The organism is Flavobacterium weaverense (genome assembly GCF_003688495.1).
GTDB classification, from domain to species: domain Bacteria; phylum Bacteroidota; class Bacteroidia; order Flavobacteriales; family Flavobacteriaceae; genus Flavobacterium; species Flavobacterium weaverense.
Genome location: NZ_REFH01000010.1, coordinates 1 through 230,686 on the forward strand (window position 1 = coordinate 1; position 230,686 = coordinate 230,686).

Consider the following 230,686-nt stretch of genomic DNA (forward strand, 5'->3'; position numbering starts at 1 on the left):
CTCATTTAAGAAACCTTTGGAGACAAGTTGTCTGTTATTATATTCTTTTGGAGGAGTACTTTTTTCTTCAAAGAATAGATGCATTTTCTCTTGTTAGATTTTGGTGTTGACCAAATCAAAGTGTTCCACAATTAATTCAGGAAGGATCAGTTTTAAAAGTTCTATGTAATTCTCCAAAGCTTGTTATTTTAATCAGCTAAATTAGGAAATCTTTCATTCCTTACCAACTTTTAGGATTGATCCCCCAAAAAGACTATTCAATGTCTTTTAAATTACAAATTGTTCAAGAAATTGAACAAGGACAACTCACGGATCATAACGAAAACCTGTGGAGTAGCAAAAATTAGGCATAGATGTTCGTTAGTCTAAACAAGAAAAATTCTATATTTCTCACTCCTATAATTGAGATCTTAAAGCTTTTATTTTGATATTGAAAGATTTCGCTGAAGCATTGGTACCTCTGTTGTCAAAATAGTTTAAGATTGTTTGATAATGATTCTTTATTGGTCTAGATATTGTATTCAATGATTTAAACTGATCATAACGAAAACCTGTGTAGTAGCAAAAATTAGGGATATATGTTCGATAGTCTAAACAGGAAAAATTCTATGTTTCTCACTCCTCTAAATTGAGATCTAAAAGCTTTTATTTTAGCATTGAAAGATTCCGCTGAAGCATTGGTACTTCTGTTATCAAAATAGTTTAAGATTGTTTGATAATGATTCTGTATTGATCTAGATATTGTATTAAATGATTTAAACTCAGCTTGAGCTACTTTTTCATGCCATCGAGCTAATTTACTTAGACCGTAAATTTTATCGGTAGTATTCTCAAAAACATTTCGTAAGTCTTGACATAGCTGGTATGCTTTTTCAATATCAGGATACAATTCGAATAAGAATCTCGCTCTTTCAGATTGGTTTTCAGACCATTTTGATTTGTTTTTATATAAGATATAACGGCTTCTAGCTAATAGTTGCTTAATGGTATCACCGTTTGATAGTATTTTGGGTTCGAATTTAGTTTTTGTGAATTTAGCTTTTTCAATAGCATCATTCTCGATGTCAATTGCTTGCCATCTATATTTAATCCTGATTTCTTGTAAAGCTTCGAGCGCTAGTTTTTGGACATGGAATCGGTCCGTAACTCTTACTGCATTAGAAAAGCATTTCTTAGCAATAAGACCCATGTTAGCCGCCATATCGAGTGTTATTTCAGTAACTGAATTCCTTAGTTTTAATGGTATTTTTTCTAGTATAGCAATTACTGTTTCTGCTTTGGTTCCAGCAATCATGGCTACTATAGTTCCCTTTCTACCTTTGCCAGCTTTATTGGTTACAATAGTATAGAGTTCGCCATTAGAGAGAGACGTTTCATCTATTGATAATCTTTTTCCAATGTTTTCAGGAAAAATAAGCCATTGTTTTGCGTGCGACTTTTGTTTCCAAGCTTTAAAATCACTTAGGTAATCTTTGTACTGATATTGCAAATTTCTTCCTGAAACCCCATAGAAAGAGGCTATAGCTTTACAATTATTTGGGTTGGAATCTATTGATCTCTTTTAAAAAAGACGCAAACTCCTGTGTTACACGAGTTCCGTCAGCTACTAAATTCCAATCTCTAAAAACTACTTTTCCAGTGTCTTCGTTCAGCCATCTTCTTCGAGTAATATGCAGGTATACTTGATGTCCACGAATAGGAAAATCCTGAACAGTTATCTCATCAAAGAAGCCTTTTGAACTTAATTTAAAAGGTCTGTATTCTTTGGGAATCGAATTAATCTCTTTTAGATACAAATGAAGTATCTCCTCTTCCTTTTTTTATAAGAAATCAATTCAAAGTATTCAACAATTATTTCGGGTAGTTGTAGCTTGATTAGTTCGCTGTAGAAATCTTGCATTTGCTATAATTTGGAATTACAAATATCTAGATTTTAATATTTCCACACAACAATATGTATTGATTCCCGTTCAGCCCAAAAAGTATACAGATAGTGTGGCAGTCGGTAGTGCTGTAATCTATTAATTTCTTTTAAAAAAGCCGAAAATTATTCAGTCATGCGGGTTGCTTTTGCAACTAAAGTCCAGTCTCATTTAATAATTTCTTCAGTGGTCTTATTGGTGCAGTGGCGTCTTTTGAAATGAAAATACACAAACTTACCTCTTACAGGAAAATCCTAAATGGTAATTTAATCAAGAAATCTTTTTGATATTAATTCAAGAGTATTGAATTTTTTTGGAGGCTTTATTTTTTCCTAAAAAGACAGGTGCAGTATTTCTTCTTTGTCATTAGCAGAAACCACATCAAAATGGTCAATTAAAAAACCAAGTAACATAAATTTCAAAAGCTCTGTAGAAGTCAGCTCAAATTTTTTAATCGACAAATTTCTAACTTTTTTTAACATTCCTCTCCATGTTTTATTCTTGATCCATTATAACAGATGCTGAAACGGTCTTTAACTTTGCACAGGTTTTAAAATCTAATGGTAAACACGAAGAATCAGAGCGCGAAATGAAATTATTCTGTTCTCTGCTACCAAATGATAATAGAGCGTTAAAATTCAATCAAAATTCATGCTATTTACAAAAAATAAAAAGTGCTGATCAGATGTTTGAAGTCAAGAAAATGACAATCAATTCTAATAAATCTGATTTTGGTGCAGTGCTTTATGATGACATTCTTTATTTCGTGAGTGCTAGAAAGCAGAGTGCTAAGTTATATAAACGCACTAACGAGCCATTTCTAGACCTATATCAATCGCTTTATAATTACAGTGATGAAACCTTCTCTCAACCATTATCGTTATCAGAATTGAACACATCTTATCACGAAGGACCAGTTACAATTAGCAGCGATGGAATGACTATGTATTTTTCTAGCGAAAGTTTCAACGATAAATTAATTGTAAAAGATGACGCTAATAAATTAAAATACGGACAAGTTAATTTGTTTAAGGCTCCCAAAATTCATGGAAAATGGACTTCAATTGTAGCCGTTCCATTTAATAGTAAGTATTATTTAACTGGGAATCCTGCAATAAACAAGGATGGAAACGTTCTGCATTTTGCATCAAATATGCCCGGTTCTATCGGAGGAACAGATATATGGAAAGTAGATATTAATTCTGATGTAAGTTTTGGCACAGCGCAAAATATTGGTGATAAAATTAATACTGTAGGTAATGAGAATTTCCCTTTTATATCAGATGATGATGTACATTACTTTTCTTCCAACGGTTTAAGTGGATTTGGTGGTTTAGATGTTTTTTGGTTTGATAGTAATGTAAGTGATAATTCGATAAATCTAGGAATTCCAATTAATAGCGAAAAAGATGATTTTGCATTTACATTTAATAAAAATAGAAACTTCGGTTTTTTATCTAGTAACAGGTCGGGATTAGATGACTTATACAATGTAGTTCCCTTGTGTAAATCAGAAGTAACTGTGGTTGTGAAAAATTCAAAAACTGGAGCTTTTTTGGCAAATTCAAATGTTACGTTCTTAAATTCAAATAAAACCAGTGTCGAATCTCAAATAACAAATAATAAAGGTGAAGTGATATATAAGAGTTCATGTGAAAAACAATTTACGATTGTAGTTTATAAAGATGGATTTATGCGTAATGCAGACTCGTTGTTAATCAATACCAATGGAATGCAGAAAATGGAGATATCGCTTGATCCTCTTGCATTAACGATAACAGAAAACGAAATAGAATTAAATGCAATTTACTTCGAATTCAATAAAAGTGAGATTACTCCTGAAGTTGCTGCAGAATTAGATAAGCTAGCTTATATAATGGCTCAGAATAAAAAATTAAATATTTTAATAAAATCACATACCGATAATGTGGGAAATGAAAAATATAATTTAAATCTCTCTCAAAAAAGAGCTAATTCTACATTAGAGTATCTTATTTCAAAAGGAATTGCTGTACATCGATTAGAAGCTAAAGGTTTTGGCGAATCAGAACCTAAAGTGAATTGTAATGATAATTGCTCTGATGCTGATCACGCAATGAATAGACGATTAGAGTTTATCATTATAAAGTAAACGAATATAAAAAAGGGATATTAAAATATAACGTCCCTTTTTAATTTCTAAAGAGTTATCCGTGCACTGTTTCGTTCTTACCGTATTTTACAATAATTGAAGTTTCAAACTCAATCCATTCTTGCCATCTTTTATCCACATCCACATTATCTGCATATTTCCTCGCAAAACCAATAAAAGTAGTGTAGTGGCCCGCTTCACTAATCATCAAGTCACGGTAGAATTTGGCTAATTCCGCATCTTTTATATTTTCCGAAAGAACCTTAAATCGTTCGCAACTTCTCGCCTCAATCATTGCCGAGAATAATAAACGATCGCAGAGTGCATCTTTTCGGCTACCATCTTTTTTCATGAACTTAAAAAGCTCATTGACATAATGGTCTTTTCGCTCTCTTCCTAAAGTAAGTCCTTTGCTTTTGATTAACTCGTGTACTAACTGCAGGTGATCTAATTCCTCTTTAGCGATAATTAACATTTCTGTTACTAATTCTTCTAACTCTGAATTATAAGTAACAATACTTATTGCATTTGACGCTGCTTTTTGCTCGCACCATGCGTGGTCAGTCAATATTTCTTCAATATTTGATTCAACTATATTTACCCATCTTGGGTCGGTGGCTAATTTTAGTCCTAACATAATATAAAAATTGATTTAGTTACAAAATTAGTCATTTATTGCTGATTTACTTCATTAATTAAATAGTATCCTATTTTGTAGTTTGGGCGTGACAGCGATAAATAAATGGCAAAACAACGTAATAGCATAGCCATTTCTATATCGCTGTCGGGCTATCCGCTGCAAGTCCTCATCTTGTTTTCGCTACGCTTCATCTAGATTCCGGTCTTTCCACTATTATCCCTCACGCAAGTTGCAATAGTTGAGAGATTTATATGTTATAACAGAAATTATTTCCCAAAAGACCATTATAATTGTATTATTTTGCAACAAATTTCAAAAACAATAATCTAATGCAAACGCTTTTAATTCTAGGATTTGTTTGGCCTGAACCTAATTCTTCGGCAGCAGGTGGGCGTATGATGCAGCTAATTTCGCTGTTTAAAAAGCAGGGATTTAAAGTGGTATTTGCAAGTCCCGCCCAAGACAGTGAATTTATGATTGATTTAGCTGATTATGATGTTGAAAAAATATCTATTCTCTTAAATAATTCTAGTTTTGATACTTTCATCACGGAACTTAATCCAGCAATAGTGTTGTTTGATCGTTTTATGATGGAAGAGCAATTTGGTTGGCGTGTTGCCGAGAATTGTCCAACTGCCTTACGAATTTTAGATACTGAAGATTTACATTGTTTGAGACTAGCAAGGCAAAAAGCATTCAAAGAAAACCGTGAATTTAAGACTACAGATTTATTAAAGCAAGAGGTTGCAAAAAGAGAAATTGCAAGTATTTTACGTTGTGATTTGTCTCTAATGATATCAGAATTTGAAATAGAATTGCTCAAGTCTACTTTTAAAATTGAAAGCAGTTTATTTTGGTATTTACCGCTTTTATTAGAACTTGATCAAGTCAGTGCTTTAAATAAGTTGCCATCGTTTGAGGACCGAAAGGATTTTGTTTTTATTGGTAATTTTCTTCATGAACCTAATTGGAATGCCGTTCAATATCTAAAAGATACAATTTGGCCACAAATCAGGAAGTTTCTTCCTCAGGCTAATTTAAATATATATGGAGCTTATCCGTCGCAAAAAGTTCTGCAATTAAATAATACAAGGGAAGGTTTCTTAATTAAAGGCCGTGCAGAAGATGCGAACGAGGTAGTTAAGAATGCTCGAATCGTTCTTGCTCCGTTGCGGATAGGTGCAGGAATAAAAGGGAAATTGTTAGAAGCAATGCAATGGGGAACGCCAAGCGTAACGACGAGTATTGGCGCTGAATCAATGCAGGGAGAATTAAATTGGAATGGTTTTGTTGAAAATAATCCAGAAGCTTTTGCAAATAAAGCGGTTCAATTGTATCAAGATGAAAAACTTTGGCTAGATGCTCAGAAAAATGGAAACTTGATTATACAGCAACGCTATTTAAGATCCTTATTTGAAGATGATTTTAAAAATCGAATTAATGAAATGATTACTAATCTTGAGGATCATCGCTTAAATAACTTTATAGGTGAGTTGTTGCAACATCATACCTTAAGGAGTACTAAGTATATGTCAAAGTGGATTGAGGAGAAAAATAAGTTGTAGAATCTTAAATTGTTGCTTTTGCGTGAGGGATGGAAGTGGCATCCTTTTATGAAATGCAATGGAATAAAAGATATAGCGTACAGCCCGACCGAACTGAAACAATAGTGAAAGCGAGGACACGCCCAAATAAAAAACCCGTCACTTATTAAAAATGACGGGTTTTTAGTATTTATAAAAATCTGTTATTATGCAAGCATCGTTACTGGATTTTCAATATATTGTTTTAAAGTTTGCAAGAACTGTGCTCCGGTTGCGCCATCGATAGTACGGTGATCACAAGCAAGAGATAACATCATTGTGTTTCCTACAACTATTTGTCCATTTTTAACAACCGGTTTTTCTACAATTGCTCCCACAGAAAGGATTGCAGAATTTGGCTGATTAATAATAGAATTGAATTCAGTAATACCAAACATTCCAAGGTTAGAAACTGTGAATGTGCTTCCTTCCATTTCAGTAGGTAGTAGTTTTTTGTTCTTCGCTCTTCCAGCAAGATCTCTTACGCTTCCACCTATTTGAGATAAACTCATTGCATCTGTAAATTTCAATACAGGAACTACTAGTCCATCCTCAACAGCGACAGCAACACCAATATTCACGTGATGATTGATGATAATTACATCTTCTTTCCACTGTGAATTTATTTTTGGATGTTTCTTTAATGCTAAAGCACAAGCTTTAATTACCATATCGTTGAAAGATACTTTTGTATCAGGAACGCTATTAATAATTGCTCTTGATTTCATTGCATCATCCATTGTCACTTCAACAACTAAGTTGTAATGAGGTGCAGTAAATAATGATTCAGCTAAACGCTTCGCAATGATTTTACGCATTTGCGAATTTTTAATTTCTTCAGTTACTACTTCTCCAGCAGGAACAAATAATTTTGCAGCAGGAGCTACAGCAGCATCTGCTTTCGCTGGTGCATCAACAGCTTTCGGTGCAGCGGCGGCAGGAGTGAAGTTTTCGATATCGCTTTTTACAATACGTCCGTTCTCACCAGAACCTTTTACTTGATTTAATTGGATTCCTTTATCACTAGCAATTTTCTTTGCTAATGGCGAAGCTAATATTCTTTTCCCGTCATTTGATTCTTCTTGAACTATTGGTTCTGAAGCTTTTTCAACAGTTTTCTCAGCAACAGATTCTTTAGTTTCATCAATCGCAGCGGTCTCTTGTGGAGCTCCGCCAGCTTTATAATTAGAAGGTATTCCACTTACATCCGTTCCCGCAGGTCCGATAATTGCTAAAAGACTGTCTACAGGAGCTGTATTTCCTTCTTCTATTCCAATATATAATAGTGTGCCTTCATTGAAAGATTCAAATTCCATTGTTGCTTTATCAGTTTCGATTTCAGCTAAAATATCTCCTTCGGTTACACTATCACCTACCTTTTTCAACCAAGTTGCTACAGTTCCTTCAGTCATTGTATCACTTAAGCGTGGCATAGTTACTACTACGACACCTTTAGGTAAAGATTCTGATGTAGCTGCTGAAGTTTTTGTAACTTCCTCTGTAACTTTAGTTTCACTAATCTTTGTTTCTTCTTCTTTAGCCGGCACTTCTGGGGCTGATTTTCCTGATAGTAATTCAGAAATATCTTCACCTTCTTCTCCTATAATAGCTAATAAAGAATCTACTGGAGCAGTTTCACCTTCAGGTATACCAATATGCAAAAGAGTTCCTTCATTGAAAGACTCAAATTCCATTGTTGCTTTATCTGTTTCAATTTCAGCAAGAATATCTCCTTCACTTACTTTATCTCCTACTTTTTTAAGCCAAGCCGCTACCGTTCCTTCTGTCATGGTATCGCTTAAGCGAGGCATTGTTATTTTGATTGCCATAGTGATTTATAGTTTGTGAGGTATAAAAGGATAGTTTTCTTGATCGTAAACTACATCGTAAAGTTGTTGAATTGGAGGATACTCTGATTCTTCAGCAAATTTAACGCACTCTTCAACAAGATCTTTAACTCGTTTATCGATTGCTTCGATTTCTTCTTCTGTAGCGTAATTCTGATCTTTTATAATATCAAGTACTTGAGTAATTGGATCAATTTTTTTGTATTCTTCTACCTCTTCTTTAGATCGGTATAATTGTGCATCAGACATAGAGTGACCTCTATATCGGTATGTTTTCATTTCTAGGAACGTTGGTCCATCACCACGACGAGCTCTATCAATTGCTTCAGTCATTGCTTCTGCAACCTTAACAGGATTCATTCCGTCAACTGGTCCACAAGGCATTTCATATCCAAGACCTAATTTCCAAATATCAGTATGATTAGCTGTTCTTTCAACTGAAGTTCCCATTGCATAACCGTTGTTTTCAACGATAAACACAACTGGAAGTTTCCATAACATTGCCATATTAAACGCTTCATGTAGAGAACCTTGACGCGCCGCACCATCACCAAAATAAGTCATAGTGACACCGCCAGTTTCAAAATACTTATCAGCAAAAGCTAGACCAGCACCTACAGGTATTTGTCCACCTACAATTCCGTGACCACCATAAAAACGGTGTTCTTTAGAGAAAATGTGCATAGAACCACCCATACCTTTTGAAGTACCAGTAACTTTTCCTAAAAGTTCTGCCATTACGCGTCTAGGATCAACTCCCATACCTATTGGCTGAACGTGATTTCTATATGCAGTAATCATTTTGTCTTTTGTCAAGTCCATTGCATGCAATGCTCCGGCTAAGACTGCCTCTTGACCATTATATAAATGTAGAAAACCTCTAACTTTTTGTTGTATGTACAATGCTGCAAGTTTGTCTTCAAACTTTCTCCAAAGTAGCATGTCCTCATACCACTTTAAATATACTTCTTTTGTAACTTCTTTCATCTGATTTTTCTTTTGCTAAAGTGTTATCGATTTATGCCTAATAGTGCAAAATAGTTTCCTCATACAAATTTGCGAAATGCAAAAATAACACATTCCAACTTAGAACTAAAATTTAATAGGTGATATTTAGAACTTTTACAAGAATTTTTTATCAAACATAAACGGTAGTAAGTTTTTTAAAGATTCTGATTTGTATATCGCTCCAATTTCTCCCATAAAGTATATTTGTATAGGCTGCTCTTGTTTGATTTCATACTCAGCGATAGATTGTCTGCAAGACCCACATGGAGGTATTGGAGCAGTGGTTTGATTTGTATCTGAAGCTGCCGTAATTGCCATTTTTACAATCTTGGCATTTGGATATTTTCCACCCGCATAAAATATCGCAACGCGTTCAGCGCACAATCCTGACGGATAAGCCGCATTTTCTTGATTTGACCCTACTATAACTTCTCCATTATCTAAAGCGATAGCTACACCAACTCTAAATTTAGAATATGGAGCATATGCATTTTTTCTTGCTTCAATAGCTTCAGTCATTAATTCTTGAACATCATTTGGCAACTCTTCAACAGTATCAAATGCATTAAACTTTGTTGTAAATGTAATTTCTTTCATATTTATAAGGGAAAAAAAATCCAAATTTCAAAAGTTCGAAATTTGGATTATTATTTGTAAATAAATTATTATTTAATATTCGTCGTATTTATCACCAAAATTAAACGTTAATGAGAATCGCAGCGTATTTTCTAAAGGGTTTTTTACTTTAGATGCAGAAAATAAATAGGAAACGTCTACTTTAACTACATTATACTTGAAACCTGCTCCAAGTGAGAAAAACTGTCTTGTTCCTTTAAAAGGACTTTCATGAAAGTATCCCATACGCATTGCAAATGAGTCTTGATATAAATATTCTGCTCCCACTGCATAAGTGATTTCTTTAATTTCTTCACTAAAACCATCTGGTGCATCACCAAATGATTTAAAAACTCCTGAAGTCCACCCTATAGAACGATAGTTGTCATTATTCTTACTGTATTCTTCATCTGTAATATTTCCGTCACCATTTAAATCTGGATTTTGAGGACTTGGCACTAATAATTTATTGAATTCAACATTCAATGCCACTTCATTGTAATCGTCTAAAATAAAATCAAAACCAGTTCCGATTTTTAGATTAGCCGGCAAGAAATTATTGTTATAATCGTCCTTATCATAACTAATCTTTGGGCCTAAATTTTGTATATTGAATCCTGCTCTCCATCTTCCAGTAAATTCACTAAAAGCTATCTCTTCAGATTGAAAGAAACCTGCAACGTCTACTGCAAATGAACTTGCAGAAGTAGCATCATTGTTTTCATCAGGAAATTTTAAATTAGAGTTTATAAAACGACCAGCAATTGCCATAGAAAATTTCTCACTTAATTTTAGTGAATACGATCCGTCTATTGCAAATTCGTTTGGAGAAACAGTTGCAAAATCTTCGTTTAAATCTCCTGTTTTACGTAACTCAATATCACCTAAGCCAAAATATCTGATACTTCCAGCAAATGCACTTCTCTCATTTAATTTGTTATAGTATGTCAATTGAGCTAGTGAGATATCGTTTACTAAGTCAGTTAAATAAGGAGTATAACTTACTGAAAAACCTTGCTTATCTGTAGCAAATGCGTATTTAGCAGGGTTCCATTGTTGTGAAAAAGCATCAGCAGATGTCGCAACACCCATATCGCCCATACCAGCTGCTCTAGCATCTGCAGCAACTAATAAAAATGGAACTCCTGGTGAGATAACACGATCCTGTGCTTTCGCAGAAGAAATAATTATTAAAGAAAGGATAATGAATAAAGTTTTTTTCATTGTAGGAATAATGTTAATTGAACAAATATAGTATTAAAGTATAACAAGTTTTTCAAATTTTTCACTTTTCAAATTCGTTAACGTAGATTTTACTGTGAGCTTGTATATATAGACCCCTTTTCCAATTTTATCTCCGAAATCATCTTTACCGTTCCAGCTAAGTTCTCTAGATAAAAAACCTTCGGTGCTAATAATCTGGTTTTTAGTCCAGACTACTTTCCCAGTAATTGTCATTACTTGAACTTGAACTTCTAGCAGTTCGTAAGGTCTATTATGAGTAAACCAAAACTCTGTGTAATTAACGAATGGATTAGGATAATTCAAAACATTACTTAGTGAAAGCTTATCATCTCCCGCAACTATAAATTGAATCTCCGCAGTTACAGGATTGTTATAAACATCCCAAGCTTTGAACGAAATAATATGTAAACCCGCTGATAGTTTACGCAATGGAAAACGCAGTGTTCCATTTGTAAAATCATCTAACTTAGTTTGGTAATAATCATTTAAAATAAAAGGATTGCTTACATCTCCATCAAGAATTGCAACAATATCATGACCTATTCCGCTAGCGGTATTTATTCCATTTTCATCTTCTAGTATGGCAACTAAGAATGGAGATTCATTAGTCGTTCCTCCTGAAACGAAAGTTTCATCATTCATATATAACTTCACTCTTGGACTAATATTGTCTGCGACTGCATTTTCATTAATTCCTCCTACCAAGATATTTGAATCATATCCAGTTTCATTTTCGAGAACATTATCCTTTTTGGCGTAAAAACTGATTCTTCCGTTTGCTAATGGAACTCTAATATCTCTTGGCACCACAAAGCTAAACTCAAATTGACCATTAGTAACGGAAGCATTTCCTCTAAAAGTAGTTTCACCTAAGACATTAAAGTTCATCGCAGGACTATAGCCATCGTTATTGTAAGTTGCTCTTAAAATTGTCTTATCGAATAATGTTGTAGCTATCTCGCCCGTATAGTTGGTTAACGGATTATCGTTCTCATCTGTTATTTCACCAGTCAATTTCATCTTCGATAAAGATTTGAAATTATCAGTTGTTTGTGTCACAGGAACGTCATTAATCTTTGTGAGTTTGATCTTTGGTTTTGGCAGCGCCAAAACTAATGCAGGATCGCCAATATAAAATACAACATTTGTAGCTGAATTTGGATTGCTGTTTTTAGAAATTCGCAAGGCTTCAGCGATAGAAGTATATTGGTTTGAACCGTATGACAACAAGTTTTTAGTGAGCAAATCATTAAAATTTTCAGCACTAGACTGACCAATAGAACGTATCGTTGTAATCATTGCAATTGCTCCACCTTTAGGATTCCAATACGTGAATTCTCCTGCTGTTGGTCTAAAAGGATTGTCAAAACGCGAAAATTCACATGTGATGGTAATAAATAAAGGATATTTATACTGGTTACTCAAAGTTTGTCCATCTGATTTTTCCCAAATTCGCTCTGCTGATAATCCATCTTCACCACCGTGTCCTAGATAATTAAATACTAACGCTCCTTTCTCAAAAGCATTAAAGAAGTCGGTTCTTGCTTTAGGATATCGATTTCCACCTGCCGAAGCTTCTTGAGTGTAGGAATCGAGAAATATTTTTTGAACATTAAAAAAAGGCTTTTCAGCGCTAATTTTGTTCGCAAGTTTGTTTTGTCTATTTTGTAAACTAGCATCTGCGGCAATATCTGAATCATCAGAAAGTAGCACAAAATTATTTCTCCAACTTCCGTAAGACTTTAAATCGTGGTATTCAATGACTTTGTTTACCATTTCGTCAGCTTGTTTTGGATTGTTTACAAGCATTCTTCCAACAGCGATATCAATACCTCCAAAAAATGAAACTATATTCCCTTCAGCAGGATCCATTAATCCAAAGAAATCGTCAGAAGCAAAAGAGGATTCTCCTGAGGAATTACCGTTTAGTGCATGATAGATAGGAACAACATTTGTGTTATTGGGTATTCTATTTTTAAAATCATAGGAAGCATCGCCAAAAAGGTTGACATATTTCACTCTTTTTTCTGTTGACGAAGCATTTTCGTAAACATATTTAATACAATTGCGTATCGCTGCAATATCTTGTTTACCGGAAGAAAACTCCTGATATATTAAATCTAGTGGAATTACTTTTACGTTAAGGTTTGAACGATTTCTATGAAAAGCAGCTAGCTTTTCTGCTTGAGAGGTTAGAAAATCAGGTGTAACTATAATGTAGTCGATGTCTTTAAACTGACCTTGGCTGTTTTTGAATAATGTACCTTTTAAATTCTGATTTGCTATTTTTGATTTATTCTCTTTTAAAGGAGTGTAATAATCATTTTCATCTATTGCGATGTATTTTCTAAGTTCGCCTAAATTAGCCTTAAAGCTAACCGTATTTTGATTTGCGTTTTCAATTTTACCCACGTTATACAGATCAGTAATGTCCCAAATCTGACTTATACCCATCGCATTTGAAATCTCGTAATTAGCAATTCCGTTAATGATAGCAGATTGATCGTGCTGAAATCGAAATTGTTTCCCGTAACCTTGAAGTTTTCTTTTGGCTATAAGCCGAATGTTATCCAGAAAACCTTTAGAGCCTGGAACTCCATTGTTATTGTATTTCAATTTGATTTTTGTAGTTTCTGCCCCTGTGAAGGTAATATTTGCGGGTAGTGACGCTGTTGTGAATTCGATTTCAGAACCCGGACTTATTGCAGAGAATGCTAACGATGGAAGCGCAGTTCCATTTGCAACTATTTCAAAATTAGTTGCAGTAAATGATGCAGAAGCAGCGGTAAGCATGATTTTTACAGGAACTGAAGGGTCAACATTTGGAAAGCTAAATTCAAATTCTTGTTCATTTTTTACATCAAATGATTCGCCAAACCACTGTCTACCCAATCTTGCAATGTTAACAAGATCAACTTCATGGAATTGATAATCGTCAAATGTATTAAGATTTAAAGTGCTACTTCCTGTGGGTTGTACCATTGGTTTTATCCTTTTTCCATCACCACCTTCAACGGTTAAATAGTAATATGAGTTTTTATCATATAAATTAAGATTAGTTCTACTTTCAGTATTCCAAGTATCAACACCTTCGGCATAAAATAGAATGTAATCTTCGTTGTTAAAAATACCGTCGCTCTCACCACTTATTTGGATCGCATTTTCGACTAAGTCATTAGGATATAAAATGCTATTTGATAATGGTAACATGCGACCGCCGTTCCCGAATAATTTTATCTTTCGGGGATCTACCTTATTAAGGTCAAGACCAAGTTGCTGCAGAAAATTTTTAGAGATTTTATAAATCCCTGATTTTTCGACATAAAATCTGTACCAATTTCCGCTGGACAAAACAGAATTAGAAATAACATTTGAGGTGTTATTTATTTGTGCGGTTCTAAAGTTGCTGCTTTCTATCTCGTAAGAAAAAGAAATAATTCTTTTGAAGCCAAATTCATCTTTAATAATAGGAGAAAGATTTATAAAAGCTTCTTTGATTTCGCGAGATTTTGAGATTATTAGAGATGGATTTACTGTTGTTGGAATATTAGCAGCAGATAAATCGCCTAGTTGATCCTTTGAAATATTTTCGAATTTAATATTGGATAACATAATTTTTCCTTCATCAAATGCGACTGGCGCTTGTGATTTTAAAGTAAAAAGAATTGTTTTTGTAGCATTGTCGTAATGAAAACTATTTCCTGTAAATTGAGGAATTACAACTTTGTAGTCGCCGTAAGACATTTCTTTTTTTTCTAACCATTCTATATTTATATCTCCTTTTTTTTGGGCAAAAGAAACAAGCGGAAGTAGGCTTAAGATTGCCAAAAATAGTTTTCTCATTGTTTTTCTAAACGTAAATATTGAGCGCTTATTATTAATTAGTAAAAATAAATCATTTCATGTAATTGTAATAATAAAAATTATAAATTTGCGTTATATTAGATAAATTAATGTTAAAGTTAGATTTGTCAAAAAACGTATAGGCGATTAATTGTTAATTATTATATTGCGCCACTAAAATTATTACCTACTAAAGAGTATGAAAGCAAAGAGAATTATGGGCATACAGTTGTTACTATCAATCGTTTTGGTTGCTGGTTTCTCTAGTTGCAGTAAAAAATCCAGTTCTAAGAACACTTCTAGAGCGACGGGTTGGAACATGGATAGCAAGAAAGGCTCGAGCAAGAAAAAGCAAGAAGCAGGGCCAGGATTGGTTTTTGTTGAAGGCGGTACTTTTACTATGGGTAGAGTTCAAGATGATGTTATGCATGACTGGAATAATACGCCAACACAACAGCACGTTCAGTCTTTTTATATGGATGAGACAGAGGTTACAAATTCAATGTATTTAGACTATTTAGATTGGTTGAAAAGTGTGTATCCACCAACAGAGGAAAATTATAAAAACATTTATGAAGGTGCATCTCCAGATACTTTAGTATGGAGAAATAGATTAGGTTATAATGAAACGATGACTAATAATTACCTTAGACATCCATCATATGCTGAATATCCTGTTGTAGGAGTTAATTGGATTCAAGCGGTTGAATTTAGTAACTGGAGAACGCAACGTGTGAATGAAGCACTGTTAGAAAAAAACGGATATTTGAAAAAGAATGCAAAAACACTTGATGTTACGGCTGAGAGTAATTTTGACACTGAAACATATCTAAACTCACCAACTTCTGCTTACGGTGGAGATGAAACTATCGTATTGAAAGGTGGAAAAGGAGCTAAAAAGAGTCCAAAAGCAGGAAAGAATGGTACTGTAGTTCAACCTAAAAATGTTTATGCACAGCGCTCTTCAGGAATACTTCTTCCTGAATATAGATTACCTACTGAAGCTGAATGGGAATATGCTGCTGCTGCAGATGTAGGTCAAAGAGAATATAACATTTACAAAGGTCAGAAGAAATATCCTTGGTCAGGTGGTTACACCCGTTCTGGAAAAAGACAAAATAGAGGTGATCAATTGGCTAACTTCAAACAAGGTAATGGTGATTATGGTGGAATCGCGGGTTGGTCTGATGATGGTGCTGATATCACAAATGAGGTAAAAAAATACCCAGCAAATGATTTCGGATTGTATGATATGGCTGGAAACGTTGCAGAATGGGTTCAAGATGTTTACAGACCTATAATTGACAATGAAGCTAATGATTTCAACTACTTTAGAGGGAATCAGTATACTAAGAACAAAATTGGTCCTGATGGCAAAATTGAAATTGTTACAAAGGACAATATGAAGTTTGATACTTTAAGTAATGGTAAAATAATCGCAAGAAATTTTCCAGGTCAAATTGCACAAGTTCCAATTGATGAACAAGAGACTTACTTGAGACAGAATTTTGATAAGAGTGACAACGTTAACTATAGAGATGGTGACAAGCAGTCAACCCGATATTATAAGTTTAACGACGAGTCTTCAGATGATAAATCGAAATCTGATAAATTAATGTATAATTCGCCTAAACACAATGTAACGACAGACAGCTTAGGTAGAATGGTTAGAAAATATGATCAGTCTAGTAAAAGAACTACTTTGATAAATGATGAATCAAGAGTTTACAAAGGAGGTTCATGGAGAGATAGAGCCTATTGGTTAGATCCGGCTCAAAGAAGATACTTTCCTCAAGATATGGCTACGGACTACATTGGTTTTAGATGTGCAATGTCTAGAGTAGGTCCAAAAGCAGACAAGAAAAGATCAGCAAGAAATTAAATTTATATTAAAAATAAAAATAGAAGCCCTTTGATTAGGGCTTTTGTTTTTTTAACACCTTTCAGATGGATATTAAGTACATTCATGGTTTATTTTTAAAGTGTAATGCGGTAGTTATAGATACACGTAAAATAGTAGCGAACTCTTTTTTTGTTGCTTTAAAAGGAGATCGGTTTGATGCTAATACTTTTGTGAATGAAGCATTAGATAAAGGAGCTTCATACGTTATTATTGATGATGCTTCTTGTTTTGTCGACGAACGCACAATTGTAGTTCAGGATAGTTTAGTTGCGTTGCAACAGCTTGCCATGTATCACAGGGAATATTTAGGATTGCCGATTATAGCGCTTACGGGAAGCAATGGAAAAACAACTACAAAAGAGCTTATTAATGTTGTTCTTTCAAAAAAGTTTAAAACTAAAGCTACAGTAGGAAATTTAAATAATCATATCGGAGTGCCATTAACATTGCTTTCTTTCAATTCGGATACAGAAATAGGTATTGTAGAAATGGGAGCGAATCATAAAAAAGAAATTGAGTTTTTATGCGAATTAGCAAAACCAGATTATGGTTATATAACTAATTTTGGAAAAGCACATTTAGAGGGATTTGGCGGAGTTGAAGGTGTTATTCAAGGGAAAAGCGAAATGTATCATTACTTATCCAATGAGAGCAAGATTGTATTCATCAATTTAGAAGATGCTATTCAGGTTGAGAAGTCTAAAAGTCTAAAATCCTATACATTTGGTGTTAACAGATCGACAGCTGATCTTAATATAACGAATATAACGGCAAATCCTTTAGTGGCGGTTAGTTATGAAGGCAATACAATTAACTCTCATTTAATAGGGCTTTACAATGCAAACAATATTAATGCTGCTATAGCTATTGGAAAATACTTCAAAGTTATAGATGCGGATATAAAAAGTGCTTTAGAAGCATATGTTCCCGAAAATAATAGATCGCAGTTACTTAAAAAAGGTTCGAACCAAATCATATTGGATGCTTATAATGCAAATCCTAGTAGTATGAAAGTAGCTATTGAAAACTATATACAGTTGAGCGATTTAAATAAAATAATGATTTTAGGGGATATGTTTGAGTTAGGAGACGAAAGCGACAAAGAACATCAAGAAATTGTTGACATGCTTAAAAACGAAAAAAATATAAAGTGTTATTTTGTTGGTGCTGCTTTTTATAAAGCGAGAGTGGAAGCTGATAATTTTTATTTTTATGATTCTTTTGATAGTTTTTCAGTTGATTTATCTAATTCTATTTTTAAGAACAATTCGATTTTAATAAAAGGTTCGAGAGGAATGGCGTTAGAGCGTACGCTAGATTTTATTTAATAAATTCCTTTCTTGATAAGAAATTAAAGATGCCATCACATTATATGTTGATGGCATTTTAATTACGATTGTTTCTCGAAGTTTTAGGATTCTACAAGTTACGAATTATCAGCTTTTTAACTTTTAAGGTATTTTTAGATAGTGATTCATGTAGGTGTTTCTGTATTCAAATTTTTTTTCTTAACTCTTATTATAGCTATCCTAATATAAAATGGGTATTGGGCAAGTGTTGGGTAAATTTTATACAGTTTTATAATCTGAAATTTATCGTAATCGTTTGAATTACAGTCCTTGTTTTATTGGAATGAGAGTTGCTTAGTATTTAGAAAATAAATCCTAATCAATTAATTCTTAATATGAAAACACAAACTATCCCAACCAAAGAAAATTTTTTACCCAATGAAAGCAATACGCTATCTAAAGATTCTAGTTTTTCAGCAAGTAGCTTCGCTAATAATATTGTCTTAGTAGCAACAATGGCGTTATTAATTATTGGAGCTTCTTTCGTTTATTATCTACAACCTGATTTTTATAATTTTAATCAAACAAGAATCAATTCCTCAATTGGTTTGACATTTATCATAATCACTTCTGCTTTACTTTTATTTAAAGTGTTGTTCTTCTTTTACAATGTCTATCTATACTTTCAATATAAATCTATAGAATCTGTAACTGATGAATTACTGCCAACTTGCACTATCATCGTACCGGCATATAACGAAGGCAAATTAGTTTATGAAACATTAGTGAGTATTGCCAACAGTGATTTTCCTAAAAATAAGCTGCAGATATTAGCAATTGATGATGGAAGTAAAGATGATACTTGGTATTGGATGAATAAAGCTAAGGAAGTTTTAGGTGATAGGATATCTGTTTTTCAACAACCAGAGAACAAAGGTAAAAGACACGCTTTATATCGTGGTTTCAATTTAGGGACTGGAGATGTTTTTGTAACAATTGATAGTGACTCCATTATTAAAAAAGATACTTTAAGAAATTTAGTAAGTCCATTTATAGTTGACGAGAGCTGTGGAGCTGTAGCAGGTAACGTTCGAGTACTGAATAATAAAAACGCCATTTTGCCTAAGATGCTTAATGTTAGTTTTGTGATGAGTTTTGAATTTGTAAGGTCTGTGGAAAGTCAAGTAGGAAGTGTGCTTTGTACTCCTGGTGCGCTAGCTGCATATAAAAGTTCAGCAGTTTTCAATTGCTTGCCAGAATGGATTGATCAAAAGTTTATGGGAGTTGCATCAGACATTGGTGAAGATAGAGCCATGACGAATATGATTTTAAAACAAGGAAAGAAAGTTCTTTTTCAGCGTAATGCAATTGTGCTAACAGACGTTCCCGAGCAATATAAAGGATTGTATAAAATGTTCATTCGTTGGGGTAGAAGTAACGTTCGTGAAAATCTAGTTATGGCTAAGTTTGTTTTCACTAATTTTAGAAAGGAATCTAAGTTAGGAGCAAGGTTACTGTTTACAAATCAGTTTTTAACTTTGGTAATGACATATCCTTTTCTAATTTTTATGTTGTATTTTATAATCGTTCAGCCTTTGCTTTTTCTAAGTTCAACGCTCTTGGCGATATTGATATTTGCGAGTTTTCCAGTTTTCTTTTATGCTAAAAAGTACAGTGCGGCAGAATCCTTATGGGCATACGCATATAGTGTTTTATATACTTTTGGATTATTTTGGATCTCTCCATATGCGATAGCTACAGCTGGAAAAAGCGGTTGGTTAACTAGAGAATTGCCAGTAAAATAATTTTTTTTGAAATGTTTACTTTCGTTTAATTCTCAATTTATTAATGAAGAGTTGATGTGCTAAGTACTTCATTTTTGACAAAAACTTAAAATAAAAGTGAATCAAAGAATCGTTTCAATTTCAAATTGAGACGATTTTTTTTATGCATAGAAATGTATAGTAACGGATCAATACATATAGTCATGGGGAAATAGTAAAATCTAGATATTTGCTTTTACTAAATTCAGTATTAAATAAAATTTTTTAAAGTTCAGTTTTATGAAATAAAAAAAAACCTCCAAAATCAAATGAATTTGGAGGTTTGTAAATTTGGTGGGCGATGAGGGGTTCGAACCCCCGACCCCCTCGGTGTAAACGAGGTGCTCTGAACCAGCTGAGCTAATCGCCCTACTACAATTTAGTAACTTTCGTTTCCGTTATTGCGTGTGCAAATATACATCACTTTTCTACAATTGCAAGTAAAAAATAAAAAAAATTATAAAATTTCTGCTACAACAAAAGTGCTTCCGCCAATGTAGATGAAGTCGGATTTTGCTGCATTACTTATGGCGTTTTGGTAAGCTTCTGAAATTGAATTGTATACTTGTCCTATGAGTTGAAAAGAAGTTGCTTTTTCTTTTAAAATTGTTGCGTCTAGTCCACGAAAAATAGTTGGTTTACAGAAATAATAAATTGCATTTTTAGGGAATAGCGGTAGAATTTCATCTAAATCTTTATCATTTACAACTCCTAATACAATGTGTAATCTATCAAAACTCTCTTTTTTGATCTGATTCATCACGATTTGAAGACCGCTCTTGTTGTGTGCGGTGTCACAAATAACTTTTGGAGATTCACCTATTTGTTGCCATCTACCCTGTAGGTTAGTATTTTTTACAATATTTAGTAGTCCCGATTTTATATTTTCATCACTTATTTTAAATTCTTGTTGCTTATTTAAAACGGCAATAGTTTGAAGTACAGTTTTTTTATTGTGAAATTGGTAATCACCTATTAAATCAGAAGGAAAATTAATCGAAATTAAATCTGAAGCAAGATAGATCTCCGAACTTTTTTCTTTGGCTTTAGCCAAAAAAACTTTTTTTGATTCTACATCATATTCTCCTATTACTACTGGAACTAAAGATTTGATTATTCCTGCCTTTTCAGACGCAATCGATTCGACTGTGTTTCCAAGAAATTGCGTGTGATCTAAGCTAATATTTGTTATTACAGATACAAGAGGTGTAATAATGTTAGTAGCGTCTAATCGGCCTCCTAAGCCCACTTCAATAATAGCAATATCTACATTTTCTTTTGCGAAATAATCGAATGCTAGACCTACGGACATTTCGAAAAAACTCATCGACTGTTTTTCTAAGTAGGATTTATGTTTTTTAATAAAGTCGCAAACAAAATCTTCAGAGATTTCCAGTCCATTAATTTTTATCCGTTCTCTAAAATCTTTTAAATGAGGTGATGTGTATAGACCAACCTTATATCCTGCTTCTTGTAAAATTGAGGATAGCATGTGAGATGTGGAGCCTTTTCCATTAGTTCCGGCTACATGAATGCAATTTAATTTTTTTTCAGGATTGCCTAAGTGTTCAGATAATGAAATAATGTTGGTCAGGTCTTCCTTGTAAGCCGATGCGCCTTGAGTTTGGTACATTGGTAGTTGATTAAACATCCACTGCGTTGTTTCTTGATAATTCATGAGGTCTATAAATAATAAAAACTCAAAGATACTTGAGTTTTTATTATTTATAGTTATGATTATTCTCCAATTTTGAAATTCACGGTTATGAATCCAATTTGAGTTTCAGGCGCTTTTGAATCGGGTTGCCATCTATATTTCCTGGCTGTGGCCAATGCAGGTTCTATCAAACACGGATTGGTATTGGTCGTTCCTTTCGTATATTTTGCAGCAATTACATTACCACTTCTATTTACTGTAATTTGTACTACAACAGTTCCAAATTCATTACATTTTTGTACTTCTTTTCCTCTAGAACTAATGCTGCGGCCATTTAATCCCCAACCGCTTCCATTACCGCTTCCAGTTCCTGAGCCATAATAACTATTTGCGTAAGGATTTCCATTTGGACTTCCCTTATCTCCTGGAAGATTATCGTTACCTTCTCCGCCTTGTGCTTTTCCATCCGACTTAGGACCATTTATCAAACTTGATAATGCGTCAGAAGTACTTTTTGAAGGCTTTGGATTTTCTTTTGGTTTCGGTTTTACTTCCTCTTTAGCGGTTTGCTTAGTAGGTTGAATTTTTTTAGCTTCCTTTATTACGACAGCTTCTTCAATATCTTGAGAAAGCACATCGTCATTGCTAGCCGCCGCTTCTTTTGCTGCCTCCGCTTTAGGAGCAGATTGGATGGCTTCTGTAGGTTGGATATTTCCAGAACCAAATTCCGTCGTACCAAAATTAATTGCTATTCCATTTTCGGGAGGAGGATCTAATGAGGTCAATCCTAAATAAAAGAACAAAACAAAAAGAATCACAAAAATTACTGATGTGATTACAAATGATTTCTTTTCTTCTTTTGTTTCTATATATTTCATGTAGAATAAATCTTTTTTTAAGACAAATAAACTATTTAGGTCTAACCGCTAAAACTACTTTAATCTGGTTTCTATTAGCAATGTCTAAAACGTTTACCGCTTTCTCAATAGGAACTCCTTCTTCAGCTCTTAGAACAATAGCTTTTTCTTTATCTGATGAAAAAAGACCTAGTAATTTTGATTCTAATTCAGATTCAGACACTGGTTCTTTGTCAATAAAAAATTGTAATTCTTTATTGATGCTCACTGAAATGTTTTTATTGCTATCCGTTTTTCCTTTTGCTTTTGGTAGAACTAAATCTAATGCATTAGTCGTAACCATTGTTGATGTAAGCATAAAAAATATCAGTAATAAAAACACAATATCAGTCATTGAAGACATATTGAATTCTGCGCTAACTTTATTTCTTCCTCTTAAATTCATAATTATGCAGGGTCGTTTAATAAGTCTAAAAAGTCAACTGCGTTCGCTTCCATCTGGTGAACGATTTTATCTGTTTTTACTACCAAGTGGTTGTAACCCACATAAGCAATAATTCCAACGACTAAACCAACAACAGTAGTTGTCATTGCGGTATAAATTCCTTCAGAAAGTGCACCAACTTCAATTTGTCCGCCAGAGCTTGCCATTTTGTGGAATGCTTGAATCATACCAACAACTGTTCCTAAAAATCCAGTCATAGGACCTGCTCCAGAAATAGTAGCTAACATGCTTACATTTTTTTCTAATTTATAAATCTCAAGCTTTCCAGCATTTTCGATAGCAGTATTAATATCGTCGAGCGGCTTTCCAATTCTTGAAATTCCTTTCTCAATTAAACGTGCGACAGGTGATTTATAATGAGCACATGCGATTTTAGCGTTATCGATTCGGCCATTCTTGATATTATCTTTGATTTGTGCCATGAAATTCACATCAATTTTTGAAGCAGCATTGATAGCCAGTAGGCGTTCAAAATAAAGATATAAAGCAACAAAAAACATTAAAAATAAAGCAGTCATTATAATTTGACCTGCTAGTCCTCCGCTAGTTAGTAGCTCGATTATAGATAATGTTTTTTCAACAGGAACTGCATCAACTAAACTTTCTTTCGCAACAGATAGGCTGTCCGCTTGTAACAATAGACTCATAGAAATTTTATTTATTATGAAAACGCTAATATATTATAAAAATTGCTATTTACTTCGATTATAATTAGCAACTCAAAGGATTTATTTAAGGTGTAAATTTAGGAATAAAAAAAAGTCAGTTTATGCATTTGTTGTTATAACAATGCATTAAACTGACTAATTATTTACCTCCGTCTAAATAACAAAAGCTACTATCGTGTAAAATTGATTTAAACTAATTGTTTCAAAGCAATTTCAAATGCTGACGCACTTATGTTTGTTTTTGAATTATTTAGCGCGTGAGCTTTTTCTATCGCTGCTTTAATGGTTGCTGAAGTATCTTGAAAAATAGCTTCATCGGTCATTTCAACTCTTTTCTCCATAAGGAAAGCAAATACTCTAGCCATTCCGCAATTAGAGATAAAGTCAGGAATTAAGCTGATTTTGTTGTCAATATGCTCCATTATTGGTCCGAAGAAAATTGCTGTATCGGCAAAAGGTACATTTGCACCACAAGAAATAACCTCAAGTCCATTAGCGATTAAGCTGTCAATTTGTGATTGAGTGACTAAACGTGAAGCTGCACAAGGAGTAAATATTTCAGCACCTATCGTCCAGATTTTCTCATTGATTTCATCAAAAGGGATCATATTCTCAGCGACAAGCTTGTTTCCATCTTTTGTAAGGTAAAAAGCTTTAATTTCGTCAAAAGTGTATCCTTCTTCGTTTATAATTCCACCATCTCTATCAATTATACCAATAATTTTTGCACCCATACCTGCTAAGTAAAATGCAGCTGCCGATCCTACATTCCCAAAACCTTGTACGATTGCTTTTTTTCCTTTAACATCTCCGCCGTAAATATCGTAATAGTTTTTTACTGCTTCAGCAACGCCAAAACCTGTAATCATATCTGCTACGGTATATTTTCGTAAAACGTCAGGTGAATATTTTGTATCTTCAATTACTTTCACAACGCCTTGACGCAATTGTCCAATTCTATTGATTTTCTCTGCTTCAGTTGGTTTAAAATGCCCATTGAAAACACCTTCTTGCGGGTGCCAAATACCACATTCTTCCGTCATTGGGATAACTTCATGCGTTTCGTCGACATTTAAATCACCTCCTGTACCATAGTAGCTTTTCAATAAAGGAGAAACTGCTTTAAACCAACGTTCTAAAACTCCTTTTTTTCTCGAGTCATTTGGATCAAAATTTATTCCAGATTTGGCACCACCAATTGCTGGCCCAGCCACTGAAAATTTTACCTCCATAGTTTTTGCCAAAGACAAAACTTCATTCATATCTAAACCTTTTCTCATGCGAGTTCCACCACCTGCAGCTCCACCACGTAGTGAATTAATGACTGTCCATCCTTCTGCTTCTGTTTCAGCGTCCTTCCAATGGAAAACTATTTCCGGTTCTTTATTTTCGAATTTATTTAATAAATCTTTCATTTTTTACGATATGTTTAATTTAGGCAAATATAAATAATAGAGTAATGTGAATTATGTATTTTGAGTTTTATTTTAAATCTTGCAGATTGTTTTAAATTTTGGATACTAAACTAAAAATTACTCGATAATAGTGGAGCATTAAAAAATAGTATGTGTCTTAGTTTGAATTTGTAGTTTTAGTATGATTTTTTATCTTTAAACAATTGCTAAATTCACGAAAACGTTTGAAATTAAATATTAAATAATTACTTTTGAGGACCAATTTAAGAACATTTAATTTATAAAAAAACATATGGATTTTAATCTATCAGAGGAACATTTAATGATTCAACAAGCAGCTAAAGATTTTGCTGTAGCAGAATTATTATCTGGTGTTATTGAACGTGACGAACATTCAAAATTTCCTACAGAGCAAGTGAAAATGATGGCCGAGTTAGGGTTTATGGGAATGATGGTCGATCCAAAATATGGTGGTTCAGGTTTAGATAGTATTTCTTATGTTTTAGCATTGACTGAGATTTCTAAAATTGATGCTTCTGCAGCTGTTATTATGTCTGTGAACAACTCATTAGTATGTGCAGGTATTGAAAAATACTGTAATGAAGAACAAAAAATGAAATACTTAGTTCCCCTTGCTAAAGGAGAAGTCATAGGTGCTTTTTGCTTATCAGAGCCAGAAGCCGGTTCAGATGCAACTTCACAAAAAACCACTGCAATCGATAAAGGAGATCACTATTTATTAAATGGTACTAAAAACTGGATTACCAATGGTTCTTCGGCATCTACTTATATTGTAATTGCACAAACTGATATTGAGAAAGGACATAAAGGAATCAACGCTTTTATCGTTGAAAAAGGTTGGACTGGATTTGATATTGGTCCAAAAGAAAAAAAGATGGGTATTCGTGGATCAGACACGCATTCCTTAATGTTTACTGATGTAAAGATTCCAAAAGAAAACAGAATTGGAGCAGATGGATTTGGTTTTAATTTTGCAATGGCTGTTTTAAATGGTGGTAGAATTGGAATTGCTTCTCAAGCGTTAGGAATAGCAACTGGTGCTTACGATCTTGCTTTAAAATATTCTCAAGAACGCAAAGCATTTGGAAAAGAAATTTTCAAACACCAAGCAATTGCTTTTAAATTAGCAGATATGGCGACGCAAATTATGGCAGCCAAAATGCTAGTTCTAAAAGCAGCTTCAGAAAGAGATGAAGGAAAAGACATTTCTCAATCTGGTGCAATGGCAAAATTGTTTGCTTCCCAAACGGCGATGGACACCACAATCGAAGCAGTTCAAATACACGGTGGAAATGGATATGTTTCAGAATATCATGTAGAGCGTATGATGCGTGATGCTAAAATTACTCAGATTTATGAAGGTACTTCTGAAATTCAACGCATTGTAATTTCAAGAACTTTGATTTCTTAAAAATATTATTTTAATTATAGAACCCTTTCTAATTTCGGTTAGAAAGGGTTTTTCTTTTAGACACTTTTGTTCATGTCATAAGCTAAAATAAGATAGTCGTTGCTATTAAATTGAAAATCAGCTATTATTTCCCATTTTAGTTTTTCAATATGTGCTTTACGAGATGGTATGTTAGTTTTGTTAATAAAAGTCAAGCTTAATGGGTATTTACTCTTCATGTTCACACGCATGAATTCAAAAAACGGACTGATTAAACCATTGCCTCTATATTCTTTATGAATACAAACAGGTCCATACTGAAAGCTACTATCAGTGTTAAATTTATGATCTAAAAAGTGAAGTTCAGGTAATAGCGAAATCATGTGATTGAATATGGGCCACTGATTGAAGAAATCCCAACTTCCAGTAAAAATATAAGCAATAATCTTAGTTTTATCTTTTGCCACAAATAAATTTTGACACTCAATAACTTCTGTTAACTGTGCAATTGTAAATGGCGTTGTCACAAAACCACCAACTTTTTCCTCCTCAGATAAATTCGAAACTAAATAAAGTTCTTGCAATGCCAGAACACCTTCGATGTCATTTAAAGTTGCTATTTCAAATCGTATATTTTCTATCATTAAAAGGAAAATTTAAATTAGTGTGTTTATTCAAAATTAAGAAAAATTTAATTACGCTTTGTTTTTAAAATCCAAAAACAATCCTTTGCTTAAAGCGAGGCTATTTTGACGTTTTTGCTTATTTTTGTACAATGAAAAATATTATAATTACCGGTACAAGTAGAGGTATAGGTCATGAGTTAGCACTGCAGTTTGCAAATTCAGGACATCAAGTGCTAGCAATATCGAGAAAAATTCCACAGACATTATTGGGAAATGCAAATATAACTTGTCTTTCAGTTGATTTATCTAATGAATCAGAATTAAGTAAAGTAAGTGATTTTGTTTCGAAATCGTGGAAGCAAATAGATGCTATTATTCATAATGCCGGAAGCTTAATTTTGAAACCTTTTGCAGAAACTTCGCAAGAAGATTTCGAAAACATTTATAAAGTCAATGTTTTTGGGGTTGCTAATTTGACTCGGATTGCATTGCCTTATTTGCAAAAAGGAAGTCATGTGGTAACTATTAGTTCGATGGGCGGAATTCAAGGAAGCTTGAAATTTGCGGGACTTGCAGCCTATAGTTCTAGTAAAGGAGCTGTTATTACACTTATGGAATTACTAGCTGAGGAATATAAAGAGCGTGGAATTTCTTTTAATGTATTAGCATTAGGTTCTGTGCAAACAGAAATGCTCGAAGAAGCTTTTCCAGGATATCAAGCTCCAATTTCAGCAAACGAAATGGCTGATTATATTTTCAATTTTACTTTGACAGGAAATAAATATTTCAATGGTAAGGTGTTGCAAGTATCTTCAACTAATCCATAAATAAAACTTTTAAGTTAGATTTAATTTTGAGTGAAACCTTATCAAGATATCTTCCCGAGCACGCCGTAAAACCAGTTTTCGAACTAATTGTAGCTAATCAAGTGCATCTTAAAATCGTCAATGAACGACAAACTCGTCATGGAGATTATCGAAAAGGATTAAATGGAAAGCACGAAATAACGGTTAATTCAAACTTAAATAAATACAAGTTTTTGATTACATTAATTCATGAAATCTCTCATTTAGTTGCTTTTGAAAAATTTGGAAGAAACATAAAACCACATGGTAATGAGTGGAAATTTTCTTTTCAGCGCTTGATGGTTCCTTATATTAGACCAGAGATTTTCCCTGCTCAATTATTGCCACTGTTAGCAAGACACTTTAAAAACCCAACTGCTAGTAGCGACACTGACACAACTTTAGCATTAGCATTGAAACAGTTTGATCAGGTAAACGATAAAAATTATGTTTTCGAAATTCCTTATGGAAGTATTTTTAGAATTTCGAATGGTAAAATTTTCAAGAAAATAGCGGTCCGAACGAAACGTTTTGAATGTCTGGAGATAAGTTCAGGCAAGATGTATTTATTTAATCCTAACGCTGAGGTAGAGTTGTTGAAAACGAACTAGTTATCATTATCTTACTGTTTAATTGCTTCATTTTATAGAAAGAAAAGGATTATAAAATATTATTTTTATATTTGTTTCAATCAATTTCTAAAGTAGAATAATGAATCCATTTACAACAGTACTATTTCTATTCTTTTTTATTAATTTCAGCTATGCACAGCAGCGCGGAATTTATTTAACTTCAAAAAAAGGAAGTGGACACACATATCTCGTAGAGAACAGAAGAATAAAAGTAAAACTGCATAATAATCAAAAAATTGCAGGAAATTTTAAAATCATAGATACTGCAACCATCGTTATAAAAGGAACTGAAATTAAAATAGATTCAATTTTAAAAATTAGAAAAGCTTCAACTTTCTCTACAGTTTTAAGTCCTATTTCTATTGCTAGCGGAGGTCTTTTAACAATGGCAGGTGTCTCAGTTCTCACCTCAGGTGGCTATCTAGCTTCAGTTGGTATAATCCCTATGGTTTATGGTTCTGTATTTATCATTGTACCTTTAATAGGTAAACAGCATAAGCGTGATAAATGGAATTATAAAATCGAAAATTAGTATAGATTTTATTACTCCTTTAAATATGCTTCTCTTACTTTTCTAAATAAATTAGAAGAGTAAACAAAATCAACTACTGCTTCATTATCGGTAATAAAAATTTCTTCTTTGGTTCCTTGCCAAGCTTTTAGACCATTTTTTAGGAACAAGATATTATCACCAATCTCCATAACCGAATTCATATCGTGTGTATTAATCACGGTTGTGATATCGTATTCTTCAGTGATTTCCTTAATTAAGTTGTCAATTAGGGTGGAAGTATTTGGATCAAGACCAGAGTTGGGTTCGTCACAAAAAAGGTATTTTGGTCGGTTTACGATTGCTCGTGCAATGGCAACCCTTTTTTGCATTCCTCCTGATATTTCAGAAGGTAATTTATGATGCGCATCTTTAAGTGCTACTCTTTCAAGTACAAAGTCAACACGCTCTTTAATCATAGCTTTATTGTCTTTGGTGAACATTCGCAAAGGAAAACCAACATTCTCAGCTACAGTCATGGAATCAAAAAGTGCGCTTCCTTGAAATACCATTCCTATTTCCGTTCTAAGGTCTCTCTTCTCATCTGGCGCTAATTCAGAATATATTCTACCATCAAAACATATCTGTCCTGATTCAGGTGTATGAATACCTAAAAGACTTTTTAGTAAAACTGTTTTTCCAGATCCACTTTGTCCTATAATCAAATTGGTTTTTCCAGTTTCAAAAACTGTCGAAATACCTTTAAGGATTTTATTTCCACCAAATGATTTTTCTATGTTTTTTAATTCTATCATGATCCTAGTAACAGTTGCGTTAATATATAGTTGAAAAGTATTATTGAAACTGATGTCCAAACAAATGAAACTGTACTTGCTTTACCAACTTCAAGAGCTCCACCTTTCATGTAATAACCATGGAAAGAAGGTATAGTTGCTAATAATAATGCGAAAATTAATGTTTTTAGAAAGGCATATGCAATATGGAATGGAATAAAATCCATTTGTGCTCCATTAATGAATTCAGCACTTGATATGAAACCACCATAAACACCAGCCATCCATCCACCTAGAATACCTAGAAACATTGCAATTCCAATAAGAAAAGGATATAATAAAAGCGCTATAATTTTAGGAAATACTAAATAATTCAAAGCATTAACTCCCATTACCTCTAGAGCATCAATTTGCTCCGTAACTCTCATTGTACCGATGCTAGAAGTAATAAACGATCCCATTTTTCCCGCCATAATGATTGAAATAAATGTTGGAGCAAACTCTAAAATCACAGATTGTCTTGTAGCGAATCCAATAAGATATTTAGGTATCAGCGGATTAGTTAGGTTTAATGCAGTTTGAATTGCCACAACACCTCCAACGAAGAAGGAAATAAAGGCTACAATTCCTAGAGATCCAATAATCAAGTCATCAATTTCCTTGAAAATTAAATTCCGCATTACAGACCATTTGGTTTGCTTGTTAAAGATTTCTTTTAGCATCAGGAAATATCTTCCTATTTGCGTTATATATCGAAGGAGCATCATAGTTATGTGAATAAGGGCTAAATTACAAAATTAGTTACGAGTTATTTGTCAATTTGGTTTAGTTTTCACTAGAAAACCTTTTCTTTCATTTTTTTTAAGCGGTACTTTCTAATAAATTTTGCTTGTTCTGCCGTTACCATTAGTGGTGTTTTAGCTGATTTAGCTTTCCAGAATCCTTTTATATAATCCAAAAAGAGTAGTGGTTTCTTTTTCATCATCGCTAATTTTGCCGAGGCAATAGCGGTGATTGTAAATCCGTAACCTAAGGTGTAAAAAGCTTCACCTTGTTTATATCGAGCTGTTTTGTTGTAGTTAGCTCCTGTTGGTTTTAAGTGTTTTACCTGTAAAGACTCATCTGTGACTACTTTCCAATTGTAGAATTTACAAAGCAATTCATCAACGGTGTCCCAACCCATTTGCGGTTTTAAACCACCTATTTGTTTAAAGACCTCTTTGCGATACGCTTTCAATGCCCCGCGAATATGGTCTTTGTCCGTTAGATTTTCTAAAATCCATTCTCCATTTTTTTCGATATAACAAAATCCGCCAACCATACCTATTTGAGGATCTGATTTAAAATGCTTGTCAATCGTTTCCAAATAATTAAGAGGGAAAATTAAATCGGCGTCAATTTTTACAATCACATCGTAATTATCATCCAAGGTTTCAAAACCTGTTTGGAAAGCTTGAATTACTTTGCTTCCAGGTAAATGAATAGCGCTTGATTTTTTTTCGACCAATGATATAAATGGATTTTGCTTTGCAAAAGATTCAACTATTTCAGCTGTTGTATCAGTAGAATTATCATTTACAATTACCACTTTTTTTGGCAAAAGCGTTTGAGAAACTAAAGACTCTAATGTCAGTGCAATAAATTGCTCTTCATTGTGAGCTGGAATAACGATGTAATAATTCATTAAATGTATGTTTGACTTTGTAACTTTTTCAAAGGCGTTAAATTTTAGAAAGCTACCAAGTTTATTTTATTTTTTCAGCATAAACAATGTAATACCTCGGAGTGAATTTTCTCAACAAAGGACGGATGCCAATTTTCTTTACTGGGTTGGTCCATTTTTGGCGGTCAATTATTTTCCAACCTGTTTTTTCCAAAAGCCAATCTAGTTGCCAATCTTCAAATTCATGATAATGTCGGTCCCACATATCTGTTTTACTTCGATAAGCCGGCGAAAACCAAAGACGCAACGGAATAGAGATAAAAAGTTTGTCTGATTTTATTTCGTTTAATATCGTGTAAGGATTCAAAAGATGTTCGAAAATTTCGAAAGCAGTAACAACATCAGTTTTTGCTGACTGAAAAACAGTTTGGTCGTTGTCTAAATCTTGCCCAGTAGTATTTGTAACAGTATATCCGTCTTCTTTCATTATTTTAGAAAAAGGATTTTCAACGCCTAAATCTAAGATAGTGGAGGAATTTGTAATATGTTTATTTAGGAATTCTAAAGTATGTTTGAATCTTTTATTAGGAAACGTTTTTTCGTACATGGCGATTTCGACGAACGGAATTCTATTTCGTTCTTTATCTTAGTTAATTTTGTGCGAGAATCATTTTTCATAAAGATTCTGCGTGCAAATATACTAATAAAAGTGTTTTTGATTCTTGTTTTTTAGCTCAGATGGTCTCGATATTTCGGGAGAAAATCCCGGAGCTTCAAGATGTAGTTTTTCAAGATGCAAAAAGCGAATGTAAGAAGCTTCATTGCATCGTTGAAAAACAAATTTTGGAGTTAGGAATTGCAATCTACAGCTGGATTAGCTGCTGCTTATAATAAAGCAATTAATTGTTTCTTTAATTTAAAAACAACAGTTTTAGTATCTGTAAATAAAAGCATTAACATTCATTCCAGCTCCAACAGAAGCAAAGAGAAGGATATCGCCCTTAACAATTTTTTGATCTTTAATTTCGCCTCGTACTAGTAAATCAAGTAGAGTAGGAACCGTAGCGACACTACTGTTACCTAATTCATGAATACTCATCGGCATTATGTCTTGTGGAACTGATTTCCCATGCAACTTATAAAAACGATGAATAATTGCTTCATCCATTTTTTCGTTAGCTTGGTGAATTAGTATTTTTTTGACATCGTCAATTCCGAGTCCGCTTTTGTCTAAACAACTTTTCATAGCTGCTGGAACAGTGTTTAAAGCAAATTCGTATATTTTACGACCGTGCATTTTTATGTAACGTGTATCTGGATCTAGATCTGGATTGTATGATTTTCCGAAAAACAAGTAATTAGCTTCATCCATTGCATAGGTACCACTTTCATAAGATAGTAAACCTGAATCATCATCAGATGCTTCAATTATAGATGCACCAGCTCCGTCAGAATAAATCATTGAGTCTCTATCGTGCTCATCAACAACACGAGATAAAGTTTCAGAACCAATAACTAAACAACGCTTAGCCATGCCTGATTTTATAAATGCGTTAGCCTGAAGCACACCTTCAATCCATCCTGGACATCCAAAAAGGATATCGTATGCAACACATTTAGGATTTTTTATTTGTAATTTATGCTTTACTCTTGTTGCTAAACTAGGAAGCATGTCAGACTGAATGGCTCCTTTTTTTACATCTCCAAAATTATGTGCAAAAATGATATAATCTATTGTTTCTGGATCGATGGCTGCACTTGCAATAGCTTTTTGAGCGGCGAAATAAGCTAAATCAGAAGAAGATAAGTGGTCTTCTGCATAGCGTCTTTGTTCGATTCCTGTGATTCCTTTGAATTTATTGATAACAACTTCATTAGGATAACCAAATGCACTTCCATCATCGTTTAAAAATACATGGTTTCCAAAGTCTGCATTGCTTATTCTCTTTTCAGGAATATAACTTCCTATGCCGGTTATTTTTATTTTCATTGCGTTTCTTTCCAAATTTTATGCTAATTTAAACATAAAAAAATTATTACTATCACAATATTTACTATGCGTGCATATAATTATTGAATAACAAGTATTTAGCTATATTATTTAATATTTTATTATAAATCTAAAATAAAAATGTGATTTTGTCACTCCGTTCATTTAAATCAATAAATAAATTTTTTACCTCAATTATTTAGAAGTTTAAATTTCAAAAAAAAATGTCCCGATTTCTCGAGACATTTAGTTTTTTTTCTAGCTTTCCATGTACGCTTCAATTGGCGCACAAGAACAATTTAGATTTCTATCACCATAAGCTTCATCGACTCGACGAACTGTAGGCCAGAATTTATTTTCAGCTATGTAATCTAATGGGAATGCTGCTGTTTCACGACTGTAAGGGAAAATCCAATTATCAGTAGTTACCATCATTAAAGTATGTGGCGCATTTTTCAAAACATTATTTGAATTATCTAAAGTAACTTCTTCAATTTCTTTTCTGATTGCAATCATTGCATCACAAAAACGATCTAACTCTTCTAAGTTTTCACTTTCAGTAGGTTCAATCATCAAAGTTCCAGCAACAGGGAAAGAAACAGTAGGAGCGTGGAAGCCGTAATCCATCAATCGTTTTGCAATATCAGTTACTTCAATTCCTTTTTCTTTAAATGGACGACATTCTAGAATCATCTCGTGAGCTGCACGACCCATTTCACCAGAATATAATGTGTCATAATGACCATTTAACTTCTCTTTTATGTAATTAGCATTTAAGATTGCATATTCAGTTGATTGTTTTAAACCTTCTGCACCTAACATGCAGATGTATCCGTAAGAAATCAAGCAAACTAGTGCAGAGCCCCATGGAGCAGCTGAAATAGCTGTAATAGCATTTTCGCCACCTGTTGGAATCACTGGATTTGTAGGTAAAAATGGAACTAACTGTGGAGCAACGCATATTGGTCCAACACCTGGTCCACCACCACCGTGAGGAATAGCGAATGTTTTATGTAAATTTAAATGACATACGTCTGCACCAATAGTTGCTGGGTTCGTTAAACCAACTTGTGCGTTCATATTCGCGCCATCCATATATACTTGTCCACCATTATCGTGAATCAATTGCGTAATTTCTTTAATAGCACTTTCAAAAACTCCATGAGTAGATGGATAAGTAACCATTAAACAAGAAAGATTGTCTTTGTGTAAAATTGCTTTTGCACGTAAATCTTCTACGTCTATATTTCCGTTTTCCAATGTTTTAGTAACAACTACTTTCATTCCCGCCATAGCTGCAGACGCAGGATTTGTTCCGTGAGCTGAAGATGGAATCAAAGCAATATTTCTGTGGTGATCTCCTCTTGATTGGTGGTATGCACGAATAACCATAAGTCCTGCATATTCTCCTTGAGCACCAGAATTTGGTTGTAAAGTAGTTCCAGCAAAACCTGTAATTACATTTAATTGTTGCTCTAATTTAGTCAGCATTTCTTGGTAACCTTGCGCTTGATCTAAAGGTGCAAATGGGTGAATGTTGTTCCATTGAGCGTTGCTTAAAGGCAACATTTCTGAAGCTGCATTCAATTTCATTGTACAAGATCCAAGAGAAATCATAGAATGATTCAACGCTAAATCTTTACGCTCTAGCATTTTGATGTAACGCATCAAAGCTGTTTCAGAATGGTGTTTTGCAAAAACGTCATGTTCTAAGAAACTTGAAGTTCTTTCAACGCTTTCTGGAAAATGATTGGTTTTAGATAAAGTATCAATTGTTAGTGCTTGAGTTCCTTTTGCAGAAGCAAAAATGCTGACAATTTTATTTAAATCAGCGATACTTGTTGTTTCATTCAAAGAGATTGAAATCGCATTTTCATCGATGTAATGAAAGTTCACTTCATTTCGAACTGCAATTTCTTTTACTTTTTGAGCATCAGCCTTTATTACAATTGTATCAAAAAATGCAGTATTCGTTTGTTCGAAACCTAATTTTTCTAAAGTGTTAGCTAAAGTTACCGCTGAAGCGTGCACTTTGCTAGCAATATATTTCAGTCCTTTTGGACCGTGATAAACAGCGTACATCCCTGCCATAACAGATAATAAAACCTGCGCAGTACAAATGTTTGAAGTTGCTTTATCACGCTTGATATGTTGTTCACGTGTTTGTAACGCCATACGAAGTGCGCGATTACCATTAGTGTCAATAGTTACACCAATGATTCTTCCTGGCATGCTTCGTTTGTATTCATCTTTAGTTGCAAAATAAGCTGCATGCGGTCCTCCGTAACCTAACGGAATTCCGAAACGCTGTGTTGTTCCTAAAACTACAGCCGCTCCCATTTCGCCTGGAGGAGTTAATTTTGCTAAACTTAAAATATCAGCAGCAACTGCTACTTTAATTTCGTTTTCTGCTGCTTTAGCTATAAAATCTGCATAATCATAAACTTGTCCAAATTTTCCTGGATATTGAAGGATTGCTCCGAAGAAATCAGTAGAAAAATCAAATTCTTGGTGATCTCCTACAACTAATTCAACACCAATAGGAGTTGAGCGAGTTTGTAAAACAGACAAGGTTTGTGGTAAAATTGCATCAGAAACAAAAAACTTACATACGTTCGCTTTCTTTTGATCACGAGTTCGCACATCAAATAACAATGCCATTGCTTCAGCAGCTGCAGTTGCTTCATCAAGAAGTGAAGCATTTGCGATTTCCATTCCACTTAGTTCGATAACCATTGTTTGGAAATTTAAAATTGCTTCAAGTCTACCTTGAGCAATTTCCGCTTGATACGGAGTGTAAGCAGTGTACCATCCTGGATTTTCAAAAACATTTCTTTGAATTACAGCAGGAATAATTGCCGCATTGTAACCTAATCCAATGTAAGATTGAAACATTTTATTCTTGTTCCCCAATTGAGTAATGTGATTTGCAAACTCATATTCGGTCATTGCAGGCTCTAAATCTAAATCTGATTTTAAGCGAATGTCACTTGGAATAGTTTCATCAATCAATTGATCTAGAGTGTCGGCACCAATTGTCTTCAACATATGTTCTAAATCATTTTCTCTTGGACCGATGTGTCTTAATGCAAAAGCGTCTGTTTTCATTGTATATAAAATGTGTTGTGTGTTTGTTATTCTAAAAGGCTGTAAAATTAAATATTAATATGCTATAAATAGCCTTTTTTAAGTTGATTTTCTGTGAATTTTTCAACTAAAAGCCGTTCTTATTAACACTTTGATTAATTTTGTCTAATGAGGATTTTTAAGCTACTTCTTGATTTTTACATAAATAGCAGTATACACGTGGCTTTGTCGTGTTATACCTTAGTCCGAATGACGTATTATATGTTCCACATTCCTAATGATGAAGCAACTGCTAATTTTGTTTTTTTTGGAACCATAGTGGGCTATAATTTTGTAAAATACGATGCTTTGGCTCGAGCCAAAAAAGAAAAAATGAAAACGGAATTAAAGCTAATTGCCTTATTTAGTTTTTGTTCACTAATTATGATTGGTTATTATTTTTTTCAATTAGAAAGAATTACCCAAATTGTAGCGGTAGTTTTTTTAGCTATTACATTGTTATATACATTACCTTTTTTTCCCAACAGAAGAAATGCCAGAAACTGGGCTGGAGTAAAAATTTATATTGTAGCATTATGTTGGGTTGGTGTAACGATAGGATTGCCAATTTTAAATGCAGAAATACCTATCACATCCGATTTTTATCTGAAATGTATACAAAGGTTTATTCTTGTTTTTTGCTTAGTAATTGTCTTTGAAATCATCGATTTATCAAATGATGATCCGCATTTACAAACAGTTCCTCAGCAAATAGGAGTACGGAAAACAAAAACGCTAGGTATATCGTTGATGATTCTCTTTTATCTTTTAGAATTTTTGAAAAATGGTTTTGATCAAAAGCAGCTGTTAGTCAATGCTGTTTTGTTTGTTTTGTTATCTTTCTTACTTCTTTTCGCTAATGAAAACCGCTCTAGATATTACACTTCATTTTGGGTCGAAGGAATTCCTGTTTTATGGTGGTTAATGGTCGTTTTTATTTAGAAAAATAAATAGCGCTTGACAATTTTAGAGTTATCAGTAAACTATTGCTGAAAACCTCTTTACAGGTACTCAAATGTTTATTTTCCCAATTAATTATTAGTTATAATTTAATTTTTCTCTTGACTTCAATTGTAATAGCAGAACCAACCGCTAGAAATACGGAGCTTGGTTCTAGATCCTTAATAAAAGCAAATTCTTTTCCATAAACTCCTCCAAAATCGATAACTGATGTGTTGCTTATCACCTTGTATTGTTGCCATCTTGGATGTGTTACTTGGTACTCAATAGTTTCATTTTCATTGACCTTATTATAACCAAAATAATGTTCAGTTATAAATTCAGCTTCTGAATTGGGTTCGATTTCTACGGCATTTTTTTCAGTTTCTACCTGAATGGTATTCCACTTATTATTTATTTTCCACTGGTAAATGAATTCTCGTGAGTTCTTATTGACACTCAACTTATGCTTCATAGGCAAAGTGCTGTAGTGTTCATTGTAAAAAGTGTTTGCTATAAATGAAATAGCAAATTTAGGTACAATCTCGCTAATGAAGACAGCACCTCTTTTCCAAGTTCCATTTTCAAATCTTCTAACATAAAATCTTAAATTGACTTCTTCAAAATCAGAGTGAAATGGAATTTTTATTCCTAGAACTCTAACTTTTTCGAAAAGGAATCCAATGAAACTCACATAGCATTTCCCATTCCATAAATCAAGTTCTGTTCCGTTTGGCACATACTTTTTTAGAATCTCTGGATTGACCTCATAATTGATCATAGCTAGATTATTCCATTCTGCTTTTAAAAAACTCATAACTTTTATTTTTTTATACGATCGAATTAAATGTAATAAAAAACCGAAGCAATGCTACTCCGGTTTTTATATTTGATAAAAAGCTTTAGATTAATCCCGCTCTTCGTAGCAAAGCATCCGGTTTTGGTTCTTGACCTCTAAAGCGTTTGTATAATTCCATAGGTGGTTCAGTTCCACCTTTAGAAAGTATATTGCCTTTAAATTTGTTAGCGACTTCTTTATTAAAAATTCCTTTTTCTTTAAAGTATTCAAAAGCGTCAGCATCTAAAACTTCTGCCCATTTATAACTATAGTATCCAGATGAATAACCTCCTTGAAAAATATGAGAGAATGCAGTCGACATTGCATTTTTAGCAACTTCAGGATACAACTGCGTTGCCGCAAACTGTTCCGTTTCAAAAGCTTTAATATCTGTAATATTTGAAGGATCTTGTCCGTGCCAACCCATATCCAATAAACCAAAACTCAACTGACGCATTGTTGCCATTCCTTCTTGAAAACTGGCGCTTTCTTTAATTTTTTCTACTAAATCCATTGGTATCATTTCGCCTGTTTGATAATGGTGCGCAAATAATGATAACGCTTCTGGTTCGTAACACCAGTTTTCCATAATTTGGCTTGGCAGCTCTACAAAATCCCAAAATACTGAAGTTCCTGATAAACTAGGATAAGTAGTATTTGCTAATATTCCGTGCAAAGCATGTCCAAATTCGTGAAATAAAGTGGTCACTTCATTGAATGTTAAAAGTGATGGCTTAGTTTCTGTTGGTTTTGTAAAATTACAAACAATAGAAATGTGTGGACGCTCATTCGATCCATCTTTTATATACTGTGACTTATAGGATGTCATCCATGCTCCATTGCGCTTTCCTTTTCTTGGAAAAAAATCAGCGTAAAAAACTGCAACTAAATTATTGTTATCGTCCTTCACTTCATAAGTTGCAACTTCTTCATGGTATTTATCAATCGCTTTAGTTGCTTCAAAATGTAAACCAAATAATTTTTCAGCAGTTATAAAAGCACCTTCTAGTACTTTTTCTAATTGAAAATAAGGCTTTAACTTTTCATCATCTAAATCAAATAATTTTTGTTTCAGCTTTTCAGAGTAGTACGCGCCATCCCATTTTTCTAATTGCTCTATACCGTCTAGTTCTTTGGCGAAAGCCGTCAATTCAGCAAATTCTTTTAATGCAGCTGGTTTGGCCTTTGCAAGTAAATCATTTGAAAAGGAAAGTACTTTCTCTGGGCTTTGTGCCATTCTTTCTTCTAAAACAAAATGCGCATGAGTTGCATAACCTAACAATTGCGCTCTGTCAAAACGGAGTTTTGCAATTTTAAGAACATTCTGTTGATTATCGAATTCATTATTTTGAAAACCTTTAGCACCAGAAGCAATAGCCATTTTTTTACGCAATTCTCTACTGTCAGCGTAAGTAACAAAAGGAATATAACTTGGATAGTCAAGTGTAAATATCCAACCTTCTTTTTCTTGGCTTTGAGCCAAAGAACGAGCGGCTTCTATCGTCCCTTCTGGCAATCCTGCTAAATCATCTTTATTTGTAAGATGCATTTGAAAAGCCTGCGTTTCAGCCAATGCATTCTCACCAAATTTTAAACTTGTCTTCGATAATTCCTTATCGATTTCTCGAAGTTTTGCTTTTTTATCTTCACTAAGATTGGCACCATTGCGAGAAAAGCTTTTATATTTTTTGTCTAATAAAGTGGTTTGTTCCGGGTTGAGGTTCAATGATGCTTTCTGATCATATACTGCTTTTACTTTTGCAAAAAGTGCCGCATTTAGAGTAATGTCATTACTAAAGTCTGATAGTAATGGCGAAACCTCTTGCGCAATTTTCTGAATTTCGTCATTAGTTTCTGCTGAATTCAGATTGAAGAAAATGCTAGAAATTCGATCCAGAATGTAACCGCTATAATCTAAAGCTTCTATTGTGTTTTCAAAAGTAGGAATTACTTCGTTCTGAACTATCGCGTCAATTTCGGCTTTTGCCAATGCGATACCTTCTATGAATGCTGGAAGATAATCTTCATTTTTTATTTTAGAAAAAGGGGCTGTATTATGAAGTGTATTAAATAGTGTTGTTAGTATGCTCATTTGAATTTATTTTTATAAAAAAATCTATTTTTAATTATAACAAAGGTAGCGAATAATTTAAAAATTGAACTTGAAGTAGATTATGATTTGGCTCAATTTAATGCGACAGTAAATCTGTTATTTAAATGTTATTTATTTCTTTTCTCAGTAAGAAAGCCTTAAATTGTAAAAAATGATTGGTTTTTAAATAAGCAAATCAAAAAAAAATAAGAAAACATGAAATATCAGATTACAATAAATAGAGCGAATACGGTAGATGAGATAGAAGAATATTGGATAAATGACGATTATGTAAAATTGTTAGCAAAATTTGATTATCCAGATGCAGATGGTTCCGATAGAGCGACTTTAAAAGAATTGTTGTTCATGGCAATTTCAGACTTCGAACCAAAAGATGCTGCTGTCATAATGCTAGAGTATAAGTTAGCAGAAGACTTGAACCATGGACAAATTCATCAAATTTCAAATGATATGTTACTAGACAAAGTTTGCGAGGAATATCCTGAAATTAGATTGCACTCTACTTTGTTCCATATTAATCAGTTGCTTTTTAAAGCGTATAATGGAAAGTTTCCAAATGCTAAAGCAACGATCCTTGAATGTTCTTTTGAATTAATAGAAGGTGAGAATGAAAATGCTTTAACCAAAGAGAATATTTTAAAATTATTGAATTATGGATTGTCAGATAGTAACTTGATTAAGCGATTATTTGATCACGCTATGAATGAAAACGCACCGTTTCCTGAGGCAGAAGATGTACTATGGGATGTTACAACTTCAGATAATGTCAATTTTACAATTACGACTTCAGAGTATTGGTTAAGTAAGGATGATGTTAATTCTTCACAATATGAAGCTGTCTTAGAAATTCCAGTTGAGATTGAATAAATTAAGTATCGACTTAAATTAATGCAAAATGCCCTCAAAATATCAGTGTTTTGAGGGCATTTTAGGTTTTAAAAATTTAAAATTAATTTGAAAAGTTCAAATCAATTTTATTTTTTATTCAGGCTGTCAGATGCGATAATAACTGATTCTTTTAATTCTGTTTTATATTTTATGATCTTTTCCATCACAGTCTTATCGTGACTTCCTATGATTTGAGCCGCTAATATTCCTGCATTTTTTGCTCCGTTAAGCGCTACGGTTGCAACGGGAACACCGCCCGGCATTTGTAAAATAGAAAGAACGCTATCCCATCCATCTATTGAATTGCTAGACTTAACAGGAACTCCTATCACTGGAAGTGGAGACATAGAAGCGACCATTCCTGGTAAATGAGCAGCTCCACCAGCACCAGCAATCACCACTGATATTCCACGTGTGTGTGCATTTGTGCTGAAATCAAATAATTTCTCAGGTGTTCTGTGCGCAGAAACAATATCTACCTCGATTTCGATTTCAAAAGCCTTTAAAATATCTATCGCTTCTTGCATTACAGGCATGTCTGAAATGCTTCCCATTATTATGGCTACTTTGCTCATTTTTTTTATTTTTGAAAACTCATTTTACAAATTAGCTGCAATTATATAAGCTGCAATCTGTCAAATTTGTGTTTATGTGTTACTTATAACTCTTATCGTATTTTTTACATCTTCAGCAATTCTTCTAGCTTCAACAATATCACTATTTACAATTGTTACATGTCCCATTTTTCTAAACGGACGTGTTTGTTTCTTTCCATAAATATGTGGCGTAACACCATTCCAAGCTAAAATCTTTTCAATATTTTCATAAACAACATCACCAGAAAATCCTTCGGCACCCACAAGGTTAACCATAATTCCAGCTACTTTACTATCTGTATTCCCTAAAGGTAAATCTAAAATAGCTCGTAAATGATTTTCAAATTGTGACGTATAACTCGCTTCGATTGAATAGTGTCCAGAATTATGTGGTCGTGGAGCTACTTCATTTACGATGATTTCATCGTCTTCCGTTTGAAACATTTCAACAGCTAAAAGACCAACATGATTAAATTTTTCAGAAACATTTAGCGCGATTGCTCTCGCTTTATCAGCGACTTCTGGATTGATGCGAGCGGGACAAATTACATATTCTACTTGATTGGCTTCAGGATGGAATTCCATTTCAACCACAGGATACGTTTTTATTTGTCCTGACGGAGAACGACAAACGATCACTGCTAATTCATTTTTAAACGGAATCATTTCTTCAGCAATGCATTCTACATTCGCTAGATTATCTAAATCGGCAATTTCTCTTATCACTTTTACGCCGTTGCCATCGTAACCAAATTCAGTACATTTCCACACAAATGGTAATTGTATTTTTGATTCTAATATGGCGACAATCAAAGATTTTATGTCATCGAATCTTGTGTAATTAGCTGTAGGAATTGCGTGTTTGGTGTAGTAATCTTTTTGAATTCCTTTATTCTGGATTAATTTTAATGTTTTAGGTGAAGGATAAACTTTTAATCCTTCATCTTCTAATTTAACGAGTGCGTCGAGATTGACTAGTTCGATTTCAAAAGTTAAAACATTTACTAACTTCCCAAAATTATAAACCGTTTCATAATCCATCAAGTCTCCTTTGAAGAATTGGTCACACGCAATTTTGCACGGCGCTTCGTCGCTTGGATCTAGAACGTATGTTTGTATGTCAAATTTTCGAGTGTCAAACAATAGCATTTTACCTAGTTGTCCACCGCCAAGTATTCCTAATTTAAAATCAGAAGAAAAATAATTCATTGTGTAGTTGTATGTTTTGGCAAAGATACTTTTTAAACACTAATTCCGAAAATGCTATTTAATTTTCTTCAAAATTTCTCGAGCTACGGCTTTATAGGCATACGAATGTTTATGAGAATCATCAATTAGGATGCGTTGCAATTCAGGATATATCCACTTGTTGGTTTTACCAAATGCAAAAAGAGCTCTAATAGCGTACGCTTTTGTGGCTACTTTAACGCTGTCAGTGATTAGCCAGTCAAGACAACTTTCGATTATTTGTTCTTCTTGAAATTTTGCTAAAACATGATACTTGCTCAAAAACATGCAAATTTTTGAAATAGAGCGCAATGCACTTTCATTTTTAAATTCTGTTAGTTTGTCACAAAAGTTAGGAAGGTATTCCTTAATAAACTCGATTTTTTCCTGTAAAACTAACTCCATAATCCAGCAAGCCTTGTAGTGGTTTTTGTCATTGGTATTTAAAGCAATCTCAAATAAATCGGCAAAGAGATTTCCGTGCTTCAAGACCTCTTTCGCAATTGAATCTCTGCTAGACCGATGAGCGTTACTATTATTTATATTTTTATAAAGATCACTATTCATTATAGAAAAAACATATTATTTTCAAATGTACATTATTCTTATGGTTCTAAATCTGAATTCCCAATTCATAAATTGCTATATTTGCCCATTATTTTAAACTTGAAAAAATGATACAACTTCACGATAAACAATTTGTTCCATTTATTACTGCCAAAGAAATTGAATTTGCTTTGACTAAAATGGTCGCTCAAATAGAGGATGATTTTATTGGTGAAACTCCAGTATTTATAGGAGTATTAAATGGTTCTTTCATGGTAGTTTCTGATTTTATGAAATTATATAAAAAACCTTGTGAAGTTTCTTTTATAAAAATGGCATCTTATGAAGGAACTGAGACCACAAATGACGTAAAACAATTGATTGGTCTTAATCAAGATTTAACTGGAAGAAGTGTCATTATAATAGAAGATATTGTTGATACCGGAAACACTTTAGTAGAGTTAAAAGAGCTTTTCAAGAAACAAAACGTGAAACATTTTAAAATAGCAACACTATTTTTTAAACCAGAAGCATATACTAAAGACGTTAAAATAGATTACGTTGGGATTAGAATTCCAAACAAATTTATTGTTGGATACGGATTAGATTATGATGGTTTAGGAAGAAACTTACCAGAAGTATATAAACTAAAAGAATAACTACACAACCACAACATGACTAATATTGTTTTATTTGGAAAGCCAGGAGCTGGTAAAGGAACTCAAGCTGAGTTTTTGAAAGAAAAATATAAATTAACGCACATATCAACTGGAGATGTATTTCGTTTTAATCTAAAAAACGATACAGAGCTAGGCAAACAAGCCAGAGTTTACATGGATGCTGGAGATTTAGTTCCAGATGAATTAACGACTAAAATGCTGATTGATGAGGTGAATAAACACTCGGATACTAACGGGATTTTATTTGATGGTTATCCAAGAACACTTGCTCAAGCTGAAGCATTAGATGCATTTCTTGTTTCAATAGGTTCAAAAGTATCAGCAACAGTTGCTCTTGAAGCTGATGATGAGATTTTAGTACAGCGTTTGTTAGAAAGAGGAAAAACTAGTGGTAGAATAGATGATCAAGATGAAAGCAAAATCAGAAATCGCTATGAAGAGTATAATGAAAAAACAGCTCCGCTAATTAGTTATTACGACGCTCAAAATAAATTTCACTCTGTAAATGGAATTGGTTCAATTGCAGAAATTACCGATAGAGTGAGTAAAGTTATAGATAGTTTATAGAAGCTATTCCAGCTTTACGTTGCAAGTCCTCAATTCTAAAAAGTATTTTCTAAGTCATAAAAGGAGCTTCCGCTGGTCGCTCTTTTTTGTCAAGAAAATTACCTTTTATAAATTCCGGGCTTTGCACTGCAATCTGGGCTAAAGTATTAAATAATAAACACACTCGATTTTAAAAAACGAAAAATCGATTTAGAATACCTAAACAAATTAAAATAAGAACTTGGAAATAATAATAATATTTTTTCTAATACTGCTAAATGGGGTTTTCTCCATGTCAGAAATCGCCTTGATTTCAGCACGAAAAAATAGATTAGAAACTGCAGCAAAAAAAGGAAATAAGAGCGCGAAAATTGCTTTAGATTTGGCAAACTCGCCAAATAAATTTTTGTCAACTGTACAAATAGGGATTACCTTGATAGGTATTCTTACTGGTATTTATAGTGGTGACAAGATCACTAAAGATGTTGAAACCTTTTATCAAGGATTTCAATTGCTTTTACCGTACGCACATCCGCTGGCTGTAGGTTCTGTAGTTGTTATCTTGACATTCTTTTCATTAGTTTTAGGAGAGTTACTGCCTAAAAGAATAGGATTAAATCATCCCGAAGCAATCGCTAAGGCAGTCGCTTTACCTATGAAAATTGTTTCTATTGTGACAGCACCTTTCATTTGGTTGCTAACACATTCCACAGAATTCTTATTGAATGTATTGCAAATAAAACCTACCGCCGACGGAAGAGTAACGGAAGAGGAAATAAAAGCAATCATCAAAGAAGGAACTGAAGGTGGAGAAGTACAAGAGATAGAACAAGATATTGTGGAACGCGTTTTTCACATTGGAGATAGAAAAATAAATTCTTTGATGACGCATAGGAAAGCAGTAATGTTTTTGCCTCTTGATGCCAACAAGGAAGAAGTAAAGGAGTTCATGCTTAAAGAGCTGCATTCTATTTATCCGGTTTATAATGGGAATTATGATGAGATTGTAGGTGTTGTTAACCTTAAACATATTTTCGCCAATTTTGAAAATCCAAATTTCAATCTTGCAAATATTATGACTGAGGCTCCTTTTATGATGGAGCAAACTACGGCTTATGTTGCACTTGAAAACTTTAAGAAAACAGGTATTCATTACGCATTTGTGTCTGACGAATATGGAGTTTTTCAAGGAATAATAACACTAAACGATATTTTAGAAGCCCTTGTAGGTGATGCTTCTGAATTTTATAAGGATGATTTCCAATTAATAGAAAGAGAAGATGGAACGTGGTTAGTTGATGGACATTATTCACTACATGATTTCTTAACTTATTTTGAATTAGACGAATTAATCAATGATTATGAAGTGACTACGGTTAGCGGATTAATTATGACGGAATTGTCTCGTATCCCAAAACAAGGAGAGAAGTTAATATGGCAAAAATTTGAGTTGGAAGTAATTGACATGGATGGAGTGAAGATTGATAAAGTAATGGTCAAAGCATTACAAATGTAATAATAGTTATATATCGTTTAGAAACTCAAAATGAGTTTTGATGGATATAGTTGAAAATTGAATAGTAGAAAAAATGACAGAGGGGAATTTTGTAGATTACGTAAAAATATTTGTTTCTTCCGGAAAAGGTGGGAAAGGATCAACGCATTTGCATAGAGAAAAATTTATTGAAAAAGGTGGACCTGATGGTGGTGATGGTGGTCGTGGTGGACACGTTTTTTTAGTTGGAAACAAAAGTCTTTGGACATTATTTCATCTAAAATTTGCAAGACACGTTAAAGCAGGAAATGGTGGAGACGGTAGTGGAGACCGAAGTACGGGTGCTGATGGAGATGACAAATACATCGAAGTCCCATTAGGTACTGTAGTGAAAGATAAAGAAACCGGAGAGATATTATTTGAAATTACTGAAGACGGTGAAAAACAAGTTCTTTCTCGTGGAGGTAAAGGTGGTTTAGGGAACTGGCATTTTAGAAGTTCGACAAATCAAACGCCTAGATACTCGCAACCGGGTTTACCTGGAATAGAGATGGACGTAATTTTAGAATTAAAAGTTCTTGCTGATGTAGGTTTAGTAGGTTTCCCTAATGCTGGAAAATCAACTTTATTATCAGTTCTGACATCTGCAAAACCTAAAATTGCTGATTATCCTTTTACAACTTTAAAACCTAACCTTGGAATTGTAGCATATAGAGATTTTCAATCTTTTGTAATCGCTGATATTCCTGGTATTATTGAAGGAGCAGCAGAGGGAAAAGGATTAGGACATTATTTCTTACGTCATATTGAACGTAATTCAACTTTGCTATTCTTGGTACCTGTGGATACTCCAGATATAAAAGGAGAATACGACATTTTAGTGAATGAATTGACTAAATACAATCCAGAGATGTTGGATAAGGAACGTATGGTGGTTATTTCTAAATGTGATATGCTTGATGATGAGTTGAAAGTCGAATTAAAAGCAGAATTAGACGTATCGTTTAAAGGTATTCCATACATGTTTATTTCCTCTGTTGCGCAACAAGGATTGACAGAATTGAAAGACAAACTTTGGAAAATGTTAAATGAATAAATAATAAAAATTTTTGTAAAAAAGGTGTTCTAGAAATAGAGCACCTTTTTTTTATAATTTTATTAAATTCTTAAAATTGTATTAAAAATTAGAGACGTATTGATGTTTGTTTACTTAATAGATGCCGAGATTGCGAAAATGATTTATATTCGCAGAACTAAAAAAATATTTATATTATGAAAAAAATTATTTTATTCTTTACCATGTGCCTTGTTGCTTTTCCAGCAAAAGCAGATGAAGGAATGTGGTTTTTGATGTTTATTGAAAGATTGAACCATAGAGATATGGAGAAAATGGGTTTACAACTTACATCAGAAGAAATTTACAGTATCAACAATCATAGTTTGAAAGATGCCATCGTTCAGTTCAATGGTGGATGTACTGCTGAAATGGTTTCAAAAGAAGGTTTAGTGCTTACAAATCATCACTGTGGTTACGATGCAATTGCTGAGCTTTCATCAGAAGAACAAAATTATTTAAAAAATGGTTTTTGGGCTAAAGATAGAAGTGCTGAGATGAAACCCAAATCATTATTCGTTCGTTTCTTCGTTCGTATGGATGATGTTTCTAAAAGAATTTTGTCGAAAGTAAACGATAAAATGACTGAAGCAGAAAGAAATAAAGCAATTCAACAAGAAATGTCCCTTATTGAAAAAGAAAATAGCGAAGGTGGAAAATATACTGTTTCGGTTCGTCCTTTCTTTCAAGGGAATGAATATTACTATTTCGTTTATCAAGATTATAAAGATGTTCGTTTAGTAGGAACTCCTCCAGAAAGTGTTGGGAAATTTGGTGGAGACACTGATAATTGGGAATGGCCAAGACATACAGGTGACTTCTCTATGTTTAGAGTTTATGCAGATGCCAATGGTAATCCAGCAGAATATTCTAAAGAAAATGTACCATTGCAACCAAAGCACCATTTACCAGTGAGTATCAAAGGTGTTCAGGAAAATGATTTTGCTATGATTTTAGGATATCCTGGTCGTACAAATCGTTGGATGCCAGCAGGTGGAATTGAGCAAAATGTAAAATTTGCTTATCCGGCGTGGGTTGAAGGTGCTAAAACTGGAATGGATGTAATGAAACGCTACATGGATAAAGATGAAGCTGTAAAGTTAGAATATGCTTCTAAGTACGCTTCAACTGCTAACTACTGGAAAAACCGTCAAGGAATGATTGATGCGTTGACTAAGGCAGGAACTGCACAAACTAAATCTAAAGAAGAAGCTAAATTTAATGCTTGGGCAAATAAGAAAGCAAACAAAGCTAAATATGGTACTGTGATCGCTACGATTAATAAATATTACGCTGAAACAAATTTAAAAACGAGTCATGATAACTATTTGTCTCAATTAATGAGAACAGCTGCTTATGGTGGTGTTCCCGCTAATTTAGGTAATTCACTTATTGCTTATTTCAAAGAAAATGATGCGAAAAGACAAGAAATGCTTCCTAGATTAAATGCATATGTTGAGAATGTTTATGGTAAATTTCACGCTCCATTGGAGAAAGATATTTTTGCTGCTCAATTAAATTTGTATACTGTTAAAGGAGCTGCTTATGGCCTGCCTGAAGCTATTTCAAAATTGAAAGCAGAGAACAAAGGTGACTTTACTGCTTATGTAAATATGGCTGTTGCCAAAAGTATATTTGCTACTAAAGAAAGCGTTATGGCTTTCATGAAAGATCCAAAACCTGAAAATATTGTAAATGATCCTTTATATGTTGTTTCTAATGAACTAGCTGTGAAAATGAGAGCAAGATCAGTAGAACAAATAAAAGCAGCTGATGATTTTGAAATCGCTTTTCGCAATTTAGTAGCAGGTTTACGTGAATCCAAAATGAACTCTATTAAATATCCAGATGCTAACTCTACTTTGAGATTGAGCTACGGAAAAGTTCGTGCTTTGCCAGCTGATAAACGCAATGATGCACAAATAAACAATTATACGACTATGACCGGAATGGTTAAAAAGTATAAAGCAGGTGATCAAGAATTTGATTTGCCAGCTCGTTTGTTAGAGTTGCATGCAGCTAAAGATTACGGACAATATGCAGACAAAAACGGTTACATGCCAATAAATTTCTTGACTGATAATGATATTACAGGTGGAAATTCAGGTTCGCCAGTTTTAAACGGAAAAGGAGAACTTACAGGTATAGCTTTTGACGGAAATATTGAAGCAATGGCAGGAGATGTTATTTTTGACGCAGAATTACAAAGAACAATTAACGTAGATATACGTTATGTACTTTGGATTATTGATAAGTACGCAGGTGCTAAACATATCATTGACGAAATGACGATTGTCAAATAGATTAGACTTATAAATTCTAAAAGCCTCTTAACTTGTAATTAAAAATAAGTTAAGAGGCTTTTTTTATAATACAAACCTTTTCAGTTGAAAATAGAATTCAATTATAAATTTCGTTATTTTTGAACAATGAAACATATTATTTTTTTATTTATACCAATGATGATGTGGTCTCAATCAAACTTTGAAAAAGCGGAGAAATTGTTTCAAGAACAAAAGTACGAACAAGCGCAAAAAATGTTTGAATCGCTTATTAGTTCTAATCCATCTGATTTAAAAAGTATCGAATATTTAGGAGATATTGCGGGACAAAATCAGTCGTGGGATAAAGCTATTGCGTATTATAAGAAACTCAAATCATTGAAACCTCTAGAAGCAAATTACTATTACAAATATGGTGGAGCTTTAGGAATGAAAGCTAAAGATGCAAATAAGTTTAAAGCACTTGGAATGATTGATGAGGTTAAAGGGTCATTCGAAAAAGCCATCACTTTAAATCCAAAACACATTGAAGCACGATGGGCTCTAATAGAATTATATATTCAACTTCCTGGCATTATTGGCGGAAGCGAATCAAAAGCAATAAAATATTCTAATGAATTGTTGCAAATTTCGGCAGTGGATGGCTACTTATCTCGAGGACATATTGATGAGTACTTCAAACGGTATGAAGCAGCTGAAAAACAATACAAAAAAGCGATTTCGCTAACAGATTCCAAGACAAGCTACAATAAGCTAGCGAATCTTTATAAAAATAAAATGAGAACACCTGAAAAAGCTAAGTCTGTTTTAGAATCTTATAATGATAAAAAAAATCAAAGTAGAATGTAATCACTTTGACGTAAAAAATTTAAACTAAATAACTAGAATGCGTACACATTTTATAGCGATAGGCGGTAGCGCGATGCACAATCTTGCACTTGCTTTACACAACAAAGGATACAAAGTTACAGGTAGTGATGACGCCATTTTTGAGCCATCAAAATCTAGATTAGATAAAAAAGGAATTTTGCCAGCAGAATTAGGTTGGTTTCCTGAAAAAATAACCACTGATATTGAAGCCGTTATTCTTGGAATGCATGCAAAAGCTGATAATCCGGAATTATTAAAAGCGCAGGAATTAGGACTTACAATTTATTCCTATCCTGAGTTTTTATACGAACAATCTAAAAATAAAACGCGTGTCGTAATTGGTGGTTCACACGGAAAAACTACAATAACTTCAATGATTCTGCATGTTATGCATTATCATGATATTGCTGTCGATTACATGGTTGGTGCGCAATTAGAAGGTTTTGAAACTATGGTTCATCTTACTGAAGAAAATGATTTTATCGTTTTAGAAGGGGATGAGTATCTATCATCACCTATCGATAGGCGACCTAAATTTCACTTATACCAACCCAATATTGCCTTAATTTCTGGTATTGCTTGGGATCATATTAATGTCTTCCCGACCTATGAAAATTACGTGGAGCAGTTTGAGGTTTTTATTGGCAAAATTACTAACGGCGGAATTCTAGTTTATAATGAAGAAGATCCTGAGGTAAAACGAGTTGCCGAAGCTGCAACAAATCCAATCCGTAAGATGGCATATCATACGCCTAAGTATTCAGTTGAGGATGGGATAACATTACTTGAAACTCCTGAGGGCGATATGCCAATAGAAGTTTTTGGAGCGCATAATTTAAATAATTTGGCTGGAGCCAAATGGATTTGTCAAAACATGGGAGTTGACGAAGCTGATTTTTATGAGGCAATTGCTAGTTTCAAAGGAGCATCAAAACGTTTAGAGAAAATAGCTGAAAGTAAAAATAGAGTAGCGTACAAAGATTTTGCTCATTCGCCTAGTAAGGTATCAGCAACAACAAAAGCGGTGAAGGAACAATATCCAAATAGAACTTTGATTGCGTGCTTAGAATTGCATACGTATAGCAGTTTAAATGCTGAATTTCTCAAAGAGTATGAAGGTGCGCTGGAATATGCAGATAAAGCTGTTGTATTCTATTCGCCAGACGCTGTAAAAATAAAGCAACTTGAAGAAGTAACTTATGACCAAATTGCAAATGCATTCAATCGTAAAGACTTAATAATTTACACCAATCCTGATGAATTTAAAGATTTCCTATTCAATCAAGATTTTGAAAATTCGGCTTTACTATTGATGAGTTCAGGTAATTATGGAGGATTAAATTTTGACGAAGTAAAAGATTTAATTTTGGGTTAGCAGTCGTTACTAAAAATAAATATAAAATCAAAAGTATGGCTGAAAATTCCTTTTTCCCGATTACGAATTGGTCCGAAGACGATAGGCCAAGAGAAAAGCTAATGCTGAAAGGTAAAAGCGCTTTAAGTGATGCGGAATTGATTGCAGTTTTGATAGGATCGGGCAGTCGAAATGAATCGGCGGTTGATTTAAGTAAAAGGATTTTGTCAAGTGTCGACAATAATTTGAATGCATTAGGTAAATTATCAATTTCACAATTGATGACTTTTAGAGGAATAGGAGAGGTGAAAGCGATATCGATTATAGCGGCTTTAGAATTAGGAAGACGTAGGCGTTCAGAAGAAGCGGTAGAATTAAAAAAAGTTACTTCTAGTAAAGTAATCTTTGAAATTATGCAACCTATAATAGGTGAATTGCCGCACGAGGAGTTTTGGATCATTTACATGAATAATTCTAATAAAGTAATATCAAAATCTCAGCTCAGTAAAGGTGGAATTACTGGCACTTTAGTTGATGTTCGAATAGTATTCAAAACTGCACTCGAGATGGGAGCAACGGCATTGATATTATGTCACAACCACCCTTCAGGAACATTGGTTCCTAGTGAAGCTGATAAACAAATCACAAGAAAGCTTAAATTAGCAGGAGAAAGTTTAGAAATAAAGGTATTAGATCATCTTATCGTTACCGAAGCAAGTTATTTTAGCTTTGCAGATGAAGGAATATTTTAAATTTATAAAATGAAACAAACACATATAAAAGACGTATTCTTTGATTTAGATCATACATTGTGGGATTTTGACAAAAATTCAGAGTTAACCTTTGGTGGCATATTTAGTAGGAGCCATCCTGAAATTGAAATCAAAGATTTTATTGGAAAATATGTTCCTATTAATCAAGAATGCTGGAAATTATACCAGTACGATAAAATTACACATGAGGAACTGCGGTACAATCGGTTGAAAAATTCATTTGACGCAATAAATTATTCAATATCAGATATTGAAATAGATAAAATATCAGATGAATATATTGCTTTTTTACCTGAAAATAATCATCTTTTTGAAGGCACAATGGAACTTTTAGAATACTTAAAACCAAATTATAATTTACATATTATAACAAATGGTTTTGCTGAGGTTCAATTTAAAAAAATGAACAATTCTAAAATCACTTCGTATTTTTCGACAATTACTAATTCTGAAATGGCCGGTGTCAAAAAACCAAATCCAATAATTTTTGACTTTGCTTTAGATTTGGCAAAAGCCAATAAAGAAAATAGTATTATGATTGGTGATAGTTTAGATGCTGATGTTCAAGGAGCACTAGATGCCGGTTTAGACGCAATTTATTTCAATGAGAGCAATAGTGCTGTCGAAGACCACATTAAACATATTAATCATTTATTAGAACTTAAAAAATATTTATAATTATGAAAAAGTCATTCATATTATTCTTGATACTTGTAGTGAGTAATTCTTTCGCGCAATCGATTAATGATTATAGCGCTGTTATCGTGCCCTTAAAATATGATTTTTTGAAAGAGGAAAATCAATATCGTTTGAACACCTTGACAAAATACAATTTCATCAATGCAGGTTTTGTTGCGTTTTACGCTGAGGAAACTCTTCCTGCAGAATATAATGATCGTTGCAGTGTATTACGTGCTAATGTGGAGAAGGAAAATGGGTTTTTAGTAACAAAGTTATATATTACATTAAGGGATTGTAATGACAAAGTTGTCTTTAAATCCGCAGTAGGACGCAGCAAAGAAAAAGAATTTAAACTTGCTTATGCTGATGCATTGAACGAGGCTTTTAAGTCTATTTATGATTTACAGTATAAGTATAGTGGTGTAACTGTAAAAACTCAAGAAGCAGTTGTTCAGCAAACAGTGATAGCGCCTGCAGTAGATAAAGCGATTCCTGCTGAAGTAACAAAATCGGCTGTGATTTTAAATGATGTTAATATGTTGTATGCTCAGGCAACTGCGACAGGTTTTCAGTTGATTGATAGCACACCAAAAGTAGTAATGAAATTGATGAAAACTTCGCAACCAAATTCCTTTATCGCTATTAGAGATGCGATTCAAGGTTCGTTGATTTTAAAAGAAAATCAATGGTTTTTTGAATACTATAAAAATGACCAATTAGTTTCTGAGAGGGTGAATGTTAAGTTTTAGTACTTTAATTATATGCCAATTGCCAATAGCTAATAGCTAGAATTTAATATCCGTATTTATCTTTCCAACGGTTTTTAAGAAATTCCCGGATGCTATTCTCTCTTGAATTGTTTCCGGGAATATATATTGGGTTTTTACTTAAAGCGTCTGGTAAAAATTCTTGCTCTGCAAAATTATTAGCATAATCATGCGAGTATTTATACTCTTCACCATATCCTAATTCTTTCATCAATTTGGTTGGTGCATTTCTCAAATGAATCGGCACTGGTAAATCCCCCGTTTGTTTTACTAATTGTTGCGCAGTTCCTATTGCTAGATACGAAGCGTTGCTTTTAGCTGAAGTTGCAAGATAAACGGCACATTGACTGAGAATAATTCTGCTCTCTGGATAACCAATAGTTGTTACGGCTTGAAATGTATTATTTGCCATGATAAAAGCTGTCGGGTTTGCATTACCAATATCTTCACTACTCAAGATAAGCATCCTTCTTGCAATAAATTTTACGTCTTCGCCACCTTCAATCATTCTAGCCAACCAGTAAACGGCTCCATTAGGATCACTACCGCGAATGGATTTTATAAATGCAGAAACGATGTCATAATGTTGCTCACCTGATTTGTCATACAAAACGGTGTTTTGTTGCACTAATTCAAAAACGCGTTTGTTAGTGATGATAATTTCGTCTTCATTAGAAGCGTTTACTACTAGTTCAAAAATATTCAATAGTTTGCGTCCGTCGCCTCCAGAAAGACGCAGTAAAGCCTCTGTTTCGTTTAGTCTTATATCTTTAGTTGCTAAATAGGCATCAGTTGTCATCGCTCGGTCTAAAAGTGCTTCTAGATCTTTTTTTGTGAAAGCATTCAATACATAAACTTGGCAGCGAGAAAGTAAAGCGGGAATAACTTCAAAACTCGGATTTTCTGTAGTAGCACCTATCAGTGTTATCCAACCTTTTTCTACTGCTGCTAATAAAGAGTCTTGCTGCGATTTACTAAAACGATGAATTTCATCAATAAAAAGAATAGGATTTCGTGCAGTAAACAAACCGCCACTTTGCTTTGCTTTTTCAATAACATCTCTAATATCCTTAACACCAGAATTTATAGCGCTCAAAATATAGAAAGGACGTTTAGATTCTTGCGCAATAATTTGTGCTAAAGTGGTTTTCCCTGTTCCCGGCGGACCCCAAAAAATTATTGAAGGAATAATTCCTTTTATAATTTGTTGCGTTAAAGATCCGTTTGGGCCAACTAAATGATCCTGACTAATATACTCTTCAAGTTTTTGAGGGCGAATGCGTTCTGCAAGTGGTGCTTCCATTTTATTACTTTTATTCCGAGATAAAGATTTGTACAATTCAGTTTAGCGCTGCTAATACAGTGTAAAATTACTATTTTTTTAGGAGCTATTCCAGCTATCCTTTGCAATCTTGCATGCCGAACACCGGCAATCAAGGATTTTTATTTCTATCTGGGCTATTAGAGTATTATTCAAAAAGAAAATCGTTAATAGGTAGATTAAATTTCGATTCTTACTTTCCGCTTTGCGATGATATTCGGCTAGTTAAAGGAATCTTTGTCAAAGTTTAGAACTTTGACAAAGATGTACACTATAATAAATTCCTCTAGAAGGTATTCTATTATTGTTAACCGTGATCATCTTCAGCATAAAGATGACAAAATAGCACTATTTTTACTTTGGTTCCATTATTGAAAAGATAAGTAACTATCCAACACGATAAAAGATGAGCGACAAACATTTTAAATTTACTAACGCTTTGATTACAGCACCTCTTTTATTTGTTGTTGTATTGTGGCTAGTATTTTGGCTTGATTTTCGATTCGATTTTAAATTTGTGCAAAACGGAATTTACCCTCGGTCTTTTTCTGGTTTACAAGGTGTAATCTTTAGTCCTTTTATCCATGCTGATTTAGAACATTTATATAATAATTCAATTCCTATTTTAGTTCTTTTAGCAGCATTGCAGTTTTTTTACCCAAAGCAATCTCTAGCAGTAATAGTTTATGGCATTTTATTGTCGGGTATGATAACATGGATTATTGGTAGGGAAAATTACCATATTGGCGCAAGCGGATTGATTTATGTGTTATTTAGCTTTATCTTTTTCAAAGGAATTCAAACAAAACATATCCGACTCGTTGCCTTATCGCTTGCCGTTATCGTTGTTTACGGTGGACTAGTATGGTACATTTTTCCAACACCTGATGTTCGTGGTGAAAAATCAATTTCTTGGGAAGGACATTTAGCAGGATTGTTGACTGGATTTATTCTATCGATTATTTATAAAACACCTGAATTTAAAAAAGTGGCCAAATATGAATGGGAAATGCCTGACTACGATCCAATAAACGATAAATTTATGCAGCGATTTGATGATAGTGGTAATTTTGTCAATTTACCGGTAGTAGTGGAGGAGGAGCCAGTTATAAGCTACTTTTCGACTGATTTATCAGTTAATTATATAATTGTGGTAAACGAAAAAAACGAATCAAAACCGGAGTCTTGATTCGTTTATTATATATTTTCTAAATCTTTTTTAAAAAGAATGATCGTTTTATTGTTGTCTTTGTCTTACCGCTTCATATAGAAAAGCACCACAAGCCACGGAAACATTTAGTGAGCCGATAGTTCCAAACATTGGTAATTTAGCTTTCTCATCAACGATTTTTAAAACAGATGGGTTTACACCACGATCTTCTGAACCCATAATGATTGCTACCGGTTCGTCTAATGCAATTTCGTAGATATTTTTATCTGTTTTTTCAGTTGCAGCAACAGTTTTAATTCCGCTAGCTTGTAAAAGAAAAATAGCATCTTTAATATGTTCCACCTTGCAAATAGGAATATTGAATACTGCTCCAGCGGATGTTTTTACTGTATCGCCATTTACAGGTGCAGAACCTGCTTTTTGAACTATAATTCCATTTACGCCTGTACATTCGGCAGTACGAATTATTGCACCAAAATTACGTGCATCAGATATTTGATCTAAGATTAAGAACAACGGTTTTTTTCCGTTTTCAACAACTGATTCTATTAAAGTTTCTAAGTCAAAAAATGAAATAGGAGAAATTGTTGCTACAGCACCTTGATGGTTATTAGGCGTTAGTCTATTTAGTTTTTCAACGGGAACATAGGAAAAATTAATATTTCCTCGCTTCATCACTTTCATTAAGTCTTTCATTAGTCCGCTGCTAGCTTCCTTCTGAATGTAGACTTTATCTACTGTAGCGCCTGCTTGGATTGCTTCAATGATCGCTCTAATCCCAAATATTTGATGTTCTTTTTCCATTGTGCAAAGATATAAAAAAAACCCATCAGTTGGTACTGATGGGTTTTTAAGTATTTAATTTTGGACTAAATTAGAATTTATCCCAGAATATTTTAGTTGAAAGAGCATTACCGCCTATTGCAGCAATTGCAGCGTCAACATTAGCAGTATTTAAAGTCTGCTCTCTTGCAGGGTAAGAATAACGAACTGGTACAGCAGCGATTCCGTTATAAGCAGCAACTGGTGCTACTAAAATTGGGAAATCTAATCTTCTGTAAGAACTCCATGCTTCAAAACCTCTGTTGTATAATGCAAACCAAGCTTGTTCACCAATCTTTTGTTTGTAAGTACCAGTAGCTGTTGCATAAGCAACATCAGGTCTAGCTAAATAAGTAGCAATATCAGTAGCGCCTACTCCCCAGCTTTCCATTGATGCAGTGATTGCAGCATTGTAGTGAGTTGTAACAGTACCACCTACAGCAACACCTTTAGCCACAGCTTCTGCCAATAAAAATTCTATTTCAACATAGTCAAAGATAGTTCCTGGGTAAGAAGGTACAGTTAAACTTGGGTTGATTTTAGAGAAATTTTCGTAAGTGTTTCCAGCTCCGTAGATACCTCCTGAATAAGTAGTCGCTCCATCATTCAATGCGAAGTATTTTGCTCTTCTTGGATCAGATTTAGCATTCATTTTATCTACCAAAGTATTAGCAGGAACAAAGTCATTTCTACCTGAAGCAACTAAATCAACAAACAGTGGGTTTGCATTTGGCTGTGCTCCTAAGTAATTTAATTTTGCATTTTCACTATTTGAAGCAATCGTACCAGCTGCAACAGCTGCTAATATTTCAGTAGTTGCGTAAGCTGGTTCAACATCAAACATGTTAACAGCTAAACGTAAACGCAATGAGTTAGCAAATTTTTTCCACTTTGCAGCAGATCCACCATTAACTAAATCAGCAGTTCCAAAACTACCTGCTGTAGTTGACAACGCAGCTACATCAGCAGTTAATCTAGTGATTAAGTCTTTATAGATTGTTTTTGCATCATCGTACTTAGGTAATGGTTTAGTTGAAATGTCATTTGATTCAGTGTAAGGAATATTACCAAAAGTATCAACTAAAATACTGTAAGAATAAGCGATATGAATATCAATAATTGCTTTCTTGTTAATCAAAATAGCTGTTTCAGTAGCATTTAGCGGTGTTTGAGCGTCTAATAGCATTTTTGATTCTCTCAAATCTGTAATTACATCGCGATAAAACACAGTCCAGTGCGTATCTGGAATAGAACGTGTCGTGATATTATACTGACTTTCATCAGGATAAGTAGTTTCAGTCCAGTGCTGTGCGAATAAACGGAAAACATTATTATTTACACTAGTACTTTGCATTTGGTTTACCATTGCTTTTTGGGCAGATGTAAATAAATACTCAGGTTGTGTTGTGGTCGGATTTTTTTTGTCTTCATTTAATCCGGTAATATCATCAGTACAAGAAACTGATAGTGCGACAAACGCCATTAATAATACTATCTTTTTCATAATTTAGAATTTAAATGTTAGGTTACAACCGATATTTCTTGTCGATGGTAATGAACCAGCTGAATAACCAGAAGATAAGTTACCAGATGCTAAACCAGATTCTGGATCTGCTTCTGGAAGGTTTTTGTGAATGATCCAAAGATTAGAACCAACAACACTGAATTTCATGTCTGTTAATCTTAATTTTGATGTAATTGAAGTAGGGAAACTGTAAGTAATATTTACTTCTCTTAATTTCACGAAAGATGCATCATAGATGAAAGCAGCATTTGGAGCTCTTCTATAACCAAAAACATTACCGTACTCTTCCGGAGCAGATGTTCTAACTGTATTTGGAGTTCCGTTTGCTTGAACACCTTTAAGGATTAGACCTCCACCGTTTGCAAGTGTATTACGTACTGGTTTACCTAAATCATTTAATCCTGCAGTTGATTGTGATATTCCTAATGCTTGACCGTATGATTGATCTAGAGAGAAAATATCTCCACCTTTTTGCATATCAATTAAGAAACCAAGAGATAAATTTTTGTAAGTAAATTTGTTACGAACACCACCAGTCCAATCTGGAGTAACATTACCAATTACATTGTTGGTAGATGTATTGATTACATAACGTCCTAGTGGGCTAATAACTCTTTCACCGTTAAGGTATGTAAAGTCAGTTCCTTTAATCGCTCCGTAAGCTTGTCCTACTTGTGCGTTAATAGTAACTCCACCTTGGAAACTTCCTAATTGTAAATTTGGAAGACCTTCATTTAAACTTACTACTTCATTTTTATTAGTAGCCCAGTTAACAAATATGTCCCACGTGAAATCATTTGTTCTTACTGGAGTCAAATTAAATTGAACCTCAATACCTTTATTTTCAACAGAACCTGCATTTACATATCTTGAAGAATAACCTGTAGATGTTGGGTAAGATACTGGGAAAATTTGATCAACACTCAACGTTTTGTAAGCAGCAACATCAAATCCAAGTCTTCTCTTGAAGAATTGCATTTCTAAACCAAGTTCTTGTGTCGTTGATTTTACTGGACGTAAAGCTGAGTTGTTCTTAGTAGAAGGAACGGAATAAATTTGGTTTGAACCAAATGGATCTGATTTATCATAAGCGTCAACTAAAGCTTGTGAAGGAGAACCTAATGGGCTTTCAGCATAACTAGCTCTTAATTTACCAAAAGATAACCATGGAGCATCGATAGATTTTGTAAATACATAACTTCCAGAAATCGAAGAAGTAGGCATTGAGTTATTTCCAGCAGGTAATACGGAGAATGCATCACGTCTATAAGTTCCATCAACAAAGATAAAATCTTTGTATCCAAAAGAAGCAGAAGCATAGTAAGAGTTAACTCCTGTATTTACTTCAGATTCAACTGGGAAAGGGTTAGCTGCAACTGAGTTAGATAGACTATAGATTCCAGGAACAATTAATCCACCTTGCGTTGAAGCTAAGATAGACGTTGTTCTAATTCTATTTGCAGTACCTCCAAGGATTCCGTTGAAAGTAATGTCTTCGCTGATGTTTTTCTTGAATGCTAAGAAGAAATCATAATTTTGCTCAGAGAAATTACGGTTGAATTTTTGGTATCCTGAAGATTCTGACAAACGGTTAATACCAAATGCTTGTGCTTTTGCACCAAAAGCTCTTCTTTCTTCTCTTAATTCAGCGTAAGTATCTGTAGATACACGTCCAGTTGCAGTTAACCAGTCTGTAAATTTATAATCTAATTTTACGTAACCGTTAAAACGATTTCTTTCGTCATTTTGGTAATTCTGGTATCTTTCAAAGTAAGGGTTGTCCCAGAAAGCTGGAATAAGGTTACCTTTAATTGGGCTTGTCATGTTCCAAGAGATGTTTTTACCACCTGATCTATCATAAGCTTGTTTTAGTTCGCTAATATCAACGTTAGTTTGCCACCACTGACGGAACAAACCTGTAATGTTAGCGCTATATCCTGTTGAGTTTCTACCTACTGTAGTTTGTGCGTTGTAGTTCACATAAGAAGATAAAGATAATTTATCTGAAATTTCGTGACTAAATTTCAAACTAAAGCTATTTTTCTTCATTTCAGAATTTGGCATTAAACCAGTTTGTCTGAAATTATTATAGTTTAAAACAAAATTAGTTTTGTCATTACCGTCTTCCAAAGAGATTGAATTACCAATAGAAAGTGGCGTTTCAAAAAATGAAAGTGGAGTGTTTTTTGCAGCTTGCCAAGGAGTAGCTTTACCGAATTGATCAGTAAATGGTGTAAATGCACTCCATTGATAAACCATAATACTTGGATCATAAGCAGCTCCCCATGAACCATCTTCATAAGTAGGAACTACATTGTCAATTGTTCCGTCACCATTAATGTCTGCTCTGTCAAAAGGACCTTTTCCAGTTGGACCGTAATAAGGACCATAACCAGCTCCGTATTTATCTTGGTATTTAACAAATGTTGATTTGTCAATACTACCAACTGTAACTTCAGAAGATATGGTTACTCCTAAACCTTTTTTAGCTCTTCCTTTTTTAGTCGTAATCATTACTACACCATTACCAGCTTGGTAACCGTATAATGCTGATGCAGCCGCTCCTTTTAAAACGTTTACTGATTCAATATCATCAGGATTGATATCCATTGCACTGTTTCCATAGTCATATGTTGTACCAGAACCTGTAGTTTGGCCACCAGTATTAGAGTTTACGTTTGAATTGTTCAATGGAACACCATCAATTACTACAAGCATCTGATTACTTCCAGTAAGGTTTTTAATACCACGAGATACAATGTTAGTAGAACCACCAAAGTTGTTGTTTCTTCTAATTGCTACTCCTGCTACTTTACCTGAAAGTTCATTGAAGAAGTTTCCACTTCCTGAACCTGCAGTGATATCACCACCTTTTACTTCTTGCGAAGCATAAGTAAGAGATTTTTTCTCTCTTCTTATTCCTAATGCTGTTGTAACGACAGCACCTTCTAGTTCGATTGCTTCACTTGCTAGTTTGACGTTCATAGAACTTGAACTTGCTTTAACCTCTTGAGATTTCATCCCGATGTAGCTAAATACAAGCACTTGGCTAGGTGTTGCTCTGATAGAATACTTTCCATCAAAATCAGTTTGTGTTCCAGATTGAGTTCCTTTGACTAATACGCTCACGCCTGGTAAAGGCAATCCTGAATTGTCGGAAACAGTTCCTGAAACGGCTCTTTCTTGCGCAAATGTAATCTGCGCCACTAATGCTATTAATAGCATTAAGAATCCATTGAACTTTAGTTTCATTTTATAATGTTTTGAATTAGTCTCGCAAACCTCTTAATAAATCGTTAAAATTCCTAATTTCTTTTAACTTTTAACACCAAGTGGCTGTTTTTATTATATTAAAAGTACTTTATCTAACAAAATATGATTCAAAATTCATTTTTAATAATTGTGAGAATTCACTGGTATCGCACTGATAGTAAGGTTTCACTGTATTTTTTTATCATTTTATGTAGGATATTTACTTATCTACAATATAAACTCACTTAAAATTTATTTTATCAGCATTATTATGAAAATGTTGATTTTAGAGTTCAATTTCGCATTAAAAATTATTTGTAGTATAAAATAAAGTTCTGTTTAAAAATTATACTCAAATAGTATAAAAGTGTCAATACTGTGGTAAATTATTCTAAATATCTGTAAATGAAAAACGTCCTTTTAAATTTATTTAAAAGGACGTTTAACTAATATAAAAATGTTACTCTTTATTGCTTCACGAAACTTGTTTCTATTGTTCCCGCAAAGCATCCAATACTAACACACCTCTTAAATTCTAGATCCATAGACATGTCACATGAATTATAGTTAGAAGCATCTGCTTCTATAGTTGTAGCCCATATTGGACCATATGAAGGATGCATTGATAATACTGCTCCTTTAGGAACAAAAGTAATCGTACCGTTAACTGGATCAGGATTTAATTCGATTAAAATCTTCTCTGCTCCCGTCGTGATTAATAACGTATTTGGTTGTGCTCCTAAGGTAATTACTGAAGTTTTAGAACTTGTACCAGTAGTAGAAGTATAGTTACCTAAAAAACTATTTAAGTTTAAAGGACATACTGCTTGTAAAACTATTTTAGCTTTATTTCTATCAGAAACACCTTTACTTGAAGATTCAACTTTTAAAACCAATGTTTTAGCGTTGAAAGAGTCAAGGTTAGCTGTAATTACTTTTACTTCAGCATTTACACTCATCTCTCCAGCTGGAATAGTATACGTAGTTTTTTCTAACGTATATTCTTTTCCAGAAACTGCAGTAGAACTAGGATCTACACTAATAGTAATAGTTACTGGCTCGTTTATTGGCTCATTGTTACCGCCAATAATTGTTAATGGATAATTGTAAGTTTGAATTTTTCCATCTTGCAAAAATTTAGCAGTTGTGCTTGCTTTAGCAAATTGAGCAAGAATCGGCCCTTTTCCAAATTCAGTTTTGTCTTGTTCCAAAACTGCATCACAGGAGCTAAAAGCTACCATGAGCATTATAAGTCCTGCGACTTTTGATCTTATTGAAATATTTCTCATAATTATATTTTTTATTTCCAAAATGGGTTAGAAGTAAAAGCAGTTTGTGCAGTTTGTTTTGGTACGTTTAACGAGTTTCTTGAATTTTCAGATCCTGGATAAAGCAATCTAACTGGTCTAATTCCTCCTCCTTCTGCAGGTTGAGGTAATCCAGCTGGGAAGCCAGTTCTAGTTTTTTCAATCCATAATTCAATAGACGATGTACCATTTAATGCTACCCACTTTTGAGTAATGATTGCTTGAACTTTTGCACTCAAGTTGCCTGTTGTTGGCCAAGCAACATTTGGTAATGCTTGAGAATAGTAAGTTACGGCAGCAGTTGCGGCAGTAGGCACTCCAAGTCTAGTAAATGAAGCGGTAATTGCTTGCTCGTACTTAGTTTTTGCAGCAGCATCTCCACCAGCGATATATCCTCTAGCTATTGCTTCAGCTTGCAATAATAAAATTTCTGGCATACTCATTATCGTTTGAGCTGCTGTCATTCCTGTAGTTGGTACTATTAATCCAGGACCAATTTTTGCTAGATCATTAGAAGTAAATCCTACTCCAGGAAGCGTTGTAGTTTGAGGAGCTCCTTTGAAAGCTCCACCAGTTTTAGCTCCTGCATACAATCTATTTAAACGAGGGTCATTTGTACCACTTAAATAGTTTACAACGTAATCAGTTGCAACAGTATAATCTCCTCTATCTTGTTCCGCATTTGTGCTAGGTTTTCTGAAATATCCGTAAAAAGGATTTTGCTTGTCAGCATTATCGCTATATCCAGGTTGAGTTGCAACGTCAGCTGTAATATAACCTGCACCATTCGCATCGATTAATGCTATTTGCGCTTTAATGTAAGCATCTTGGTTTGTGTTACTTAAACGAACAAGCATTCTTAATTTAACACTATTCGCAAATTTAGCCCATTTAGTCATATCACCTTTATTGATAATATCTTGTTTTCCTGGACTCTCTGCATTGTCTGGTAAATCTAATGCTAATTCAGCAGCTGAAGTTAAATCAGCAATTACCGCTTTGTAGATCGTTTGTGCATCATCATACTTAGGAGTGATATTACCACTTCTTAAGTTAGCTTCTGTATAAGGAACATCACCATAAAGATCTACTAAATATTGGTACTGAAAACCTTTCAAAACTGAAGCTATAGCTTTATATGCGCTATAATCTACTACTCCTGTTTTATCAGTATAGTTCTGTACATAAGTCAAGTTTTTGAAAATCGTAGCATATGAAGTTTCAAAGATATTTGAATAAAAACTTGAATTAATTGTATATCTAGAGAAATCCTGATTAGCTGACCAGTTTGATGGAGTCGCCCAGTTGTAAGAAATAAAATTCCCTAAATAAGTCATCTCACGAGCATTTAAAGCCGTTAGATCTCTCTGTGCAACTGGTAACGTTTGGAAAGGCGTTGAAGATGCAGGGCTATTTGGATTATCATTGACATCTAAATAATCACTACAGCTTACGGTAGTCAAGGCAGTAACTAAAAGTACTACACATGATTTTATGATTGTTTTTGTGTTCATATTTTATGTATTAAAATGTTATATTAAAGTTTAAACCAAACTGTCTTGTAGGAGGTGTTTGAGCTTGAGATCCTACACCAACTCCGTTACCTGTATTTAAGTTAAATTCAGGATCTGTTGTTGTATTGTCTTTTGGTCTAAGTGTTAATAGATTTCTACCAAAAACACCGACATTCATAGATTGAATACCAATTTTTGAAGTAAAGTCATTTGAAAAGTCATAAGATAATGATACTTCTCTTAATTTTAGAGTTGTTGCATCACTTACAAAATTTTCTTTAATAGTTCCGTATTCATCCCAGAAAGCATTTCCACCACCTGCTGTTAAGCGATCATTGTTTGCTGTAAATCCACCTGCTCCATCAGAATATGCTGAGTTTGGGAAAACGAATGGCTGTCTTCCTGCACTAGCTGTACGCTCAGATAAACCTGTAAAAGATAATAAATCATCTAGGTTATTGTAAAAAACATGTCCAGTTCTGTAATCTGCTACAGCATATAATGTCCATCCTTTGTATGAAAAAGTTGTATTCATACCTACAATGTAATCAGGAGTAGTTTTACCTTGAACCTTCAAATCTGAAGATTTCACTGGGTTACCATTAGCTCCAACGATTACACGACCTTGAGGATCTCTGTCATATGATGTTGTTTTAATTAAAGGATAAGATTCTCCCACTTTTGCTATAACTGTTGCATCAGTAAAACCTCCAATAACTACTTCATCAACACCTTCAAATAATGAAACTACTTTAGATTTATATCCTGAGTAGTTAGCTCCTAATTTCCAGCTAAAATCGTTTGATCTAATAATTGTACCTTTTAAATCTAGTTCCACACCTTTGTTTTGAATTTCTCCAATATTCGCAAGGATACTTGTTGCTCCAGAAGCAACAGAAACGTTAATCGGAACGATTTGGTCAGTAGTATTAGTTTGGTACAATGTACCATTAAACATTAATCTGCTGTTGAATAAACCTAATTCAATACCTACCTCTTTAGATAAAGTAAATTCAGGATTTAATGATGGATCTGGATCTCTAGCTCCTTGAGATAATCCTGTTGTAGTACCATAAGGGAAACCTGCTGGTGCTGCAAAAATACTTTGAATATCGTAAGCTGATGGGTCATTACCTGTTTTAGTTACGTTTACTGTAGCTTTTAAAACATCAATTCCGTTATCGCTTTTGATTCCAGGAAATGCATCTGAAACTACAAATGATAAACCTGCTCCAGGATAGAAGAAGTTATTGCTGTCTTTTGGCAATGCAGAAGACCAGTCATTTCTTGCAGTTACGTTTAAGAATAAATATTCTTTAAATCCTAAAGTGAAATCACCGTAAACACCTTGTCTTCTAAATTGATTAAGAGCTTCTGATCCTATTAAATCTCCTGTTCTTGTAGAAACGTTGTAGAAGTCTGGGATAATTAAGTTATCACCACTAACTGCAACTCCATTTGATGAAGTGAGTCTTGTATTAACACCTAAAGTTAATTTAGTAGAAAAGTTTTTGTTAATTTCCTTATCAAATTTAAACAATAAGTCATTATTAAAACGTTGTCCAATTGTTATTCTAGAAGCTGTGCTAGCACCGTATGCATCTATTTGTCCATAAGGTTCGTCCAATTCGAAAGCATAAGTTAATGCTCCAAATTGTCTTTTGAAATCATCATTGAAAGTTGTGAAACCTGTGTTTAAAGATATTGTAAACCAGTCAGCTACTTTATAATCAATGTTAGATAACGCATTGAATTCTGTATAGTTAGATTTTTCTCTTTGCGTATCAACGATGAAGTATGGATTTTCGTAGAAACGGAAGAATGAAACTTCATTTCTGCTATATCTACCGTCTTTCCAGTTTTTCATTTGATCTAAAGGGATATGTAGTGGCGTATTTAATACATTCCAGTACAATGGTCTACCTTGTCTTCCAGCAACTTCACTTACTTGATTAGCATGTGCTCTGAAAAAACTAACGTTTCCACCAACACTTAAACGATCAAATTTTCTGCTACCTTTTAATCTAACGTTTGTTCTGTTGTAAGTATCCTTTGGAACGATACCGCTAGTGTTTGTTTGGTCAATAGAGAATAAAAAATCGCTATTTTCATCACCACCTTTAAACGTAACACCATGTCTTGTAGAAATTCCCGTATCAAAAAAGTTTCTTACGTTATTTTTGATCGGAGAAAATGGCACTTGCAAAGTAGTACCGTCAAGTGTAACTTCACTTGCATCAACTAAACGGCCATCAAAACGAGGTCCCCAGTTAACGTTTTCAAGAGGTAATAATGTTCCATCAGGAAATCCACCTACACCAAATTGGTCTTGAAGCTTAGGTAAGTAAGAAACAGTTTCCATTTGTAATGAAGAATTGTAAGTAATAGATAATTTACCTGAACCCTTTTTAGTAGTAACAACTAAAACTCCGTTTGCAGCTTCTGTTCCGTAAAGAGCTGATGCATTTGCACCTTTCAAGATCGTTACGTTATCAATGTCATTTGGGTTGATACGATCAAGTACACCTCTTGCAGATGGAAAACCATCAATTACAATAAGTGCCTCATTGTTTCCAAGTAGTGATCTGTTTCCTCTTAATACAACTCTTGTACTAGGATTAATACCATTATTAGTAACGTTAACTTGTAAACCAGAAACTTTACCTGCTAATGCAGTTGCAACGTTTACAGCTTTAGTTTTTGTTAAATCTTCACTTTTAATGTTTTCTACTGCATAAGAAAGCTCTTTCGGTTTTCTTTTGATACCTAATGCAGTAACAACTACTCCTTCAAGTTGAACTGAATCATCTTTAAGTTTAACTGCAATTTTTGTTGAGCTAGCTGAAGCTTCTTGCGACTTCATCCCAATATAGCTAAACAATAAGACTTGGGTTGGTGTTGCTTTGATAGAGAATTTTCCATCAAAGTCTGTTTGAGTTCCAGTTTGAGTTCCTTTAATCAATACACTTACCCCTGGTAAGGGCAATCCTGCATTATCGGAAACTGTTCCTGAAACTACTCTTTCTTGTGCAAAAGTAATTTGCGCCACAAGTACTACTAGTAGTACTAAGAATCCATTAAATTTTAGTTTCATTTTATAATATTTTGAATTAGTTTCACAAACTTCATAATAATTTGTTAACATTCCTAATATATATTTTGCAAATTTTACGTCTAAATTAAAATTTAACATTGTAACTTACATGGATAATAGTGTTGGAAATATCAAATTCCTGTTTATCATCCTTTCCACTGGCTGCAGCAAATTTAAACAGACCGTTTTTGGTTTGTAATCCTAATCCTATTCCGATACCAAAAAGATTTTCCGTAATTGTAATATTTTCGTTTGTTAATTTATTTTTTAAAATGCTGTAATCCAATATGCTATGAATGTATAGGTTTGTTGATAGTGTATATCTGTATTCGGTGAGTAATACGGTCAAGAAGTATGCTTGTAAGCTATTTTCCGAAAATCCTCTTATGCTATTCATACCTCCAAAACGAAACAATTCATTGATTAAATAAGCATTACTGCTCAAATAATTATTTTGACTATTTAAATAAATAGAATTATTTTTATTTAAATAAAAATTATGACTAAAATCGATATTTAATATTATTTGTGGGTTTTTTCTGTTTTCGAATTCCGTGCTCAATTCTCTTTGACCAATTCCTAAAGAGCTTTTTAGTTTTGTTTTTGTAGGGAATAAAGAATTTGATATTTCAGGCTTTAAATATTCGAATTTTGCAGTTAAAAAAGAATTATTGAAATCACTTATTCCAGTTCTGGTTAAATTTTGAATATCACTCGAAGTGCTAGTTTGATATCCTAAGTAAAAGCGAGAGTTATAATTTAAATAGTAACTTAAGTCAACAGATGTTTTAGTAGTTTGAAAAGTAGAATCTTGTCTAAAAATATTTATTTCGGCTTTGATTCCTATCGGAGTTTTAAATAAGTATGGTAGTTCAATATTTCCTTTAAATGTTTTTTGGTCGTTTCCATCGCTTTTCCAGTTAATTGCTATTTGTTCACCTGATTTTAAAATATTTTCAAGAGTAAGATCAACGTATCCCGTTAGCGAGATCTTCTTGCCGTCATTATTTGAAAAACCGAGAAACCCATCAAATGTGTTTGAATTCTTTTTTTCGAGGTAAACATAAACAGCGGTAGTATCACTAGTAAATAATATTTCAGGATACTTAAGTTGACTAACAAAGCTAAATTTGTTAAAATCTGAATTAATGTTTTCTACGGTTTTCTGATTGAAGATGCTTTTGCGATACTTATTATTAATTTGTTTTAAATGTCCTTTTGGAAAAATATCTGAACGATTGCTTTCTGCATATTTTACGATTATGGCATTAAGATTTCTTTTTTTGTCAATTTCAACTAATAGATCAGCGTTTAGTGTGTAGTCTTGTCGTTCAACGTTTGTTAATTGTAGTTTTGATAAAGAATATCCTTCTTGCTCTAATTTTTGAATAGTGTTGTTTAGAAAAGAATCTAATCTGATGTATGGAATCTTTATTTTCCCGTCTATTAGTGGATACGAAAGCGAATTTATGATTGTTTTATTTGTACCTATATATATATATATATATATATGCATATTTTATTCGCTTACTTAAATAAATTTCTGCTAGAAAAGTAGAATCATTTAATTGTTTTGCTTTCGTTGCACTGTTGTCAATAAATCCTAAATTGGATAACTTTTCAGATAATTGTAATATTTCGTCATTTATTAATTTAGTGTTCGTATGCTTACTGGAGTAGCCTACCGAGTCAATTACTCTTGTTTCTACATCATTCCTGCCAATGATTTTCAGTTCGAAATTTTGAGCACGAGGTATGAAAGGAATTAATAAGAAGAAAATTAAAAGAAGTAATGTTTTCAAATGATTGATAGTTTTGATAAATGTAATGCAAATATCTGTCGTTTATTATAGAATTCAAACGGTACAATATACCTCGTTTAAAGAATGGTTAAAAGTAGTAGTTTAAAATGGTAATCAGTTGAAGCTTATTTGGTATCGTATTAAAGAATAATTATTGGTCGATAAAAAATATAATGATTTTACGTTTGTGGAATAAAAAATATTTTCTACATTTGCAACCCCGTAAAAAGCGGGAATTTAATATAATAAGAAATTTTTAGTATTAATTATGCCAACAATTCAACAATTAGTAAGAACAGGAAGAACTCAGATGACTAAGAAGAGTAAATCGGTTGCTTTAGATTCTTGTCCTCAAAGAAGAGGGGTTTGTACGCGTGTTTACACTACAACACCTAAAAAACCAAACTCTGCAATGCGTAAAGTAGCGCGTGTACGTTTGACAAATGGTAATGAAGTAAATGCCTATATCCCTGGTGAAGGACACAATCTACAAGAGCACTCGATAGTATTAGTTAGGGGTGGAAGGGTAAAAGATTTACCAGGAGTTAGATATCACATCGTTCGTGGTGCACTTGATACGTCAGGAGTAGCAGGAAGAACGCAAAGAAGATCTAAGTACGGAGCAAAACGCCCAAAAGAAGCAAAAAAGTAATTTAAAGTTTTGCATTTTGTAGACGCGAGTAATCGTGATTTATAGGTGTGTAGTTTTATTAAAAAAAAGACATGAGAAAAAGAGCGGCAAAGAAGAGACCACTTTTACCAGATCCAAGATTTAATGATCAACTGGTAACACGTTTTGTGAACAACTTAATGTGGGATGGAAAAAAATCGACAGCGTTTAAAGTATTTTATGATGCTATTGACATCATTGAGTCTAAAAAACAAGATGCTGAAAAGCCATCGTTAGAAATATGGAAAGATGCTTTAACTAACGTTATGCCTCACGTAGAAGTACGTAGTCGTAGAGTAGGTGGAGCTACATTCCAAATTCCGATGCAAATTAGACCAGATAGAAAAATCTCTATGGCAATGAAGTGGTTAATACTTTATTCAAGAAGAAGAAATGAAAAGTCTATGGCTCAAAGGTTAGCTTCAGAATGTTTAGCTGCGGCTAAAGAAGAAGGTGCTGCTGTTAAGAAAAGAATGGATACTCACAAAATGGCAGAAGCTAACAAAGCTTTCTCTCACTTTAGATTTTAATTCATAGAGAAATGGCTAGAGACTTAAGATATACAAGAAATATTGGAATCGCTGCACACATTGATGCTGGTAAAACAACAACAACAGAGCGTATTCTTTTCTATACAGGAAAAAACCACAAAATAGGTGAAACGCACGAAGGTTCTGCAACAATGGACTGGATGGCGCAAGAGCAAGAAAGAGGTATTACAATTACTTCTGCTGCTACAACTTGTGAGTGGAACTTCCCAACAAAACAAGGTGAGAAATTACCTGAATCTTTACCGTACCACTTTAATATTATTGATACTCCAGGACACGTTGATTTTACTGTTGAAGTAAATCGTTCATTACGTGTACTTGATGGTTTAGTTTTCTTATTTAGTGCTGTAGATGGTGTTGAGCCACAATCAGAAACTAACTGGAGACTAGCAGATCAATATAGAGTTCCACGTATGGGATTTGTAAATAAAATGGACCGTCAAGGTTCAAATTTCTTAGGAGTTTGTCAGCAAGTTAGAGACATGTTAAAATCTAACGCTGTTGCAATCACTTTGCCTATTGGTGAAGAGAACGATTTCAAAGGAGTAGTTGATTTAGTGAAAAATCAAGCTATGATTTGGCATGATGAAAATCACGGTGCTACTTATGATATTGTGCCTATTCCTGAGGATATGATTGATGAAGTTAAAGAATACCGTTCTGCATTAATTGAAGCTGTTGCTGATTACGATGAGAATCTTTTAGACAAGTACATGGAAGATGAAACTTCTATCACTGAAGAAGAGATTAACAACGCATTAAGAGCTGCTACTATTGACATGGCGATTATTCCTATGTTATGTGGATCTTCATTCAAAAATAAAGGAGTTCAGTTTTTATTAGATGCAGTTTGTAAATACTTACCGTCTCCAATGGAGAAAGAAGGTATTTGGGGAATTCATCCTGATGATGCTGAATTATTAGAAGAAGATCAAGTTAAAATTTTGCGTAAGCCATCTGTAGCTGAGCCATTCGCGGCTTTAGCTTTTAAAATTGCTACTGACCCATTCGTAGGTCGTTTAGCGTTTTTCCGTGCTTACTCAGGACGTTTAGATGCAGGTTCATATATCTTGAACACTCGTTCAGGAAACAAAGAAAGAATTTCTCGTATCTACCAGATGCACGCTAACAAACAAAATCCAATCGATTTTATCGAAGCTGGAGATATTGGGGCAGCAGTTGGTTTTAAAGATATCAAGACTGGAGATACAATGTGTGATGAAAAACACCCAATTATTCTTGAGTCAATGAAATTTCCAGCACCGGTAATCGGGGTTGCAATTGAACCTAAAACTAAGGTTGATGTTGATAAAATGGGTATGGCTTTAGCTAAATTAGCTGAAGAAGATCCTACGTTTACAGTTAGAACTGATGAAGCTTCAGGTCAAACTATTATATCAGGTATGGGTGAGCTTCACTTAGATGTACTTATCGATCGTATGAGACGTGAGTTTAAAGTTGAAGTGAATCAAGGTGAGCCTCAAGTTGAATATAAAGAAGCTTTTACAAGATCTGCAACACACAGAGAGACGTACAAGAAACAATCTGGAGGTCGCGGTAAATTCGGTGATATCGTATTTACATTAGAGCCTGCTGATGAAGTTGATGGTAAGCCTGCTGTTGGGTTACAGTTCGTAAATGCTGTAAAAGGTGGTAACGTTCCTAAAGAATATATCCCATCTGTTGAAAAAGGTTTCAGAGAAGCTATGAAAACTGGTCCATTAGCTGGATACCAAGTTGATAGTTTGAAAGTAACTTTGACAGACGGATCTTTCCACCCTGTCGATTCAGATGCACTATCTTTTGAGTTAGCTGCTAGAATGGGGTACAGAGAAGTAGCTAAAGCTGCTGGAGCTGTTATTCTTGAGCCAATAATGAAGATGGAAGTTATTACGCCAGAAGAAAACATGGGAGATATCGTAGGTGATATTAACCGTCGTAGAGGTCAGGTAAATGACATGGGTGATAGAGCTGGTGCTAAAACTATTAAAGCGGATGTTCCGTTATCAGAGATGTTTGGTTATGTTACAACATTAAGAACACTTTCTTCTGGTAGAGCAACCTCTACAATGGAATTTTCACACTACGCTGAAACACCTGCTAATATTTCAGAAGCAGTAATCAAAAAAGCAAAAGGAAACGCTTAATCTTTAAGAAAATGAGTCAAAAAATCAGAATAAAATTAAAATCTTACGATCACATGTTAGTAGATAAGTCTGCTGAGAAGATTGTAAAAACTGTTAAGAGTACAGGTGCAGTAGTAACAGGACCAATTCCTTTGCCAACTCACAAAAAACTTTTCACTGTATTGCGTTCTCCACACGTTAACAAAAAAGCGAGAGAGCAATTTGAAGTAATGTCATACAAGAGATTGATTGATATTTATTCATCTTCATCTAAAACTATTGATGCATTAATGAAACTTGAATTGCCAAGTGGAGTTGAAGTAGAAATCAAAGTTTAAGTAGTTTAAGAGTAAAAAGGGACGCTGCTTTTGATTGAAAAATATTTTTTTGGTTTGTGTGTAAATAAGTTATACTTTTGCACCACTTTAAAAAAATAGGATTCGGTTAAAAGCTGCGTTCTATATTTATATTTAATAATTAATAATTAATAATTATGTCTGGGTTAATTGGTAGAAAAATCGGCATGACTAGTATTTTCGACGAGAACGGGAAAAACATTCCTTGTACAGTAATCGAAGCTGGACCATGCGTTGTTACCCAAGTCAGAACCAAAGGTGTTGACGGGTACGAAGCGTTGCAACTTGGTTTCGATGACAAAAACGAGAAACATTCCACAAAAGCGGCTTTAGGTCACTTTAAAAAAGCGGGAACTGTAGCTAAGAAAAAAGTCGTTGAATTCCAAGATTTTGCAACTGAACAAAAATTAGGAGATCTTATTGATGTTTCTATTTTTGAAGAAGGAGAATTTGTAGATGTACAAGGTGTATCTAAAGGTAAAGGTTTCCAAGGGGTTGTTAAACGTCACGGTTTTGGTGGTGTTGGACAAGCAACTCACGGTCAACATAACCGTTTAAGAGCACCAGGTTCTGTAGGAGCTTCTTCTTATCCATCTAGAGTATTCAAAGGAATGCGTATGGCTGGAAGAATGGGAGGAGAAAATGTAAAAGTTCAAAACCTTAGAGTTTTAAAAGTAGTTGCTGAAAAGAATCTACTTGTTATAAAAGGATGTGTTCCTGGTCATAACAACTCTTATGTAATCATTCAGAAGTAATGGAAGCAAAAGTATTAGATTTCAACGGAAAAGATACTGGAAGAAAAGTTCAACTTTCTGATTCAGTATTTGGTATAGAACCAAACAATCACGCAGTATACCTTGATGTAAAGCAATATCTTGCTAATCAAAGACAAGGAACGCACAAAGCTAAAGAAAGAGCTGAAGTAGCGGGAAGTACACGTAAGATTAAAAAACAAAAAGGAACTGGTACTGCTCGTGCGGGTAGTGCAAAGAATCCATTGTTTAAAGGTGGTGGAACAGTTTTCGGACCAAGACCAAGAAGTTATTCATTCAAATTGAATAAAAACTTGAAACGTTTGGCTAGAAAATCTGCTTTCTCGATTAAAGCAAAAGAGTCAAATATTATTGTACTTGAAGACTTTAATTTTGAAACACCAAACACTAAAAATTTCATCAACGTTTTGAAAGCTTTAGAGTTAGAAAATAAAAAATCTCTATTTGTGTTGGGTGATACCAATAAAAATGTATATTTGTCCTCACGCAATTTAAAAGGGTCTAGCGTCGTAAGTAGCTTAGAATTAAGTACTTATGCTATTCTTAACGCTAATAACTTAGTTCTTTTAGAGAGTTCTTTAGAGATAATTGAAGAAAATTTAAGTAAATAATAGGATATGAGCATCATAATTAAGCCTATAGTAACGGAAAAAGTAACCAAAGAAAGTGAAGTTTTAAACCGCTTCGGATTCGTTGTTGACAAAAAAGCAAATAAAGTACAAATTAAGAAAGCTATTGAAGCTGCTTATGGAGTAACGATTTTGAGTGTTAACACGATGAACGTAAGGCCGGATAGAACTACTAAATACACTAAAAGTGGTTTAATCAGTGGAAAGACAAATGCTATTAAAAAAGCAATTGTACAAGTACAAGAAGGAGAAACAATTGATTTTTACAACAATATCTAAGATAAAATGTCAGTAAGAAAATTAAAACCTATTACCCCAGGTCAGCGATTTAGAGTTGTGAATGGTTATGACGCCATTACAACTGATAAGCCGGAACGCTCTTTGATAGCGCCGATAAAAAACTCTGGAGGTAGAAATAGTCAAGGAAAGATGACCATGCGTTATACGGGTGGTGGTCACAAGCAGAGATATCGTATTATTGATTTCAAACGTACAAAAGAAGGAATTCCTGCGACAGTGAAATCAATTGAGTATGATCCAAATCGTACTGCGTTTATCGCATTATTAGCTTATGCTGATGGTGAGAAAACTTATGTTATTGCTCAAAACGGATTGAAAGTTGGTCAGAAATTAGTTTCTGGTCCAGAATCTCAACCTGAAATTGGTAATACATTACCTTTAAGTAAAGTTCCATTAGGAACTGTAATTTCTTGTATCGAATTGAGACCAGGACAAGGGGCTGTAATCGCTCGTTCTGCTGGAACATTTGCTCAATTAATGGCAAGAGATGGAAAATATGCTACAATCAAAATGCCTTCTGGTGAAACAAGATTAATCTTGTTAACTTGTTCGGCTACAATTGGAGCGGTTTCAAATTCAGACCACCAATTAGTTGTATCTGGTAAAGCAGGTAGAACAAGATGGTTAGGTAGAAGACCTAGAACAAGACCTGTTGCAATGAACCCTGTCGATCACCCAATGGGTGGTGGTGAAGGACGTTCTTCTGGTGGACATCCACGTTCAAGAAATGGAATACCAGCTAAAGGTTATAGAACTCGTTCTAAGAAAAACCCGAGTAACAAGTATATCGTAGAACGTAGAAAGAAATAATAAGATATGGCACGTTCATTAAAAAAAGGACCTTTTGTACATTATAAGTTAGACAAGAAAGTTCAAGAAAACATTGCAGGTGGAAATAAAGGAGTGGTTAAGACTTGGTCTAGAGCTTCTATGATTACTCCAGACTTTGTTGGACAAACTATCGCAGTTCATAACGGTCGTCAATTTGTACCAGTTTACGTAACAGAAAACATGGTAGGTCACAAATTAGGAGAATTTTCACCAACTAGATCTTTTAGAGGTCATGCTGGAGCAAAAAATAAAGGTAAAAAATAAGAAGCAATGGGAGTTCGTAAAAGAGAAACAGCAGATGCGAGAAAAGAGGCTAATAAGTCTATTGCTTTCGCAAAATTGAATAACTGCCCTACTTCACCTAGAAAAATGCGCTTAGTAGCGGACTTGGTAAGAGGTCAGAAGGTAGAGAGAGCATTGAACATCTTAAGATTCAGTTCTAAAGAAGCTTCAAGAAAATTAGAGAAATTGGTTTTATCTGTTATTGCCAACTGGCAAGCAAAAAACCCTGACGCTAATATGGAAGAAGCTGGTTTATTTGTTAAAACGATTACAGTTGATGGTGGAATGATGTTGAAAAGACTTCGTCCAGCTCCACAAGGTCGTGCTCACAGAATTAGAAAACGTTCTAACCACGTAACAATCGTGCTTGGATCTATTAATAACACACAAGCAATTTAATACAAGATGGGACAAAAGACAAATCCAATTGGAAATAGACTTGGTATCATCAGAGGATGGGACTCAAACTGGTATGGTGGAAATGATTATGGTGATAAACTTGCCGAAGATCACAAAATCAGAAAGTATATCCATGCTCGTTTATCAAAAGCTAGTGTATCAAAAGTAATAATTGAGAGAACTTTGAAACTTGTAACCGTTACTATCACTACTGCTAGACCTGGTATCATTATCGGAAAAGGTGGACAAGAGGTAGACAAGTTGAAAGAAGAACTTAAAAAAATTACTGACAAAGAGGTTCAAATCAACATCTTTGAAATAAAAAGACCTGAACTTGACGCGTATCTAGTTGCTACAAGCATCTGTCGTCAAATCGAAAGCCGTATTTCTTACAGACGTGCAATCAAAATGGCTATTGCTGCTTCTATGCGTATGAACGCTGAAGGTATCAAAGTTTTGATTTCTGGTCGTTTGAATGGTGCAGAGATGGCACGTTCAGAGGGTTTCAAAGAAGGAAGAATTCCTCTATCAACTTTCAGAGCCGATATTGATTATGCGCTTGCTGAAGCTCATACTACTTATGGTAGAATGGGAATCAAAGTGTGGATCATGAAAGGTGAAGTTTATGGAAAGAGAGATCTTTCTCCGCTTGCTGGAATGGACAAAAAACAATCTGGTACTGGTGGAGGTAAAGGTGGCGATTCTCCGAGAGGAGACAGAAAGCCTTTTAACAAAGGTGGAAAACCAGACGCTCGTAAAAGAAAGTAAATTTTTAAATTAAAGAAAAATGTTACAGCCTAAAAGAACAAAATACCGTAAGGTACAAAAAGGTAAAATGAAGGGTAACTCTCATAGAGGGTATGAACTTTCAAATGGAATGTTTGGTATTAAATCTGTACATGAAGATGGAATGTTCTTAACCTCACGTCAAATCGAGGCTGCGCGTATTGCTGCAACTCGTTTTATGAAGAGAGAAGGACAATTATGGATCAAAGTATTTCCAGACAAACCAATTACTAAGAAGCCTCTTGAGGTACGTATGGGTAAAGGTAAAGGAGCCGTAGAATATTGGGCTGCTGTTGTTAAACCCGGAAGAATTATGTTCGAAGTTGGAGGAGTTCCTTTGTCAGTTGCAAAAGAGGCGTTACGTCTTGCAGCTCAAAAGCTTCCAGTAAAAACTAAATTCGTTGTTGCTAGAGATTTCGAAGCATAATCTATATTATATTATGAAACAATCAGAAATAAAAGATCTTTCTGCAGCACAGTTGCAAGAAAAGCTTAGCTTGTCTAAGAAAACATATGCTGATCTAAAAATGGCTCACGCTATTTCACCAATTGAGAACCCACTTCAAATTAGAAGTGCGAGAAGAGTTGTTGCTAGATTAGCTACAGAACTTACTAAAAGAGAGTTACAATAACTGTAGTCTGCTGAAAGATGGAAGAAAAAAGAAATTTAAGAAAAGAGAGAATTGGTGTTGTAACTTCAGACAAAATGGACAAGTCTATTGTTGTTGCTGAAGTGCGTAAAGTAAAACACCCATTATACGGTAAGTTCGTGTTGAAAACTAAAAAGTATCACGCACACGACGAAATGAACGACTGCAACGTTGGAGATACGGTAAGGATTAGCGAAACGCGTCCTTTAAGTAAAACTAAATGTTGGAGGTTAGTTGAAATCTTAGAAAGAGCTAAATAATTATGGTACAACAAGAGTCAAGATTAAAAGTAGCAGATAATACGGGAGCAAAAGAAGTTTTAACTATCCGTGTTTTAGGAGGTACCAAAAGAAGGTATGCCTCTGTTGGTGACAAAATTGTAGTTTCTATCAAAGATACAGCACCTAACGGAAGCGTTAAAAAAGGAGCTGTTTCAACTGCAGTTGTTGTACGTACCAAAAAAGAAGTGAGAAGAGCTGATGGTTCTTATATCCGTTTCGATGACAATGCATGTGTTCTTTTGAATGCTGCAGGGGAAATGAGAGGAACTCGTGTTTTTGGTCCAGTAGCAAGAGAACTTCGTGAAAAACAATTCATGAAAATTGTATCATTAGCACCAGAAGTGCTTTAATTCGTTTTAAGATGATAAAGCTAAAAATAAAATCAGGTGACATCGTAAGAGTAATTGCTGGAGACCATAAAGGTGCTGAAGGTAAAGTATTACGTGTGTACAAAGACAAGAACAAAGCGATTGTTGAAGGTGTAAATATGGTTTCTAAACATACGAAACCAAGTGCAAAAAGCCCTCAAGGTGGTATCGTAAGGAAAGAAGCTTCTATACAAATATCTAACATCTCTTTAATTGATCCTAAAACTAAGGAAGCAACTAGAGTTGGTATTAGAGTAGAAGGAGATAAGAAAGTAAGATTTGCAAAAAAATCTAATCAAGTACTATAGTAATGGCGTATATACCTAGACTAAAAGAAGAATATAAGAGCAGAGTAATTGCTGCTCTTAAAGAGGAATTCGGATACGTAAACGTAATGCAGGTTCCTAAATTGGAGAAAATCGTTTTAAGTAAAGGAGTTGGTGCAGCTGTATCTGATAAAAAACTAATTGACTATGCAGTTGATGAGTTAACAAAGATTACTGGACAGAAAGCAGTATCTACTATCTCTAAGAAAGACGTTGCGTCTTTCAAATTGAGAAAAGGGATGCCTATTGGAGCAAAAGTTACTCTACGTGGAGAAAGAATGTATGAGTTTTTAGATAGACTTGTAACTTCAGCTTTACCACGTGTAAGAGATTTCAGTGGTATTAAAGCTACTGGTTTTGACGGAAGAGGAAATTACAATCTTGGTGTTTTAGAGCAAATCATTTTCCCAGAAATTGATATTGACAAAGTAAACAAAATATCAGGAATGGATATCACTTTTGTAACTTCAGCAAAAACGGATAAAGAAGCAAAGTCTCTATTGACAGAATTAGGATTACCTTTTAAAAAGAATTAAGACATGGCTAAAGAATCAATGAAAGCCCGCGAGGTTAAGAGAGAAAAAACAGTAGCTAAGTATGCTGAGAAAAGAAAAGCTTTGTTAGAAGCTGGAGATTTCGTAGGTTTGCAAAAGTTACCGAAAAATGCTTCACCAGTTCGTTTACACAATCGTTGTAAATTAACGGGTAGACCAAGAGGATATATGCGTCAATTCGGTCTTTCACGTGTTACATTTCGTGAAATGGCAAATAACGGATTGATTCCAGGTGTTAAAAAGGCATCTTGGTAAAAACGTAATTTTATTACGTTCTGATACAGACGCAACTTAGTTACGTCTGTATCATTCATATTTATAAACTGGTTTCAGGTTCAGTGAATAGTTCATTGAAAACCAAAACCGCAAATTGATACATAATGTATACAGATCCTATTGCTGATTATTTGACAAGAGTTCGTAACGCTGTGGCTGCAAACCACAAAGTTGTCGAAATTCCTGCATCTAATCTAAAAAAAGAAATAACTAAGATCTTATTTGATCAAGGTTATATCTTGAGTTACAAATTTGAAGACAACGCTGTTCAGGGTTCAATCAAAATCGCTTTAAAGTATGACAAAGATACTAAGGAGCCAGTAATTAAAGATATCCAAAGAATTAGTAAACCAGGTTTACGTAAATATTCAAGTTCTTCATCTATTCCTAGAATCCTTAACGGATTAGGTATTGCTATCGTGTCTACCTCTAAAGGGTTAATGACTGGAAAGAAAGCAAAACAATTGAACGTAGGTGGTGAAGTTATTTGTTACGTATACTAATTTAAAGACTATATAAAGATGTCAAGAATAGGTAAAAGTCCAGTAACAATACCAGCTGGTGTAACTGTTGAAGTTGCAAACGGTATTATTACAGTAAAAGGAAAAAATGGTCAACTAACTCAGGAGTTTTCGGACGTTACTGTTACAGTTGAAGGCGATCAAGTTCAAGTTGAAAGATCGTCGGATCACAAAGACCAAAGAGCAAAGCACGGTTTGTACAGATCTTTAATCAATAATATGATTATCGGTGTTACAGAAGGTTTTACTAAGTCTTTAGAATTGGTTGGAGTTGGTTATAGAGCTTCAAACCAAGGACAAAAATTAGATTTAGCACTTGGATTCTCTCACAATATAGTTTTAGAAATTGCTCCTGAAGTTACTTTAGAAACAATATCTGAAAAAGGTAAGAACCCTATCGTTAAATTAACATCATTTGACAAACAACTTTTAGGTCAAGTGGCTGCGAAAATCAGAGGTTTCCGTAAGCCAGAGCCGTACAAAGGAAAAGGTGTTAAATTCGTAGGTGAAGTATTAAGAAGAAAAGCAGGTAAATCAGCTTAAAAAATAAGATTATGTCATTAACAAAACCTGAAAGAAGACAAAGAATTAGATTCAGAATTAGAAAAACGATTAGTGGTACTGCTACAAATCCAAGACTATCTGTATTTAGAAGTAACAAAGAAATTTATGCTCAACTTATTGATGACGTAAACGGTGTTACTTTACTAGCAGCTTCTTCAAGAGAAAAAGAAATAGGTAACGGTACGAATATTGAAGTGGCTACAGCAGTTGGAAAACTAGTTGCTGAGAAAGCTTTAAAAGCCGGAATAGAGGTAGTAACTTTCGATAGAGGAGGTTATTTATATCACGGTCGTATTAAATCATTAGCAGAAGGCGCAAGAGCGGCTGGACTTAAATTCTAATATAGTATGTCTAATAGTAAATACAAGAATGTAGAGTTAGTAAAACCAAGTGGTCTTGAATTAAAAGATCGTTTGGTGAGTGTAAATCGTGTTACTAAGGTTACAAAGGGTGGTAGAGCTTTCGGTTTTTCTGCTATTGTAGTTGTAGGTGATGAGAATGGAGTAGTTGGACACGGTTTAGGTAAATCTAAAGATGTTTCTGAAGCAATTGCGAAAGCAGTAGAAGATGCTAAGAAAAATCTAGTTAAGATTCCTTTAAACGGTCTTTCAGTTCCTCACGAACAAAAAGGTAAATTTGGTGGTGCACGTGTATTCTTAATTCCTGCCTCTCATGGTACAGGAGTTATTGCTGGTGGAGCTGTTCGTTCAGTTCTAGAGTCAGTAGGAATTCATGATGTATTATCTAAATCACAAGGATCTTCAAATCCTCACAACGTAGTAAAAGCAACTTTTGATGCTTTATTACAAATGAGAAGTGCTTACGCTGTTGCAAAACAAAGAGGTGTTTCTTTAGAAAAAGTTTTTAAAGGTTAATTCAAGGAAATTATGGCTAAATTATTAGTAAAACAAGTTAGAAGCAAAATCAACTGTCCACTTACTCAAAAAAGAGGATTAGAAGCTTTAGGTCTACGTAAAATGGGACAAGTTGTAGAGCATGATTCAAACCCTACAATCCTTGGGATGATAAATAAAGTTAAACACTTAGTTTCTGTTGAAGAAACTAAATAACAAATACTGTTATGAATTTAAGTAACTTACAACCTGCTGAAGGTTCTACACACAATCAAAATAAAAGATTAGGTAGAGGAGAAGGTTCTGGAAAAGGTGGTACTTCTGCAAGAGGACACAAAGGAGCAAAATCTCGTTCTGGTTATTCTAAAAAGATTGGATTTGAAGGAGGGCAAATGCCACTTCAAAGACGTGTACCTAAGTTTGGTTTTACAAACATCAATCGTAAAGATTACGAAGGTGTAAATCTTGATACACTTCAACTTTTAGTTGATAATGGTGTTATCAAAGATACTGTTGATATGACAGTTTACGTTGCTAACCGTTTAGCTACTAAAAATGAAATCGTTAAGATTTTAGGTAGAGGCGAACTAACAGCAAAATTAAAAGTAACCGCTCACAAATTTACTGCTACTGCAAAAGCTGCTATTGAAGCTGCTGGTGGAGAAGCTGTAACAATGTAATTTTTCTATTAATATGAAGAAATTTATTGAATCAATAAGTAATGTTTGGAAAATTGAAGAATTAAAGAATAGAATCTTAATAACATTAGGTCTACTTTTAGTTTATCGTTTTGGGGCACAAGTTACCCTACCAGGCATTGATGCTACACAGTTAGGTAATTTAGCTGGGCAAACCAAAGAAGGAATTGGTTCAATTCTTGACATGTTTACTGGAGGTGCATTTTCTCAAGCGTCAGTTTTCGCTTTAGGAATTATGCCTTATATTTCTGCTTCTATTGTAGTTCAGTTAATGGGAATTGCTATTCCTTATTTACAAAAATTACAAAGTGATGGAGAAAGCGGTAGAAAAAAGATTAATCAAATCACTCGTTGGTTGACAATTGGAATTACTTTAGTTCAAGGTCCAACTTATATCTATAATTTATATAGAACATTACCTAGTAATGCATTTTTATTGGGATTCAATTCATTTGAATTCTTATTTTCTTCAGTTATTATTTTAGTTACAGGTACAATTTTTGCCATGTGGTTAGGAGAAAAAATTACTGATAAGGGAATTGGGAATGGTATATCATTGTTGATTATGGTTGGTATATTGGCTAGACTGCCACAAGCATTCATTCAAGAGTTTACAACTAGGGTTACCAATAATAATGGTGGTCCAATGTTGCTAGTTATTGAAATCATAGTTTGGTTGCTAGTTATTATTTGTTGTGTACTATTAGTTATGGCAGTTCGTAAGATTCCTGTTCAATATGCTCGTCGTACAACATCAGGTGATTTCGAACAAGACATGCTAAATGGAAATAGACAATGGATTCCTTTAAAGCTTAATGCTTCAGGGGTTATGCCAATTATTTTTGCTCAAGCGATTATGTTTATTCCAGCTGCTTTAGCAGGTTTATCTAAATCAGATGCATCACAGTCTGTCGTTGGTGCTTTTAGTAATATGTTTGGATTTTGGTATAATTTAGTATTTGCAACTTTAATTATTGTATTTACTTTCTTTTATACTGCCATTACAGTTCCTACAAACAAAATGTCAGACGACTTAAAGAGAAGCGGTGGTTTTATTCCAGGAATTCGTCCAGGAGTTGAAACATCTGATTATCTTGACAAAGTGATGTCTTTAATAACTTTTCCAGGATCTTTATTTCTAGCTCTGATTGCTGTGTTCCCAGCAATAATTGTAAGTGTGATGGATGTTCAACAATCTTGGGCAATGTTTTTTGGAGGTACATCATTAATAATTATGGTTGGTGTTGCCATAGATACAATGCAGCAAATCAATTCATATTTGTTGAATAAACATTATGATGGTTTAATGAAAAGTGGTAAAAATAGAAAAGCAGTAGCTTAACTTTATGGCAAAACAATCAGCAATAGAACAAGACGGATCGATCATTGAAGCATTATCAAATGCAATGTTCCGTGTAGAGTTAGAGAATGGACATATTGTAATCGCACATATATCTGGAAAAATGCGTATGCATTACATCAAATTATTACCTGGTGATAAAGTGAAACTAGAAATGAGCCCTTATGACTTGTCAAAAGCAAGAATTACTTATAGATATTAAAGGATATTCAAAATGAAAGTTAGAGCTTCAGTAAAAAAGAGAAGTCCCGAGTGCAAAATTGTGCGAAGAAAAGGGAGATTGTACGTAATAAACAAAAAGAATCCTAGATTTAAACAAAGACAAGGATAATTATGGCAAGAATAGCAGGGGTAGATATCCCAAAAAACAAGAGAGGTGTTATAGCACTTACCTACATCTTTGGATTAGGAAAAAGTAGAGCTATTGAGATTTTAGAAAAAGCTCAAGTTAGCCAAGATAAAAAAGTTCAAGATTGGAATGATGATGAGATCGGAGCGATTCGTGAAGCAGTATCAACTTTCAAAATTGAAGGAGAATTACGTTCTGAAGTTTCTGTAAACATCAAACGTTTAATGGATATTGGATGTTATAGAGGTATCCGTCATAGATCTGGTCTTCCTTTAAGAGGACAAAGAACTAAAAACAACTCTAGAACTAGAAAAGGTAAAAGAAAAACTGTTGCTAACAAGAAAAAAGCAACTAAATAATAAGTAATATGGCTAAAGCAACTGCAAAAAAACGTAAAGTTATCGTTGAATCAACGGGAGAAGCTCATATTTCTGCTACTTTTAACAATATCATCATATCTTTGACTAATAAAAAAGGTGAGGTTATTTCATGGTCTTCAGCTGGTAAAATGGGTTTTAGAGGTTCTAAAAAGAACACTCCATACGCAGCCCAAATGGCAGCAGAAGATTGTAGTAAAGTAGCTCTTGAAGCTGGATTGAAAAAAGTTAAAGTTTATGTAAAAGGACCAGGAAACGGACGTGAGTCTGCTATCCGTTCTTTGCATAACGGTGGAATTGAAGTTACAGAGATTATCGATGTTACTCCAATGCCTCACAACGGATGTCGTCCTCCAAAAAGACGTAGAGTTTAATAATATATTTAAGTATAACTAGGTAGAATACACGATTATCGAAGGATATGACCTGAATTCATAATCTCTACCTTAATAATTTTTAGAAATGGCAAGATATACTGGTCCAAAAACTAGAATTGCTCGTAAATTTGGCGAAGCAATATTCGGAGACGACAAAGCATTCGAAAGAAGAAGTTACCCACCTGGACAACACGGGATGGCTAAAAAAAGAGGAAAAAAATCTGAATATGCAATCCAGTTAATGGAGAAGCAAAAAGCTAAATATTCTTACGGAATATTAGAAAAGCAATTTAGAGGTTTATTCAAAAAAGCATCAGCTACTAAAGGTGTTACTGGTGAAGTTCTTTTACAATTATGTGAAGCACGACTAGACAACGTAGTTTTTAGAATGGGTATTGCTCCTTCTAGAAGAGGTGCTAGACAATTAGTTTCGCACAGACACATTACTGTTAATGGTGATGTTGTTAATATCGCTTCTTACCACCTAAAACCAGGTGACAAAGTTGCAGTTCGTGAAAAATCTAAATCTTTAGATGCTATCGAACGTTCTTTATCTAATTCAAGTCATGTTTATGAGTGGATTACTTGGAATAACGACGTTAAAGAAGGTACTTTTGTTACTGTACCAGCTAGACTTCAAATTCCAGAAAACATTAAAGAACAATTAATCGTAGAGTTGTACAACAAATAATAATTGACTTAGTCGAAATTTATGGCAATATTTAATTTTCAGAAGCCCGATAAAGTTATCATGATCGATTCAACCGATTTTGAAGGTAAGTTTGAATTCAGACCTTTAGAACCTGGTTACGGATTGACCGTTGGTAATGCACTTAGAAGAGTTTTGCTTTCAGCATTAGAAGGTTATGCAATTACATCTGTTCGCATTGAAGGTGTAGATCATGAGTTTTCTACTATTTCAGGAGTTGTTGAGGACGTTACCGAAATTATTCTTAATCTTAAACAAGTACGTTTCAAACGTCAAATTGAAGATATAGATAATGAATCAGTTACTATTTCTGTTTCAGGTAAAGACCAACTAACAGCTGGTGATTTTCAAAAATTTATTTCAGGTTTCCAAGTTTTGAATCCAGAACTAGTTATCTGTAATTTAGATAGTAAAATCAAACTTAATTTTGATTTAACAATCGAAAAAGGTAGAGGATATGTTCCTGCTGAAGAGAATAAAAAACAGAATGCTGCAATTGGAACTATTTTTACAGATTCAATTTTTACTCCGGTAAAAAATGTAAAATACGCTATTGAAAACTTCCGTGTAGAGCAAAAAACAGATTATGAAAAATTAGTTTTTGAAATTAAAACTGATGGATCAATCAATCCAAAAGATGCTCTTACTGAGGCTGCAAAAGTTCTTATTCACCATTTCATGTTGTTCTCTGATGAAAGAATTACACTTGAGGCTGACGAAATTGCACAAACAGAATCGTATGATGAAGAATCATTACATATGAGACAATTGCTTAAAACTAAGCTTGTAGATATGGATCTTTCTGTTAGAGCATTAAATTGCTTGAAAGCGGCTGAAGTTGATACACTTGGTGATTTAGTATCGTTCAATAAAAATGACCTAATGAAATTCCGTAATTTTGGTAAAAAATCTTTAACTGAACTTGATGAACTTGTTGCAGTTAAAAATTTAAACTTCGGTATGGACTTAGCGAAATACAAATTAGATAAAGAATAAATTACTTCATATTTTGATCTCCAAAATGGATAGCATCAAGATGAAAGTATAAAAAAACACGTCATGAGACACGGAAAAAAATTCAACCACTTAAGCAGACAGACAGCACATAGAAAATCTATGTTAGCTAATATGGCTTGTTCTCTTATCGAGCACAAACGTATTAACACTACTGTTGCTAAAGCGAAAGCGCTTAAACAATTTGTTGAGCCTTTAATAACAAAATCAAAATCTGATACAACTCACAATCGTCGTATCGTTTTTGCTTACTTACGTAGCAAATATGCAGTAACTGACTTGTTTAGAGATGTTGCAGCTAAAGTAGGTGACCGTCCAGGTGGATACACTCGTATCATTAAAGTTGGAAATCGTTTAGGAGATAATGCTGATATGGCAATGATCGAACTTGTAGATTTCAATGAACTTTACAACGGTGGTAAAAAAGAAGTTAAAAAAGCAAAAAGCCGTCGTGGTGCTAAAGCTAAAAAAGCAGATGATGCTACTGAAGCTTCTGCTCCAGCAGCCGAAACTGAAACGACTACTGACGCAGCTGAATAATTATGAAGATAATCATTCAATAAAATTTAAGGATAAGCTATTTATAGTTTATCCTTTTTTTTTTTGATTTTTTATGAGCACAGAATTCAATTTCAAAACATAAGATGTCCTGCTGTTAGCTTTATCTTCTTGCCCAAACCATGGGCAATAAGGATGCCGCTGCCATCACGGCTATAGTAGAAATTTTATTTTTTAATAGCTTTTAGAAATACAGTATAAAAGCATTTATTTCTTTTATTTTTTTGCTTTCACTATTTTAAAAAATTAAATTTGCATAATATTTAACTACAAGTGAAATTTGCTTAACGAGTTTCATCAACTTTTACAACACAAAGAAATCAACTAATGAAATACACAACAAGACAAAGCGCTATACTTTTATTGAGTGATGGTACCATTTTTCACGGTAAATCTATTGGAATCAGTGGAACTACTTTTGGAGAAGTTTGTTTTAATACTGGAATGACGGGTTACCAAGAAATATTCACTGATCCTTCTTACTTCGGTCAGCTAATGGTAGCAACCAATGCACATATTGGAAATTATGGTGTAAATGATTCTGAAGTGGAATCAGAAAGCATAAAAATATCTGGTTTAATTTGTAAAAATTTCAGTTTCAATTATTCTCGTGCAGATGCGTCAGGAAGTTTGGAAGACTATTTTATTAAACAAAATCTTATTTGCATCTCTGATGTAGATACAAGAGCGCTTGTTAGTTACATTCGTGATAACGGAGCGATGAACGCTGTAATATGCACAGATGGTACTTCTGTCGAAGATCTTAAAAAGATTCTAGCCGAAGTTCCTGATATGAAAGGTTTAGAGTTAGCTTCAAAAGTCTCTACTAAAGAACCTTATTTTTACGGTAATAAAGATGCTAAATACAAAATTTCAGCTCTTGATTTAGGAATTAAAGAGAATATTTTACGCAATTTAGCTAAAAGAGATTGTTACATCAAAGTATTTCCATTTGACGCAACATACCAAGATTTATCTTCTTTTAGTCCAGATGGTTACTTCTTATCTAATGGTCCGGGCGACCCTGAGCCACTTTCTAGTGCCATTCAGGTAGCAAAAGAGATTCTGGAGCATGACAAGCCTTTGTTTGGAATTTGTCTTGGGCACCAAGTAATTGGTTTAGCTAATGGAATTTCAACTTATAAAATGTTCAACGGACATAGAGGTATCAACCATCCTGTAAAAAACATTATTACTGGTAAAGGCGAGGTTACTTCTCAAAACCACGGTTTTGCAGTTAACAAAGAAGAATTAGAAGCTAATGCTGATTTAGAGATTACGCATTTGCATCTGAATGATGGAACAGTTGCTGGAATGAGAATGAAAAACAAAAATTGTTTCTCTGTTCAATATCATCCAGAAGCAAGTCCTGGTCCACATGATTCTTCATATCTATTCGATCAGTTTATCGAAAATATTAATAAATAATTTTAGCTTATTAAAAAAAAGAATTGACTTTCACTGTGGAGTCAATCCTTTTTTTATTTCAAGTGGTTTTGAATCTGTAATAATTGCATAATCTCTTATTATTATAAATCTAAAATTCATTAGTGAAAAATTTTTCGGTGGTAATTTCTCTTGTACTTGTTGTGAAAAGTGGTATGTGAACTTTTTAAAATTAATTACATCGTTTTCGTTAATAAGATTCATTGTTTTCATATAATGAATCAAAAAGATAGGATATATTTGTATTTTAAATTTTAAAATTTAGTAATATGAGTATAATTATCAAAATTCACGCAAGACAAATTTTCGATTCAAGAGGAAACCCTACTATTGAAGTAGATGTAATTACCGACAATGGTATTTTAGGAAGAGCAGCAGTGCCTTCTGGAGCTTCTACAGGAGCGCATGAAGCGGTTGAATTACGTGATGGTGGTAAAGCCTATCTTGGTAAAGGTGTTTTAAATGCAGTGAAAAATGTGAATACACTTATTGCTGAGGAGCTATTAGGAGTTTCAGTTTTTGAACAAAATTTAATTGATCAAATGATGATCGATTTGGATGGAACTGAAAACAAATCTAACCTTGGAGCAAATGCTATTTTAGGTGTTTCTCTTGCAGTAGCTAAAGCTGCCGCTAATGAATTAGGTTTGCCATTATACAGATATGTAGGTGGTGTTTCAGCTAATACGCTACCAGTTCCTATGATGAACATCATTAACGGTGGATCGCATTCAGATGCGCCAATCGCTTTTCAAGAGTTCATGATTTTTCCAGTTAAAGCAACTTCTTTTTCTCACGCAATGCAAATGGGAACAGAGATATTTCATAGTTTGAAAAAAGTATTACATGATAGAGGTCTTTCGACAGCTGTGGGTGATGAAGGTGGTTTTGCACCAAATCTTCCTGGAGGAACTGAAGACGCGTTAGACACCATTAAAAATGCAGTTGAAAAGGCTGGATATTCATTTGGTGATGAGATCATGATTGCTTTAGATTGTGCTGCGGCAGAATTTTATGTTGATGGTAAATATGACTATTCAAAATTTGAGGGAGAAACTGGTAAAATCAGATCTTCTGCTGAACAAGTAGATTATTTAGCTGAGTTAGTTTCTAAATATCCAATTATCTCTGTTGAAGACGGAATGGACGAAAACGACTGGGATGGATGGAAATTGCTTACGGAGAAAATAGGCGATAAAGTACAATTAGTTGGAGATGATTTATTTGTCACTAATGTAGAGCGTCTATCAACTGGAATTGATAAAGGAATAGCTAATTCAATTTTAATAAAAGTTAACCAAATTGGTACGCTTACTGAAACGATTGCTGCGGTTAATATGGCTAAAAATGCTGGTTATACCTGTGTTATGTCACACCGTTCAGGAGAGACTGAAGATAATACAATTGCAGATTTAGCAGTTGCATTAAACTGTGGTCAAATCAAAACAGGATCTGCATCTCGTTCTGATCGTATGTCTAAATATAATCAATTATTAAGAATTGAGGAAGAATTAGGAGATACTGCATATTTTCCTGGTAAAAATGCTTTTAAAATAAAATAATTTCACTTTATATTTTTCATTACACTAAAACTGTCTTTCACAAAAGGACAGTTTTTTTGTTATATTTAACACATTCATTGGGTTATTCTCTTTTTATTTAATGTTAAATTCCCTAGATTTGGTAAATTATTATTTTTAAAAGTTTATTCCAATTATATTATGTCAAAAACTGCAATATTAGAAGTTGATAGTGAGAAATTTGAGCTGCCTATCGTAATAGGAAGTGAGAATGAAGTTGCTGTTGATATTAGTAAATTACGTGATTTATCAGGAATGATAACTCTCGATCCAGGTTATAAAAATTCAGGTTCATGTACTAGCAAAATTACTTTCTTAGATGGCGAGCTTGGAATTCTTCGTTATAGAGGGTATTCCATTGAAGATTTAGCTGAAAAAGGACATTTTCTTGAAGTTTCTTATTTAGTTATTTTTGGTGAATTACCTACTGCAGCTGAATTAGAACAATTTGAAAAAGATATCAGAAGATATACTCTAGTCAATGAGGAAATGAAAAGCATCATAGATGGTTTTCCAAAAACTGCTCATCCAATGGGTGTTTTGGCTGCATTGACTAGCGCATTAACTGCTTTTAATCCAAAATCAGTTAACGCGGAGAATGAAAAAGAAATGTATGAAGCAGTTTGTAAAACTATGGGTAAATTCTTAGTTATTGCAACATGGACATATAGAAAAAGTATGGGTTATCCTTTGAATTATTACGATAATACAAAAGGATATGTGCAAAACTTTATGAGATTAATGTTTGAATTGCCTAACGAGCCTTACAAACCAAACCAAGTTGTAGTTGACGCTTTAGATAAATTATTTATTCTTCACGCAGACCACGAGCAAAACTGTTCAACTTCTACAGTTAGAATGGTTGGGTCTTCTCACGCAGGTTTGTTCGCTTCTATTTCTGCAGGTGTTTCTGCACTTTGGGGACCCTTACATGGTGGAGCGAATCAAGCAGTACTTGAAATGCTGGAGGAAATTCATAGAACAGGTGGAGATGCAGATAAATATTTGGCTAAAGCAAAAGACAAAAGCGATCCATTCCGTTTAATGGGATTTGGTCACAGAGTCTATAAAAATTTCGATCCAAGAGCAAAAATCATTAAAAAAGCAGCTGATGAAGTTTTAGCAACTTTAGGTGTTGACGATCCTATCCTTGCTATTGCTAAAAAATTGGAAGAGTCTGCACTTGTCGATGAATATTTTGTTTCTAGAAAATTATATCCAAACGTAGATTTTTATTCTGGAATCATTTACAGAGCTTTAGGAATTCCTACTGATATGTTTACGGTAATGTTTGCTATCGGTAGATTACCAGGTTGGATCGCACAATGGAAAGAAATGCGTGAAAATAAAGAGCCAATTGGAAGACCTCGACAAATTTACACAGGACATCCTTTGAGAGATTTTAAAGCATCTGATAAAAGATAAATTCAATTTTAAAAGCTTCACATAGTAGTGGAGCTTTTTTTATATTTACCAAAAGCAATACTAATGTTAGAATTAAATATAAACAATGAAACATCACGACTCAAAGCCGTGGTTCTAGGTTCAGCATTCTCCAGTGGCCCCACACCAAAAATAGAAGAAGCATACGATCCAAAATCATTAGAGCATATTTTAGCGGGAACTTATCCTGTAGAAGTTGATATGGTTAGTGAGATGAAGACCTTTGAAGAAGTACTAAAAAAATATAATGTAACTATTTTACGTCCACAGAATATCTACAATTACAATCAAATATTCACGAGAGACATCGGTTTTGTCATTGGTGATGTTTTTGTGAAATCAAATATTTTACCGGATAGAGAACGAGAATTGGGAGCAATTCAGTTTATTATTGACCAAGTTAGTCCTAACAAAGTTGTGCGTCCACCTGAGGAAGTGCATATTGAAGGTGGCGATGTTATGTTATGGAATGAGCATATTTTTATTGGAACGTATAAAGGAAGTGACTACAAAGAATATATTACAGCAAGAACTAATAAAGAAGGTGTTGATTATATAAAATCGCTTTTCCCAGATAAAATTGTAAAAGAATTTGATTTGGTCAAATCTAAAATAGAAGCTCGTGATAACGCACTCCATCTAGATTGTTGTTTTCAACCTGTTGGAAGAGACAAAGGAATTATTTATAAAAATGGATTTAGAGAGGAAGCTGATTATTTTTATTTAGTAAATCTTTTTGGTGAAGAAAATTTATTTCACATAACGAGAGACGAAATGTACAATATGAATTCGAATGTATTTTCTATTGATTCGAATGTTGTAGTTTCTGAGCGAAATTTCACTCGCCTTAATAATTGGTTGCGAATTAACGGTTTTATTGTAGAGGAAATTCCTTACGCTGAAATTGCAAAGCAAGAAGGATTGCTGAGATGTTCAACCTTGCCTTTGATTAGAGAGTAAAAAACTACTTTACTTCCAGGAAAATAGAAAAAAAGATATAAAATAACATAAAATAAATCCCTTTTTTTGGGTAGCTATTATGAAACAAACGACAAATTCCATATTGATGATTCGCCCTGTTGCGTTTCGAATGAATGAACAAACGGCTGTAAATAATTATTATCAAAAAGTATTAGACGGACTTTTGCCAGCGACAGTAAATGCGAAAGCACAGCAAGAATTCGATACTTTTGTAGAGAAATTGAGGGCTGTTGGTGTAGATGTGACTGTAGTGGATGACACTTTGGATCCGGATACTCCTGACAGTATTTTTCCAAACAACTGGATATCTTTTCATCAAAATGGAGACGTAGCATTATACCCAATGTTTGCTGAGAATCGCCGTAACGAGCGTCGTGAAGAAATACTAGATTTACTAGAAGAGAAAGGTTTTGAAATTAACAATATAGTTGATTATACTTCTGCTGAAGAGGATGGTTTCTTTCTTGAAGGAACTGGAAGTTTGTTGCTAGATAGAGCAAATAGTAAAGCGTACTGTGCATTATCTCCAAGAGCAGATGAGGAATTATTCATAGAATTTTGTGAAGATTTTGACTATGCTCCAGTAATTTTTGAAGCTTTTCAGACAGTTGGTTCCGAGCGTAAATTAATTTATCATACGAATGTAATGATGTGTTTGGGTGAAACTTTTGCAGTTATCTGTTCAGATTGTATCGATGATAAGAAAGAACGTAAAATGGTTCTGGATAATCTAAAAGAAAACAACAAAGAAGTAATTACAATTAGTGAGGATCAAGTAAATAATTTTGTAGGTAATATGCTAGAAGTGCGTGGAGCAGATGATAAAAGATATTTAATAATGAGCGCTGCGGCACATCAATCTTTAACAGCGGAGCAAATTGAGAAATTAGAAAAGCATGCTGAAATATTAAGTTCAAGCTTAGACACAATTGAAGCATGTGGTGGTGGAAGTGCCAGATGTATGATGGCAGAAATTTTCCTACCAAGAGTATAATATGTGAACGCTCTGAAAATTATTTAAAATTTCAGAGCGTTTTAATTTTTACTTATAAATTGGTTTTAATAATGTTAATGATAGCACTAACAATGTATTGTATTCCTATTGCAATTACGATAAAACCAACGATTCTAGAAATCGCTACAATCCCAGAAGCACCTAGAATTTTAGCTAAATAATGTGCACTTCTCAGTATTACAAAAATGGCAACAGCAATTGCGAGTATTGCCATTGAAGAAACTATTATTTCCCACGTTTCATCGTGTTCCTGATAAAAAGCGATAAGAAGAGAAATAGATCCTGGACCCGCAAGCATAGGAATTGCTAAAGGTGTCAGAGCAATATCATTCCTTTTTTGTGCATCTGTTTCTGCTTTTTTATTGATTCCTCTCTTTTTTGTAAATTTCCCAGAAAGTAATGAGAAACCAGAACTAACAATAATAATTCCACCAGCTATGCGTAAGGCATCGATACTGATACCAAAGAAAATCAAAACATATTGTCCAATAAAAAAGGAAACGAGTAGTATTATAAATACGTTAATTGCAGTCCATAAAGAGATTCGGGAGCGTTCTTTTTTAGTGTCATGTTGCGTCAATCCAACAAAAATAGGAACGGTTCCTATAGGATTTAACACCGAAAAAAGGGCTACAAAAAGATAAATAAATAAATCCATGTTTTGTTTTTAAGTAAGCAAAAATACTCATTTTTTATAGTTTAATGTTAAGCTAACGTTTTTTATTGATTTATAACAAAACACTAAATTAGTTACACTAACAAGGCTTTTTGCTTACTTTTGTCAAATACAATTATATACTATGATGAAGAGTAAAAAAACCTTAGTTCTTGGCGCAACTACAAAGCCAGAAAGATATGCATTTAAAGCAATAACAATGTTAGTTGATAAAGGACATTCTGTTCTTGCCTTAGGTCAAAATGCTGGTGAAGTTGCCGGAATAAAAATTCAAACTAAAGCTGTTCCAATAAAAAATATTGATACGGTTACCTTATATTTAAATCCAGCGCGTCAGCGTGATTATTACAACTACATCGTAGAGGTTAAGCCAAAACGCGTAATTTTTAATCCTGGAACTGAAAACCCAGAGTTCTACCAACTATTAAAGTTGAACGATATTAAAGTTGAAATAGCTTGTACTCTTGTTTTATTGACAACAAATCAATACTAAATTTTTCAGGAAGTTAATCTGTTTTTATTTTCTAGTGCACATTATGCTTTTCTTGTTCCTTATTTAATTTGGAATAAGAAAAGCATACCGCTATAATGCCGGATACTCTGAATTTTTTTTTATAGATGATTTACTTTTGAAAGCAGTAGTAGTTTAACTTTATTAGCAGATTTTTAAAAATTATTTCTCTCCAAAATAAATTTCTAATTTTGAAATATCTACCTTAAACGTTAGTTGCAAATTAACTACTTTTGCAGTTATGGAATTTTCTTCAAAATTAATAGAAAAAGCAGTTAATGAGATGTCTCAATTACCGGGTATTGGTAAACGAACAGCGCTGCGACTCGTTCTACATTTACTAAAACAACCAAAAGAACAAACGGGTTTTTTGTCGCAAGCTTTAGTTGCCATGCGACAAGATATAAAATATTGTGCAAGCTGTCATAATATTTCTGATAGTGTTATGTGCGAAATTTGTGCTAATAAAAACAGAAATCATCAGATAATATGTATTGTTGAGGATATTCGTGATGTTATGGCAATTGAAAATACGGGTCAGTTTAGAGGTATTTATCATGTTCTTGGTGGTAAAATATCTCCTATAGATGGTGTTGGCCCCAGCCAATTAAATATTACTTCTTTAGTTGAGAAAGTAAAATCTGGTACCGTTACCGAAATTATTTTTGCGCTAAGCTCAACAATGGAAGGAGATACTACAAATTTCTATATTTACAAACAAATCACAGAGAGCAATATTATTATATCAACGATTGCTAGAGGAATATCTGTTGGCGATGAGCTTGAATATGCTGATGAAGTAACATTAGGAAGAAGTATTTTACATCGAATACCTTTCGAAAAAGGGTTTAAAAATAATTAATAAAGTTAAAAAAATAGTGATTCTTTTAATTATTAAATGAAAAGCTATATTTGTTACTCAAATAAAATATCAAATGAGCAAATCTGTACTCTGTTTGTCCTTAATTATATGTGTGCTGTTGTCTTCTTGTATTCCAACTAAAGACTTAATTTATCTTCAGAAAAAAGATAATTCGCAAGTAGAATCAGTGGTTGCAGCAGTGGAAACAAAGCCATATCGATTGCAAATTAACGATGTTTTAAGTATTACTATAAAAGCAATTGATCCTAAATTAGTTAGTATTTTTAATACTACTAATGGTGATGCTACTGCTGGAAAATCGGAAACAGGATTGTATTTTGACGGCTTTACTGTAGATGATCACGGTAGTATACGAATTCCAGTTTTAGGCGATGTTACTGTGATTGGATACACATTAGATGAAGTGCGGTTGCGAATAGAAAAACAGCTGTTAGCCGAATATTTTAATAAGGAAGCTAATATTTTTGTGACGGTTAAGTTAGCAGGATTTCGATATACGATTAATGGTGAGATTGGCGGTCCTGGAACAAAAACTTTATTTCAAGAACATGTCAATATTATGGAAGCAATTGCAAATGCTGGAGATATAACGGTTACGGGAAATCGAAGAGCAGTGACTATTATGCGTAAAACACCAACAGGAGTGGAAATGCATGATCTCGATCTTACGGACATTAATGTAATGAAATCTCCTTATTTCTATTTGCAACCTAATGATTATGTTTATATTAAACCACTCAAACAAAAAACCTGGGGAACGGGAAAAACAGGAATAGAATCACTAGGTACAATAATTACTTTATTATCTTTAGCGACCACGACTTTCTTGCTATTAAAAAAATAAAAACCGAAATTATAAATGTTAGATATAAAAGATTTTTCAATTTTTGAAAATCAAGTCAGTTTTGACTTTAAAGGGTTTTTGATAAAAATTGGAAGTTACTGGAAGTGGTTTCTCATCAGTTTGTTGATCACTTTTACGATTGCCTATCAAGTAAACGTTCGTAAAGAGAAAATCTACGGTATGGAAACGCTTATTTCTGTTAAGGAAGAAAGCAATCCTCTTTTTACTTCAAATACAAGCTTAGTATTTAACTGGGGTGGCACTTCTGATCAAGTGCAGACGATTTCAACAACACTACAATCGCGATCGCATAATGAATTAGTAGTTGATAAACTACAATATTATATTGATTACCTAGCGCAAGGAAAATATAATTTGGTGGATGCATACGGCGCAGTTCCCTTCTATGTAAATATCGATAAATCAAAAGGACAACTTTCTGGAGCTTTAATCAGTATTAAATTTTTAAGCGAAAGCGAGTATGAAATTAAAATACCTTTTGAAAATTCAAGCGTATCCACATTAACATACTCCAACAATACATATGGAAGTACCAATGTTGAAATTGGAGATTTCGTGAAAAGATATAAAGTTGGAGAACAAGTTTCACTTCCTTTTTTAAATTGGAAATTACAAATAAACGATAATCCTGGTTTTTACAAAGGGAATGAATATTTTGTGCGTTTCAATGATTATAACGGTACAGTGTCTGCGTACAAAGGAATAAATGTTCGCTCCGATGATAAGGGCGGTTCCATCATAACGTTGGGAATGCAAGGAACGAACAAAGCTAGAATGGTCGAGTACTTAAATGCGACCGTTAAGATGCTTATCAAAAGGCAATTGGACGGGAAAAATCAGTTTGCGACTAATACTATTTCTTTTATAGATAGCACATTGGTAGCAATGGAATCGCAACTAAAGGAGACGGGAAATGAATTAAAAACATTTAGAAAAGGTAAAAATATTTATGATGTTGAAGATGGCGGAGCTAAATTCTCAGAGAAAATATTAGAATTTGATGTCAAAAAAGATGAAGTTAATCGTAAAATGGCCTATTACAATTCGCTAAAATCATATCTTAAGAATAGTGTGAATTATGCGAAACTTCCAGCGCCATCGGTAGCTGGTATCGAAGACCCAAATATTGTAGTAAATGTTTCAAAGTTGATTGCGCTTTCTGCTCAACGTTCTGAAATGGCTTACGCTGTAAAAAGTGATAAGATATTCAGTGACTTTGATAACCAAATGGAAGCGGTTAAAAACGTTTTGTTAGAAAATATAGCAAGTGCAAAATCTTCTTTACAATATGATTTAGCTGTTGTAAGTAGTAAAATAAATCAAAAGGAAAGCACTATTAAACAGCTTCCTGAGGATCAGCAAGAGTTGATTAAAATTAAAAGGAAATATGATTTAAGCGATAATATATACAGTACTTTTCTTCAAAAAAGAAGTGAAGCAGATATTGTAAAAGCAGCTAACTTATCAGATATACACTTTATCGATCCTGCTAAAGATGTAGGCGGAGGATTAATAGGTCCGAAAACATCTGTGAATTATGTTTTGGCTTTATTTTTAGGAATTCTTATTCCTTTAATTTTTGTTTTTGCAGTATTCTTCATTAATAATTCAGTTCAAAATGCGGAAGATATCAGTAAGATGACAAAAATTCCTTTAATTGGAGTTGTAGGTGTAAATAAAGAGAATACGAATTTGGCAGTTTATGATAAGCCAAAATCTGCATTATCAGAATCCTTTAGAGCCATTCGTTCCTCGCTGCAGTTTTTATACAAGAAACAAAATGTTGATGGCGCAAAGACATTAATGATTACTTCTTCGATAAGTGGAGAAGGAAAAACATTCTGTTCGATAAACATCGCTACTGTTTTCGCCTTGAGCGAAAAAAAGACTGTTATTATTGGTTTGGACTTGAGAAAGCCCAAGTTAGCTGGAGAGTTTAACTTGTCAAATGATATTGGTGTTGTCAATTATTTAATAAAGCAAAAAACGGTAGACGAGATTATCAATCATACTCACATTCCGTATCTAGACGTTATTTTATCTGGTCCCGTTCCTCCTAATCCGGCAGAGATGATTATTAACGAAGGGATGAGAGAATTGATAGATGAACTAAAGAAAAAGTACGACTATATTATTCTTGATACGCCGCCGGTTGGTTTAGTTTCGGATGCTCTAGAACTCGCACAGTACTGTGATGTAACTTTATATATTGTCAGACAGAATTTCACTAAAAAGGAGATGATTGCTTTATTGAACAATCGTGTAGAACGTGGTGAATTAAATAATACAAGTATCATTTTGAATGGCTTAGAAAATAAAGCGAAGTACGGAACAGGTTACGGCTATGGATACGGTTATGGCTATGGAAGTTATGCTAATGGTTATTATGAGGAAGAAAAATCAACTAGCGTTTACCAAAAAATAGCAAGGAAAATATTAAAAAAATAAAGCAACCATAAGTGCTTTACAAAACAAAAAAAATAAAATGGGAAACGAAAATAAGAAGGTAATCTTAATCACTGGAGGAGCTGGATTTATTGGCTCTAATCTTTGTGAATACTTTTTAGCAAAAGGAAATAAGGTCGTTTGCTTGGATAATTTTGCAACAGGACACAGACATAATTTAAAAGATTTCATCAGTAATCCTGACTTTACACTAATCGAGGGAGATATTCGCAATGCTTCTGACTGTGTAGCTGCAGTAAAAGGAGTAGACTATGTTCTGCACCAAGCAGCACTTGGATCTGTACCAAGATCTTTGAATGATCCTGTTACTACTAATGATGTCAATGTAAGCGGTTTTTTAAACATGCTTGTAGCGGCAAGAGATGAGAAAGTAAAACGATTTGTTTACGCAGCTAGTTCATCTACTTACGGAGATTCAGAATCGTTACCAAAAGTCGAAGAAGTAATTGGGAAACCACTTTCTCCTTATGCGATAACTAAATACGTTAACGAATTATATGCTGAAATATTCAGCAAAACTTACGGATTACAAACAATAGGACTGCGATATTTTAATGTCTTTGGTAGAAAACAAGATCCTAATGGAGCTTACGCTGCTGTTATTCCAAAATTTGTAATGCAAATGATGCAGCATGAAAATCCAAAAATAAATGGAGATGGTAACTATTCTAGAGATTTCACTTATATTGACAATGTCATTCAAATGAATGAATTAGCAATGTTAACTCAAAATCCTGAAGCTATTAATACAGTTTACAATACTGCTTTTGGAGATAGAAATACGTTGAACAACTTGGTCAATTATCTGAAAGAATATTTATCAGAGCACGATTCTAAAATTGCAGATGTTGAGATTGAATATGGACCAAATAGAGCAGGAGATATTCCGCATTCTTTGGCGAGTATTGATAAAGCTAAAAAATTTTTAGGATACAATCCAAAATTCTCTATGCAGCAAGGATTAAAAGAAGCAGTGGGTTGGTATTGGGATAATTTAAAATAGACAGGTATCTTTTGTAGCTCATCCGTTATGAATTTGATGGCAATGCTTATCTGATTCAAAAAATAATAATTCCCACTGCAGAACTAGGCAGCGAAAACAAAAATAGAATACCGAAAACTAATTACAGAAAATAGAATAAATGAAAATTACAAAAATTTGTTGCATCGGAGCTGGATATGTTGGTGGACCAACAATGGCAGTTATAGCTCAAAAATGTCCACACATTCAAGTTACAGTAGTTGATTTGAATGAAGAACGTATTGCAGCTTGGAACGATAAAGATTTAAATAATATACCTATTTACGAGCCAGGTTTAGACGCCATAGTTAGTGAGGCAAGAGATCGAAATTTATTTTTCTCTACAGAAGTAGACAAAGCAATTGATGAAGCGCAAATCATTTTCATTTCTGTTAATACGCCAACTAAAACCTACGGAAAAGGAAAAGGTATGGCGGCTGATTTAAAATTTATTGAGCTGTGTGCGAGACAAATTGCAAGAGTAGCGAAAGACAATAAAATTGTTGTTGAAAAGTCGACACTTCCTGTTAGAACTGCCGAAGCTATCAAAAGTATTTTAGACAATACTGGTAACGGCGTACAATTCCAAATCCTATCTAACCCTGAGTTTTTAGCTGAAGGTACTGCTGTTCAAGACTTGTTAAACCCAGATCGCATATTAATTGGTGGTGACACTACATTTGAAGGACAGAAAGCTATCCAATCTTTAGTGGATGTGTATTCAAATTGGGTAAATGCTGATAAAATATTGACCACTAATGTATGGTCATCAGAACTGTCAAAACTAACTGCAAACGCATTTTTAGCGCAACGAATTTCGTCGATTAACGCAATGTCAGAACTTTGTGAAAAAACAGGTGCTGATATAAATGAAGTTGCAAAAGCGATTGGAATGGATAGTCGAATAGGTTCGAAATTTTTAAAAGCTTCTGTTGGTTTTGGAGGATCTTGCTTCCAAAAAGATATTTTGAACTTGGTTTACATTGCAAAATCGTATGGTTTAAATGAAGTAGCTGACTATTGGGAACAAGTGATTATAATGAATGATCACCAAAAAAGAAGATTTTCCAGCAAGATTGTTCAGACGCTTTACAATACAGTTTCTGATAAGAAAATAACATTCTTAGGTTGGGCATTTAAAAAAGATACAAATGATACCCGAGAATCAGCAGCTATTTACGTTGCAAATGATTTAATTAATGAGCATGCAAAAATAGCTGTTTATGATCCAAAAGTATCAAGTAAAAAAGTACTAGATGACTTAAATTATTTAGAAACAAGATCTATAGAAAATAATGCAAATAGTATTACTTCACATTTAGATCCGTATGAAGCCTGCCAGAATGCGCATGCTATTGCAATACTAACAGAATGGGATGAATTCAAATTATACGACTGGCAAAAGATTTATGATTCCATGCAAAAACCGGCCTTTATTTTTGACGGTAGAAATGTATTAAATGGTATCGAATTAACCGAAATTGGTTTTATTTATAAAGGAATAGGTTCGTAAGTTTTTTTTTAGCAAATTTTTAATTCCTATTATTCTTTTTTTTTGATAGAATTCTTAAGGGAATTAATCCTGAAGATCAACTTTTAAGTTTACACCGAATATCTTTTGAAGTACATTTTCTATATTAATTTTAAATTTTTTATCTGATTATTGTCAATTTTCAAATTCATAAGTTCGAAAAAAGAATAGGGAAGGTTGAATGGTTTTCCTTAGTTCCATCTACTTATAAAAAGATTTAAAGGCGGAAGTAAATGTTTTTTCGAAGATATTCTAAAGAGGAATCTCTTGAATTTAATGAGATAATTAAAACCATCATTTCCTATTTGAATGTGAAAATAAATTTACTACTTTGCATTTGATGATAAAATAGTATTAATAAAAATTGCTAGGTCGCAATCAATTTTAAATCAAGAAGTAGCACAAGAAGTTACTTCAAAAACGATCACATGAAAAACTGGTATGTAGTCTATACAAAACCCAAATGGGGAAAAAAAGTCGCAGAGCAATTAAATAATTACGGAATCGAATGTTATTGTCCACTTATAACTCAAGTGCGACAGTGGTCTGACCGTAAGAAAAAAGTAGAAGTTCCTCTCTTTAACTCCTATGTTTTTGTTTACATCGACGAAATGGAACGCTCGAATGTATTTCAATCTTCTGGAGCAGTTCGTTATTTGTTTTGGTTAGGAAAACCGGCAATAGTTCGTGAAGACGAAATCAAGGTTATAAAAAAATGGATGAATAATCCAGATGTTTCAGATGTGACATTAGAAGCATATAAAATAGGTGATTTAATAGAATTAGAGTCAGGACCATTCACCAGTCAAAAAGCCGTCATTCAAGAGATAAACAAAACTCACTATGTTTTAGTTTTGGAATCGCTAGGATGTGTTTTAAAAATGAAAATAAAATAATTACCAAATAGATTTATTCCTTAGGGCAATTTATATATTTATCTTTTTTGAAAATGAATGTTGTAAGGATAACAGCGTTTAATGTTGTCTGTAAAAAATTTAAATCTTTATTTCCGACAAAATTAAAGAGTGTTAAATGTCTTTTAGTAGTATAAATCATAAATAAGACTGTTTTTTGGTTCATACTCCATATATTTGCACTCTTGAAAAATTGTCTTATACTATTAATTTTAGGGTGAGCGATAACTTCTTGTGTAATAGTATTACTTTAATAATAGTCATTATCCAAATCAATGAGTTTTAATATAAAGATTGCAGTTATCGGTTTGGGTTATGTAGGTTTGCCTTTAGCACGCTTATTTGCCACAAAGCACTCTGTTGTAGGATTCGATATTAATGAAAAGCGTGTAGCTGAATTAAAATCAGGATATGATGCAACCCTTGAAATTGATTCCGAAACATTGCAAAGTGTTTTGCAAGAAAAAAACGAAAACTCGATCGGATTATATTGCTCTACAGATTTAGAAGACATTAAAGATTGTATTTACTATATTGTTACCGTTCCAACACCAGTAGATAAAAACAACCGCCCTGATTTAACACCTCTTTACAAGTCAAGCGAAGCTGTAGGCAAAGTGTTGAAAAAAGGAGATATTGTAATTTATGAATCTACGGTTTATCCCGGAGTGACTGAAGAAGAATGTATTCCAGTATTGGAGCGCGTTTCCGGACTTAAATTCAATATTGATTTTTTTGCAGGCTATTCGCCAGAGCGCATTAATCCCGGAGATAAGGAACACACTGTTGATAAAATACTGAAAGTGACTTCTGGTTCGACTCTAGAAATAGGACAAAAAGTAAATGATTTATATAAATCAGTGATTACTGCGGGAACACATTTAGCACCATCTATAAAAGTTGCTGAAGCAGCTAAAGTAATTGAAAACTCGCAACGCGATATTAACATCGCATTTGTAAATGAATTAGCTAAGATTTTCAACTTAATGAATATTGATACGCAAGCAGTTTTGGAAGCTGCGGGTACCAAATGGAATTTTTTACCTTTTAAACCGGGATTAGTTGGAGGACACTGCATTGGCGTCGATCCTTATTATCTAGCGCAGCGCGCTCAAGAATTTGGATATCATCCTGAAATTATATTAGCAGGCCGACGTTTAAATGATAGTATGGGAGATTATGTTGCGGCACAAATAATTAAACTGATGATCAAAAGAGGTATTTCAGTTAGTGGTGCAACGATACTAATGCTCGGGATCACATTTAAAGAAAATTGTCCAGATGTTAGGAATACAAAAATTGTTGATGTTATTGCCGCATTAGTAGATTATGGAGTAACTGTAACTATTTATGATCCGTTAGCAGATCCATCAGCGGTAAAGCATGAATATCAGTTGGAAACAACTCAAACTATACCGAATCAAAAGTTTGATGCGTTAGCATTAGGAGTAGCACATCAAGAGTTTTTAAATCTAGATCTATCTGTCTTGAGAAACTCTCAAAGTATTGTGTACGATGTGAAAGGAGTTTTGGGCGACAAGGCTGATGGACGATTATAGGTTTTAGTTTTAAAACAGTTGTCGTATATGGTAATTAATTGAAAAAGTAAATTCTAGGGTTTATTTATTATAAAAAGGGAGTGTATTAATTAATTATTTAAGGCCTTTAAATTTTTTTACATTGCAAAAAAAAGATTTTTCTTTGTGAGAATTAATCGTCCTTAGTATCCGCAGTCGAGCGTCAAATGTTTGAAGAATGTGTAAAAAGAAAAGCTGTTTGATCCGCCGCGGCGGAGACCTGTTTTCTTTTAGCATTCAAAAACTAATTTGACCGACGAGGACACGCAGACTTGAAATCGAAGATTCACTGAATCCAAAAAAAAAATAAAAAGATTGAAGTATTTTTTTGTTTCCGTTGCCCTGAGCGAAGTAGAAGGGTTGATCAAGCAAAAAAGAAAATTTAATTACTGAAAATAAATTTTCTTTACTTTTAGCTTGACGTAACTGTTGGAGTTTTTTATGTAGAGAAATCTAAAAAAAACATAAAAAAAAATTTTTTTGTTAAATTGATTTAGTCGATTTTAAGTAAATTATAAATATTCTCGATACTTTTATATTCTATCAAATATTGGTATAATTGATGAAAATTAATTATGCCAATGGGTTTCAAAATATATATTAACTATGGAAAAGAATTCAATCACACATGTGATACTTACAGGAGGTGTTGGTAGTCGTTTGTGGCCACTATCACGAAAAAGTAAACCCAAACAGTATCTCGATATTTTTGATGGGAAATCATTGTTTGAGATGACAGTAGATCGCAATAAAAATCTCGCTGATAAAGTAATGGTTGTTGGTAATATTGACAATTGTCATTTGAGTAAAGCAGTATTAGAAAAGTCAAATACCGAATATATTGATATTATTGAGTCCACGCCTAGAAACACGGCAGCTGCAATTGCTTTTGCTGCTTTTGCTTCGTCAGCCGATGATATATTAATTGTAACTCCTTCAGATCATATCATTGGTGAAATACAATTGTACGAGCAAGCGATTCAAGAGGCGATTGAAAAAGCAGCTAAAGGTTTTATCGTTACTTTTGGAATTGTACCGACTAAACCAGAAACAGGGTATGGTTATATCGAGCGCAAAGGAGATAATGTAGTGTCATTTCGGGAGAAGCCAAATCAAGTTTCTGCACGTGATTTTATTGCTAAAGGAAATTTCCTTTGGAACAGTGGAATGTTTTGCTTTAAAGCTAATGTGTTTTTAGAAGAACTCAAAGTTTATGCTCCGGACGTTTATGATACTTCTAAGCTAGCATGGGAAAGTAATAAAGACGGTATTCTCAATTTAGAATTATCACTTACGATTCCTTCCATAAGTGTTGATTATGCGATTATGGAACGGTCAAAAAAAATCAAAGTAGTTTCGTCCCATTTTGAATGGTCTGATTTAGGTTCTTTTGAATCTGTGTATGATTATCTAATTACGATTGGTCATAGTGTAGATGAAAATGGAAATATGGTTATTGGTACAAATAATTACACCGCCTTTATAGGTGTCAAAGACACTATTTTTGTTCATACTGAGAATGCCAATCTAATTTTGAAAAAAGAATTTTCTCAGGATGTAAAAAGTGTTTACAATGCTTTAGAAAGAAAAAAATCTAATTTGCTCGATTAATTACCTTTTAAGCTTTATTTACCGTACTGTCTATTAATTTAAAATATAATTTTTTAATTTAATTTAAAGCGAACAAAATCATCAGAGAAATTTGTTCAAATAACTCACTAAATTCAGTGATATTTACTTTCCGATATTAAAATTTTAAAAATTTAGTTAGTTGTTCTTTAATGATTTAAATTTAATTTTTAAAATCTTATTTTTTAGGACGAGTAATTGCAAAAAAGAAAATTTAAATGTGTGATATTAAAAACTATATTTGCAAAAAATAATATTTAGTAGGTATTTCTTCTTTATGAAATCTTAATTAAATTTAAAGTAGTGAAGCCATTATGGGATTCGCTGCGGCGAAGCCATTTGAACAACTAGTTTTTTACTATTGCAAATATTGTTTTCCTTACTTAATATTTGTCAACGAGAGTAAATCTACAATAAATTAACATCAGTTTTTCCAATTCAAAATTTATGAAAAAAATTATTACAATCATTGTACTATTTGTTGCTCTTACACAATCATCAGCAATGTTGGCACAAGATTTATTTAAAGGGTCAGATTTAAGTACTATACAAGTGGATAATCTATCAGATAATGATATTGCAAAAGTAAAATCACAACTGCAGTCAAATAATATTACTATTGAGCAAGCAGAACCAATGGCTTTAGGAAAAGGAATGTCTGCGGGTGAATTTTCTAAATTGAAAACTAGGATTGCAGCTTCAAAAAGCAATATTTCGACTACTGATAATTCAGCTATGGCGAAAGATTCTGGAAGAAAACAGGAAGAAATTTTAAATACAAAAAACAAAAGCAATTTAGATCCGTTGATTTTTGGATCAGAGCTCTTCGATAATCCAACATTAAATTTTGAACCAAATCTTAAATTAGCCACTCCTGTAAATTATATTTTAGGACCTGGGGATGAGTTGCAGGTGAGCGTTTACGGCGTACAAGAGTTTAACGCTAGTATTCCTGTTAGTATTGAAGGTAAAGTGAGCATTCAATATGTAGGTGAAATTCCAGTTGCTGGAATGAGCATAGAGGCAGCAACCCAAAAAATCAGGAGTGCTATTGCTAGAGTATACAGCACGGTTAGTTCTGGTCAATCACAAGTTAGTATAAGTTTAAGTCGAATTAGGACTATAAAAATCACGATTATTGGAAGCAAGCAGCCTGGTAATTATTCAATTTCTTCTTTAGCAACGGTTTATAATGCACTATTCTTAGGTGGCGGACCAGGAACGAATGGAAGTTATAGAAATATTGAGTTGTTGCGTGACAATAAGGTATATAGAACTATTGATATCTATCATTTTTTAGTAAATGGCGATCAGTCAGATAATGTCGGTTTAAAAGATAATGATGTTATTAGAATTCCAGCATATAGCCAAAGAGTTACTTTGGAGGGTCAAGTAAAACGTCCCGGAATTTTCGAAATGAAAAAGGGAGAAACTTTTGCAGATTTACTAACTTTCGCTTCTGGTTTTACAGATCTTGCTTATACGGCCTCAGTAAATGTTTCTCAAAAAACAAGTAAAGAATATAAAGTTCGTGATATAAAATCTTCAGAATTTAATACATACAAGCCATTAGCTGGTGATATATTTAGAGTTACTAAAATTTTAAATCGGTTCGAAAATAGAATTACTATAAATGGTGCTGTTTTCAGACCTGATGTTTATTCGTTTTTTGAGGGAATGCGTATTGCAGATTTGATAACGAAAGCGGATGGATTAAAAGAAGATGCATATAGTAAAAGAGCAAGAATAGTTCGATTAAAATCAGATTTAACAACTGAAATTGTTAATGTAAACCTAGAAAAAGCGTTGAACGGAGATGCAGAAGCAAACATTAGTTTGAGAAAAGAAGATGTTGTGACTATTTATTCAATTTTAGATTTTGTAGAGGAGTACAAAATAACCATCGATGGCGAGATAAAAAATCCAGGTATTTACAATTTTGACGAGGGACTCACTTTAAATGACTTTTTAGTTCAGGCTGGAGGATTAACAGGATCTGCTTCTAAAAGAGTGGAGATCGCTAGAATGATAATGTCGGATCAAATCGACGACAATAATCCAGCAAAGGCAGAATTGTTTAATATCGAAATTACTCCAGATAATAACGAGCAGGCCAAAAATTTTGAACTGCTTCCTTTTGACGTGATTAATATCCGTAGAATGGCTGTGTATGAGCGTCCACAGATGGTGACCATACGTGGAGCAGTTAATTATGAAGGAAAATATGTTTTAGCTAATAAAAAAGACAAAATTTATGATGTTATACAAAGAGCAGGTGGTTTAACTTCTGTTGCTAATGTAGAAGGAGTGAAAATTAAAAGACCCATTCAGACAAAACAAATTGAAGATGTTGAAAATGTAAATTTAAATTTAGGAAAAAAAGATTCTATTCAAAATAAATTGGTGGATAAATTAAAAAATGAAATAAAATTTGCAACAATACCAGTAGATTGGAAATCAATTGCTAAGGATCAGCTAAGCAATACTAATGTAATTTTATTTCCAGGAGATGAGATTGAAGTAGCAACATTTACAGAAGGGGTTAAAGTTTCAGGTAACGTAGTGTTGACATCTGAAATTCCTTATGAGAAAGGACGCTCTTTTGGGTATTACTTAGATGCTGTAGGTGGTGTAGATGGAAAAGCGTGGAAGAAAAAAGCGTATGTTATTTATCCAAATGGAAAAGCGGCTGTAACTAGTTCTTTCCTTTTTATTAGATCGTATCCTAAAGTAAAACCAGGCTCTCAAATAATAGTGCCAGAAAAACCAGAAGTCAAAAAGACAGGCTTAGCGGAGATTATTGGATTCGCAGGAGTACTAGCTAGCGTAGCTGGAGTTGTAATTGCAGTTCTAAGAAGATAGTTTTTAGTGCGCTAGAGATAGATGTGTTCAGTAAACAGTGTTCAGTTTTTAGTAAGCAAGTAACCGAAATCAGACAACATTTAACCCCTAATCAGCTAAATGGTTAATTGGTTATGTGGTTAATCGGTTATGTGGTTAGTTGTTCAGTTGGTTTTGAGATGGCAAGGCTATGCGGTTAAATATATTACAAATTAAACCCACAAACATCTTAACACCGTACACAAATAGACTCTAAACAATTAAGACTTTAAATAGTTAAGCTCTTAAACTCTTACATTCTTGCAACAACCATACAAAACCGATAACAGATAATGGAAAACAGATAGCATTTAACCAATTAAACCCCTAACCAGTTAAACAATTAAACAGTTAACCTCCCAATCAAATAACGGAAAACCGATAACGGAAAACAGATAACATGAACGAACAAACCCAAAACGACGAAATATCGTTAAAGGAATTAATAGAAAAAGGAAAAGAGTGGTTCAGCTACCTTTTATCACAATGGAAAATAATCCTATTAGCTGGAATAATTGGTGCAGCTTTGGGCTTAGCATACTCGTTGTATAAAAAACCAATATATACAGCAACCTTATCTTTTGCTTTAGAAGATGAAAAAGGTGGCGGAGGGCTTGGTGGTGCTTTAGGTTTAGCAAGTTCTTTTGGGTTTGACTTAGGTGGCGGTGGCGGAAGTATCTTTACTGGATCGAATCTGACCGAGTTATTCAAATCCCGTTCTATGGTGGAACAAACATTATTGACTCCTGTAGTGTATGAAAATAAAACGATTTCTCTTGCAGAAATGTATATTCAAGATAATGACTGGAGAGAAAAATGGAAAACTAAGCCAAAATTGAAATCATTACAGTTTTTACCCGAAACGAAACGAAAGTATTTTACAAGAGTACATGACAGTATTTTGGGTATAATATATGACAACCTATCTAAAACAGGATTGTCAGTTGGTCAAAAGGATAAGAAAATAGCAATTACGACTATCGATGTTAATTCCACTAATGAATTGTTTGCCAAGTACTTTACGGAAGCATTAGTTAAAAATGTGTCAGATTTTTATATTGATACTAAAAGTAAGAAGGCTAGAGAAAATATGTCTATCCTGCAAAGACAAACGGATTCCGTTCGTGGAGAACTCAATGGAGCCATTACTGGTGTTGCTGTGGCGAATGACAATACTTTTATGCTAAATCCTGCATTGAATGTACGTCGCACGCCTTCAGCAAGAAGGCAAGTAGATGTTCAAGCCAATACAGCTATTTTAACAGAATTAGTAAAGCAAAATGAAATGGCAAAAGTTGCATTACGTAAAGAAACGCCTTTAATCCAAGTAATTGATGAACCAATTTTACCTTTGAAAAAGGAGAAGTTTGGGAAAGCAAAAGGAATTGTGTTAGGTGGTATTCTTGCTGGGTTATTAATTGTATTGGTTTTGATTATGAGAAGGATTTTAAAGAGATTTTGTTAACCGCCACGATTTGTTGTTGAAAGCGCTATTCTTTTTATCAAGGATGAGGATATTAAAATAAAATTTCATTTTAATATTGAAAATTGATTTTTTGAACCCATACATACATTAATTGGGAAGTTATTGTACAATTATTTGAATAAAAAAATAAAGAGTTATCCGTGAAGTTTTTTAAAGTATCACTATTTTCAAGCCTCATTACAATAATTAAAGTATTGTCGGGGTTTGTAGTTTCTAAGTTTGTAGCGTTATTTGTTGGGCCATCTGGCGTGGCATTATTAGGGCAATTTACAAATTTTTCAACTATCGTGTTTAGTTTGTCTAATGGATCAATTGGTACAGGAGTTGTAAAATATACTGCAGAATATCAAGAAGATGATGTGGAAACAAAAAAATTGTTTAGCACAGCCTTTAGAATTTCATTATATTGTTCGGTTTTCATCGGACTTGTTATTGTTCTTTTTTGTCAAAGTTTGTCAAAAATAGTATTATTTAATGATAGTTATTATAGCGTATTTATAATTTTTGGTTTAGCAATCGTGTTCTTTTCGCTAAACACACTTTTCAGTTCTATTTTAAACGGTCAAAGTGACATAAAATATTTTTCGAGTATCAATATTATTACAACAATTGTAAATGTAATAATTAGTGTAATTTTAGTGAAATATTTTAAATTGTATGGTGCATTGATTTCTGTTTGTATTATACATTTTTTCACATTTTTTTATTCACTATTTGTTTTAAGAAATCAAAAATGGTTTTCTCTTTCAAATTTTAAAGGCGAGATAAATAAAAAATATTTAGGTAAACTTAGTGGATTTAGTTTGATTGCAATTACTGGAGCTATATGTGTACCATTGTCTCAAATGTTTGTGAGGGATTTGATAGTGAGTCAAATTGATTTACAAAGTGCTGGTTATTGGCAAGGTATGATGAGAGTCTCGGATGGTTATTTAATGATTATTGTGACATCACTGAACTTGTATTATTTACCTAAACTATCCTCATTAAAAACAGATTTGGACTTAGCAAAAGAAGTTATTTTTGCATTTAAGGTCTATATACCCATTACTATTTTTGGTTGTATTTGTATATATTTTCTAAGGTTTTTCATAATTGATGTGTTATACACAAAGGAGTTTTACTCGATGGAAGATTTGTTTTTTTATCAATTATTAGGTGATATAATGAAAGTTGCTTCTTGCATAATCGGTTATTTACTGGTTGCAAAAGCTATGACTAAGACTGCTGTTTTTACGGAATCTTTTTTTGCGTTAATGTTATATATATTGTCATTCCTATTAATAAAATATCGAGGTTTAAATGGTGTAACGTTTGCCTTTTTTATTAATTATGTGATTTATTTTATAATATTATTATTTATTTTTAGAAGTACAATTTTTACAATTTGGGAATTGATTTTTAAAACTGATAAAAAATAGAGTTTGTAAGATATTATTTTAAAAATAAATACATGAAAAAAATATTATTGGTTTTTGGAACACGTCCTGAGGCTATCAAAATGGCACCTTTGGTAAAAGAATTTTTAAAGCATTCTGATATATTTGAAACAAAAGTTTGTGTAACTGCGCAACATAGAGAAATGTTAGATCAAGTGCTAGAATTTTTTGATATTGTACCAGATTTTGATTTAAATCTTATGAAACCTGGTCAAAATTTATACACTTTAACTGCCGATGTTATTGTTTCAATGAAACCAATACTAGAAAGTTTTAAACCTGACTACGTTTTTGTTCATGGAGACACTAGTACATCCACTGCTGCTGCATTAGCTGCATTTTATGCTGGTTGTAAAGTTTGCCATGTTGAGGCGGGTTTAAGAACTTTTAGTAAATGGGCACCATTTCCTGAGGAAATGAATCGTCAGCTTACGGGACGTTTAACAGATATCCATTTTGCACCAACGGAACAAGCAAAGCAAAATTTATTGAAGGAAGGAGTTTGTTCTGATGCTATTTTTGTTACTGGAAATAGTGTGATTGATGCACTTTTGTACGCTAAAGATAAAGTTGAAGATATTCAAGATTCGCAAATAGAGTCGCTTAAGTCTATAGTTGACATTTCCAAAAAAATAATTTTAGTTACTGGGCACCGAAGGGAAAATTTTGGAGACGGGTTTGTCAACATTTGTTTAGCATTAAAAGAATTAGCTTTAGAAAAAAATGTTCAAGTAATATATCCAGTTCATCTAAATCCGAATGTTCAAAAGCCTGTTAATGAGATCTTAGGTGAGATTGAAAATGTTAAATTAATACCACCGCTAAACTATCCAGCGTTTGTATGGTTAATGAAACAATCTACAATAATCGTCACAGATAGCGGAGGTGTGCAAGAAGAAGCTCCAAGTTTAGGAAAACCTGTCTTGGTTATGCGAGATACAACTGAAAGACCTGAAGCAGTTGAGGCAGGAACGGTTACTTTGGTTGGGACAAATAGTTCCAAAATTGTTGAAGAAGCTAAGTTATTGTTGTTTGATTCTAAATTATATGAAAAAATGAGTCAGGCACATAATCCTTATGGTGATGGAAAGGCTTGTTCTAGAATTATCAATATACTTAAGTAGAGTAGTGAATATGAAGAAAGTAGTTTTTATGGCGCCTTTTCCAACTCCAGAGAATATTAAAGAGGGAATGATGCAAAGAGTTTATGCTATTGATAAAATGTTCGGAAATGACGAATATGATAAAACATATATAATTCCGAGGATTAAGGCTCTAAAAACGAAATGCAAACAAGTTGATGAAAATACTGTAGAAATTAAATTATCTATTTGGATTTCGTTTTTATTGCTATTAAGAAAATTGAAAAGTGCAGATGTTATTTATTGTCACTCTCTTTATGGATTGAGTTTAGCAGGATTCCTTTTTTTACCTTTTTTAAAAAAGAAGGAAATTGTGTGGGATGTTCATGGCATAATTCCTGAGGAAATAAAGTTTGCAAAAGGAGGGGATTTAAAATTTTTTGTCTATTCAATACTTGAGAGATTATTGATTAGTAAAGTGACCAAGGTAATAGTGGTAACTAATGCCATGAAGAGGCATTTACTTAAAAAGTATAATAATTTAGAATCAGAAATTTTAGTGTATCCTATTCTGCCTAATACAATAAATGTTGAAGACGGATTTGAAATAAATGATGGTAAATTAAATATTCTTTATGCTGGAAATATGCAAGGATACCAAAATATATCTTTGATGATTAAAAGTATTAAGAAAATGGTAAATACTAAAAATATTTATTTTTATATTCTCACAGGTCAGAGAAAAGAAATGATAGATAATTTTGTTCAAAACGGATTAGGTAATAAAGATAATATATTTATTGACTCTGTTAATCCAAGTGATTTAAATGAATATTACAGAAAAGCACATTATGGATTTGTATTGCGTGATGATATAGATGTTAATAATGTAGCTTGTCCTACAAAGATTATTGAATATCTTGCTTACGGAATAACTTGTATTACTTTGAATAATAAAATTGGTGATTTTCAAGAGTTAGGCTTTAACTATATAACTTTAGATCAATTAGACAACGAAAAGTTAAAACCTTCAAAAAGTTTAAAGAATCATCAAATATATTCTAAACTATATAGCGAAAACAAACCGTTCAAGTTAATTGATTTTGTTTTAAAATAAAAAACACATGTGGGTTTACTTTTTATTGTTTTTTCTGATTTTATTTTTTGGCGCTTTTTATAAGTACAAGCTTACAAAGAGTAGTGTTTGGTTTTTTTGGATTCTTGGTTTTATTCTTTTCTTTATAACTGCATTCAGGGCAGAGGGAGTAGATAACGACTATGTTACGTATTTAATGGCTATTACGGAAAATTGGGGCATTAGGGAACCTGCTTTTACATTTATTTCGTATTTATCTTATAATTTATTAGGTTCTACAAAATTAGTTTTCGTAATATTTGCTGCCTTAATAATTCCATTGCTTTTTTTTGGTCTGAAAGGAATAGCCCGTTTTTTTTATTTGTCGTTGTTAATTTATTATTCGTTTTATTTTTCCGTTTATGGATTTAATGCGATTAGAGCGGGAGTAGGAATTGGACTTTTCTTTTTTGCTTTAAAATATTGGATCCAAAGGAAAAAAAAAGTGGTGTTTTTTTTTTTAACTCTTGCCTCACTTTTCCACTTTTCATTCGTTATTTTCTTTCCTCTTTATTTCTTAGTAAAAGATGATAGTAAACATCTAAAAATATTTATTGGTCTAATCCCAATAGCATATTTAGCCTACTTTGTAAAGCTTGATGTACTTTCGTTATTGTTGATGATTCCTTTCCCTCAGTTACAACAGTTGGTTATTTTATACGATGAAGTTGGTAAAGATGTAGTTGCTAATGCAAATGTATTTGGATTTCTAATATTAATTAGATTATTAATTCTTTTTTGGTTGGTAATTTACCGGGAATTCTTAGCTAGTAGATTTGACGGTTTCTATATTTATCTAAAATTATATAGTATAGGATTTTTCTTTTTTATTTTTTTCTCTGGTTTTAAAAGCGGTGCGTTTAGAACTGCGGAGTTGTTTTGGGTAAATGAGTGTTTACTGTTACCTATGTTTGTCGTATTGTTTAATCCACGTTGGTTTGGCACTTTAATATTGATTTTGTTATGCGTATGTATGATGTTTTTTACGTATATTCTTAGTGATTTTTTAAGACCTTTTAACTTTAATTTTGATTTATGAGTGTAGTTGATATTGCAATGGCAACATATAACGGAGAAAAATATTTATTGGCGCAATTAGAGAGTATTCTTTCTCAATCATTTACTGACTTTCGTTTATTTATTAGGGATGATGGTAGTTCCGATAGTACAATTGAAATAATTAAATCTTATGCTAAAAAGGATAGCCGCATACACTTTATTGATGACAATTTAGGAAATCTTCGTGTATCACGTAATTTCGAGCAAGCACTTACTTATTGTACAGCACCTTATATAATGTTTGCTGATCAGGATGATGTTTGGTTTAAAAATAAAATTGATGTCTCTCTTTCATATATTAAAAAAGTTGAGTTAATAGATAAACCTGTATTAGTCTTTTCTAATTCAATTTTGTCTAGTGAGACATTAGATAAAGAATATGGAAATAATTATTCGCAGGATCTAGATGTTACCTTGAAGAGCTTTTTGTTTGGTAACGCTGGTTATCAGGGAGCCGCAATGATATTTAATCAGAAGTTAAAACAAATGGCACTTCCATTTTTAGCTAATTCTTGTGTACACGATTATCATATTTCTTTAATCGGATTGTTACTTGGTAATGTGTGTTTTATAAATACACCTTTAATGTTATATCGAAGACATAGTGATGCTACCACAAAGCAAAATTTAACTTTATTTGGTAGATTAAAGTGTCTATTTGAGGGGGATTCTATTTTATATAATGAAAAGATGTTAAATTATCTAAAAGATTTTGCGTCATTTTATAAAAGCAATATAAATACAGAGAATATTAATATATTAAATGATTATTTTGAAATAGTAGAAAATAAAACATCATTTAGTAAAAGGATTCAATTGGTTCGTAAAAATAAATTTAAAGTTAGAGGAAGTAGTAAATATTTAATCTTTAAAATATTTTTGCTAAGATGAAAGTACTTCATGTCATAAATTCTTTGAATACTGGTGGTGCTGAAAAATTGTTATTAGACACAATTCCATTATTTAATCAAAAGGGAGTTGAAGTCGATTTGTTAGTTATTGATGGAACAGAATATCCTTACCTAAATAAAATAATAGAAAAAAAAAGCTGCAAAGTTTTAACCCTTAATTCAAAAAATATTTATAGCCCCACTAATATATTTAGGATTATTCCTTACTTAAGACAATATGACATAATACATGTTCACTTATTTCCAGCTCAATATTGGGTAGCAATGGCGAAGATTATTAGTTTTTCAAATGTAAAGTTGGTTTTCACAGAACACAGTACGTCTAATAGAAGAATAAAATCATTTTTTTTAAAATTTATTGATCGCTTAATTTATTCGTCTTATGATAAAGTTGTTTGTATTACTCAAGAGGTAAGAGATGTACTTAGAGTGCATACAAAATTGGAATGCGATAAATTTGTAATAATAGAGAATGGTGTAGATCTCCAGTTAATTTATGATACTTCAATGTTTAATAGATCTGACTTAAACACTATAATAGAGAAGGGTGATGTTTTAATAATACAAGTCGCAGGTTTCAGAATTGAAAAGGATCAAAAAACAGTTATTAAATCGTTGAAATATTTACCGTCAAATGTCAAAGCTTTATTTGTCGGTGATGGAATCTTTAAGGATGAATGTGAAAAATTTGCAAATGCTCTTGGTTTGCAAAGTCGAATATGTTTTTTGGGTATACGCACTGATGTACCGGCCTTGCTAAAAATGGCGGATGTTGCAGTGTTAAGTTCACATTGGGAAGGAATGCCTTTGTCTGTTATTGAAGCAATGGCAGCAAACAAACCAGTTGTCGCATCAAATGTACCTGGGGTTTTTCAACTTGTTGAGGGATACGGTTTATTATTTGAAAAGGGAAATGAGCGAGATCTTGCAAAAGCAATTAATGAGTTGCTAAATGATGAGAAATTTTATAATAAAGTTTCAGAATCTGGTTTTCAACATGCTAAGCAATATGATATAAATGTTATGGTTAATAGGCAAATTGAATTGTACAACGATCTAATGTAATTTAGGTAAATTTCTAAATATTTATGGTAGACATTAATAAAAGAAAGGTCATACGAACTTCTACAATTTCGCTATCACTTGATTATTTGTTAAGAGGTCAGTTATCTTTCTTGAATAATGTATATGAAGTAATTGCAGTTTCAGGTCAAAATGAGCATTTAGAAAAAGTTGCAGTCCGTGAAAAGGTTCGTATAGTAGATGTTCAAATGCAGCGAGCAATAAAACCATTGCGTGACCTTTTATCTTTATGGAAGTTATTTAGATTATTTCAAAAGGAAAAGCCGCTGATTGTACACTCAATAACTCCAAAAGCAGGTTTATTGAGTATGATAGCAGCTTATTTTGCTGGTGTTCCTATACGTATTCATACTTTTACTGGTTTAATATTTCCATCAAAGACAGGAATTTTAAAAAGAATATTAATACTCATGGACAAGTTATTATGTCTGTTTGCAACAAATATCTATCCAGAAGGTAATGGAGTGAAAGAAGATTTAATTAATTATAAAATTACTTCAAAACCACTAAAAGTGCTGGTAAATGGAAATGTCAATGGAATAGATAAAGATTATTTTAATCCTGCATTGTATAGCTCAGAAGATAAAATAGAGCTACGTAAAGAACTAGGTATTTTAGAAAATGATTTTGTTTTTATTTTTGTAGGTCGCTTAGTTGGAGACAAAGGCGTTAATGAATTGATAGCAGCTTTTGAAAGATTTTCTAATGAAGTTAAAAAGATAAAATTACTATTAGTAGGCCCTTTTGAATCCGACTTAGATCCTTTAAGCTCATCAACTTTAGGAATAATAAAAAGCAATAGAAATATAATCTCAGTTGGTTTTCAACCTGATGTAAGAACTTATTTTGCGATATCTACGGCTTTAGTATTTCCCAGCTATAGAGAAGGATTCCCAAATGTTGTGCTGCAAGCTGGTGCTATGGGATTACCAAGTATCGTTAGCAATATTAATGGATGTAACGAAATAATCATTGAGGGTGAAAACGGCGTGATTATTCCGGTAAAAGATGGGGACGCAATTTATAATGCTATGAAAAAAATGATAGATAATGACTTTATTAGAAATAGAATGCAACAAAATTCTCGCCTAATGATTGTATCCCGATATGAACAACAAATTGTTTGGGACGCTATTTTAGCTGAATATAAAAGATTAGAGAAAAATGTATAAATACTTTTTTAAAAGAATAATTGATTTTATTGGATCGTTAATTGGATTTCTGATCTTAATTCCGCTGTTTATTATTATTACAATTGGATTGTTTTTTGCTAATGATGGTAAACCTTTTTTCTTTCAAGCTCGTCCTGGTAAAAATGGTAAGATATTTAAAATTATAAAGTTCAAAACCATGAACGACAAGAAAGACACAAAGGGCAACCTTCTTTCAGATGCAGAGAGATTGACAAAAATAGGTTCTTTTGTACGTAAGACATCCTTAGATGAAATACCTCAATTGCTGAATGTAATTAAAGGAGAAATGAGTTTAATAGGTCCTAGACCACTTTTGCCTCAATATTTAGCCCTATATTCTGATTTTCAAAACAGAAGACATGAAGTAAAACCAGGCATCACTGGTTGGGCACAAGTCAATGGTAGAAATGCGGTTAGTTGGGATACTAAATTTGAATTAGACGTATGGTATGTAGATCATATTTCGTTACTGTTAGATATAAAAATTTTATTCATGACTATTCAAAAAGTAGTGAAAAGTGAAGGTATTAATGCTGCTGACGCAGCAACAATAGAACCTTTTAATGGACAGTAAAATATATTTATACGGAGCAAGTGGACATTGTAAAGTAGTTGTAGATATTCTAAAGTCTAATAACGAAAAAATTGAAGCTATTTTGGATGACAATCCAAAAGCAGCAAGTTTATTAGGCATTCCGGTTATTCCTAGTGCCGATTGTAAAGATTTGAACAGTAAAAAAATTCTAATTACGATAGGAAATAATAGTATTAGGAAGAAAATTTCTAAAACTATTAATAGTCGTTTTCATATTGGGATACATGCTAAAGCAATTGTATCTTCCTTTTCAGAAATTGGAGAAGGTACAGTAGTAATGGCTGGAGCAATTTTAAACGCAGGGAGTTCTATAGGAAAACATTGTATTATTAATACAGGAGCAATAATTGAGCATGACTGCTTTGTTAATGATTATGTGCATGTTTCGCCTAATGCCTCCTTGGCAGGCGGTGTAATTGTAGGGAGAGGAAGTCATATTGGTATTGGTGCTTGCGTAATTCAAGGTGTTAAAATTGGTAAATGGACATCGATTGGCGCGGGAGCTGTTATAATTAGAGATGTTCCTGACTTTGCTGTTGTTGTAGGTAATCCAGGTAAAGTAATAAAAATTAAAGTTAATAAATCAAATGAAAAATTCTAAAATATGGCTTTCTTCTCCACACATGGGAGGTAACGAGCAAAAATTTGTAAAGGAAGCTTTTGATACGAATTGGGTAGCTCCACTGGGCCCTAATGTCAATGGACTTGAGCTGGATCTTGAAAATTACTTAGGTAATGAATCTCATGTCGGTGCGCTAAGCTCTGGTACAGCTGCGATACATTTAGGACTTATTTTATTAGGTGTACAATTTGGTGATGAGGTTATTTGCCAAAGTATGACTTTTTCGGCTTCAGCTAATCCAATTAAATATTTGGGAGCAACTCCTATTTTTGTTGATAGTGAGGACGAGACCTGGAATATTTGCCCTAAAGCATTGGAAGAAGCAATTGTAGATCGTATCGCTAAAGGTATGAAACCAAAAGCTATTATAGCAGTGCATTTATATGGTGTTCCGTATCAAATTGAAGCTATAAAAGCAATCTCTGACAAATATGATATTCCAGTTCTTGAAGATAGCGCCGAGGCTTTAGGAAGTTCTTATAAAGGTCAAAAGTGTGGCACATTTGGCGATATTGGTGTTCTGTCGTTTAATGGAAATAAAATTATCACTACTTCAGGAGGTGGAGCAATAGTAACAAAATCAGAAGTCTTGAAAGACAAAGCTGTTTTTTATGCCACTCAATCGAGAGACGACGCACCACATTACCAACATTCAGAAATTGGATACAATTACCGAATGAGTAACATCTGTGCTGGAATTGGTCGTGGCCAAATGGAGGTTTTAGATGCGCATGTACAATTGCGTAGGGATATGAATGAATTTTATGTGAAACTTTTTCAGGATATTGATGTAGTTAGTGTTTTTACGGTGCCTAATGATCATTATTTTGCCAATTATTGGTTAACAGCAATTGTTATTGAATCTAATGTTGTTAAAGGAATCGATCGGGAAGCATTGAGACTCGCTTTTGAAGAGGCTAATATTGAATCTAGACCGTTATGGAAACCAATGCATTTACAACCTATTTTCGAAAAATATCCTTTCTATGGAAGCAATGTAGCTGAAAATTTATTCAAAAAAGGTTTGTGTCTTCCATCAGGATCCAATTTGACGGATGGTGAAAGAGAAAGAATAAAAGAAGTTGTAATTAATGTTTTTAAATAATTTTCTATTGATTATAACAAAATGTTTTTTTACAGATTTATTTTGTCAAGAAATTTGAAGCTGTATTTTAAGATCAAAGGATGTAAACTCTAAATATGTTTAAATTTTCTTTTGGAGTTTACATCATTTATTATTTGTATCTATGTTTATAATTGCTTCGATAGCGTATGCATTTTCAATATTTATTGATGTTTCAGTATATCACTTCAAATATTATATACAAGACAATAAAAATACAAGACATCTATTATCTTTGATAAATATTTTTCAATATTGTTCGCGTGGCTTTATTTTGATCTTCATTCCAATTATGGCTTATACAACCGAGTCGATAAAGAATAAAAATGAAGTTTGGATGATTACTATATTAGCTCATTTTCTAGTTATTTTGTTCTTATTACCGCTGTATTCTTTTAAATTTACTTCATCTTTTTCATTAAAAATTATTCAGCTTTTGAATCTCCTTTTTGGAAAATCCAAACCTATAGTTTATGAAAATATGAAAGGTTATTCCAGTAATGAAGAAGTTTTATCTGGAAAGTGGAAATTATTTATTACTAATTATATTGCTGGTTTTTTATTTTCAATCAGTATAACCTTTCTATACTACGTAAGTTTTTCTTATCCTCAAAAGGCATTAATTTTAAGCTCGATGACGCAAGTGATTAATATGTTTGGTTCTATTATGCTAATACTTTTTATTGATCCAAAAATAATGGGAGCAATAGATGATGGAGGCGGATATAAAGAAATTCAAATTTTAACTTCGAGTCGTATTTTAGTGCACATTACTTTAGTACTAATTCTTGTTTTTATTAGATGACACTAGTTTTTTTTGCTTTAATATGCACTTTTTTATCTTTTTATTTTGCTTGCTTAACCGGTGTCACAATAAAACGGAAAATAGTTTTTACAGGTTGTTTTATTGTATTTTCTTCTCTATTAAGAGTGCTAATAAATGTTAATTTAAATAACGACTATTATTACTATTATAATTTTGATATTTTTCATAAACCTACAAGTTTTCTTTCATTTGCACTAAATGAGCCCTATCTTTATTCATTGTATTTTTTTTTTAGTACGTTTATCGATACAAAAGCGAATGTTTTTCTTGCTTTGTATTGGTTTAATTTTTTAATAAACTCTATTTTTTATATATGGTTACTTTATATAAAAGATGTAGAAACATGGAAAAAAATACTTCTTTTCGTTTTGTATTATTTTATGTTTGGTTTTGTCCTTCTTAGGAATGGTCCTGCTTATATCTTGTTTGCGATGTATTTTTATTATTCGTTTAGGGAACGGAAATTTAATTGGGTTTTTACAGCGCTATTTATGCACATAAGTTCGTGTTTTATGTTGGTTACTTATTTCCATCATTGGCGATACTATTTTAGAGCGTTATTTGTAGCTCCTATCATAGTTTTTCTTTCTTTTTTAGTATTAAAACCTTTTTTGACTTCAGTGCGAGAATTTGATAGTATTTTGTCTAAAATTAGTATTTATTCAAATGGGTTCCCTATAAATACATTGATGCATCTGTTGTTTTTTGTATTTATAATAGTTTTAACTGCAGTAGGTTTTTTGTTGTATAGAAATAAAATGTTGCATCCTATTTTGGTTACTACGCTGTTAATTTACTTTATTGCTTTTTTAATAAGTCCTGTCGTTGCGCATCGATTTTCACCGTATTTGCTTTTTGCCTTGCTATTTTTTCCATTTGAAGAAATTAAATACACTAAATTAATGCGTATTTTGAACAGTTTCAGTGTTTTATTACTTCCCATATTTATTTACACCCTTTTCAATACACATAAAACAAAACTTTACATGGAGCTTTTTATGAAATAAAGTTATATAATTTACAATCCTTTTAATAACTGGGATTTGAATCCCTTAAAAATAAAATTTTAAATGACAGTAGAAACAACTTCAATAAAAGATTTAGTTGTAATCAATCCAACCGTATTCAATGACGAGCGCGGTTATTTTTTTGAAGGATATAATAAAACTAAATTTAACGAAAATGGAATTATGTACAATTTCATTCAAGATAATCAATCATTTTCTACAAAAGGAGTGATTCGTGGTTTGCATTTGCAAATTAATCCTTTTGCACAAGCAAAATTAGTACGAGTATTACAAGGAGAAATCCTTGATGTGGCCGTAGATTTACGTAAAAATTCACCAACATACGGGCAACATTTCAGCGTAAGATTGAGTGCGGAAAATAAAAAACAATTGATGGTACCACATGGTTTTGCTCATGGTTTTTCAGTATTGAGTGATACTGCGTCGGTTATGTATAAAGTAGATCAACTGTATCATAAAGATAGTGAAAGAGGAATTCGCTATGATGATCCTATGTTAGCTATTGATTGGCAAATAAATCTTGAGGATGTAATTGTTTCTGAGAAGGATTTAGTTTTACCTAATTTTGACCAAATTGATTTGGAATTTTAAAGGAACTTACGGCTATTTAGAGGTATTAATTACATTTATTAAGCACAGCTTTTTCTTTTACAGTACTAAAACAAATAGCCTTTCCTTAAAATTTTAAACACATTTCACAAACCCTGATACGTATTACGTAATCAGGGTTTTTTACTTTAAGACAGTTAGTCTTAATCAAAACCTATATTCAGGACAATGAGGCCAGTGTAATGACTATCCTTCAAATTCCCTCCACCTTTCTCTCAATTCCCTTCCACCGTTCTCCCAATTCCCCTCCACCATTCTCCCAATTCCCTCCCTTGGAGGGGTGCCCGCGGATGCGGGTGGGGTGGTACCTCTCGTAACCCCCCTCTCAAATCCCAGAACCATCTCTCCAAATATCTCATACAATCAATCTTTCTCTCAATTCCCCTCCATCTTTCCCTCAATTCCCTTCCACCGTTCTCCCAATTCCCCTCCTTTGGAGGGGTGCCCGCGGATGCGGGTGGGGTGGTACCTTCCACAAGCCTTAAAACCCTATAACCGACGTCCAATGCCCCTCCTTATATCTTCCCATCCCATCCCATCTCTTAAAGATATAACAATAACGGCCTAAATTTTCGGCTCCCTTTAGTCCCGACGCTTCGGGAGGGGAAAACCGAAAATTGTAACCCTTTTCACAAGGTAAACTTCCAGCTTGTCCGCCGTGGCAGATTCAGCACAGGTTTAATTGTTTGTTTTACAGCAGTCAACGAGTCTTAGGCGCTATGTGAAATACATTTTTTTTTACTACTACTGTTCTTTACAAGGTTTCTGAAAAAGCCGCAAGGCAGGACTTCTTCTCTGAAAGGTCTTTTAAAAAAATATAAGTCTCATATTAATATGAGCCTTTTTTTATCCCCACTTATCTCCCTGTTAGCTAAACACCGCAAAACTAAATTGCAATCCCCCCTATTATCTCATACCATTCCATCTCTTAAAGATAGAATGACTAAATACTTAGAAGAGAAATGCTCCGCTTTTGACAACAATTACTTCCGAATTAACAACTTTTCTGCTCTAGATAAAACAAAAAAAAAGATGCTACTGAGCATCTTTTTTTGTTTTTAATACGAAATCATCATTTATTCTGGAACCATATTTTTCTTCAATTAATTTAAAAAAATCTGATAAATCAATTTTTTTGTAAAAACAAATAATCGCTAATGTTGATATCGGTACTCTATAAGGTTGATCCTCTATAATTTTTTTTATAATATGTCGATGCACTCCTAGTTCTTGAGCCTGGGGTAAAATAGGTCTATTAACATTCAACCATTCATTCCTAATATAATCACAGATGAATTGATCAAGCAAGAATACAACTGCCTCTTTATTAGTATCTGAAGATTTATTATTTGTTTTTGTAGCCATTGAGACAAAAGAATATATTATTAACGATATTTACTGTCACGATAGTGACAGTTTGATATTTTTTTACTATGTTTGTAATTGAATACATATATTTGCGTTTCTTCATTTAAAATATTTGAAGCATTCGCTTTGAATCTCGCCTTTGAAAACTGGTAATTTTGCAACGAGATGATAAGTAAGATGCTCACGCCCCATGGCGTGGGCTCACTTATTGTTGCAAGGTATACCAGTACCCCAAAGGCAATAAGCTGAGTTCCATGCCATTTTTTATGCGCAAAAGTCACTCGCTACTATTCTTAGCAAATCTTCTTCTTCTTATTTAAAGTTTCGCATAACAATCAATTTATTGAATTAGTAAGAAATACGCTGCCTGAGTCGGGCTGCAACTGGCAATGGCGGTGTACTTTCCTGTTTTTAAAATGCTAAATCCATCTGCCTATGCAGTAAGCACATAAAAATCATTTATAATCTGCGCAATCTGTGGCAAGAAGTTTAGGACAATTAACTTCGTTCAAGGTTGACATTACAAAAACCTTAGAACTCCGCGCCAAATAGGGTGGAGGATGGCATTTAAATAAATCGCGCGTAACAACTAAGAAATAATTGAAAATAGTATAAACTAATAATCCAGCTTATGGCGAAATAAAAAACTACAACTACTAAAAACAGCTGCACCGCAATGGTTCCTTGAACTGAACACCTCTTTAATTTAATTTGAATTTAGTATTAAATGGTGCAGCTTATTTAATAGCAATCGCTCGCAGACAACCGACAACATAAAACTAATAACATAAAATAGACAGCCAAAAACACATAACCGTAAACACATAACCGAAATCAGATAATCGAAAACGGAAAACAGACAACGGAAAAAAGACAATACACAACAGAAAATAAAACCAGATCGCCTTAACAGCACATAACATGATACCTAACCGATACTTCTAAACAGTTAATCAATTAACCAATTAAACTCCTAACCACATAACACAAAACGCCTATGACTAAATATAAAAACCTTTGTGGCTAATCACATACTCGCTAACCCATAGCGGAAAACAGATAATAGATAACCGACAACAGATAACCGATAACCGCAACTAGAAAAAAAACCAGATCGCCTTAACAGCACATTACATGATACTAAACCGGTACCCTTAACCAGTTAACCAAATAACCACCTAACCAATTAATCATCTAACCACATAACACAAATCGCCTATGACAGAATAAAAAACATACTTAGAGACTTTAAGACATTTGACTTGAGGATTTTAAGACTTATAAAAAAAAGGCCCTCTAACTCTTCTTGGCGGACGAATAGAGGACCACAGCAAACAAAACTGACGTCTCATTAAACTTTAAACCAAAATTATGAAAAATTATTCATTAGGCAAGGGGATAAGGGCAATGGCGTATTCCTTCATTTTGGGAGTATCCTTGTTCTCCTCTTCAAGCAACGCCAATAATACATTGGCCTATGCAACAGTTCAGCAACAACAACCATCAAAAATTAGTGGTACGATCACAGATGGTATTGGGCCCGTACCAGGAGTAACTATTGCTGTCAAAGGAAAATCCCTCACCGTAATATCAGATTACAAAGGGGAGTATGTAATTGAAGCTTCTCCAACTGATATTCTGGTCTTCTCCTTCATGGGATTCAAAACAGTAGAGGTAAGCATTAGCTCACAAAAAATAGTAAATGTAGAACTCAAGGAAGACGCCACAGCTCTTCAAGAAGTAAAAATCAATGCCGGATACTATTCCGTCAAAGAAAAAGAACGAACTGGGAGTATTGCGAAAATCACATCAAAGGATATTGAGACGCAGCCGGTAACGAATGTACTTGCTGCTATGCAAGGCAGGATGGCTGGAGTTAATATTACGCAACAGACTGGAACCGGCGGTAGCAACTTCAGTATACAGATTCGTGGTTTGAACAGTTTACGTAAGGATGGGAATGCCCCACTATATATTATTGATGGTGTACCCTATTCTTCGGAATCAATTGGGTATGGAATAACATCAACCAATATGCCCGGCCCTACCAGCCCCCTTAATAATATTAACCCCGCAGATATTGAAAGTATCGACGTATTGAAAGATGCCGATGCTACCGCCATTTACGGTTCACGCGGATCGAATGGGGTAGTGCTTGTTTCAACCAAGAAAGGAAAAAAGGGTAAAACGAAATTTAGTGGAGCTTTATCTCAAGGCACTGGAAAAGTAGTGCGATATATGAAGATGCTTAATACGGAACAATATCTGGCAATGCGTGCCGAGGCATTTGCCAATGACGGTATCACAACATACCCAGACGACGCCTACGATATCAATGGGACTTGGGATAAAAATCGATATACGGACTGGCAGAAAGAACTGATTGGTGGTACAGCACAAATAACTAACATAAATGCATCAGTATCCGGCGGTTCTGACTTAACGCAATTTTTAATAAGTACTAATTATTCAAAAGAAACCACGGTATTTCCAGGTAATTTTGCCTACAAGAAAGCAAATGTACGCCTTAATGTTAATCACGAATCAGAAGATAAAAAGTTCCGTATCAATTTTACGGGAGGTTATACGTTGCAAGGTAACAATCAACCTTCTACTGATCTGACTACAGAGGCTTCACTACTTGCCCCAAATGCGCCAGCATTATACGATGAAGCGGGTAATTTGAATTGGGAAAATAATTCATTCAATAATCCTCTACGCAATTTAAACGGATTATTTAAAAGTAAAACCTATGATCTTGTTGCTAATACACTACTAAGTTATTCATTGATTAAAAATACAGAAGTCAAGGTAAATCTTGGCTATACAGACCTGAACCACGGGGAAAGTAGTACGTTTCCTTCTACGATCTATAATCCTGCATTCAGCTTCGGGAGTGATATGTCCTATATATTCTACAACACTACTGCAAGGCAATCTTGGATCATTGAACCACAATTGAACTGGAAGGCATCTTTACGTGATATTAAAACGGACATCTTAATTGGAAGTACATTTCAACAGCAAAATAATAAACTACAGGCTTTTCAAGGTAGCGGATTCACTAGTAATAGTTTGATTTACAACCCCGCAGCTGCCAGTACGACACAAGTAATGGCGCACAATGAATCCGTTTATAAATACCACTCTTTATTTGGTCGAATCAACCTTAACTGGAAAGAAAAGTACATTATGAACTTAACAGGACGTCGCGACGGATCTAGTCGTTTTGGTCCTGGGAACAACTTTGCATGGTTTGGTGCTGTAGGCTTTGCTTGGATTTTCTCCATAGAAGATTTTTTTAAAGACAACAATATACTAAGTTCAGGAAAACTTAGGACAAGTTATGGTACTACAGGGAGCGATCAGATTGGTAATTATCAATTTCTAAACTCTTACAGTCCGGCTAATGCTTATTACCAAGGTGTTATAGGATTGCAGCCCACAAGATTGTATAATGCAAACTTTGGTTGGGAAACTAATAAAAAACTAGAAATAGCTATTGAGACTGGTTTTTTTGATGATCGATTATTTTTTACAGCTGCGCTGTATCGCAATCGTTCTTCAGATCAGCTTGTAGGTATTCCTCTTCCCGGTACTACCGGGTTTGCATCCCTGCAATCTAACCTTGATGCTACAGTGGAGAATCGCGGTTTAGAATTAACTATACGAACGGTAAATTTGCAAACAAAAGATTTTAGCTGGATAAGCAGCCTAAATTTTTCTACAGCAAAAAATAAATTGATAAGTTTTCCGCATCTTGAAGAGTCTACATACAGCAATAAATATGTCATTGGTCAACCTTTAAATATACAAAAAGTGTATCAATATAATGGTATTGATCCGCAAACTGGAATGTACTCTTTTGAAGATGTTAATGGAGACGGTAAAATTACAGCATTAGAAGACAAACAGACAATCAAGGATTTGAATCCATCTTACTTTGGAGGTGTTCATAACCAATTTAAATATAAACGCTGGAATCTTGATTTCCTCTTCCAGTTCGTGAAGCAGAAAAATTTTAATACCGCTGCTATGATTGCCGTTCCAGGAACAAAGTTTAACCAACAAATAGCAGTGTTAGACCATTGGCAGCAACCTGGCGATGCAAGTACTACTCAAATTTACACCTCTGGGGCTAACCAAGCTGCTGTACAGGCACTTTATAATTATGTTGCAAGTGATGGCGTAATTTTGGACGCTTCGTATGTAAGACTAAAAAACATTGCACTAAGTTTTGACTTTCCAAATAAATGGTTTCCTAGTATGAATTGTAAGGCTAGGCTTGAATCTCAGAATCTGCTGACCATTACCTCCTTTAAAGGCTCCGATCCTGAATCAACCAGTATTGGTTTTACACCTCCTTTGCGTGTCATCACTGCGGGTCTCCAATTTAACTTCTAACTTTTAAATACAAACTAAAATGACGACAAATAACTTACATCACTTTTGCTCCACTAACAGCGCGAAAGTACTATGGAAAATTAGGATAACTTTCGTATCTCTTTTTTTTATTTGCCTCAGTAGTTGTGATAGCTTTACTGAAACCGACATACCTACATCAGAACTCAACGAATTTGCAGTGTTTGAGCAAAAAAATACTGCAAATGCAGCTATGACTGACATATATGCCAAGATCAGAGATAATGGTATATTAACCGGTAAAACATATGGAACTGGTAAAATATTGGGACTTTATACAGATGAACTTTCTTGGTGGGGTGGAGACGCCGATCCCTCAAAGCAGTTTTACAGTAATAGTGTACAAGCTAATAATCTTGTTATAGCAGAATGGTGGAACTCAGCGTACAATGCAATTTATGCCAGTAACGCAATTATTGAAGGTGTTACGGCTTCTACAGCACTATTAAAATCTGATAAGGATCAATTATTAGGGGAAGCAAAATTTGTTCGAGGACTTTTGTATTTTTATCTGATACAGCTTTACGGAGATGTACCCTACATTACAACTACTGATTATACTGTAAACGTAAAAGTGAGCAGAATGCCGAAAGTTGAAATCTATAATAAAATAATTAAGGATCTAAATGAAGCCAGCGAGTTGCTTCCAAAAAATTATATTTCGGAAGGACGTGTGCGACCAAACTTTTATGCGGCAAAAGCGTTGCTTGCTCGTGTTTATCTTTACAATAGAAATTGGGATGAAGCGGCTAATAGTGCATCAGCTGTACTAAACAATACTGAAATTTACATTTGGCAAGAGGATCTTTCAAACGTTTTTCTAAAAACTAGTACGACCGCAATTTGGCAGCTTATGCCTCGTACCGCAATACGGAACTCTGATGATGCTTTTACGTTTATATTTAATTCAGGACCACCACCGCAAGTTGCATTAAGCATGAACTTAGTCAATTCCTTTGAGTCAGGGGACTTACGCAAAAAACTTTGGACTCGCGCTATAACCAATGGTCCAAACACTTGGCACCATGCTTATAAATATAAAAAATCAAGCACAAGTAACCCTCAACAGGAGTATAGTATTGTCCTACGTCTTTCTGAACAGTACTTGATACGAGCTGAAGCTCGCGCGCAACAAGGAGAACTTATAGGTGCAAAGGAAGACTTAAATAAAATAAGAAATACAGCAGGGCTTCCAAGTACTACAGCAGTAAGTCAGTCCGAAATAGTAATTGCAATCTTAAAAGAAAGACGTGTTGAGTTCTTTACGGAATTCGGACATAGATTTATGGACTTGAAACGCGCAGAACAACTAGATCTCGCCTTAAGAAATGTGAAGGAAAGCTGGAACACGACTGACAAACTTCTGCCAATACCACAGAACGAAATCAATTTAAATCCTGCAATTGCACCACAAAATCCTGGGTACTAATGAGGGCACTACATTGTAATAGCAACAGGGCATTTCTAAATAGTTTGTGCCTGCAGGATTTTATACTTTTTATTTTCCTTGCTTTAGGTAACTGCCCGTCTTGGGGGCAGTTTAAGCAAATGAAAGAACTAGATGCACAAGAATACCATTTGTGGAGTTTACCGAGTATTGGAGAGATTACTTCTGACGGAAAGTGGATGACCTATAGGATTAATTACGAAAAGGCAGATACACTAACCGTAAAAGGCATTGAGGGAGGTAAGAACTATCAGTTTGCCTCGGGTTTCAATGGGCGGTTCTTCGATAGAGGAATGTTTGCTTGTCAAACTAAAGATAGCCTCCTTAGCATTGTAAATCTTAAAACAGGAAATAAAAAGTCTTTTGATAAAGTAACTGACTATGCCGTTGCAGGAAGATATTTACTTATTCTTAGACAGGAGAACGGGCTTAAGAGCCTTATTATTTCCGACGCAACAGCTAAAAAGCGATATACCGAAAAGAATATTATTGAATTTAAAATCAGTCCTGACAATAATATGGTTGCGGTGACTATTTATACTGACGGAAGCTATTTTGTGAAAAATATTACATTGGGAGAAAGGATACTTATACACCATATTTATCAAAATGCTTCAGCACAATGTAAGCGACTAACATGGTCCTCAGATAGTAAGAGTTTAGCTTTTTTACAGATTGGAGATAAATCTTCGGAGCTTTACTGTTATCGACTCGATGGTGAAAAAATGATTTCATTTGGACCTTCCGATAAAACTAATTTTCCGAAAAATAGCTACATAGATGCTGGCCAACCATTGGATTTCTCAAAGGATAATCAACGAATTTTTTTTAAGATGCGACAAGTCATAATTCCTACGAACACAACTGGCAAAAGCGATGTGCAAATTTGGAATGCAGCCGATAAATGGATTTATTCAGCAGAACAAATAATCAAGGGCTGGACAGTTAATCCCAAAATAGGTATGTTTGAGCCAGATACAGAACGCTTTTTGTTTATTACTGACACTATATTTCCAAAAGGCTTTTTGACTGCTGACAAGCGATACTCCGTATCATACAACCCTAAGGAATATGAGCCGCAGACAAAACCAAAAGCAGATGTAGATTTGTACCTGACTGAGCTCTCGACCAATAAAAAGGAAATGTTGTTAAAGCGATTTCGAGGTGATGATGACAATATACTGCTGTCTCCAACGGGTAAATATCTAAGTTACTTTAAGGAAAAGTGTTGGTTTGTTTTTGATGTTGGCAAAAAGACACATCTTAATCTGACTGCTGAGTGGAAGATTCCTTTAGACGAAGTTGAATTTGATATGGCCGGAGAAAGCCCCGCCTATGGATTGGCGGGATGGATGGCTAATGAAAAAAAAATGTTAATTTATGATCAATTTGATATTTGGGCAGTGGCAGCTGATGGTTCTGGAAAGCAAAAATTAACTAATGGAAGGGAGAGGGGAGTTGTGTTTAGAATAGTGCCACAAAATGATACTGAAAGGGGGTCATCAGACAACCATCACACAATTTTGGGAAACTATGATCTGGGAAAAGGTATAGTATTGCGTGCGACTACAAGTAACCATCTCAAAAATGGTATTTTTTACTTAACAACAAAATCACTACAAGAGATTGTTTTTAAAGAAAAGGGAATATACAATATAACCAAAGCAAACAAAGCGAATACATTTGCTTGGATTGAAGAAAACTACAATAATGCGCCGCAAATAATGACTTCTAATGAGGCGCAAAAACCTAAAATTTTGCTTGCCACAAATCCGCAACATCATAACTATTTTTCGCATGAAGCCGAAGTTATTAATTATACGAATGCTAATGGGAAGACTTTACAAGGTATGCTTTATTATCCCTATAATTATGAGGTAGGCAAAAAGTTTCCAATGGTCATGCATATCTACGAAAAACAGTTCGCTGAAATTCATAGATTTATACGACCAAGTCTTTATAATAGTACTGGATTCAATATAGCAAACCTGACAGCACAGGGTTATTTTGTATTCCTTCCAGATATTACATACACTATGGGGAACATTGGTGATTCTGCATTAAATTGCGTGGAAGCAGCTGTTTTGGCTGTAGTACAGAAAGAGGAAATTAATGAGGAGAAGATAGGATTAATTGGTCATTCCTTTGGTGGATTCGAAACGAATTATATAATAGCTAAAAGCAAACTATTTGCTTGTGCCGTAGCAGGTTCCGCACCTACGAATTATATAAGTAATTATCTTTCGGAGGCGAAAAATACAAAACAGCCTAATTTTTTTATGATTGAATATGGACAAGCACGTATGGGTAAATCCCTTTTTGATGATACTGACATTTATTTGCGAAATTCACCCGTGCTTTTAGTCGCAGGCATTACAACCCCATTACTCTCGTGGACAGGATTAAAAGATTATCAGGTAAATTACACCCAGTCTTTTGAATTTTATATGGCAATGAGGCGCTTAGGCAAATTTCATATTTTGCTGGCATTTCCAGACGAAGGTCATGGCATTTTGGACAGGACTCGTGATGCGGATCTAACTGAGAAAATTGAGCAATGGTTTGCATATTTTTTAAAAGATAAAAATAAACCTAACTGGATCAATCCGACCTAAAATAAAACCGATTAGAAACAACAACGCAGTTCCCATAAAGAACTGCATTGTTTTTTTGAAAAATTAGATGTATCAAGGTTTGTACAATGGAATTGTACAATCATCATTTGCATCCATTTCATACAAGCGAGGGTTTCCGCTTATTTGTCCTACCGTACAAAAAACACCGTTGTTTGTAAGACTACAACTTTCCAGTCTTGGTACACATAGATTTTCACCACCTATGGTTTGTTTTTCATAAGGAGTGACAGCAAGCGCCTTTTTCGTAGTGCTGTTTACAGTAGTAAAAGCACTCGTTACCGCTAGTACAATAACTAGCATAGGCAAAATCAGTTTTGAAAATTCTGTTTTCATAATAAATTAATTTATTGTTATTGCTTACTCTATTGTAAAGGTTTTCAGCTTCCCCTAATTATTGCCATTAAGATTTCGACTTTCTAATTTGTGTAATGCTCCGTAATATTTTTATCTAGTTTTAGCATTGTCAGGCTATTTCCGGTAAGTGTAAAAAGATGATTTCCATAAACCATAAAAGAAGATATAGTTTGATTGTCGACCTTATAGAGATACATACTTGATATATAATTTCCAGAATTCAAATCATATATGTCAATCATCGATGCGTGTTTTAGCATATTCCGATCCTCATATTTGCCGATACGTTCCGAATTGATGAAAAGCAGATTTTTATAGGTTGCTGAAAATTTATTAATTACCACCGATGGAGCAGCCATTGTAGTTTCATTATCGATATTTGCAACTTTGATATTTGCCTGAGTAACAGTGTCTATTGTTCTTCCAGTTTTTTTTAATTGTAACAACTTGTTAATAGTTAGATACTCATTCCTATAGTAATAAACATAATTCAGTTTTTCTTTGTGAGTTATTAAAAGCATTCCATCCGTATCAAAAATTCCATCTTTTTGCTTTTTTAACAACTCTTGGTTTACCTGAAGTTTGAGGCTGTCCGTGAGCGTATATATACCGAGGATATTTGACGCCGATGCAGGACTTGTTATTCTCACGGCAAGAGTTGTTGCATCTAAAGGTTCGGCAAGAGTGAAACGATTAACTTTCCCTTTTAGAAGTACTGCTTTCCAGTCAGCCGTTTTTCCTCTAAAAATACACGGAACAGTTCCATCGAAAACGAAGAAGTAAGGAGCTAGCACTCTAACCTGAATGGATTGGTACCCAAAACCCATAATGTCCAAAGATATGTGATTGACAATTAACTTAGTGAGCGAAGTATCCACGGTTGTCATAACAAGTGGTGCCGTGCTATTACTCAAATAAATTTGTCCATTTGCTTTGCCTGCAAAATAGTATGAGTTCACTTTAAGATTCATCTTTTTATCCTCGGGTTTTGCGTGTTGGTCAAATCGTCTGACAAAACTGTTGCGTTGATGAACCCTATTTTCTGATATGATATGAAGACCCAAAATGAGAAGGAAACTGCCAGTTGCTGCTGAGATTAAGGTTAATGTATTCTTAGGTGGCTTCATTTTAGTAAACCAATTTGCTGGTTCAAAACCTGATAACAGGATTGCAACTAATGCAAGAATAACAAAGACAAGATTAAATATCAGATGCTCGGACCAATTCATTTTTTCAAGGATGCCTCCGCAAGAACAAGGAACATAAGAACTATAGTTGAGGATTAAGAAAATATATGTTGTAAACATAACCATAAGACAGAATGAACCAAATAGAGCAGTGATGCGGTATCTAGGGATACAGAACAAGATGACAATAGTTAATTCGATGGTTGGTACAGCGATTGCAAATATCCCGGCAAAAGCGCTAAGTAAAGGAGATTGCCCCAACTTAACCTGAAAGTTCTCAAAATCCAATAGCTTACTCACTGCCGCATAAACAAACAATAAAATATAGAGCAGACAAATTAGCTCTAAAATCACCTTTTGCATTCTAACAGTCAGTTTCATAGCGTTATAGTTTAAATTCTATAAAGCAAATTTCTGAATTTAAAAATAAAAGTGCTTGTCATTACGGGAGCAAAAAGGGACTAAAACGGATTATTTAATAAGATAACATTATGGATTATTAATAACCCTGCCAGGGTTTTAAACCCTGGCAGGGTTTCTTTTTAAAAATGAGAAATTCATTGTAAATTTACCCTATTTGTTTTCCAAAGTGAACAAAATAAGATTATTTTGTATTGTATACCGAACAAAAATAAGTATTTTTGTTTTGTAAAGTAAACAATATGGAAGCATTAGTTGAAAAATTTCGCCTTAAGTTAAGTTATATTACTACAGATTTCGTGAGAAGTTTGGAAACGGATGTTAATTGGAATGCTAGGTTAATAGGTATTAAAGGGGCTAGGGGAGTTGGAAAAACGACAATGCTATTACAGCATATTAAATTTAGTTTTGCAGAGGAATTGGACAATACCTTGTATGTAACTTTAGATTCTATTTGGTTCAGTAATAATACTTTGGTTAATTTAGCTGACGATTTTGTAAAAAGAGGGGGAAAGTATCTTTTTTTAGATGAAGTGCATAAATATTCCAATTGGTCGCAAGAATTAAAAAATATCTACGATGATTATCCCATGTTAAAAGTTGTTTTTACAGGGTCATCATTGCTAGAGATTTTAAACGCTAGAGCCGATTTGAGTCGCAGAGCCATTATTTATACAATGCAAGGACTTTCCTTTCGTGAATATCTTAGTATAGAGACAGGACATCGTTTTGATAGATTGTCTTTAGAGTCAATTTTGAAAAATCATGCAAAAGAAGCTACTCTGATTAATACGGTCGTAAAGCCTTTGCAATATTTTGATGCGTACCTTAAACAAGGATATTATCCATTTTATAAAGAAGAACTGGATTTATATACCCCTCGTTTGGAGGAGGTTATTAATATGATGCTGGAAATTGAACTTCCTTTATTGCGGGGACTAGATTTAGCTTATGTTTATAAAATCAAACAATTGTTACTTATTATTTCAGAATCTGTTCCTTTTGTTCCAAATGTTAGTAAACTAAGTGATAAAATAGGAATAGCAAGAGGTACGTTACTTTTGTATTTTCATTATTTGGCCGAAATTGGTCTAACAATCAACTTGTTTAAAGAGGCGGGAGGGATTAGTAGATTACAAAAACCGCTTAAAGTATATTTAGAAAATTCAAACTTAATGTATGCATTATCGCCTAAGGCAGTAAACACAGGTAATAAACGGGACACTTTTTTTGCCAATCAGCTTGGATATTCTCATAAAGTTGCTTACTCTGAAAAGAGTGATTTTTTGATAGATGAAAAGTATGTCTTCGAAATTGGTGGCAAAGATAAGTCGAAAAAACAAATTGCAACCATCGAAAATTCGTTTATCGCAGCAGATGATATTGAGTACGGATTTCAAAACAAAATTCCATTATGGTTGTTTGGTTTTTTATATTAATTGAAAACACAATTGGTATAATCAATAGTTACTAATCACTAATACCACTTCATCTTTTAATATACTGCAAAAGGCTATTCATTTTTGTCCAGTTGAGAGCAGTCGAAACCCTTTTTACAAGTCATATATAATCTCGATTAAAAGCCTGTCCTGAGCGAAGGCGAAGGGCTCCATTTGACTAGAAACAAAACAGTAAATTTAAAGCACAATTGGTATAATCACTAGTTACTAATCACTAATACCACTTCATCTTTTAATATACTGCAAAAGGCTATTCATTTTTGTCCGGTTGAGCGCAGTCGAAACCCTTTTTACAAATCATATATAATCTCGACTAAAAGCTTGTCCTGAGCGCATGCGAAAGGCTCGATTTGACAAGAAACAAAAACAGTAAGTTTAAAGCACAATTGGTATAATTTAGATATAAGCAGAAAACATTTTCATAAGCAAGAATGCGCCTGACAACCTAAAAAAAAATCTATACTCAGGAATTTAGAGCAATAATCCAATTATAAATTCTGATAACGGAACTAGCGTAGAAACCCTCGAAGCAAAAGCACCTAATAACGGTGACTGTTTCTGCTGGAGGTCAATAGTTGTAATCCAGCGTTTCCACAATTTTAAAAATAATTACACTTTGAATAATTTGCGGATCTGCAGTCATTATTTGTAATCCAGCGTTGTAGAATTCCAGTCTGCCAAACCAAATCTATTGACTTTCACAAACTAATTAGTGTTAACTAAACCTGACAGGTTTTATAAACCTGTCAGGTTTACTGTTGAGGTAGTAATACTAGCTTGATTCCGTTGCACCTCAAATGGCGAAAACCCATAATGCTTTTTGAAAGATTTTGAAAAATTTGAATAAGTAGTAAAACCAACCATCACAGAAATATTTTTTAATGATTTGGTAGTATGTTCAATCATAAAATAAGCTTTTTTCAAACGCTCTTGATTGTAAAATTTGTAAATACTAGTTTTGAAGAAATGACGAAAACCCACTTTTAATTTATACTCATTAGTGCCAAATTTACGAGCCAGTAGTTGGATCGATGGGAGCGGAGAGTCTAAATGCGCTAGGATGTAATCATACAGCTGTTGTATTAAAAAAGCATCAACCTTTCTGGATTTAATTTGTTTTTTATGGCGAGTCTCGTCAAAAAGTGGATTATAGAAATCAGAATTTTTTGGAATAGCAAAAGTGAATATGATTTCAGAACGGGGAAGCATTCGACCTACATTACAAGAAATAATAAAAGGCAATTGTGCTTTGTTAATGAAATCAATGGATAAAATCGTCGGTACGGAAACACTACTTTCAAATAGGTCTTGAATTTGCTCTAAGGAAGCAGGTGTTAAAATGGTAGCTAAAGGCTGATCAAGCAATTCGATTTCGGAATAGCCTAAAAATAATAGGAGTTCTGAATTGAAGTTGGTAATAAAGTAATGGGCATCCACTACTAGAGTGGTTGGAGCAATGAATTCAGGATTACGATGAGTGTTAATAAAATCGCTAAGGGAATCCTTCATTTCCTCTGCAACCATATTAATCAAAACCACAATGGTTTCTAATTCGTCATCCTGCGTACTTTGCGGAATGCGAGTATTAAAATTACCGCTAGCCATATCAAACAGCATTTGGTGAACACTAACAATTCGTTTTTGATCATAAATCCCATCCATAATAACTTATTTTTTTGTCCCTCCACTTATTTTGCACTACTTACAATCGAATTGATCCTAAAAGCCAATCACTATTTACTAATCACCAGCTACTAATCACCAGCTACTAATCACCAATCACCAATTACTAATCACCAATTACTAATCACTCTTTACTAATTACTAATCACTCTTTAACAATCACTCTTTACTAATCACTACTCACCAGCTACTAATTACTATTTACTAACCACCAATCACCAATCACCAATCACCAATCACCAATCACCAATCACCAATCACTAATCACCAATTACTAATCACCAATTACTAATCACCAATTACTAATCACCAATTACTAATCACCAATTACTAATCACCAATTACCAATTACTAATCACTCTTTACTAATCACTACTCACCAGCTACTAATTACTATTTACCAATCACCAATTACTAATCACCAATTACTAATCACCAATTACCAATTACCAATTACTAATCACCACTCACTAATCACTATTTACTAATCACAACTCCTTTCAAATACTGCAACGCAGCAGCCTCAGAAGAAAAAATCTGAGTAGGAACGGAGGGCTTATTGACTTGTAAGTAAAAAGTGCTTATAGTCAACAGTAGTTTTTCATGAACAACGAAGCCAACAGCAGTTGCTAATACAGAGCCAAGTTGTGCTAAATAATCTCTGCTCGCTTTATCGATGCTAACTACACCACGTAGGTCACATAAAATAGGGTAAGCTCGTTCCCGTTGAAAATGGATTCGATCAGTCACAACAAGTTGAGCAACTTTAAGATCGATAAGCGTACTGGGTTTGTATTCGAAAAAGAGAATACCATCAGCGATCCAAAATTTCGCAAATCGATTCTCATAAAAATCATGGGCTGCAATCATGTTTTATGAATTTTGAGGTGTATAATTAACAAAAGTAGAAAGAATATCAATTGATTTACATGTCAATTCGGGAATGTTAGTTGTTTTTTATGTCTTTTGTTGTCAATTCGGGAGTTTTTGTTGTCATATTGGGAGTATTCCATTATAACATGAAAAAACTTTCATTTATTATGCTGAATTTTAGTGCTTTAAATAATTAACCAACTAAAAATCTACTAACAAATGGCAAAAATTAAACACAACAACTTTATCGATACGGTCGATGAGGTATTCGCAGGAGCAAAAAAAGAAGGAGTTTTACATCTTTACGCTGAAGATGAATATTTAAACGGTAGAACGATTACTATAAAAGGTAAAAAAATGTTCCATTTTGGAACAACTGGATACCTAGGTTTAGAACAAGACAGTCGTCTCAAAGAAGCTGCTATTTTAGCGATACAAAAATATGGAACACAATTTCCTTTGTCCAAATCATACATATCCAATCCATTATATGCAGAACTAGAATATAAAATAGAGTTAATGTATGGCATACCACCCATTATAGCTAAAAATAGTACACTAGGTCACATCGCTGTAATTCCTACTGCTGTTAGGGATGAAGATGGGGTAATTCTGGATCACCAGGTCCACTGGAGTGTTCAAAATGCTTGTCAACTACTAAAATTGAGAGGAATTCCTGTAGAGATGATCCGACATAGCAATATGGATATGCTCGAATATCAAATCAATAAACTTTCCTCTAAGTGCAAAAGAATTTGGTACATGGCCGATGGAGTTTACTCTATGTTTGGTGATTTTGCACCTGTGGCTGAACTAATGGAATTAAGCAAAAAATATCCACAGTTGTACCTATATTTCGACGATGTTCACGGTATGAGTTGGCAAGGAAAAAATGGAACGGGCTATGTGCTAAGTGTCCTTAAAGAACTACCACATAACGTGATGATTATGGCAACATTAAGTAAAACCTTTGGTGCCAGCGGAGCCGCTTTAATCTGTTCGGATCAAAAGCTACGAGAAAAAATTAAAAATTTCGGTGGACCACTTACTTTTTCCGCACAATTGGAACCAGCATCGGTTGCAGCCGCAATAGCCGCCGCAGATATTCACCTCTCTACTGAAATTGAAGTGTTACAGGCTGAATTAGCGGGGAAAATAGGGTACTTCAACGACTTACTTTCTAAAACTTCCTTGCCCATTATAGTTCAAAATAACTCACCTGTATTTTTTCTGGGAACTGCAATGCCTTTAACAACATATAAACTAGTACAAAGTTTGTTCCAAGAAGGTTTTTTTGTAAATCCAGCAATTTATCCAGCAGTTCCAGTAAAAAATACAGGCATTCGGATTACGCTCTCTAGGCACAATCAAAAGGAAGAAATAAAAGAATTAGTAGAAGCAATTGAAAAATTTTTCCCATTAGCATTGGAAGAAACGGCTAACTCACTGTATAAAATAAATCGAGCATTCGGTCGGGATAAAACTATATACGTGCAAGAAAAACAAACGAATAATTCAGGTTTAAAGGTACAGTATGAAAAATCCATTACAAAGATAAACAAAACCATTTGGAATGAAATTTTAGTCAAACAAAGTACTTTTGACTGGGAAGGAATGAAATTTTTAGAAGATGCCTTTTCAAATAACAATAGTACGGAGAATGACTGGGACTTTTATTATTTTGTTATTAAAGACGACTTAGATAAGCTTGTTTTAGCTACTTTTTTTACTTTCGGACTCTGGAAAGACGACATGCTAGCACCAGAATCAATATCGCTGCAATTGGAGGAGACAAGAAAACAAGATCCGCTATACCTTACATCAACAGTGCTGGCCATGGGTTGTTTATTTACGGAAGGAAACCATTGCTACAGAAACGAGTCACATCCATTAGCTAAAGAAGCGATGGAAGTTTTACTTGAGCAAGTTGATATATTATATAACACCCTAGATGCAAATCTTTTAGTATTTAGAGACTTTGATCAAAGTTTAGAGTTAGACACTGTTTTCCACAATCATGGCTTTTTAAAAATCAGTATGCCTGAAACAGCCAAAATTCAAAAATTAGAATGGGAATCTACTGAGGAATTTATAAATAGCCTCTCTTCTCGCTCTCGAAGACATTTCCATGAAGAGGTATTACCATTTGAAAAATCTTTTGATATAGTAATAAAAGATAAATTAAACGCTGATGAAATGGAGCAATGCTATAAACTTTACAAAAATGTAAAAAACAACAACCTTTCAATCAATACATTTACATATCCCATTGAGATTTTTAACAAAATGATAAATCATCCAAATTGGGAGTTCATTCTGCTATATTTATCTAGTAATGAAAGTGAAGAAAATAAGCAGCAGCTCGTGGGGGTTATGTTTTGTTATAATAATAGCAATTTTACGTACGTTCCTGCACTAATTGGAATGGATTATACATACTCCTTAAAATTCCAAATTTATAGACAACTCTTATATCAGACAATTAAAAGAGCGCGAACAGCTAATTTTAAAAAAATTGACTTTGGCTTTTCAGCTACTTTTGAAAAGAAAAAGCTGGGCGCTATGGTGTATCCTAAAATAGCCTACATCCAAGCAAGAGATAATTTTTCAATGGAATTAATGGGAATGTTACAAAACGAAACTTTAAGATAATCTTCAATCAGTAGAACCACAATAAATGTAGCTGAGCTATCAGTTGTGGACTAATACCACTTCATCTTTGAATATACAGTAAAATACTGCTGATTTTTTTTGTCCAGTTGAGCGCAGTCGAAACCCTTTTACAAGTCATTTATAATCTCGACTAAAAGCCTATCCTAAGCGAAGGGGAAGGGCTCGATTTGACAAGAAACATAACAGTAAATTTAAAGCACAGTTGGTATAATTACTATCTACTATTCACTATTTACTAATCACTATTTACTATCTACTAATCACTAAAACCACTTCATCTTTGAATATACTGTAAAAGGCCATTCATTTTTGTCCGGTTGAGCGCAGTCGAAACCCTTTTTACAAGTCATATCTAATCTCGACTAAAAGCCTGTCCTGAGCGCATTCGAAGGGCTCCATTTGACAAGAAACATAACAGTAAATTTAGAGCACAGTTGGTATAATTACTATCTACTATTCACTATTTACTAATCACTATTTACTATCTACTAATCACTAAAACCACTTCATCTTTGAATATACTGTAAAAGGCCATTCATTTTTGTCCTGTTGAGCGCAGTCAAAACCCTTTTTACAAGTCATATCTAATCTCGACTAAAAGCCTGTCCTGAACGCATTCGAAGGGCTCCATTTGACAAGAAACATAACAGTAAATTTAAAGCACAGTTGGTATAATTACTATCTACTATTCACTATTTACTAATCACTATTTACTAATCACTAATACCACTTCGTCTTTTAATATACTGCAAAAGGCTATTCATTTTTGTCCGTTTGAGCGCAGTCGAAACCTTTTTTACAAGTCATTTATAATCTCGACTAAAAGCCTGTCCTGAGCGCATGCGAAGGGCTCGATTTGACAAAAAACAAAACAGTATATTTAAAACGAAATTGGTATAATAATAGAAATTCTATAAAGAAGATTTTACAAATGATGCATGTCAAATATATAGGATTTGTATCCAAAGCAATATGCAATAGTGCTGCTATAATCAACGAGCAGCACCGAAAAAGACACTAAACCATTAACCTACGATTACGAATAAACAATCATTTTAACAGTAACCCACATCTAAAAAAAATGAAACCAAACAAACACCTGACTTGCTTATTTGATCGCTTAATTGAAGACCAAACAATTCATCCCACCCACATCAGTTTGTACTTTACTTTATTTCAGTATTGGAACATCAATCACTTCCAAAACCCCATCAGCATCACCCGTGAGGAAATGATGCTCAGCAGTAAAATAGGATCTAGAGCTACTTATCACAAGTGTATGCGAGAACTCAATGATAAAGGTTATATAAAATACATACCTACTTTTAATCCATTTAAAGCCAGTTCAGTTCAGTTATTTAACTTTTCAGAAGCAGACACTTTGGAGATATAAATACTTTAAGATAGAATGTCTGCAGTACACACCCCATAATATATACATGCCCCCTTTAAAGTATAGCTCCATAATAAATAACCTTATTTCCAATACTTCTCATATAACCTCCCATCAATTAATTCTCAATTCCGTTTCGAATTCCCCTCCTTTGGAGGGGTGCCCGCCGCGGCGGGTGGGGTGGTAAATATTTACTCAAAAACTAAATCGTTAACCATTATCAATGACAATATCATCCATGAAAAAAGTAAAAACTGGAGTAACCATCAATGATTAGTTGTTACCGTCATCATAACCGGAGGCGCAGAGTTCATCAAGCAAAAAATTGAAAACTTAATTTCAAAGAAACTCATTTAAAAAAAAAGGCAAGTAGACAAAAACGAATATGAATGACTCTCGTTATGCGATTGCTTCGTTCCTCGCAATGACTCCACAACCCGAACTGTTTCTGTGCCTACCGATATAACCCATAACAATTTCACCCAGAGCTTGTCGAAGGGAATAACCGAAAACAAAAAACTTCGTGCCTTAGAGTCTTCGTGGCTAATCACATACTAGCTACCGCATAACGCATAACGGAAAACAGATAACCTTAGCGCCTTAATGGTTAAACAGATAACCCAAAACGGAAAACATATAACCCAAAACGGAAAACATATAACCCAAAACAGATAACCGATAACAGAAACCCCTAAAAAAAAAGAGTCCAGACACAAAGTCTGGACTCTCAAACAAAAACATCATAAAAGAAATAATTCAATTACTTCTCTTTTCGAAACACTTTTTTAAGCAGTATAGAAATACTGAAACTAACAACTGCGCCAATAACACCAAGTAAAATAGTTTTCAATAAATCATCCGAATTTAAATTCGGCAAGACACTCAAAAAAGTACCACTAGCAGTCCCTATTAAAGGACTGTTACTCCCTTGCATTAAGTTCCGAATTATGATCACTAGTCAATTGACTAACTGCCGAGAGAACACCACCGGCAACTGTAAAATATCCCGCTAGGGTAACTATTGTAAGCGGCAGAACAACAGGGGCTGCCATAATACTGCCACCAACTCCCGCCATAACAAGACCAATAGTACGAAGTAATTTAAAAAATTTCGGAGTAGGAGCCTTAGCTCGTTTTAATATAGTCATAATTTTATCTTTTTATAATTCCGATAAGGAATAAGATTGAACAAGTAATAAAATACTCTCTTTGGTTTCCAACTGAGGATAAATCAACTTTTTAAGCGTGTCAAAAGCTTTTCTAGACTGGGTTCCAGAACCGGCACCCGAAAGCTGACTCACGGGTGCAATGCACCCTCGAAGTTCAGTTAGGGCATTATTCGCAGGATGAAACAAGATCAAATTCCTGTTAGGAATATCCAAAATTTCAAAATGCCAGCCAAATCGCTTACTATAACGCTTCTCGATAAAATATTCTCCCTCTGGAATACAGGAAACTTGTGGTAGGTTACGCTTGTAGGGCAGCTCAATCGTATAACATATTAACCGACCTTGATATACAAGTTTTCCATTGGTTCCTACGGGAAAATAAGTTCTGGTTAAAACCAAAACCATTTTAAAGTCCGCTTACGGCAACTAACGCCAATGGGTTATACGATCCATTTTTTAGACTGTACATCTGACCATTAACTTCTTGGTAGAATTCAATACCCACTGCTAGAAAAAGAGGCTTTGTACTATTCGCAGTTACCGTATTAACGTGATTTATCGCTACTGTAGGAATTATATTCCATGGTAGAGGAGCAGTTTCTTTATTGGCAGAAACAAAGGTTTCGGCCTCAAAATCAACTTCGCTTCCTCCGGAAATAATTTTAAAATGAGTCGTTCCAGAGGGAGCAGAAATCATATTTGCTGGAACAAAAGGAGCAATGGTAACCGATATTTCACCAGTAACACGGTCGATGTTACTAACGTAGGGAACAAACAGGCAAGAGCCTAAGGTACTGTTTAAGTTAAAGTCAAATCCTGTCAACAATTCGGCTTCTCCATCAATTACATTACGCAAACCACGTATGCTAGTCGTATCAGCTTGAATAACCTTAATCATAGACTGGGTCAAACGGCTCACCATTCTACTGTCAGAAGAGTTCAAAAGCAAGGTGCGCAGTGATAATCTTAATGTTTTACCTGCCTTTCCAGCTCTTCCAAATTCAGATCCATTTTCTCGTGTACGTTGAAAAGCAGGATCATTTGCAATTCTTTTTGCATCAAGGCCTCCTTTTTCGCGGGCTAGATGACCATCTTTAGTCTTGTAAAAAGTAATATCTCCGATAGTACCTCTTAATTTAATAATACCTTTTTGTTGGGCCATAATTTCTAATTGTTAAATGTAGATGTATAAAATGTTAGGTACATTTTTTCAAACCTGATAAAACCAATTTCGATGCATCTAAAAGCGGATTTACAGTACAAATCTCTGTTTAATTAATTGTAAATCAATAGCGTAGGGTTCTGTAAAGACCATAAAAGACTAATAAGATCATAATAGCCTATTTTGACACCATAGAATTCTATGTTTCATTGGAAAACAGTGTTCAATATCTTTTATCAAGCCACATTTCAATACCAAATAAGAATGCCTTTTTACTTTAAACTAGTCAGATTGTTTATTCCTAATCCTTAAAAAATAGGAAATTTTACCTATCTAGGAGATTAATCCGTTCATGAGAATGATAAAATAAACCATTAGATGGAACAGATTTCTTCTTGCAAAACAGTTAACCATCTCAGCTGCTCTTTCAATTCCCCTATCCAATTCCCCTATCTAATTCCGTTATCTAATTCCCCTCCTTTGGAGGGGTGCCCGCAGCAGCGGGTGGGGTGGTAACTATTTACTAACCAAAACGCTAATCCAAAACGCGTATAATTCATCACTAAGTACGATTGCTTCGTTCCTCGCAACGACTCTAAAAGACGATCGATGCAAATTTTTTCCGTTTCTACAAACAAAACCCAAAGCATAAAACCCATACCGTATAACCTAAAATTAAAACCTTCGTGCCTTAGCGCCTTCGTGGCTAAACAAAAACTTGCTGACGCATAACGGAAAACAGATAACCCATAACTCATAACCGATACCGTATAACCGAAAATAAAAACCTTCGTGCCTTAGCGCCTTCGTGGCTAAGCACAAACTTGCTGACGCATAACGCATAACGCATAACGGAAAACAGATAACCCATAACTCATAATTCATAACTCATAATCGCAAACAGAAAACCTTAGCGCCTTTGTGGCTAATCACATACTAGCTACCTCATAACGGAAAACAGACAACCCATAACAGAAAACGGATAACCCACAATCGATAACTCAAAAAAATAAGCATTTACTTATTAAATAAATAATATTCCATAACTTTGAAAAGCAAATTCTGCTTCTGCAAATAAAAATAGAGATACTAGCAAGCAAAAGCATGGATAAAGCATGGATAAAGCATGAAAACAGAACTGAAAAGAGTATGTATTTACCCGAAAGACGTTCAGAGGATTACAGGAAAAAGTTATCGTTATGCACGATTACTTTTAATTACTATTAAAAAGCAATTAAATAAACAAGAACATCAATTCGTAAGCATTGAAGAATTTTGTTTGTATACGGGCTTAAAATTAGAACTGGTACAGCCGCTGATTGTGGGTTAAACAGTTGAGTTAAAGTGCTCATATACCTTTTCATAGATTCAGAGAACTAGTTCAATAACCAGTTCAGTCAAGTTCTTTAGGTAGGTGTCTGTTAGCTAGTGGATTACAAGTTGTGCTATATGTTTCTAATGCGGATGTATCTTCTATGGTTTAAAAATGCAGCATAATTTTCAGTTCAAATTATTTATATTTGATTAATTAACTATTTTTGCAGGAGTAAGAAAAAGTGCTAAATTATAGTAAACATAGCTGAGGCACTTGTTATTAATTGTTACAATTGTCATTACTATTGATTTTTGTAATTAATACTTGCCATTGCCATTAATTTTTGCCACTGTCATTGATTTTTGTCATTGCTATTGATTTTTGCAATTACCATTACCATTAATTTTAGAAAACACATAATATTACATGAAAAAAAGAATACTAGTTACAGGAGCCAATGGTCAATTAGGCTCAGAGCTGAGACAAATTGCTGTAAATAAAACCCAATACGAGTGGATTTTTACTGATTATCAAGAGTTGGATTTATGTGATTTAACTAATTTAGAGGAAAAAGTAGCAGAAATCAATCCTCAAATCATTATTAATTGCGCAGCACATACTGCTGTTGATAAAGCAGAGACGGAAGTGGAACTTTCAGATGTATTAAATCATCAGTCGGTAGCGATTTTGGCAAAATGGAGTCAGGCTAATGAATGTAAGTTAATACATGTTTCTACTGATTATGTTTTTGACGGCAACTCAGCGGTGGCTTTGACCGAAACCGCACAAACGAATCCTATTAATGTGTATGGTGTTACTAAATTGGCAGGAGAGAAAGCTTGTGTACAACAAAATCCAAAGGCAATAATTATCCGCACTTCATGGGTATATTCCAGTTTTGGGAATAATTTTGTAAAAACGATGTCTCGCCTGATGCAAGAAAGGGATAGTCTAAATGTGGTTAATGATCAGATAGGAAGCCCAACCTATGCCGCTGATTTAGCACGAGCCATCATGACCATCATCGAACATAGAAATTGGCAACCTGGTATTTATAATTTTTCGAATGAAGGTGAAATTAGTTGGTACGAATTTGCTTTAGCGATTCAAGAAATTGGCGGTTTTGAGTGTGAAGTTGACGGAATTTCAGCCTCTAATTATCCGACACCTGCTAAAAGACCAGCCTATTCGTTATTGGATAAAAGTAAAATAAAAATTACTTTTGGTGTGGTTGTTCCTCATTATAAAGAAAGTTTGAGAAAGATGATGGAGTTATTATAAATTAAAACGAATTTAACAATGAATTAATCGGATAGATTTTAATCATTAAATAGTTTATAGAACTTTGATTTTGTAGAGGTAGTTGATGAAGAATCTTTCATGGACTTTTAAAAAAAAAATAATTCGTAAAATTCGTAACAAAGAAAATAGAAATGAAAAAAATTTTAATAACCGGTGGAGCGGGTTTTATAGGATCACATGTTGTAAGACGTTTTGTAAATAAATATCCTAATTATCAAATTTTTAATTTGGATGCGTTGACCTATGCAGGAAATCTAGAAAACATTACGGATATTCAAGATGCTCCAAATTATACTTTTGTAAAAGGAGATATAGTCGATGCTGCTTTTATAGATGCTCTTTTTATGGAACATCAATTTGATGGAGTACTACATTTGGCAGCAGAGTCACATGTAGATCGTTCCATTACTGATCCATTGTCATTTGTGAAAACAAATGTTATTGGAACGGTCAATTTGCTGAATGCGGCTAAGATGATCTGGAAAGACAATAAGGAAAATAAACGTTTTTATCACATAAGCACCGATGAGGTTTATGGTAGTTTAGGTTCAGAAGGATTGTTTACAGAAACTACGTCTTACGACCCTAATTCTCCGTACTCCGCTTCTAAAGCGAGCTCCGATCATTTCGTAAGAGCCTATGGTGAAACATATGATTTTCCGTATGTTTTGACTAATTGTTCTAACAATTACGGACCTTTTCATTTTCCAGAAAAATTAATTCCGTTATTTATAAATAATATAATTCAAAATAAACCTTTGCCGGTTTATGGTGATGGAAAATATACGCGCGATTGGTTATTTGTAGAAGACCATGCGGTAGCAATTGATTTGGTCTTTCACGAAGGTATAAATCATGACACCTATAATATAGGTGGTTTTAATGAGTGGCAAAATATCGATTTGGTAAAGCTGCTTTGCAAAATCATGGATGAAAAGTTAGGAAGAGCAGTAGGAACTTCAGAAAAATTAATTGCTTATGTGAAAGATCGTCCAGGACATGATTTGAGGTATGCTATCGATGCTACGAAGATTAATAAAGAATTAGGTTGGGAGCCTTCCGTAACCTTTGAAGAGGGATTGGAAAAAACAGTAAATTGGTATCTTGAAAATGAAACGTGGTTGAATAACATTACTTCGGGAGAATACGCAACTTACTATGAGAAGCAGTATAAGTAATTCGTGAATCGTGAATTGTAATTCGTGAAATGTTTAAAATGAATTAGTATCAATGTTTCATGTTGTATACATTGTAACTGCGTAAAATGTGAGTAACCGTAGTTTGGAAATAACTAAACATATTTTGGACTTATACGATGTATAAATACTAAATAAGAATTGATTCGAATTACGCATTTCGAATTATTAATTAGGAAATAAAACATGAAAGATCACAAAGATTTAGATGTTTGGATTCAATCGATGTTGCTAGTTGAAGACATTTATGCATTAACAAAGAATTTCCCTTCAGATGAAAAATATGGATTATCTAGCCAAATAAAAAGAGCAGTGGTTTCAGTCCCAAGTAATATAGCGGAAGGAGCAAGCAGAAAAGGTGACAAAGAATTTATACAATTTTTATATATTGCAATGGGGTCATTATCAGAATTAGAAACACAATTAATATTATGTAATCGATTGCAATTTGTAAATTCAATTGAAATTTATCTACATCAGATTGAAAAAATTAAAAAAATGCTTTTTGGTCTTATTAGATACGTAAATAACAAATAATTACTTAATTCGAATCACGATCTTCGAATTACAAATTACGAAATAAAAAATGAAAGGAATTATATTAGCCGGCGGATCCGGTACACGTTTGCATCCGTTGACACTTGTAATGAGTAAACAAATGATGCCTGTTTATGATAAGCCCATGATTTATTACCCGTTATCCACTTTAATGATGGCTGGAATAAGTGAAATATTAATTATTTCGACACCACATGATTTACCAAATTTCAAAAAGTTATTGGGAGATGGAAAATCAATAGGTTGCAAATTCAGTTATGCAGAACAAGCAATTCCAAATGGTTTAGCGCAAGCATTTGTTATTGGTGAAGAATTTATTGGTAATGACAGTGTTGCTTTAGTATTAGGAGATAATATTTTCTTTGGTGCTAATATGGATCAATTATTACGATCGAATACAAAACCAGAGGGTGGAGTCGTTTTTGCATACCACGTGTCGGATCCTGAGCGTTATGGTGTAGTAGAATTCGACAAATATTTAAAGGCACTTTCTATCGAAGAAAAGCCATTAGAGCCAAAATCTAATTATGCAGTTCCAGGATTGTATTTTTATGACAATTCAGTTGTTGAAATCGCAAAAAATATTAAGCCAAGTGCCCGTGGTGAATATGAAATCACGGATGTTAACAAAGTTTATTTAGAGAAAGGGCTTCTGAAAGTGGGGATTTTAAGTAGAGGAACTGCTTGGTTAGATACAGGTACTTTCAATAGTTTAATGCAGGCTGGACAATTTGTTCAGGTCATAGAGGAACGTCAAGGTTTAAAGGTGGGGTGTATTGAAGAAATTGCTTGGCGACAAGGTTTCATTACAGAGAAAGAGTTGAAAAAACTTGCTGAACCACTTAGAAAATCAGGTTATGGTGAATACCTTTTAAGCTTGTTAAAATAAAAGTTGTAATAATAATTTCTTTAATTTTGTATTTTTCCTTATTCGGTGTAGTCCGGTTTTCAAACAGAAAATTATTGCATTACATTAATTTTATATTTGAAATTAGTAAGAATAATTGACTAGCATTTTTTTTGCACATCATTTAATGTTATTTTTGTTGCAGTAAAATAATAACCCCTAAAAAATCACTTTGAATACAAATAGAAAATTTGATTCGACGGCCTTGAGTTCTCTTCTTTTTTCAAGAGAGAATTTTAAATTTAGTATTCATAATTTAGGGTATTTACCAAGGTGGGTAATTGTACTAATAGATTTATGTGTATTATTACTTTCGTTTTTCTTTACGTTGCTTATTTTTAGAGGCACCGGTTTAGACTACATCATCACTCCGCACAGTATATTATTTTCTCTTTCTTTCTTTTTCGTAAATATTTTCTTTTTTTGGATATTTAGAACCTATTCCGGAATTATTAGGCACTCGTCATACATTGATGCAGTAAAGCTTTTGTTTTCTCAAAGTGGAGTTCTTGTGGTATTTCTTTTTTTAAATTTCTCCTATGAATTTGCTTACGGTATAAAATTATTTTTAAATACTGCCTTTTTTATAAATATTGTTCTTTCGTTTTGCGGTCTCTTTGTATATCGTGTCATCATCAAACAAACGTTTGAACTTTACTTTTCTGAAACAGGAAAAGAAAAATTAATTAGAACAATAATTTACGGGACAGATGCTAATGCCATTTCGGTTGCTAATGCATTAAAGTTCGAAACTCCTACTCGTTTTAAGATTGTTGGCTTCGTTGATAAGAGGAATCAAAATGCCTCGAAAAGAATGTTGGACTTACCCATATTAGTTCAAAAGAAAAAATTACCAACGTTAATGCGCTCAATCGGTGCGGAGGCAGTAATTATAGCTGATAAAAGCTTAACAAAAGACGAGCAATTGGTTATTATTGACCAATGTCTTGAATTTAATTACAAGGTTTATAATGTGCCTAAAATTACCGACTGGGAAAATCAGAAAGAAATCTCTCAAAAAGTAAAAACAATACAGATTGAAGATTTACTCGAAAGGAAACCTATTATTCTAGATGGTAAGTTAATTTCGAAACAATTAAAAGATAAAACGATTTTAATCACCGGTGCTGCTGGTTCGATTGGTAGCGAAATTGCTAGACAAGTCTTAACTTTTAACCCTAAGAAAATAATCATCTTAGATCAGGCGGAAACTCCTTTACATCATTTACAATTAGAGACTGAAACTTTAAACTCGACTAGTAAAATAATATCTTTGGTTGGAGATATAAGAAATAAAGAAGCGATGGAAAAGGTGTTTAGTCGCTATAAACCTCAAGTTGTATTTCACGCTGCCGCTTATAAACATGTGCCGTTAATGGAGCAAAATCCAGCTCAGGCAATTTTAACTAATATTGAAGGAACTAAGAACATTGCTGATTTATCATGCCGATATAAAGTTAAGAAGTTCGTTATGGTTTCTACAGATAAGGCCGTAAACCCAAGTAATGTGATGGGAGCTAGTAAAAGGATAGCTGAAAAATATGTACAATCTCTACAGTTAAAGAGTAAGAATGGCGATGAGAAAATAACAACAAAGTTTATAACAACACGTTTTGGGAATGTTTTAGGTTCTAACGGATCGGTGGTGCCATTGTTTACAAAGCAGATTGCTGAGGGTGGTCCAGTAACCATAACTCATGCAGATATAATAAGATATTTTATGACTATTCCCGAGGCTTGTCAGCTTGTTTTAGAAGCTGGAGCGATGGGTAATGGTGGAGAAATTTATATTTTTGATATGGGTAAACCAGTTAAAATTATTGATTTAGCAAGAAAGATGATTAAACTTGCCGGCTTTATTCCAGACAAGGAAATTATGATTCAAATTGTTGGTTTAAGACCAGGGGAGAAATTATATGAAGAGTTATTGAACGATACTTCAAAAACATTACCAACTTATCACGAAAAAATTATGATTGCCGAAGATGAGCAAGATGATTACGAAATTTTAAATAGCAGTATTGAAGAATTAATTCATAAAGCAAACTTCTTAACAAATGATGATATTGTAATGCAGATGAAAAAAATCGTACCTGAATTTAAGAGTATGAACTCGACATTTCAATTATTAGATAAGTAATTTAAAAATTGATGTTTTAAAAAAAAAGTTCGAAGAGATAACTCTCTTCGAACTTTTTTTGTTTGGAACAATACGTAAAAATTATAGTTTTGATTTTTGTCTCGGTTTTGTTGGACATTAGAGTGAAACAATTCTTTACTTACTTTAACTGCATTTTATAAACAATAGCGCTAACCAAATTTAAAGAACTGATTATTAGAAATTGCTTCAGTTAAAGGTTTTAGATCTTTGATTTGAACTTTCTGATTAAACGCAGCAATATGATTATTGTGATGGACGTCAGATCCCACGTAGCTATACATTCCTTTACTTAGAAGTTGTTCTGCTATTTTTGTAATACCTGCTCCGTAATAACCTACTACGGATAAAAGATTGAGTTGGAAGCGGCAACCTGCCTTGATTAATTTTTGGTATTCGCTGAAATTATTATGGTAAAAAAGGTATCTCTCGGGATGCGCAAGAACTGGTATATATCCAGCTACTTGCAAATCAAATAATATGGAATATAATTGTATAGGTGCATTTATGTATGACATTTCTACTAATACATAATTATCTTTTAAGGTAAGCAATTCACCTGATTGAAAAAGACGCACAAATTGATCGTCCATCAAATATTCGGCGGCAGCCTTAAATGGAACACTAATGTTGTTTTTATTTAACTGTAAGACTGTTTTTACTTTGTTTGATTCTATAATTTCATGTGTGTTTTCCCAAACATGTTGAATTATATGAGGTGTAGTAACAAATTGAGTTACCCCCATTTTTTGAAGTGCTATAGTAAGTCGTAAAGTATCATCAAAAGTTTTAGCTCCATCATCAATTCCAGGCAGAAGGTGAGAATGAATGTCAACGTGATGATCTGGAATTAAATCCTTTAAAACTGATTTTGATTTGAATATTGAAAACATAAGTCAAAGGTAGAAAAAAAGTACTTCTATATGAGGTTTCTTTCAATTATTCGCGACAAATACAGCTATTTTTATTATTTTGATAAAAGAGCTAAAAAATCAATTAATATGGAAAATTTTGAAATTTGTCACTATAATAAATTTACTTCTACTTTTGAATATAAAATTATATGTTTCCTCTATTATTTGTGTTAAATCGCAATGTTTACGGGCTATTTAATCTCTAGCTTTCGCAATTTTCCAGACTTTTTGGTTTGTTTTTATAGAAAAATATTGTCAGTTTTGCGAAATAACTAATTCACAAATAAATTTAATATGAGGTTAAAATTCAAATGGATTTTTACGCTATTATTAGCGTTATCTATGCAGTTTTCTTTCGCGCAGCAAAAAACTGTTTCGGGTGTTGTTTCAGATGCTTCGGGTCCAATTCCTGGAGTAAACGTTTTAATTAAAGGAACTCAGTCAGGTGTACAAACTAACTTTGATGGGAAGTATTCAATCCAATCTTCTGCTGGAGATCAATTAGTTTTTACTTTCATCGGAATGAATGACTCTTTTGCAACAGTTGGTTCATCAATGGTGATAAATATTACCATGAAAGATGCGGCTAACGAATTAAATGAAGTAGTAGTTACGGCTTTAGGAGTTAAAAAAAGTTCTAAAGCAGTAGGTTATGCTGTTCAGGAAATCAAAGCAGCTGAATTGACAAAAGGTGGTAATAATAGTCTATCAGGAGCTTTACAAGGTAAATTAGCTGGTGTACAAATAACACCTTCTAGTGGAGCGCCAGGAGCTTCTTCTCAAATTGTTATTAGAGGAGCACGATCTTTTACAGGCAACAATACTCCTTTATATGTTATTGATGGAATGCCAGTAGCCTCTAATGCTGACTATTCTACAGGTAATAGTGTTACTGGTTCTGACTCTTCAAACAGAGCAGTAGATATTGATCCAAATGATATTGAGTCAATTTCTATTTTGAAAGGACAAGCAGCATCAGCTTTATACGGTATTAGAGCTTCAAATGGAGTAGTTCTTATTACAACTAAAAGTGGAAGAGGATTAGCTAAAGGTGGAAAGCCTGTTATTAGTTTTACTACATCTTCAAGTTTTGAGTCTATTTCTAAAAAACCAGAAACTCAAAATTTATACGCACAAGGTTCAAATGGCTTATTCAATCCTACTGCTTCAACTAGCTGGGGACCAAAAATCTCAGAATTACCAAATGATCCAAGGTATGGTGGTAATATTGCTAATGATATTAATGGTGGTACACTAAGACCAGGAATGTATTACGTTCCGCAAAGAGCTAAATCAGGATTAGACCCTTGGGTAACTCCTAATTCTTATGATAATATTGGTGATTACTTTAGAGTGGGTCAAACAATAAATACTTCATTCAATATTGCTCAGGCTACTGAAAAAACAAACTATTCATTTGGTGTTGGTTCAGCTAATCAAGAAGGAATGATGCTCGGAACTTCTATGGATAGATATACACTAAAAGCAGTTGTAGAAACAAATTTGAGCGAAACATGGAAGACAGGTTTTTCTGTAAATTACGTACAAACAAAATTGTTTAAAAGCACATCAGCAAATGATGGTGTTTTGCCTGGTGTTTTTGGAGCTCCTAGAAGTTACGATTTAAAAGGTAATGGTTTTGCTTCAGTTAGTGATCCTTACGATCAAGTTTTTTTTAGACCGAACGTTTTTAATAATCCTTATTGGGCAGCTAAAAATAATGAATTTGGTGAAAAAACAAATAGATTTTATGGTAATGGTAATGTTCAGTATTCTCCAGTAATTAGTGAAGATGGAAGTCAAAAACTTACATTTAAATATCAAGCTGGTTTAGATTCTTACACTACAAATTACAGAGATATTTTTGAATTTGGGAATAAGCATGATTTATCAGGTGGTAGCAGTAATGTTAACCTATACGGAATAACATCTGATGTGATTAACTCGTTATTTACAGTAAATTATAATTTAGATATTTCAACTGATTTAGCATTAAATGTTTTAGCAGGAAATGAATATAATCATGAAAACAGTAAGAGATACGATGATTACGGACAAGGGTTAAATTTTGGTGGATTTGCAACAATTGCAAATGCAAATGATGTAACTTCTGAAGAATTTAGAGTGCAAAGGCGTACAGTTGGTTTCTTCGGTAACGCTGAACTAGCATACAAAAATATGATTTTCTTGGGAGGGACAATCCGTCAAGATATTGTTTCAACTATGCCAAGAGGTAATAGAGATTTTATTTATCCATCAGCATCTTTAGGGATTGTATTAACTGAAATTGAGGCTTTAAAAGGTAATTCTTTTTTATCTTTTGCTAAAATTAGAGGTTCTTATGCTGAGGTTGGTCAAGCAGGAACTTATCTTCCAGATTATTTTGAGAAGCCTTCTTATGGTGGAGGATTTTGGGCAGGAGTTCCTATTCAGTATCCTTTAGGAGGAGTAAGTTCATTCATACCGAGTACGACGCAGTACGATCCAAATTTAAAACCGCAAAACACAAAATCGTATGAAGTTGGTTTTGATTTTAGATTTTTTAACAACAGAATAGGTTTAGACTATACTTTTTCTAAACAAAATGTAATTGATCAAATATTCTCTGTCCCAATGGCAGGTTCAACTGGAATTTCTTCATTCGTAACTAATGGTGGAAAAATTCATACAGATGCACATGAAATTGTTCTTAATGTTAATCCAATAAGAAGTGAAGACTTTAACTGGAATTTCAATGTAAATTTCTCTAAGATCGACTCTTTTGTAGACAAATTAGCGCCTGGTGTTCCAAATATCTTTTTAGGAGGATTTGTAACGCCTCAAATTAGAGCTAGCGTTGGAGATAGATTTCCAGTAATTTACGGAACTAGTTTTAAAAGAGATGCAGATAATAATATAATGGTTGATACGGATGGTACTCCTCTAGTAGGCGGAACCAAAGCTATCGGTGAGGTTTCTCCAAAATTCAACTTAGGAGGTTCTACACAGTTTACTTATAAAAAGCTGTCATTAGGGGCAACATTTGATTGGAAAAACGGTGGAAGCATCTACAGTGGTTCAAATAACTTAATGCGTTTTTACGGTGTTGATGCATCAACAGCTGACAGAGCATCTGAGTATATCTATCCAGGAGTTAAGTCTGATGGTACCCCAAACAATATTATTTTAGGTGGTGCTACCAATCCAAACGGATATCAAAAATTAGCGAATACTTTAAATGGGATTGCTGAGGCAAATGTTTATGATGCTAGTTTTGTTAAGCTTAGAGAAATTACTTTGAGTTATCAGTTACCAAAGTTGATGGGTGAATTATTAGATGTAAGAGCTTCCGTTTTTGCAAGAAATATTTTACTATGGTCTAAATTGCCTAATCTAGATCCAGAGGCGTCGCAAGGTAACAATAATATTGGTGGTGGATTTGAACAATGGTCAATCCCACAAGCTAAGAGCGTTGGTTTCTCTCTAAGTGCTACTTTCTAATCTATAATTAATTTACAATGAAAAATCTAAAAATTACAATCACAGCAGTGATGGCATTATTTTTATTTCAATCTTGTTCTGAGGACAAGATGGATGAAATTAACGCCGACAAAAATAATCCAACAAATATTCCAAGTCGTCTAATCATAACTGATGTTATGAGTGCTTCTGCATTCACGATTACTGGATCTGATTATTCATTTTACGCAGGTATTTACGCTGAACTAAACGCAGGGAAACACAATCAAATGTTCAATGCTCAAATTAGAAAAGGAGAGCCAACAGCAGAATCCACTTATAACAACCCTTGGAATGCTAGTTATAGACAATTGAAAACACTTCAAACAATTATTGCTAAATGTTCTGAAGGCGGAAGTGAAGTTGGTAATTATCAAACATTAGGTGTCGCACAAATTTTGTATGCATACAACTTGGCTATATTGACAGACCTTTTTGGGGATGTTCCTTACAGCGAGGCATCAAAACCGAGTGAGTTTCTTCAGCCTAAATTAGATAAGCAAGAAGATATCTATAATTCAGTATTTGCTCTTTTAAAAGATGCAATTGTTAATTTAGATAAAGCTACACCTTACAAATTGGGTAATCAAGATATTATTTACGCAAGTAATTCGGCAAAATGGAAAAAAGCAGCAAATGGATTATTAGCGAGATATACTATGAGATTGTCTTTAAGAAAAGCTGATTATGCAGCTGTTATTTCTTACGTAGACGCTTCTTTTTCTAATGTGTCAGAGGAGTTTAAGTTAGTTCATCCAAATGTTCCTAATCCTTACGCATTATTTAAGAGAGATAGAGATGGTTTAGGCGTTGCTAAAAGTTTTTATGATATATTGAAAGCTAACGGAAATGCTGATATTCGTAATCAAGAATTTTTTACTAAAATTGATGGCTCAGTTGCAACATTTGACAACTCATTAGTTTTCCCAGTTGAGGGTCAAACAATTTATTCTAACTCAGCTTTAATGAATGATAAAAATCCAATATACTTGATGAGCTATCATGAATTATTGTTTCTAAAAGCTGAAGCGCAGGCAAGATTAGGTCTAGCAACAGCACAGGCTACAATGAATAGTGCGATTAAAGCTGCTTACACTAAAGCACAGGAGAAAACTTTTACTACTCAACAAGCAGATACATATATCGCTTCAATAGGTACTTTGACGGGCAATGCTTTGTTGAAAAAGATAATGGTTGAGAAATACATTTCTTTCTACGAAAATGAGGGAATTGAAGCTTTTAATGATATTAGACGTTTAAAGGCAATGGGTAATGGAGATTTAATTCCAATGGTAAATCCTCAAACTGAGAAATTTCCAAATAGATTTGGATATGGTCAATCAGATGTTTCAGCTAATTTAAAAGTAAAAGAAGCATTTGGAGACGGTTCTTATGTATACACTGAAAAAGTTTGGTGGGCAGGAGGAACGAGATAGTTCTTATGTAACAAGAATTTAAAGTTCTTTGAAAAATCCTGATTGCACAAGCAATCGGGATTTTCTTTTTGTAATAAATAATCATTAATTTTTCTTTTTTTTAAATAACAGCAACTTACTATCTTATGTTTTTTAAATTTGCAATTATTAACTTATATCTTTACTGTCGATTTCACGTTTTAAATATTTACTTAATTATATCTTTTCTAAATGAGGATTTTCTATATATTAATTTTTTTGGTTTTCCCTAAATTGCTTTTTTCTCAAGATAAAAATAGTAAAGACATTCAAACGAACAATAAATTTGAACAACCTCTAAGTGATACTACAAAAGTTAAGGTTGCTTCGATAGATCTTTACAGAGTTATTACCATAGATCGCGATACTACCTACATAGATACTTCGCTTACCATTCAAAAAGAATACAGTCATAATTATTTACGAAAAGATATTTTTGGCCTTTTGCCTTTTGCAAATGATGGCCAAACCTATAATACGCTACAATATAGCTTAACGGATTTTTCTCCTCTTCCTGAATTTGGCTTTAAAGCCAAGCATTTTAATTTTTTAGAAGCAAACCAAATCAAATATTATTCTGTTGCGACTCCTGTTACGGAACTTTATTTTAAAAGTACAATCAAAAAAGGGCAATCGGTAGATGCTTTTATAACTTTGAATACTTCAGAAAACCTTAATTTTTCAATTGCTTATAAAGGATTGCGTTCTGAGGGTGAATATATCAATCAGTTATCTAGCACAGGTAATTTTAGATTTACAACTAGCTATAATACTAAGAACAAACGTTATTTTGCAAATGCGCATTATACCTATCAAGATATTTTAAATAGAGAAAATGGCGGAATCACTACTATCGAAGATTTTGAAAGCGAAGATCCAAATTTTAATAACAGACAGCGATTTGAGGTTTACTTCAACGATGCTAAGTCATTTTTGAAAGGAAAAAGAGCTTTTTTAGATCATAATTTCAGAATTAATTCAAAAAAGGGAACAAACAACTTATACCTCACGCATCAATTCAATTATGAAAATAAATTTTTCGAATACAATCAGGCAACTGTTCAATCTACTGTAGGTAATAGAATCATCAATCGCTTTGGCGACTCTTTCTTAGATAGTGGAATCAATGATCAAACAAAATATAACAAGATGTACAATCGTGTAGGACTTGTATATGAGAATACAATATTAGGTAATTTTATGTTTTTTGCTGACGATTTTAGATCGAATTACTATTACAGCAGAATATTAATTTTCGATAATCAAAATACGATTCCTAGTGCGTACAGCCAAGTAATAAATTCTGCTGGTGGACAATATGAATACCGTCACAATAAGTGGAATGGAAAATTTTTATATTCGAGGTCAGTGACTGCACAATCACTTTCTAATCTTGATGCTAAATTGAAGTATGATTGGAATGATGAAATTCAATTATCAGCGCAGTATCAAAACATTAATAAACTGCCTAACAACAATTACAATTTGCATCAAAGTAGTTACATTCAGTACAATTGGTCAAATGATTTTAAGAATGAAAAAATTAATGTTCTTAAAGCAAATGCTATTTCTCCATGGGTAAATGCCGAAGTTCAGTTTTCTGTTCTAAATGATCATTTGTATTTTAAAAATATTTCAACTGCTGCGCAAATTGCTGATAAAGTGCAAATCATTTCACCATCGCAATATAACGGAACAATAAATTATTTGTCTGTTAAGGCGAGTCGAGAATTTAAGTTTGGCAAATTTGCTTTAGACAACACCATTTTATATCAAAAGGTGGAGCAAACTGACGAAATTCTAAATGTTCCTGATCTAGTAACAAGAAATACTTTTTACTTCACTACTTATATGTTTAAGAAAGCCTTGTTCTTGCAAACTGGTCTTACGCTAAATTATTTTTCAAAGTACTATGCTAATGATTACAATCCAGTAATAGGAGAGTTCTTTGTTCAGAATCAGAAAGAGATAGGAAATCATCCTAATCTAGATTTTTTTATAAATGCAAAAGTCCAAAGAACAAGAATTTATTTTAAAGCAGAACATTTTAATTCTTCATTTATGGGTAATGATTTTTATGCTTCACCTAATAATCCTTCCCGTGACTTTACAATACGTTTTGGTTTAATTTGGAACTTTTTCAATTAAATTTCTACGCAGTTACTTTTCTAATTCTATTTTTTTTTGGGCGTTTAAACGTGCTATCCGCTGTATCTTTCCTTGCGTAAGAACGCAAGTAAAGGATGTCGCTGCTATCACTAACGCAATATATCCTTCGCTATAATGTTTTGTAACAAAATACTATCTTTACAAAAGTTTTATAACATATTACAATCTTTAAAATTATACATAAAATGCAATACGCAGAAAATATATTAGGTACGATAGGAAATACACCTTTAGTGAAACTAAATAAAATTACCGCAGAAGTGGACGCTCTTGTTCTTGCAAAAGTGGAAACATTTAATCCTGGAAATTCTGTAAAAGATAGAATGGCCGTGAAAATGATTCAAGATGCTGAAGCAGATGGTCGTTTACAACCTGGTGGAACCATTATTGAAGGAACTTCGGGGAATACAGGAATGGGCTTAGCTCTTGTAGCGATTATAAAAGGATATAAACTAATTTGTGTGATATCTGACAAGCAATCAAAAGAAAAAATGGACATTCTTCGCGCTGTTGGTGCAAAGGTTGTTGTTTGCCCTACTGATGTAGAACCAACAGATCCACGTTCTTATTATTCGGTGTCAAAAAGATTAGCTGAAGAAACGCCAAATTCTTGGTACGTTAACCAGTATGACAATCCATCAAATGCAATCGCACACTACGAGCAAACTGGTCCGGAGATTTGGGCTCAAACAGAAGGTAAAATAACTCATTTTGTGGTAGGTGTAGGAACTGGTGGAACGATTTCTGGTGTTGCTAAATATTTAAAAGAGAAAAATCCAAATGTGAAAATTTGGGGAATTGATACGTACGGATCTGTTTTCAAAAAATACCATGAAACCGGAATTTTCGACGAAAATGAAATTTATTCGTACATTACTGAAGGAATTGGAGAGGATATATTACCTAAGAATGTTGATTTTTCTTTAATTGACGGTTTTACAAAAGTAACTGATAAAGATGCAGCTGTCTATACCCGTAGAATTGCTTTAGAGGAAGGAATTTTTGTAGGTAACTCGGCAGGAGCTGCAATTAAAGGACTTCTGCAGTTGAAAGATCATTTTAAGCCAGAAGATGTTGTTGTGGTTTTGTTCCATGATTCAGGAAGTCGTTACGTAGGTAAGATGTTCAACGATGATTGGATGCGTGAAAGAGGATTTCTTGAAGAAGTAATTACAAAAGCTGAAGATGTCATCAAAGATCATATCGATAAGCCTTTAATTGTAGTGCGAACAGAAGAGTTAGTTTCACACGCAATAGAGCGCATGCGTAAATATAAAATTTCTCAAATACCAGTTATTGATGTAAACGGTTTTGTAGGTTCGGTAGATGAAAGTGATTTGTTTCAAAGCTACGTTGCTGACAAAGATGTTGCTGATAAACCAATTAAAGATGTAATGGGTAAGCCATTCCCAATTGTAAAACAAGGAACGGCCATTGAAGAAGTTTCGAAATTATTTACAAAAGACAACGCTGCTGTTTTATTAGAATTAGAAAACGGAACACACCATATTATCACCAAGTACGATATTATTGGTTCTATAAAATAATTTTTTTTTTAGCCATGGTTTAAATTATTTAGCATAAATTTATTTATGTTAGCTATTTTAATTTGTGGCTTTTTTTGTTTTCAAGTGCAATTGAACTGTTGTATTAATTATTATACAATAATAAAACAAAGCTTGCTGTTTAAATACGACTATTAATTTTTTTATGAATTTTACTGCTATTGATTTCGAAACTGCTATTGGTTTTCATCCTTGTTCTGTCGGCATTGTTACAGTTGAGAATGGAATTATAGTTGACGAGTTTGTGAGCTTAATAAAGCCACCTAATAATCTATATTCTCCCTATACTATCCAAGTTCATGGAATTTATCCACGAGATACAATGAACGCAAAGAGTTTTGCGCAAATCTTTCCTGAAATTAGAAAGCGACTAGAGAACAGAGTTGTTGTTGCCCACAATGAAAGCTTTGACCGAAATGTTTTAGCAAAATCTATGGAAATTTACAACTTAGATTATGCGGCTTTAAATATCGCCTCTCGATGGGAATGCACCGTAAAAATTTACAAAGCTAAAGGTCTAAAACCCACAAAATTGAGTGATTGCTGTCGGGAAATGAAAATTCAATTGAATCATCATGAAGCCCTTTCTGATGCTAGAGCATGCGCAAAATTATATTTAATGCGATAATTTACTACGACTTTAACTATATTCTTAATTAGTTATCTATAAGATTTTAATTACTTTCATTTTTTTTTACTACATTAGTATTCAATATAATACGTTGTAAATGAAAGAAGACTTTCTCCACTATATTTGGAAATACAAGAAGTTTGATACTTTAAATCTAAAAACTTCTACCGGAGAGGAAATTACCATTAGTAATGTTGGACAATATACGGAGCTTGCAGGTCCAGATTTTTTCAATGCCCAAATCACAATTAGCAATCAAAAATGGGCTGGAAATGTTGAAATTCACTTAAAATCTTCAGATTGGTATGTCCATCATCATGAGAAAGATGTTGGATATGAAAATGTAATCTTGCATGTGGTTTGGGAGAATGACGCGGCGGTTTTTAGAGTTGATAATAGTGAAATAGCAGTCTTGGAACTTAAAGACTATGTTGATAAGGAAACGTTGGATAACTATCAATCATTAGTAGCCCCTAAATCATGGATTTTTTGCGAAAAGCAATTAAAATATATTGATGATTTTACGCTTAAAAACTGGCAAGAACGCTTGTTCTTTGAACGTTTGGAACGCAAAGCAAAACCTATATTTGATTTGTTGAAAGATTCTCAGCAAGATTGGGAAGCAGTTTCATTTATTCTTTTAGCGAAGAATTTTGGTCTAAATACTAATGGTCCGATTTTTAGAAAAATCGCAGAAGCTATCCCATTTTCTATTATTAGGAAAGAAAGTTTTGAAGTAGAGAATTTAGAAGCTCTACTTTTTGGAACAGCAGGATTACTAGATAGTGAAATGGAAGATAACTATTTTAAAGACTTAAAGTTTAGATACTTTTACCTCTTGCATAAATATAAATTGGATAAAAGTTGCATTGAACCACTTCAATTTTTTAAGCATCGGCCAGATAATTTTCCTACTATTAGATTGTCTCAATTAGCTAATTTATATTTTACGCATCAAAATTTATTTTCGAAAATAAAGGATTTGAAGTCATTAAAAAGCTGTTACGATGTATTTCAAATTACAACATCAGAATATTGGAAAAATCATTATCAATTTGATAAAGAAAGTCCTAAGAAGAACAAGATGCTTTCTAAATCTTTTATTGACTTGCTTGTCATCAATACGATTATTCCACTACAGTTTGCTTATTCTTCAAGTGTGGGGAAAGAAATATCAGAAAACCTGATAGCGCTTCTGAAAGATATTCATCCAGAAAAAAATGCGATAATAGATAAATTTACATCATTTGGAATAAAACCTTTAAATGCTTTTGAAACACAATCTTTACTGCAACTTAAAAATGAGTACTGTAATAAAAGTAGATGCCTAGAATGCGCGATAGGGATGGAGCTGTTAAAAAAGAAATAGTACAATTAAAATAACCCAAGTATTTTATTTAGTAATTTTGCTCTAACGTTTTAAATTTTAAAAATATGTCTGCAATTATAAAACTTAAGTTCTTTTTTGAAAAACATGGTTTCCATGTTTCTTCTCGATTGGCAGATACTTTAGGTATGCGTGCGAGTAGCGTAAGAATATTTTTTATTTACATTTCTTTTGTAACCGCTGGATTGGGTTTTGGAATTTATTTAACTTTAGCTTTTTGGATTAGATTGAAAGATCTGGTGAGAGCGAAACGAACTTCTGTTTTTGATTTGTAATTAGAATTCTGGAAATAAAAAGGGGACTATAAAGCTTATGCTTTTTAGTCCCCTTTTTGTATTAATTATTTAATTTTATTTTCCAGGATTATTTAATTTACTGTGTTTCTTGCTGTAAAAGAAATAGATAGCTACCCCAAGTATCATCCATATTGCTAGACGCTCCCAACTTTCAATTGGTAAACCAGCCATTAAAACTAGGCATATTACAACACCAATAATTGGGAATAATGGAACGAACGGTACTCTAAAACCTCTAACCGCATCAGGATTAGATTTACGCATTACAATTACGCCAATACAAACAAGTGTAAATGCAAATAATGTACCGATACTCACCATATGGCCTAGGTCTGATACTGGAACGAAACCTGCAAATAAACTAACAAATATCATAAAAAGAAGATTTGTTTTATACGGAGTTCTGTTTTTAGAATGTAATGTGCTAAAGAATTTTGGCAACAATCCATCCACACTCATACTGTAAAAAACTCTACTTTGTCCCATCAACATTACTAACATTACCGACGTATATCCTGCAATAATAGCTATTGTAAGTGCTGAATTTAAAAATGTATATCCTGTTTTTGCAAATGCCGTTGTTACAGGGCTCGCATCACCTTTAAAGTTAATATAGTTTTCTAAACCAGTTAATACGAAAGCGAATAGAACATATAATATTGTACAGATTATTAATGAACCTAAAATACCAATTGGCATTCCTTTCTGTGGATCTTTTGCCTCTTGTGCAGCTGTAGATACTGCATCAAAACCTATAAATGCGAAAAATACAACACCAGCACCTCTTAAAATACCACTCCAACCATAATGACCAAAATAATCACTACTAAAGAAATTAAGGAAAGACATTTTTCCAGAGCTTAAAAGTGCCTCACCTTCGTTTACAGGAATAAAAGGTGTATGGTTTGCGCTATTTATAAATCCCCATCCTAAAGCGATGAACACAATTACCACTGTTACTTTTAAAATAACTAATATATTATTTATTAATGCAGATTCTTTGGTACCTCTTATTAATAAGACCGACAGTAAACAAATAATTCCTATGGCGGGCAAATTTATAAGTCCTGGTTTAGCATCCCATGGTCCATGCAAGATGGATTGCGGTATATGAATGCCGTAATTCCCGAGAAATTTATCCACATATTGTGACCAACTGACGGCAACAGTTGCGGCTCCTAATGCGTATTCTAAAACTAAATCCCAACCTATTATCCAAGCTACAAATTCACCCATAGTAGCGTAAGAATACGTATAAGCACTTCCGGCAACTGGAATCATTGAAGCGAATTCAGCATAACACAATCCTGCAAATGCACATCCAACAGCTGCTAGAATAAAAGATAAAGTTACCGCCGGTCCTGCATTTTCTGCTGCAGCTATTCCTGTTAAAGAGAATAATCCAGCACCAATTATTGCACCAACTCCTAGAGCTACAAGTGATCTTGCAGAAAGTGTCCTCTTTAATCCTTTTTCATCGTCTGAGGCTTCATTTAGTAAAACCGAAAGTGGTTTAGTTTTCCAAATTGACATGGGCTATTTAGTTTTTGTTTGTTATTAGATTTCAAATGTATTCTTTTTTATAAAAAATAAAAATAATATTTAGTGATTTAAGTCATAAAAAGTAAATTATTATTGATTTCAGTTTTGAGATTGATGCTATTATTTCTTTAAAATCACAAGGCAAAGTGGTTTAGCTGTCTAAGGAACAAAATTTTGAATGCTTGATTTATCATTGATTGTTGATAATCAGGTGTTTTTATTATTTTTATTTTGGAAATAATTTCTTTCAAATGCATTACCTATTATTTTAATTTATAATTTTAGATTTCTAATTACATAGCTAAATTCGGAAGAAATGAGTTTTAAAGAATTGCAGACTTATTTTAAATTTTCAAAGGAGCAACGTACAGGAATACTGTCGTTGTTTATAATCATCATTAGTTTGCAATGCATTTATTTTTTTACAGATTTTTCTAGTAAAACTGAAAGTGATCCGCAAAAACAAGAATGGTTATCACTTCAGGCGGAAGTTGATTCAATGAAATTAAATCGGAATAATAGTAGTCCGAAAATATATCTTTTTAATCCAAACTTCATAACGGATTATAAGGGATATAAGCTAGGAATGTCTGTGGAAGAAATTGATCGCTTATTTGAATTTAGAAAAACAAATAAATATGTAAACTCAGCAGAGGAATTTCAGCAGGTAACTAAAGTGTCAGATTCCTTGCTAAAAGAAATAGCGCCGTTGTTTAAATTTCCAGATTGGTTAAATAATAGAAAAGAATTTAAAAGTTATAATAAATTTCCAGTAGAGGCTTTCGCCAAAAATGATAAAATAGTTGTAATAGATATTAATGAAGCAACCAAGGAGGACTTAATAAAAGTGTACGGTGTTGGAGAAGCTATTTCTCTTCGAATTTTAAAACAGAAAGAAATTATAGGAGGGTTTGTTTCGATGGATCAAATGACAGATGTCTGGGGTCTATCGCCTGAAGTTATTGAGAAATTAAATCTGCATTTTAAGGTTTTGAAAGTTCCAGCTATTAAAAAAGTAGATATTAATAACGCTTCACTTAAAGATCTCTCGCAGTTTCATTACTTTCGATACGCTTTAGCAAAAGATATTTTGACTTATAGAAGTATGAACGGAGATTTTAAGAATATTGAGGATTTAACAAAAGTTAAGGGTTTTCCTGTTGATAAAGCAAAAATAATTAGTTTATATTTGGACTTTAATTAGAACTTGACAAAACTGCTGTTTTTAAATCTTATATTTTATAGGAAATAAACGATTTTCAACGTGTAAATTCAGTTGGTAAGCAGTGTTTAGTGCTTTATAAAAAAAACTATTATTGAGATGCAATTTTGCATTTCTATTAAATTAAATTTGTTAAAAAAAAGATAGAATTTATATGGAATCAATTTATTTCACAGAAGAACACCAATCATTTAGAAAAAGTTTACAGGAATTTTTGCAAAAAGAAGTTGTTCCTCATATTGAAAAGTGGGAAAAAACAGGAACGATTGAACGTTTTATTTGGAAAAAGTTTGGAGATATGGGTTTCTTCGGAATTTCGTATCCTGAAGCATATGGTGGTCTAAATTTAGACTTGTTTTACACAGTAATTTTTCTAGAGGAATTACAAAAAATAAAATCATCAGGTTTTGCCGCAGCAATGTGGGCACATTCTTATTTAGCGATGACGCATTTAAATGCTGAAGGTGATGAAAGAATTAAACAAGATTATTTAGCACCAAGTATCGCTGGTGAAAAAATAGGTGCTTTATGTATTAGTGAACCTTTTGGTGGTAGTGATGTTGCTGGTATGCGTACAACTGCAATTAGAGAAGGTGATAAATATGTAATAAATGGTTCTAAAACCTTTATTACAAATGGTATTTATGCTGATTATTACATTGTAGCTGCTAAAACAGATCCAACTCAAGGTAATAAAGGTATAAGTATCTTTTTAGTAGATACTAAAACAGCTGGTGTTTCTGCAACTAAATTAGATAAATTAGGTTGGAGAGCGTCTGATACTGCAGAGATAGCATTTAACAATGTTGAAATTCCTGCAGAAAATCTAATGGGAGAAGAAGGTAAAGGCTTTCCATATATAATGCAGCATTTTGCATTAGAGCGTTTAATTATGGCGATCAACGGACATGCGAGAGCGGAGTATGCTATTGATTATACGATAGAATATATGTCACAACGTGAGGCTTTCGGAAAAACTATTGATAAGTTCCAGGCTTTGCGCCACACCATAGTTGAACATGCAACAGATGTCGAGCACTGCAAAGTCTTTAATTATGCTGCTGTAGCGCGTTTAGATAAAGGGGAGTATGTAGTTAAAGAGGCTACAATGGCCAAATTAAAATCAACTAAGGTTGCTGACGAAACAATCTATAGTTGCTTGCAAATGTTAGGTGGATACGGTTATATGGAAGAATATCCTTTAGCACGTCTTTTAAGAGATAGTAGATTAGGGCCAATTGGTGGTGGAACATCTGAGATCTTAAAAGAGATTTTGTCAAAAATGATTATCGATAATAAAAACTATAAGCCAGCTGTAAGCTAAAAACACAGTTACAAGTAGTATAATAAATACAGAGAAGCGACAATCAATTACGATTGTCGCTTTTTTCGTTTTTACCTTCTGTTATTATTTCCGCCACTATTTCACGTTCTCCTTCTTCTAAGTTTTCAATCAATGGTTCTTGCTTCACTGTTTTTTTATTTATAAAAAATTTCGCAAATATTGGAAAATGATCAGAGCCAAAATGTTCTAAACTTTTTAGTTCTTCGATGAAAACATCTGGAGTATGAAACATTAAATCAATAGGGAATCTCAAAAACCAGTATTTAGTATGAAAGCTCGAAATAAAACCTCGCCCTATTCTACCATCTAGTGTTAAACTTGTTTTTCGAAATAGAATTGATGATTTGGCCCATGCTACGTTGTTAAAATCTCCTACTACTACACAAGTATCTGAATTCTGTTTTATTTTCTTAGCTATGCTGAGAAGCTCTCCGTCGCGCTCTTTAGAATTTTCTTCTTCAGTTGGACTTGGCGGTGGCGGGTGAACTGCAAAAAAAGTAAACTTGTAATTATCTGTTGTCTCTAATTTTGCCTCAATGCTTGGTAAATCATTCGCAACGAAATAATGAACTTCATGAGAGACAATCTTTACCTTAGAATATAAGTGCATGCCATAAGTATTACTCTGTGCCACTTTCACTTTATATTTATAAGATGAATCAAGTGCTAAGAGTGCGTTCTCCCATTTTTCATCTGACTCCATAGTTAGAAATATATCAGGATCGTACTTATTTATTAAAGCAATAAACGAATGGTAATCGGTATTATCTTGATAGACATTGGCCGAAAGGACCTTAATCATTTTAGATGAATTATCGCAATGTTGTTTTTCTACTGATTTATAAAATGATGTATATTTATAAAGTGTTGCAATATGGATTACAATACTCACGGAAGTCAGCAGCTGTAAAACACGTATTCCAATTGAAAAATTTTCTAACGCAATGAAGCTAAAAAATAATGCAAATATTTGAAGTACAAGTATTTGGATTTTACCAAATTCGAAAAATCTGTAGAACCAGTGCGTCAATGGTAAGTACGGTAATGCGCTAGCGAGAAGTAAAAGTGTTGAAATGATAATAAACCACATGCTGCTTCGATTAATTGGTAAAGTTAAATAAATATACACAATTCCTTGTTAGTTGGTATTATTATCCTACTTTTGCACACTTAAAGAAAGGGGGTGTCTATATTATGTTAATTATACCAATTAAAGACGGAGAAAATATCGATAGAGCATTAAAGCGCTATAAAAGAAAATTTGATAAAACAGGAACTGTTCGTCAACTAAGAGCACGTACTGCTTTTATTAAGCCTTCAGTATCGAATAGAATCAAAATTCAAAAAGCGGCTTATATCCAAAATATGAGAGATAACTTAGAGAGTTAATCGATTCCATTAAATTAAAATACCGTTAGTCATCAAAATTTTATAACTTTGATGCTAACGGTTTTTTTATGTCAAAAAATAAGGATGCATTTCGCGATTATCTCCAATTCGAGAAAAAATATTCATTGCATACTATAACTGCGTATTGCAACGATATTGACTCTTTTGAAATTTTCAATAAAATCAATTTCGATCAGGAAAATGTTGATCACGTTGAATACGCCCAAATAAGAAACTGGATTGTTTCATTAATAGATTCAAAGGTTTCGAATATATCTGTAAATAGAAAAATAGCTTCCCTAAAAGCGTTCTACAAGTTTTTATTAAAAACGAAGCAAATAGAAGTTAATCCGCTGCTAAAACATAAAGCCTTAAAAGTTCCTAAAACAATTCAAATTCCTTTTTCTGAAAAAGAAGTTTCCTCAGTTTTAAACCAAATGCAACTTGCAGTTGGATTTGAGGAAGTAAGGAACAAACTCGTAATTGATTTATTATATACTACAGGAATTCGAAGGGCAGAACTGATTCAATTAAAAATGGAAAATGTTGATGTATCGAATAGTATGATTAAAGTGCTAGGAAAACGCAATAAAGAAAGATTGATTCCTATTTTGCCTATTGTTATCAATCAAATAGACTTATATTTAGAAGAAAGGTCTGAGCTGCCTGACGTTGTCGATTGCGATTATTTTTTTCTCAATAAAAAAGGATTAAAATTGATTGAATCTTTTGTGTATCGTTTAATAAATACTTACTTTAGTAGTGTATCAGAAAAGGTAAAAAAAAGCCCTCATATTTTAAGGCACACCTTCGCGACACATTTGTTAAATAATGGAGCAGATTTGAATTCGGTTAAGGAATTACTAGGACATTCTAGTTTAGCCTCTACTCAAGTTTACACACATAACAGTTTAGCGGGTCTTAAAAGTGTGCATAAGGATGCTCATCCTAGAGGACGAAAATGATTTTGAAAATAAATAATAATTAAAAAAGAAAATTATGAAGGTAAGTGTTCATGCAGTTAACTTTACAGTTGACAAAAAGCTAGTAGATTTTGTTCAAATGAGATTGGATAAACTTGAAAAGTATTATGACAAAGTCGTGTCTGCAGATGTTTTCTTAAAAGTTGAAAACACTAGTGATAAAGAAAATAAAATTGCAGAGATAAAAATTAATGTTCCTGGAGATGATTTTTTAGTTAAAAAGCAATGTAAAACTTTTGAAGAAGCAATTGAACTTTCCTCAGAATCGCTAGAACGCTTGTTAGTAAAAAGAAAAGAAAAAATAAGTTCGCATATTTAATATAAATTTTTTTAAAAAAATGTTTTGATTGAGAGATAAAATCTCTACATTTGCAGTCCGTTAGAAATAGCGGACTTTTTTTATTGATAATGCCAGCGTAGCTCAGTTGGCTAGAGCAGCTGATTTGTAATCAGCAGGTCGTGGGTTCGAGTCCCTCCGCCGGCTCAAAAATTCCAATACGATTTGGAAGAGTTCATTGTTTTATTGATAAGAAAAAGGGGAGATACTCAAGCGGCCAACGAGGGCAGACTGTAAATCTGCTGTGTAAACTTCGCAGGTTCGAATCCTGCTCTCCCCACAATCAAAGAAAGTTTTAATGACTTTGAGATTCTACTTGTCTAAAACGCAGTGTGAGCCTCTAAATCTTAAACAATAAAGTCTTTACCGCCGGTGTAGCTCAGGGGTAGAGTGCTTCCTTGGTAAGGAAGAGGTCTCGGGTTCAATTCCCGACATTGGCTCAAGTAAGTAAGAATTAAAAATTAATATATAACAAGATTAAAAATTAAGTAAAATGGCAAAAGAAACCTTTAACCGTTCGAAACCACACTTAAATATTGGTACGATCGGACACGTAGATCACGGTAAAACTACTTTAACAGCAGCAATCACAAAAGTATTATCTGATGCTGGTTACTGTCAAGCAAGATCATTTGATCAAATTGATAATGCTCCTGAAGAAAAAGAAAGAGGTATTACAATTAATACATCTCACGTTGAGTATGAGACTGCTAATCGTCATTACGCTCACGTTGACTGTCCAGGTCACGCGGATTACGTAAAGAACATGGTTACAGGAGCTGCTCAAATGGATGGTGCTATTCTTGTGGTAGCTGCAACTGATGGGCCAATGCCACAAACACGTGAGCATATCCTATTAGGACGTCAAGTTGGTATTCCTAGAATGGTTGTATTCATGAATAAAGTGGATATGGTTGATGATGAGGAGTTATTAGAGCTTGTTGAAATGGAAATTAGAGACTTATTGTCTTTCTATGAATATGATGGTGACAACTGTCCAGTAATCCAAGGTTCTGCTTTAGGAGGATTGAACGGAGATGCAACATGGGTACCGAAAATTCTTGAATTGATGGCAGCTGTTGATGCTTGGATCGAAGAGCCAATCAGAGATACTGAGAAGCCTTTCTTGATGCCAGTTGAAGATGTATTTACAATTACTGGTCGTGGAACTGTTGCTACAGGTCGTATCGAAACTGGTATTGCTAATACAGGAGATTCAGTTGAAATCATTGGAATGGGAGCTGAAAAATTAACTTCTACTATTACTGGAGTTGAGATGTTCCGTAAAATCCTTGATAGAGGTGAAGCTGGAGATAACGTAGGTTTATTGTTAAGAGGTGTTGATAAAGAATCTATTAAAAGAGGAATGGTTATCATTAAGCCAGGATCAGTAAAACCACACGCTACTTTCAAAGCTGAGGTTTATATCTTGAAAAAAGAAGAAGGTGGTCGTCACACACCATTCCATAATAACTACCGTCCACAGTTCTACGTACGTACAACTGACGTAACAGGAGTTATTACTCTTCCAGAAGGAGTTGAAATGGTAATGCCAGGAGACAACTTAACTATCAATGTTGCTTTATTAAGCCCAATCGCAATGAGCGTTGGTTTACGTTTCGCTATCCGTGAAGGTGGTAGAACAGTAGGTGCTGGTCAAGTAACTGAAATTGTAGGTTAATCCTAAAAATTATAGAAAGCCAGTTATTTTTCTTAACTGAAATATAACTGGCTTAACTACGGGCGTAGTTCAAGGGTAGAATAGCGGTCTCCAAAACCGTTGATGGGGGTTCGAATCCCTCCGCCCGTGCAAAAAACTAATGATAATGACAAAAGTTGTAAATTATATCTCGGAAGCATTTGAAGAATTAAAGTCAAATGTAACTTGGCCAGAATGGCCTGAAGTACAACGTCTAACGATTGTTGTTGCTGTTTTTTCAATATTATTCGCCTTGGCAACTTGGGGAGTTGATGAAGTCTTTGCAAAAGCTTTAGCTGGATTTTTTAACTGGATAAAAGCTTAAATTTTTTGTTATGGCAGATAATAATGTTAAAAAGTGGTATGTCGTTAGAGCAGTAAGCGGACAAGAAAATAAAGTAAAAGCATACATCGAAACCGAAATCGCAAGATTAGAGATGACTGATTATGTTTCTCAAGTTCTAGTTCCTACTGAAAAAGTCGTTACTGTAAAAGAAGGAAAAAAAATAATCAAAGACAAGGTATATTTTCCAGGTTATGTTATGATCGAGGCAAATCTTGTTGGAGAAATACCTCATATTATTAAATCGATAACAAGTGTCATTGGTTTTCTAGGTGAGATTAAAGGTGGTGAACCTGTTCCTTTAAGGATTTCAGAAGTAAACAGAATGTTAGGAAAAGTAGATGAGTTAGCAGTTAATACTGATACTCGTGCAATTCCTTTCAACCTTGGTGAAACAATTAAGGTTGTCGATGGACCTTTTAATGGGTTTAACGGTACTGTTGAAAAAATTAATGAAGAAAAGCGTAAACTAGAAGTAATGGTTAAAATTTTCGGAAGAAAAACTCCATTAGAGTTAAGTTTTATGCAAGTTGAAAAAGTATAATTTTTTGTTACATCTATAATATCCATTATAATCGCTTCCAATGATTGTAATGTTAAATTTTTTAAAAAATGGCTAAAGAAATTAGTAAGGTAGTTAAACTACAAGTTAAGGGAGGTGCTGCGAACCCGTCGCCACCGGTTGGACCTGCTTTAGGAGCTGCTGGTGTAAACATCATGGAGTTCTGTAAGCAATTTAATGCTAGAACTCAAGATAAAGCCGGCAAAATATGCCCAGTACAAATTACTGTGTATAAAGACAAATCATTTGATTTTGTTGTAAAAACTCCTCCAGCGGCAGTCCAGTTAATGGAAGCTGCAAAGCTAAAGTCTGGATCTGGTGAGCCAAATCGTAAAAAAGTAGCTAGCGTTACTTGGGATGTTATCAAAGCAATTGCTGAAGATAAAATGGTAGATTTAAATGCATTCACAATCGAATCTGCTATGAGCATGATTGCTGGAACAGCTAGATCTATGGGTATAACTGTATCAGGAGAAGCTCCTTTTTAATTAAGAGAAAGACATGGCAAAATTGACAAAAAAGCAAAAAGAGGCTGCTTCAAAAATTGAAAAGAACAAATTATACTCTCTTAAAGATGCTGCGGCGTTAATAAAAGTAGTTGCTTCTGCAAAATTTGATGAGTCTGTTGATATCGCGGTACGTTTGGGTGTAGATCCAAGAAAAGCGAATCAAATGGTTAGAGGTGTGGTTACATTACCTCATGGAACTGGTAAAGACGTTAAAGTATTAGCATTAGTTACTCCAGATAAAGAAGCGGAAGCTTTAGCAGCTGGTGCAGACTATGTTGGTCTTGACGATTACCTACAAAAAATCAAAGACGGTTGGACAGATGTTGATGTAATCATCACTATGCCTTCAGTTATGGGTAAATTAGGTCCATTAGGTCGTATTTTAGGACCTAGAGGTTTAATGCCTAACCCTAAAACAGGTACTGTAACTATGGATGTTGCAAAAGCTGTTGCAGAGGTAAAAGCTGGTAAAATCGATTTCAAAGTTGATAAAACTGGTATTGTGCATGCAGGAATTGGTAAAGTTTCTTTTGGAGCTGAACAAATCATTGACAATGCTCACGAAATTATTCAAACATTAATCAAACTTAAACCAACTGCGGCTAAAGGAACTTACATCAAAAGTATTTACCTAACTAGCACTATGAGTCCTGCAATTGCATTGGATCCTAAAGCAGTATAATTGGTAGTTAAAAATTTTTAGTATGACTAGAGAAGAAAAATCAATCGCGATTGAAGATTTAACTGCACAGTTAGCTGGTACAAATATTATTTATGTATCTGATATTTCTGGACTTAATGCAGAAGCAACTTCAAGCTTGAGAAGAGCTTGTTTCAAAGCAGGTATCACATTAGAGGTTGTTAAAAACACTTTGCTTGCAAAAGCAATGGAAGCTTCTGATAATGATTATGGTGATTTACCTTCAGTATTAACTGGAAGTAGTGCTATATTTATTTCAGACGTAGCAAATGCACCTGGAAAAATCATCAAAGATTTCCGTAAAAAATCGGACAAACCGGTTTTAAAAGGAGCTTACATCAATGCTGAAGTTTATATTGGTGATGATCAATTGAATGCATTAGCAACGATCAAATCTAAAGAAGAGCTTATTGGAGAAATCATTGGATTACTTCAATCACCAGCTCAAAGAGTTATTTCTGCTCTTCAAAACCAATTCGCAAAAGGCGAAGAGGCTACAGAAGAAGTAGATGCATAATTAAAATAGAGTTCACTCTAATTTAATTTAAACAAGCGCACAATAAATAAATTATATTTTTACAAATCATTTTAAAACGATAGAAAAAATGGCAGATTTGAAACAATTCGCAGAACAATTGGTTAACCTTACAGTTAAAGAAGTTAACGAATTAGCAACAATATTAAAAGATGAGTACGGAATCGAACCAGCTGCTGCAGCTGTAGTAGTTTCAGGTGGTGGTGAAGCTGCTGCTGAAGATGTTCAAACAGAATTTACAGTTGTATTAAAAGCAGCAGGTGCTTCTAAATTAGCTGTAGTTAAATTGGTAAAAGAACTTACAGGTTTAGGTTTGAAAGAAGCTAAAGATGTAGTAGATAGCGCACCAAGTAACGTTAAAGAAGGTGTTACTAAAGAAGAGGCTGAAGGTCTTAAAAAATCTTTAGAAGAAGCAGGAGCTGAGGTTGAACTTAAATAGTTTATCTCTCTTTTAAGAATTTAGGTTTAGGTCTTGGATGTATGTCCAAGGCCTAAACCATTTTTCGTATAATAAAATTATATTTAAGTTTTATTATAAAATAGCATAAATACAACAGGTTTTTAAATCAATACGATGAAAGAAAATATGGAAAGAGTCTCTCTTTAAGTATTTTTAAAGATGTATCGGTTATAAAAAAAAAGTATAGATTGTTTTATAAATTAAACAGTGTTTAGCACAAAAACTACTTTTTTTAATCAAAATTTCTCCATTGATGATTACAAATCAGACTGAAAGATTAAATTTTGCCTCAACAAAAAACATACCTCAATATCCAGATTTTCTAGATGTTCAGGTTAAATCGTTTAAAGATTTTTTTCAATTAGAAACTAAATCTGACGAAAGAGGCGATGAAGGGCTTTACAATACCTTCATGGAAAACTTCCCAATTACAGATACAAGAAATAACTTTGTATTGGAATTCCTTGATTATTTTGTAGATCCACCACGTTACACCATTCAAGAATGTATTGAGAGAGGTCTTACTTACAGTGTACCTTTAAAAGCAAGGTTGAAACTATATTGTACAGATCCAGAACATGAGGATTTCGAAACAATTGTTCAAGATGTATATCTTGGTACAATTCCTTACATGACGCCAAGTGGTACTTTTGTTATCAACGGTGCTGAACGTGTAGTTGTTTCTCAATTACATAGATCTCCTGGTGTTTTCTTTGGTCAATCATTCCACGCAAATGGAACAAAACTTTATTCTGCTAGGGTAATTCCTTTTAAAGGTTCTTGGATAGAATTTTCTACTGATATAAACAGCGTAATGTATGCTTATATTGATAGAAAGAAAAAACTACCTGTAACTACTTTATTCCGTGCAATCGGTTTCGAAAGAGACAAGGATATCCTTGAAATTTTTGACCTTGCTGAGGAAATTAAAGTATCTAAAACAGGTCTTAAAAAATATATCGGTAGAAAATTAGCTGCACGTGTATTGAATACATGGCATGAGGATTTCGTAGATGAAGATACTGGTGAGGTAGTTTCTATCGAACGTAACGAAATAATCCTTGATAGAGATACAATTATCGACAAAGATAATGTTGAAGAAATCATTGATTCTAACGTTAAATCTATTTTGTTACATAAGGAAGATGCTAATCAAGGTGATTATGCTATTATCCATAATACTTTACAAAAAGATCCAACAAACTCTGAAAAAGAAGCTGTTGAGCATATCTACAGACAATTGCGTAACGCAGAACCGCCTGATGAAGAAACTGCTCGTGGTATTATAGATAAATTATTCTTTTCTGATCAACGTTATAACTTAGGTGAAGTTGGTCGTTATAGAATAAATAAAAAATTAGGTTTAGATACTCCAATGGAAAAGCAAGTCTTGACCAAAGAAGATATCATAACTATCGTGAAATATTTGATTGAATTGATCAACTCTAAAGCAGAGATTGATGATATTGATCACTTATCAAACCGTCGTGTTAGAACAGTTGGAGAACAATTGTCTCAACAATTCGGTGTTGGTTTAGCTCGTATGGCTAGAACTATTCGTGAGAGAATGAACGTTAGAGATAACGAGGTGTTTACACCAATTGATTTGATTAATGCTAAAACATTATCATCAGTTATTAACTCTTTCTTTGGTACAAACCAGTTGTCACAGTTTATGGATCAAACGAATCCACTTGCTGAGATTACGCACAAGAGAAGATTATCTGCACTAGGCCCAGGTGGACTTTCTAGAGAAAGAGCTGGATTTGAGGTACGTGACGTTCACTATACGCATTACGGACGTTTATGTCCAATTGAAACTCCAGAGGGACCAAACATTGGTTTGATTTCATCTCTTGGTGTTTATGCTAAAGTAAACGGAATGGGTTTCATTGAAACACCTTACCGTAAAGTAACTAATGGAACTGTAGATTTAGAGTCTACTCCAATTTACTTAAGCGCAGAAGAAGAAGAAGGAATGATGATTGCTCAGGCAAATATTCCTATGGACGCTACAGGAAAAATTACATCTGAAGACGTAATTGCACGTCAAGAAGGAGATTTCCCTGTAATTGAGCCTACAAGAGTTGATTATACCGATGTAGCTCCAAATCAAATTGCTTCTATCTCAGCTTCGTTAATTCCTTTCTTGGAACATGATGATGCGAATAGAGCCTTGATGGGATCTAACATGATGCGTCAGGCCGTACCATTAATTCGTCCTGAAGCGCCAATCGTTGGAACTGGTTTAGAGCGTCAAGTTGCTTCTGATTCTAGAGTATTGATAAATGCTGAAGGAGATGGAGTTATTGAATATGTTGATGCTAATATCATAACTATCAAATACGACCGTACTGAGGAAGAAAGAATGGTTAGTTTTGAATCTGATGAGAAAACATACAATCTAATTAAATTTAGAAAAACCAATCAAGGAACAAGTATCAACCTTAAACCGATTGTAAGAAAAGGGGATAGAGTGGTTCTTGGTCAAGTATTATCTGAAGGATATGCTACTCAAAATGGTGAATTGGCTTTAGGTCGTAACTTGAAAGTGGCATTTATGCCATGGAAAGGATACAACTTTGAGGATGCAATTGTAATTTCTGAGAAAGTAGTTCGTGACGATATTTTCACCTCTATTCACGTTGATGATTATTCATTAGAAGTGAGAGATACTAAATTAGGTAACGAAGAATTAACTAACGATATACCGAACGTTTCTGAAGAAGCTACTAAAGATTTAGATGAAAATGGTATGATTAGAATTGGAGCAGAGGTTAAACCTGGCGACATTCTTATCGGAAAAATTACTCCAAAAGGAGAATCAGACCCTACTCCAGAAGAGAAATTACTTCGTGCAATCTTTGGTGATAAAGCAGGTGATGTAAAAGATGCTTCATTAAAAGCTTCTCCTTCTTTACATGGTGTTGTTTTAGACAAAAAATTGTTCGCAAGAGCAGTAAAAGATAAACGTAAACGTACACAAGATAAAGATGCTTTAGGCGCTTTAGAAATGGAATTTGAAACTAAATTTGTTGAATTAAAAGACAAATTAGTAGAGAAACTTTTCGTAATTGTGAACGGTAAAACATCTCAAGGTGTAATGAATGATTTGGGTGAAGAAGTTTTACCAAAAGGTAAAAAATATACTCAAAAAATGCTTTATGCTGTTGAAGATTTTGCTCACTTAAGTAAAGGTCAATGGGTTGCTGATGATGCAACTAATAAAATGGTTAATGATTTAATTCATAACTATAAAATTAAATTGAATGATTTACAAGGTGCATTACGTAGAGAGAAATTCACAATTACTGTTGGTGATGAATTACCAGCTGGAATTTTGAAACTTGCTAAAGTATATATTGCCAAAAAACGTAAGTTGAAAGTTGGGGATAAAATGGCAGGACGTCACGGTAACAAAGGTATTGTTGCTCGTATCGTTCGTCACGAAGATATGCCTTTCCTTGAAGACGGAACGCCAGTAGATATTGTGTTGAACCCACTTGGGGTACCTTCACGTATGAACATTGGTCAAATTTATGAAACGGTATTAGGTTGGGCTGGACAAAACTTGGGTAGAAAATTTGCTACTCCAATTTTTGATGGTGCTTCTTTAGACCAAATTAATGAATTGACTGACGAAGCTGGAATACCACGTTTTGGACATACTTACCTCTATGATGGTGGTACTGGAGAACGTTTCCACCAAGCAGCAACAGTTGGAGTTATCTACATGTTGAAACTTGGTCACATGGTTGATGATAAGATGCACGCCCGTTCTATCGGACCGTACTCTTTGATTACACAACAACCACTTGGAGGTAAAGCACAATTTGGAGGTCAACGTTTTGGAGAGATGGAAGTTTGGGCACTTGAAGCTTATGGAGCATCAAGTACTTTACGTGAAATCTTAACTGTTAAATCGGATGACGTTATTGGTAGAGCTAAAACTTACGAAGCAATCGTTAAGGGAGAGTCAATGCCAGAACCAGGTTTACCAGAATCATTCAATGTATTGATGCACGAATTGAAAGGTCTTGGACTTGATATTCGTTTAGAAGAATAAATTTTAAGTATTCAGTGTTCTGTTTTTAGTTTTCAGTTATAAATTGACCGCTAAATACTGAACACTGAACACTTGTTTTAATTAGTTTTCGAGATTTATACCCGTAAACCGTTCCGATTTTTTATAGAAATTAAATTTTTATAACTAGCGCTTCATAATCAATTTGGAGTTTAGAGAAGTAACTCGAGGTGTTTTAATAGTCTAAAAGTTTACTGTTACAAAGTTTTAAAGTTATTCGTGACTTTTTACTTTCAGCTTTCAACTTTTCGATTATAATAAAAATCAATTTTTTAATTGCAAATAAATCAATAGTAAAAACTATGATCAATAATAGAAATAACAATAATAAAGACAAGAATCCGGTAAAAAGATTCAGTAAAATTTCGATAGGATTAGCTTCTCCAGAATCTATTTTAAAAGAATCTAGAGGTGAGGTTCTAAAACCAGAAACTATCAACTACAGAACTCACAAACCGGAACGTGATGGTCTTTTCTGCGAACGTATTTTCGGACCAGTAAAGGATTTTGAATGTGCTTGTGGAAAATATAAAAGAATTCGCTACAAAGGGATCATTTGTGACCGTTGTGGTGTTGAAGTTACAGAGAAAAAAGTACGTAGAGATAGAGTAGGTCACATCAATCTTGTTGTGCCAATTGCTCACATCTGGTATTTCCGTTCTCTTCCAAACAAAATTGGTTATATCCTTGGTCTTCCATCTAAGAAATTAGATATGATCATCTACTACGAAAGATACGTAGTAATTCAAGCAGGTATTGCTAAAAATGCAGAAGGTGAATCAGTACAAAGATTAGACTTCCTTACAGAAGAAGAATATTTGAACATTCTTGATACTCTTCCTGCAGACAACCAGTACTTGGATGATTTTGATCCTAATAAATTTGTTGCCAAAATGGGAGCAGAGTGTATTATGGACTTATTGGCTAGAATTGATTTAGATCAGTTGTCTTACCAATTGAGACATAATGCAAATAATGAAACGTCTAAACAACGTAAAACTGAAGCTTTAAAAAGATTACAAGTAGTTGAATCTTTCCGTGAGTCTAACTTGAACCGTGAGAATCGCCCAGAATGGATGATTATGAAAGTGGTTCCAGTTATTCCACCAGAATTACGTCCTCTTGTGCCACTTGATGGAGGTCGTTTTGCAACTTCAGATTTAAATGATTTATACCGTCGTGTAATTATACGTAACAACCGTTTGAAAAGATTAATGGAGATTAAAGCTCCAGAAGTTATCTTGAGAAATGAGAAACGTATGTTGCAAGAGTCTGTAGATTCACTTTTCGATAATACTCGTAAAGCATCTGCAGTAAAAACAGAATCAAACAGACCATTAAAATCATTATCAGATTCACTTAAAGGTAAGCAAGGACGTTTCCGTCAAAACTTACTTGGAAAACGTGTGGATTATTCTGCTCGTTCGGTAATTGTTGTTGGACCTGAATTAAAATTATCTGAGTGTGGTATCCCTAAGGATATGGCAGCAGAATTATACAAACCTTTCGTTATCCGTAAATTGATAGAAAGAGGAATTGTAAAAACTGTAAAATCAGCTAAAAAAATAATAGATAAGAAAGAGCCAGTAGTTTGGGATATCCTTGAAAATGTAATTAAAGGTCACCCAATATTACTAAACCGTGCTCCTACTTTGCACAGATTAGGTATTCAAGCATTCCAACCAAAATTAATTGAAGGAAAAGCAATCCAATTGCATCCTTTAGTTTGTACTGCATTTAATGCGGATTTTGATGGGGATCAAATGGCAGTTCACTTGCCGTTAGGACCAGAAGCTATTTTGGAAGCGCAACTATTAATGTTGGGTTCTCACAATATCCTGAATCCTGCAAATGGAGCGCCAATTACTGTACCTTCTCAGGATATGGTTTTGGGTCTTTATTATATGACCAAAGAGCGTTTGTCAACTCCTGAAAAGAAAATTTTAGGTGAAGGAATCACTTTCTATTCCGCTGAAGAAGTAAATATTGCTTTGAATGAAGGAAGATTAGAATTGAATGCTTCTATCAAAATTAGAGCGAAGCATTTTAATGAAGCAGGTGAATTAGTTTACCAAATCATTCAAACAACTGCTGGTCGTGTATTATTTAATGAAGTAGTACCAGAAGCAGCAGGATATATCAATGATGTATTGACTAAGAAAAACCTTAGAGATATTATTGGTCACGTTTTAAGTTCTACTGATGTACCTACAACTGCAGCTTTCTTGGATAACATGAAAGACATGGGTTACAAATTTGCCTTTAAAGGTGGTTTGTCATTCTCACTTGGAGACATTAGAATTCCAGAACAAAAACCAAAATTAATAGCAGATGCCAGAGAACAAGTTCAAGGTATTTCTATGAACTATAATATGGGTCTTATTACAAATAACGAACGTTACAACCAAGTTATTGATGTATGGACTTCAGCGAATGCTCAGCTTACAGAATTAGCAATGAAAAACATTAGAGAAGACCAACAAGGTTTCAACTCGGTGTATATGATGCTTGATTCTGGAGCAAGGGGATCTAAAGAACAAATTCGTCAGTTAACTGGTATGCGTGGTTTGATGGCTAAGCCTAAAAAATCGACTGCTGGTGGTGGTGAAATTATTGAAAATCCAATTCTTTCTAACTTTAAGGAAGGTCTTTCGATTCTTGAGTACTTTATTTCTACTCACGGTGCTCGTAAAGGACTTGCGGATACGGCATTGAAAACGGCGGATGCTGGTTACTTGACTCGTAGATTGCATGATGTATCGCAAGATGTAATTGTAAATATCGATGATTGTGGTACTCTAAGAGGTGTTGAAGTTTCAGCATTGAAGAAAAATGAGGAAATAGTTGAAACATTAGGAGAAAGAATATTAGGTCGTGTAGTATTACAAGATTTAGTTAATCCTTTGAATAATGAAATCTTGATTCGTTCAGGTGAGCAAATCACAGAAGTTATAATGAAAGCAATTGACGCTGCTCCAATCGAGAAAGTTGAAGTTCGTTCACCATTAACTTGTGAGGCGTTGAAAGGTATCTGTGCTAAATGTTACGGTCGTAACTTAGCTACTGGTAAAATGACTCAAAGAGGTGAAGCAGTTGGTGTAATTGCTGCGCAATCTATTGGAGAGCCTGGAACACAGTTGACATTACGTACATTCCACGTTGGTGGAGTTGCGGGTGGAATATCTGAAGAATCTAGCATTGTTGTTAAATTTGCTGGTAAACTTGAAATCGAAGATTTGAAAACGGTTAAAGGTGAAGACAGTGAAGGTAACGCAGTTGATATTGTAGTTTCTCGTTCTACAGAATTGAAATTAGTTGATGAAAAAACTGGTATTTTATTAAGTACTAATAATATTCCTTACGGTTCAAGTATTTTTGTGAAAGACGGTCAGTCAGTAGCAAAAGGAGATGTGATCTGTAAATGGGATCCTTATAATGGAGTTATCGTTTCTGAATTTACTGGTAAAATTGCTTATGAAGATTTAGAGCAAGGTCAATCATTCATGGTTGAAATTGATGAGCAAACTGGTTTCCAAGAAAAAGTAATTTCTGAATCTAGAGCTAGCAAATTAATTCCAACTTTATTGGTTTACGGTAAAGACAATGAATTGATTCGTTCTTATAACTTACCAGTTGGAGCCCACTTGATGGTTGACAATGGTGAGAAAATTAAAGCAGGTAAAGTGTTAGTTAAAATTCCACGTCGTTCTTCTAAATCAGGAGATATTACTGGAGGTTTACCAAGAATTACTGAATTGTTAGAGGCTCGTAATCCTTCTAATCCAGCTGTAGTTTCTGAGATTGATGGTGTTGTTTCTTTTGGAAAAATCAAAAGAGGTAACCGTGAAGTTGTTATCGAATCTAAATTCGGAGATATTAGAAAATACTTGGTTAAATTATCAAGCCAAATTCTAGTTCAAGAAAATGACTTTGTAAGAGCAGGTGTTCCTTTATCTGATGGAGCAATTACTCCTGATGATATTTTAAGAATTCAAGGACCAGCAGCTGTTCAACAGTATTTGGTTAATGAAATTCAAGAAGTATACCGTTTACAAGGGGTGAAAATTAACGATAAGCACTTTGAAGTAGTAATACGTCAAATGATGCGTAAAGTTAGAGTTCAAGATCCAGGTGATACTTTATTCTTAGAAGATCAATTGATTCACACTAAAGACTTTATCGTTCAAAATGATAAATTATATGGTATGAAAGTGGTTGAAGATGCTGGAGATTCTGGTGCGCTTAAAGAAGGACAAATAATTACGCCTCGTGAGTTGCGTGATGAAAACTCTTTATTAAAACGTACAGATAAAAATCTTGTTGTAGCTCGTGATGTTGTTACTGCAACAGCAACACCAGTTTTACAAGGTATTACAAGAGCATCTCTTCAAACTAAATCATTTATATCTGCTGCGTCGTTCCAGGAAACTACTAAAGTATTGAATGAAGCTGCAGTTGCAGGTAAAATCGATTACTTAGAAGGATTGAAAGAAAACGTTATTGTAGGACATAGAATCCCAGCCGGAACTGGTATGAGAGAATATGATAATACAATTGTAGGTTCGAAAGAAGATTACAATGATATGATGGCTAACAAAGAGGAATATATTTACTAAGATATGAGTAACTCTAATCCACAACAAGAGCAGATTAATATTGAGTTAGATGAAAAAACCGCTGAAGGAATTTATTCTAATTTAGCTATTATCAATCACTCATCATCAGAGTTTGTTTTAGATTTTGTTAGTATAATGCCAGGTATTCCTAAAGCGAAGGTGAAATCAAGAATTGTCTTGACTCCCCAACACGCTAAACGATTATTAAAGGCAATAGGTGAAAATATCCACCGTTTTGAAGTCGCTCATGGCGAAATAAAAGACACGGAGCAAGCACCGATACCGCTGAACTTTGGTCCTGCGGGACAAGCATAATATTTCAAAAAGGCTTTCGCTACGGTGAAAGCCTTTTTTTTATGACTTTTTTTAAATGAATTACTTTTTAGATTCCAAAATGATAGTGGACTTAGAGTTATGGTCTTTTATACTATTTGAGATTTGGCAAAAAATTGAGTATTTTCAAAAAATGACTTTATTATCTCTCTACTTTGAAAGCCAGTAATCGTTTCAGATTAATTTATTTCCTTTTAAATAGATTGATTAGTTTACTTATTGACCGCGTTTAAATTTTGGCTCATACCTTTAAAATTTATCCCTAATTTGGTGCTTCAACGAGTATAATGGTGCTTTGTCGGAAATATTTTTTACTAATTTACATATGATATACTTTCGCACTTGAAATGGGGTATAAATTATATCTCTGATAGATAAAAAGCTTACTATGAAATATATTTCTTTAAAAACAAATAAAAAAAGTATCGTAAACGGTCTTCTGTTGTTTGTTTTTTTATTGTTGACAAATACTTCTGCTTTTGCACAAACTAGCAATGATATCGCAGTTGACAATGATATAGAAAATAGTTCAAGTGTAAAAACACAATCTACTTCAGCAGTTTCAACTTCTAACAGTGTGAATTTTGTTTTATGGTTCATGGGTACAAAACAAGATCCAAATAGCACAATATCAGTTGAGGGAACAAACACTAAAAAACAAGTCATAACATCTGGTATGGCACCAAATCGTTTATTAATCAAAGCTTTTTTGAAAAAGGCAGTAGATTTAGATACGATGATTGCTTAAAAAGCTTTCGATACAAACATAAAAAAACGCTAATTTATTAAATTAGCGTTTTTTTTTATTTCGAATTGTATCATTCACAATAATGTTCTTAAATAGGTACTATTCAAATTCAGATGTAAAGAACAGTTTTACATTCGGATATTTATTTTGTGTCATTTGGATCGTAAAATCAGAGTCGGCTAGAAATACTAACTGTCCGTATTTATCGTGAGCCAAATATTTTTGCTTAATACGTCTAAATTCTTTGAATTCATCGCTTTTAAGATCGTTAGGTTTTACCCAACAGGCTTTATGAACAGGGAAGTTTTCATAAGTACATTTTGCTCCGTATTCATGCTCTAAACGGTATTGTATAACCTCATATTGAAGTGCTCCTACGGTTCCAATAATTTTCCTATTATTCATTTCTAACGTAAATAACTGAGCAACACCTTCATCCATTAACTGGTCAACACCTTTGTCCAATTGTTTTGCTTTCATTGGATCAGCATTGTTTATGTAACGGAAATGTTCTGGTGAGAAGCTCGGAATTCCTTTGAAACTCATTATCTCTCCCTCAGTTAATGTATCACCAATTTTAAAGTTTCCTGTATCGTGTAATCCTACAATATCTCCTGGATACGATATGTCAACAATCTCTTTCTTTTCTGCAAAGAAAGCATTTGGACTAGAGAACTTTAAATTTTTCTTTTGGCGAACGTGGTAATACGGTTTGTTTCTCTCAAATGTTCCAGAAACAATTTTTATAAATGCTAAACGATCTCTATGTTTAGGATCCATATTAGCGTGGATTTTAAATACAAATCCTGTCATTTTTTCTTCCTTTGGATCTACTAATCTCGTTTCAGATTCTTTTGCTCTAGGTGATGGAGCTATTTGAACGAAACAATCTAGCAATTCTCGTACTCCAAAATTATTAAGAGCTGAACCAAAAAATACAGGTTGTAATTTCCCGTCTAAATATTCTTGGCGATCAAACTTCGGATATACTTCATCAATCAGTTCTATTTCTTCGCGTAATGTGTCGGCTGGCTTTTGACCAATAATTTTCTCTAATTCGGAGCTTTTAATATCTGAAAAAGCTATTGTTTCTTCAATATTCTTTCTGCTATCTCCGCTAAAAAGATTAATGTTTTGCTCCCAAAGATTATAAATTCCTTTAAAGTCATAACCCATTCCTATTGGAAAACTTAAAGGAGTTACTCTAAGTCCTAGCTTTTGTTCAACTTCGTCCATCAAGTCAAAAGCGTCTTTTCCTTCTCGGTCTAATTTGTTAATAAAAACAATGATTGGAATTTTGCGCATTCTACAAACAGCAACTAGTTTTTCTGTCTGTTCTTCCACACCTTTAGCTACGTCAATAACAACAATTACACTATCAACAGCGGTTAAAGTTCTAAAAGTATCTTCGGCAAAATCTTTATGGCCAGGAGTATCTAAAATATTAATTTTGTTATTCTTGTAATTAAATGCTAAGACAGAGGTAGAAACCGAAATTCCTCTTTGGCGCTCGATTTCCATAAAGTCACTCGTAGCACCTTTTTTAATTTTATTATTCTTCACGGCACCTGCTTCTTGAATGGCACCACCAAAAAGTAGTAACTTCTCAGTAAGTGTTGTTTTTCCTGCATCAGGATGCGAGATAATTCCGAAAGTTCTTCTGCGTTGTATTTCTTCTAAAAAGCTCATATTTGTATAAATAGGGTGCAAAAGTACTATTTATAAATGCCAATTGAAAAAATAGTATACCTTAATTATAGCGGTCTGCTTTCAAAACCCTTACATGGTTAGCTTTATCCGTTACTAACTGTTATTTGCGATTTGTAAGTCAGAGCTGATTTCATTTTATATTATTATGTTTTAAAATTTGAACTTAGATTTAACTTTCTCTTTGATAGAACAGCCCGAATTAAAGTAATTTTTAATTATCAAGTTTAAAACCTTTAATTTAACTATTTGACCTACAAGATTTAAAAGTCAAATCAGCTGTAGATTTTTAGGAATTTATATAAAGAATTATTTAAAAATGACTCACGATAATTTTTTGTTAATACTAGTTCTTAAACTTGTATTATATAATGGAATTACTATTTTTGTTCGTTTTAAATTTATAGAATATCAGTTCATTGTGACCATAAAAGCTGTTCGCGAACTTGATTCTTAAAAGTGTATATTTGCAAAAATTATTTTGGTTTTTGCGCAAATTTTAAAAGCTAATAATAACCATCTTTACATTTAATACTAATTATACCAATGTCAATAAATACATTACAATTTAGATCTATTAATAATAGGTTAGCCCTTACTTTTATATTTTTACTTTTCACAGGTGTTATAGCAAGTGCTCAGGAAATTATTAAAGATTCTGTTATTACAAAAACCGTAGTTCAAAAAAAATCTACAGGAAAACTTAAAATTGACGGTGTAATTGCAACAGTTGGAGACTATATTATTTTAGATTCAGATATTGACAAGTCATTTTTAGAAATTTCTGCGCAAGGTGGAACTGTAAAAGATATTACTAGATGTCAAATGCTTGGAAAATTATTAGAAGATAAGTTATATGCTCATCAAGCTATTCAGGATAGTATCGTTGTTACAGATTCTGAAGTTAAAGGAATGATGGAAGAGCGTCTTACATACATGGTTGACCAAATCGGTTCATTAGAAAAAGTAATTCAGTATTATAAAAAGGATTCGGAAGAGGAATTTAGAAGTTATTTCTCAGACATTTTGAAGGAAGGAAAACTGACCTCAGAAATGCAAAAGAAAATAGTTGACGCTGTTGAAATTACTCCGGAAGAAGTTCGCAATTATTTCAAAACAATTCCTAAAAGTGATTTACCATTTTTTGGTGTAGAATTAGAAGTGGCACAAATCGTTATCACTCCAAAAGTTTCAGCTGATGATAAACAAAAAGTGATTGATCGCTTGAATGGTTTTAAAAAGGAAATAGAAGAAGGTTCCAGTTTTTCTACTAAAGCTGTTTTGTATTCCCAAGATCCTGGTTCAAGATCAACTGGAGGTTTTTACAAAATGAATCGTAAAACACCTTTTGTCAAAGAATTTAAGGACGTTGCTTTTAGTTTAGCGGAAGGTGAAATATCAGCTCCTTTTGAAACTGATTTTGGATTTCATATTATTTACGTCGAAAAAATTAAAGGACAAGAAGTAGAGTTGAGACATATTTTATTAGCTCCAACTGTTACAGACGAAGCATTGACTGAAGCTAAAGAAAAAATTACTTTGATTAAGAAAAGAATTGAAGATAAAGAAATCACTTTTGCGGAAGCGGCAAGAACATTATCTGATGAGAAAGAAACAAGAGCAAACGGTGGAGCGTTAATTAATCCAAAGACACAAGATACTCGTTTTGAATTGACAAAAATGGATCCTGCTTTTTACAGTCAGGTATCTAACTTGAAAACAAATCAAATTTCAGAGCCTATATTAGATCAAGGCGAAGAAGGTAAAAAGAAATTCAAATTAGTTACTGTAACGAACAGAATTGACGAGCACGCTGCTGACTACGCTAAAGATTATATTAAAATTAAAGATTTAGCTTTAAAAAGTAAGCAAATCACAGCTATTGGTAAATGGTTTGATGAGAAAATAAAAGAAACTTATATTAAAATTATTGGTGAATATAGAGATTGTGATTTCACTAATAACTGGCTTAAAAAGTAATATTTCATAATGCTTTTAGCAATCTTTAACTTCTAAAAAAGTTTTCTTTAAATAAATAAAAAGAGTTAGTTTTATGATTTCATAACGCTAACTCTTTTTAATTTTAAATACCTCATAAATGTCAGACGTAGCAGCAATACAAAACCTAGTTCAAAAGAGAGAAGAGTTAAAAAAAGAAATCGCTAAAATCATTGTGGGACAGGATGCTGTAGTAGATCAGATTTTACTATGTATTTTCTCAGGAGGGCACGCTTTATTAGTTGGTGTTCCCGGATTAGCCAAAACATTGATGGTGAATACGCTCGCTCAGGCTTTAGGACTTGACTTTAAGCGAATCCAGTTTACTCCAGATTTAATGCCGTCAGATATTCTAGGAAGCGAAATTCTAGATGAAAGCCGGAATTTTAAATTTATAAAAGGTCCAATATTCTCTAATATTGTTCTAGCAGACGAGATCAATAGAACACCTCCAAAAACTCAGGCTGCCCTATTAGAAGCTATGCAGGAACGATCGGTTACCATTGCAGGAGTTAATTATAAATTGGCGTTACCTTATTTTGTTCTAGCTACTCAAAACCCAATTGAGCAAGAAGGAACCTATCCTTTGCCTGAGGCCCAATTAGACCGATTTATGTTTGCCATCAAGCTAGAATACCCTTCTTTTGAAGAGGAAGTATTAGTGGTAAAGAGAACTACTTCTGATATTAAAAGCACCGTTAATCCGTTATTTACTGCTCAAGAAATTATTGATTTCCAACATCTAATTCGAAGAATACCAGTTGCAGATAATTTAATTGAGTACGCGGTGTCATTAGTGAGTAAAACAAGACCTGACAATGCCTTATCGAATGAGTTTATTAAAAACTATTTAGATTGGGGAGCAGGTCCAAGAGCATCTCAGAACCTAATATTGGCAGCTAAAGCTAATGCTGCATTTAACGGCAAATTTTCTCCGGATATCGAAGATGTAAAAGCAGTAGCAATTGGTATTTTGCGTCATCGAATTATTAAAAATTATAAAGCCGACGCTGAGGGAATCACTGAAGAAATGATAATAACTAAGTTGCTATAATTCCACATTCATAACGCACCTAATTGTTGCGAGGATCAAAGCGATTCCTACAAATTTTTATGTATTGCAAAGAATTAAAACTAATACTGTGAATTTTTTAAAAAATCAATTAAATTTTGCTATATCCGCATTTTAATGTGATGTAATTGGTTTATTTATAATAATAATATTTAGAAAGTGTTGTTTTATTAAATTCTTTTTAATTTCAACCGAAATAACTAAATTTGCGCATCAAAAAAATAAAAAACACCTAAATATTTTCGGTTCTGTATTTTGAGATGATCAAAGTAATGTGCCTTTTAACATTGAAAAAGAATTATAATATGAGTATTTATAACGATTATCTTAAAGAAATTGAAGGCCGGAAAGTACAAGGCCTTCATCCTAAACCAATTGATGGTGCTGAATTACTAAGTGAAATTATTACACAAATTAAAGATGTAAATAATGTACATAGAGAAGATTCTTTGAATTTCTTTATCTACAATGTTGTTCCTGGAACTACGCCTGCTGCTGCTGTTAAAGCAGTGTTTTTAAAAGAAATTATTACTGCTGCTTCTGATGTAAAAGAAATCAGCAATGCTTTTGCTTTTGAGTTATTATCTCATATGAAAGGTGGGCCTTCTATTGAAGTTTTGCTTGACTTAGCTTTAGGGAATGATATTGCTGTTGCAAAAGAGGCTGCTGCTGTCCTTAAAACACAAGTATTTTTATACGACGCGGATACAGATCGTTTAAAAGAGGCTTTTAAAGACGGTAATGTAATTGTAAAAGAAATTTTAGAGAGCTACGCAAAAGCAGAGTTTTTCACAAAGCTTCCTGAAGTAGTAGAAGAGATAAAAGTGGTGACTTATATTGCTGGTGAGGGAGATATTTCAACTGATTTACTTTCTCCAGGTAATCAAGCGCATTCTCGCTCAGACCGTGAACTTCATGGTAAATGTTTAATTTCTCCAGAGGCACAAAACGAAATTCAAGCGCTACAAATTCAACATCCTGATAAAAGTGTAATGTTGATTGCTGAAAAAGGGACTATGGGTGTTGGTTCATCTAGAATGTCTGGTGTAAATAACGTAGCATTATGGACAGGTAAAAAAGCAAGTCCTTATGTTCCCTTTATTAATATAGCACCGATAGTTGCTGGTACTAATGGTATTTCTCCAATTTTCCTTACTACTGTTGATGTTACAGGAGGTATTGGTCTTGATCTTCAAAACTGGGTTAAGACATTAGATCAAAATGGAGACCCTCTTCGTAATGAAAGCGGTGATCCTATTCTAGAAGAAGTATATTCTGTTGCAACGGGCACGGTACTTACAATAAATACAAAGACAAAGAAATTATATAACGGAGAGCAAGAATTAATTGATATTTCTAAATCATTTACTCCGCAAAAAATGGAATTTATCAAAGCTGGTGGATCTTATGCAATTGTCTTTGGAAAAAAACTTCAAACATTTGCATGTAGTACATTAGGTATCGAAGCAGTTCCCGTTTATGCGCCATCAAAAGAAGTTTCTATTGAAGGACAAGGTCTTACTGCTGTTGAAAAAATATTTAATCGAAACGCTGTTGGAATAACTGCTGGAAAAGTTTTACATGCAGGGTCTGATGTTCGTGTTGAAGTAAACATAGTTGGTTCACAAGACACGACTGGTTTAATGACTTCTCAGGAATTAGAGTCGATGGCTGCAACTGTTATCTCACCAATTGTGGATGGAGCTTATCAATCAGGTTGCCATACTGCGTCGGTTTGGGATAGCAAATCAAAAGCAAATATTCCTAGATTAATGAAGTTTATGAATGACTTTGGTTTGATCACTGCTCGTGATCCTAAAGGCGTTTATCATGCAATGACCGATGTAATTCACAAAGTATTAAATGACATTACTATTGATGAGTGGGCTATTATTATCGGTGGTGATTCTCATACAAGGATGTCAAAAGGAGTTGCTTTTGGTGCTGATTCAGGTACGGTAGCGCTAGCACTTGCTACTGGTGAGGCTTCAATGCCAATTCCAGAATCTGTTAAGGTGACTTTCAAAGGGGATATGAAAACCTATATGGATTTCCGTGATGTAGTGCACGCTACTCAATCTCAAATGCTTCAGCAATTTGGTGGAGAAAATGTTTTCCAAGGTAGAATTATCGAAGTTCACATTGGAACATTAACTGCTGACCAAGCGTTTACTTTTACAGATTGGACTGCAGAAATGAAAGCGAAAGCTTCTATCTGTATTTCTGAGGATGATACTTTAATCGAATCATTGGAGATTGCAAAAGGCAGAATCCAAATTATGATTCATAAAGGGATGGACAACCACAAACAAGTTCTTCAAGGATTAATAAACAAAGCAGATAAGAGAATTGCTGAAATTAAATCATGTGAGAAACCAGCTTTAACGCCGGATGCAAATGCTAAGTATTATGCTGAAGTTGTTATTGATTTGGATATTATTGCCGAGCCAATGATTGCTGATCCTGATGTAAATAATGCTGACGTGTCAAAACGTTACACACACGATACCATTAGACCGCTTTCTTTTTATGGAGGTGTTAAAAAAGTTGACCTTGGATTTGTTGGATCATGTATGGTCCACAAAGGCGATTTAAAAATTCTTTCTCAAATGCTTAAAAATATTGATGAGCAATACGGTAAAGTTGAGTTTAAAGCTCCTCTAGTGGTTGCTCCGCCAACATATAATATTGTTGACGAATTAAAAGCAGAAGGAGATTGGGAAGTACTTCAAAAGTATTCTGGTTTTGAATTTGATGATAATGCTCCAAAAGGTGTGGCAAGAACTGGATATGAAAATATACTTTATCTTGAGCGTCCTGGATGTAACCTATGTATGGGGAATCAAGAAAAGGCAGCAAAAGGGGATACTGTAATGGCTACTTCAACGCGTCTTTTCCAAGGAAGAGTAGTTGAAGATGCTGAAGGGAAAAAAGGAGAATCGTTACTTTCTTCAACTCCGGTAGTAGTTTTATCAACCATATTAGGTAGAACACCTACAATGGATGAGTATAAAGCGGCTGTAACAGGAATTAATCTTACGCAGTTTGCACCATCTCACAAATTATTAGTCAATAAATAGTGATATAGATTTGTCAATCATATTTTAAAAGCTCGAGTGATATACTCGGGCTTTTTTTTTAATGTTTCCTCTATTTTTTGTACCTTGTGTTTTCAAAAGGAATTATACATATAACTTATTTAATATTATGGCATTTGATATAGAAATGATTAAAAAAGTGTACGCCAATATGACTACTCGTGTTGACAAAGCACGTGAGATAGTTGGTCGCCCACTTACTTTAACAGAAAAGATTTTATACAATCACTTATGGGAAGGCACGCCGACTCAAGCATTTACTAGAGGTGCTGATTATGTTGACTTTGCACCCGATAGAGTAGCTTGTCAAGATGCAACAGCCCAAATGGCTTTGTTGCAATTTATGCATGCTGGTAAATCTAAGGTTGCTGTTCCTACGACTGTTCACTGTGATCACTTGATTCAGGCAAAAGTAGATGCGGTTACAGATTTGGCTAGAGCCAAAACGCAAAGTAATGAAGTCTTTGAATTTTTATCTTCTGTGTCCAATAAATATGGTATAGGTTTCTGGAAACCTGGAGCAGGAATTATTCACCAAGTTGTACTTGAGAATTATGCATTTCCGGGAGGAATGATGATTGGAACTGATTCACATACTGTAAATGCAGGTGGATTAGGGATGGTAGCTATAGGTGTTGGTGGAGCTGATGCGGTTGATGTTATGTCTGGAATGGCGTGGGAGTTAAAATTCCCAAAATTAATTGGAGTTAAATTAACTGGAAAACTTTCTGGTTGGACAGCTCCTAAAGATGTTATTCTTAAAGTTGCAGGTATTCTAACTGTGAAAGGTGGAACTGGCGCTATCGTTGAGTATTTTGGCGAAGGAGCAACTTCTATGTCATGTACAGGTAAAGGAACAATTTGTAATATGGGTGCCGAAATTGGTGCTACAACTTCTACATTTGGTTATGATGCTTCGATGGGACGATACTTAAGATCTACAAATAGAGCTGATGTCGCTGATGAAGCAGATAAGATTGCACCATATTTAACAGGTGATGATGAGGTTTACGCAAATCCAGAAATGTATTTTGATCAAGTGATCGAAATCAATTTAGATGAATTAGAGCCACATTTAAATGGACCATATACTCCAGATTTAGCAACTCCTATTTCAAAAATGAAAGAGGAAGCAATTAAAAATAATTGGCCGTTAAAAATTGAAGTAGCTTTAATAGGTTCTTGTACAAACTCTTCTTACGAAGATATTGCGCGAGCATCATCAATTGCTAAGCAAGTTACTGACAAAAAACTAAAAATTAAGTCTCAGTTTACAATTACACCAGGTTCTGAAGTTGTTCGATATACAATAGAGCGTGACGGATTTATCGATATTTTTGATAAAATGGGAGCTACAGTTTTTGCAAATGCATGCGGACCATGTATTGGAATGTGGGATAGAGATGGAGCTGAAAAAGAAGAACGCAATACAATCGTGCATTCGTTCAACCGTAACTTTTCAAAACGTGCTGATGGTAACCCAAATACTTTAGCTTTTGTAGGTTCGCCTGAACTTGTAACTGCTTTAGCTATTGCTGGAGATTTAGGATTCAATCCTTTAACTGATACTTTAATTAATGAAGATGGTGAGGAAGTTCGGTTAGAAGCTCCCACTGGAAATGAGTTGCCTCCTAGAGGATTTGACGCTGAAGATCCTGGATTTCAAGCGCCAGCTGAAGACGGATCAGGTGTTGTAGTTTCTGTGAGCAGTAGTTCAGAACGTTTGCAATTATTAGAACCATTTGATCCATGGGATGGAAAAAATATTACAGGAGCTAAATTATTAATAAAGGCTTTTGGAAAATGTACAACAGATCACATTTCTATGGCTGGACCATGGTTGCGATTCCGTGGACATTTAGATAATATTTCAAATAACATGTTGATTGGTGCAATTAATGCATTCAATCAAAAACCAAATACAGTTAAAAATCAATTGACTGGAGTTTATGATGCTGTTCCTGCGGTAGCACGTGCTTACAAAGCAGCGGGTATCCCTTCAATTGTTGTAGGAGATCACAATTACGGGGAAGGTTCTTCTCGTGAACATGCGGCGATGGAACCTCGTTTTCTTGGTGTCAAAGCCGTTTTAGTAAAATCTTTTGCCCGTATTCACGAAACAAACTTGAAAAAACAAGGTATGTTGGGATTAATATTTGCTGACGAAGCAGATTATGATAAAATCCAAGAGGATGATACAATCAATTTCTTAGATTTAATTCATTTTGCTCCAGAAAAACCCTTAACATTAGAATTTGTTCATGCTGATGGTTCTATAGATATTATAATGGCTAATCATACTTACAATGAAGGACAAATAGGTTGGTTCGTTGCCGGTTCAGCATTAAATTTAATAGCTGCTGAAGCATAATTATGTATGGGAACTGAGCTAATTGATTTAGTTTGTAATAAATAAAAGTGTTCGATAATTTAAAATCCAGTTTTTTTGACTGTAATTTAAATTAATGAGCACTTTTTTATTGTTTAGATGGAGCTTATCCTGCTCTTCCTTTCAAGCTTTATTATAGCATTGCTTTTTTCTAAGACTAAAAAGGAGCTTACTTCAATCGCTCTTTTTTGTCGAGAAAAAATACAATTCTATTTCAAAAGGCTTTTCATTTCGATCAGGGCTAACAATTGTTTTATAAAGGTTAAAATTCATTTTCGCTCAGTTTTAATCCAATCTCCGTAAATTTTAGGTATTTTAATTTTCAATACTCTATTACAGTTACTTCCTTGCTTCAAAAAACAGCATTAAAGAACGAAAATGTGGCTATTATATAAGAATTTTTAAAATTTGTGAAACTAAATAGGCGTTTTTTTGATTAATAAGTTTATATTAGCTTTTTTTAAAAATGCACTAGCTTTAGTTATTGATTTAATTTTTTTATCAAATAACAAAGCATTTTTAAGAAACGTGTTTCTTGAACATCTTTCAAGAAATTTATGCTGACGAAATTTAATAATTATATCCCGAAATTGTCAGTTAGAATACCATGGGGTAAGTAATTTGAAATAAATGAATATGAGTTTAAGAGTAATTGTAGCGCTATTTTGTCTGAATAGCATGGTTCTTTTTTCACAGGAAAAAATCACAAAACACACTATATCAAAAGGGGAAACAATCTCAAGTATAGCTGAGAAATACGAAGTAAAGCAAAGCGCAATTTTAAAGCTAAATCCCAAAGCAAAGAACCTATTAAAACTCAATTCTGTTTTATTAATACCAACTACAATAGTTACAAAAAGTAACACAAAAGCAACTACACACCCTAAAGTAGTTAATAATTCATCCAAAGAACACCAAGTTCAAGCTAAAGAAACACTTTACGGTATAGCTAAACAATACGGACTTACAATCAAAGAACTAAATGATTTAAATCCAGCACTTGCTTCTTCTGATTTAAAAATTGGACAAAAAATAAATATTCCTTCAAATTTAATAAACGAAACTCCAGTTATTGCTAGTAAGGAAGTTGCTAACAAGCAAGATTACAACCAAAATTCACCAATTTCGTCATCATTTAGTTGGGAAGTGCAACCAAAAGAAACTAAATACTCGATTACTAAAAAATACGGGATTAGTATCAAAGAATTTGATAAAGCAAATCCTGAGTTAGGAGTTAAAGCACTTAGAGTTGGTCAGAAAGTAAATATTCCTGCAAACGCTGTCGCAGTTGTTGAATCTAAAGAAGTTTTAAAGATTGAGGATAAAGTTTCATTGCAACCTAAAGTGGAATTAGTTCAAAATGATATTAAAATCATTGAAGAAAATAATTCTGTTAAAAACACTTTTGTAAGGGAGGTTTTAGCAAAAGAGACGAAATATGCAATTGCAAAAGAATACGGAATTACAGTTCAGGAATTAGAAAAACAAAATCCAGAAATTAAAGGAAAACTTCGTGTAGGTCACAAATTGACCATCACATCCGATATAGCTATTAAAGAAAATAATGCAATAGCTAATAATATTGACATCAAAAACAGCAAGATTGATTTTAATAATTCACAGAGGACAGCGTTTAATCATGATTTTTTAGATCAGTTAATTGAAAATGCTTCAGAAAACATTGGTACTCGTTATAGAACTGGAGGAACATCAAAATCAGGATTTGATTGTTCAGGTTTGATGTGCACTACTTTTGGTGCATTTGACATAAAATTACCAAGAACCTCTCGTGAGCAATCTAGTATAGGAACAAAAATAAATACAGAAGAAGCTCAAAAAGGAGATTTAATATTCTTTAAGACTAATGGTAGAAGCCAGATCAACCATGTAGGAATGGTTGTTGAGGTCAATGAAGGAGAAATTAAATTTATTCACTCTTCAGTAAGTAACGGTGTTATTATTTCCTCTACTAAAGAGAAGTATTACCAGAAAAATTTTACTCAAATAAATAGAGTTTTGCAGTAAATCTAGACTTATTAAAAAAAAACGCTCCAACATGTTGGAGCGTTTTTTTTTGCTCTTTTTATACTTTAATTTCACCTTCTGTTCCACCCACTAAGTTTGTTCCAGTGACAACTGAAGCAGCCATTTTTATGAAGTTGATCATTTGGTTACCATCCGTATCCCAGAAATACGCACTTTTTGGTTCAACCTTGATTAATGAAACATTTGGATCTTCTTTTCCTCCTTCAAACCATATTCCAACTGCCGGTGACCATAGTTCGTCAATCTTGTCGCGATCTAAAACAATTGATGCATGACCATTCACTACTAAATAACTTCCTTTTGGAGGATGGGAGAAAAACAATTGAACGTTAGGATCTTTTGCAATCTCTTTGTTTTTATCACTATTCTTCTGGTCAAAAAACCAAATATTACCTTTATCACATACATGGGTTGCACTCATCGGTCGAGCAGTTGAACCATCATTGTTTTTAATATCAGTACAGAAAAGACACATTGTGATATCTTTTACTAAACTCTTTAATTTATCTATTCCTTCTATCGTGTAATCAGTTCCTTTAGCACTCATAATTATTATCTTTAAAATTAATTCTATATTGTACGTTGAATTACAAAGTTGACAAAGATTCAAGGAAAATTAATTATACAATTTATTCTAAATGTTTCATTTTTTAAATATCTGATACTGTGATAAGTGTTTTATCTGCATTTTGGAAATTCCTTATATCTGTGTAGTCGTATCATTTTAGCTATTCTAACTATTGTATTTTATTGTTGAATAATGATATCGAGAATTAATTCTAATTAATTTTATGTTAATTGTTAATATCACTTAACATTAATAAATTATTTTTGAGTTACTAAATAAAAAATTAACTCTATGAGAAAATTACTTTTTATCGCATTGGCATTTATTGGTACGGCTAACGTGATAGGACAATCGAAAACCGCTTTGTCTTTTAAAGCAGAAATTGCCAACAGAAATACCGATGCTATTAGTTTCTTAGATAGAAATAATGGTAAGGAGGTCAAAAAAATTGAAGTTAATAAGGACGGATTTTTTAAAGACTCTTTTCCTATTGAAGAAGGTTTTTATATGCTTTTTGACGGTAAGGAGTATACTAAAGTTTTCTTGAAAAATGGTTACGACTTAACTTTAAAAATGGATGCTAAACAGTTTGATGAATCTATAGTATACTCAGGAAAAGGTGCTTTGGAAAATAATTTTCTAGCTCAAAATGCTATCGAAGATGCAAAGTATGATTATGATTTACTTTTAGCTTCGACAGAAGATAGTTTTAATAAAACTATAGTAGAGAAGAAAGCTTCAGATTTAAGTGCACTAGAGAATAAGAAGTTTGATCCTAGCTTTGTGATGCTACAGAAAAAGAATATTGAAAATTCATTTGTTGGATTGACTAAATATTACGAGGAAGGTCTTAAAACAAGAAAAATGGATGGTGCAATGTCTCCTTCATTTAATTATGATAATTATAAGGGTGGAAAAACCAAACTAGAAGACTTTAGAGGTAAATATGTTTACATTGATGTATGGGCAACGTGGTGCGCTCCTTGTCGTGCTGAAATACCTTTTTTAAAGAAACTTGAAGAAAAATACCATCAGAAAGATATTGTTTTTTTAAGTCTTTCTATTGATCAATTAAAAGATGTTGAAAAATGGAGAAAATTAATCAAAGACAAAGAATTAGGTGGAGTACAAGTTTTTGCTGATAATGACTGGAACTCTCAATTCATCAAAGACTATAATATTACTGGTATTCCGAGATTTATATTAATAGATCCAAATGGTAAAATTGTAAAAGCCGATGCTCCTAGACCATCTAGCCCAACAATTGAAGCTGAGTTTGATGCGCTATTGAACTAGTGGTCAATAATTGAGAAATAACAAGTAAGAAGAATTTTTAATTAAGATCTATCTATATAAGAAAGCCGCCAAAATTTTATTTTGGCGGCTTTTGTTATTTATTCCCATTACTAATTTGATTTCGAGAGAACCATATTTATGATTTTAATCCAGTCCTCAATAGTTCCAGTGTTTGTATTTATTGCCTCACTGTTATTATTATACGGTTTATACATATTAATATTATCGCGAGAAAACAATCCAACTGTTGGTGTCAATGATGCGCTTGCTAAGTGCATAATCCCACTATCTGCGCCAATAAAAATTTCAGTATTTGCAATCACTGCACAAATCTCTCTCACATCTTTGCTATAAAATGTTGGCGCTTTAAACCCAATTTGCGAAATGTTTTCCACAGGTAAAACTTCGATTATATTATACTGCGGATATTCCTTTAGTAATCGTGCGTAGAATTCTTCCCACCACAATTCGGAGTAGCATTTATCATCGGTAGCATAAGTGAATATGCTTATGGTTTTCTTGTCGTTTTTTACTAAATCGGCAATAATTTTAGAACCTGTATTAATCTCTAGTGAACTCAATTTCAAGTCTATTGATGGTATAGCATTTTCGTTTTTAGCAAATCCTAATTTAGTTAAAAATGATCTAAATTCATATATAGGGTATTTCGCTATGTGCTCATAATCACTGTTTGCTAATTGCATTTCCTTATCCAATTCGCCAAAAAATTTATATTTTGCATCAGCAAACTGTGCCGATAATCTTCCGGATGAAGAGTTTTTATCGACGTTAATTACTATATCGTACTTCTGATTTTTGATTTTGATCCATACTTTGAAATAATCAATTAGATTTTTAAATGGTTTTTTAGGCAGCTCAATTATATAGTTGATGTTTTTATAATTTTCAAAGATAATTGGCGCTAAACCACCTTTTACAAATAAATCGATCTTGCAATCCGGAAAAACCGATGCAACATCTTGCACTAGAGGTGTGATTAGTAAAAGATTCCCCAAACGATGATTAGGTCTGGAAATTAAAACCTTTTTTATTTCTATCTTTTCAGATAAATCGATCTGCTGGTTCTTTTGTGAGCTACCTATATTTTTAGTTAAACCGCGGGTTATAATTCTTCGGAATTCATTTATTTTTTTTATAGCACTCATTTTTTTTGGATAGTAGGTTTAGATTTAATACTGGATAGACTTTTCGAACATGGGATATTAAAATGCGATGCTGATTAACTTTTTATAAAAGAATCTATGTTTATCATCGCAAATGTACAATTTAGAATTTAATCAAAAACATTCGACTACTTAACAAAACTGGTCGCGAATTTTATTTTTTAAATAGATACGTTTGATTAATTTTCTATCAATGAACATATTTTATCTTTTGTCTTTTCCTTTAAATAGAATTACTGTAAATTATAAATAGAATTTGTAAAAAGTATATAAATAATGATTCATCAAGCTATATTTGCATCTATTGAACTATAAAAATAAGTAAATTATGAGCACAACAAAACTTACCATTAATCGTAATGGTTCTATTAAAATTGAAGGAGATTTTGAAATTACAGATAGTGAAGGAAACGTTTATGGGTTAGAAGGTAGAAATACTTTAGGTCTTTGTCGTTGTGGAGAATCAAAAAGCAAACCTTTTTGTGACGGTTCTCATAGAAATAACTTTGAGCATGATGCTAAAGCATTTGATTTACCGCCAATGAAAACCAAATAAATATTCGAACTTTTAAAATTGGATTCTGTTACTAATTACTAGTTTTCCTATTTCAAAATAAATATAAATTTATTTAAAGACGCTATTCGCATCAAAAGTGCGAGAGCGTCTTTTTGTTTTTTAGTACTTTACTATTATTGTGCGAGAGCACATTTATTTTTTTAATAGTATTTTGAAGACAATTATTAATTTGATTTCTCATTTTAAAAAAAAGTATATCTTTAGCCAACCAAAACCAAAAACTATTATATGGAAGAAAATAAACCAGAGCATTTTAAAAGAGAATTAGGGTTACTAGACGGAACGATGCTCGTTGTAGGATCCATGATTGGTTCAGGGGTTTTTATTGTAAGTTCAGACATGGTTCGCCAATTAGGATCTTCAGGTTGGCTTATTGCTATGTGGGTTCTTACTGGTGTGATTACAGTGATTGCAGCAGTAAGTTATGGAGAATTGAGTGCGATGTTTCCAAAGGCAGGAGGGCAATATGTTTATATTAAAGAGGCATACGGAAAGTTAGTTGGTTTTTTATACGGTTGGAGTTTCTTCGCTGTTATTCAAACAGGTACTATTGCTGCAGTAGGCGTTGCTTTTGCAAAATTTTCAGCTTATTTATACGCACCGTTAAGCGATAAAAACATTTTATATGAAATAGGAAGTTTTAAACTTAATGCTGCGCAAGTTCTCTCTATAATTACCATTATTTTTTTAAGTTATATCAATAGTCGCGGTGTAAAAAACTCTAAAATATTACAAACGGTTCTTACTTTGATTAAGATTGTTTCATTAGCCGGTTTGATAATTTTTGGTTTCATGGCAGCTAAGGCTGAGGTATGGGATGCAAACTGGACTAATGCTTGGGCTTCGCAATCCTTCAATGTAGAAACTGGTAATTGGTTGCCAATAAGTGGTATGGCATTAATTTCTGCTATTTCTGCAGCATTAGTTGGTTCCCTATTCTCAAGTGGAGCTTGGGAAGGAGTTACCTTTATTGCAGGCGAGATTAAAAACCCTAAGCGGAATGTAGGTTTAAGTTTATTCTTAGGGACAGTTATCGTTTGTGTTATTTACGTGCTAGCAAATTTAATGTATCTAGCAGTTGTGCCTTTGCAAGGGATCGCGACAGCCGAGTCAGATAGAGTTGCAGTTGTAGCGTCGCAATATATTTTTGGTCCGATAGGAACATTTTTAATTGCGGTGATGATTATGATTTCCACTTTTGCTTGTAACAACGGAATGATTATGGCAGGAGCAAGAGTCTATTACACAATGGCTCAAGATGGTCTGTTTTTCAAAAAAGCCGCTCAACTTAATAAAGCGAGTGTTCCAGCTTGGTCGATTTGGGTACAATGTCTTTGGGCTTCTGTGCTGTGTTTGACTGGGAAATATGGAGATTTATTAGATTTTGTGGTCATTGTTGTTTTGATTTTCTATATGCTAACTATATTAGGAATATTCATCCTTCGTAGGAAGTTACCAAATGCGGATCGTCCTTATAAAGCTTTTGGCTATCCTTTTTTACCAGGTTTGTACATTGTAGTATCTACAGCAATTTGTATTGCTTTGTTAGTTGTAAAAACAAGTACATGCGGTTGGGGTGTACTAATAATGTTAGCTGGGATTCCAATCTATTATCTAACGAAAGCAAAAGAATAGTTCTTCTATATAATTGTAAATAATCATCTAATCATTTATAGTTTGTGAGACAGTTTTATTTTTGATGTAAAAATGAATTAACTAAAAAATCCGTCCCGTTATTAAACGAGACGGATTTTATATTTAAATTCAGGTTGGACTGCAGTTATTAAGTTTTAAAAATTACCGACTAAAAACTAATTACTAAAAAAAGATAACAAGCAATTAACAACCTGTAAGCTATAGACTAGTAGTAAGTAAAACGTCTTACTTTAGCAATATATTTTGCTAATCTAATTACTTGATGACTGTAGCCATATTCGTTGTCATACCAGATATAAAGAACTATGTTTTTACCATCTTTTGATACAATAGTTGCGTTGCTATCGTATATGGCTGGTTGAGGTGTACCTACAATATCTGAAGATACTAACTCATTATTCATAGAGTATTTTATTTGTTCTACAAGTTCGCCTTCTAAAGCGTACTTTTTCATTATTGTATTAATTTCTTCAACTGAAGTGGTTTTCGAAACTTCAAGATTCAAAACTACTAATGAACCATTTGGAACCGGTACACGAATTGCATTCGAAGTCAATTTTCCTTCTAGTGAAGGCAACGCTTTCGCGACAGCGCTACCAGCACCTGTTTCAGTTATTACCATGTTTAAAGCCGCTGCTCTTCCGCGACGGTACTTTTTGTGCATGTTATCAACTAGATTCTGATCATTTGTATAAGCGTGAATCGTTTCTAAATGCCCTTTGACAACACCTAAAGTATCTTCAACAGCTTTTAAAATAGGCGTAATTGCATTCGTAGTACAAGATGCAGCCGAGAAAATATCAATCTCATCTGGATTGTATTCGTTTTGGTTTACACCGTGAACAATATTTGGAACTCCTTTTCCTGGTGCAGTTAGTAAAACTTTATCAGCTCCTTTTGAAACTAAATGTCTACTTAATGCTTCATGAGTAGTAAATGCACCCGTATTATCAATCACTAAAGCATTGTCTATACCGTATAATGTATAGTCAATTTCTTCTGGAGAATTTGCTGTAATGATATGCACAGTTGTTCCGTTGATAATTAAAGCGTTATTAACAGTATCAGCAGTCACTGATCCTTCAAAATCACCATGAATAGAATCATATCTTAATAAAGAAGCTCTTTTTTCAAGAGTAGTAGCATCGTTTTTATCGCGAGTAACAATCGCTCTTAAACGCAATTGACTTCCTTTACCAGTTTTAGACATTAATTCTCTAGCAAGTAAACGACCAATTCTACCGAAACCATATAAGACAACATCTTTAGGACGAATTTCCTCTGAATTCTTTGCGTTTTTTAATTTATCAATAACAAAGTATTTAGCATCTGGATATTTATCTTCTTCTAAAGCGAATTCATACGCTAATTTTCCAATATCTAATTTTGCTGGCGGAAGGTCTAATTCTAATATCGCTTTTGCAATCTTAACAGAATCAAAAATAGAAATAGGTTTACCTACAAATTCAGCAGCGTAACCATGCAAATTGATAATATCGCTAACATTACGATCTATTAATTGATTGCGGAATAAAACCATTTCGATGGATTTATCATACCATAAATCACTGATAATTTTAATCAGTTTTACTCCTGCACGTCGCCTGTCGGCTTGAAAAGATACTTCTTTTTCGTATAAAGTTGTAGTTGCCATGTTGAAAATTTAATGAAAATAAGTTAGTGTATTTTTTAAAATTTGGTGCAAAAGTACCTATTTCAATCGATTTCGTAAGCTATTTTCTAAATTATTTCTAAAAAAATAACAGTAGTGTTTTTTTGATTTGATTTTAGTTTTTGCAAATTATCAGTGAATCCTAATACTGGTATTGAATTGAAAGCTTTTTACGTGAATTACAGGCGGAAAATTTTATGAAATAATCTTTACTGGACATAAAACACTTTAATTAATTTTAAATAGTCTATTTAATATTTTTAATTCTTATCAAACTTGTAAAACAAACAAAGCCACCTTTATCATAAGATGGCTTTGTTTATAACACTTTAAATTTTCTAAAAATTTAGATTAGATTATTACCCTAATTATTTCACCGTTTTTATTAATCATTTCAATACGTACTGTTTGATTCTCTCCTTTTTTATTTAAAAGTTTAGATACCATTTCAATATTGGTTGCTTTAACATTATCTATACTTAGAATGATATTGCCTCTTAATTCAGAATCATACTGTTTTAAATTTTCACTTGTGATTGATTTAATCTTCACACCGTAATCAATTTTAAATTTCTTCTTGTCAGCAGCATCGATGTTTTCTAATTCTATCCCTTTAAATTCGGTACTAAAAAACTCGTTCTTACTAAGTGTTACAGGAACAATTTTAGTTTTTCCGTCTCTTATATAAGTGACTTGTATTTTGTCATTTGGTCGTTTGGTATTGATGTAACCAGACAGATCAGCAAACGTAGCAATGTTCTGCTCATCTAATTTTATAATAATATCTCCTTTAGATAATCCTGACTTTTCTGCACCAGAATTTTGAGTAACCTTGTTGATGTAAAATCCTTCAGTTTGTGCAATTCCTAATTCCTTAGAGGCGATTCCATTAAGCTCACCACCTTCTACTCCTAAAATTCCTCTTTGTACGTTACCAAATTCCATTAAATCTTCAATTATCTTTCTTGCTATATTAGAAGGTACAGCAAAGGAGTACCCTACATACGAACCAGTCATAGAAGAAATCATAGTGTTGATCCCTATCAATTCTCCTCGCGTATTTACTAATGCACCACCGCTGTTACCTGGATTTACTGCCGCATCGGTTTGTATAAAAGACTGAATTCCACTAGTATCTAAATCTCTAGCTTTTGCCGAAACAATCCCAGCAGTCACCGTTGAGGTTAAATTATAAGGATTTCCAACTGCTAAAACCCATTCGCCCACTTTCACAGAGTCAGAGTTAGCAAAAACAGTATAAGACAACTTTTCTTTAGCATCAATTTTAAGTAATGCAATATCCATCTTTGAATCGGTTCCTATAAGTTTTGCAGTGTATGTCTTTTTATTATTCAATGTAATTTCAATTTCAGATGCTCCTTTTACAACGTGATTATTCGTTACAATATAACCATCTTCTGATATAATAACACCAGATCCAGTTCCTACTTGCTCTTGTGTTTGTCCTCCTTTATAACCATAAAAATATTCGAGAATGGGATTACTAACTGTCCTTCTCGAAACATTTTTTACGTGAACTACATTATGAATTGTTTTTTCGGCAGCATCTGTAAAATCTAGAACTTCTGATGACAATCCTACTCTTTTACCATAGGAATTTGATGCTACAGTTATTCCTGAATTTCTCTCATTTGAGAAATAGCCATTTGTGTCAAATAATACTTTGTATGCGCCTAGTGTGACAACTCCACTTAGCAACGAAACCAATAAAAGTGTAGAAAATTTTTTCATATTAAATTCGTTTTAAAATATTTTTTATACAAATTTAAAGCTAAAATCATTCCATAAAATACTGTTTAACGCTCTTTAACAATGATTAACATTTCATTAATAGTTCGTACTTTTGTTAATCTTAAAATATCTTATAATGCAATTAGAATTTTTTAAATACCAAGGAACGGGCAACGATTTTGTAATGGTTGATAATCGCGGAGAGTTTTTTCCAAAAAGCAACATCAAACTAATTGAAAAATTATGCGATAGACGTTTTGGCATTGGTGGTGACGGTCTAATTTTATTGGAAAACGATGCGGAAACTGATTTCAAAATGGTTTACTATAATTCTGATGGTAATCAAAGTTCGATGTGTGGAAACGGTGGAAGGTGTTTAGTGGCTTTCGCCAAAAATTTAAAGGTAATAGATAACAAAACTACTTTCATAGCAACAGATGGTTTACATCATGCAAGTATTGATTCTGAAGGTTTAGTGGCGCTGCAAATGATTGATGTTGATGAAGTAAAAGTCAATTCAGATTATGTTTATATGAATACAGGATCTCCACATCACGTCAAACTAGTTGATGATTTAGACAAGTACGATGTTAAAAGTAGCGGAGCCCAAATAAGATACAGCGATTTGTATGGAAAAGAAGGTTCTAATGTAAATTTTGTAAAACAAATAGATCATAGGACTTTTTCGTTACGTACGTATGAAAGAGGAGTGGAGGACGAAACACTTTCTTGCGGAACGGGAGCGACGGCAGTTGCAATCGCTATGAATTTTTTAGGAAAAACAAACGAGTCAGTTGTTCACTTGAACGTTGGAGGTGGAAAATTAGAAGTTTCTTTTAATAGAGATAATTCTTTATTCACTGAAGTCACTTTAAAAGGTCCAGCTGAATTTGTGTATCAAGGAACTATTGAAATTTAATTAAAATGTTTGTTGTAAATGAAGACAATTAAAGGTAGTACCATATACATTCGAGCGCTAGAGCCTAATGATCTTGAGTTTATTTACGCGATAGAAAATGACCAAACTATTTGGGAAGTTAGCAATACGAATACTCCATATAGTCGTTTTTTAGTTAAGCAATATTTAGAAAATGCACATCAAGACATTTATGAAGCTAAGCAACTTCGATTAGCAATTTGTCAAGATGAAGACTTTCCAGCATTAGGTTTAGTTGATTTATTTGATTTTGACCCAAAGAACAATAGAGCAGGAGTCGGGATCGTGATTCAAGGGAATGAAAATAGAAATCAAAATATTGGATCAGAAGCTATAGAGTTATTAATTGAGTATGCTTTTGATAATTTAAATTTACATCAATTATATGCAAATATTGGCACTGACAATGTAGCAAGTATAGCGCTTTTTACTAAATTTGGTTTCGAAAAGATTGGAGTTAAAAAAGATTGGACTTTAGTGAAGGGTAAATATAAAGACGAAGCTATTTTTCAATTAATAAATACTAATTTCTAAATTTTGCAGTTTCTTTATCATCACTTTATTATTAAAAAAGAAAATGTAGCGAATCAAGTAGTTGATTCCACTAAAAAAATAAATCACTTATGAGCTTAAAAAAAATTATAACAATAGCGGCTGTTGTATTGATAACGTTATTAATGATTTATGGATTCGTCCTTTTAAATCAAATTTTTTCTGCTAACACTAAATTTGAAGATAAAGAAGTTTACGTTTATGTGCCAACAGATTCAAAATATGAAGATGTGCAAAAAATTCTTGCTCCTTATGTAGAGAAAATGGATCGCTTTGATCTTGTTGCAAATAAAAGAGGTTATGACGATAATGTTATTCCAGGTCGTTTTTTATTGACTAAAGGAATGAACAGTTATGCTTTAGTTAAAACAATGCGATTAAATTCTGCGGTGAAATTAGCCTTTAATAATCAAGAACGTGTTGAGGATTTAGCAGGGCGAGTAGGATCGCAAATAGAGGGAGATAGTGTTTCATTGCTCAAATCATTCAAAGATTCTATTTTTTTAAAGGAAAACGGGTTTAATGAAGACAATGTAATTGCTATGTTTATTCCTAATACCTATGAAATTTATTGGAACACCACAGCTGTTAAATTCCGAGATAAAATGATTAAGGAATATCGCAATTTCTGGACTAAAGAAAGAATCGCTAAGGCAGAGAAGCGAGGTTTAACTCCAGTAGAGGCCACTACATTAGCTTCTATTGTTCATAAAGAATCAGTTAAGAAAGATGAAAGGCCTAGAATTGCTGGCGTATACTTGAATCGTTTGCGAGCAGGAATGCCACTTCAAGCTGATCCAACAGTAATTTTTGCAATGAAAAAGAAGTCAAATGATTTCGAACAAGTTATTAAAAGAGTTTTTTACAATGATTTAACGACGAGTCATCCTTATAATACTTACATGAATACTGGATTGCCACCAGGACCTATTGCTATGCCCGATATTACAGCGCTGGAAGCTGTTTTAAATCCTGAAAAAAATGACTATATTTATTTTTGTGCAAGCGTAGAGCGTTTTGGTTACCATGAATTTGCTGTAACTTTAGAGGAGCACAATAAAAATGCTAAAAAATATTCAGAGTGGATTAATAGTCAAGGCGTTAAAAGATAGTTTTGAATATTAAACTTCTTCTTCTATTTTTCTATAGTCTCACGTGCCAAATCTGTTATTCCCAAAATAGCGATTTTGAAAACTTCTTTACTCCTTCTGATTCCTTAAATTTAAGACGCCAAAATGCAGTTTTAATTTCTGAAGCGGCGTTAGGTACTGCAACATTGGTTGGTTTAAACCAACTGTGGTATGCTGATTATCCTCGTTCTCAATTTCATTTTATAAACGACAATTCTGATTGGTTGCAGATGGATAAAGCAGGACACGTTTTTTCATCCTACCATTTAGGTCGTTTTGGTGCTGAAATGTTAAATTGGAGTGGTACTGACAAAAATAAGCAATTATTATATGGTGCAGGTTTAGGCTTTGCGTTTCTTACAGCCGTTGAGGTTTTTGATGGATACTCTGCTGAATGGGGAGCATCTTCAGGCGATATTATAGCAAATGCAACAGGAACAGCTTTATACATATCTCAAGAATTACTATGGAAAGAACAGCGTATTACGCCAAAATTTTCATTTCATACTACCAAATTTGCCAACTATCGTCCAAATATCTTAGGAAGTTCAACTGCTGAACAAATTTTAAAAGATTACAACGGACAAACATATTGGCTATCAGTTCATTTATATTCATTTTTTAAAGGTTCGGATATACCAAAATGGCTCAACGTCGCGGTGGGTTATGGAGCTGAAGGAATGATCAGCGGAACCGCTCAAAACAAAGATTCATCTACACCTGCAGAACAGCAAAGATTCAGACAGTTTTATCTAAGTCTTGATGTAGATTTATCGAAAATAAAAACTAAATCTTCTTTTTTAAATTCCGTTTTTTCTGTCGTAAATACTATAAAAATTCCGGCACCAACAGTCGAATTCTCGCGCTTAAACCACGTTAAATACCACTTAATCTATTTTTAGAAAACTTTAACTACTTGATATTCAGTATAAATAATTTTGTTGTATCTTTGCGGGCAGAAATTTCATAACGGGACAGCGTTTGAAGAAAAACAATTTATGATAAAGAAATGGTATTTTTATTCAAGTCTAACTGTAATAACAGTTTTTTTAAGCTCAGGTTTTAGACCTGCTAATTTAGAAACCAACCCTTGGTTTCTTATCAATGAAGAAGATGGTACACACTACTTATATCCATCTCAAGAAGTAGAAGAATACACAAACTTAAGTATTCCATTTACAGGAAATTTCTTCGTTGGTTTCAGAGAAGCTGTTGGCTTCAGAGAATCAGAAAGCAAATACAAAAAAATTAATTCCTTAGGTTATATAGGTAAATATCAGTTTGGTATTGAAACTTTGAAGTCTGTTGGTATTTATGATAGAAATGCTTTTTTGAATAGTCCTGAATTGCAAGAAAAGGCTTTTTTAGCGCTTCTAGCAAAGAACAAATGGGAATTAAAGAAAGAAATTGAAAAATATGAAGGTACAGTTATTAATGGCCTTCGAATTACAGAATCAGGTATTCTAGCTGCTGCACATCTTGGTGGCGCGGGATCAGTGAAGAAGTTTTTTAGATACAAGGGAAAACGCAACTTTACTGATGCTTATGGAACATCAATTAGAAGCTATATGAAAATGTTTGGAGGATACGATACTTCGTTTATAGTAGCAGACATTAATGCAAAAGCAAAGAATATTTAAAAAATGTAATTAGTCAAAAAAAAGAGGCTGTCAATAATTTCGACAGCCTCTTTTTTTTACAATTTGATAGAGTAAAATTATTTTTTTAATTCATTTGTTTTTTACTCAAAACTGCCCATTAATATTTCTAATATTTTAATAGCAGCTTCACTAATTTTAGTTCCAGGACCAAAAACTGCTACAGCGCCAGCGTCAAATAAGAATTGATAATCTTGTGCAGGGATAACGCCTCCTACAACAACCATAATATCTTCTCTTCCATATTTTTTAAGCTCGGCAATCACTTGCGGAACTAAAGTCTTATGACCAGCAGCTAATGAGGAAACGCCTAAAATGTGAACATCATTCTCAATAGCTTGTTTAGCAGCTTCCTCAGGCGTTTGAAAAAGTGGACCTATATCAACGTCAAAACCTACATCAGCATAACCAGTAGCAACTACTTTTGCTCCTCGGTCGTGGCCGTCTTGTCCCATTTTTGCAATCATGATACGCGGTCTGCGTCCTTCTTGCTTTGCAAATTCATCCGCCATTTGCTTTGCTTTTTCAAAGCTTTTGTCGTCTTTTATTTCTTTACTATACACGCCGCTAAAAGATTTAATTTGTGCTTTATATCTGCCAAAAACCGTTTCTAAGGCATCGCTAATTTCTCCTAATGTTGTTCTTTCTCTAGCGGCTTCAACAGCAATTTCTAATAAATTACCTTCTCCAGTTTTAGCACAAAGAATTAATTTATTTAGGGCATTCTGTACTTTATCTGAATCTCTGTTTGATTTTATTTGGTCTAGTTGTTCCAGTTGTTGCTTTCGAACCATTTGATTATCCACGTCTAATATCTGCAATGGATCTTCTTTTTCTAATCGGAACTTGTTTACTCCTACAATAATATCTTGTCCGCTATCGATTCTCGCTTGTTTTCTCGCTGCTGCTTCTTCGATCCTCAGTTTAGGTATACCAGATTCAATAGCTTTTGTCATTCCACCTAGTTCTTCAACTTCTTCAATAAGTTTCCAAGCGTTTTCTGCAATCTCATTGGTTAAACTTTCTACGTAAAAACTTCCAGCCCACGGATCGACTGTCTTAGTTATTTTTGTTTCTTCTTGTAAATAAAGTTGCGTATTTCGGGCAATTCTCGCTGAAAAGTCCGTTGGTAGCGCTATAGCTTCATCTAAAGCATTTGTGTGGAGTGATTGGGTTCCTCCAAACGCCGCCGCCGCTGCCTCTATGCACGTACGCGCCACATTATTGAAAGGGTCTTGTTCTGTTAAACTCCAACCAGACGTTTGGCAATGCGTTCTTAAAGCTAATGATTTGTCATCTTTTGGTTCAAATTGTTTTACCAATTTTGCCCAAATCATTCTTCCTGCACGCATTTTAGCAATTTCCATAAAATGGTTCATTCCAATGGCCCAGAAAAAAGATAGTCGTGGTGCAAACTCGTCAATTTTCATTCCAGTAGCTAATCCAGTTCTTATGTATTCTAAACCATCAGCTAGGGTGTAAGCCAACTCAATATCAGCAGTTGCTCCCGCCTCTTGCATGTGATATCCTGAAATTGAAATTGAATTGAATTTAGGCATATTCTTGCTAGTATATTCGAATATATCAGCAATTATTTTCATAGAAGGTGTAGGCGGATAGATATACGTGTTACGCACCATAAACTCTTTCAAAATGTCATTTTGAATTGTTCCCGATAATAACTCAGGTTTAACGCCTTGTTCTTCAGCAGCAACTATGTAAAAAGCCATTATGGGTAAAACTGCTCCATTCATTGTCATTGAAACCGACATTTCGTCTAATGGAATTTGGTCGAATAATACTTTCATATCTTCTACAGAGTCGATAGCAACTCCTGCTTTTCCAACGTCACCTACAACACGCTCGTGATCAGAATCATAACCGCGATGCGTAGGTAAATCAAAAGCTATAGAAAGTCCTTTTTGACCTGCAGCCAAGTTTCTTCTGTAAAAAGCATTACTTTCTTCAGCTGTTGAAAATCCAGCATATTGCCGAACAGTCCAAGGTCGACGGACGTACATAGTAGCGTAAGGTCCTCTTAAATTTGGCGCAAAGCCAGCTCCAAAGTCCAGATGATTAAGGTTCTCTGTATCTTTTTCAGAATAAGTTGCTTTCAGTTCGATATTCTCAGCAGTTAGAAAGCTTTTTTCCTCTAAACCCACTGATTTATTTTCTGATTGCTCTAATTTTATATGTTGTATGTCTTTTCTCATTTGTATTTTACCAATTTAAAACTGCTAATCAATTATTTAAAACGTTTAATTATCTTCTAATTTCAATCGTTCTTGCTCAATTTTTTCAGCCAAACGTTTCTCAATAATTGGCTTGATAAGCGTTTTTCTTGGGTTTTGTTTTACAAAAGGGAATAATTCTAAATCACCTTTCATTCTGTCTTGTTTATTAGGGTGCCTGTTTGTTCCTAATAAAATTTCTTTTCCAGTATCGAATAAATTTTGCTCGATGTCCGCGCTTTCTTGAATTTTCCTTTTAATAATTCCGTCATTTAGCTGCTTCAGAAAACCTCCACTTGCTTCGATGTCTTTAAATAAAGTGAGTGATTTTTCAGCTAATTGATTTGTTATCGTTTCTATGTAATAACTTCCATCAGCTGGATTATTCACTTTATCAAAATAGCTTTCATTTTTTAAAATCAACAATTGGTTTCTAGCAATACGATCACCAAATTCATTGTCTTTATGATATAAAGCATCGTAGGGTAGATTTGATATAGCATCTGCTCCACCAATAATCGCACTCATACATTCTGTTGTAGTTCGCAACATATTCACATTGTAATCGTACAATGTTTTGTTTCGTTTAGTAGGCGAAACAATAATATTACAATCTAAATTATGATTGTATTCCTTTGCTATCAGTTTAAATAATAATCGTAACGCACGCAGTTTTGCGATCTCAAAAAAGTAATTTGTACCAACTGCTACCTCAAAAACTATGGGTTGATTGATAGTATCAATTCTATTGAAATATTCATTTGCCTGACCTAAACTATACGCTATTTGCTGAACAATAGTCGCACCTGCATTTTGATACAAAGCAGAATTAATGCTTACTAAAGAAATTGATTTTGTTTGTTTTGAAAGTAAATCTAGCGTTTCAAAATTATTTTTTTCTGTGGTTGAAAACCAATTTCCATCTTTTGCTAATTGTCCTATGGGATCGAGATTGCAAAATATAGTGGTGTTGTTTTTACTTGCAAAAGCATCAATCTTTTTAACGAAATCGATTGAAATAAAGCTAAGATTAAAATATACTGTAACGTCGTTTAATGGTATGTTTTCTAATAAATTTGTAACATCAATGGATTCATTTTCGATTGAAAATCGTAAACTATTTGCGCCACGATTTAAGGTGTCGATGGCTCTTTCTATTGATTTTTCAACGTCATAAACAAATATGTTCTGGCATATTTTAAACTCGGTCGCTTTAGTGGCCACTGAGTATGTTTTAGTCAGCTCATCCTTATGATAAAATGGTTTTACTTGTATGTCCTCGGGAGAATTCCAAACTAAAGTTTCATTATAATCTGCTCCCTTTAGTTCAAACTGGATTTTTTGTTTCCATTGTTTAGAAGAAATAGGATTGAAATCGTCAAAAAGTGTAGCAGCCATTTTGTGTATTATTATATGATTTTTTAATAATTATGTGCGTAATTATTTTTTTTCAATTGTGTCGCCTTCAAATTCGATAAGGTAAATATCTTCGTTCTCTTTTTTCATGTAATATTTTTCGCGAGCATATTTTTCTATTTGTTCAGGGTTTTTCAACTGCTTAATGTTTTGTTGATCTTTTTTTATTTCTTCCTTATAATAAGCAGCGTTATCTTCGAGATCTTCTATTTGTTGATCTAAAATTCGGTGGTCAAAATAAGAGTAGTTGTCTAAAAAAATCATCCACGTAAAAAAGAATAGTAAAACCCAAACGTATTTGTTACTTAAAAATTTAAACCAGGATTTATCTTTATGTGGATTTTTCATTTTTTTTATTTTTAGCCCCGATTGCAATGGAAATCCTTTTTACCTCTTTTTTAAGAGAGAAAAAGATTGTAATGTAAAGCGGGATTAGCTCCTAATCATTAACAAAAGTAAATAACAACTAAGTTATAGTATTTTTTGATTGATAACCGCCCGTACTACGTCTATAGCCACGGTGTTATATTTGTCGTTTGGAATAATAATATCTGCAAATGCTTTTGTAGGTTCGATAAACTGTTCATGCATGGGCTTTAAAGTCGTTTGATATCTATTGATTACCTCGGTCATGTCTCGACCACGTTCTGCAATATCGCGTTTCATACGACGAATCAATCTTTCATCAGAATCAGCGTGAACGAAAATTTTAACATCAAATAACTCTCTTAATTCTGGATTTGCTAGTATTAAAATACCTTCCACAATCATTACTTTTCTAGGATGTGTAAATACGGTGTCGTCAGTTCTATTATGAGTTACAAAGGAATAAACAGGCTGATTAATGTTATTCCCTTCTTTTAATTCCTTTAAATGAGCCACTAACAAATCAAAATCTATTGCACGAGGATGATCAAAATTAATTAACGCTCTTTCATCGAATGAAAGTCCGTGATTTTCTTTGTAATACGAGTCTTGAGAAATGATACCGACTTCTGTTTCTGGTAACTCATTCATAATCTGATGTACAACGGTTGTTTTCCCGCTTCCCGTACCACCTGCAATTCCAATAATCAGCATAAATTTTTTGTTATATTTATAGTAGCACAAAAATAGGAATTTAATCGGGAGTGAATTTTGTTTTAGTAGAATATTTGCTAATTTAATATATGTATTGAGTGGTATTGATAAACATTTTTTACCTTTAGTTTCTAAAAATTACAAAAGTGTATTCCCAAATAAACAAGAATATAGAGCGGTATGTGTCATTCAATGCAGATGAATTAAAGATTTTTAATTCTCTTTTAGAATATAAAGCTATTCCAAAGAAAACTATTCTCCTTCATGAAGGTGAAAGGTGCAACTTTGAAGCTTTTGTAATTAAAGGATGTGTGCGTAAATATTATATTGATGCAAACGGTTTTGAAGTAATTCTGCAGTTTGCGATAGAAAATGCTTGGATAAGTGATATTTCGTTTAGTATCTATGAGGAAAATCCAAGCAGAGTTTATATTGAAACTTTAGAAGATTGTGAATTCTTCCTATTCAACCCCGCAACTAAAGAAGAATTGTTTAGTAGAGCACCGAAATTTGAACGTGCCTTTAGAATCTTAATGCAACGTAGCTTAGCCGTTACTCAAGACCGCTTATTCAATACTATTTCTAAAACAGCAACAGAAAAATATGCTGAGTTTCTAGAACAATATCCAGCACTTCCTCAACGTGTTGCGCAGCATTACATTGCTTCTTATCTAGGTATTTCTGCTGAATTTCTTAGTAAGATTAGAAAAAAAATGACAAAACTTTAAATTACAATTATTCCATTTCTTGTCCTAGTTCAATGCAATTGCTTTTCTTTTGGCGCAAATTTGTACTGTAGAATTAAAGTAAAAGAAAATGGAAAGTAACAATAGTTTAGAAGATCACAAATTAAATCATTACATCTTACATAAAGCGAATACTCGCGGTCATGCCAATCATGGCTGGTTAGAATCCTATCATACTTTTAGTTTTGCAAATTACCAAAATGAGGATCGTATCAATTTTGGAGTATTGCGAGTATTAAATGATGACAGAGTAAATCAAGGAATGGGTTTTGGGAAACATCCACATGATAATATGGAGATTATTTCTATTCCTCTTGAAGGTGATTTAGAGCATCAAGACAGCATGGGAAATACTACGGTTATTAAAGAAGGTGATATCCAAGTTATGAGTGCCGGAACAGGTATTTTCCATAGTGAGAAAAATAAGAACAACAATCAATTTGTGAAGTTCTTACAGATTTGGATTTATCCAAACAAAAAAAATGTAACCCCTCGTTACGACCAAATCTCTCTTGATCTTAAAGATCGACACAATAAATTACAACAAATTTTATCTCCTAATCCAGATGATGAAGGTGTCTGGATCCATCAAGATGCGTGGTTCCACATAGGAAAATTTGATAAAGAATTCTCAAGTTCGTATCAATTAAAAAAATCAGGAAACGGAATTTATGCCTTTGTATTAAAAGGTGATTTTACGGTAGGCAACATTCATCTTAATGAACGTGATGGTTTAGGAATTTGGAACAGAAAATCAATACATATAAATGCTACTTCCGAAGGAGCAGAAATTTTATTGATGGAAGTGCCTATGGAATTATAATTTGGCGAATATTAATCGTGCATTAGTTCATCTATAAATGAAAACTATAGTGCTTACTCCATAGTAAATATCAGCGTTAATTTGAAATTAAAAATTCCCCAAAAATTTAGGCACTATTTGGGGAATTTCTATAAATCATGTTGTTCTATTAATCTTATTTGTTCTTTTTTGCTTTGATCATCATTTCAAGTTGATCCCACAGCTCTTCTGGAATTGCTTCTAATAAATTAAATTGACCAGCACCTTTTAACCACTCACCACCATCTATTACGACTACTTCACCATTTACATAAGCTGAAAAGTCAGAAACGAGATACGCTGCTAAATTGGCTAATTCTTGATGATCGCCAACACGTTGCACAGGGACTTTCTTAGCCATATCAAATTTTTCGGCTAGATCTCCAGGTAACAATCGGTCCCAAGCACCTTTTGTTGGAAAAGGACCGGGGGCAATCGCATTAGTACGAATACCGTAATTTGCCCATTCTACAGCAAGACTTCTAGTCATGGCTAAAACTCCAGCTTTTGCAGTAGCGCTTGGAACGACATAAGCAGAACCTGTCCAGGCATAAGTTGTAACAATATTTAAAACTGTTGAAGTTTTTTGTTTAGTGTCAATCCAATGTTTTCCGAAAGCAAGCGTACAATTTTTAGTTCCTTTTAGTACAATATCAATTACAGTATCAAATGCGTTAGCTGACAAACGCTCAGTAGGTGAGATGAAGTTTCCCGCTGCATTATTAAGTAAAATATCTACTTTACCAAAAGTTTTTAGTACTTCTTGTAGCATATTTTCAACCTCTTCGTAGTGACGCACGTCACATTGTATAGGAAGACAAGACCCGCCAGTTTCTGTTTCTAGTTCTTTTGCAGTGTTTTTTAGTTTCTCTAAATCTCTTGAGGTAATAGCAACTTTAGCTCCTAGTTCTAGGAAATATTTAGTCATTGCTTTTCCTAATCCACTTCCGCCTCCTGTTACGACTATAACTTTGCCTTTTAAAGCATCATCACGTAACATTTTATCTGTATAACTCATAATATATAATTTTTCAATTGTAAATATAACGAAATCAAATAGTATGCGTGCATAATAAAAATAAATAAATCAGTATCTTTATATGCTACACAATCTTTTAGCAGCTGCTTCTAATGTCGCACTGTCTTTTGCAAAACAAAAGCGAATTAGACTTAGATCTTTTCCATCGCCATAAAAAGTGGAGATTGGAATCGCAGCAACGCCATGTTCTATGATTAATCTTTTACAAAAATTTATGTCACTTTTATTTGATATTTCAGCAAAAGAAGCAACTTGAAAATAAGTTCCCTCACAAGGCATCAGTTTAAAACGACTTCCATGTAATAAGCCTCTAAAATAATCTCGTTTCTCTTGATACATTTTCTTGATGTCATCAGTAGAGACCACTTCTAAATATTCACTGATAGCCACTTGGCAAATGCTGTTAACGCTAAAAACTAAAAATTGATGTACTTTTTTAATTTCGATCATTAAATTTTCTGGAGCAATCAAATAGCCTATTTTCCATCCAGTAATATGAAATGATTTTCCAAAAGAAGACACAACGATTGAACGATCGAGTAGCTTTTCTCTTGTATTTGTTGAGATATGTTTCTCTTCAAAAGTGATGTATTCATACACTTCATCAGATAAAAGGAGCATCTTGGGATATTTTTCTAAAATTTTTTCCAATGCTTCAAAATCTGATTGCTTCAAAATTTTTCCTGTAGGATTGTGAGGATTATTTATGATGATCATCTTAGTTTTAGAACAGCAAACATTTTCAATATTTTCCCAGTTTGGAGTATAATCATCGTTTAATGCTACTCTAATTGGCTTGGCATTACAAAGTAAAACTGGTGCTTCATAACAATCATAACTTGGATCTAAAATGATCACTTCGTCATCTACTTTTATTAGAGCAGTTATCGCAGTAAATATTCCTTGCGTCGCTCCTGCAGTTACTAGAATTTCAGCTTCAGGATCGATAACTCTTGAGTAAGATTGATTTGTGAGTTTAGCTATTTTTAAAAGTAAAGGCGGGTAACCAGACATTGGAGTATATTGATGCACATTTTCGCTGGCGAGTTTTGCAATAATATCTGTTAATCTTTTATCAACCGGAAAGTTTGGAAAACCTTGCGATAAATTGATGGCATTGTGTTCAGCGGCCATTTTTGACATTATTGTAAATATACTTGTACCAATTTTTGGGAGTTTGCTCATAAAAAAATCATTAATTCTAATTATAAAAATAGACATTTTATAATTAGAATTAATGATTACTGTTTTGCTTTTTACTTTCGAATAATTTGCTTTAAAAAAACAATTTTTAAAATTTTGAAATCATTTCAAGTAAAGCTATTGATTTAAGATCTACATCTTATGGATGATAAAAATTGTAGGTCGTTTATGTAAATCGATTGTTTCTTTTTTCCAAGCCACTATTTTTTTAGTTTTGATATACTCTGTAGGCAACGTAATATCAGTTGCGATACATAAGTGCGTTTCAGGATGCAGCGTTTGCAGCAAATCTTCTAATAATTTATTATTTCTGTATGGAGTTTCAATAAAAATTTGAGATTGATTTTTTTCGAATGATACGCGTTCTAATGTTTTGAAACTCGCTTTCTTTTCGTCTTTTTCTATGGGTAAATAACCATGAAAGGTAAAACTTTGTCCATTCATTCCTGAGGCCATCATAGCAAGTAAAATTGAAGAAGGTCCAACTAATGGCACAACTTGTATTCCTCGTTCGTGCGCTAATTTTACAATTACAGCGCCAGGATCAGCAACGCCAGGACAACCTGCTTCGCTCATTAAACCCATATTAATTCCTTCTAATAAAGGTTTTATAAAGTCTAAATGTTCTTTAGTCTCCGTATGCTTGTTTAAAACAAATAGTTTTAACTCTGATTGCTTTTTCTCTGCGCTAACTTCTTTTATAGATTTTCGTGCAGTTTTGTCATTTTCAACAATGTAATAATCAATTAGATCAATACTTCTTTTTATGGTTTGTGGTAAAACATCCATAGGATCGCAATCACCCATTGTAGTTGGGATCAGATAAAGTTTTCCTAAGTTAGTGCTTGCTTTCATAAGTGTTTGTATATTCCTAACGTTAATTAGTTACTTTGATAATTAGTTATAATTTGGAAAAATAGATAAGAAGACTGTAGAAAAAAAACACCAACAATTTTTATAAAATTATTGGTGTTTTTCTATTAATCGCTGCGAAATCACATCACATACTTCATCGAGCATATTGTAAACAATTTCAAAACCATTTGGTAAACCAAAATAAGGATCTGGTACGTCTACATTTTCATTTGGAAATAAATCGTTCAAAATCATTTGAACTTTATCTTTATGATCTTGCGTTTTGGCTAGTGCTATTACATTGCTATAATTAGAGCTATCCATAACATAGATATAATCAAAATTGTCGAAGTCACATTCGTTGAATTGACGTCCTTTTTGATCGGAGATGCTTATTTTATTTTTTTTTGCAACAGCAATAGAGCGTTCGTCAGGCGAATGGCCAACATGCCAATTTCCTGTTCCAGCTGAATCAACTTTGAATTTATCTTTTGGAAGTTTAGAAGCTAGAATTCCTTCGGCTAAAGGTGATCTACAAATATTTCCTAAACAAACCATTAAAATTTTAACAGACATAAAAGCGTTTATAGCGTTAGTTTTTTATGGATATCTTCAACAAATTTCTTGAATTGCTTATCAGTTGCAACTAAATTGTCAACAGTTTTACAAGCATGTAAAACGGTAGCATGATCGCGATCTCCAATTTGAGAACCAATATTAGCTAATGAAGCTTTAGTGAATTTCTTTGCAAAAAACATAGCTAATTGCCTTGCTTGTACAACGTGTCTTTTTCTCGTTTTTGATTGTAATGTTTCTAAATCTAATTGGAAATAATCCGAAACAATCTTTTGAATGTAATCAATGGAGATTTCTCTTTTTACATTTTTAACGAATTTTTCAACAACGCTTTTTGCAAGTTCAAGTGTTACTTCTTTTTTATTAAAAGAAGATTGTGCTATCAAAGAAATGATTGCTCCTTCAAGCTCTCTTACGTTTGATTTGATATTACGGGCGACGTATTCTACAATTTCTTCAGGAATTTCAACTCCATCTCTATAAAGTATATTCTTCAATATAGAAATACGTGTTTCGTAATCTGGTTGGTGAATCTCAGCAGATAATCCCCATTTGAAACGAGATAACAAACGTTGTTCGATATCTTGCATATCAACAGGCGCTTTGTCTGAAGTCAAAATCACTTGCTTACCATTTTGGTGCAAGTAGTTGAATATATGAAAAAACACATCTTGAGTTCCCGTTTTACCAGAAAGGAATTGAACGTCATCAATGATTAAAACGTCAATTAATTGGTAAAAATGGATAAAGTCATTTCGGTTGTTTTTCTTTACCGAATCGATGTATTGTTGTGTGAAAATTTCAGCAGAGATATACAAAACTGTTTTCTCTGGATATTTATCTTTTATTTCTACACCAATAGCATGCGCTAAGTGTGTTTTTCCAAGACCAACTCCACCAAAAATTAACAATGGATTAAACGATGTTCCACCAGGCTTATTGGCAACAGCCATTCCCGCAGAACGCGCTAATCTATTTGAATCACCTTCTAAGAAATTGTCAAAACTATAATTTGCATTTAATTGAGATTCGATTTTTAAATTGCGAATTCCAGGAATTACAAAAGGATTTTTTAATTCAGGATTTAAGTTTTTAAATGGAGCATCAACTTCTTGTGGTTTCATAGGAACCCTATTGGCGCTTGGTAACTGTTCTGTGAACGGTTGTTTATTGCCATAAGTGTTTTCCATTCTAATTTTATAAAGTAACTTAGCGTTTTTTCCAAGTTCTTTAGTTAGGGCCACTTTTAATAATTTCACATAGTGCTCTTCCAACCATTCATAGAAGAATTTACTTGGAACTTGAATATACAAAGCGTTATCGGTAAGTTCAACTGACTTGATTGGTTCAAACCAAGTTTTGTAAGCTTGATCTTGGATGTTGTCTTTGATAAAAGACAAACAGTTTTCCCATACTGATTGAGCAGTTTTGTTCATATATTCTATTAAGTTGTTTTTTAATTGGTAATTTTTATCTTACTAAAAAAAAGATGTTTTGTTATCTATTATCGGGGTAACAAATATGTGAACAAATTTCTATAAAAAAAAATTTATGGGGTTATAATTTCCCGAATAATTGTCGTAAGGGGTTCTTTAGAATCAAAATTTTTAACAAAAAACTTATGAAAGATCATAAAACAGAAGTAAGGGTTCGATACTCAGAAACAGACCAAATGGGAGTCGTTTATCACGGAAATTACATTCCTTATTTTGAGATAGGACGCGTGGAATGGCTTAGAGATAAAGGGATTTCGTATAAAGCTATGGAAGAAAGCGGTATTGCACTTCCAATTGTTTCAATGAATATAAATTATAAAAAGTCAGCGCGTTATGATGAGTTGTTGACGGTTCATACCGTTTTTAAAAGGCGGTCGTCCGTAAAGATTGAATTTGATTGTACTATTTATAATGAATCTGATGAGTTATTAACAACTGCCCATTTTATTTTGGTTTTTGTGTCCTTAAAAACAGGACGACCAACAGCTCCTCCAGATAATATTTTAGAATTGTTTAATACACTTGATTAAAGAGTAAAACAAAAGCTTTTTAATAAGAAATTAAATGCGATTTATTTCAATTTCAAACATAGAATTAAAAATGTCGAATATCATTTCGGCATTTTTTTTTCGCGTTTTAATTTCAATTTTTCCCATTGGCAATCCTGAAATTTCATTTAGTTCCATTTCTTGATTTTCAATATCAAGCTTTTTCTCTTTGATTACGCGCATTACTTTATTCATGTTTTTATAATCAAATGAAATGGTAAAGTGAATATCTATTGTTTTCTCCACAATTTCGCAACTTTCAAGAACTAATTGAGCAGTAGTTTTATAAGCAGAAATTAAACCTCCTACACCCAGTTTTACACCACCAAAAATCCGTACTACTACGATAAGTAAATTTGTCAGTGAAAAAGACTGGATTTGACCATAAATGGGCATTCCAGCAGTGTTACTAGGTTCGCCGTCATCATTTGCACGATAGGTAAAAGCATCAGTGCCTATTTGATAAGCGTAGCAAAAATGTCCAGCATTTGGGTGCTGCTTGCGTAAAGTTTCAATTAGTGGTTTGACTTCATCTTCGGATGATATTGGGAAAGCATATCCGAAAAATTTACTGTTTTTTTTCTTGAATAATAATTCTTCTGAGGAATATTCAATTGTATTGTAGGTATCTTTAATTTCCAAAAAAAAGTGTGTTTTCTAAATTAAATTTTTTTAAGTAGCTCAACAACATCCTCTTGTCCAACTTGTAAATTCCAAACCTGAAATCCTAATGAAAGAGCTGCATCAGTATTTTCTTTTTTGTCATCCACAAAAAGTGTTCGTTTGGGATCTAACTCATGATTGCTAATCAAATGTTTGTAAATTTCTAAATCTGGTTTTCTTAAACCAATTTCGAATGAGAAATAAACTTTTTCAAAGCATTGGTAAAAATCGCTGTAAAATGAAATGCCATTTCTTTGTTCAAAAGTGTCAATGTGAATAGCATCAGTATTTGAAAGTAAAAATAATCGGTAGTTATTAGAAAGCAATTGTAAAAATTCCAGTCGATACAAAGGAAAATCAAGTAAAATAGCATTCCATGCCTTTATTATTTCATCTCCAGAAGCATTAGGAATATTTTTTTGTAATCCTTTAATAAAATTTTCACGTGAAATTTTTCCTGTCTCAAATTGCATATTTAAATCATGCATTTCAGTACTCCATTCCGTAATTCCTAATTTTTTAAATTCTGATACAGTTGCTTGTTTATCTAAATTGATAAATATATCGCCAAAATCAAATATTATTGTATTAATCATCATTTCTTGAAATTATAAGTTGGTCATTATCTATGAATAATTTTTCTACTAGTTTGTGCTGAAAAAGTGGTGCTTTAGTTCCTGAAACAAATTTGTTTTCACCAATAAAAACTCTCGCTTCATCCCATAAGTTAGCATCAATAAAAGTCTGTAGTGTTTTTCTTCCGCCTTCAATTATCACCGATTGAATGTTATGCTTATAAAGCGAATTTAATATTTGATCAGCGAGGTCTTTTTCAAAATTGATACTTTCAAAGATAGTGTTTTCTTCTGCATTCGCGCTTTCGATACTAGAGAATAAAATAGTTTTGACTTGATTATCAAGAACATGACTATTTTTAGAAACTCTACTCTTTTGGTCTAAAACGACACGAACTGGATTTTTACCATACCAATCTCTAACGTCTAATTTTGGATTATCATCAATAACTGTTTGTGTTCCCACAAGAATTGCTTGTTCCTCGCTACGCCATTTATGTACTAACTGCCTCGAGTAAGTAGTAGTAATCCAAACAGGTTTTTGCTCCGTTTTTTGCGAAGGAGCAATAAAGCCATCTGCGCTCTCTGCCCATTTTAAAATTACATAAGGTCGCTTTTTCTGGTGGAAAGTAAAAAAACGTTTATTCAATTCATTACAATCGTTTTCTAAGACAGCAGTAATAACGTTAATTCCCGCAGCGATTAACTTTTTAATTCCGTTGCCAGCTACTTTTATATTAGGATCTACGGTGCCAATAACCACATTTGGAATCTCATTTTCAATAATCAAATTGCAGCAAGGAGGTGTTTTACCAAAATGGCTACAAGGTTCCAAACTAACGTAAATAGTGGATTTTTTAAGTAAGGATTTATCTTTAACGGAGTGTATGGCATTAACTTCTGCGTGCGGTTCTCCTGCTACTTTGTGCCAACCCTCTCCAATTATTTTACCATCATAAACGATAACGCTCCCTACCATTGGGTTTGGATAGGTTGTGCCAAGTCCATTTTTAGCTAATTCGATGCACCTTCTTATGTATTTTTCATGTATTTTCACAATGTAAAAGTAGTAATTTTTGAGTTGATGATTTTGTTTCAAAACTTTTGAGATTTAACACAAACTATTTCTATTTTTGCGAGTATAATTAGATTTTTTAGAAAATGGAAAATTACAGTATTAGAAAAATAAATAAGGAAGACAATCAGCAAGTTGCTGAGTTGATACGTTCCATTTTTGATGAAATGGATATTCCTAAAGTAGGAACAGCTTATGCTGATCCTTGCTTGGATCTTATGTTTGAAGAGTACAATAAGCCCAAAGCTGCTTATTACGTGGTGGAACATAACGATAGAGTAGTGGGATGTGCAGGGATTGCGCAATTAGAAAACGAAGCTGATACAGTTTGTGAATTACAAAAAATGTATTTTCTTCCAGAAATTCGCGGTTTAGGAATTGGAAGTGAAATGATGTCAGTGTGCATGCAAAGCGCAATCGCTTTTGGTTTTGAAAGTTGCTATTTAGAAACGATGCCATTCATGCTTGATGCACAAAAACTATATAGAAAATCAGGCTTCGAAAATATAGATGCTCCCATGGGTAGCACAGGTCATGTAAGTTGTCCCGTTTGGATGCTGAAAAAATTATAGACTGACCCTTCACTCTTATTGTCGTTTTCTTTCTAAAAAATAAATATGAAAATTAAAGAATACAGGTCTTCTTTTATCCAACAACTAACACCCATTTTTGACGAAGGAGAAGCGGAAAGTTTTTTCTATTTAATCTTAGAAGAGAAGTACCAACTTAAAAGAATAGATCTTGCTTTACAACCTGATTTAGTTTTATCTGAGAATGAAATAAATAATTGGAATATAATTCTAGAGCAATTGAAAAAAGAAATTCCAGTGCAATATTTGTTAGGGAAAACTAGCTTTTACGGACTGGATTTCGAAGTTAATCCTAATGTCTTAATTCCGAGACAAGAAACGGAAGAATTAGTGCAGTGGATAATTGAAAGCTCTAATGTAAAAGCTAAAAGTCAAGGATTAAAAATCGTAGACATTGGTACTGGCAGTGGTTGCATTGCAATTTCTATTGCTAAAAATATTGCTGATTCTAAAGTTTTTGCCATTGATGTTTCTGAAAATGCTTTGGCCACAGCCCAAAAAAATGCAGAAATAAATAATGTAGTAGTTACTTTTTTAAATAAAAATATTCTAGAAACAACTGATTTAGAACAACAGTTTGATATCATAGTTTCAAATCCTCCGTACGTTCGAAATCTTGAAAAGCAAGAAATAAAGAAAAATGTTTTAGACAATGAGCCGCATTTAGCACTTTTTGTTGATGATAATGATGCCTTAATCTTTTATAAAAAAATAGCTCAATTAGCGCTATTAAACTTGTCTGAAAATGGAGCGCTCTATTTTGAAATTAATCAATATTTAGGTAAAGAAATGATTGAACTTCTTGAAGAGATGAATTTTAAAAATGTAGAATTACGAAAAGATATTTACGGTAATGATAGAATGATAAAAGGCACGAAGTGAGAGGCAAGTGTTATCAATTTAATGTTTTAGCTCTCCAACTTTGTCATTCTGACGAAGGAAGAATTTCTGTTTATTGCTCTCCTTTGATGAGAGTACTCCTCTTTTGGAATGAAAATAATAAATTTCTTAAAAATAAAAATAGTTCTTGTTGTAATTAAAATAAATACATAAAATAAGAGATAAAAATCACTAGATACAAGCAACAAAATATAAAGTCATTTCCTCTTTATTCTTTTCTCATTATTCTTTCCTTTTTATTCTTTGCTCTTTATTCTTTCCCCTTCGTCCCCTTTATTCATAACGTAACGCCTCGATAGGATCTAATACTGCTGCTTTAATTGCAGGGTATAATCCAGAAGCAATAGCAACAATGAAGCTAGTTATAAAAGCAGCCATAATTGCTCCCCAAGGAATGACAAATGCAAAATCCATTGCAGTCGCAATTCCGAAACCAATCAGAATTCCGAAAATGATTCCAACTAATCCACCTAATTGACCGATAAGCAAGGTTTCAATAAAAAACTGAATAGCAATGGTTGTTTTCTTAGCGCCTAATGCTTTTCGAACCCCAATTTCTCGAGTACGTTCTGTCACAGACACAATCATAATATTCATCAAAGCAATTGAAGATCCTAAAACGGTTATAATCCCAATAAGCCAAGATGCAAGTCCAAGATATTGTGTAATTCCTAGAATTCTATTAATCAAATCATCACTACGAACCACCCCAAAATTATTCTCCTTTATCGGACTTAATTTTCTAACTCTTCTCATTGTGCTCGTTGCATTATCTAAGGCTTGCTCAAGAAGTTCCTTTTTATCCACCATTACACTCACCGTATAATTAATGTTGGGCGCTGTAAATAATGATCGTGCAACTTGTATTGGAATTAAAACTCTCAAATCTTGATTATTACCAAAAGTGGATCCCTTTTCTTTCAAAACACCAATAACTTTAAATTTAGCACCTCTTATGGAAATTACCTTATCTATTGGATTTACATCCTTCAATAATCCTTTCTCAAAATCAGAACCTACAACACATACATAAGCATTGTTATCAATATCAAATCCAGTAAAATTTCTACCTAAACTTGTCTCCAAACCAGAATTTGACATGAAATATTCATCAACTCCTAGAATAGAGTTTTCAGGATCTGTTTTTATGGATTCAAATTTTACTTCTGCCGCTGAGGTAGCTGTAAAAGAAAGAGAAGTCTCTGTAAATGGATATTGGAATTTATTCTTGAAAGCAACTGCTTCAGGATACGATATAATTGGATTGATGATTTCACGCTCGTTTCCGCCACGATTTCGTGTCGTATTTTCGTATTGTTTAATATTAAAAGTATTCGCTCCCATTGATGCAAAATCAGTAGAAATAGTATTCTCAAGAGCCGAAACAACGGTCAAAATACTTACTAAAGCCGTAATTCCTATCGCAATAATCATCACAGTAAGTACGGTTCGCAGCAACTGCGTTCTTATAGAACCCAGAGCAATTCGGATATTTTCTTTAAATAATTTTAACATCATACAAGTTTGACACGAAAATACAATTTTTGTTACAATTTTTCTTCAGCTAGAATGTAATTTATTATAATCGTTATAATTGGGAGCTGTTTCCCGCTTTACATTACAATACAGCTGAAGAAAATAATTTGTTTTCAATTGACTAAAAGGAGCTTCCGCTGGTCGCTCTTTTAGGCAAGAAAACAATATTATTTTCTTCAGCTGTATTTTTACTTCAATCGGGGCTATGAGCTGGTAGATAAAATGATGAATTAAGTAATTGGAATAATTTAAAAAATAGGATATTTGCACCAAATCATATTCTGAAGTTTTTAGAAGCTTCACTTTTTGAAAATATAAAATTCAATACTCATAAAATGGCATCAAAACCGAGCATCCCAAAGGGAACTAGAGATTTTTCACCAACTGAGGTGGCAAAACGTCAGTATATCATTCAAATCATAAAAAGTAATTTCGAGAAATTCGGATTCCAACCCATAGAAACACCTTCATTCGAAAATTCCGATACCTTAATGGGAAAGTATGGAGAAGAAGGAGATCGATTGATTTTTAAAATTTTAAATTCAGGCGATTATTTGGGGAAAGCCAATTCAGCACATTTGGAAAATAAAGACAGTACAAAGCTAACGTCAAGCATTTCTGAAAAAGCCTTGCGTTATGACTTAACTGTTCCGTTTGCACGTTATGTGGTGCAGCATCAAAACGAAATCGAATTTCCTTTTAAAAGGTACCAAATCCAACCGGTTTGGCGTGCGGATCGTCCACAAAAAGGACGTTTCAGAGAGTTTTTTCAGTGTGACGCTGATGTAGTTGGCTCTAAATCGTTATGGCAGGAAGTGGAATTAGTGCAACTATATGATACTGTTTTTACAACTTTAGGATTAGAGGGCGTAACAATCAAAATCAACAATAGAAAAATCTTGTCTGGAATTGCTGAAGTTATTGGCGCTTCAGATAAATTGATTGATTTTACTGTTGCCCTAGACAAGTTGGATAAAATAGGCGAAGATGGTGTGAAAAAGGAAATGATAGAGAAAGGAATTGATGAAAATGCAATTTTAAAAGTACAGCCTCTGTTCAACTTTACAGGAAGTATTTCAGAAAAAATAGAAAAACTATCTTCCTTACTTTCCGCTTCTGATGAAGGGATGAAAGGAGTAGAGGAACTTCGTTTTATATGCGATAATGTTGCAAAACTCGGACTAACTAGCGCTACATTAGACTTAGATGTAACTTTGGCTAGAGGTCTAAATTATTACACGGGTGCTATTTTTGAAGTTGCTCCACCTAAATCAGTTGCAATGGGATCCATAGGTGGCGGTGGACGATACGACGATTTAACTGGTATATTTGGATTGAAAAATATGAGTGGAGTCGGAATTTCTTTTGGACTAGACCGCATTTATTTGGTTATTGAAGAGTTAAATTTATTTCCGGAAACAGTTACTGCAACTTCAAAAGCTTTGTTTATTAATTATGGCGATGCAGAAGCTTTTTATGCGATGCAAGCGATACAAAAGTTACGAGCTTCAGGAATAAAAGTAGAATTATATCCTGATAATGCTAAGGTAGCTAAGCAATTTCAGCATGCTGATAAAAGAGCAATTCCATTTGCAGTTATAATAGGAGATCAAGAAATAGATTCTAAATCCTACTCACTTAAAAATTTAGTAACTGGTGAGCAGATTTTAGTAGATTTCGAAAAATTGAAGGATGCCTTGCTGTAATATCTGACTAAAGAGTATAAAAAAAGCTTCGTTTTAATAAACGAAGCTTTTTTTTAAATATAATGGTGAATTAATAATTGTGTAGAATAAACACTGGAATTTTGACTAAATGAATTGGTCA

203 protein-coding genes and 5 tRNA genes are annotated in these 230,686 nt (G+C 33.5%); 141 read left to right on the forward strand and 67 right to left on the reverse strand.

Annotation, left to right across the window (positions count from 1 at the left end; translation table 11 throughout):
• Window positions 1–396: 396 nt before the first annotated feature.
• From BC961_RS14830 to BC961_RS09840, 3 genes are read right to left on the reverse strand one after another with little or no spacing between them, the layout of a single operon-like run.
• Entirely contained in the window at window positions 397–525 is a 129-nt protein-coding gene (locus tag BC961_RS14830) for a transposase (protein WP_245980876.1), read from the reverse strand.
• A 43-nt stretch (window positions 526–568) separates the two neighbouring features.
• A complete protein-coding gene (locus BC961_RS09835) occupies window positions 569–1,552 on the reverse strand; it encodes an ISAon1 family transposase (protein ID WP_121925711.1) in 984 nt (327 codons plus the stop codon).
• Complete coding sequence (locus tag BC961_RS09840; RefSeq protein WP_317126966.1) at window positions 1,533–1,796, reverse strand: ISAon1 family transposase N-terminal region protein; 264 nt, start codon at window positions 1,794–1,796, stop codon at window positions 1,533–1,535. Before BC961_RS09840 ends, BC961_RS09835 begins: the two co-directional genes overlap by 20 nt.
• Window positions 1,797–2,511: 715 nt before the next feature.
• Here BC961_RS09840 and BC961_RS09850 point away from each other — a divergent pair.
• A complete protein-coding gene (locus BC961_RS09850) occupies window positions 2,512–4,053 on the forward strand; it encodes an OmpA family protein (protein ID WP_121925712.1) in 1,542 nt (513 codons plus the stop codon).
• 55 nt (window positions 4,054–4,108) lie between these two features.
• Here BC961_RS09850 and miaE read toward each other — a convergent pair whose 3' ends face one another.
• Window positions 4,109–4,690 carry a tRNA-(ms[2]io[6]A)-hydroxylase gene (gene miaE, locus BC961_RS09855; protein ID WP_121925713.1) on the reverse strand — a complete coding sequence of 194 codons (582 nt, stop codon included), beginning with the start codon at window positions 4,688–4,690 and terminating at the stop codon, window positions 4,109–4,111.
• A gap of 332 nt (window positions 4,691–5,022) precedes the next feature.
• On the opposite strand from miaE, the gene BC961_RS09860 reads away from it, so the two are divergent.
• The gene (locus BC961_RS09860) at window positions 5,023–6,258 is read left to right on the forward strand and encodes a glycosyltransferase (RefSeq protein ID WP_121925714.1); all 1,236 of its coding nucleotides are present in this window, start codon (window positions 5,023–5,025) and stop codon (window positions 6,256–6,258) included.
• 185 nt (window positions 6,259–6,443) lie between these two features.
• On the opposite strand, the gene BC961_RS09865 is transcribed toward BC961_RS09860, so the two are convergent.
• From BC961_RS09865 to porU, 5 genes are all read right to left on the reverse strand, one after another.
• Window positions 6,444–8,105: a pyruvate dehydrogenase complex dihydrolipoamide acetyltransferase gene (locus tag BC961_RS09865; RefSeq protein WP_121925715.1), complete on the reverse strand. Its 1,662-nt coding sequence runs from the start codon at window positions 8,103–8,105 to the stop codon at window positions 6,444–6,446.
• 6 nt (window positions 8,106–8,111) lie between these two features.
• Window positions 8,112–9,110, reverse strand: coding sequence for a pyruvate dehydrogenase (acetyl-transferring) E1 component subunit alpha (gene pdhA / locus BC961_RS09870; RefSeq protein WP_121925716.1), 999 nt, complete (start codon window positions 9,108–9,110; stop codon window positions 8,112–8,114).
• A gap of 135 nt (window positions 9,111–9,245) precedes the next feature.
• On the reverse strand, window positions 9,246–9,728 hold the full coding sequence (cdd, locus tag BC961_RS09875) for a cytidine deaminase (RefSeq protein WP_121925717.1): 483 nt from the start codon (window positions 9,726–9,728) through the stop codon (window positions 9,246–9,248).
• Between the two features lie 72 nt (window positions 9,729–9,800).
• Window positions 9,801–10,970: a type IX secretion system outer membrane channel protein PorV gene (porV, locus tag BC961_RS09880; RefSeq protein WP_121925718.1), complete on the reverse strand. Its 1,170-nt coding sequence runs from the start codon at window positions 10,968–10,970 to the stop codon at window positions 9,801–9,803.
• A 33-nt stretch (window positions 10,971–11,003) separates the two neighbouring features.
• On the reverse strand, window positions 11,004–14,834 hold the full coding sequence (gene porU / locus BC961_RS09885; RefSeq protein WP_121925719.1) for a type IX secretion system sortase PorU: 3,831 nt from the start codon (window positions 14,832–14,834) through the stop codon (window positions 11,004–11,006).
• Window positions 14,835–15,033: 199 nt separating this feature from the next.
• Here porU and gldJ point away from each other — a divergent pair, with 199 nt between their 5' ends.
• The 3 genes from gldJ to BC961_RS09900 all read left to right on the forward strand — a co-directional run bounded on the left by gldJ (window position 15,034) and on the right by BC961_RS09900 (window position 19,831).
• Window positions 15,034–16,716 carry a gliding motility lipoprotein GldJ gene (gene gldJ / locus BC961_RS09890; RefSeq protein WP_121925720.1) on the forward strand — a complete coding sequence of 561 codons (1,683 nt, stop codon included), beginning with the start codon at window positions 15,034–15,036 and terminating at the stop codon, window positions 16,714–16,716.
• A 65-nt stretch (window positions 16,717–16,781) separates the two neighbouring features.
• Window positions 16,782–18,065: a UDP-N-acetylmuramoyl-tripeptide--D-alanyl-D-alanine ligase gene (locus BC961_RS09895; protein ID WP_121925721.1), complete on the forward strand. Its 1,284-nt coding sequence runs from the start codon at window positions 16,782–16,784 to the stop codon at window positions 18,063–18,065.
• A 356-nt stretch (window positions 18,066–18,421) separates the two neighbouring features.
• Window positions 18,422–19,831 (forward strand): glycosyltransferase, encoded by a 1,410-nt coding sequence (locus tag BC961_RS09900; protein WP_121925722.1) that lies wholly within the window; start codon window positions 18,422–18,424, stop codon window positions 19,829–19,831.
• 310 nt (window positions 19,832–20,141) lie between these two features.
• Here the strand turns inward: BC961_RS09900 and BC961_RS09905 are convergent.
• The 6 genes from BC961_RS09905 to BC961_RS09930 all read right to left on the reverse strand — a co-directional run bounded on the left by BC961_RS09905 (window position 20,142) and on the right by BC961_RS09930 (window position 24,951).
• Window positions 20,142–20,219: transfer RNA gene (locus BC961_RS09905), tRNA-Val, on the reverse strand.
• An 87-nt stretch (window positions 20,220–20,306) separates the two neighbouring features.
• On the reverse strand, window positions 20,307–21,527 hold the full coding sequence (locus BC961_RS09910) for a bifunctional folylpolyglutamate synthase/dihydrofolate synthase (RefSeq protein WP_121925723.1): 1,221 nt from the start codon (window positions 21,525–21,527) through the stop codon (window positions 20,307–20,309).
• Window positions 21,528–21,586: 59 nt separating this feature from the next.
• Window positions 21,587–22,384, reverse strand: coding sequence for an energy transducer TonB family protein (locus BC961_RS09915; RefSeq protein ID WP_121925724.1), 798 nt, complete (start codon window positions 22,382–22,384; stop codon window positions 21,587–21,589).
• A 31-nt stretch (window positions 22,385–22,415) separates the two neighbouring features.
• Window positions 22,416–22,808 carry an ExbD/TolR family protein gene (locus BC961_RS09920; RefSeq protein WP_121925725.1) on the reverse strand — a complete coding sequence of 131 codons (393 nt, stop codon included), beginning with the start codon at window positions 22,806–22,808 and terminating at the stop codon, window positions 22,416–22,418.
• A 2-nt stretch (window positions 22,809–22,810) separates the two neighbouring features.
• Complete coding sequence (locus BC961_RS09925; RefSeq protein ID WP_121925726.1) at window positions 22,811–23,515, reverse strand: MotA/TolQ/ExbB proton channel family protein; 705 nt, start codon at window positions 23,513–23,515, stop codon at window positions 22,811–22,813.
• 209 nt (window positions 23,516–23,724) lie between these two features.
• A complete protein-coding gene (locus BC961_RS09930) occupies window positions 23,725–24,951 on the reverse strand; it encodes a Glu/Leu/Phe/Val dehydrogenase dimerization domain-containing protein (RefSeq protein WP_121925727.1) in 1,227 nt (408 codons plus the stop codon).
• Between the two features lie 292 nt (window positions 24,952–25,243).
• On the opposite strand from BC961_RS09930, the gene BC961_RS09935 reads away from it, so the two are divergent.
• A complete protein-coding gene (locus tag BC961_RS09935) occupies window positions 25,244–26,383 on the forward strand; it encodes an acyl-CoA dehydrogenase family protein (RefSeq protein WP_121925728.1) in 1,140 nt (379 codons plus the stop codon).
• A 56-nt stretch (window positions 26,384–26,439) separates the two neighbouring features.
• Here the strand turns inward: BC961_RS09935 and BC961_RS09940 are convergent, their stop codons facing one another.
• Window positions 26,440–27,006 (reverse strand): GNAT family acetyltransferase, encoded by a 567-nt coding sequence (locus BC961_RS09940; RefSeq protein ID WP_121925729.1) that lies wholly within the window; start codon window positions 27,004–27,006, stop codon window positions 26,440–26,442.
• A gap of 131 nt (window positions 27,007–27,137) precedes the next feature.
• On the opposite strand from BC961_RS09940, the gene BC961_RS09945 reads away from it, so the two are divergent.
• The 3 genes from BC961_RS09945 (at window position 27,138) to BC961_RS09955 (ending at window position 28,997) form a co-directional block, all read left to right on the forward strand.
• Window positions 27,138–27,815 (forward strand): SDR family NAD(P)-dependent oxidoreductase, encoded by a 678-nt coding sequence (locus BC961_RS09945; RefSeq protein ID WP_121925730.1) that lies wholly within the window; start codon window positions 27,138–27,140, stop codon window positions 27,813–27,815.
• A gap of 26 nt (window positions 27,816–27,841) precedes the next feature.
• Window positions 27,842–28,444 (forward strand): SprT-like domain-containing protein, encoded by a 603-nt coding sequence (locus tag BC961_RS09950; protein ID WP_121925731.1) that lies wholly within the window; start codon window positions 27,842–27,844, stop codon window positions 28,442–28,444.
• Window positions 28,445–28,544: 100 nt separating this feature from the next.
• Window positions 28,545–28,997, forward strand: a complete 453-nt coding sequence (locus tag BC961_RS09955) for a hypothetical protein (protein ID WP_121925732.1) — start codon at window positions 28,545–28,547, stop codon at window positions 28,995–28,997.
• An 11-nt stretch (window positions 28,998–29,008) separates the two neighbouring features.
• Here the strand turns inward: BC961_RS09955 and BC961_RS09960 are convergent, their stop codons facing one another.
• The 6 genes from BC961_RS09960 to gcvP all read right to left on the reverse strand — a co-directional run bounded on the left by BC961_RS09960 (window position 29,009) and on the right by gcvP (window position 36,510).
• Window positions 29,009–29,770: an ABC transporter ATP-binding protein gene (locus BC961_RS09960; protein WP_121925733.1), complete on the reverse strand. Its 762-nt coding sequence runs from the start codon at window positions 29,768–29,770 to the stop codon at window positions 29,009–29,011.
• On the reverse strand, window positions 29,767–30,516 hold the full coding sequence (locus BC961_RS09965) for an MlaE family ABC transporter permease (RefSeq protein WP_121925734.1): 750 nt from the start codon (window positions 30,514–30,516) through the stop codon (window positions 29,767–29,769). Before BC961_RS09965 ends, BC961_RS09960 begins: the two co-directional genes overlap by 4 nt.
• A gap of 68 nt (window positions 30,517–30,584) precedes the next feature.
• Window positions 30,585–31,433, reverse strand: coding sequence for a glycosyltransferase (locus BC961_RS09970; protein ID WP_121925735.1), 849 nt, complete (start codon window positions 31,431–31,433; stop codon window positions 30,585–30,587).
• Window positions 31,434–31,494: 61 nt separating this feature from the next.
• A complete protein-coding gene (locus BC961_RS09975) occupies window positions 31,495–32,019 on the reverse strand; it encodes a methyltransferase domain-containing protein (protein WP_121925736.1) in 525 nt (174 codons plus the stop codon).
• 324 nt (window positions 32,020–32,343) lie between these two features.
• Window positions 32,344–33,402 (reverse strand): 3-oxoacyl-ACP synthase III family protein, encoded by a 1,059-nt coding sequence (locus BC961_RS09980; RefSeq protein WP_121925737.1) that lies wholly within the window; start codon window positions 33,400–33,402, stop codon window positions 32,344–32,346.
• Window positions 33,403–33,660: 258 nt separating this feature from the next.
• Entirely contained in the window at window positions 33,661–36,510 is a 2,850-nt protein-coding gene (gcvP, locus tag BC961_RS09985) for an aminomethyl-transferring glycine dehydrogenase (RefSeq protein WP_121925738.1), read from the reverse strand.
• Window positions 36,511–36,738: 228 nt separating this feature from the next.
• Between gcvP and BC961_RS09990 the strand changes: the two genes are divergently transcribed.
• On the forward strand, window positions 36,739–37,470 hold the full coding sequence (locus BC961_RS09990) for a hypothetical protein (protein WP_394345445.1): 732 nt from the start codon (window positions 36,739–36,741) through the stop codon (window positions 37,468–37,470).
• Between the two features lie 100 nt (window positions 37,471–37,570).
• On the opposite strand, the gene BC961_RS09995 is transcribed toward BC961_RS09990, so the two are convergent.
• Both BC961_RS09995 and BC961_RS10000 read right to left on the reverse strand, forming a co-directional pair.
• Window positions 37,571–38,284: a YqjF family protein gene (locus BC961_RS09995; protein WP_121925740.1), complete on the reverse strand. Its 714-nt coding sequence runs from the start codon at window positions 38,282–38,284 to the stop codon at window positions 37,571–37,573.
• Between the two features lie 85 nt (window positions 38,285–38,369).
• Window positions 38,370–40,397, reverse strand: a complete 2,028-nt coding sequence (locus BC961_RS10000; protein WP_121925741.1) for a M3 family metallopeptidase — start codon at window positions 40,395–40,397, stop codon at window positions 38,370–38,372.
• 216 nt (window positions 40,398–40,613) lie between these two features.
• On the opposite strand from BC961_RS10000, the gene BC961_RS10005 reads away from it, so the two are divergent.
• Entirely contained in the window at window positions 40,614–41,285 is a 672-nt protein-coding gene (locus tag BC961_RS10005; RefSeq protein ID WP_121925742.1) for a hypothetical protein, read from the forward strand.
• 107 nt (window positions 41,286–41,392) lie between these two features.
• Here BC961_RS10005 and purE read toward each other — a convergent pair whose 3' ends face one another.
• The 3 genes from purE to BC961_RS10020 form a co-directional block, all read right to left on the reverse strand.
• Entirely contained in the window at window positions 41,393–41,881 is a 489-nt protein-coding gene (gene purE, locus BC961_RS10010; protein ID WP_121925743.1) for a 5-(carboxyamino)imidazole ribonucleotide mutase, read from the reverse strand.
• Between the two features lie 72 nt (window positions 41,882–41,953).
• The gene (locus BC961_RS10015; protein WP_121925744.1) at window positions 41,954–43,111 is read right to left on the reverse strand and encodes a 5-(carboxyamino)imidazole ribonucleotide synthase; all 1,158 of its coding nucleotides are present in this window, start codon (window positions 43,109–43,111) and stop codon (window positions 41,954–41,956) included.
• A gap of 54 nt (window positions 43,112–43,165) precedes the next feature.
• Complete coding sequence (locus BC961_RS10020) at window positions 43,166–43,696, reverse strand: hypothetical protein (protein WP_121925745.1); 531 nt, start codon at window positions 43,694–43,696, stop codon at window positions 43,166–43,168.
• Window positions 43,697–43,803: 107 nt separating this feature from the next.
• On the opposite strand from BC961_RS10020, the gene hpt reads away from it, so the two are divergent.
• The 10 genes from hpt to BC961_RS10070 all read left to right on the forward strand — a co-directional run bounded on the left by hpt (window position 43,804) and on the right by BC961_RS10070 (window position 54,219).
• The gene (hpt, locus tag BC961_RS10025; RefSeq protein ID WP_121925746.1) at window positions 43,804–44,334 is read left to right on the forward strand and encodes a hypoxanthine phosphoribosyltransferase; all 531 of its coding nucleotides are present in this window, start codon (window positions 43,804–43,806) and stop codon (window positions 44,332–44,334) included.
• A gap of 15 nt (window positions 44,335–44,349) precedes the next feature.
• The gene (locus BC961_RS10030; protein ID WP_121925747.1) at window positions 44,350–44,922 is read left to right on the forward strand and encodes an adenylate kinase; all 573 of its coding nucleotides are present in this window, start codon (window positions 44,350–44,352) and stop codon (window positions 44,920–44,922) included.
• 220 nt (window positions 44,923–45,142) lie between these two features.
• Window positions 45,143–46,417, forward strand: a complete 1,275-nt coding sequence (locus BC961_RS10035) for a hemolysin family protein (RefSeq protein ID WP_121925748.1) — start codon at window positions 45,143–45,145, stop codon at window positions 46,415–46,417.
• Window positions 46,418–46,490: 73 nt separating this feature from the next.
• Complete coding sequence (gene obgE / locus BC961_RS10040) at window positions 46,491–47,492, forward strand: GTPase ObgE (protein WP_121925749.1); 1,002 nt, start codon at window positions 46,491–46,493, stop codon at window positions 47,490–47,492.
• Between the two features lie 176 nt (window positions 47,493–47,668).
• Window positions 47,669–49,813 (forward strand): S46 family peptidase, encoded by a 2,145-nt coding sequence (locus tag BC961_RS10045; protein ID WP_121925750.1) that lies wholly within the window; start codon window positions 47,669–47,671, stop codon window positions 49,811–49,813.
• 126 nt (window positions 49,814–49,939) lie between these two features.
• Complete coding sequence (locus tag BC961_RS10050; RefSeq protein WP_121925751.1) at window positions 49,940–50,641, forward strand: tetratricopeptide repeat protein; 702 nt, start codon at window positions 49,940–49,942, stop codon at window positions 50,639–50,641.
• 37 nt (window positions 50,642–50,678) lie between these two features.
• Window positions 50,679–52,037 (forward strand): UDP-N-acetylmuramate--L-alanine ligase, encoded by a 1,359-nt coding sequence (locus BC961_RS10055; RefSeq protein WP_121925752.1) that lies wholly within the window; start codon window positions 50,679–50,681, stop codon window positions 52,035–52,037.
• A 35-nt stretch (window positions 52,038–52,072) separates the two neighbouring features.
• Window positions 52,073–52,768, forward strand: coding sequence for a RadC family protein (gene radC / locus BC961_RS10060; RefSeq protein ID WP_121925753.1), 696 nt, complete (start codon window positions 52,073–52,075; stop codon window positions 52,766–52,768).
• 9 nt (window positions 52,769–52,777) lie between these two features.
• The gene (locus BC961_RS10065; protein WP_121925754.1) at window positions 52,778–53,467 is read left to right on the forward strand and encodes a YjjG family noncanonical pyrimidine nucleotidase; all 690 of its coding nucleotides are present in this window, start codon (window positions 52,778–52,780) and stop codon (window positions 53,465–53,467) included.
• 2 nt (window positions 53,468–53,469) lie between these two features.
• Window positions 53,470–54,219 (forward strand): hypothetical protein, encoded by a 750-nt coding sequence (locus tag BC961_RS10070; RefSeq protein WP_121925755.1) that lies wholly within the window; start codon window positions 53,470–53,472, stop codon window positions 54,217–54,219.
• 43 nt (window positions 54,220–54,262) lie between these two features.
• Here BC961_RS10070 and BC961_RS10075 read toward each other — a convergent pair whose 3' ends face one another.
• Entirely contained in the window at window positions 54,263–55,540 is a 1,278-nt protein-coding gene (locus BC961_RS10075) for a replication-associated recombination protein A (protein ID WP_121925756.1), read from the reverse strand.
• 424 nt (window positions 55,541–55,964) lie between these two features.
• On the opposite strand from BC961_RS10075, the gene BC961_RS10080 reads away from it, so the two are divergent.
• Entirely contained in the window at window positions 55,965–56,747 is a 783-nt protein-coding gene (locus tag BC961_RS10080) for a rhomboid family intramembrane serine protease (protein WP_121925757.1), read from the forward strand.
• Between the two features lie 48 nt (window positions 56,748–56,795).
• Here BC961_RS10080 and rlmB read toward each other — a convergent pair whose 3' ends face one another.
• The 8 genes from rlmB to BC961_RS14835 form a co-directional block, all read right to left on the reverse strand.
• Entirely contained in the window at window positions 56,796–57,533 is a 738-nt protein-coding gene (rlmB, locus tag BC961_RS10085; protein WP_121925758.1) for a 23S rRNA (guanosine(2251)-2'-O)-methyltransferase RlmB, read from the reverse strand.
• Between the two features lie 70 nt (window positions 57,534–57,603).
• Window positions 57,604–59,055: a SusD/RagB family nutrient-binding outer membrane lipoprotein gene (locus tag BC961_RS10090; protein ID WP_245980883.1), complete on the reverse strand. Its 1,452-nt coding sequence runs from the start codon at window positions 59,053–59,055 to the stop codon at window positions 57,604–57,606.
• A gap of 3 nt (window positions 59,056–59,058) precedes the next feature.
• Window positions 59,059–62,328, reverse strand: coding sequence for a SusC/RagA family TonB-linked outer membrane protein (locus BC961_RS10095; protein ID WP_121925760.1), 3,270 nt, complete (start codon window positions 62,326–62,328; stop codon window positions 59,059–59,061).
• Window positions 62,329–62,795: 467 nt separating this feature from the next.
• The gene (locus BC961_RS10100) at window positions 62,796–63,617 is read right to left on the reverse strand and encodes a hypothetical protein (RefSeq protein ID WP_121925761.1); all 822 of its coding nucleotides are present in this window, start codon (window positions 63,615–63,617) and stop codon (window positions 62,796–62,798) included.
• Between the two features lie 11 nt (window positions 63,618–63,628).
• Window positions 63,629–65,149, reverse strand: coding sequence for a SusD/RagB family nutrient-binding outer membrane lipoprotein (locus BC961_RS10105; protein WP_121925762.1), 1,521 nt, complete (start codon window positions 65,147–65,149; stop codon window positions 63,629–63,631).
• A 10-nt stretch (window positions 65,150–65,159) separates the two neighbouring features.
• Window positions 65,160–68,243: a SusC/RagA family TonB-linked outer membrane protein gene (locus tag BC961_RS10110; protein ID WP_121926119.1), complete on the reverse strand. Its 3,084-nt coding sequence runs from the start codon at window positions 68,241–68,243 to the stop codon at window positions 65,160–65,162.
• 85 nt (window positions 68,244–68,328) lie between these two features.
• Window positions 68,329–69,759: a BamA/TamA family outer membrane protein gene (locus tag BC961_RS10115; protein ID WP_245980884.1), complete on the reverse strand. Its 1,431-nt coding sequence runs from the start codon at window positions 69,757–69,759 to the stop codon at window positions 68,329–68,331.
• Window positions 69,722–70,045 (reverse strand): hypothetical protein, encoded by a 324-nt coding sequence (locus BC961_RS14835; RefSeq protein WP_245980886.1) that lies wholly within the window; start codon window positions 70,043–70,045, stop codon window positions 69,722–69,724. Before BC961_RS14835 ends, BC961_RS10115 begins: the two co-directional genes overlap by 38 nt.
• 268 nt (window positions 70,046–70,313) lie before the next feature.
• Between BC961_RS14835 and rpsL the strand changes: the two genes are divergently transcribed.
• From rpsL to ctlX, 37 genes are all read left to right on the forward strand, one after another.
• On the forward strand, window positions 70,314–70,697 hold the full coding sequence (gene rpsL / locus BC961_RS10120; RefSeq protein WP_022828353.1) for a 30S ribosomal protein S12: 384 nt from the start codon (window positions 70,314–70,316) through the stop codon (window positions 70,695–70,697).
• 71 nt (window positions 70,698–70,768) lie between these two features.
• Window positions 70,769–71,245: a 30S ribosomal protein S7 gene (gene rpsG / locus BC961_RS10125; RefSeq protein ID WP_035668130.1), complete on the forward strand. Its 477-nt coding sequence runs from the start codon at window positions 70,769–70,771 to the stop codon at window positions 71,243–71,245.
• An 11-nt stretch (window positions 71,246–71,256) separates the two neighbouring features.
• Window positions 71,257–73,413 (forward strand): elongation factor G, encoded by a 2,157-nt coding sequence (fusA, locus tag BC961_RS10130; protein ID WP_121925763.1) that lies wholly within the window; start codon window positions 71,257–71,259, stop codon window positions 73,411–73,413.
• Window positions 73,414–73,424: 11 nt separating this feature from the next.
• Window positions 73,425–73,730 (forward strand): 30S ribosomal protein S10, encoded by a 306-nt coding sequence (rpsJ, locus tag BC961_RS10135; protein ID WP_011963470.1) that lies wholly within the window; start codon window positions 73,425–73,427, stop codon window positions 73,728–73,730.
• Window positions 73,731–73,885: 155 nt separating this feature from the next.
• The gene (gene rplC, locus BC961_RS10140; RefSeq protein ID WP_121925764.1) at window positions 73,886–74,503 is read left to right on the forward strand and encodes a 50S ribosomal protein L3; all 618 of its coding nucleotides are present in this window, start codon (window positions 73,886–73,888) and stop codon (window positions 74,501–74,503) included.
• Window positions 74,503–75,132 (forward strand): 50S ribosomal protein L4, encoded by a 630-nt coding sequence (gene rplD / locus BC961_RS10145; RefSeq protein WP_121925765.1) that lies wholly within the window; start codon window positions 74,503–74,505, stop codon window positions 75,130–75,132. The genes rplC and rplD overlap by 1 nt, the downstream gene beginning before the upstream one ends.
• 6 nt (window positions 75,133–75,138) lie before the next feature.
• Window positions 75,139–75,429, forward strand: a complete 291-nt coding sequence (gene rplW / locus BC961_RS10150; RefSeq protein WP_066081040.1) for a 50S ribosomal protein L23 — start codon at window positions 75,139–75,141, stop codon at window positions 75,427–75,429.
• 6 nt (window positions 75,430–75,435) lie between these two features.
• A complete protein-coding gene (gene rplB / locus BC961_RS10155; RefSeq protein ID WP_104000022.1) occupies window positions 75,436–76,260 on the forward strand; it encodes a 50S ribosomal protein L2 in 825 nt (274 codons plus the stop codon).
• Window positions 76,261–76,266: 6 nt separating this feature from the next.
• Window positions 76,267–76,545, forward strand: a complete 279-nt coding sequence (gene rpsS, locus BC961_RS10160) for a 30S ribosomal protein S19 (protein ID WP_007136562.1) — start codon at window positions 76,267–76,269, stop codon at window positions 76,543–76,545.
• 6 nt (window positions 76,546–76,551) lie between these two features.
• Window positions 76,552–76,962: a 50S ribosomal protein L22 gene (rplV, locus tag BC961_RS10165; RefSeq protein WP_007136561.1), complete on the forward strand. Its 411-nt coding sequence runs from the start codon at window positions 76,552–76,554 to the stop codon at window positions 76,960–76,962.
• 6 nt (window positions 76,963–76,968) lie between these two features.
• Entirely contained in the window at window positions 76,969–77,730 is a 762-nt protein-coding gene (gene rpsC / locus BC961_RS10170; RefSeq protein ID WP_039110223.1) for a 30S ribosomal protein S3, read from the forward strand.
• A 19-nt stretch (window positions 77,731–77,749) separates the two neighbouring features.
• Entirely contained in the window at window positions 77,750–78,175 is a 426-nt protein-coding gene (rplP, locus tag BC961_RS10175; RefSeq protein ID WP_121925766.1) for a 50S ribosomal protein L16, read from the forward strand.
• Window positions 78,176–78,188: 13 nt separating this feature from the next.
• Window positions 78,189–78,380: a 50S ribosomal protein L29 gene (rpmC, locus tag BC961_RS10180; protein ID WP_121925767.1), complete on the forward strand. Its 192-nt coding sequence runs from the start codon at window positions 78,189–78,191 to the stop codon at window positions 78,378–78,380.
• 17 nt (window positions 78,381–78,397) lie between these two features.
• Window positions 78,398–78,658 carry a 30S ribosomal protein S17 gene (rpsQ, locus tag BC961_RS10185; RefSeq protein ID WP_086452759.1) on the forward strand — a complete coding sequence of 87 codons (261 nt, stop codon included), beginning with the start codon at window positions 78,398–78,400 and terminating at the stop codon, window positions 78,656–78,658.
• Window positions 78,659–78,660: 2 nt separating this feature from the next.
• Complete coding sequence (gene rplN / locus BC961_RS10190; RefSeq protein ID WP_026717863.1) at window positions 78,661–79,029, forward strand: 50S ribosomal protein L14; 369 nt, start codon at window positions 78,661–78,663, stop codon at window positions 79,027–79,029.
• 11 nt (window positions 79,030–79,040) lie between these two features.
• Window positions 79,041–79,355 carry a 50S ribosomal protein L24 gene (rplX, locus tag BC961_RS10195; RefSeq protein WP_121925768.1) on the forward strand — a complete coding sequence of 105 codons (315 nt, stop codon included), beginning with the start codon at window positions 79,041–79,043 and terminating at the stop codon, window positions 79,353–79,355.
• A gap of 2 nt (window positions 79,356–79,357) precedes the next feature.
• On the forward strand, window positions 79,358–79,909 hold the full coding sequence (rplE, locus tag BC961_RS10200) for a 50S ribosomal protein L5 (RefSeq protein WP_121925769.1): 552 nt from the start codon (window positions 79,358–79,360) through the stop codon (window positions 79,907–79,909).
• A 3-nt stretch (window positions 79,910–79,912) separates the two neighbouring features.
• A complete protein-coding gene (gene rpsN, locus BC961_RS10205; protein ID WP_007136553.1) occupies window positions 79,913–80,182 on the forward strand; it encodes a 30S ribosomal protein S14 in 270 nt (89 codons plus the stop codon).
• Window positions 80,183–80,307: 125 nt separating this feature from the next.
• On the forward strand, window positions 80,308–80,706 hold the full coding sequence (gene rpsH / locus BC961_RS10210) for a 30S ribosomal protein S8 (protein WP_121925770.1): 399 nt from the start codon (window positions 80,308–80,310) through the stop codon (window positions 80,704–80,706).
• Between the two features lie 18 nt (window positions 80,707–80,724).
• Window positions 80,725–81,267, forward strand: a complete 543-nt coding sequence (gene rplF, locus BC961_RS10215) for a 50S ribosomal protein L6 (protein ID WP_121925771.1) — start codon at window positions 80,725–80,727, stop codon at window positions 81,265–81,267.
• 11 nt (window positions 81,268–81,278) lie between these two features.
• Complete coding sequence (gene rplR / locus BC961_RS10220) at window positions 81,279–81,629, forward strand: 50S ribosomal protein L18 (RefSeq protein ID WP_121925772.1); 351 nt, start codon at window positions 81,279–81,281, stop codon at window positions 81,627–81,629.
• Window positions 81,630–81,635: 6 nt separating this feature from the next.
• Window positions 81,636–82,163, forward strand: coding sequence for a 30S ribosomal protein S5 (rpsE, locus tag BC961_RS10225; RefSeq protein WP_121925773.1), 528 nt, complete (start codon window positions 81,636–81,638; stop codon window positions 82,161–82,163).
• A gap of 12 nt (window positions 82,164–82,175) precedes the next feature.
• Window positions 82,176–82,358, forward strand: coding sequence for a 50S ribosomal protein L30 (gene rpmD, locus BC961_RS10230; RefSeq protein ID WP_035668100.1), 183 nt, complete (start codon window positions 82,176–82,178; stop codon window positions 82,356–82,358).
• Window positions 82,359–82,369: 11 nt separating this feature from the next.
• Window positions 82,370–82,822: a 50S ribosomal protein L15 gene (rplO, locus tag BC961_RS10235; protein ID WP_066081007.1), complete on the forward strand. Its 453-nt coding sequence runs from the start codon at window positions 82,370–82,372 to the stop codon at window positions 82,820–82,822.
• A 13-nt stretch (window positions 82,823–82,835) separates the two neighbouring features.
• Window positions 82,836–84,182: a preprotein translocase subunit SecY gene (gene secY / locus BC961_RS10240; RefSeq protein ID WP_121925774.1), complete on the forward strand. Its 1,347-nt coding sequence runs from the start codon at window positions 82,836–82,838 to the stop codon at window positions 84,180–84,182.
• Between the two features lie 4 nt (window positions 84,183–84,186).
• On the forward strand, window positions 84,187–84,402 hold the full coding sequence (gene infA, locus BC961_RS10245) for a translation initiation factor IF-1 (RefSeq protein ID WP_007136545.1): 216 nt from the start codon (window positions 84,187–84,189) through the stop codon (window positions 84,400–84,402).
• A 12-nt stretch (window positions 84,403–84,414) separates the two neighbouring features.
• Entirely contained in the window at window positions 84,415–84,531 is a 117-nt protein-coding gene (gene ykgO, locus BC961_RS10250; RefSeq protein ID WP_008992256.1) for a type B 50S ribosomal protein L36, read from the forward strand.
• A gap of 2 nt (window positions 84,532–84,533) precedes the next feature.
• Window positions 84,534–84,908, forward strand: coding sequence for a 30S ribosomal protein S13 (rpsM, locus tag BC961_RS10255; protein WP_121925775.1), 375 nt, complete (start codon window positions 84,534–84,536; stop codon window positions 84,906–84,908).
• A gap of 8 nt (window positions 84,909–84,916) precedes the next feature.
• On the forward strand, window positions 84,917–85,300 hold the full coding sequence (gene rpsK / locus BC961_RS10260) for a 30S ribosomal protein S11 (RefSeq protein WP_024981527.1): 384 nt from the start codon (window positions 84,917–84,919) through the stop codon (window positions 85,298–85,300).
• 88 nt (window positions 85,301–85,388) lie between these two features.
• Complete coding sequence (gene rpsD / locus BC961_RS10265; protein ID WP_072992271.1) at window positions 85,389–85,994, forward strand: 30S ribosomal protein S4; 606 nt, start codon at window positions 85,389–85,391, stop codon at window positions 85,992–85,994.
• 21 nt (window positions 85,995–86,015) lie between these two features.
• Window positions 86,016–87,008 carry a DNA-directed RNA polymerase subunit alpha gene (locus tag BC961_RS10270; protein WP_039110214.1) on the forward strand — a complete coding sequence of 331 codons (993 nt, stop codon included), beginning with the start codon at window positions 86,016–86,018 and terminating at the stop codon, window positions 87,006–87,008.
• Between the two features lie 63 nt (window positions 87,009–87,071).
• On the forward strand, window positions 87,072–87,566 hold the full coding sequence (gene rplQ / locus BC961_RS10275; protein WP_121925776.1) for a 50S ribosomal protein L17: 495 nt from the start codon (window positions 87,072–87,074) through the stop codon (window positions 87,564–87,566).
• 345 nt (window positions 87,567–87,911) lie between these two features.
• Window positions 87,912–89,012 (forward strand): glutamine-hydrolyzing carbamoyl-phosphate synthase small subunit, encoded by a 1,101-nt coding sequence (gene carA, locus BC961_RS10280; RefSeq protein ID WP_121925777.1) that lies wholly within the window; start codon window positions 87,912–87,914, stop codon window positions 89,010–89,012.
• A gap of 287 nt (window positions 89,013–89,299) precedes the next feature.
• Window positions 89,300–90,592 carry a phosphopyruvate hydratase gene (gene eno, locus BC961_RS10290; RefSeq protein ID WP_121925779.1) on the forward strand — a complete coding sequence of 431 codons (1,293 nt, stop codon included), beginning with the start codon at window positions 89,300–89,302 and terminating at the stop codon, window positions 90,590–90,592.
• Between the two features lie 159 nt (window positions 90,593–90,751).
• Window positions 90,752–92,035, forward strand: a complete 1,284-nt coding sequence (locus BC961_RS10295; RefSeq protein ID WP_121925780.1) for a citrate synthase — start codon at window positions 90,752–90,754, stop codon at window positions 92,033–92,035.
• Window positions 92,036–92,098: 63 nt separating this feature from the next.
• Window positions 92,099–93,013, forward strand: a complete 915-nt coding sequence (locus BC961_RS10300) for a dimethylarginine dimethylaminohydrolase family protein (protein ID WP_121925781.1) — start codon at window positions 92,099–92,101, stop codon at window positions 93,011–93,013.
• A 79-nt stretch (window positions 93,014–93,092) separates the two neighbouring features.
• Complete coding sequence (gene ctlX / locus BC961_RS10305; protein WP_121925782.1) at window positions 93,093–94,028, forward strand: citrulline utilization hydrolase CtlX; 936 nt, start codon at window positions 93,093–93,095, stop codon at window positions 94,026–94,028.
• Between the two features lie 52 nt (window positions 94,029–94,080).
• On the opposite strand, the gene BC961_RS10310 is transcribed toward ctlX, so the two are convergent.
• Window positions 94,081–94,707: a MarC family NAAT transporter gene (locus BC961_RS10310; protein WP_121925783.1), complete on the reverse strand. Its 627-nt coding sequence runs from the start codon at window positions 94,705–94,707 to the stop codon at window positions 94,081–94,083.
• 145 nt (window positions 94,708–94,852) lie between these two features.
• Here BC961_RS10310 and BC961_RS10315 point away from each other — a divergent pair, with 145 nt between their 5' ends.
• From BC961_RS10315 to rfbC, 24 genes are all read left to right on the forward strand, one after another.
• Window positions 94,853–95,218 (forward strand): CoA-binding protein, encoded by a 366-nt coding sequence (locus BC961_RS10315; protein ID WP_121926120.1) that lies wholly within the window; start codon window positions 94,853–94,855, stop codon window positions 95,216–95,218.
• A gap of 259 nt (window positions 95,219–95,477) precedes the next feature.
• Complete coding sequence (recR, locus tag BC961_RS10320; RefSeq protein WP_121925784.1) at window positions 95,478–96,098, forward strand: recombination mediator RecR; 621 nt, start codon at window positions 95,478–95,480, stop codon at window positions 96,096–96,098.
• 73 nt (window positions 96,099–96,171) lie between these two features.
• On the forward strand, window positions 96,172–96,963 hold the full coding sequence (locus BC961_RS10325) for a polysaccharide biosynthesis/export family protein (RefSeq protein ID WP_121925785.1): 792 nt from the start codon (window positions 96,172–96,174) through the stop codon (window positions 96,961–96,963).
• 15 nt (window positions 96,964–96,978) lie between these two features.
• Complete coding sequence (locus tag BC961_RS10330; protein ID WP_121925786.1) at window positions 96,979–99,432, forward strand: polysaccharide biosynthesis tyrosine autokinase; 2,454 nt, start codon at window positions 96,979–96,981, stop codon at window positions 99,430–99,432.
• A 37-nt stretch (window positions 99,433–99,469) separates the two neighbouring features.
• Window positions 99,470–100,453 (forward strand): SDR family oxidoreductase, encoded by a 984-nt coding sequence (locus tag BC961_RS10335; RefSeq protein WP_121925787.1) that lies wholly within the window; start codon window positions 99,470–99,472, stop codon window positions 100,451–100,453.
• A 139-nt stretch (window positions 100,454–100,592) separates the two neighbouring features.
• Window positions 100,593–101,984, forward strand: coding sequence for a UDP-glucose 6-dehydrogenase (locus tag BC961_RS10340; RefSeq protein ID WP_121925788.1), 1,392 nt, complete (start codon window positions 100,593–100,595; stop codon window positions 101,982–101,984).
• A 446-nt stretch (window positions 101,985–102,430) separates the two neighbouring features.
• The gene (locus BC961_RS10345; protein WP_121925789.1) at window positions 102,431–102,898 is read left to right on the forward strand and encodes a UpxY family transcription antiterminator; all 468 of its coding nucleotides are present in this window, start codon (window positions 102,431–102,433) and stop codon (window positions 102,896–102,898) included.
• Window positions 102,899–103,191: 293 nt separating this feature from the next.
• Window positions 103,192–104,475, forward strand: a complete 1,284-nt coding sequence (locus BC961_RS10350; protein ID WP_170151307.1) for a nucleotide sugar dehydrogenase — start codon at window positions 103,192–103,194, stop codon at window positions 104,473–104,475.
• A 624-nt stretch (window positions 104,476–105,099) separates the two neighbouring features.
• Entirely contained in the window at window positions 105,100–106,104 is a 1,005-nt protein-coding gene (locus tag BC961_RS10355) for a mannose-1-phosphate guanylyltransferase (RefSeq protein WP_121925790.1), read from the forward strand.
• Window positions 106,105–106,569: 465 nt separating this feature from the next.
• Window positions 106,570–108,984, forward strand: coding sequence for an SLBB domain-containing protein (locus BC961_RS10360; RefSeq protein WP_121925791.1), 2,415 nt, complete (start codon window positions 106,570–106,572; stop codon window positions 108,982–108,984).
• Between the two features lie 418 nt (window positions 108,985–109,402).
• Window positions 109,403–110,467 (forward strand): Wzz/FepE/Etk N-terminal domain-containing protein, encoded by a 1,065-nt coding sequence (locus tag BC961_RS10365; protein ID WP_121925792.1) that lies wholly within the window; start codon window positions 109,403–109,405, stop codon window positions 110,465–110,467.
• A gap of 161 nt (window positions 110,468–110,628) precedes the next feature.
• Window positions 110,629–111,909, forward strand: a complete 1,281-nt coding sequence (locus BC961_RS10370; RefSeq protein WP_121925793.1) for an O-antigen translocase — start codon at window positions 110,629–110,631, stop codon at window positions 111,907–111,909.
• Window positions 111,910–111,941: 32 nt separating this feature from the next.
• A complete protein-coding gene (gene wecB, locus BC961_RS10375) occupies window positions 111,942–113,051 on the forward strand; it encodes a non-hydrolyzing UDP-N-acetylglucosamine 2-epimerase (protein ID WP_121925794.1) in 1,110 nt (369 codons plus the stop codon).
• Window positions 113,011–114,126, forward strand: a complete 1,116-nt coding sequence (locus tag BC961_RS10380; protein WP_170151308.1) for a glycosyltransferase — start codon at window positions 113,011–113,013, stop codon at window positions 114,124–114,126. The genes wecB and BC961_RS10380 overlap by 41 nt, the downstream gene beginning before the upstream one ends.
• 7 nt (window positions 114,127–114,133) lie before the next feature.
• On the forward strand, window positions 114,134–115,183 hold the full coding sequence (locus BC961_RS10385) for an EpsG family protein (RefSeq protein WP_121925796.1): 1,050 nt from the start codon (window positions 114,134–114,136) through the stop codon (window positions 115,181–115,183).
• Complete coding sequence (locus BC961_RS10390) at window positions 115,180–116,094, forward strand: glycosyltransferase family 2 protein (RefSeq protein WP_121925797.1); 915 nt, start codon at window positions 115,180–115,182, stop codon at window positions 116,092–116,094. Before BC961_RS10385 ends, BC961_RS10390 begins: the two co-directional genes overlap by 4 nt.
• On the forward strand, window positions 116,091–117,179 hold the full coding sequence (locus tag BC961_RS10395; protein ID WP_121925798.1) for a glycosyltransferase: 1,089 nt from the start codon (window positions 116,091–116,093) through the stop codon (window positions 117,177–117,179). The genes BC961_RS10390 and BC961_RS10395 overlap by 4 nt, the downstream gene beginning before the upstream one ends.
• A 23-nt stretch (window positions 117,180–117,202) precedes the next feature.
• A complete protein-coding gene (locus BC961_RS10400) occupies window positions 117,203–118,369 on the forward strand; it encodes a glycosyltransferase family 4 protein (RefSeq protein ID WP_121925799.1) in 1,167 nt (388 codons plus the stop codon).
• The gene (locus tag BC961_RS10405; protein WP_121925800.1) at window positions 118,362–118,964 is read left to right on the forward strand and encodes a sugar transferase; all 603 of its coding nucleotides are present in this window, start codon (window positions 118,362–118,364) and stop codon (window positions 118,962–118,964) included. Before BC961_RS10400 ends, BC961_RS10405 begins: the two co-directional genes overlap by 8 nt.
• A complete protein-coding gene (locus BC961_RS10410; protein WP_121925801.1) occupies window positions 118,954–119,586 on the forward strand; it encodes an acetyltransferase in 633 nt (210 codons plus the stop codon). The genes BC961_RS10405 and BC961_RS10410 overlap by 11 nt, the downstream gene beginning before the upstream one ends.
• Window positions 119,573–120,712: a DegT/DnrJ/EryC1/StrS family aminotransferase gene (locus BC961_RS10415; protein WP_121925802.1), complete on the forward strand. Its 1,140-nt coding sequence runs from the start codon at window positions 119,573–119,575 to the stop codon at window positions 120,710–120,712. Before BC961_RS10410 ends, BC961_RS10415 begins: the two co-directional genes overlap by 14 nt.
• 310 nt (window positions 120,713–121,022) lie before the next feature.
• Entirely contained in the window at window positions 121,023–121,535 is a 513-nt protein-coding gene (locus BC961_RS10420; protein WP_245980889.1) for a lipid II flippase family protein, read from the forward strand.
• 533 nt (window positions 121,536–122,068) lie between these two features.
• On the forward strand, window positions 122,069–122,563 hold the full coding sequence (locus tag BC961_RS14650) for a hypothetical protein (RefSeq protein WP_170151309.1): 495 nt from the start codon (window positions 122,069–122,071) through the stop codon (window positions 122,561–122,563).
• A gap of 63 nt (window positions 122,564–122,626) precedes the next feature.
• Entirely contained in the window at window positions 122,627–123,175 is a 549-nt protein-coding gene (gene rfbC / locus BC961_RS10430; RefSeq protein ID WP_121925805.1) for a dTDP-4-dehydrorhamnose 3,5-epimerase, read from the forward strand.
• Window positions 123,176–124,228: 1,053 nt separating this feature from the next.
• Here rfbC and BC961_RS10435 read toward each other — a convergent pair.
• Window positions 124,229–124,558, reverse strand: coding sequence for a helix-turn-helix domain-containing protein (locus BC961_RS10435; protein WP_121925806.1), 330 nt, complete (start codon window positions 124,556–124,558; stop codon window positions 124,229–124,231).
• Between the two features lie 1,374 nt (window positions 124,559–125,932).
• Here BC961_RS10435 and BC961_RS10440 point away from each other — a divergent pair.
• Genes BC961_RS10440 through BC961_RS10450 form a run of 3 tightly spaced genes read left to right on the forward strand, consistent with a single transcriptional unit; the run spans window position 125,933 to window position 133,045 of the window.
• Window positions 125,933–128,965, forward strand: coding sequence for a SusC/RagA family TonB-linked outer membrane protein (locus tag BC961_RS10440; protein ID WP_121925807.1), 3,033 nt, complete (start codon window positions 125,933–125,935; stop codon window positions 128,963–128,965).
• A gap of 19 nt (window positions 128,966–128,984) precedes the next feature.
• The gene (locus BC961_RS10445) at window positions 128,985–130,412 is read left to right on the forward strand and encodes a RagB/SusD family nutrient uptake outer membrane protein (protein WP_121925808.1); all 1,428 of its coding nucleotides are present in this window, start codon (window positions 128,985–128,987) and stop codon (window positions 130,410–130,412) included.
• On the forward strand, window positions 130,412–133,045 hold the full coding sequence (locus BC961_RS10450) for a S9 family peptidase (protein WP_121925809.1): 2,634 nt from the start codon (window positions 130,412–130,414) through the stop codon (window positions 133,043–133,045). The genes BC961_RS10445 and BC961_RS10450 overlap by 1 nt, the downstream gene beginning before the upstream one ends.
• 72 nt (window positions 133,046–133,117) lie before the next feature.
• Here the strand turns inward: BC961_RS10450 and BC961_RS10455 are convergent, their stop codons facing one another.
• Both BC961_RS10455 and BC961_RS10460 read right to left on the reverse strand, forming a co-directional pair.
• Entirely contained in the window at window positions 133,118–133,399 is a 282-nt protein-coding gene (locus BC961_RS10455) for a DUF6520 family protein (protein ID WP_121925810.1), read from the reverse strand.
• 83 nt (window positions 133,400–133,482) lie between these two features.
• Window positions 133,483–134,988, reverse strand: coding sequence for a MauE/DoxX family redox-associated membrane protein (locus BC961_RS10460; RefSeq protein ID WP_121925811.1), 1,506 nt, complete (start codon window positions 134,986–134,988; stop codon window positions 133,483–133,485).
• Window positions 134,989–135,269: 281 nt separating this feature from the next.
• On the opposite strand from BC961_RS10460, the gene BC961_RS10465 reads away from it, so the two are divergent.
• Window positions 135,270–136,466, forward strand: coding sequence for an ATP-binding protein (locus BC961_RS10465; protein WP_121925812.1), 1,197 nt, complete (start codon window positions 135,270–135,272; stop codon window positions 136,464–136,466).
• 756 nt (window positions 136,467–137,222) lie between these two features.
• Here BC961_RS10465 and BC961_RS10470 read toward each other — a convergent pair.
• A complete protein-coding gene (locus BC961_RS10470) occupies window positions 137,223–138,149 on the reverse strand; it encodes a helix-turn-helix domain-containing protein (RefSeq protein ID WP_121925813.1) in 927 nt (308 codons plus the stop codon).
• Between the two features lie 498 nt (window positions 138,150–138,647).
• On the reverse strand, window positions 138,648–139,040 hold the full coding sequence (locus tag BC961_RS10475) for a DUF7793 family protein (protein WP_121925814.1): 393 nt from the start codon (window positions 139,038–139,040) through the stop codon (window positions 138,648–138,650).
• 222 nt (window positions 139,041–139,262) lie between these two features.
• On the opposite strand from BC961_RS10475, the gene BC961_RS10480 reads away from it, so the two are divergent.
• Complete coding sequence (locus BC961_RS10480) at window positions 139,263–141,695, forward strand: aminotransferase class I/II-fold pyridoxal phosphate-dependent enzyme (RefSeq protein ID WP_121925815.1); 2,433 nt, start codon at window positions 139,263–139,265, stop codon at window positions 141,693–141,695.
• 1,102 nt (window positions 141,696–142,797) lie between these two features.
• Window positions 142,798–143,109: a hypothetical protein gene (locus BC961_RS10485; protein ID WP_211331317.1), complete on the forward strand. Its 312-nt coding sequence runs from the start codon at window positions 142,798–142,800 to the stop codon at window positions 143,107–143,109.
• Window positions 143,110–144,029: 920 nt separating this feature from the next.
• On the opposite strand, the gene BC961_RS10490 is transcribed toward BC961_RS10485, so the two are convergent.
• The 4 genes from BC961_RS10490 to BC961_RS10505 form a co-directional block, all read right to left on the reverse strand.
• Complete coding sequence (locus tag BC961_RS10490) at window positions 144,030–144,257, reverse strand: hypothetical protein (RefSeq protein WP_121925816.1); 228 nt, start codon at window positions 144,255–144,257, stop codon at window positions 144,030–144,032.
• A 12-nt stretch (window positions 144,258–144,269) separates the two neighbouring features.
• Complete coding sequence (locus tag BC961_RS10495) at window positions 144,270–144,683, reverse strand: DUF5675 family protein (RefSeq protein ID WP_121925817.1); 414 nt, start codon at window positions 144,681–144,683, stop codon at window positions 144,270–144,272.
• A gap of 1 nt (window position 144,684) precedes the next feature.
• Window positions 144,685–145,440 carry a hypothetical protein gene (locus tag BC961_RS10500; protein WP_121925818.1) on the reverse strand — a complete coding sequence of 252 codons (756 nt, stop codon included), beginning with the start codon at window positions 145,438–145,440 and terminating at the stop codon, window positions 144,685–144,687.
• 449 nt (window positions 145,441–145,889) lie between these two features.
• Window positions 145,890–146,198: a hypothetical protein gene (locus BC961_RS10505; RefSeq protein ID WP_121925819.1), complete on the reverse strand. Its 309-nt coding sequence runs from the start codon at window positions 146,196–146,198 to the stop codon at window positions 145,890–145,892.
• Window positions 146,199–146,566: 368 nt separating this feature from the next.
• Between BC961_RS10505 and BC961_RS10510 the strand changes: the two genes are divergently transcribed.
• From BC961_RS10510 to BC961_RS10535, 6 genes are all read left to right on the forward strand, one after another.
• Window positions 146,567–146,770 carry a hypothetical protein gene (locus tag BC961_RS10510; protein WP_072993066.1) on the forward strand — a complete coding sequence of 68 codons (204 nt, stop codon included), beginning with the start codon at window positions 146,567–146,569 and terminating at the stop codon, window positions 146,768–146,770.
• A gap of 411 nt (window positions 146,771–147,181) precedes the next feature.
• Window positions 147,182–148,036 carry a dTDP-4-dehydrorhamnose reductase gene (gene rfbD, locus BC961_RS10515; RefSeq protein WP_121925820.1) on the forward strand — a complete coding sequence of 285 codons (855 nt, stop codon included), beginning with the start codon at window positions 147,182–147,184 and terminating at the stop codon, window positions 148,034–148,036.
• A gap of 152 nt (window positions 148,037–148,188) precedes the next feature.
• Complete coding sequence (gene rfbB / locus BC961_RS10520) at window positions 148,189–149,235, forward strand: dTDP-glucose 4,6-dehydratase (protein WP_121925821.1); 1,047 nt, start codon at window positions 148,189–148,191, stop codon at window positions 149,233–149,235.
• Window positions 149,236–149,439: 204 nt separating this feature from the next.
• Window positions 149,440–149,790, forward strand: coding sequence for a four helix bundle protein (locus BC961_RS10525; protein WP_121925822.1), 351 nt, complete (start codon window positions 149,440–149,442; stop codon window positions 149,788–149,790).
• 49 nt (window positions 149,791–149,839) lie between these two features.
• On the forward strand, window positions 149,840–150,700 hold the full coding sequence (rfbA, locus tag BC961_RS10530) for a glucose-1-phosphate thymidylyltransferase RfbA (protein WP_121925823.1): 861 nt from the start codon (window positions 149,840–149,842) through the stop codon (window positions 150,698–150,700).
• A 190-nt stretch (window positions 150,701–150,890) separates the two neighbouring features.
• The gene (locus tag BC961_RS10535; RefSeq protein WP_121925824.1) at window positions 150,891–152,858 is read left to right on the forward strand and encodes a polysaccharide biosynthesis protein; all 1,968 of its coding nucleotides are present in this window, start codon (window positions 150,891–150,893) and stop codon (window positions 152,856–152,858) included.
• 170 nt (window positions 152,859–153,028) lie between these two features.
• Here the strand turns inward: BC961_RS10535 and BC961_RS10540 are convergent, their stop codons facing one another.
• The gene (locus BC961_RS10540; RefSeq protein WP_121925825.1) at window positions 153,029–153,769 is read right to left on the reverse strand and encodes a tyrosine-protein phosphatase; all 741 of its coding nucleotides are present in this window, start codon (window positions 153,767–153,769) and stop codon (window positions 153,029–153,031) included.
• 315 nt (window positions 153,770–154,084) lie between these two features.
• Here BC961_RS10540 and BC961_RS10545 point away from each other — a divergent pair, with 315 nt between their 5' ends.
• The 7 genes from BC961_RS10545 (at window position 154,085) to BC961_RS10575 (ending at window position 164,769) form a co-directional block, all read left to right on the forward strand.
• Entirely contained in the window at window positions 154,085–157,270 is a 3,186-nt protein-coding gene (locus tag BC961_RS10545) for a SusC/RagA family TonB-linked outer membrane protein (RefSeq protein ID WP_121925826.1), read from the forward strand.
• A 17-nt stretch (window positions 157,271–157,287) separates the two neighbouring features.
• Entirely contained in the window at window positions 157,288–158,724 is a 1,437-nt protein-coding gene (locus BC961_RS10550; RefSeq protein WP_121925827.1) for a SusD/RagB family nutrient-binding outer membrane lipoprotein, read from the forward strand.
• Between the two features lie 237 nt (window positions 158,725–158,961).
• Window positions 158,962–160,890: a putative porin gene (locus tag BC961_RS10555; RefSeq protein ID WP_317126967.1), complete on the forward strand. Its 1,929-nt coding sequence runs from the start codon at window positions 158,962–158,964 to the stop codon at window positions 160,888–160,890.
• 206 nt (window positions 160,891–161,096) lie between these two features.
• Window positions 161,097–162,458, forward strand: a complete 1,362-nt coding sequence (locus tag BC961_RS10560) for a pyridoxal-phosphate dependent enzyme (RefSeq protein WP_121925829.1) — start codon at window positions 161,097–161,099, stop codon at window positions 162,456–162,458.
• A gap of 163 nt (window positions 162,459–162,621) precedes the next feature.
• The gene (locus BC961_RS10565; RefSeq protein WP_121925830.1) at window positions 162,622–163,104 is read left to right on the forward strand and encodes a 3'-5' exonuclease; all 483 of its coding nucleotides are present in this window, start codon (window positions 162,622–162,624) and stop codon (window positions 163,102–163,104) included.
• Window positions 163,105–163,204: 100 nt separating this feature from the next.
• Window positions 163,205–164,476 carry a DUF2851 family protein gene (locus BC961_RS10570; protein WP_121925831.1) on the forward strand — a complete coding sequence of 424 codons (1,272 nt, stop codon included), beginning with the start codon at window positions 163,205–163,207 and terminating at the stop codon, window positions 164,474–164,476.
• A 65-nt stretch (window positions 164,477–164,541) separates the two neighbouring features.
• The gene (locus BC961_RS10575) at window positions 164,542–164,769 is read left to right on the forward strand and encodes a PspC domain-containing protein (RefSeq protein ID WP_121925832.1); all 228 of its coding nucleotides are present in this window, start codon (window positions 164,542–164,544) and stop codon (window positions 164,767–164,769) included.
• Window positions 164,770–164,844: 75 nt separating this feature from the next.
• On the opposite strand, the gene BC961_RS10580 is transcribed toward BC961_RS10575, so the two are convergent.
• The gene (locus tag BC961_RS10580) at window positions 164,845–166,323 is read right to left on the reverse strand and encodes an amino acid permease (protein ID WP_121925833.1); all 1,479 of its coding nucleotides are present in this window, start codon (window positions 166,321–166,323) and stop codon (window positions 164,845–164,847) included.
• A 325-nt stretch (window positions 166,324–166,648) separates the two neighbouring features.
• On the opposite strand from BC961_RS10580, the gene BC961_RS10585 reads away from it, so the two are divergent.
• Together BC961_RS10585 and BC961_RS10590 are read left to right on the forward strand one after the other, a co-directional pair.
• The gene (locus BC961_RS10585) at window positions 166,649–167,536 is read left to right on the forward strand and encodes a ComEA family DNA-binding protein (RefSeq protein WP_121925834.1); all 888 of its coding nucleotides are present in this window, start codon (window positions 166,649–166,651) and stop codon (window positions 167,534–167,536) included.
• Between the two features lie 172 nt (window positions 167,537–167,708).
• Window positions 167,709–168,878, forward strand: a complete 1,170-nt coding sequence (locus BC961_RS10590; RefSeq protein ID WP_121925835.1) for an acyl-CoA dehydrogenase family protein — start codon at window positions 167,709–167,711, stop codon at window positions 168,876–168,878.
• A gap of 43 nt (window positions 168,879–168,921) precedes the next feature.
• Here BC961_RS10590 and BC961_RS10595 read toward each other — a convergent pair whose 3' ends face one another.
• The gene (locus BC961_RS10595; protein ID WP_121925836.1) at window positions 168,922–169,989 is read right to left on the reverse strand and encodes an endonuclease/exonuclease/phosphatase family protein; all 1,068 of its coding nucleotides are present in this window, start codon (window positions 169,987–169,989) and stop codon (window positions 168,922–168,924) included.
• Between the two features lie 104 nt (window positions 169,990–170,093).
• Between BC961_RS10595 and rpsU the strand changes: the two genes are divergently transcribed.
• The 18 genes from rpsU (at window position 170,094) to BC961_RS10685 (ending at window position 186,197) form a co-directional block, all read left to right on the forward strand.
• Window positions 170,094–170,288 (forward strand): 30S ribosomal protein S21, encoded by a 195-nt coding sequence (gene rpsU / locus BC961_RS10600; RefSeq protein WP_121925837.1) that lies wholly within the window; start codon window positions 170,094–170,096, stop codon window positions 170,286–170,288.
• Between the two features lie 68 nt (window positions 170,289–170,356).
• Window positions 170,357–171,253, forward strand: a complete 897-nt coding sequence (locus BC961_RS10605) for a tyrosine-type recombinase/integrase (protein ID WP_121925838.1) — start codon at window positions 170,357–170,359, stop codon at window positions 171,251–171,253.
• Between the two features lie 34 nt (window positions 171,254–171,287).
• Window positions 171,288–171,590 (forward strand): ribosome hibernation-promoting factor, HPF/YfiA family, encoded by a 303-nt coding sequence (gene hpf / locus BC961_RS10610; protein WP_121925839.1) that lies wholly within the window; start codon window positions 171,288–171,290, stop codon window positions 171,588–171,590.
• Between the two features lie 91 nt (window positions 171,591–171,681).
• Window positions 171,682–171,755, forward strand: a tRNA-Thr gene (locus BC961_RS10615).
• A gap of 52 nt (window positions 171,756–171,807) precedes the next feature.
• Window positions 171,808–171,888: transfer RNA gene (locus tag BC961_RS10620), tRNA-Tyr, on the forward strand.
• An 88-nt stretch (window positions 171,889–171,976) separates the two neighbouring features.
• Window positions 171,977–172,048: transfer RNA gene (locus BC961_RS10625), tRNA-Thr, on the forward strand.
• 53 nt (window positions 172,049–172,101) lie between these two features.
• Window positions 172,102–173,289 (forward strand): elongation factor Tu, encoded by a 1,188-nt coding sequence (gene tuf, locus BC961_RS10630; RefSeq protein WP_121925840.1) that lies wholly within the window; start codon window positions 172,102–172,104, stop codon window positions 173,287–173,289.
• Window positions 173,290–173,347: 58 nt separating this feature from the next.
• A tRNA-Trp gene (locus tag BC961_RS10635) sits at window positions 173,348–173,418 on the forward strand.
• 16 nt (window positions 173,419–173,434) lie between these two features.
• Complete coding sequence (gene secE, locus BC961_RS10640) at window positions 173,435–173,632, forward strand: preprotein translocase subunit SecE (protein ID WP_121925841.1); 198 nt, start codon at window positions 173,435–173,437, stop codon at window positions 173,630–173,632.
• 10 nt (window positions 173,633–173,642) lie between these two features.
• A complete protein-coding gene (gene nusG, locus BC961_RS10645) occupies window positions 173,643–174,194 on the forward strand; it encodes a transcription termination/antitermination protein NusG (RefSeq protein ID WP_121925842.1) in 552 nt (183 codons plus the stop codon).
• 68 nt (window positions 174,195–174,262) lie between these two features.
• Window positions 174,263–174,700, forward strand: coding sequence for a 50S ribosomal protein L11 (rplK, locus tag BC961_RS10650; protein ID WP_121925843.1), 438 nt, complete (start codon window positions 174,263–174,265; stop codon window positions 174,698–174,700).
• Between the two features lie 13 nt (window positions 174,701–174,713).
• Window positions 174,714–175,403 carry a 50S ribosomal protein L1 gene (gene rplA / locus BC961_RS10655; RefSeq protein WP_121925844.1) on the forward strand — a complete coding sequence of 230 codons (690 nt, stop codon included), beginning with the start codon at window positions 174,714–174,716 and terminating at the stop codon, window positions 175,401–175,403.
• A 22-nt stretch (window positions 175,404–175,425) separates the two neighbouring features.
• Window positions 175,426–175,938 (forward strand): 50S ribosomal protein L10, encoded by a 513-nt coding sequence (rplJ, locus tag BC961_RS10660; protein ID WP_121925845.1) that lies wholly within the window; start codon window positions 175,426–175,428, stop codon window positions 175,936–175,938.
• A gap of 88 nt (window positions 175,939–176,026) precedes the next feature.
• The gene (gene rplL, locus BC961_RS10665; RefSeq protein WP_072993142.1) at window positions 176,027–176,395 is read left to right on the forward strand and encodes a 50S ribosomal protein L7/L12; all 369 of its coding nucleotides are present in this window, start codon (window positions 176,027–176,029) and stop codon (window positions 176,393–176,395) included.
• 274 nt (window positions 176,396–176,669) lie between these two features.
• Window positions 176,670–180,482 (forward strand): DNA-directed RNA polymerase subunit beta, encoded by a 3,813-nt coding sequence (rpoB, locus tag BC961_RS10670; protein ID WP_121925846.1) that lies wholly within the window; start codon window positions 176,670–176,672, stop codon window positions 180,480–180,482.
• 320 nt (window positions 180,483–180,802) lie between these two features.
• Window positions 180,803–185,116 (forward strand): DNA-directed RNA polymerase subunit beta', encoded by a 4,314-nt coding sequence (gene rpoC, locus BC961_RS10675; RefSeq protein WP_121925847.1) that lies wholly within the window; start codon window positions 180,803–180,805, stop codon window positions 185,114–185,116.
• A 3-nt stretch (window positions 185,117–185,119) separates the two neighbouring features.
• Window positions 185,120–185,431 carry a DUF3467 domain-containing protein gene (locus tag BC961_RS10680; protein WP_121925848.1) on the forward strand — a complete coding sequence of 104 codons (312 nt, stop codon included), beginning with the start codon at window positions 185,120–185,122 and terminating at the stop codon, window positions 185,429–185,431.
• A gap of 406 nt (window positions 185,432–185,837) precedes the next feature.
• Window positions 185,838–186,197: a hypothetical protein gene (locus BC961_RS10685; RefSeq protein ID WP_121925849.1), complete on the forward strand. Its 360-nt coding sequence runs from the start codon at window positions 185,838–185,840 to the stop codon at window positions 186,195–186,197.
• Window positions 186,198–186,296: 99 nt separating this feature from the next.
• Here the strand turns inward: BC961_RS10685 and BC961_RS10690 are convergent, their stop codons facing one another.
• Complete coding sequence (locus BC961_RS10690) at window positions 186,297–187,886, reverse strand: peptide chain release factor 3 (RefSeq protein ID WP_121925850.1); 1,590 nt, start codon at window positions 187,884–187,886, stop codon at window positions 186,297–186,299.
• A 564-nt stretch (window positions 187,887–188,450) separates the two neighbouring features.
• Here BC961_RS10690 and BC961_RS10695 point away from each other — a divergent pair.
• The 5 genes from BC961_RS10695 to BC961_RS10715 all read left to right on the forward strand — a co-directional run bounded on the left by BC961_RS10695 (window position 188,451) and on the right by BC961_RS10715 (window position 198,486).
• The gene (locus BC961_RS10695; protein WP_121925851.1) at window positions 188,451–189,884 is read left to right on the forward strand and encodes a peptidylprolyl isomerase; all 1,434 of its coding nucleotides are present in this window, start codon (window positions 188,451–188,453) and stop codon (window positions 189,882–189,884) included.
• A gap of 118 nt (window positions 189,885–190,002) precedes the next feature.
• Window positions 190,003–190,956 (forward strand): AAA family ATPase, encoded by a 954-nt coding sequence (locus BC961_RS10700; RefSeq protein ID WP_121925852.1) that lies wholly within the window; start codon window positions 190,003–190,005, stop codon window positions 190,954–190,956.
• A 323-nt stretch (window positions 190,957–191,279) separates the two neighbouring features.
• Window positions 191,280–194,054: a bifunctional aconitate hydratase 2/2-methylisocitrate dehydratase gene (locus BC961_RS10705; protein ID WP_121925853.1), complete on the forward strand. Its 2,775-nt coding sequence runs from the start codon at window positions 191,280–191,282 to the stop codon at window positions 194,052–194,054.
• 127 nt (window positions 194,055–194,181) lie between these two features.
• Entirely contained in the window at window positions 194,182–196,443 is a 2,262-nt protein-coding gene (locus BC961_RS10710) for an aconitate hydratase (RefSeq protein WP_121925854.1), read from the forward strand.
• A 654-nt stretch (window positions 196,444–197,097) separates the two neighbouring features.
• The gene (locus BC961_RS10715) at window positions 197,098–198,486 is read left to right on the forward strand and encodes a C40 family peptidase (RefSeq protein WP_245980895.1); all 1,389 of its coding nucleotides are present in this window, start codon (window positions 197,098–197,100) and stop codon (window positions 198,484–198,486) included.
• 58 nt (window positions 198,487–198,544) lie between these two features.
• On the opposite strand, the gene BC961_RS10720 is transcribed toward BC961_RS10715, so the two are convergent.
• Window positions 198,545–199,054 carry a pyridoxamine 5'-phosphate oxidase family protein gene (locus tag BC961_RS10720; protein WP_121925855.1) on the reverse strand — a complete coding sequence of 170 codons (510 nt, stop codon included), beginning with the start codon at window positions 199,052–199,054 and terminating at the stop codon, window positions 198,545–198,547.
• 312 nt (window positions 199,055–199,366) lie between these two features.
• Here BC961_RS10720 and BC961_RS10725 point away from each other — a divergent pair, with 312 nt between their 5' ends.
• Window positions 199,367–200,371: a TlpA family protein disulfide reductase gene (locus BC961_RS10725; RefSeq protein ID WP_121925856.1), complete on the forward strand. Its 1,005-nt coding sequence runs from the start codon at window positions 199,367–199,369 to the stop codon at window positions 200,369–200,371.
• Window positions 200,372–200,481: 110 nt separating this feature from the next.
• Here the strand turns inward: BC961_RS10725 and BC961_RS10730 are convergent, their stop codons facing one another.
• On the reverse strand, window positions 200,482–201,537 hold the full coding sequence (locus BC961_RS10730) for a glycosyltransferase family 9 protein (protein ID WP_121925857.1): 1,056 nt from the start codon (window positions 201,535–201,537) through the stop codon (window positions 200,482–200,484).
• A gap of 346 nt (window positions 201,538–201,883) precedes the next feature.
• On the opposite strand from BC961_RS10730, the gene BC961_RS10735 reads away from it, so the two are divergent.
• Window positions 201,884–202,111, forward strand: a complete 228-nt coding sequence (locus tag BC961_RS10735; protein WP_121925858.1) for a CDGSH iron-sulfur domain-containing protein — start codon at window positions 201,884–201,886, stop codon at window positions 202,109–202,111.
• A gap of 249 nt (window positions 202,112–202,360) precedes the next feature.
• Complete coding sequence (locus BC961_RS10740) at window positions 202,361–203,767, forward strand: APC family permease (RefSeq protein ID WP_121925859.1); 1,407 nt, start codon at window positions 202,361–202,363, stop codon at window positions 203,765–203,767.
• Window positions 203,768–203,993: 226 nt separating this feature from the next.
• On the opposite strand, the gene BC961_RS10745 is transcribed toward BC961_RS10740, so the two are convergent.
• Together BC961_RS10745 and BC961_RS10750 are read right to left on the reverse strand one after the other, a co-directional pair.
• The gene (locus BC961_RS10745) at window positions 203,994–205,442 is read right to left on the reverse strand and encodes a glyceraldehyde-3-phosphate dehydrogenase (RefSeq protein ID WP_121925860.1); all 1,449 of its coding nucleotides are present in this window, start codon (window positions 205,440–205,442) and stop codon (window positions 203,994–203,996) included.
• Between the two features lie 369 nt (window positions 205,443–205,811).
• Window positions 205,812–207,212, reverse strand: coding sequence for a trypsin-like peptidase domain-containing protein (locus BC961_RS10750; RefSeq protein WP_121925861.1), 1,401 nt, complete (start codon window positions 207,210–207,212; stop codon window positions 205,812–205,814).
• Between the two features lie 136 nt (window positions 207,213–207,348).
• Here BC961_RS10750 and dapF point away from each other — a divergent pair, with 136 nt between their 5' ends.
• The 5 genes from dapF (at window position 207,349) to BC961_RS10775 (ending at window position 211,471) form a co-directional block, all read left to right on the forward strand.
• Window positions 207,349–208,131, forward strand: a complete 783-nt coding sequence (gene dapF / locus BC961_RS10755) for a diaminopimelate epimerase (RefSeq protein WP_121925862.1) — start codon at window positions 207,349–207,351, stop codon at window positions 208,129–208,131.
• Window positions 208,132–208,149: 18 nt separating this feature from the next.
• Entirely contained in the window at window positions 208,150–208,683 is a 534-nt protein-coding gene (locus tag BC961_RS10760) for a GNAT family N-acetyltransferase (RefSeq protein ID WP_121925863.1), read from the forward strand.
• Between the two features lie 89 nt (window positions 208,684–208,772).
• Window positions 208,773–209,813 carry an endolytic transglycosylase MltG gene (gene mltG, locus BC961_RS10765; protein ID WP_121925864.1) on the forward strand — a complete coding sequence of 347 codons (1,041 nt, stop codon included), beginning with the start codon at window positions 208,773–208,775 and terminating at the stop codon, window positions 209,811–209,813.
• A 2-nt stretch (window positions 209,814–209,815) separates the two neighbouring features.
• Window positions 209,816–210,733: a DUF2279 domain-containing protein gene (locus BC961_RS10770; protein WP_121925865.1), complete on the forward strand. Its 918-nt coding sequence runs from the start codon at window positions 209,816–209,818 to the stop codon at window positions 210,731–210,733.
• Between the two features lie 96 nt (window positions 210,734–210,829).
• Window positions 210,830–211,471: a peptidoglycan-binding protein LysM gene (locus BC961_RS10775; protein WP_121925866.1), complete on the forward strand. Its 642-nt coding sequence runs from the start codon at window positions 210,830–210,832 to the stop codon at window positions 211,469–211,471.
• A gap of 101 nt (window positions 211,472–211,572) precedes the next feature.
• On the opposite strand, the gene scpA is transcribed toward BC961_RS10775, so the two are convergent.
• The 4 genes from scpA to udk form a co-directional block, all read right to left on the reverse strand.
• Window positions 211,573–213,702 (reverse strand): methylmalonyl-CoA mutase, encoded by a 2,130-nt coding sequence (gene scpA, locus BC961_RS10780; protein WP_121925867.1) that lies wholly within the window; start codon window positions 213,700–213,702, stop codon window positions 211,573–211,575.
• A gap of 45 nt (window positions 213,703–213,747) precedes the next feature.
• Window positions 213,748–215,118 (reverse strand): methylmalonyl-CoA mutase subunit beta, encoded by a 1,371-nt coding sequence (locus tag BC961_RS10785; protein WP_121925868.1) that lies wholly within the window; start codon window positions 215,116–215,118, stop codon window positions 213,748–213,750.
• A gap of 42 nt (window positions 215,119–215,160) precedes the next feature.
• The gene (locus BC961_RS10790; protein ID WP_121925869.1) at window positions 215,161–215,484 is read right to left on the reverse strand and encodes an FtsB family cell division protein; all 324 of its coding nucleotides are present in this window, start codon (window positions 215,482–215,484) and stop codon (window positions 215,161–215,163) included.
• A 123-nt stretch (window positions 215,485–215,607) separates the two neighbouring features.
• Window positions 215,608–216,216: a uridine kinase gene (gene udk, locus BC961_RS10795; protein WP_121925870.1), complete on the reverse strand. Its 609-nt coding sequence runs from the start codon at window positions 216,214–216,216 to the stop codon at window positions 215,608–215,610.
• A gap of 146 nt (window positions 216,217–216,362) precedes the next feature.
• Between udk and BC961_RS10800 the strand changes: the two genes are divergently transcribed.
• Both BC961_RS10800 and BC961_RS10805 read left to right on the forward strand, forming a co-directional pair.
• On the forward strand, window positions 216,363–216,944 hold the full coding sequence (locus BC961_RS10800) for a Crp/Fnr family transcriptional regulator (RefSeq protein ID WP_121925871.1): 582 nt from the start codon (window positions 216,363–216,365) through the stop codon (window positions 216,942–216,944).
• An 88-nt stretch (window positions 216,945–217,032) separates the two neighbouring features.
• Window positions 217,033–217,785 carry a pirin family protein gene (locus tag BC961_RS10805; protein WP_121925872.1) on the forward strand — a complete coding sequence of 251 codons (753 nt, stop codon included), beginning with the start codon at window positions 217,033–217,035 and terminating at the stop codon, window positions 217,783–217,785.
• A gap of 154 nt (window positions 217,786–217,939) precedes the next feature.
• Here BC961_RS10805 and BC961_RS10810 read toward each other — a convergent pair whose 3' ends face one another.
• From BC961_RS10810 to dnaA, 5 genes are all read right to left on the reverse strand, one after another.
• Window positions 217,940–218,821, reverse strand: a complete 882-nt coding sequence (locus tag BC961_RS10810; RefSeq protein ID WP_170151310.1) for an SDR family oxidoreductase — start codon at window positions 218,819–218,821, stop codon at window positions 217,940–217,942.
• Window positions 218,822–218,899: 78 nt separating this feature from the next.
• A complete protein-coding gene (locus tag BC961_RS10815; protein ID WP_121925873.1) occupies window positions 218,900–220,027 on the reverse strand; it encodes a methionine aminotransferase in 1,128 nt (375 codons plus the stop codon).
• Between the two features lie 150 nt (window positions 220,028–220,177).
• Entirely contained in the window at window positions 220,178–220,900 is a 723-nt protein-coding gene (locus BC961_RS10820) for an SAM-dependent methyltransferase (protein ID WP_121925874.1), read from the reverse strand.
• A 108-nt stretch (window positions 220,901–221,008) separates the two neighbouring features.
• Window positions 221,009–221,476, reverse strand: a complete 468-nt coding sequence (locus BC961_RS10825) for a low molecular weight protein-tyrosine-phosphatase (RefSeq protein ID WP_121925875.1) — start codon at window positions 221,474–221,476, stop codon at window positions 221,009–221,011.
• Between the two features lie 8 nt (window positions 221,477–221,484).
• Window positions 221,485–222,912, reverse strand: coding sequence for a chromosomal replication initiator protein DnaA (dnaA, locus tag BC961_RS10830; RefSeq protein WP_121925876.1), 1,428 nt, complete (start codon window positions 222,910–222,912; stop codon window positions 221,485–221,487).
• A 185-nt stretch (window positions 222,913–223,097) separates the two neighbouring features.
• On the opposite strand from dnaA, the gene BC961_RS10835 reads away from it, so the two are divergent.
• Complete coding sequence (locus tag BC961_RS10835; protein WP_121925877.1) at window positions 223,098–223,502, forward strand: acyl-CoA thioesterase; 405 nt, start codon at window positions 223,098–223,100, stop codon at window positions 223,500–223,502.
• A gap of 30 nt (window positions 223,503–223,532) precedes the next feature.
• On the opposite strand, the gene BC961_RS10840 is transcribed toward BC961_RS10835, so the two are convergent.
• The 3 genes from BC961_RS10840 to ribD are packed head-to-tail and all read right to left on the reverse strand — an operon-like array spanning window position 223,533 to window position 225,815.
• Entirely contained in the window at window positions 223,533–224,162 is a 630-nt protein-coding gene (locus BC961_RS10840; protein ID WP_121925878.1) for an IMPACT family protein, read from the reverse strand.
• Window positions 224,163–224,182: 20 nt separating this feature from the next.
• Entirely contained in the window at window positions 224,183–224,779 is a 597-nt protein-coding gene (locus tag BC961_RS10845) for an HAD family hydrolase (protein ID WP_121926125.1), read from the reverse strand.
• Window positions 224,772–225,815 carry a bifunctional diaminohydroxyphosphoribosylaminopyrimidine deaminase/5-amino-6-(5-phosphoribosylamino)uracil reductase RibD gene (ribD, locus tag BC961_RS10850; RefSeq protein WP_121926124.1) on the reverse strand — a complete coding sequence of 348 codons (1,044 nt, stop codon included), beginning with the start codon at window positions 225,813–225,815 and terminating at the stop codon, window positions 224,772–224,774. Before ribD ends, BC961_RS10845 begins: the two co-directional genes overlap by 8 nt.
• 104 nt (window positions 225,816–225,919) lie before the next feature.
• On the opposite strand from ribD, the gene BC961_RS10855 reads away from it, so the two are divergent.
• Window positions 225,920–226,405, forward strand: a complete 486-nt coding sequence (locus BC961_RS10855; protein ID WP_121925879.1) for a GNAT family N-acetyltransferase — start codon at window positions 225,920–225,922, stop codon at window positions 226,403–226,405.
• Between the two features lie 45 nt (window positions 226,406–226,450).
• Window positions 226,451–227,305 carry a peptide chain release factor N(5)-glutamine methyltransferase gene (gene prmC, locus BC961_RS10860; RefSeq protein WP_121925880.1) on the forward strand — a complete coding sequence of 285 codons (855 nt, stop codon included), beginning with the start codon at window positions 226,451–226,453 and terminating at the stop codon, window positions 227,303–227,305.
• Between the two features lie 291 nt (window positions 227,306–227,596).
• On the opposite strand, the gene BC961_RS10865 is transcribed toward prmC, so the two are convergent.
• The gene (locus BC961_RS10865; RefSeq protein WP_170151311.1) at window positions 227,597–228,841 is read right to left on the reverse strand and encodes an ABC transporter permease; all 1,245 of its coding nucleotides are present in this window, start codon (window positions 228,839–228,841) and stop codon (window positions 227,597–227,599) included.
• A gap of 353 nt (window positions 228,842–229,194) precedes the next feature.
• On the opposite strand from BC961_RS10865, the gene hisS reads away from it, so the two are divergent.
• Window positions 229,195–230,565, forward strand: coding sequence for a histidine--tRNA ligase (hisS, locus tag BC961_RS10870; protein ID WP_121925882.1), 1,371 nt, complete (start codon window positions 229,195–229,197; stop codon window positions 230,563–230,565).
• The last annotated feature ends 121 nt before the right edge of the window (window positions 230,566–230,686 follow it).

What these genes read in the sequence shown, in the direction of transcription:
- BC961_RS10835 (WP_121925877.1), top strand. Translation starts at nt 223,098, where the DNA reads ATGAAAGATCATAAAACAGAAGTAAGGGTTCGATACTCAGAAACAGAC.
- BC961_RS10465 (WP_121925812.1), top strand. Translation starts at nt 135,270, where the DNA reads ATGGAAGCATTAGTTGAAAAATTTCGCCTTAAGTTAAGTTATATTACT.
- BC961_RS10350 (WP_170151307.1), top strand. Translation starts at nt 103,192, where the DNA reads ATGAGTTTTAATATAAAGATTGCAGTTATCGGTTTGGGTTATGTAGGT.
- BC961_RS10540 (WP_121925825.1), bottom strand. Translation starts at nt 153,769, where the DNA reads ATGTTTTCAATATTCAAATCAAAATCAGTTTTAAAGGATTTAATTCCA.
- rpsM (WP_121925775.1), top strand. Translation starts at nt 84,534, where the DNA reads ATGGCAAGAATAGCAGGGGTAGATATCCCAAAAAACAAGAGAGGTGTT.
- rpsD (WP_072992271.1), top strand. Translation starts at nt 85,389, where the DNA reads ATGGCAAGATATACTGGTCCAAAAACTAGAATTGCTCGTAAATTTGGC.
- BC961_RS10685 (WP_121925849.1), top strand. Translation starts at nt 185,838, where the DNA reads ATGAAATATATTTCTTTAAAAACAAATAAAAAAAGTATCGTAAACGGT.
- BC961_RS09930 (WP_121925727.1), bottom strand. Translation starts at nt 24,951, where the DNA reads ATGAAAGATTTATTAAATAAATTCGAAAATAAAGAACCGGAAATAGTT.
- BC961_RS10500 (WP_121925818.1), bottom strand. Translation starts at nt 145,440, where the DNA reads ATGGCCCAACAAAAAGGTATTATTAAATTAAGAGGTACTATCGGAGAT.
- rlmB (WP_121925758.1), bottom strand. Translation starts at nt 57,533, where the DNA reads ATGGAAAAAGAACATCAAATATTTGGGATTAGAGCGATCATTGAAGCA.
- BC961_RS10805 (WP_121925872.1), top strand. Translation starts at nt 217,033, where the DNA reads ATGGAAAGTAACAATAGTTTAGAAGATCACAAATTAAATCATTACATC.
- BC961_RS10005 (WP_121925742.1), top strand. Translation starts at nt 40,614, where the DNA reads ATGAAATATCAGATTACAATAAATAGAGCGAATACGGTAGATGAGATA.
- rpsK (WP_024981527.1), top strand. Translation starts at nt 84,917, where the DNA reads ATGGCTAAAGCAACTGCAAAAAAACGTAAAGTTATCGTTGAATCAACG.
- BC961_RS10810 (WP_170151310.1), bottom strand. Translation starts at nt 218,821, where the DNA reads ATGAGTTATACAGATAAAATGTTACGTGATGATGCTTTAAAAGGCAAA.
- miaE (WP_121925713.1), bottom strand. Translation starts at nt 4,690, where the DNA reads ATGTTAGGACTAAAATTAGCCACCGACCCAAGATGGGTAAATATAGTT.
- BC961_RS10580 (WP_121925833.1), bottom strand. Translation starts at nt 166,323, where the DNA reads ATGTCAATTTGGAAAACTAAACCACTTTCGGTTTTACTAAATGAAGCC.
- BC961_RS10415 (WP_121925802.1), top strand. Translation starts at nt 119,573, where the DNA reads ATGAAAAATTCTAAAATATGGCTTTCTTCTCCACACATGGGAGGTAAC.
- infA (WP_007136545.1), top strand. Translation starts at nt 84,187, where the DNA reads ATGGCAAAACAATCAGCAATAGAACAAGACGGATCGATCATTGAAGCA.
- BC961_RS10820 (WP_121925874.1), bottom strand. Translation starts at nt 220,900, where the DNA reads ATGAAAGCAAGCACTAACTTAGGAAAACTTTATCTGATCCCAACTACA.
- BC961_RS10605 (WP_121925838.1), top strand. Translation starts at nt 170,357, where the DNA reads ATGTCAAAAAATAAGGATGCATTTCGCGATTATCTCCAATTCGAGAAA.
- BC961_RS10410 (WP_121925801.1), top strand. Translation starts at nt 118,954, where the DNA reads ATGGACAGTAAAATATATTTATACGGAGCAAGTGGACATTGTAAAGTA.
- BC961_RS10590 (WP_121925835.1), top strand. Translation starts at nt 167,709, where the DNA reads ATGGAATCAATTTATTTCACAGAAGAACACCAATCATTTAGAAAAAGT.
- recR (WP_121925784.1), top strand. Translation starts at nt 95,478, where the DNA reads ATGGAATTTTCTTCAAAATTAATAGAAAAAGCAGTTAATGAGATGTCT.
- rpsC (WP_039110223.1), top strand. Translation starts at nt 76,969, where the DNA reads ATGGGACAAAAGACAAATCCAATTGGAAATAGACTTGGTATCATCAGA.
- rfbC (WP_121925805.1), top strand. Translation starts at nt 122,627, where the DNA reads ATGACAGTAGAAACAACTTCAATAAAAGATTTAGTTGTAATCAATCCA.
- rplO (WP_066081007.1), top strand. Translation starts at nt 82,370, where the DNA reads ATGAATTTAAGTAACTTACAACCTGCTGAAGGTTCTACACACAATCAA.
- obgE (WP_121925749.1), top strand. Translation starts at nt 46,491, where the DNA reads ATGACAGAGGGGAATTTTGTAGATTACGTAAAAATATTTGTTTCTTCC.
- BC961_RS09970 (WP_121925735.1), bottom strand. Translation starts at nt 31,433, where the DNA reads ATGAATTATTACATCGTTATTCCAGCTCACAATGAAGAGCAATTTATT.
- BC961_RS10760 (WP_121925863.1), top strand. Translation starts at nt 208,150, where the DNA reads ATGAAGACAATTAAAGGTAGTACCATATACATTCGAGCGCTAGAGCCT.
- BC961_RS10460 (WP_121925811.1), bottom strand. Translation starts at nt 134,988, where the DNA reads ATGAAACTGACTGTTAGAATGCAAAAGGTGATTTTAGAGCTAATTTGT.
- porU (WP_121925719.1), bottom strand. Translation starts at nt 14,834, where the DNA reads ATGAGAAAACTATTTTTGGCAATCTTAAGCCTACTTCCGCTTGTTTCT.
- BC961_RS09900 (WP_121925722.1), top strand. Translation starts at nt 18,422, where the DNA reads ATGAAAACACAAACTATCCCAACCAAAGAAAATTTTTTACCCAATGAA.
- BC961_RS09960 (WP_121925733.1), bottom strand. Translation starts at nt 29,770, where the DNA reads ATGATAGAATTAAAAAACATAGAAAAATCATTTGGTGGAAATAAAATC.
- BC961_RS10365 (WP_121925792.1), top strand. Translation starts at nt 109,403, where the DNA reads ATGAACGAACAAACCCAAAACGACGAAATATCGTTAAAGGAATTAATA.
- BC961_RS10495 (WP_121925817.1), bottom strand. Translation starts at nt 144,683, where the DNA reads ATGGTTTTGGTTTTAACCAGAACTTATTTTCCCGTAGGAACCAATGGA.
- hpf (WP_121925839.1), top strand. Translation starts at nt 171,288, where the DNA reads ATGAAGGTAAGTGTTCATGCAGTTAACTTTACAGTTGACAAAAAGCTA.
- udk (WP_121925870.1), bottom strand. Translation starts at nt 216,216, where the DNA reads ATGCTGATTATTGGAATTGCAGGTGGTACGGGAAGCGGGAAAACAACC.
- pdhA (WP_121925716.1), bottom strand. Translation starts at nt 9,110, where the DNA reads ATGAAAGAAGTTACAAAAGAAGTATATTTAAAGTGGTATGAGGACATG.
- rpsQ (WP_086452759.1), top strand. Translation starts at nt 78,398, where the DNA reads ATGGAAGAAAAAAGAAATTTAAGAAAAGAGAGAATTGGTGTTGTAACT.
- rplP (WP_121925766.1), top strand. Translation starts at nt 77,750, where the DNA reads ATGTTACAGCCTAAAAGAACAAAATACCGTAAGGTACAAAAAGGTAAA.
- BC961_RS10560 (WP_121925829.1), top strand. Translation starts at nt 161,097, where the DNA reads ATGCAATACGCAGAAAATATATTAGGTACGATAGGAAATACACCTTTA.
- BC961_RS09965 (WP_121925734.1), bottom strand. Translation starts at nt 30,516, where the DNA reads ATGATGCTCCTTCGATATATAACGCAAATAGGAAGATATTTCCTGATG.
- BC961_RS09865 (WP_121925715.1), bottom strand. Translation starts at nt 8,105, where the DNA reads ATGGCAATCAAAATAACAATGCCTCGCTTAAGCGATACCATGACAGAA.
- rpsL (WP_022828353.1), top strand. Translation starts at nt 70,314, where the DNA reads ATGCCAACAATTCAACAATTAGTAAGAACAGGAAGAACTCAGATGACT.
- BC961_RS10595 (WP_121925836.1), bottom strand. Translation starts at nt 169,989, where the DNA reads ATGTGGTTTATTATCATTTCAACACTTTTACTTCTCGCTAGCGCATTA.
- radC (WP_121925753.1), top strand. Translation starts at nt 52,073, where the DNA reads ATGGCTGAAAATTCCTTTTTCCCGATTACGAATTGGTCCGAAGACGAT.
- BC961_RS10735 (WP_121925858.1), top strand. Translation starts at nt 201,884, where the DNA reads ATGAGCACAACAAAACTTACCATTAATCGTAATGGTTCTATTAAAATT.
- rpsN (WP_007136553.1), top strand. Translation starts at nt 79,913, where the DNA reads ATGGCTAAAGAATCAATGAAAGCCCGCGAGGTTAAGAGAGAAAAAACA.
- prmC (WP_121925880.1), top strand. Translation starts at nt 226,451, where the DNA reads ATGAAAATTAAAGAATACAGGTCTTCTTTTATCCAACAACTAACACCC.
- rpoC (WP_121925847.1), top strand. Translation starts at nt 180,803, where the DNA reads ATGATCAATAATAGAAATAACAATAATAAAGACAAGAATCCGGTAAAA.
- BC961_RS10565 (WP_121925830.1), top strand. Translation starts at nt 162,622, where the DNA reads ATGAATTTTACTGCTATTGATTTCGAAACTGCTATTGGTTTTCATCCT.
- BC961_RS09910 (WP_121925723.1), bottom strand. Translation starts at nt 21,527, where the DNA reads ATGAATTATCAAGAAACAACGCAGTGGATGTTTAATCAACTACCAATG.
- BC961_RS10105 (WP_121925762.1), bottom strand. Translation starts at nt 65,149, where the DNA reads ATGAACACAAAAACAATCATAAAATCATGTGTAGTACTTTTAGTTACT.
- secE (WP_121925841.1), top strand. Translation starts at nt 173,435, where the DNA reads ATGACAAAAGTTGTAAATTATATCTCGGAAGCATTTGAAGAATTAAAG.
- BC961_RS10395 (WP_121925798.1), top strand. Translation starts at nt 116,091, where the DNA reads ATGAAAGTACTTCATGTCATAAATTCTTTGAATACTGGTGGTGCTGAA.
- rpsH (WP_121925770.1), top strand. Translation starts at nt 80,308, where the DNA reads ATGTATACAGATCCTATTGCTGATTATTTGACAAGAGTTCGTAACGCT.
- BC961_RS10405 (WP_121925800.1), top strand. Translation starts at nt 118,362, where the DNA reads ATGTATAAATACTTTTTTAAAAGAATAATTGATTTTATTGGATCGTTA.
- BC961_RS10790 (WP_121925869.1), bottom strand. Translation starts at nt 215,484, where the DNA reads ATGAAAAATCCACATAAAGATAAATCCTGGTTTAAATTTTTAAGTAAC.
- BC961_RS10335 (WP_121925787.1), top strand. Translation starts at nt 99,470, where the DNA reads ATGGGAAACGAAAATAAGAAGGTAATCTTAATCACTGGAGGAGCTGGA.
- BC961_RS10720 (WP_121925855.1), bottom strand. Translation starts at nt 199,054, where the DNA reads ATGAGTGCTAAAGGAACTGATTACACGATAGAAGGAATAGATAAATTA.
- BC961_RS10090 (WP_245980883.1), bottom strand. Translation starts at nt 59,055, where the DNA reads ATGAAAAAGATAGTATTATTAATGGCGTTTGTCGCACTATCAGTTTCT.
- rplN (WP_026717863.1), top strand. Translation starts at nt 78,661, where the DNA reads ATGGTACAACAAGAGTCAAGATTAAAAGTAGCAGATAATACGGGAGCA.
- gcvP (WP_121925738.1), bottom strand. Translation starts at nt 36,510, where the DNA reads ATGAAAACAGACGCTTTTGCATTAAGACACATCGGTCCAAGAGAAAAT.
- rpsU (WP_121925837.1), top strand. Translation starts at nt 170,094, where the DNA reads ATGTTAATTATACCAATTAAAGACGGAGAAAATATCGATAGAGCATTA.
- nusG (WP_121925842.1), top strand. Translation starts at nt 173,643, where the DNA reads ATGGCAGATAATAATGTTAAAAAGTGGTATGTCGTTAGAGCAGTAAGC.
- BC961_RS10725 (WP_121925856.1), top strand. Translation starts at nt 199,367, where the DNA reads ATGAGAAAATTACTTTTTATCGCATTGGCATTTATTGGTACGGCTAAC.
- BC961_RS10680 (WP_121925848.1), top strand. Translation starts at nt 185,120, where the DNA reads ATGAGTAACTCTAATCCACAACAAGAGCAGATTAATATTGAGTTAGAT.
- BC961_RS10480 (WP_121925815.1), top strand. Translation starts at nt 139,263, where the DNA reads ATGGCAAAAATTAAACACAACAACTTTATCGATACGGTCGATGAGGTA.
- BC961_RS10470 (WP_121925813.1), bottom strand. Translation starts at nt 138,149, where the DNA reads ATGGATGGGATTTATGATCAAAAACGAATTGTTAGTGTTCACCAAATG.
- BC961_RS10330 (WP_121925786.1), top strand. Translation starts at nt 96,979, where the DNA reads ATGTTAGATATAAAAGATTTTTCAATTTTTGAAAATCAAGTCAGTTTT.
- BC961_RS10855 (WP_121925879.1), top strand. Translation starts at nt 225,920, where the DNA reads ATGGAAAATTACAGTATTAGAAAAATAAATAAGGAAGACAATCAGCAA.
- BC961_RS09975 (WP_121925736.1), bottom strand. Translation starts at nt 32,019, where the DNA reads ATGTACGAAAAAACGTTTCCTAATAAAAGATTCAAACATACTTTAGAA.
- rpoB (WP_121925846.1), top strand. Translation starts at nt 176,670, where the DNA reads ATGATTACAAATCAGACTGAAAGATTAAATTTTGCCTCAACAAAAAAC.
- rplA (WP_121925844.1), top strand. Translation starts at nt 174,714, where the DNA reads ATGGCAAAATTGACAAAAAAGCAAAAAGAGGCTGCTTCAAAAATTGAA.
- BC961_RS10865 (WP_170151311.1), bottom strand. Translation starts at nt 228,841, where the DNA reads ATGATGTTAAAATTATTTAAAGAAAATATCCGAATTGCTCTGGGTTCT.
- rplX (WP_121925768.1), top strand. Translation starts at nt 79,041, where the DNA reads ATGATAAAGCTAAAAATAAAATCAGGTGACATCGTAAGAGTAATTGCT.
- hisS (WP_121925882.1), top strand. Translation starts at nt 229,195, where the DNA reads ATGGCATCAAAACCGAGCATCCCAAAGGGAACTAGAGATTTTTCACCA.
- BC961_RS10545 (WP_121925826.1), top strand. Translation starts at nt 154,085, where the DNA reads ATGAGGTTAAAATTCAAATGGATTTTTACGCTATTATTAGCGTTATCT.
- rpmD (WP_035668100.1), top strand. Translation starts at nt 82,176, where the DNA reads ATGGCTAAATTATTAGTAAAACAAGTTAGAAGCAAAATCAACTGTCCA.
- dnaA (WP_121925876.1), bottom strand. Translation starts at nt 222,912, where the DNA reads ATGAACAAAACTGCTCAATCAGTATGGGAAAACTGTTTGTCTTTTATC.
- rplR (WP_121925772.1), top strand. Translation starts at nt 81,279, where the DNA reads ATGTCATTAACAAAACCTGAAAGAAGACAAAGAATTAGATTCAGAATT.
- BC961_RS10420 (WP_245980889.1), top strand. Translation starts at nt 121,023, where the DNA reads ATGGCTTATACAACCGAGTCGATAAAGAATAAAAATGAAGTTTGGATG.
- BC961_RS10490 (WP_121925816.1), bottom strand. Translation starts at nt 144,257, where the DNA reads ATGACTATATTAAAACGAGCTAAGGCTCCTACTCCGAAATTTTTTAAA.
- BC961_RS10080 (WP_121925757.1), top strand. Translation starts at nt 55,965, where the DNA reads ATGAGCGACAAACATTTTAAATTTACTAACGCTTTGATTACAGCACCT.
- BC961_RS09945 (WP_121925730.1), top strand. Translation starts at nt 27,138, where the DNA reads ATGAAAAATATTATAATTACCGGTACAAGTAGAGGTATAGGTCATGAG.
- BC961_RS10690 (WP_121925850.1), bottom strand. Translation starts at nt 187,886, where the DNA reads ATGAGCTTTTTAGAAGAAATACAACGCAGAAGAACTTTCGGAATTATC.
- BC961_RS10710 (WP_121925854.1), top strand. Translation starts at nt 194,182, where the DNA reads ATGGCATTTGATATAGAAATGATTAAAAAAGTGTACGCCAATATGACT.
- BC961_RS10315 (WP_121926120.1), top strand. Translation starts at nt 94,853, where the DNA reads ATGAAGAGTAAAAAAACCTTAGTTCTTGGCGCAACTACAAAGCCAGAA.
- cdd (WP_121925717.1), bottom strand. Translation starts at nt 9,728, where the DNA reads ATGAAAGAAATTACATTTACAACAAAGTTTAATGCATTTGATACTGTT.
- BC961_RS10340 (WP_121925788.1), top strand. Translation starts at nt 100,593, where the DNA reads ATGAAAATTACAAAAATTTGTTGCATCGGAGCTGGATATGTTGGTGGA.
- BC961_RS10045 (WP_121925750.1), top strand. Translation starts at nt 47,669, where the DNA reads ATGAAAAAAATTATTTTATTCTTTACCATGTGCCTTGTTGCTTTTCCA.
- BC961_RS10380 (WP_170151308.1), top strand. Translation starts at nt 113,011, where the DNA reads ATGGAAAGGCTTGTTCTAGAATTATCAATATACTTAAGTAGAGTAGTG.
- BC961_RS10055 (WP_121925752.1), top strand. Translation starts at nt 50,679, where the DNA reads ATGCGTACACATTTTATAGCGATAGGCGGTAGCGCGATGCACAATCTT.
- BC961_RS10345 (WP_121925789.1), top strand. Translation starts at nt 102,431, where the DNA reads ATGAAAAACTGGTATGTAGTCTATACAAAACCCAAATGGGGAAAAAAA.
- BC961_RS10435 (WP_121925806.1), bottom strand. Translation starts at nt 124,558, where the DNA reads ATGGCTACAAAAACAAATAATAAATCTTCAGATACTAATAAAGAGGCA.
- BC961_RS10065 (WP_121925754.1), top strand. Translation starts at nt 52,778, where the DNA reads ATGAAACAAACACATATAAAAGACGTATTCTTTGATTTAGATCATACA.
- BC961_RS10030 (WP_121925747.1), top strand. Translation starts at nt 44,350, where the DNA reads ATGACTAATATTGTTTTATTTGGAAAGCCAGGAGCTGGTAAAGGAACT.
- BC961_RS09995 (WP_121925740.1), bottom strand. Translation starts at nt 38,284, where the DNA reads ATGAGTTTTTTAAAAGCAGAATGGAATAATCTAGCTATGATCAATTAT.
- BC961_RS10050 (WP_121925751.1), top strand. Translation starts at nt 49,940, where the DNA reads ATGAAACATATTATTTTTTTATTTATACCAATGATGATGTGGTCTCAA.
- BC961_RS10705 (WP_121925853.1), top strand. Translation starts at nt 191,280, where the DNA reads ATGAGTATTTATAACGATTATCTTAAAGAAATTGAAGGCCGGAAAGTA.
- BC961_RS10110 (WP_121926119.1), bottom strand. Translation starts at nt 68,243, where the DNA reads ATGAAACTAAAATTTAATGGATTCTTAGTACTACTAGTAGTACTTGTG.
- rplJ (WP_121925845.1), top strand. Translation starts at nt 175,426, where the DNA reads ATGACTAGAGAAGAAAAATCAATCGCGATTGAAGATTTAACTGCACAG.
- gldJ (WP_121925720.1), top strand. Translation starts at nt 15,034, where the DNA reads ATGAAAGCAAAGAGAATTATGGGCATACAGTTGTTACTATCAATCGTT.
- secY (WP_121925774.1), top strand. Translation starts at nt 82,836, where the DNA reads ATGAAGAAATTTATTGAATCAATAAGTAATGTTTGGAAAATTGAAGAA.
- rplK (WP_121925843.1), top strand. Translation starts at nt 174,263, where the DNA reads ATGGCTAAAGAAATTAGTAAGGTAGTTAAACTACAAGTTAAGGGAGGT.
- BC961_RS10505 (WP_121925819.1), bottom strand. Translation starts at nt 146,198, where the DNA reads ATGAGTTATGGGTTATCTGTTTTCCGTTATGCGTCAGCAAGTTTTTGT.
- BC961_RS10775 (WP_121925866.1), top strand. Translation starts at nt 210,830, where the DNA reads ATGATAAAGAAATGGTATTTTTATTCAAGTCTAACTGTAATAACAGTT.
- BC961_RS10075 (WP_121925756.1), bottom strand. Translation starts at nt 55,540, where the DNA reads ATGGAAGCACCACTTGCAGAACGCATTCGCCCTCAAAAACTTGAAGAG.
- tuf (WP_121925840.1), top strand. Translation starts at nt 172,102, where the DNA reads ATGGCAAAAGAAACCTTTAACCGTTCGAAACCACACTTAAATATTGGT.
- BC961_RS10510 (WP_072993066.1), top strand. Translation starts at nt 146,567, where the DNA reads ATGAAAACAGAACTGAAAAGAGTATGTATTTACCCGAAAGACGTTCAG.
- BC961_RS09980 (WP_121925737.1), bottom strand. Translation starts at nt 33,402, where the DNA reads ATGAAAATAAAAATAACCGGCATAGGAAGTTATATTCCTGAAAAGAGA.
- BC961_RS10360 (WP_121925791.1), top strand. Translation starts at nt 106,570, where the DNA reads ATGAAAAAAATTATTACAATCATTGTACTATTTGTTGCTCTTACACAA.
- BC961_RS10745 (WP_121925860.1), bottom strand. Translation starts at nt 205,442, where the DNA reads ATGGCAACTACAACTTTATACGAAAAAGAAGTATCTTTTCAAGCCGAC.
- BC961_RS10750 (WP_121925861.1), bottom strand. Translation starts at nt 207,212, where the DNA reads ATGAAAAAATTTTCTACACTTTTATTGGTTTCGTTGCTAAGTGGAGTT.
- BC961_RS10785 (WP_121925868.1), bottom strand. Translation starts at nt 215,118, where the DNA reads ATGGCTGCTACACTTTTTGACGATTTCAATCCTATTTCTTCTAAACAA.
- BC961_RS10355 (WP_121925790.1), top strand. Translation starts at nt 105,100, where the DNA reads ATGGAAAAGAATTCAATCACACATGTGATACTTACAGGAGGTGTTGGT.
- ctlX (WP_121925782.1), top strand. Translation starts at nt 93,093, where the DNA reads ATGAAACAAACGACAAATTCCATATTGATGATTCGCCCTGTTGCGTTT.
- rpmC (WP_121925767.1), top strand. Translation starts at nt 78,189, where the DNA reads ATGAAACAATCAGAAATAAAAGATCTTTCTGCAGCACAGTTGCAAGAA.
- BC961_RS10310 (WP_121925783.1), bottom strand. Translation starts at nt 94,707, where the DNA reads ATGGATTTATTTATTTATCTTTTTGTAGCCCTTTTTTCGGTGTTAAAT.
- BC961_RS10390 (WP_121925797.1), top strand. Translation starts at nt 115,180, where the DNA reads ATGAGTGTAGTTGATATTGCAATGGCAACATATAACGGAGAAAAATAT.
- rplL (WP_072993142.1), top strand. Translation starts at nt 176,027, where the DNA reads ATGGCAGATTTGAAACAATTCGCAGAACAATTGGTTAACCTTACAGTT.
- BC961_RS10020 (WP_121925745.1), bottom strand. Translation starts at nt 43,696, where the DNA reads ATGAATAGTGATCTTTATAAAAATATAAATAATAGTAACGCTCATCGG.
- eno (WP_121925779.1), top strand. Translation starts at nt 89,300, where the DNA reads ATGAGTATAATTATCAAAATTCACGCAAGACAAATTTTCGATTCAAGA.
- rplF (WP_121925771.1), top strand. Translation starts at nt 80,725, where the DNA reads ATGTCAAGAATAGGTAAAAGTCCAGTAACAATACCAGCTGGTGTAACT.
- BC961_RS10100 (WP_121925761.1), bottom strand. Translation starts at nt 63,617, where the DNA reads ATGAGAAATATTTCAATAAGATCAAAAGTCGCAGGACTTATAATGCTC.
- BC961_RS10485 (WP_211331317.1), top strand. Translation starts at nt 142,798, where the DNA reads ATGAAACCAAACAAACACCTGACTTGCTTATTTGATCGCTTAATTGAA.
- rplV (WP_007136561.1), top strand. Translation starts at nt 76,552, where the DNA reads ATGGGAGTTCGTAAAAGAGAAACAGCAGATGCGAGAAAAGAGGCTAAT.
- BC961_RS10740 (WP_121925859.1), top strand. Translation starts at nt 202,361, where the DNA reads ATGGAAGAAAATAAACCAGAGCATTTTAAAAGAGAATTAGGGTTACTA.
- BC961_RS10300 (WP_121925781.1), top strand. Translation starts at nt 92,099, where the DNA reads ATGTTAGAATTAAATATAAACAATGAAACATCACGACTCAAAGCCGTG.
- BC961_RS14650 (WP_170151309.1), top strand. Translation starts at nt 122,069, where the DNA reads ATGTTGGTTACTTATTTCCATCATTGGCGATACTATTTTAGAGCGTTA.
- BC961_RS10475 (WP_121925814.1), bottom strand. Translation starts at nt 139,040, where the DNA reads ATGATTGCAGCCCATGATTTTTATGAGAATCGATTTGCGAAATTTTGG.
- rplD (WP_121925765.1), top strand. Translation starts at nt 74,503, where the DNA reads ATGGAAGCAAAAGTATTAGATTTCAACGGAAAAGATACTGGAAGAAAA.
- purE (WP_121925743.1), bottom strand. Translation starts at nt 41,881, where the DNA reads ATGAGCAAAGTAGCCATAATAATGGGAAGCATTTCAGACATGCCTGTA.
- BC961_RS10440 (WP_121925807.1), top strand. Translation starts at nt 125,933, where the DNA reads ATGAAAAATTATTCATTAGGCAAGGGGATAAGGGCAATGGCGTATTCC.
- mltG (WP_121925864.1), top strand. Translation starts at nt 208,773, where the DNA reads ATGAGCTTAAAAAAAATTATAACAATAGCGGCTGTTGTATTGATAACG.
- BC961_RS09915 (WP_121925724.1), bottom strand. Translation starts at nt 22,384, where the DNA reads ATGAAATATATAGAAACAAAAGAAGAAAAGAAATCATTTGTAATCACA.
- rpsG (WP_035668130.1), top strand. Translation starts at nt 70,769, where the DNA reads ATGAGAAAAAGAGCGGCAAAGAAGAGACCACTTTTACCAGATCCAAGA.
- rfbD (WP_121925820.1), top strand. Translation starts at nt 147,182, where the DNA reads ATGAAAAAAAGAATACTAGTTACAGGAGCCAATGGTCAATTAGGCTCA.
- BC961_RS10015 (WP_121925744.1), bottom strand. Translation starts at nt 43,111, where the DNA reads ATGAATTATTTTTCTTCTGATTTTAAATTAGGAATACTTGGCGGTGGA.
- BC961_RS10575 (WP_121925832.1), top strand. Translation starts at nt 164,542, where the DNA reads ATGTCTGCAATTATAAAACTTAAGTTCTTTTTTGAAAAACATGGTTTC.
- BC961_RS10570 (WP_121925831.1), top strand. Translation starts at nt 163,205, where the DNA reads ATGAAAGAAGACTTTCTCCACTATATTTGGAAATACAAGAAGTTTGAT.
- BC961_RS10115 (WP_245980884.1), bottom strand. Translation starts at nt 69,759, where the DNA reads ATGCATATATATATATATATATATATAGGTACAAATAAAACAATCATA.
- BC961_RS09850 (WP_121925712.1), top strand. Translation starts at nt 2,512, where the DNA reads ATGAAATTATTCTGTTCTCTGCTACCAAATGATAATAGAGCGTTAAAA.
- BC961_RS10525 (WP_121925822.1), top strand. Translation starts at nt 149,440, where the DNA reads ATGAAAGATCACAAAGATTTAGATGTTTGGATTCAATCGATGTTGCTA.
- rplQ (WP_121925776.1), top strand. Translation starts at nt 87,072, where the DNA reads ATGAGACACGGAAAAAAATTCAACCACTTAAGCAGACAGACAGCACAT.
- rplC (WP_121925764.1), top strand. Translation starts at nt 73,886, where the DNA reads ATGTCTGGGTTAATTGGTAGAAAAATCGGCATGACTAGTATTTTCGAC.
- hpt (WP_121925746.1), top strand. Translation starts at nt 43,804, where the DNA reads ATGATACAACTTCACGATAAACAATTTGTTCCATTTATTACTGCCAAA.
- BC961_RS09920 (WP_121925725.1), bottom strand. Translation starts at nt 22,808, where the DNA reads ATGAATTTAAGAGGAAGAAATAAAGTTAGCGCAGAATTCAATATGTCT.
- BC961_RS10825 (WP_121925875.1), bottom strand. Translation starts at nt 221,476, where the DNA reads ATGTCTGTTAAAATTTTAATGGTTTGTTTAGGAAATATTTGTAGATCA.
- rplB (WP_104000022.1), top strand. Translation starts at nt 75,436, where the DNA reads ATGTCAGTAAGAAAATTAAAACCTATTACCCCAGGTCAGCGATTTAGA.
- BC961_RS10445 (WP_121925808.1), top strand. Translation starts at nt 128,985, where the DNA reads ATGACGACAAATAACTTACATCACTTTTGCTCCACTAACAGCGCGAAA.
- scpA (WP_121925867.1), bottom strand. Translation starts at nt 213,702, where the DNA reads ATGAGAAAAGACATACAACATATAAAATTAGAGCAATCAGAAAATAAA.
- porV (WP_121925718.1), bottom strand. Translation starts at nt 10,970, where the DNA reads ATGAAAAAAACTTTATTCATTATCCTTTCTTTAATAATTATTTCTTCT.
- BC961_RS10700 (WP_121925852.1), top strand. Translation starts at nt 190,003, where the DNA reads ATGTCAGACGTAGCAGCAATACAAAACCTAGTTCAAAAGAGAGAAGAG.
- BC961_RS10730 (WP_121925857.1), bottom strand. Translation starts at nt 201,537, where the DNA reads ATGAGTGCTATAAAAAAAATAAATGAATTCCGAAGAATTATAACCCGC.
- BC961_RS10550 (WP_121925827.1), top strand. Translation starts at nt 157,288, where the DNA reads ATGAAAAATCTAAAAATTACAATCACAGCAGTGATGGCATTATTTTTA.
- BC961_RS10000 (WP_121925741.1), bottom strand. Translation starts at nt 40,397, where the DNA reads ATGAGCATACTAACAACACTATTTAATACACTTCATAATACAGCCCCT.
- rfbB (WP_121925821.1), top strand. Translation starts at nt 148,189, where the DNA reads ATGAAAAAAATTTTAATAACCGGTGGAGCGGGTTTTATAGGATCACAT.
- BC961_RS10400 (WP_121925799.1), top strand. Translation starts at nt 117,203, where the DNA reads ATGGTAGACATTAATAAAAGAAAGGTCATACGAACTTCTACAATTTCG.
- BC961_RS10585 (WP_121925834.1), top strand. Translation starts at nt 166,649, where the DNA reads ATGAGTTTTAAAGAATTGCAGACTTATTTTAAATTTTCAAAGGAGCAA.
- ykgO (WP_008992256.1), top strand. Translation starts at nt 84,415, where the DNA reads ATGAAAGTTAGAGCTTCAGTAAAAAAGAGAAGTCCCGAGTGCAAAATT.
- BC961_RS09940 (WP_121925729.1), bottom strand. Translation starts at nt 27,006, where the DNA reads ATGATAGAAAATATACGATTTGAAATAGCAACTTTAAATGACATCGAA.
- BC961_RS10325 (WP_121925785.1), top strand. Translation starts at nt 96,172, where the DNA reads ATGAGCAAATCTGTACTCTGTTTGTCCTTAATTATATGTGTGCTGTTG.
- rpsE (WP_121925773.1), top strand. Translation starts at nt 81,636, where the DNA reads ATGTCTAATAGTAAATACAAGAATGTAGAGTTAGTAAAACCAAGTGGT.
- BC961_RS10295 (WP_121925780.1), top strand. Translation starts at nt 90,752, where the DNA reads ATGTCAAAAACTGCAATATTAGAAGTTGATAGTGAGAAATTTGAGCTG.
- carA (WP_121925777.1), top strand. Translation starts at nt 87,912, where the DNA reads ATGAAATACACAACAAGACAAAGCGCTATACTTTTATTGAGTGATGGT.
- dapF (WP_121925862.1), top strand. Translation starts at nt 207,349, where the DNA reads ATGCAATTAGAATTTTTTAAATACCAAGGAACGGGCAACGATTTTGTA.
- BC961_RS09935 (WP_121925728.1), top strand. Translation starts at nt 25,244, where the DNA reads ATGGATTTTAATCTATCAGAGGAACATTTAATGATTCAACAAGCAGCT.
- rpsS (WP_007136562.1), top strand. Translation starts at nt 76,267, where the DNA reads ATGGCACGTTCATTAAAAAAAGGACCTTTTGTACATTATAAGTTAGAC.
- rpsJ (WP_011963470.1), top strand. Translation starts at nt 73,425, where the DNA reads ATGAGTCAAAAAATCAGAATAAAATTAAAATCTTACGATCACATGTTA.
- rplE (WP_121925769.1), top strand. Translation starts at nt 79,358, where the DNA reads ATGGCGTATATACCTAGACTAAAAGAAGAATATAAGAGCAGAGTAATT.
- rfbA (WP_121925823.1), top strand. Translation starts at nt 149,840, where the DNA reads ATGAAAGGAATTATATTAGCCGGCGGATCCGGTACACGTTTGCATCCG.
- rplW (WP_066081040.1), top strand. Translation starts at nt 75,139, where the DNA reads ATGAGCATCATAATTAAGCCTATAGTAACGGAAAAAGTAACCAAAGAA.
- BC961_RS09955 (WP_121925732.1), top strand. Translation starts at nt 28,545, where the DNA reads ATGAATCCATTTACAACAGTACTATTTCTATTCTTTTTTATTAATTTC.
- BC961_RS10095 (WP_121925760.1), bottom strand. Translation starts at nt 62,328, where the DNA reads ATGAAACTAAAGTTCAATGGATTCTTAATGCTATTAATAGCATTAGTG.
- BC961_RS10385 (WP_121925796.1), top strand. Translation starts at nt 114,134, where the DNA reads ATGTGGGTTTACTTTTTATTGTTTTTTCTGATTTTATTTTTTGGCGCT.
- BC961_RS09925 (WP_121925726.1), bottom strand. Translation starts at nt 23,515, where the DNA reads ATGAGTCTATTGTTACAAGCGGACAGCCTATCTGTTGCGAAAGAAAGT.
- BC961_RS10695 (WP_121925851.1), top strand. Translation starts at nt 188,451, where the DNA reads ATGTCAATAAATACATTACAATTTAGATCTATTAATAATAGGTTAGCC.
- BC961_RS10070 (WP_121925755.1), top strand. Translation starts at nt 53,470, where the DNA reads ATGAAAAAGTCATTCATATTATTCTTGATACTTGTAGTGAGTAATTCT.
- BC961_RS10815 (WP_121925873.1), bottom strand. Translation starts at nt 220,027, where the DNA reads ATGAGCAAACTCCCAAAAATTGGTACAAGTATATTTACAATAATGTCA.
- BC961_RS10270 (WP_039110214.1), top strand. Translation starts at nt 86,016, where the DNA reads ATGGCAATATTTAATTTTCAGAAGCCCGATAAAGTTATCATGATCGAT.
- BC961_RS10845 (WP_121926125.1), bottom strand. Translation starts at nt 224,779, where the DNA reads ATGATTAATACAATAATATTTGATTTTGGCGATATATTTATCAATTTA.
- BC961_RS10450 (WP_121925809.1), top strand. Translation starts at nt 130,412, where the DNA reads ATGAGGGCACTACATTGTAATAGCAACAGGGCATTTCTAAATAGTTTG.
- BC961_RS09860 (WP_121925714.1), top strand. Translation starts at nt 5,023, where the DNA reads ATGCAAACGCTTTTAATTCTAGGATTTGTTTGGCCTGAACCTAATTCT.
- wecB (WP_121925794.1), top strand. Translation starts at nt 111,942, where the DNA reads ATGAAAAAAATATTATTGGTTTTTGGAACACGTCCTGAGGCTATCAAA.
- BC961_RS10455 (WP_121925810.1), bottom strand. Translation starts at nt 133,399, where the DNA reads ATGAAAACAGAATTTTCAAAACTGATTTTGCCTATGCTAGTTATTGTA.
- fusA (WP_121925763.1), top strand. Translation starts at nt 71,257, where the DNA reads ATGGCTAGAGACTTAAGATATACAAGAAATATTGGAATCGCTGCACAC.
- BC961_RS09895 (WP_121925721.1), top strand. Translation starts at nt 16,782, where the DNA reads ATGGATATTAAGTACATTCATGGTTTATTTTTAAAGTGTAATGCGGTA.
- BC961_RS09990 (WP_394345445.1), top strand. Translation starts at nt 36,739, where the DNA reads ATGACGTATTATATGTTCCACATTCCTAATGATGAAGCAACTGCTAAT.
- BC961_RS10715 (WP_245980895.1), top strand. Translation starts at nt 197,098, where the DNA reads ATGAGTTTAAGAGTAATTGTAGCGCTATTTTGTCTGAATAGCATGGTT.